Here is a 230686-nt window from a genome sequence, read left to right on the forward strand (position 1 = left end):
GGGGAGAGGCGGGCGGGCCGCTCGGCCGCGCGGGAGACCGCGATGCCGTCGAGGACTGCGAGGAGAAGCGCCGCGTCGTCGGCGCCGAACGACGCCGCGGGATGCGCGGCGCGCAGCAGCTCCAGGACGACGTCCTCCGTGCGCGACCAGCCGGCGGTGTGGATCGCGCGGATCTCCGGATCGGTGCCGGCGCGGGAGGCGAAGGCGGTCCACACGATCGCGTCGGGGACGTCCTCGTCCGCGACGCACGCGATCTCGTCGCAGAAGACGCGCAGCCGCACCTCGGCCGAGGGTTCGGCCTCCAGGCGGCTCCGCATCCGCTCGCGGAAGCGCTCCTCGACCCGGGCCATCGCGCCGGCCAGCAGCGCCTGCTTCGTCGGGAAGTGGTGCTGGACGGCCCCCACTGAGACGCCGGCCTCGGCCGCGACGGTACGGATGCTGAGGTGCTCCGCCCCGCGGGCCGAGAGGACGGCGACGACCGCCGAGAGGATGTCGCTCCTGCTCTCGCGCCGATCCGGCATGGCGTCCCTCTCGTTCGACTGCTCGAGCAGGCTACGCTCTCGGACATGACCAATACGACCGTATTGCCACCCCGTGCCGGAGCCGGCCGCCGCATCGCGACCCTGGACGTCGTCCGCGGTGTCGCGATCATCGGGACCCTCGGCACGAACATCTGGATCTTCTCCCACCCCTGGGGGATGCTCGGACTGCTCTCCGTCCCGGTGACGCCGGAGACCTCCTCCTCCGCCGGGACTGCGCAGCTCCTGCTGATGGCGCTGGCGCAGGGCAAGTTCCTCGCCCTCCTCTCCCTCGCCTTCGGGGTGGGCCTCGCGATCCAGCACGCCTCCGCGGTCCGGCGCGGGACGCGCTGGCCGGGCCGCTACCTCTGGCGCGCGACGCTCCTCCTCCTGGACGGCGCGGTCAACTACGTGCTGATCGCGGAGTTCGACGTCCTCATGGGATACGCCGTCACCGGAGCGGTCGTCGCCTGGCTGCTGCTCACCCGGCCGACGACGCAGCGCCGCGTGATCCTCGTCTGCGGCGCTCTGCACGTCGTCCTGATCTCGGCGCTCGTGGCGCTCGTGGCGGCGAGCCCGGACGGTGCCGGACAGGGGCCGACCGGCCGGAGCCCCTACGCGGACGCGTCGTTCCTCGGACTCGCCGCCATCCGGTTGCAGAACGCGGGCGTCTTCCGTGCGGAGCCGGTGCTCATCGGGCTCCTCAGCCTCGCGATGTTCCTCCTCGGCGCGCGCCTCCATCGGGCGGGGGTCCTCGCCGCCGAGGGCGCGTCACTCCGCCGTCGCATGATGGTCCTCGGCGCCCTCGCCCTCCCCGTCGACCTCGCGCTGGGCGTCGGGGGGAGCGCCGCCGGTCTGCTCGCCGAGCGCTACCTCGTCGCGCCCCTGGTCGGGCTCGGCCTGCTCGCGGCCCTCGCCGAGGCCTGCCTCCGCCGGGGCGCCGAGGGCTGGGCGGCACGCCGGGCGCGGGAGGTCGGCCGGGTCGCCCTGAGCGCCTACCTCCTGCAGAACCTGCTCGGCGGCGCCCTCTTCTACGGCTGGGGACTCGGGCTGGCGGTGACCGCCGCGCAGTGGCGCGTCCCGGCGACCGTCGGAGCGTTCCTGCTCATCGCGGCGGTCGTCGTGCTCGCGGCGCACCTGTGGCTGCGCCGGTTCGAGCTCGGTCCGGTGGAGTGGCTCTGGAAGCGGGGCGAGCGGATCGGTGTCCGCGCGCCCCGCTGACCGGAGGGGGACCTACGCGAGGAGCTCCGCGGCGCCGGTGCGCAGGGCGGCGAGGCGGGACGAGACGGCCGACCGGCGGGCGTCGGCGTCGGAGTCGTGCGACCAGGCGTCGAGGTAGAGCTTGACCTTCGGCTCCGTGCCGCTCGGGCGCGCGATGAGACGGGCACCGTCCAGGGAGAAGCGGAGCGCGTCGGTCGGGGGCAGCGCGCCGCCCTCGGCGAGCAGGTCCTCGCTCCGCTCGACGGCGAGCCCGCCGATCGCGGTCGGAGGCGTCGCGCGCAGTCCGGCCATGATCCGGCCGATCTCGGAGAGGTCGGTGACGCGGAGCGAGATCTGCTCCGATCCGAAGAGCCCGAACCGCTCGGCGAACGACTCCAGCTCGTCGTCGATCGTGCGCTCCTCGGCGGCGAGCGCGCTCGCGAGGGAGAGGAAGGCGAGCGCGGCCGAGACGCCGTCCTTGTCGCGGACCGTCCCGGGGTTCACCAGGTAGCCGAGCGCCTCCTCGTAGCCGAAGACGAGGTCGGGGACGCGCGAGATCCACTTAAAGCCCGTGAGCGTCTCGGCGAAGTCGAGGCCGTAGTCGGCCGCCACGGCACCGAGGGCGGGGGAGGAGACGATCGAGCAGGCGAGCGCTCCTCCGGTGCGGCCCTCGCGGCGGGCCTGCTCGGCGGCGCGCCAGCCGAGCAGCGCTCCGACCTCGTTGCCGGTGAGGCGCCGGAAGCCCTCCGGGGCGGAGGCGTCGGGCACGGCGGCGGCGAAGCGGTCGGCGTCCGGGTCGTTGGCCACGATCAGCTGCGCGCGACCGGAGCGCGCGGTCGAGAAAGCGAGGTCGAGGGCGCCCGCCTCCTCCGGGTTGGGGAACGCGACCGTGGGGAACGCCGCGTCGGGCTCGATCTGCTCGACCACGACGGCCGGCTCGTCGAATCCCGCCGCGGAGAGCACCCGGTGCGCCGTCTCCCAGCCGACCCCGTGCATCGCCGTGTAGACGATGCGCAGCGGAGCGGACTGGCGGCCGACGGCGGCCGTCGCCTCGATGTAGGCGGCGACCACGGACTCGTCCGCGAGCCGGTACTCGCCGCGCGGCAGCTCCGGAACGCGCCGGTCCCGCGCGACCGCGAGGATCCGCTCGGCGATCTCGGAGTCGACCGGCGGCACGATCTGCGAGCCCTCGTCGGCGCCGCCGAGGTACACCTTGTAGCCGTTGTCCTGCGGCGGGTTGTGGCTCGCCGTGACCATCACTCCGGCGTCGGCGCCGAGGTGGCGCACGGCGAAGGCCAGCACGGGGGTGGGCAGGAGCCGGGGCAGCAGCACCGCGTCCACGCCGGCGCCCGCCATCAGCGCGGCGGAGTCCTCCGCGAAGACGCGCGAGTTCTTCCGGCCGTCGTAGCCGATCACGACCACGGGCCGCTGGACGCCCTGCGCCAGCAGGAAGTCGGCCAGGCCGACGGCGGCCTGCGAGACCAGCACGCGGTTCATCCGGTTGGATCCCGCCGCGATGGCGCCGCGCAGGCCCGCGGTGCCGAACGCCAGGCGGGCGCCGAAGCGGTCCTCGAGCTCGGCGCGGGCGGAGGCGTCGCCCGAGTCGGAGGCGGTCAGCAGGCCGACCAGCTCCTCCCGCGTCTCCGGGTCGGGGTCCTGGGCGAGCCAGGCCTCGGCGAGCTCCCGGACGTCGGCGCTCACAGGGCGCCCGTGATCCCGGCGAGCAGGCGGGCGAGGTCGTCCTCGGCGTCGCGGCCGGCCTCGAGCACCTCCTCGTGGCTGAGGGGGGTCTTCTGGATGCCGGCGGCGAGGTTCGTGATGAGCGACATGCCCAGCACCTCCATGCCCGCCTCGCGCGCGGCGATGGCCTCGAGGGCGGTCGACATGCCGACGATGTGGCCGCCGATGATCTTCGCCATCTGCACCTCGGCCGGGCTCTCGTAGTGCGGCCCGCGGAACTGCACGTACACGCCCTCGTCCAGCTCAGGACGCGTCCCGCGGGCGAGGTCGCGCAGGCGCGAGGAGTAGAGGTCGGTGAGGTCGACGAAGGTCGCGCCCTCGAGCGGCGAGTCGGCGGTGAGGTTGATGTGGTCGCTGATCAGCACGGGGGTCCCGGGCGTCCAGTGCTCCTTGATGCCGCCCGCGCCGTTGGTGAGGATCATCACCGTCGCGCCCGTCGCGGCGGCGGTGCGGACGCTGTGCGCGACGCGGCGCACGCCGTAGCCCTCGTAGTAGTGGGTGCGGGCGCCGATGATCAGCGCGCGCCTGCCGGTGGGGAGCAGGACGGAGCGCAGGGTGCCGCCGTGCCCGTGCACGGCCGGCTTGGAGAAGCCGAGGATCTCGGTGGCCTCCACCGTCGCGGTCGTCTCGCCGATCGCGTCGGCGGCCTTGCCCCAGCCGCTGCCGAGGGTGAGGGCGATGTCGTGCTTCTCGACCCCTGTCGCCTCGGCGATCTGAGCGGCCGCGCGGGCCGCGATCTCGAAGGGATCGGCGTCGGGGGCGTCGAGCGGGTGCAGGGTCTGGTCGGACATCCTCCCACCCTACCGACGGGCTGCGCGGCGGCGGAGGGCGACTCCCGCGGCCGATCCGACACCCCGCGATTGGGCGAACACTCAGTGAGAGAGGACAATGGGAAGCATGGCTTACGAGTTCGAGCGCGCGCAGAGGATCGCTGTACTCGGAGGGGGGCCGGGCGGCTACGAAGCCGCCATCGCGGGAGCGCAGCTCGGCGCTGAGGTCACCCTGGTCGAGCGGGTCGGAGTGGGCGGCTCGGCCGTCATCACCGACGTCGTCCCGTCGAAGTCGCTCATCGCGACGGCGGAGGCCACCAACGCCATCGGCGAGGCCGCCGACCTGGGCGTGCAGTTCTTCACCCGCTCGGAGCAGAACAAGCCGGTGCGCCCGGACGTGGCGGTCAACCTGGCGACGGTGAACAAGCGCCTGCTCGGGCTCGCGCGCCAGCAGTCCGAGGACATGCGCGCGAACCTGGTGCACCACGGCGTGCGCATCGTCCAGGGGGACGGGCGCCTGGACGGCTCGAACGCCTTGATCGTCTCCACGGCGGCCGGCGGCGAGGGCATGGACTTCGACCGCATCGAGGCGGACACGATCGTGGTCTCGGTGGGCGCCAGCCCCCGTGTGCTCCCGACCGCGGCTCCCGACGGCGAGCGCATCCTCAGCTGGACCCAGCTCTACAACCTCAAGTCCGTCCCCGAGCACCTGATCGTGGTGGGCTCCGGCGTGACCGGCGCGGAGTTCGCCTCCGCCTACCGTGCGCTCGGCGCCCGCGTGACCCTCATCTCCTCCCGCGACCAGGTGCTGCCCGGCGAGGACGCCGACGCGGCCGCCGTGATCGAGAACGTCTTCAAGCGCAACGGCATGGTCGTGCTCTCGAAGTCGCGCGCCGACCGCGTCGAGCGGACCGAGAAGGGCGTGCAGGCCGTGCTCTCGGACGGACGTGTCGTCGAGGGCTCGCACTGCCTGATGGCCGTCGGCTCCGTGCCGAACACGGCGGGCATCGGCCTCGAGGACGCGGGGGTGCAGCTGACGGAGTCGGGGCACATCCGCGTCAACCGCGTCGCCCGCACCAGCGTCCCCTCGATCTACGCGGCCGGGGACTGCACCACGTTCCTCCCGCTCGCCTCCGTCGCCGCCATGCAGGGCCGCACCGGCGTGTTCCACGCGATGGGCGACGCCGTGAACCCGACCGAGGTGCGCAACGTCGCGGCGAACATCTTCACGCAGCCCGAGATCGCGACCGTCGGGTGGAGCCAGCGCGAGATCGAGGAGGGCATCGCGCAGGGCGAGATCTACAAGCTCCCGCTCGCCGCGAACCCGCGGGCGAAGATGATGGGCATCCGCGACGGCTTCGTCAAGCTGTTCGCGCGCACCGGCTCCGGCACCGTCATCGGAGGCGTCATCGTCGCTCCGAAGGCGAGCGAGCTGATCTTCCCGCTCGCCCTCGCCGTGGAGCACCGCCTGACCGTCGACCAGGTCGCGCGGGCCTTCACCGTCTACCCGAGCCTCACCGGCTCGATCTCGGACGCCGCGCGCGCCATGCACATCGTCACCTGACGCGCCACTCCGCCGGGCCGCGCGGGGTGCGGCCCTTCATCGGCAGAGCGCACGACCGGGAATCGCGTGCGAAGCGATTGACGGCAGCGCGACGCGACCCGCTCGGCGGTACCACTCACGTCGAGGAGCCGACCGCGCCGGGCCGCGCGGGGAGCGGCCCGGAACGGGCTCAGACGATCTGGAGGAGCACGTGTCCCGCGGGGACGGTCGCTCCGGCCGTCGCGTCGAGGCCCTTCACGACGCCGTCCTTGTGGGCGGTGAGCGGCTGCTCCATCTTCATCGCCTCGAGGACGACGACCAGGTCGCCGGTGACGACCGTGTCGCCCTCGGCGACGGCGACCTTGACGATGGTGGCCTGCATGGGCGAGGCGACGGAGTCGCCCGTGACGGTGCTGACGGAGGAGGAGCCGCGGCGCTTCGGGGAGGCGGCAGCGGCCCCGCGGGCGGGTCCCGAGCCGACCAGGTCGCCGGGGAGAGTGACCTCGACGCGGCGCCCGTCGACCTCGACGACCACGTTCCGGCGGGCCGCCGGCTCGTCGGTCGCTCCGGGCTCGCCGCTCCAGGCCGGGATCGTGTTCTCGAACTCGGTCTCGATCCAGCGGGTGTAGATCGTGAAGGGCGCGCCGCCCTCGGGGGCGAAGGCCGGGTCCTCGACGATCGCGCGGTGGAAGGGGAGGACTGTCGGCAGTCCGGTGACCTCGAACTCGGCGAGGGCGCGGCGCGAGCGCTCCAGCGCCTGCTCGCGGCTGTCGCCGGTGACGATCAGCTTCGCGAGGAGCGAGTCGAAGGAGCCGGAGATCACGTCGCCGGCGACGACGCCGGAGTCGACGCGGACGCCGGGTCCGCCGGGGGCCTTGAAGACGTGCACCGGGCCCGGAGCGGGGAGGAAGCCGCGGCCCGCGTCCTCGCCGTTGATGCGGAACTCGAAGGAGTGGCCGCGGGGCTCCGGGTCGTCGTAGTCGAGCACGCCGCCCTCGGCGAGGCGGAACTGCTCGCGCACGAGGTCGATGCCGGTGATCTCCTCCGACACGGGGTGCTCGACCTGGAGGCGGGTGTTCACCTCGAGGAAGGACACCGTGCCGTCCTTGCCGATCAGGAACTCGCAGGTCCCGGCGCCGAGGTAGCCGACCTCCTGCAGGATCGCCTTCGAGGCGCGGTAGAGCTCGGTGTTCTGCGCATCCGTCAGGAACGGCGCGGGCGCCTCCTCGACGAGCTTCTGGTGGCGGCGCTGGAGGGAGCAGTCGCGGGTGGAGACCACGACGACGTTGCCGTGCGCGTCGGCCAGGCACTGGGTCTCGACGTGGCGCGGCTGGTCGAGGTACTTCTCGACGAAGCACTCGCCGCGGCCGAAGGCGGCGACGGCCTCGCGCGTGGCGGAGGCGAACAGCTCCTCGACCTCGTCGCGCTCGCGGGCGACCTTGAGGCCGCGACCGCCGCCGCCGAAGGCCGCCTTGATCGCGACGGGGAGGCCGTACTGGTCCACGAACTCGAGCACCTCGGCGGCGCCGGAGACGGGGTTGAGGGTTCCCGGGGCCAGCGGCGCGCCGACCTTCTCGGCGACGTGGCGGGCCGAGACCTTGTCGCCGAGGCGCTCGATGGCCTCGGGGCCGGGGCCGATCCAGATCAGGCCGGCGTCGATGACGGCGCGGGCGAAGTCGGCGTTCTCGGCGAGGAAGCCGTAGCCGGGGTGCACGGCGTCGGCACCGGAGCGGCGGGCCACCGAGAGCAGCTTGTCGATGACGAGGTAGGTCTCGGCGCTGGTCGTCCCGCCGAGGGCGTAGGCCTCGTCGGCGAGGCGGCTGTGCACGGCGTCGCGGTCCTGGTCGGCGTAGACGGCCACGGAGGCGATCCCGCTGTCGCGGGCGGCGCGGATGACTCGGACGGCGATCTCGCCCCGGTTGGCGACGAGCACCTTCGTAATCTTCGGCATGGTCCCCAACCCTAGGGGGCGGCTCCGCCCGGCCCGGCGCGGCTCACCACAAAGAAGCGGAGGGCCTTCGTCGGTTCCTCACAAGGGCGGGACGGGCCTCAGCGGTTCCAGAGCGCGGTCCAGTCGACGCCGAGGCTCCGCACCAGAGTGCGGAGGGTCGGCACCGACATCCCGATCACCGTCGAGGGGTCGCCCTCGATCGCGGTGATGAAGCCGGCGCCGCGGCCGTCGATGGTGAAGGCGCCGGCCACCTCGAGGGGCTCGCCGGTGGCGACGTAGGCGTCGATCTCGGCGTCGTCGATGTCGTCGGCGAACGTGACGGCGGCGGAGGTGACCGCTCCGGCCTCGGCGACGATCCTCCCGCCGCGGTGGTCGACGAGCCAGTGGCCGGAGTGGAGGCGGCCGGTGCGACCGCGCTGGGCGCGCCAGCGCTCCCGCGCCCGCTCCGGCTCGTGCGGCTTGCCGTGGACGACCCCGTCGAGGACAAACGCGGAGTCGCCGCCGAGCACCAGACCGTCGATGTCCGGGCGCAGGACGGCGTGCGCCTTGGCGCGGGCGAGCAGCGAGACGGTGGCGTCCGCGTCCAGCGCCGCGCCCCGCTCCTGCTCGGCCCGGGCGACGGCCGCGGGCTCGTCCACCTCGGAGGGGACGACGACGGGCTCGATCCCGGAGGCCCGCAGCAGCGCGAGGCGCGCGGGGGAGGTGGAGGCGAGGTAGAGGCGCACGAGGGCTCCCTGCGGCCGGGCCCACGCTGTGGGATGCTCGACGGATGGCACAGACCCCGTCCCGAGCATCCGCCCGCCCCGACGGGGCCGACGACGCACTCGGGACCGAGATCGAGCTCGACATTAGCAACGTCGCCCACGGCGGCGTGTTCGTCGCCCGGCACGAGGGCCGCGTCGTCTTCGTCCCGGACGTCCTCCCCGGCGAGCGCGTGCGGGCGCGGATCAGCGAGGTCCGGCACGACAGCTTCTGGCGTGCCGAGGCGCTCGAGGTGCTCGAGGCGTCCGAGCACCGGGTGGAGCACGTCTGGCCCGAGGCCGCCCTCGACCGCCGCCCGGAGGAGCGCGTCGGCGGCGCCGAGCTCGGCCACGCCGACCTGGCCTACCAGCGCGAGCTGAAGCGCCTCGTGCTCGTCGACTCCTTCTCCCGCTTCGCCCGTCGCGAGATCGAGGTGGAGGTCGCGCCGATCGGCGGGGACGACGCGTCCGGCGGCCTCGGCTGGCGCACGCGGAACCGCCTCCACGTCGACGACGACGGACGGGTCGGCCCCTACGCGGCACGCAGCCACCACGTCGTCACCGTGGAGTCGCTGCCCCTCGCGACCGCCGATTCCTCCCTGGCCGCACCGCTCGGCGAGCGCCTCGCTCCCGGCTCGGTGGTCGACCTCGTCGACGCGGCCGGGTCCGAGGGAGCCGCGGTGCTCGTGCACGACCCCTCCGACAAGCGCGCCCGCCGCGACCGCACGGTGGTGAGCGAATTCGTCGCCGACCGCACCTTCCGGGTCGACCGCACCGGCTTCTGGCAGGTGCACCGCGGAGCCGCCGCCGCGCTCTTCGAGGCCGTGCAGGCCGCCGTCGACGCGGACGCGGCGGACCCGTCGGCCGCCAACCACGACCTCTACGGCGGGGTGGGCCTGCTCGCCGCGGCGCTGGCCGACCGCCTCGGCGCCGGAGTGCGCGTGACCAGCGTCGAGAGCGACTCCCGCGCCACCGAACACGCGCTCGAGAACCTGGCCGACCAGGTCGGCGCCCGCGCGGTGACCGCCCGCGTCGACCGCTACCTCCGCGACGTCGTCGCCCAGGCCGATGCGCGCGAGCGGGCGCGGTGGCGCGCGGCGACCGTGGTCCTCGACCCGCCGCGCTCGGGCGCCGGCCGAGCGGTCACCGACGCTCTGGCGGAGCTGCGGCCGGCGCAGCTCGTCTACGTCGCCTGCGACCCGGTCGCGCTCGCCCGCGACGTGGGCGCCCTGACCGGGGCCGGCTACGAGCTCGAGCGCCTCGAGGGCTTCGACCTCTTCCCGCACACCTCCCACGTGGAGGCCGTTGCGCGACTGGTCCGCCGAGAGGACTGACCGCGGGCCCGCGCCTGCGTACCATGGGCGGGATGGAGCCCCACGTCGACGCAGCCGAGGCCCCGCGCGTGCGCGTGGCGATCGTGGACGACCACGAGTCGGTGCGCCTGGGCGTGGCCGCCGCCGTCGAGAGCGCGGGGATGCAGGTGGTCGCCGCCGCCGAGACCGTCCAGGCCCTCGAGAGCACGATCGGCGGCGCCGAGATCGAGGTGCTCGTCCTCGACCTGTCCCTGAACGACGGCTCGAGCATCACCAGCAACGTCAAGTGGGGGCAGGTGCGCGGCTCCGCCGTCCTCGTCCACAGCATCGCCGACCGCGTCGTGGCCGTGCGGGAGGCGCTCGCCGCGGGAGCGGCCGGCGTCATCCCGAAGTCCTCGCCCATGTCGACGGTCGTCGCCGCGATCCGCACGGTCGCCCGCGGCGAGGTCCTCAACAATCTGGAGTGGGCCTCGGCCATCGACGCCGACGACGACTTCGCGCGGGCCGTGCTCGGTCGTCGCGAGCGCGACGTCCTGCACCTCTACGCCTCGGGGCTGCCGCTGAAGCTGGTGGCCGAGCGGCTGCAGATCTCGGTGTCGACGGCGAAGGAGTACCTCGACCGGATCCGCGACAAATACGTCGAGATCGGCCGTCCCGCCCCGACGAAGGTCGATCTGCTGCGGCGCGCGGTGGAGGACGGCATCCTGCCGGGCATCGACCCGGACGACGGCGATGGCGGGCGCTGAGGCGCCGATCGCCCGCCGCAACGCCGGGCGCGAGCGGATCGACCGGATCATCAGCACGGTCGTGTCGTTCTTCGGCTTCGGCTTCGGCGTGCAGACCGTCCCGCCGATCCTCGCCCAGCTGCCCCTGCTGCGCCCCGAGGTGGCCTGGCCGGTGCTGGTGCTGGTCTTCGGATCGCTCACCGCCGCCGTGGTCACCGCCGTGCTGCGGCGCGGCACGCGGATCACGGCGGTCCTGGTCGCGGTCGGTGTCCTCGTGGCCCTCCTGACCTGGCCGGCCGCCGTCGCCACCGGGGGCGCGAACCGCGAGACCCCGTGGATCTGGTACCTGCTGACCATCGGCACCGCCTTCTGCACGATCGCGGCTCCCCTCCGGATCGCGATCGCGTACGTGTCGGTGACGACCGTGCTGTTCGGGCTGCTGCGCGTCCTCCCCTCCGGCGGCGGGGCGGAGCCGACCCGCGCGATCCTCGACGCCGCCTACGTGGGCATCGTCGGCTTCGTGATGCTGGTGCTGATCACCGTGCTCCGGCAGTCGGCCGACCAGATCGATCGCGCGCAGACGACGGCCATGGAGCAGTACGAGGCGGCGATGCGCCAGCACGCCGGCGAGGTGGAGCGGGTCGAGGTCGACGCCCTGGTGCACGACAACGTGCTCGCGACGCTGCTCTCCGCCGCCTCCGCCGAGTCGCCGGCCGAGCGTGCGCTGGTCTCCTCGATGGCGCAGCGCACCCTCGCCGTGCTGCTGCCCGACCACGAGCCGGAGCCACCCGAGGGGCTGGTCCCGCTCGAGCTCCTGCAGCGCCAGCTCGCCCACGCGGCGTCCACCTTCGGGACCGAGATCGCAGTCGCGACGGCCGACGGAGTGGATCCGCGCGCGACGACGCTGCCGCGCCCGGTGGCCGAGGCGCTGCTCGGCGCGGTCTGGCAGGCGCTCGCCAACAGCGTTCAGCACGCGGGTCCGAGCGGCAGCGTCCACCGCGCCGTGCACGGGCTGCTGGGCGACGGCGCGGTGGAGGTCGTGGTGGAGGACGACGGCCGCGGCTTCCGGCTCGCCGACGTCCCGCGCGAGCGGCTGGGCATCCGGCTCTCCATCCTCGAGCGGGTGCACAACGCGCGGGGATCGGCGCGGGTCGACTCGACTCCGGGCGAGGGCACCCGTGTCGTCCTCTCCTGGCGGGCGGACGCGGGAGGAGGGCCGTGATCGCCTACCCGCGCCCCCTGCTCCACGCGCTCGGCGCCGGCTTCTCGCTGTACCACGTGGTGCTCGCCTTCTTCTCCTTCCGCATCTCCCCGGCCACGCCGGCCGACCTCGTCGCGGTCGCGCTGTACGTCGCGGCGACCGTCGTCGCCCTCTGGCCGGGAGCGACGACCCGGCTCGCCCTGCCCGTCGCGGTCGGGATGACCGCGGTCGCCGTCGCTCTGCCGCTGCTGGTCGCGCCCTCGCTCGATCCGGGTGCCTCCAACGGCTACTCCACCTGGTACATCGCCGCGGTCGGCACCCTCATGACGATCGTGTGCGCCCGCCGGCGCGCGGCCTGCGCCTGGGTCGGCGTCGGCTTCCTGATCGTGCACACCGTGTTCTGGGCCGGCCCGGCCGCGCTGGCCACTCTCGGCGTCGTCGGGGGGATCGCCTGGGTCGCGATCGCGCAGCTGCTCATCGTCGAGCTCGGGCGCGCGGGCTCCGAGGCGCGCGTGCTCGAGGCGGCCGAGCGCGCGGCCGCGTCGTGGCGGGCCGCGGAGGAGGCGCACCTCACGGAGCGCGAGGTCCGGCTGGAGCAGACCCGTGCCCTCGCCGCCGACATGCTGCTGCGCATCGCCGAGCCGGGACCGGGCCTCACCGACGAGGAGCGGCGCGAGTGCCGGCTGCTCGAGGCGGCCGTGCGCGACGAGATCCGCGGCCGGCGGCTGCTGGACGACGAGGTGCGGCGTCTCGTGCTCGACGCGCGGCGGCGGGGGGTGACCGTCTCGGTGCTCGACGACGGCGGCCTCGACCGCACCTCCGAGGGCGAGAGCCGACGGGTGCTGGGGGAGCTCGCCCAGGCTCTGAGCGGGATCCGCGAGGAGGTCGACCGCGTGGTGGTGCGCACCGCGTCGGCCGACTCGGCGTCAGCCGTCACGGTCGTGGGCCTGCGGACGGCCGGCGACGGCAGCGCGGGCGCCCTCGGCTCCGACGACGCGGGGGACGAGGTCGACGCCTGGGTCGAGATCCGGCGCGACGGCGTCGGCGGACGGGACGTCTGAGCGGCGGAGAGCGCGCGGGACGGCGCGGCCGTCCGCCTGCGCAGCGACCGGCGGCGACCCCCCCCGGAGGGCGTGCGGATGTCGGATCGGTGCCGCGGGCGGTACGCTCCGGCTCTCAGCACGGCTCAAGTCTCGGCGCGCCCGGTCTCTCGGAGCGGACCGATCGTCGGCGCGGCACGATGGTGAGCAGAGCTTTCACGAGCAGGGCCCGTCGAGCGCACAGCGCGTGATGAGAAGAGCCCGTTAACGGAGTGCGGCGGGCCGTCCACTCCTCCGAAGAGGGGGCCCGGCCCGCCGTCAAACCCCGAGTGAGGGTAACAACCCGAATATTACCCTCACTCGCCCCCAACACACCCGCCTGCTTACCCTGGTCGGCGAGTGATTGGCGGTGCCCCTTCCGAAGGAGGAGCACCGTACGTCCACTAGTGTGCTCGCTCCGCCAGGAGGCGCATAGTCAGCACTTTAGGGGACTAATCGGGGGACAAATTTCACGTTCCGCGTCGCGGATCGCTCGTTCCCCGACGGGCTGCGTCTGCGAGTCCGCTCAGCCGGAGAAGGAGCGCCACGCTCCGGGTGCCGGCCGCAGCGGCCCGCGGACCGCCGCGGCGCGGTCGTTCCAGCCCCCGCTGAGCTCCTGCGGGGTCTCCGGCTCGGCCTCGGTGCGAGAGGTCAGTGCGGTGACGACGGCCGTGACGGCGGCGATCTCGGCGGCGTCGAGGCCGGGGGTGGAGATGACGACGGCGGGTGCGGAGTCGGAGGCGGTCATCCCGCGACGCTATCGCATGCCGTTCACGGCGCCGGTCGGCGGGGCATGGCTATGCTGACGCCGGATGCCGCCGGAGCGTCGTCCGTCCGTTGCGAACAGGAGCGTCCCCGCATGCCGACGTGGTTCCCGAGGAGCGGTGCCGCGGCGCTGCGCCCCCTGCGTCTGCTGGTCCGGAGGTCGCCGGCGGCCGTCTCGGTCGTCCTGGTCCTCCTGGCCGCGAGCGCGATCACGGGGACGCTCGTCGCCCCCGCGGGAGCCGAGACGACGGCCTGGTGGGCGGCGGGCCCGATGACGACCCTCGACGGCCGTCCGTGGACGGCCGTGACCGCCCTCCTGATCGCGGCGGACCCGCTGCAGCTGCTCCTGGACGTCGTGCTGGTGCTCCCGATGCTCCTCGCCGCGGAGCGCCGCCTCGGCTCGGCCCGCACCCTCCTCGCCTTCCTCGTGACCGGCGCCGTCGGGATCGTCGTCGGGTCCTCCGTGCAGTCGATCGGCGCTCTCGTCGGGGAGTGGTGGGCGGGCGACACCGTCGGCGACCACACCTTCGACCCGCTGATCGGCGCGGTCGGCGCCCTCATCGGCTCGACCGCCTTCATGGGCGCTCTGTGGCGTCGCAGGCTCCGGGTGACCGTCTTCGCCGTCGTGCTGATGTTCGTTCTCTACGCGGGCGACTCCGCCGACGCGTACCGGCTCCTCGCGGGCGGCGCGGGGCTCGTGCTCGGCGCGGTGCTCGCGCGGGGAGCGGCGGGGCTGCGTCCGCAGCGTCCGGCGCCGAGCTCGCACCGCGAGTCCCGGGGGCTGCTGGCGGCGGTCGTCGTCGTCACCGCGATCGGTCCGCTCGTCGCCGTCCTCTCGGACTCGGGCTACGGTCCGTTCTCGTTCCTCGGCCGACTGCTGCAGAGCGCCTTCACGGGGACGACGGACCTCGAGGACCCGTGCAGCCGCGCCCTCCGGCACTGCGCGCACCACGTGAAGCTGAGCCTGGTCGCCCCCGGGCCGATCCTGCTGACGTTCGTCCCGCTCCTCCTCCTGCTCGTCGCCGCCTACGGCCTGCGCTCCGGGCGCCGCTTGGGCCTGCTGCTGGCGGTCGGGGTGAACATCGCGATCGCGATCCTGGAGGTCTTCTCCCTCCAGCGCGCCGCCCGTCACCCCGAGTTCCTGTACTACGCCGAGTACCTGCTCTGGGTGGCGACGACGGTGCTGGTGCCGCTGGCCGTCGTGGCGATGCTCGTGTTCGGGAGGAGGCACTTCCGCATCCGCGCGCCCCGTGCCGCCGCGAGGCTCTGGACGCGGGTCGTCGCCATCGCCTTCGTCGTGTCCCTCGGCGGCTACCTGGCGCTCTCGGCCGGCGTGCGCACGAGCTTCGAGCCGCTCCTGGGCCTCGGGAGACTCCTCCTGGACGGGCTGCTGCGCTTCGTCCCGGTGAGCTTCCTCGGCGGCGCCGGACTGCTCGCCGTGCCGCGGGAGCCCGTCGCGCGGATCGTCTTCGAGTGGGTCGGCCCGGTGTTCTGGCTCGTGGTCGTCGTCGCGGTGGTCGCCCTGCTCCGGGCCACCGACGTGCAGCGGAACCGCGGCGACGAGGCGCGGTACCGCGCGCTCCTGTCCCTGCACGGCGCCGGCAGCCTCGGCCATCAGGGGACCTGGGAGGGCAACGCGCACTGGATCTCGGCCGACGGGACCGGCGGAGTCGCCTACCGGGTGATCGGCGGCGTGGCGATCACCCTCTCCGACCCGGCCTGCGCTCCCGAGCGGCGGGAGGACGTCGTGGCCGAGTTCGTGCGTTTCTGCGACGAGCGCAGCTGGACGCCCGTCTTCTACAGCATCCACGACGAGCTGCTCCCCGTCTTCGACCGGCTCGGCTGGTCGCGCCTCTCGGTCGGCGAGGAGACGATCATCGAGCTCTCCTCCTTCGAGCTCACCGGCAAGCGGTGGCAGAAGGTGCGCTACCCGCTCACGCGCGGCATCAAGCTGGGCATCGAGGCGCAGTGGACCAGCTGGCCCGAGCTCTCCCTCGGCATGGCCAACCAGATCGTCGACCTGTCGGAGCGCTGGGTCGCCGAGAAGGCGCTGCCCGAGATGGGCTTCACCCTCGGTGGGATCGACGAGGTCCGCGATCCCGACGTCGCCCTCCTGCTCGCGGTCGGACCGGACGGCGTGCTGCAGGGGGTGACGAGCTGGCTGCCCGTGCATCGGGAGGGGCGCGTGGTCGGCTGGACCCTCGACTTCATGCGCCGCTCCGACGACTCGATGCCCGGCATCATGGAGTTCCTCATCGCCTCCGCGGCGCTGCGCGTCAAGGAGGAGGGCGCCGAGTTCCTCTCGCTCTCGGGCGCACCGCTCGCCACCGCACCGGTCGAGGAGGGGGAGGAGCCTCCGGAGCCGACGGTCCTCTCGCGCCTGCTCGAGTTCCTCTCGCGGACTCTCGAGCCGGCCTACGGCTTCACGTCGCTGTTCCGCTTCAAGGCCAAGTTCCACCCGCGCTACGCGGGCCTCTGGATGACCTACGCCGACGCGCTGCAGCTGCCCCGGATCGGAGCCGCGCTGGGTCGCGCCTATCTGCCCGACCTCTCCGCCGCGCAGGCGCTGGCGTTCGCGCGGGTGGTCGGGGCGAAGCCGGAGGAGAAGCCGTCCGAGGCGTCCGCGGCGAAGCCGGATGCTCCGGCCGCCAGGGCAGGCGCTCCTGCGGCGAAGGCGGGTGCTCCGACAGCCGAGCCGGACGGTCCTGGGGTGAAGGCGGGTGCTCCTGCGGTCAAGGCGGGTGCTCCGGCTGCGAGGGCGGATGCCCGGGAAGCGGAGCCCGATTCCGCGACAGGGAAGCCGGACGCTTCGGCCGCGGAGCCGGACGCTCCCGTCGTGCGGCCCGATGCTCCCGCGGAGTCCGCTGCCCGACGGACCGGGCCCGGCTCCTCCGACTGATCGTTCCGCCCCTCCGCCCCGCGAGGAGGTGGGCGCAGCGGAACGCCGCGGCACGGACGGTCTCCCGTCTCCTGCCGCGGCGTCCGAGCAGGCCGGGTCAGAGCGGGATGTTGCCGTGCTTCTTCGCGGGCAGGTTGGCGCGCTTGGTGCGCAGCGCCCGCAGCGCCTTGATGACGGAGACACGCGTCGCCGAGGGTTCGATCACGCCGTCGAGCTCGCCGCGCTCGGCCGCGAGGAACGGGCTCGCGACGTTGTAGGTGTACTCGTTCGCCAGGCGCGTCCGGACGGCTGCGACGTCCTCACCGGCCTCCTCCGCCTTGCGGATCTCGTTGCGGTAGAGGATGTTCACCGCGCCCTGGCCGCCCATCACGGCGATCTCGGCGGTCGGCCACGCGAGGTTGATGTCGGCTCCCAGCTGCTTGGACCCCATCACGATGTACGCGCCGCCGTAGGCCTTGCGCAGGATGACCGTGACCAGCGGCACGGTCGCCTCGGCGTAGGCGTAGAGCAGCTTCGCGCCGCGGCGGATGACGCCGGTCCACTCCTGGTCGGTGCCGGGCAGGTAGCCCGGGACGTCGACCAGGGTCAGGATCGGCAGCGAGAACGCGTCGCAGAAGCGGACGAAGCGGGACGCCTTCTCGCCCGCCTCGATGTTCAGCGTGCCCGCCATGGCGCTCGGCTGGTTCGCGATGATGCCGACGGAGCGGCCCTCGACGCGGCCGAAGCCGATCATGATGTTCGGCGCGAACAGCGGCTGCACCTCGAGGAAGTCGCCCTCGTCGACGATGTGCTCGATGACGGTGCGCATGTCGTACGGCTGGTTCGGGCTGTCCGGGATGACCGTGTCGAGGAAGCGGTCCGCGTCGGTCGTCTCGAGATCGACCTCGGTCTCGAAGACGGGTACCGGCGACAGGTTGTTGTCCGGGAGGAAGGAGAGGAGCGTCCGCGCGTAGTCGAGCGCGTCGTTCTCGTCGCTCGCGAGGTAGTGCGAGACGCCCGAGATCTTGTTGTGGGTCAGCGCGCCGCCGAGCTCCTCCATGCCGACGTCCTCGCCGGTGACGGTCTTGATCACGTCGGGCCCGGTGACGAACATCTGGCTGGTCTTGTCGACCATGATCACGAAGTCGGTCAGGGCGGGGGAGTAGACCGCGCCTCCCGCGGCAGGGCCGCAGATGATCGAGATCTGGGGGATCACGCCGCTCGCCGCGGTGTTGCGGCGGAAGATCTCGCCGTACTTGCCGAGGGCGACCACGCCCTCCTGGATCCGTGCTCCGCCGGAGTCGAGGATGCCGATGATCGGGACGCCGGTCTTCAGGGCGAGGTCCATCACCTTGATGATCTTCTCGCCGGCCACCTCGCCGAGCGAGCCGCCGAAGATCGTGAAGTCCTGCGAGTACACGGCGACCTGGCGGCCGTGGATGGTGCCGGTGCCGGTGACGACGGCGTCGCCGTAGGGTCGCTTCTTCTCCATGCCGAAGGCGTGGGTGCGGTGGCGGACGAACTCGTCCAGCTCGACGAACGAACCCGGGTCGAGGAGGGTGTCGATCCGCTCCCGTGCGGTCATCTTGCCCTTGGCGTGCTGCTTCTCGATCGCCGCCTCGCCACTGGCCGTGACGGCCTCGTGGTAGCGGTTCCTGAGGTCCGCGATCTTCCCCGCGGTCGTGTACAGATCGGGCGCGGGACGTTCGGTGTTCGCGGTCACCCGCTCACCCTACCGGCGGGGCGGACGCCTCCTCTTGTCGCACTCGCACAGGGAGGGCCGCTCCGAACGGGAGGATCCGGACAAGGGCGGGACGTCGCGAGCGGCGCTCGGAGCGGCCTCGCGGGAGCCGCCGCTACCGTGGCGGCATGCTCCTCCCGCTCTCCTCCGCCGTCTCCCCCCGCGTCCTCGCGCTCGAGTCGGCGGGGTCGACGAACGACGAGCTCCGCGAGCGGGCTGCCGCCGACCCCGCCGTGTGGCCGCACCTCTCCGTCGTCGCCACCGGCGACCAGCGCGCCGGGCGCGGCCGGCTGGGGCGCGTCTGGCAGGCGCCCGCGGGCCGCACGCTCGCGGCCTCGACTCTGGTCGACGCCTCCGCCCTCGGCGCCGAGGCCTCCGGCTGGCTGCCGCTCGTGGCCGGCGCCGCTCTCGCCCGGGCCCTCGCACCCCTCGTCGACGGGGACGTCGCCGTCAAGTGGCCCAACGACGTCCTGATCGACGGCCGGAAGGTCGCGGGGATCCTCGCCGAGCGCCTGCCGGACGGACGGGTCGTCGTCGGCACCGGTGTGAACCTGCTGCTGACGGAGGCGGAGCTGCCGGTCCCGACCGCCACCTCGCTCGCCCTCGCCGGAGCACGGACGACGAGCGCCGACGAGGTGCTCGCCGCGTTCCTGACCGGATTCCAGGGGCTGCTGGCTCCGCTGCTCGCCCAGGGCGACGCCGAGGCCTCCGGAGCGGCCGCCGCCGTCCGCGCCTCTTGCGGCACCCTCGGAACGCGCGTCCGGCTCGAGCTGCCCGACGGCACGCAGGAGGAGGGGACCGCCGCCGCACTCGCCCCGGACGGCTCGCTCCTGCTCGAGCAGGGCGGCGCGCTGCGCTCGTTCACGGCCGGCGACGTCACGCACCTGCGCTCCTGATGGCCAGGACCGACCCCGCCGACCGCGAGCTGGCGCGGCTGACCCCGCGCGCCCGCCGGGCGGTCGCACCGGTCGTCGGCCTCCTCCTGCTCACCTGGACGGGCTTCTACTTCGCCGCGCAGTTCGAGCTCGCCCTGCAGCGCTGGATCATCGGGCTCGGCACCGCACTTCTGGTGCTGCTCCTCTGCGCTCCCGGGATCGCGGGCTGGGCGAGCGTGCGCTACCGCGTCACCGCCTCCGGCCTCAGCGCGCGCCGGGGCGTGGCGTCGATCCGGCGGGCCGAGGTGGTCTTCGATCGGAGGATGGAGGTCGTGGTCGAGCGCTCCCTCGGCCAGCGCCTCGCCCGGTGCGGGGACGTCCGGATCCTGCAGGCGGGAGCCGAGGTGTTCGTGCTGCGGGACCTGCCGGATCCGGAGCTCACGGCCGACCTGCTGCGGGAGGCGATCGGCGCGGCTCCCGCTCTCGAGCCGGAGTGGCCGCCGCCCGCGTGAGCGCGTCGGGGCCTCGGTAGCATGGAGCCGCCCCGCGCCAGCGGGCGGAGACGGAGGAGCGCCATGCGCGTCGGCGTGATCGGGGGCGGCCAGCTCGCCCGGATGATGATCCCCGCGGCGGTGGAGCTCGGCATCGAGATCGCCGTGCTCGCCGAGAGCGAGGGCGCCCCGGCGGGGCTCGCCGCGACACGGGTCGGCGACCACCGCGACGAGGCGACCGTGCTCGCCTTCGCCGAGACCGTGGACGTGGTGACGTTCGACCACGAGCACGTTCCCCAGCCGATCCTCCGCGAGCTCGTCGCCCGCGGCGTCGCCGTGCACCCCGGCCCCGACGCCCTGCTGTTCGCCCAGGACAAGCTGATGATGCGGCGCCGCCTGACCGAGCTCGGCGTGCCCGTGCCCGAGTGGGCCGAGGTCTCCTCCGCCGAGGAGCTGGGGGAGTTCCTGGCCGAGCACGGCGGCAGCGCCGTGGTGAAGACCGCGCGCGGCGGCTACGACGGCAAGGGCGTGCGCGTGGTGCGCGGCGCCCACGAGGCGGACGACTGGTTCACCGCCCTCGCCGAGGACGGCCGGGGCGGCTCGCTCCTGGTCGAGGAGCTGGTGGGCTTCCGCCGCGAGCTCGCGCAGCTCGTCGCTCGGCGCCCCTCCGGCGAGAGCATCCTCTGGCCGGTGGTGGAGTCCGTGCAGCGCGACGGCGTCTGCGCCGAGGTGATCGCTCCGGCCCCCGCGTCCGCCGGCCGGCTCGCATCAGCCGCGGCCGAGATCGCGCAGACGATCGCCGACAGCCTCGGGGTCACCGGCGTCCTGGCCGTCGAGCTGTTCGAGACGACGGACGACCGGATCCTGGTCAACGAGCTGGCCATGCGCCCGCACAACAGCGGCCACTGGACGATGGACGGATCGACCACGTCGCAGTTCGAGCAGCACCTGCGCGCGGTCCTCGACCTGCCGCTCGGCGCGACGGGCTGCCGCGATCCGTGGACCGTGATGGTCAACGTGCTCGGCGGCCCGGTGGGGGAGTCGCTGACCGACCGCTATCCGCGGGTGCTCGCCGATCACCCGGGCGTGAAGGTGCACAACTACGGCAAGGAGCCGCGACCGGGCCGCAAGGTCGGGCACGTGAACGCCACCGGCGACGACCTCGACCTCGTGGTCTACGAGGCTCGCGCGGCGGCGGCCGTTCTCACGGACTGACCCGTACGATGGTCGCCGTGACGAGCCTGCCGACCTCCCCGACCCCTGCCGGACCCCTCTCGTGAGCGCGGACGCGCTCGTGAACGGGCACGCGCCGCTCGTCGGCGTCGTGATGGGCTCGGACTCGGACTGGTCCGTCATGCAGGCGGCGTCCGCCGTCCTCGCCGAGTTCGGCGTGGCGCACGAGGTCCGCGTCGTCTCCGCGCACCGCACCCCGGAGGCGATGATCGCGTACGGACGCGAGGCCCGCGGCCGCGGCCTGAAGGTCGTCATCGCGGGGGCGGGCGGAGCCGCCCACCTCCCCGGCATGCTCGCCGCCGTGACCTCGCTCCCCGTCGTCGGAGTGCCGGTCCCGCTCGCCCGACTCGACGGGCTCGACTCCCTCCTCTCGATCGTGCAGATGCCCGCGGGCGTCCCCGTCGCCACCGTCTCCATCGGCGGAGCGCGGAACGCCGGACTGCTCGCGGTGAAGATCCTCGCGACCGCGGACGACGCCCTCTCCGCAGCGCTCGACGCCTTCGCCGCCGACCTCGAGGTGCAGGTCGCCGCGAAGAACGACGCCCTGGTGGCGGGCCTGTGACGGCCGTCGCCCTGCCGCTGCGGCACCCGGACGTCGCCTCCCGCGCCTTCATGACGCGGCGGGCGTGGTGGCTGCTGATCGTCAACCTGCTGGTGCCCGGGTCCGCTCAGGTCCTCGCGGGCAACCGCCGGCTCGGGCGCCTGGGGCTCGGCTTCACCCTCGGGCTCTGGGTCGCCCTCCTGGTCGCGGTGCTCCTCTACTTCGTCTTCCCGACCGGCCTCTACACGCTCGCGACCTTCGACCTCTCGATGCTCGCGCTCCAGGCCGCGCTCGTCGTCTACGGGGTGGTCTGGGCCGTGCTGACGCTCGACACCCTCCGCCTGATCCGCGTCGTCCGGGTGCGCCCGCGGATGCGCGGAGTGCTCGCGTTCGCGACGATCGCGCTGATGGCGGTCTCGGTCGGCACCACCGCCTACGGCACCTACCTGCTCGGCGTGACCCGGGGGACGCTGTCGTCGATCTTCGGCGGTGGAGCGATCGAGCAGCCGATCGACGGCCGCTACAACGTGATGCTCCTCGGCGGCGACGCGGGGGAGGACCGCGACGGTCTGCGCCCCGACAGCATCTCGGTGGTCAGCATCGACGCGTCGAGCGGCAAGGCCTCGATCATCGGCGTCTCGCGCGAGTTCGTCGACTTCCCGTTCCCCGAGACCAGCCCGATGCACGAGCTCTATCCCGACGGCTACGACACCGACAACTGCGCCGTCGACGTCTGCAAGCTCAACTCGGTCTACACCGAGGTCGAGCTGAAGCACCCGGAGCTCTACCCCGACGCCGTCGACCACGGCAGCGAGCCCGGCATCGAGGCGATGCGCGACGCGGTCGAGGGCATCCTCGATCTGAGGATCCAGTACTACGCGCTGATCGACATGGAGGGCTTCGCCCAGCTGATCGACGCGCTCGGCGGCATCGACATCGACTACGTGGCCGACGAGCCGCTGCCCCTGGGCGGGCTGCCCGACTCCGACGGCGTGATGCAGGGCGTGAACCAGTGGATCGATCCCGGGCACTGGCACTTCAACGGCGAGCAGGCGCTCGCCTACGCCCGCTCGCGCTACACCACGAGCGACTACGACCGGATGGCGCGCCAGCGGCAGGTGCAGGAGGCGCTGCTCGCCCAGTTCGAGCCGGGCAACGTCCTCGCCAAGTTCCAGGACGTCGCGTCCGCCGGGTCCCAGGTCATCAAGACGGACGTCCCGCAGGGGATGCTCGGCTACTTCGTGCAGCTGGGGCTCAAGACGAAGTCGCAGCCGGTGGATCCGATCGAGCTGGTCCCGCCGGCCGTCGACCCGGAGGACCCGGACTACGACGTCGTGCACTCGCTGGTGAGCGCCGGACTGTCGGGCGACTCCGCGCCGTAGACGGCCGGGTGCCGCACGCCTCAGAGGTCGGCGTGCAGCGCCCAGACGCGCTCCGCGGAGTCGCGCCAGCTGAAGGCGCGGGAGCGGTCGCGGCCGGCCACCGACATCCGCTCGCGCAGACCGGTGTCGGCGAGCACGCTGCTCATGGCGAGGGCGAGGCGGTCCGGGTAGTCCTTCGCGTCGCCGCGCTCGACGGCGACGCCGGCGTCCGCGGCGACCTCCATCAGCGCGGGGTCGTCGGAGTGCACCACCGGCACTCCGAAGTGCATCGCCTCGAGCACGGGCAGGCCGAAGCCCTCGGCGATGCTCGGGTAGACGAAGAGGGTGGCCCGCGAGAGGACGACGGCGAGGTCGGCGTCGCTGAGGACTCCCAGGGCGCGCACGCGCGTCTCGTCGAGGCCCTGCTCGTCGGCGACGGAGGCCACGTCCAGGTCGCCCCAGCCGGTCGGGCCGACCAGGAGCAGCGGGATCGCCGGCGCGGACGCTCCTCCGAAGGCCGCGATCAGCGAGACCAGGCCCTTGCGCGGCTCCAGCGTGCCGACGCTCAGCACGTACTCCGGGGGGAGGCCCAGCGCCGTGGCGCGCTCGTCGGCGTCCTCCGGGACGACTAGGCCGGAGCCGACGGCTCCGCCGATCACGCGCAGTCGATCGCCGAAGTCCATCAGCTGGGAGAGCTGGTGGGCGACGGCGTGGGTGGGGACGACCACGGCGTCCGCGTGCTTGCGGGCGCGCTTGGCCATCGCCCGGTGCCACTTCGCGCCGTGCGGGGTGAGGGTCGCGGGATGCGTCCACGGCACCGTGTCGTGGATCGTGACGGCGATCTGCTCGCCCTCGCTCCCGTCGTGGCTGCGCAACGGGGCGAAGAGGCTCGGGGCGTGGATCATGCCGCCGCCGGCCGGGATGGCGATCCCGTACTGCCAGGCGCGCGAGAGCTCGCGGCGCCCGAGCGGCAGCCGGTGGATGCGCGCGAGGCCGGGCAGGCGCAGGCGCAGCTCCTCCTCCTTCTCGGGCGGGTGGGCGGAGACGACGGCCTCCACCTCGCAGTCGCGGGGAGCCGTCGCGATCAGCTCGCGGGTGAGCTCCTCGGTGTAGCGGCCGATGCCGCCGGGCACGCGGGCGAGCATCTGGTCGACGACGACGCGGAGAGTGGTGGTCACGGGGTCACCGCCTCGAGGGGTGCGGCGGCGAGCGCGTCCTGCCAGGAGCGCAACTGCGGCAGGCCCGCCCGGCTCCAGCCGTCGTGTCCGAGGACCGAGTAGGCCGGACGCGGAGCGGGGCGGACGAACGAGCCGCTGTCGGTCGGGCGCAGGCGCTCGGGATCCAGGCCCGCCTTGGCGAAGACGGCACGGGCGAAGCCGAGCCAGGTCGTCTCGCCGGAGCTGGTGCCGTGGTAGACGCCGGCCGGGGCCTCCGCGTCGACCAGCTCGATCAGGCGCGCGGCGAGGTCGGCGGTCCAGGTGGGCTGGCCGTGCTGGTCGTCGACCACGGTCAGCGTCTCGTGCGCGCCCGCCAGTCGCACCATCGTCTTAGCGAAGTTGCCGCCGTGCTCGCCGTAGAGCCAGGCCGTGCGGACGACGTACCCGCGCTCCGGGTTGGCCTCGAGCACCAGGCGCTCGCCCTCGGCCTTCGTGCGGCCGTAGGCCGAGATCGGGTTCCGGGGGTGGTCCTCGGAGTAGGGGGTCGTCGCGGAGCCGTCGAAGACGTAGTCGGTGGAGACCTGCACGAGTGCGGCTCCCGTCTCGGCGGTGGCGAGGGCGAGGTTGCGCGCTCCGACGGCGTTGACGCGGTGCGCCTCCTCCTCGTCGGTCTCGGCGTCGTCGACGCGGGTGTACGCGGCGCAGTTCACCACGGCGTCGTGTCCCGCGACGGCGGCGCGCACGGCGTCGAGGTCGGTCACGTCGAGGTCGGAGCGGCCGAGGGCGGTGCTGGGGCGGGAGCCGAGCGCCGCGCGCAGGTCGGTGCCGAGCATGCCGGAGGCGCCCGTGATGAGGAAGGTCACCTCCTCATCATGCCCGAGCGGTCCGTCGGCCGACGGTCGGCGCTCCGGCACGCCGCCGGGTGGCGCAGAGAGGCGTCGCGGGCCCGTGACACGCCGTCGTTACACTGGCGACCGTGCAGATCCGAGAGCTCGACATCCCCGACGTCTACGAAGTGACTCCGCGCCAGTTCCCCGACGATCGCGGGGTCTTCTACGAGTTCTACCGCTTCGACCGCCTGGCCGAGAAGGTCGGGCACCCGCTCTCGCTCCGGCAGGGCAACACCTCCGTCTCGCGGCGCGGCACCGTCCGCGGCATCCACTTCGCGCAGATCCCGCCGTCGCAGGCCAAGTACGTCTCGTGCTTCTCCGGCGCGGTCCTCGACTACGTGATCGACGTGCGCGTCGGGTCGCCGACCTTCGGGCGCTGGGAGTCGATCCTGCTCGACGACGTCGACCGCCGCTCCGTCTACATCGCCGAGGGGGTCGCGCACGCCTTCGTGGCGCTGACCGAGGGCGCCGTGGTCTCGTACCTCGTGAACGCCACCTTCGACCCGGTGCGGGAGAAGGGGATCGACCCGCTCGACGAGCAGATCGGCCTGCGCTTCCCGGAGGAGGCCGGCGAGCTGCTCCTCTCACCGAAGGACACCGACGCACCGACGCTGGCCGAGGCCGAGGCGCAGGGCCTGCTGCCGACCTGGGACGAGGCGCGGGCCTTCTACGCGGAGCTCGACTCCGCGTCCTGACCGCCGATCCGGCGGACGGGCCGCCCGGCGCCGGCCAGGCGGCACGCCCGACCGGACCGGATCAGCTCTTCGAGCGCAGGCGCATCAGCGCGACCCGGGCGCCCAGCCCGGCGCGCACCGCCGCACGGATCGGCGCCTGGTACCAGGCCCCGTACTTCTGCGCGAGGTAGAGGTAGGCGCTGCGGTGGTGGACCGCGAGCATCCGCGCCGAGGCCAGGCGGGTGGAGTGCCCGCCGAGGTGGGAGACGACCGCGTCGGCGAGGTAGACGTTGGTCCAGCCGCGCTGTCCGAGCGAGTCGCCCAGCTGGACGTCCTCGAAGTACATGAAGTAGCGGTCGTCGAACCCGCCGATCTCCTCGAAGGCCGTGCGGCGCACCATCACGCAGGCGCCGGAGAGCCAGCCCGCCTCCATCCGGCCGTGGCGGAGGGTCTCGACCGCGCGCGAGCGCCGGTAGGTCGCCGACCACGGGTTGCCGGGCCAGACGTGGGCGAAGACGGCGTGCCCGACGCCCGTGCCGAGCGAGGGCAGAGCGCGGGCGGAGGGGTAGATCGTGCCGTCGGAGTCGAGGATCCGCGGCCCGATCGAGCCGATCCGGTCGTCCGCCGTCGCGGCGGCGTAGAGGGCGTCGATCGAGCCGGGGAGGAAGACCGTGTCCGGGTTGGTCACCAGGATCCACTCCACTTCGGGCCCGAGGCGGTCGACCGCGTAGTTGACGGCCCGGCCGTAGCCGAGGTTCTGCCCGGTCTCGTGGAACTCGACCTGCGGCAGGCGCTCGACGACGCTGCGGACGGAGTCGTCCGTGGTCAGGTTGTCGACCACCACGATGCGCACGTCGTGCTCCGTCGCCTCCGGCACGGACTCGAGGCACGCGCGGAGGACCTCACCCGAGAAGTGGGTGACGACGACGACCGCGATGGGCAACGTCGAGCGGGCGATGGGAGCCTCCGGGTGGTGCGGCGTCGACGGGAGGAGTGCCCCGTCGGAAGAACTCGACGAGGCTAGCACGCGGCTCGAGCGGTGCCCGGGAGCCTGCGGCCCTCAGCGGACGATGTCGACGGGCTCGGTGCTGACGGCCACGGCGGCGGGGGAGACCGTCTCGATCGCGGGCAGCGCATCGTGCGCCGGACGGCGGAAGACGACGAACTTGTACATGCAGAAGTTCCACACCAGTCCCACGAGGACGGCGACGGCCTTGGCGATGTTGATCGCGAGGAAGGCGTTCTCGCCGGAGCTGGGGAGGAAGAGCAGCGAGTTGCCGAAGCGGGTGTCGAAGAAGACCTCGAAGCCGTAGATGATCGCCGACTGCAGGACCAGCGAGCTGAACCCGGTGACGAGGAAGAACTTCGCGAACGTGGCGACCGAGACCCTGCCCGGGTGGCGGAAGACGAAGAAGTGGTTCAGCGCGTACGAGATCGTGATGCCGACCAGGACGGAGAAGACGTTGGCGACGAGGGTCGGCAGACCGAGCAGGAGCACGAGCGTGTTGAGGATGAGGAAGTCGATCGCCGTGTTGGTGCAGCCCGCGATGAGGAAGCGGACTTTCTGCGATTCGAGGAGTCTCTTCATCTGCGGTGCTCTTTCCCGTCCCCCTCTGGCGTCGATGCCCGACCGTCGGGCTCCGACGGGCGTCCATCGGGGCAGGCGAACAAGGGGTGAACCGCCGTGCACTGTCGTCCATCGTAACCGCGGAGCCCTGCCGGGCGGTCGAACGGCCGGTGCCATGTTCCTGAGAGAGTGCGCGGGCGGGGCGGCGGGCCGCGGTGCGCGCTCGGAGGCTCGCGAGCACCGCCTCGTTATACTCGCAGGGCTCTCACCGGTCAGCCGGTGCACCGGAAGAACGGATCCTCCCCGCCTCATGCGCTCCCTCGCCGTCGTCGTCCCCACCTACAACGAAGTCGCGAACATCGCGACGGCGCTGCCGCGGGTCGCGCTCGCGGCGTCCCGCAACCCCGACTTCCACGTGACCGTCGCCGTCATCGACGACAGCTCCCCCGACGGCACCGCGGACCGCGCGCGCGAGCTCGCGGCCGAGCTCGGATCCGACACCTTCGAGGTCCTCGTGCTGTCGCGCGAGAAGAAGGAGGGGCTCGGCGCGGCGTACATCTGGGCCTTCCAGCACCTCCTCGCGGCCGAGCGCCGCTACGACTACCTGCTGCAGATGGACGCCGACCTCTCGCACGACCCGGACTACATCGACGCCTTCCTCCGCGAGGTGCGCGCGGGCGCCGACTTCGTGGTCGCCTCCCGCTACATCGCGGGCGGGGGCACTCCCGACTGGACGCTCGACCGCAAGCTGCTGAGCGGTGGCGGCAACCTCTACACGCGCCTCTTCCTCGGCTCGAAGATCACCGACTGGACCGGCGGCTTCAACCTCTTCAGCGCGGACCTCCTGCGCACCCTCCACCTCGAGACGATCCGCGCAGCCGGCTACGGCTTCCAGATCGTGCTCAAGTACCGGGCGCTGCGCCGGGCCCGCGGAGTGAAGGAGATCCCGATCGTCTTCCTCGACCGCACGGTCGGCAACTCCAAGATCCCGAGCGACACCCTCCTGAAGAACCTCCTGCTCGTCCTGGCCATCCGGTTCGGCGGGAAGCACCGGTGACGGCGGGTCCGACGGGATCCCCTCGGACCCGGAGGGCCCTCCTCGAGCTCGCCGCCCTCGCCGTCGTCGTCAGCGGGACCCTGCTCGTGCTCGGATTCATGGTCGGCACGCCGTGGCGGCCGCTGCTCTTCCGCGACGGCGACTCGCTGGCGCTGCCGCTGATCCTGCAGTCCTTCGCCGAGGGCCGCCCCGCGGCGTGGGTGATGACGAGCCAGCTCTTCCTCTTCCCCGAGCTCCCCGTCTTCGGCGTCGCGTGGCTGCTGACCGGTGGCGATCCCGCGGCGGCGCTCGCGGTCAACGCCGTGCTCAACGTCGTCCTCCTCTACGGCGTGCTCCGGATGCTCGCGCGACGGCTCGTCGCGGACCGGCACCGCCGGCTGCGGCCCGCGGCCGCGCTCGCCGGCATCGCCGTGCTGCTGGTGCTCTGCTTGACGGAGGGCCGCGCGCTCAACAACGAGGGGGCCCTGGCGACCACCTTCCTCCTCACGACCTACTACTACGGCGCGGTGCTCACAGGCCTCGCCGGGCTCGCCGTCGCTCTGGGCGCACTGCGCGAGCGCCGTCCGGCCGCGCGTCCGCTGCTCCTGGTCGGGGCGGCCGTCGCCGCGACGACCCTCTCCGATCCGCTCCTCCTGGTGCAGTTCGTCGGCCCCCTGCTGGTGGTCCTCGTCGTGCTGCTGGTGCTCGCTCTCGCTGCTCCCCGAGCGGTGATGATCGTCGCGGGCACGGTCCTCGGGGCCGCCGCGCTCGGAGCCGCGCTGCGGGTCCCGCTCGGCTTCCTGATCGGGACCGACGCCGGCGGGTACCTCCGGCTGCCGCTCGCCGGGACGGCCCTGGACGACCTGATCGTGCAGTTCCTGGTGCTGAAGGCGCCGCTGATCGGCAAGCTCGAGGTGGCGCTGCTGGGTCTGCTGCTGCTGGCGGCCCTCGCCGTCGTCGTGGCCGGTGCCGCCCGACTGGCGCGGGGAGCCGCCCTCGACGAGGCGGCCCGTGCGCGCTTCGCGGTGTGCGCGTTCCTGCCGGCGCAGACGGCGGTGCTCCTGGTGGTGCAGGTCTTCACCGGCAGCTCGGTCAGCCGCTACCTGATGCCGATCCCGGTGACCGCGACCGTGGTCGTGATCGCCCTGATCGGCGCCGCGGCGGCGCACCGGCGTGCTGCGGGCGCGCGGCTGGCGCCGGTCGTCCGCGTCGTCGCTCCGCTGGCCGCCGCAGGCCTCGTCGTCGCCGCCGTGCCGGCCACAACGGCGGTCGCCTCCGCGGCGGCCGAGGCGCGATCGGACCCGGACGCCGACTGCCTGGAGCGCTGGATCGACGGCCGCGAGCTCGCTGGCGTCGGCTCGTTCTGGTCCACGCGGCCGCTGGACCTCTACGGGCCGGCCTCGCTGCACGTCCAGCAGGTCAACTTCGACTTCACGGTGCAGCTGTGGATGAACAACCTGAGCGACTACCGCGACCGGCAGTACAGCTTCGTCCTGGCCGACCGCTCGCCCGACTGGGCGGGGCTCGCGCGCGGGACGCTCGGCGCTCCCTCCGATATCGTCGCCTGCGGGGGGTTCGACATCTACGACTACGCGGGCACCGACGGCGAGACCGAGCTGAACCGGATCGTCCAGACCAGCGTGGAGGAGCAGCGCCGTGAGCGCGGCTACTGACGTGCGCGGCCCGCGGACGGCGAGTCGGCGGCGCCGGACGCTCGTCGAGCTCGGATGGGCCCTCGTCGCCGCCCTCGTCTCGGTCGTCGCCGCCGTGCTCGCGCTCGGGATCGGGCCGCAGGACCTGACGGCCCGCTGGACCGTGGGCGGCGACGACCAGATCCTGCACTACACGCTCTTCACCAGCGCCACGCAGGCGTTCCCGTTCGACGGCAACGCGGCGCTCGGCTTCCCCGACGGGTTCAACGCCTTCTTCAGCGCGCAGTTCGACGTCGCCTCCGCCCTCGCCGTGTCGGTCCTGGCCCTCGTGGTGCGCGACGGGACGACGCTCCTGAACGTCTTCTACCTGGGCACGTTCGCGACGGTCGCCGTCACCGGCTACGTGTTCTTCCGCGCCCTCCGCACGCGGCCCTGGGTCGCGGCGTTCTCCGCGGTCCTGCTGTCGCTGCTGCCGTACCACTTCCTCCGGATCGGATTCGGCCACGCGTTCCTCGCCAACTACTGGGCGATCCCGCTCCTGGGCGTGATGGTGCTGATGGTCGCCGGACCGCGCACCGATCCTCTCCGAGCCTGGGCCGAGCGGGGCGCGACGCGGAGGAGCCGCGTACTGCGCTCCGTCGTCCCGGGAGTCGTGCTCGGGCTCCTGGTGGCGAGCACGGGCGGCTACTACTACGTCTTCGCGGTCCTGGTCCTCGGAGCGACCTGGGCGGTGAGCACGGCCGCCGGGCTCCTCTCCCGCGAGCGGCTGCGCGTGCTCGCGGTCTCGTCGGTGCCGATCCTCGCGCTCGGCGTGTTCGTCGGGCTCTCGCTGCTGCTGCTCTCGCTCGACTTCGGGGAGCGCTACAGCCCGTACTTCACGTCGCGGACCGTGGGGGAGTCGGAGGCCTACGCCGGCAAGCTCGTGCTGCTGGGCCTGCCCTGGTCGGGGACCGGGCTGCCGCAGGGGTACGGCCTGCTCAACACCTACGCGGGCCAGTCCGGCGTGGCGCCGACGACGGAGCCGCCCGGGTTCTCGATCCTCGCCAGCGTCGCGCTCCTGATCACGCTCGTGGCGCTCCCGATCTCCGCGCTCGGCGGCGGACGGGCGCTCCGTGCGACCGCGGTCGGCCGGTTCTTCTCGGACGCCCGCGTGCGCGTCCTCGCCGTGGCGACACTGGCCGCGCTCCTCTTCTACACGGTGACGGGCCTGGGCGTCGTGGTCTCGCTGGTGGCGGGGCCGACGATCCGTGCGTGGGCGCGGATGTCGATCGTCATCGCGGTCCTCGTCCTCGGCGTGCTCGCGCTTCTGCTCGATCGGGTCACGGCCCGTGGCGGTGTCCGGATCCTCGTGGCGGCGCTGCTCGCCGCCGTCGCCGTCATCGATCAGCTGGCCGGAGTATCGGCCGCGGTGCCGATCGCTCCGACCGACGACTCCGAGATGCGCTCGTTCGTGTCGGAGGCCGACGCGCAGCTGGACGACGGCTGCGGTGTGGTGGAGCTCCCCCTGAAGAGCTTCCCCGACAGCGGGCGGATCGGAGCGCTCTCCGACTACGACGAGGCGCTGCCCTACCTCGCGACCGAGGAGGGACGCCTCCGCTGGAGCTACGGGGCGGTGGAGGGCACCTACGGCTGGGACGTCTGGGGCGACGTCGACGACCCCGCGGAGTTCGCCGACGCCGTGGCGGGCAGCGGCGCCTGCGCCGTCTACGTGGACACCGCCGGCTACACCGACGACCCCGACGGCTGGCGGCCCTACGTCGAGGCGGCGACGGGGGACGTCGAGCCCGAGGTCGCCTCCGCCTCCGGGCGCTGGCTGCTGTTCACGACCCGGCGCTGATCAGCGGTCGTCGAAGGCCAGCTCGAGCAGGCGCCGGGCGGTGCGGTCCCACCCCGGGATCGGCTCCGGTGCGAGTCGCCGGGGACGGCGCAGCGCCTCTCCGATCGCGGCCGACCACCCGGTGCGGTCCGCCGGGTCGATGAAGACGGCGGCGGACTCCCGCCCGGCGAGCGCGTCGCGGAGGCCGGGGATGTCGGCCGCGAGCACCGGGGTGCCGCAGGCGACGGCCTCGAGGGCGGGCAGGCCGAAGCCCTCGTGCCAGGAGGGTATGGCGACGGCGTCGGCGCCCGTGAGCAGAGCCGGCAGATCCTCGTCGGCGACGTAGGAGGAGGCGAAGCGCACGTCGGCTCCTGCGGCGACCGCGCGGGCGACGGCGGAGTGGACGTCCTCGTTGTCCCAGCCGTCCCCGCCGACCAGGAGCAGGGTGTGGTTCTCCGGCCGCTCAGCCTGCCGGTACGCGTCCACCAGGGTGACGAGGTTCTTGCGGCGCTCGATCGATCCGACGAAGAGCAGGTAGGACCCGAGCCCGTGCTCCGCGCGGACCCGCGCCACCTCCTCCTCGCCGCGGGCATGGAAGAGGTCGGCGTCGATCGTGGTCGGCAGCACGCGGACGCGCGCCGGATCGACGCCCAGAGCGCTCTCGACCTCGGCCGCGGAGGACGGGGTGCCGGTCAGGACCAGGTCGCTGCGCCGGATCCACCGGGGCACGGACCGCGACAGCAGCTCTCGGCGCTCGCGCGGAACGAGCTCGGGCATCACAGCGAAGCAGACGTCGTGCACGAAGGTGATCGAGCGGGAGCGGGCGAGCGGCCAGCTCCGGAAGTTCGGGAAGAAGTAGGCGCCGCGGCCGAGCAGGAGGTCGATCCCCGGCGCGGGCACTCGGGTCAGTGCGCTCCACACCGGCCGGGGCAGCGGCACCGGTCGGACGCGCAGCGTACGGAAGCCGAAGCGCCCGAGCGAGCCCGCCTCGCTCGCCGGCACGACGAGGAGCACCTCGACCTCTGCGGCGGTCGCGTCGGTGTCCAGCGCGTGCAGCAGGCCGAGCAGGACGCGGCCGACCCCGGTCAGGCGCGGCGCCGCGAGGGCGGTCGCGTCGACCAGGAGGCGGCGGCGCCGCGCGGTCACGGCCTGCTGAGGCGGACGGTGGAGTCGATGTCGACGACGCCGTCGTGCACGGAGGCCCGCTCGACCGTGAAGGTCGCGGCGACCGGGATCCGCATGGTCTCGCCCTGCGAGAAGGTGGCCGAGGAGGCGTGCACGGCGTAGTTGCCGGCGCCGAGGTGCAGGTCGGGGAGGGTGAACGTGACCGTCATCTCTCCGTCGACCGCGCTCAGCGGCGTGCCGATGCGCTCGGTGTTCGTCCCGAAGACGCGCTGGCCGAGGGGGGTGTCGATGCCCATGCCGATGTTCCAGTCGTCGACCGGGCGGCTGGTGCGCACCGTGACGTCGAACTCGAGGGTCTCGCCGCTGCGGACGACCGTGCCGCCGTGCTCGATCGATCCGCCGCGCAGTCGGCAGCCCAGGATCTCGATGAGCTGGGGGGCGGGCTCGTCCGCGGCCTCGGCGGCCTCGGCCTCGCGCTCCTGGCGGGCGGCCCGACGGTCCTCGAAGCTCTCGCGGAGGACCTGGAGTCCCTCGGAGGTCTCGCCGTCGAAGACGACGGTGCCCTTCTCGAGGACGATGGTGCGGTCGCAGAGCTCGCCGACCTGCTCGAGCGAGTGGGTGACCAGCACGATGGTCTTCCCCGCGCGCTGGAAGGCGCGGATGCGGTCCATGCACTTGCGCTGGAACGGCTCGTCGCCGACGGCGAGCACCTCGTCGACCAGCAGCAGGTCGGGATCGGTGTGGATCGCGATAGCGAAGGCGAGCCGCACGTACATGCCCGACGAGTAGAACTTGACCTGGGTGTCGATGAACTCGGCGATCTCGGAGAAGTCGACGATCGAGTCGAACTTGCTGTCCAGCTCGCTGCGCGAGAGTCCGAGGATCGCGCCGTTGAGGTAGACGTTCTCGCGCCCGGTGAGGTCGGGGTGGAAGCCCGCTCCGAGCTCGAGGAGCGCGGCGAGGCGTCCGCGGCGCTCCACGGTGCCGGTCGTCGGCTGCACGATGCCGCCGATGAGCTTGAGGAGCGTGCTCTTGCCCGATCCGTTCGCGCCGATGAGGCCGACGGTCGAGCCCAGGGGGATCTCGAGGTCGACGTCGCGGAGTGCCCAGAACTCGTCGCGGTGCTTGCGCCCGCGGCCGAAGTTGACGATCCGCTCCTTGAACGACTTGTCCTTGCGGATGACGAAGCGCTTGGAGGCGTTGCGCACCCGGACGACGGTCGGGGTGCCGGAGGAGGCGGGCACGGACTCCTGCTTGCTGGTGAGGGTCACGATCAGATCTCCTGGGCGAAGTTGCCCTCGAGGCGGCGGAAGATCCGGTGGCCGATCCACACGAACACCAGCCCGACGACGAGGACGATGAGAAGGCGCAGCTCCATGTCCGGCGGCCACACCTGGGGGGCGATCTCCTTGCCGTCGATGATGCTGACGCGCGAGCCGTCTCCCCAGATCGCGCGCTGGAAGGCGAGGATCGCGTTCGAGATCGGGTTGATCAGGTAGAGCTGCTCGGCCCAGCCGTGGCCCGCTCCGGTGGAGGCGGCGACGACGAAGTTCCACGCGTAGACGATGGGGGAGAGCCAGAAGAAGATCTGCAGCCCGACCTCGACGAGGAACTGGACGTCGCGGAGGTAGACGTTGAGGGCCGAGAGGGCCAGGGCCAGCGCGAGGCCGTACACGAGCACGATCGCCAGCGCGGGCACGATATAGAGGAGCTGGACGCCGAAGATCAGCGAGCCCGTGAGGACGGCTCCCGCGATCAGGACGACGAACTGCACGCCGAAGTTGAACAGGGCCGAGCCGATGGCCGCCACCGGGAAGATCTCCCGCGGCAGGTACACCTTCTTGATCAGTCCGCCGTTGCCCAGGATCGACGTGGTGCCCGCGGTCACGATCTCGCTGAACAGGCCCCAGAGGGTGAGCCCCGAGAAGACGAAGATCGCGAAGTTCGGGACGCCGCGCGAGGCCCCGAGGATCTGGCCGATCGCCACGTAGTAGATGAGGAGCATGATCAGCGGCCGGACGAGGCTCCAGACGAAGCCCAGGCTGCTGTCCTTGTAGCGCGACTTCAGCTCGCGCCCGACGAGCAGGCGGAGCAGCTCGCGGTGCCGCAGGATCTCGGCGAGGGAGGCGACGAAGCCGCCCGAGCCGCCGCCGACGGCCGACGTGGTGCCGGCGATCTGGAACGGCTCGTCGGCGATCGCGCGCGCGCGATCCACAGCTTTGCTGGGCATGGAACTCCAAGCTCTCGGCCTCCGCCGGGCGACGGACCGCATCATTATACGTGCGGCCCACCCTGGAGCCCCCTGGCTGGCGTGCCGGTGCGCGGCGCATGGCGGGTAGTCTTGCTCCCGCTCGCCGACTGAACGACACGAACGAGGTGTTCGCCATGCCCACGCAGCCATCCGACGTCCCCCTGGACCCGGCGCCGCAGAGCGCTGGGGACCCCGCCCCCGTCCTCGGCGGCACGGGCGAGGACGCTCCTCCCGCTCCCGACCCGAGCCTCGAGTCGGCCGTCGGCGACGCCGCTCCCGCCGCCGTCCCGGCCGAGCCCGCCCGCACGTCCGGGGCTCCCATCGAGCCCCGTCTCGCCGAGCCCGAGTCCCCGGACGAGGAGCTCGCCCGCCTGCGCGCGCAGGTCGACTCCCTCCTCAACGACCCCTTCGACGAGTGGGTCGAGCGGATCCAGGTGGGCGGAGTGACCGCCTCCGGCTTCGAACGCACCCTCTCCTGGCGGGTGACGAAGCCGCTCCGCCTGGTGCGCACCTTCCAGATCCGCGTCGAGCAGCTCGGGCTGTCGGGCGCCGTCGGCCACAGCGCGCGCTTCGTGAAGCGCCGCCTGTCCGGTCGGGCGCGATGAGCGACCGGTCGCAGGTCTCGGCCGCCGGCGCGGCCGCCGCGCGCGCCCACCGCACGGAGGCGATGCTGCAGCGCCTGGAGCAGATCGGCGCGCTCCTCTTCGACGAGGAGCGCCGCGCCTCGCTGCGCACCCGCGGGCCCGGCCCGTACCTCGACGAGGTGGCCCGCGAGATCCGCTCGCGCCAGGACGACGAGCTGACCTGGGTCGCGCTGGTGTCGTTCACGGCCGCGTACCCGACGAGCGAGCTGTTCGACTGGTTCCGCCGCGCCCTCGAGCTCGCCCCCGAGGAGGCGGCGCTGCGCATCTTCCTCGAGGCGGGCTCCCGCACCGCGACCGGGTTCGCCGATCTGGACGCCCGTGTCGAGGTTGTCACCGGGGCCGTCCTGATCGACGTCGACTTCCCCGCCCGCCACGGTCACAACACCGGCGTCCAGCGGGTCGTGCGCCAGACCGTGTCCCGCTGGGACGCCGAGCACGAGATCGTCCCGGTCGCCTGGGTCCACGGATCGATGTCCTTCCGGCGCCTGAGCGCGATCGAGCACGAGCGCGTCGTCGACTGGTCCTCCGCCGGGCGGCGCGACTGGGAGCACGGCGATCCGGAGCGCATCGAGTTCGTCGTGCCCTACCGCAGCGTCGTCGTCATTCCCTCGGTGCCGGACTACAACCAGTGCGGGCCGCTCGCGGCCCTCGCCGAGTACTCCGGCAACGAGGTCGTCGTCCTCGGCCACGACGCCATCCCCGTCGTCAGCGCCGACACGGTGCCGCCGGAGGAGACGGTGCGCTTCGTCAACTTCCTCTCCGTGGTCAAGCACGCCGAGCGCGTCGCCACGGTGAGCGCCGCGGCCGCGCTGGAGTTCGAGGGCTTCGTGCGAGCGCTCCCCGCTCAGGGCCTCACCGGCCCGACCGTCGTCCCGGTCCCGCTGCCCGTGGAGCTCCCGGACGGCCTGCGCTCCGAGGGCCGGAGCGCGTCCGGCCTGCCGCTCGTGCTCTGCGTCGGCAGCCAGGAGCCCCGCAAGAACCATCTCGCGGTGCTGCACGCCGCCGAGGTCCTCTGGCGCGAGGGCCTGCGCTTCCGCGTCCGCTTCATCGGCGGGGCCAACCCGTGGGCGCACCAGGTCTTCGATCCCCGCGTGCGCGAGCTGGTCGCCGCCGGACGCCCGGTCGAGGTGCTCCGCGGAGCCGACGACGACGTCCTGATCGCGAGCTATCGGGAGGCGCTGTTCCTGGCGTTCCCGTCGCTGCACGAGGGGTACGGCCTGCCGGTCGCCGAGGCGCTGTCGATCGGGCTCCCCGTGCTGACCTCGCGCTACGGCAGCACGGCGCAGATCGCCGAGCACGGCGGATGCGTCCTGATCGACCCGGAGTCCGACGAGGAGATCACCGACGGCATGCGCCGCCTGCTGACGTCGCCGGAGCTCGTCGACGAGCTCCGCCTCGAGGCGGCCGAGCGGCCCGAGCGCACCTGGGACGATTACGCCCGGGAGCTGTGGGCCGCCCTGATCGGCCCCTCGGCCCTCATCGAGCACGAGGAGGCGCCCCGTGCGCTCTAAGCAGTACCTGGTCGACCGTCTCGCCACCCTGGTGCGCACCCTGGCCCCCACTGTGGAGCCGCTGGGCAGCGTCGACGCCCTCACCGGACAGCTGAGCGTTCTGCTGCCCGCCCCCACCGACCGCGAGGTCTGGCTGGTGCTCGCCGTCCTCCGCGGCACGCTCCCGCGCCGGGAGGACGTCGTCGACGGCCGTCGCCGGGCCCGGCTGGACGGCACCGCCGGTCTGCTCACCCACGCCGCGTCCACCATCGCCTCGAACCGGGTCTTCGCCCGCTTCCACCACCCCGAGGTCGAGGTGGTCGTCGGCGCGGTCGTCGTCGACGTGCACCACACCGCGCGCACGGGGCTGGCCACGGGCATTCAGCGCGTGGTGCGCCAGAGCCTCGTCCGCTGGACGCGCGACCACGAGATCCTGCTCGCCGGCTGGGACTCGACCCACGAGTCGCTCGTCATGCTCACCCCGGAGCAGAGCCGGAACGCCGTCTCGGGCGACGTGCCCGACGCCGCCGAGGACCGCTCCCGCGTGATCGTCCCGTGGCAGGGCACCTACCTCCTGCCCGAGCTCGCCGTGGAGGACGAGCGGACGTCGCGCGTCTCCGCTCTGGCCGAGTTCAGCGGCAACCGCACGGGCACCATCGGCTTCGACTGCGTGCCGGTCACCACCGCCGAGACGGCGAGCACCGGCATCAGCGCCGCCTTCTCGCGCACGCTCGTCGCCGTGTCGCACATGGACCGCATCGCGACCATCTCCGAGGCGGCCGCGACCGAGTACTCCGGCTGGCGCCACATGCTCGGCAGCGTCGGGATGCAGGGGCCGGACATCCGGCCGATCCTGCTGCCCTCGCAGCCGGAGAGCGTCTCGGACGAGGAGCTGGCCACCGCCGCGCGCTCGCTGGTGACCGGCGACCTCCCGCTCGTCGTCTGCGTCGGCAGCCACGAGCCACGGAAGAACCACCTGGCTGTGCTCCAGGCGGCCGAGCTGCTCTGGCGCCGGGGCGTGCGCTTCAGCCTGGTCTTCATCGGCGGCAACGCCTGGAGCAGCGCCGAGTTCGAGTACCGACTCGAGGTCCTCGAGGGCCAGGGCCGTCCGGTCCGCTCGCTCTCCAAGATCACCGACGCGCTGCTCTGGAGCGCCTACCGCCTGGCCCGGTGCACGGTGTTCCCCTCGATCAACGAGGGCTACGGTCTCCCGATCGTGGAGTCGATCTCGGTCGGCACCCCGGTCGTGACCTCCGGCTTCGGCAGCATGCACGAGGTCTCCGCCTCGGGTGGCGCGCTGTTCGTCGATCCGCACGACGACCACGACATCGCCGCGGCCCTCGAGCGGCTGCTGACCGACGACGAGCTGCACGCGCGGCTCTCGGCGAAGGCGCTCGCGATCGACGGCGGCACCTGGGACGAGTACGCCGCCCGCGTCTGGTCGTACCTCGTCGAGGGCGAGGGCGTCGACGAGCGGGGCCGGGCCGAGCAGTCGGACGCGACCGCCTAGGCGTCCTCGACCCACCGCGTGCAGAAGGCCCCCGCTCCAGGAGCGGGGGCCTTCTGCACGCGGTGGGCGCGGCTCAGTCGGAGCGGCGCGCCAGCTCGAGGTCGTTCTCGACCATGCGGGCGACGATCTCCTCGAAGCTGACGGTCGGCGCCCAGCCGAGCACTTCGCGGGCCCGGGAGGCGTCCCCGCGCATCTCGGGGGCGTCCACGGGGCGCGCGAACCGCGGGTCGATCGTGACCCGCTGCTCCCAGTCGTCGATGCCGGCCGCGGTGAAGGCGGCACGGACGAAGTCGCGGACCGAGTGCGCGACTCCGGTCGCCACGACGTAGTCGCCCGCCTCCTCGGCGCGCGAGGCGCGCACGAGGGCGTCCACGTAGTCGGGGGCCCAGCCCCAGTCGCGGCGCGCGTCGAGATTGCCGAGCGAGAGCACCGACTCGGCGCCCGTCGCGATCGCCGCGACTCCGGCGGTGATCTTGCGGGTGACGAAGCCCAGCGGCCGTCGAGGCGACTCGTGGTTGTAGAGGATGCCGGACGAGGCGTGCAGCCCGCGGCCACGGTAGACCGCGACGAGGTGGTGCGCGAACGCCTTCGCGGCTCCGTAGGGCGAAACCGGGCGGATCGGGGTCCGCTCGGTCTGCGGGTTCTCGGTCGCGGCCCCGAAGATCTCGGAGGACGAGGCCTGAACGAAGCGGACCTCCCGGCCCGCCGACTCCTGGAGCGCCAGCGAGGCCTCCAGGAGCGCGGCGACCGCGGTGCCGGTCACCTCCGCCGTGAGCACGGGCTCCTTCCACGAGAGCGCGACGGAGGAGAGGCCGGCGAGGTGGAAGACCGTGTCCGGCTGCGCCTCCGCGACGATACGGCCGAGGCCGGAGGCGTCGCGGAGATCGCCCTCGAAGGCGCGGACGGAGGCGGGAAGAGCGGCGTCGTCGGTCCCGCGCACGAGCGCGGAGACCTCCCAGCCGTCGGCGAGCAGGCGCTCGACGAGGTAGCCCCCGTCCTGACCGCTCGCTCCGGTGACGAGAGCGGCAGGCATGACTACTTGATCAGCGCGGACTGCTCGGCGAGGTCGTTCTCGACCATCATCGCCACGAGCTCGGGGAACGAGACCTTCGGCTCCCAGCCGAGAACATCGCGCGCCTTCGCCGGGTCGCCGATCAGCAGGTCCACCTCGGCGGGACGCATGAACGCGGGGTTCTGGGTCACGTACGGGGTCCAGTCCTCGATGCCGACGTGGTTGAAGGCGATGTCGAGGTACTCGCGGATCTCGTGGGTCTCGCCGGTCGCGACCACGTAGTCGTCGCCCTCGGGCTGCTGCAGCATGCGCCACATCGCGTCGACGTAGTCGCCGGCGAAGCCCCAGTCGCGCTTCGCGTCGAGGTTGCCGAGCTCCAGCGTCTCCTGGAGGCCGAGCTTGATGCGGGCGACCGCGAGGCTGATCTTGCGGGTGACGAACTCCGGGCCGCGGCGGGGCGACTCGTGGTTGAAGAGGATGCCGGAGGAGGCGTGCATGCCGTACGACTCGCGGTAGTTGATGGTCATGTAGTGGCCGAAGACCTTGGCCACTCCGTAGGGCGAGCGCGGCCAGAGCAGCGTCTCCTCGCTCTGCGGGACCTGCTGGACCTTGCCGAACATCTCGGAGGAGGAGGCCTGGTAGAACTTCACGCGCGACATGTCGGAGCCGGCGTAGAGGCGGGTCGCCTCGAGGATGTTGAGCACGCCCTTGCCGGTCACATCGGTGGTGAGCGACGCGTTCTCCCACGAGTAGGCGACGAACGAGATCGCACCGAGGTTGTAGACCTCGTCGGGCTGGGCGGCGGCGAGCACGCGCACGAGGCTCGACACGTCGGTCAGGTCGCCGGTGAGCAGGGTCACCTCGGGCACGGTGCGGCGGACCAGCTCGTACTTGGGGTTGTTCTGCCCGCGGACGAGCCCGAAGACCTCGTAGCCCTTCGAGAGGAGGAGCTCGGCGAGGTAGAGGCCGTCCTGGCCGGTGATTCCGGTGATCAAAGCGCGGGGCACGTGGTGGTCCAATTCGTCGGGGTCGATGACAGCGGGACACATACTACCCACGGGCACGGCCGGGCGCCGGGAGCGGTGCGGCCCGCCGGTATCCTGGCCGGGCTTCGGACCGATTGGACGCCATGCCGGAACTCCGCCCCGTCACGCTCGCCGTGCTCACCGTCTACCCGGGCGGGATGGGCGGCGGCGAGACCTACGCGCGCGCGCTCACGCGCCTCCTGGCGCCGCGGCCGGGGGAGGAGGGGCCCGACGTGCAGGTGCTCGTCCCCGAGAACGCGCGCGGCTTCAGCGAGGGCGTGCCCGAGGTCGTGGCCGAGGGGGTCGTCAGCGGGGCGGGCCACCGCCGCCGGGCCGTGGGGATGCTCCAGGCGCTCCTGCGCACGCCGCGCCTGCGCCGGCGCCTGGGCCGGGACGCGGTGCTCTACTTCCCGTTCACGGTCCCGCTCCCGTGGCCGTCGCGGCGGCAGGGGCACGTGCAGATGCTGTTCGATCTGCAGCACCGCGACCTCCCGCACCTCTTCCCCCGCGTTGAGCGCGTCTTCCGCCGGCTCGCCTACGAGGCGACCGCTCGCCGCGCCGACGCGGTCATCACCATCAGCGCCTTCACCAAGGGGCGGATCGTCGAGCTGCTGGGCATCCCGGAGGAGCAGATCCACGTGTCGCATCTCGGCGTGGACACCCGGCGCTTCGTCGCGAATCTGGGCACACGCGAGGACTTCGTCTTCTACCCGGCGCGCGCCTGGCCGCACAAGAACCACGCCCGCCTGTTCGAGGCGGTGCGCCTGCTTCGGGAGGAGGGGCACGCCCTCCGCCTCGTGCTGACAGGAGGGGATCTGGACCGCCTCGGCCCGCTGCCGGACTTCGTCGAGTGGCGCGGCCACGTCACTCCGGAGGAGCTCGCCGACCTCTACCGCCGAGCCGCGGTGCTGGCGTTCCCGAGCCTCTACGAGGGCTTCGGCCTCCCGCCGATCGAGGCGATGGCGTCGGGATGCCCGGTCGCCGCCTCCGACGCGGGCTCGCTCCCGGAGATCTGCGGGGACGCCGCGGTCTACGTCGATCCGCTCGAGCCGCGCTCGATCGCGGACGGGATCCTCGAGGCGATCGAGCGGACCGGCGAGCTCGGCCCGCTCGGCGTCGAGCGTGCCCGGTCCTTCAGCTGGGAGCGCTGCCGGGAGGAGCACCTCGCCGTGCTCCGCCAGGTGGCGCGGCGGCGCGGGCGCTGAGGAGTCCGGTCAGTCCCGCGGGTGCAGGAGCCGGCGCCAGCTCAGTCCCTGGGCCGCGCGCATCGCGCAGAGCACCACGAGCAGCCAGCCGGCGTCGAGCAGGATCGAGCTCTCGGCCAGCGCGGTGACCATCAGCACGGTCAGCACCAGCACCGGCCAGACGTGCACGACCGCCATGCGCTCGGAGGCGATCAGCCAGGAGCGCCAGAGCGCGAGGCCGATCAGCACGACGAAGAGGACCACCCCGACCGCGCCGACCTGCAGGGCCACGTCGAAGAGCGCGTTGAGGCTCGACGAGTGCGGGCGGCCCGAGAGGTAGTCGATGGCGGTGAAGGGGTAGAGGTCGGGCCGCCAGTAGCCCACCCAGCCCCAGCCGACGATCGGAGCGAGGTCCGTGAAGCGCCAGACCTGCTGCCAGAGCCGCAGCCGGAACTCGAACTCGCTGCCCGCGTTCAGCAGCTCGATCACCCGGTAGCGCAGGAGCCACACGGTGAGGGAGGCCGCGGCGGCGACGCCGAGCACCGCGAACTGCCGCCGACGGCGGTGGGTGCCGTCGCCGTGGCGCACCCAGCGCAGAGCGAGGGCGACGACGACGGCCACGGCGAGCACGCCCGCGCTCACGGCGGAGCGCGTGAAGAGGAGGGTGACCGCGGCGAGGGCGATCGAGGCGACGGCCGGCCCGCGGGCGACGGAGCGGGTCATCAGCTCCACCGAGAACGTCACGATCGCCAGCAGGCAGACCAGCCCGAGCTGGTTGCGCGTGCCGACGAGTCCCTGGATCGGCCCGCCGACCGCGAGCAGGCCCTCCACGCCGAGGAAGCGCAGCGGCTGGTCGATCAGCACCCCCGAGAGCACCTCCACGGCCAGCGAGGCGATCAGCACGACCCGCAGCACGTCGCCGACCGAGCGGATGATCTGGATGATGTCGCGCGTGAGGCCGATCGCGATCGCCAGGAACGCCAGGGCGAACTGGTAGACGACGCTCGAGACCGTGGCCCAGGTGTAGTCGCTCCACAGCACGCTGAGCGCGATCCAGCCGAGGAACACCAGGATGCTCGTGGGCAGCAGGCCCTCCCAGTCGAGCCGCCCGCGCCGCAGGACGAGCATGACCGCGGCGAGGGCGGTGAGCGTGGCGACGGCGGCGATGTAGCCGGGCCAGCCGAGGAGTCCGCGGACCGCCGGAGCGCAGAGGACGGTGACGAGAGTGGTCTGCGCGAGGGCCGCCGCGAACTGCGGGGACGCCGTCGCGTCGGCGACGGAGGCGGGGAGCGAGGGGCGGCGGGGCCTCATCGCCTCGGGGAGGCGTCGGCGAGGGGGAGCGGGGTCGCGGCGAGGACCTCGGGCGTCTCGCTCGCCGGCCGCTTGGTCTGCACTGCGAAGAGGACGAGGAGCAGCCAGCCTCCCTCGATGAGGATCCGGCTCTCGAACAGCGACTGCGCCAGGAGGGCGACCACGATCAGCAGCGGAGCGAGGCTGACGGCCGTGTAGGGGAGGGTCGAGGTCGCGTCGCGCCGCGGGCGGTCGACCGCGCGGAACCAGGAGCGCCACAGCGTCGAGACGGCGAGCGCCGCGAAGAGGACGAGGCCGACCGCTCCCAGCTGGAGGGCGACGTCGAGCCAGGCGTCGTGGGCCTGCAGGTAGAGCACGCCCTTGCGCTCGGCGAGAGTGTCGAACGGGGCGGCCCAGGGAGCCCAGTAGCTGACCCAGCCCCAGCCGAGGACCGGACGCTGCAGCGTGAGCGCGATCACCGAGTCCCAGATGCCGAGGCGGCCCGTGGCGTCCTCGCTCTTGCCGAGCAGGCCGAGGAGGGCGCCCCAGCCCGCGGCGCCTCCGGCGACGGCCGCCACCGCCAGCCCCGCGGCGGTCAGGTAGACGGGACGCCGGCGGGACTCGCCCCTCCGGCGAGCCCAGAGCGCGAACGCGGCCGCGAGGACGACGGCGACGAGGCAGAGCAGGACGGTCGCCGAGCGGGTGAGCAGGAGGGTCGCGACGAACAGGGCGACCCAGACCGCTCCCCACCGGCGCCGGATCGAGTGGGCCGCCAGCTCGATCGCGATCACGATCAGGCCGAGCAGGGCGAGGAAGCCGAGGAGGTTGCGGTTGCCGACGATCCCCTGGACGGGCTCGCCGGTGAAGAGGGCGGCCTGCGACCAGTAGAAGGCGTCGGGCGTCGGTCCGTCGGCGGGAGGCTCGACGCCGAACGGCAGGACGGGCTGCCGCACGACGACCGCGACCACGAGCTCGAAGAGGAGCGACAGGCCGACGGAGAGGCGCAGGGCCCGTCCGAGAGCCGTGAGCAGCTCCCGGCTGCTCAGCGTGACGGCGAGGACGACGCCGCCGAGCGTCGTCGCGAGCTGCGCCGTGACTCCGATCGCGCTCGCTCCCGGATAGGCGGACCACAGCAGCGAGAGCACCGCGAGCCCGAGGAAGAGGACCAGCGACTTCGGCGTGCGGGCCCAGCGCAGGCGGGGGCGGGCGCGGACGAGCACGGCGATCGAGGCGCCCAGGAGCACCGCGACGACGACGCCCCAGCCCCACCATCCGGCGAGGTTCCGCAGCGACTGGCCGGCCAGCAGCACGGCCAGCACCGCCACCGCGAGCGCTCGGGGAGCGGCGGGGGCGGCGCGTCGGATCATGGCGACCAGTCTAGGGAGCGGGGGCGGCGCGGCGGCGTGCCGGGCGCGCCGCCGCACCCTCCCCGGCCGGGGAGGCTCAGACGAACGCAGCGGCGCCGGTGATCGAGCGGCCGACGATCAGCGTGTTCATCTCGCGGGTGCCCTCGTAGGAGTAGAGGGCCTCCGCGTCGGCGAAGAAGCGGGCGACGCCGTAGTCGAGGACGATGCCGTTGCCGCCCATCACCTCGCGGCACCAGGCGACGGTCTCGCGCATCCGGGCCGTCGCGTAGGCCTTCGCGAGGGCGGAGTGCTCGTCGCGCTGCTCGCCTGCGTCGAGCATCTCGGACACGCGGGTCGCCAGGGCGATGCTGGCCGTGATGTTGCCGATGCTCTTGACCAGGAGGTCCTGCACCAGCTGGTGCCCGACGAGCGGCTTGCCGAACTGCACGCGCTCCTTCGCGTAGCGCAGCGCCGCGTCGTAGGCGCCGATCGCGACGCCGATGGCCTGCCAGGCGACTTCGGCACGGGTGAGCCGGAGCACCTTCGCGGTGTCGCGGAACGAGTTCGCGCCCTGCAGGCGCAGCGACTCCGGGACGCGGACGCCCTCGAGCACGATGTCGGCGTTCTGCACCGTGCGCAGGCTCTGCTTGCGCGCGATGGCGGTGGCGCGGTAGCCCGGCGTCGAGGTGGGGACGAGGAAGCCCTTCACCTGGCCGTCCTCCGCGTCCTTCGCCCAGATCACGGTCACGTCGCTGAAGGTCGCGTTGCCGATCCAGCGCTTCTCGCCGTCGAGGATCCAGTCGTCGCCGTCCCGGCGGGCGGTGGTGCGCAGGCCCTGGGCGGAGTCGGAGCCGGAGTGCGGCTCGGTGAGGCCGAAGGCGCCGACGACCTCGCCCGAGGCGAGCTTCGGCAGCCACTCGGCGCGCTGCTCCTCGGAGCCGGCGACGCCGACCGTGCCCATCACCAGGCCGTTCTGCACGCCGACGTAGGTCGCGATGCCCGCGTCCACCCGGCCCAGCTCGAGCGCCACCCAGCCGCGGAACACGGCGGAGTTCTCGATCGCGCGGGTCTCGGGCCAGGAGAGGCCGATGACGCCGGTGGCGTGGATCCCGGGGATCAGCTGCCGCGGGAACTCCGCGCGCTCCCAGTACTCGTCGGCGATCGGCCGCACCTGCTCCTCGAGGAACGCGCGGACGCCGACCAGCAGCTCCTTCTCGGCGGGCGTGAGCGCCGCCTCGAACCCGTAGAAGTCGGCCCCCAGGGTCTCGAAGGTCGTGCTGTCCATGCTCTGTGCTCCCTCGCTCGTCGGATGCGGCACGGCGACCGCTCCGACGGCGACAGTGCTGCTACTCCCAGCGTACGAAGCGCGCCTGCGAGTGCCGCGTCCTCTGGCGGAGAGCACCAACAGGCGGGCCCTCCTCCCGGGCCCGCGTTGTGGATCCTGCTAGCGTCGCAGCGGAGCGGCCCCGGCGCGTCCGGCTGAGCGGCTCGGACCCACCCCTCGGACGGAAGGCCAGCGCTCCCGTGTTCATCCCGATCGGCAACACCCCCCGCGACTACGCCTGGGGCTCGCTCACCGGCATCTCGGAGGCCCTCGGCACCGCGCCCTCCGGCGCCCCCGAGGCCGAGCTCTGGCTCGGCGCGCACCCGGGCTCGCCCGCGCGCATCCTCGACCCCGCCTCGGTCGGCGCCGGCACGCTCGCCGAGTGGATCGCCGAGCACCCCGAGGCGGCGCTCGCCGGAGTGGAGGGGTCGGTCGATCCGGTCTCGGGCGCTCCCCGTCTGCCGTTCCTGCTCAAGATCCTCGCCGCGGGCGGGCCGCTGTCGCTCCAGGCCCACCCCTCGTCCGAGCGGGCCCGGCGCCGGTTCGTCGAGGAGGAGGAGGCCGGCATCCCGCGGGACGCCGCCGATCGCAACTACAAGGACCCGTTCCACAAGCCCGAGCTGATCTACGCGCTCAGCGAGAGCTTCGACGCGCTCTGCGGCTTCCGCGAGCCGGCGGACGCCCGGGCGCTGCTCGCCGAGCTGGCCGGGCGCGCCCCGGCGGAGGAGGCGGCCGCGATCGCGCGGTTCGCCCGGACGCTCGAGGGCTCGGAGGTCCTCCGCGGCGCCGTGTCGTGGCTGCTCGCCGACGGCGACCGCGCCGAGGTCGCCGCGCTGGTGTCCGCGGTCGTCGCGGCGTCCACGGGCGACGACCGCCTCGAGACGACCACGGTCCGGGACCTGGCCGAGAGCTACCCGGGCGACCCCGGCATCGTGCTCTCGCTCCTGCTCAACCGCGTCCGCCTCGCCCGCGGCGAGGTGCTCTACCTGCCCGCCGGCAACATCCACGCCTACCTCGCGGGCACGGGCGTGGAGCTGATGGCCGCCTCCGACAACGTGCTGCGCGGGGGCCTCACGCCCAAGCACATCGACGTGCCCGAGCTGGTGAGCGTGCTCGAGTTCTCGCCGCTGCCCGTGCCCTACCTCCCGGCCGAGGAGGCCGGGCCGGGCGTGCGCGTCTACCGTCCGGACGTCCCCGACTTCGTGCTCGCCGTCGTGGAGCCCGAGTCGGAGGAGCCGGCCCGCGTCGCCCTGCACGGGCCCGCCATCGCGATCGCGACCGAGGGCTCGCTCTCGCTCGAGGGCGCCGAGGGCTCGGTCCGCGTCGAGCGCGGCGGCAGCGTGTTCGTGACCCCGTCGGAGGGCGCTCTCGCCGTCACCGGACGGGGCACGCTCTTCGTCGCGACGGTCTGACCCCTCCAACGACCCGGCCGCTCAGGCGGCGAACGTGCGGCGGTAGGCCGCCGGCGTGGTCCGCAGGACGCGCGTGAAGTGGTGGCGCATCACCGCGGCCGTGCCGAAGCCGACCCGCGCGGCGACCGCCTCGAGGGTCAGCTCCGTCTCCTCCAGCAGCACCTGCGCCCGGAGGAGGCGCTGGCGGGTGAGCCAGGCGAGCGGAGTCGTGCCGAGGTCGGCCCGGAAGCGGCGCGCGAAGGTGCGGGGGGCCATCAGGGTGCGACGGGCCAGCGCCTCGATCGAGAGGTCCTCGTCGAGGTGCTCCAGCATCCACTCGGTGACCTCGGCCAGCGAGTCCGCGCGCGCCTCGGGAACGGGGGTCCGCAGGTACTGCGCCTGCCCGCCGTGGCGCTGCGGGGGCACGACCATCCGCCGGGCGACGACGCTCGCCGCCGTCGCGCCCAGCTCCTCGCGCACCACGTGCAGCGCCGCGTCGATGCCGGCCGCGGTGCCCGCGCTCGTCACGATGCGCCCCTCCTGCACGTAGAGGACCTCGGGGTCCACCGTGACGGAGGGGAAGCGCCGGGCGAGCTCCGCGGCGTGCATCCAGTGGGTGGTCGCGCGCCGGCCGTCGAGCAGGCCCGCCTGCGCCAGGGTGAAGGCCCCGCTGCAGACGCTGAGGATCCACGCGCCGCGCTCGTGAGCCTCGCGGAGGAGGTCGAGGACCCGCTCGTCGGCGGGCCCGCGGCCGTGGGCGGGGACGGCGATCAGGTCCGCGTCCCGGGCCGCGTCGAGACCATCGGCGATCAGCAGGTCGAATCCGAGGCTCGTCCGGACGGGGCCCGGATCGGGAGTGGCGATCCGGAAGTCGAGGGCGGGACCTCCGTCGGCGCCGCGGTCGATCCCGAACACCTCGCAGACGACCCCGAGCTCGAACGGCGCGAGGCCGGGCAGGGCGAGGAGGGCGACGGAGCGGAGCACGGTGGCAGGATATCGCCACCCGTCGTCATCCGGCCTATCCACGCTGTCGATCCCCGCCGCTAGGGTGTCTTCCGGCGCGCGGAGTCGCGGGCCCGCACCGAGGAGGATCCACATGGCATGGCTGGTCACCGGGGGAGCCGGGTACATCGGGGCGCACGTGGTGCGCGCGTTCTCGGAGCAGGGCATCGACCCCGTCGTCCTCGACGACCTCTCCTCGGGGCACGCGTCGTTCGTGCCCGAGGGCGTCCCGTTCCACCAGGGCTCGATCCTCGACGAGGCCCTGCTCGACCGCGTGCTCGCCGAGCACGACATCGAGGGCGTCGTCCACGTCGCCGGGTTCAAGTACGCCGGAGTCTCGGTGCAGCGCCCCCTGCACACGTACGAGCAGAACGTCACCGGCACCATGCGCGTGCTGGCGGCGATGGAGCGCGCCGGGGTCTCCTCGATCGTCTTCTCCTCGAGCGCTGCCGTCTACGGCGCGGTCGACGTCGAGATCGTCACCGAGGACACCCCCAAGAGCCCGGAGTCGCCCTACGGCGAGTCGAAGCTGATCGGCGAGTGGCTGCTCGCGGACGCGGGGCGGGCGCACGGCGTCCGGCACGCCTCCCTGCGCTACTTCAACGTCGTCGGGTCCGGCTACCCGGACGTCTACGACACCAGCCCCCACAACCTCTTCCCCCTCGTCTTCGAGGCTCTGCTGGACGGCCGCACGCCCCGGATCAACGGCGACGACTACCCGACGCCGGACGGCACCTGCGTCCGCGACTACATCCACGTCGCCGACCTGGCGCTCGCGCACGTCGCCGCGGCGCGCCGCCTGGCCGCCGGCGAGCCGATCGACCCGGTCTACAACCTGGGCAGCGGATCCGGGGCCTCCGTCGGGGAGATCATGCGCGCGATCGCCGACAGCACCGGCATCGCCTTCACGCCGGAGGTCGCCCCGCGGCGGCCGGGTGATCCGCCCCGCATCGTCGCCTCCGGCGCGACAGCGGCCCGCGACCTGGGCTGGGAGATGCGGCACACGGTCGCCGAGATGGTGGAGAGCGCCTGGCGCGCACGGAGCGCCGCGACCGCCTGATCGGATCTCACGTTCGCGACACGCCGGTGTGTCATGAACCCTCCACGGCGGGTTGAGGGTTTATGGTCCGCGACTTGACCTGAGCGAATGACACCGCTGTAATTACCTAGGCAGCGGCTCCGGGAGGAGCGGCCGCCGATCATCGGTTCGCAGGCGGGGTAGGAGACGGCATGACGCTTCCGGAACAGCACTCCGGAGTCCCCGAGGACTGGTTCGTCGATCCGGTCCGTCTGGGCGTGCCCGGGGTCCGACCCGGGATCGACACCGCGACCGAGGCGCCGGGGGGCGCGCTCTCCTGGCAGGTCGACTCGCTGTGCGCGCAGACCGACCCCGAGGCCTTCTTCCCCGAGAAGGGCGGCTCGACCCGCGACGCCAAGAAGATCTGCACCTCGTGCGAGGTCCGGGCGCAGTGCCTCGAGTACGCGCTCGAGAACGACGAGCGCTTCGGCATCTGGGGCGGCCTCTCCGAGCGCGAGCGCCGGAAGCTGCGCCGCCGGGCCTAGCCCCTCCTCACCGCGACCCGACCGACGGGGCGGCGAGCCGCAGGCGGGCGGCGCGGCGGCATCGCTTAGGGTGGTCCGCGATGTATCCACGAGTCACCGCCGTCCTCGTCGCGCGCAACGGCGCGGCCTATCTGGAACGAACCCTCGCGGCCCTGCGGGCGCAGACCCGTCAGCCCGACGCGACGGTGTTCGTCGACGGAGGCTCGAAGGACACGACCGACGAGCTCCTCGCGTCCTGGGGTCCGACGCAGCTCGTGCAGGTCGCCGAGCACCTCCCCTTCGGCCAGGCCGTGGCCCGCGCTGTCCGCGTGATGCAGCCGCCGGCCGGAGAGGACGAGTGGCTGTGGCTGCTCGCGCAGGACTCCGCCCCCGAGCCCGGCGCCCTCGCGGCGCTGCTGGGAGCCGTCGAGGTCGCCCCCTCCGTCGCGGTCGCCGGCCCCAAGATCATGGACTGGACGCGCTCCGGCTACATCCGCAGCTACGGCGAGTCGATCACCAAGCACGGCACGACCGTCCACCTCGTCGAGGACGAGCTCGACCAGGGCCAGCACGACTCCACGCCCGACGTCCTGGCCGTCGCCGCCGGCGGCATGCTCGTGCGCCACTCCCTCTGGGAGGAGCTCGGCGGATTCGACCCCGGCCTGCCGGTCGTCGACGACGCGCTCGACTTCTCGATCCGCACCCGGCTCGCCGGGCACCGGGTCAGCCGCGTGCCGGACGCCCGCGTCACCACCGCCCGCATCGGGCTGCAGCGCCCCGACGGCCGCCGCATCGACAGCGGGGAGCGGCGCCGCGCGCGCCAGCACCGCACCGCGCAGCTGCACCGCCGGCTCGCCTACGCGCCCGTCGCGCTCCTCCTCCTGCACTGGCTCTCGCTCGTCCCCCTGGCGATCGGCCGCGCAGTCGTGCGCCTGCTGCGCAAGCAGCCCGGGCTGGTCGGAGGGGAGCTGCTGGCGGCCCTCGTCGTCGCCTTCGGGGGGACGAAGGTGCTGCGGGCCCGCACCGTTCTCCGCTCATCGAAGAACGTGGGCTGGAAGGCCGTCGCGCCGCTGCGCATCCCGCTGGACGTGGTGCGGCAGCTGCGCTCGGTGCGCCACGACGCCGTGCGCGTGCAGGCCGGGCGGGACCGCCATCCGCTGCACTTCTTCCAGGGCGGGGGAGTGTGGGTCGTCCTCATGGCCGCGCTCGCCGGCCTGGTGGTCTACACGCCGCTCCTCGCTGCTCCCGCGCTCAGCGGCGGCGGTCTGCTGACGCTCTCGCCGACCGTCGGCGAGCTGTGGCGCAACGCGGCCTACGGCTGGCGCGACCTCGGCTCGGGGTTCATCGGCGCGGCGGACCCGTTCGCCGCCGTCCTCGCCGTGCTCGGCTCGCTGACCTTCTGGTCGCCCAGCTACTCGATGGTGCTGCTCTATCTCGTCGCGCTCCCCGCTGCCGCCCTCGGCGCCTGGCTGATGATCGCGCGGCTCACCCCGCGCGCGACCGCCCGCGCCGCCGGAGCCCTCGTCTACATCCTCGCTCCCGCCTTCTTCGCCGCGCAGGCCGACGGGCGCCCCGCCCCGCTGCTGGTGCACGTGCTCCTTCCCTGGCTCTTCTTCGCCGGGTTCGGCGCGTACCGCTCCTGGTCCGCCTCCGCGAGCGCCTCGATCCTGGCCGCGGCCGTCGTGGCGTGCGCACCGGTGCTGGCCGTGCCGCTCCTGGTGATCTGGCTCGTCGTCGTCGCCACCTCGGGGCGGCGGATCGGCCGCTTCCTCGGCCTGCCGATCCCCGCGGCCGTCCTGCTCTTCCCGCTGGTGGTCGCCCGCGCACCGCGGGGCGACTGGCTCGGCGTCCTCGCAGATCCGGGCGTCCCGCTGCCCTCCGCGCAGTCGGACCTCGTCGCGCTGCTCGCCGGCTTCCCGGCCGGTCTGCCCGACGGATGGCTCGCGTTCCTCGGCGGTCTGGGGATCGGCGCCTCCGCCGCCCCGCTGGTCACGGCCGTGCTCGTCGTGCCGCTGATCGTCGCGGCGCTGGCCGCCCTCCTCCTCCCGAACAACCTCTCGGCCCTCGGCGGAGTCGGCGTGGCGGCGGCGGGTCTCGTGACCGCCTCGCTCGCCCAGGGCGTGCAGGTCGCGACCACCGGCTCCGAGGCGGTCTCCGTCTGGAGCGGTACCGGTCTCAGCCTCTACTGGCTCGGCCTGGTGATCGGCGCGTCGCTCTCGCTCGCCGCCGTGCGCTCCGTGCGCGTGGTGCCGGCGCTCGTCGTCACGGCCGCGGCAGCAGCACTGGTCGGTCCGCTCGCGGTGGCCTTCCCGTTCGGCGCCGGCACGTCCGTGTCGACCACGTCGGACCGCTCGCTCCCCGCCTACGTGGCGGCCGAGGCCCGGAACGACCCGCGGGTGGGCACGATCGTGCTCGTCCCGCAGGCGGACGGCGGCGTCCTCGCCCGGCTGGAGCGCGGAGCGGGCGCGACCCTCGACCAGCAGTCGACCCTCGCGAACACCGGCGCCGAGAGCACGGACGCGATCGACGAGCTGGCGGGCAACCTCGTCTCGCGGACGGGCTACGACGTCCCCTCCGTGCTCGAGAGCCTCGGCGTGCGCTTCGTCGTGCTGACCGAGCCGGCCGGCACCCAGGTCGGCGACGCGGCCGCCGCCGTGCGCGCGCGGGCGGCCGTCTCCCTCGACGGCAACGCGGCGTTCTCGGCCGTCGGCGACACCCGCTACGGGCTCCTCTGGACGGCCGTCGACACCGAGGGGACCCGCACCGAGGCCGCTCCGTCCGGCGTGGTCGGGCCCTTCGGGATCGCCTACACGATCGCCCTCCTCCTCGTCTTCGTCGTCGCTCTCCTGCTGGCGGTGCCCACCGGGCTCTCGCTCGAGCGGGGCCGCTCCAGCGGCGCGGTCGCCGGGATCGACGACGAGCCGGGCGAGGCCACCGGCCAGTTCGACGACGGGAACGACGATGTCTGACCCCGCCGACCAGGAGAAGCAGATGCCCGAGTCCTCCGCCCGCCGCTCCCGCGCGGAGCGCCGCGCCGATCGCGCCGCGGCCTCGACGCCCGATCGCGCACCCTCGGCCGCCCGTCGGCGCCGGACGGCCCTGCGCGGCGCGGTGGGCGCGGCCGGAGTCGTGATCGCCGCGGCCGCCGTGGTCGTGCCCCAGCTCCTCCCGTCCCCCCTGGTCTCGAGCGCCGCGGAGGGCGTCGTCGTGACGCCCGTCGCGGCCGACAGTTCGCTGGTCTGCGGCGGCGATCTGATCGACGCCGGAGAGCCGGAGCAGCTGCGCGCCCTCGACGGCGCGGCGACCGCGGTCCGGCCCGAGGGCTCCACCTCGGACCCCACTGTCCTCGACGAGGACGATGTCGCCGCACCGGGCACCGGCATCACCGGTCTGAGCGTGCCCGCGGGCTCCGACCCCGCTCCCGGTGGAGCCACCGACCAGGCCATCGGCACGGACACCCTCTCCGGACTGTCCGCCCGCGCCTGCGCCGAGCCCTCGGCCGACAGCTGGCTCGTGGCCGGCTCGACCGACGTCGGGCGCACCTCCGTGCTGATCCTGGCGAACCCGAGCGAGGTCGCCTCCACCGTCGACCTCACGCTCTTCTCCGAGACCGGCACCGTCCAGGCCACCGGCGCCACGGGCATCGTCGTTCCGGCCGGAGCGGTCCGCGCGCTCCCGCTCGCGGGGCTCGCCCCCGGGGTCGTCCAGCCCGTCGTGCACGTGACCGCCCGTGGCGGCGAGGTCGCCGCGAGCATGCAGAGCAGCGCCATCTCCGGGCTCACCCCGGAGGGCGTCGAGACCACCGGCCCCTCCGCCGGCCCGGACACGCTCGCCGTGATCGCCGGCTTCACCGTCACGTCGCCTCCGGCCGAGACCGCGAGCGACGACGGCAGCGGTGGCGCGGGCAGCCCCGTGCTGCGCATCCTCACCCCCGGCGACGCCGACAGCACGGTCTCGGTCGAGGTCACCAACGAGGACCCGAGCGGGTCGGGCGCCTCCACCCAGGTCGTCGTCCCCGCCGGCCTCGTCGGCGAGGTCCCGCTCACGGGCCTGGCGGACGGCTCCTACCGCATCGTCCTGCGGGCCGATCAGCCGATCGTCGCGGCGGGGCGGACGACCTCGACCGGCTCGGCCGGCACGGACTTCGCCTGGTTCGCCTCCGGCACCGCGACCACGACGCCCTTCGGCGTCGCCGGCACGGGCGAGGGCGACGCGCGACTGCACCTGGTCAACGGCAGCGACTCGACCGCCTCGGTCGAGATCGAGGCCCCGGGCGGCACCCGCACGCTCGAGCTCGGCCCGTTCGCGGCTCTCGCGACCCCGCTGGACGGCGACGGCGCGGTCGTCAGCAGCACCCAGCCGGTGCAGGCCTCGGTCTCGATCGCGCGCGACGGGCGGATCGCCTCGTACACGATCGTCCCGCCGGGACCGCTCTCCTCGCCGATCACGGTCTACTCGCACTGAGACGCGGGGCGGCGGCGCCTCGGCGGTGCCGGCGCCTCAGCGGTCCCGGCGCCTCAGAGCTGCCGGCGCCTCAGAGCTGCCGGCGCCTCAGAGCTGCTGGCGCCTCAGGGGTGCCGGTAGCGGTCCGGGGAGATGTCCCACGGGTCGCGGCCGAGCAGCTCCGCGACGGCGCGGAACACGTAGCTCTCGATCAGCATGCGCTGGTGCCACTCGTCGCGGCGGTGCAGCTTCGCCAGGCGCTCGATCGGCACGCGGTAGAGCGTGATGCGGCGCGCGGCGTGGTCGACGCGCCACCGCGCGATGCCCGTGCCCTGCAGCCGGTCGGGGTCGACGTCGGGAGTCGCCGCGACGTCGACGCGGATGCCGACGAGCTCCTCCGGCCAGGTGCCGCGGAGGTAGTCGAAGGCCGAGCCGATCGTCGCCTCGAAGAAGTCGGAGCGGGTCTGCAGCAGGGGGAGGTGCGGACCGGTGATCGGCCCTCGTGCGCCGCGGCCGTGCCGGTCGCGGGAGCCTCCGCGCGACCCGCTCGTCGGGCGAGCGGCGGAACGACGAGCACGGGGCATGGCTCCAGCCTATTGCTACTGTGGGCGGCGATGACCGGACGGCACTGCTCGCGGACGGGCTGCCGCGCGCAGGCCGTCGTCACGCTGACCTACGACTACCGCGACTCGCTGGTGGCGGTCGGGCCGCTGAGTCCTGCGCCGGATCCGCACGGCTACGACCTCTGCGCCGAGCACGACCGGCGGCTCCTCGTCCCGCGTGGCTGGGAGACCGTCCGCTACGGCGCGGGGCCCGCCTAAGCCGCTGCCGCGCGCGTCAGGGCCGCTCGGGGAAGCCGCGCGGCGTGCTCGAGAGCACGGGGGCCAGCCGCTCGAGGCGCTGGTCGGACAGGAGCAGGGCGCGCTCCTCCCGCGCCCGGCGGAGTGCGGCCACGGCGAGGAGGAAGTCCTCCGCGGGCGAGGCGGGCAGCGGGGAGACGTGGACCGCGGTCTCGTCGGCCAGCGCGGCGGCGAGCTGCGAGCGCGAGGGCTCCGTCATGCCGTGGCGCTGACGGAGGAACTGCGCCAGTCGGCGCGCCAGTGCGTCGGGGAGGCGCGCGGTGTCCGCCGTGACGGCCCAGCCCCGCAGCGGCTCCGGGATCTCGACGACCAGCGGCTCCGCGCGGGGAACGCGCTCGAGCTGGCTGTGCGTGCCCGCGAGGACGTCGCCGAGACGGCGCGATCGGCGCGAGAGGAGGCCGACGACCGCGGCGAGCCCGCCGAAGGTCATCAGGATCTCGAGGACGCCGGTGAGGCCGCGCACGAGGGCGTGCCGGAAGCCGATGGAACCGCCGTCGTCGCGGACGACGCGAGCGCCGACGGTGAGCTTCCCGAGCGAGCGGCCGCGACTGGCCGTCTCGACGGTGACCGGCACGATCACCACGGCGATGACGAGGGCCGCGATCGCCACGGCGGCCGAGGCGGCGGGGTCCAGGCCGCCGTCCCCGGAGAGGGAGGAGACCAGCAGGAACAGGCCCAGCGCGAGCAGGAGCTCCGCGATCAGGTCGATGATCGCGCCGACCGCGCGGAGCACGAACGAGGTGACGGGCACCTCGAGCGCGATCGCCTCGCCGGTGACCAGGTCGGCGTCGTCGAACTCGGTGCGCTGCTCCTCCACGGTGCTCCTCCCGGATGCTCGGCCTCGGCGGCGTGCCTGGCTATCCTGTCAGGAGATGGACATCGACGCTCTCTCGGCCGCCCGCGCTGCGCAGTGGACCCGCCTCGACGAGCTCTCGCGCAGGCGCCGCCTGACCGGAGCCGAGGCGGATGAGCTGATCGAGCGCTACCAGGCGGCATCCGCGGACCTCGCCACGATCTCCTCCACCGCCGGATCGACAGCCGTCGGCACTCGGCTCGCCGTCTCGCTCTCGCGGGCTCGGGGACGCCTGACCGGCACGCGAGACGAGCCGCTCGCCGCGGTCTCCCGCTTCGTCGTCCTCTCGCTCCCGGCCGCTCTGCACCGGCTGCGCTGGCTGACGCTCGCCGTCGCCCTCGCGACCGCGGTGGTGGCGACGCTCTACGCGCTCTGGATCCTCGGCGACCCGCGCCTGCTCGCCGCGCTGGGCGACGACGAGGAGCTGCGGCGCTTCGCCCGAGGCGACTTCATCGACTACTACTCCGAGAACCCCGCCGCCTCGTTCGCCGGGCAGGTCTGGACCAACAACGCCTGGATCGCGGCGCAGTGCGTGGCCTTCGGGATCGTCGGCGTCTACGTGCCGTACATCCTGCTGCAGAACGCGCAGAACCTCGGCACGTCGATCGCGGTGATGTTCCATGTGGGGGAGGGCGACACGTTCTTCCTGTACATCGCGCCGCACGGACAGCTCGAGCTGACGGCCGTGTTCGTCGCCGCGGCCGCGGGCCTGCGGATCTTCTGGGCCTGGATCGCTCCCGGCGCGCGCACCCGCGGCCAGGCGCTCGCCGAGGACGCGCGGAGCCTGTTCACGGTGGCGATCGGCCTGGTCTTCGTGCTGCTCGTCTCGGGCGTGATCGAGGGGTTCGTCACTCCGGCACCCTGGCCCTGGTGGCTCAAGATCGGGATCGGGGCGCTCGCCCTCGGCGCGTTCCTCTTCTACATGATCGTCGTCGGCGGGCGCGCGGTGCGGGCGGGGGAGACGGGCGACCTCGACCGGTTCGAGGCCGGGTCGCGGAGCATCGCGGCCGGCTGAGCCGAGCCGGACGAGCGCGGCCGTCGGAGCGGGGCCGTCGATCAGCGCTCCCGGGACCGAGGACGGCCCCTCTCGCAGGTCAGAGCCGTCCGGCCGCCTTGAGCGCGAGGTAGCGGTCCGCGAGCGCCGGCGGGAGCGCGGAGGGGCTGCCGAGCACGACGTCCCCGCCGAGACGGCGGACGGCGGCCGAGAGCCGGTCGACGTCCGCGAGCGAGCGCTCCGCGGCGGCGGCGGAGTAGACCGCGGCCCGGTCGCTCCGGTCCTCCGCCATCCGCTGCAGCTCGGGGTTGAGCGCGCAGGCGACCACGACCGTGTGCACGCGGGTGAGCTGCGGGAGCACCGCGAGGAGCCCCTCCGCCGAGCCGACCGAGTCGAGCGCGGTGAGGAGCACCACCAGCGAGCGCTGGGAGGCCAGGGTGCGCACCTGCGCGGGCACCGCCGCCCAGTCGGTCTCGATGAGCTGGGGCTGCACGGGGGCGAGGGCGTCCACGACGCGGGTCAGCACCTCCGTGCCGGTGGCGCCGTGCACGCGGGCTCGCCGGGTGCGGTCGAACGCGAGCACGTCGACCCGGTCGCCGGCCGAGGCCGCGAGGGCCGCCAGGAGGAGCGACGCCTCGATCGCCGTGTCCAGGCGCGGCTCGTCCTCGATCCGTGCGGCGGACGTGCGGCCCGTGTCGAGCACGACGATCACGCGCCGGTCGCGCTCCGGGCGCCAGGTGCGGACGACCGGCTCCCGGCGCCGCGCGGTCGCCCGCCAGTCGAGCGAGCGGACGTCGTCGCCGCGGACGTACTCGCGCAGGCTGTCGAACTCGGTCCCCTGGCCGCGGATCATCACGCTGGTCCGCCCCTCCAGCTCACGCAGCCGCGCCAGGCGCGAGGGCAGGTGGCGGCGGGAGCGGAAGGCGGGCAGCACCCGGACGACGGCCGGCGCGGCCCGCGTCGCCTGGCGGCCGGCCATCCCGAGCGGCCCGCGGGAGCGGATGGTGACGTGGAGTGCCCGGCGCTCGCCGCGGCGGATCGGCTCCAGGACCGTGGTCACCGCGCGGCGCTCGCCCGGCGGCAGACGCAGGGGCGACCGGGTCTCGAGGGCACCGGCCGAGGGCTCCCAGGCGTCGCGGAGGACCCCCGTGATCCTCCTGCGGCCGGTGCTCGTGACCAGGAGGGTCGCCTCGGCCCTCTCGCCGAGCCGCACCCGGTCCGGCACCCGCCGCTCGAGCACCACGGCCCGGGGCGAGCCCGCGACCGCGACGTCGATCCCGACGAGGACCGCCCAGGCCAGGAGCCAGAGGCCGAGCACGGCGAAGGCGACCTCGGAGCGGCCGCCCAGGAGGACGACCGGCACCAGGCCGACGAGGAGGACGAGGACGCTGCGTCCGGTGAGGTGCACGGCTCAGACCGGGACGCGGACCTGCTGCAGGATCCCGCCCAGGACGGCCTCGGTGCGGACGCCCTCGAGCTCCGCCTCCGGCTCCAGCTGGATGCGGTGGCGCAGCACGGGCAGGACCATCGCCTGCACGTGGTCGGGGGTGATCGAGCCGTAGCCGTTGAGCCAGGCCCAGGCGCGGGACGCCGCGAGCAGGGCGGTCGAGCCGCGGGGGCTGGTGCCGAGCTTGACGCTCGGGCTCTCGCGGGTGGCGCGGGCGAGGTCGACGATGTAGCCGAGGACGTCGGGACCGGCTCCGACCCGCCGGGCCGAGGCCTGGGCGGCGCGCAGACGGGCGGCGTCGAGCACGGGTCGCACGCCCGCGGCGTCGAGGTCGCGCGGGTCGAAGCCCGCGGCGTGGCGCGAGAGCACCTCCACCTCGACGTCGCGCGGCGGGATGTCGAGCACGAGCTTGAGCAGGAACCGGTCCAGCTGGGCCTCCGGGAGCACGTAGGTCCCCTCGTACTCGACCGGGTTCTGGGTGGCGGCGACGAGGAACGGGTCCGGCAGAGGCAGGGTGCGCCCGTCGACGCTGACCTGGCGCTCCTCCATCGCCTCGAGGAGCGCGGCCTGGGTCTTCGGCGGCGTGCGGTTGATCTCGTCCGCCAGCAGGAGGTTCGTGAAGACCGGGCCCTCGCGGAAGGCGAAGCCGGAGGTGGAGGCGTCGTAGACGAGGGAGCCGGTGATGTCGCCGGGCATCAGGTCCGGCGTGAACTGCACCCGGCGGGTGTCGAGGCCGAGCGAGACGGACAGGGCGCGCACGAGCAGCGTCTTCGCGACTCCGGGGACGCCCTCGAGCAGGACGTGGCCGCCCGCGAGGAGGGCGATCAGGAGCCCGGAGACGGCGCCGTCCTGGCCGACGACCGCGCGGCCGACCTCCGAGCGGACCCGGTCGAGCTCGGCGCGCAGGTCGTCGTCGGAGACCGGCGCTCCGTCGCGGGCGGAGGGGGTGGTGTCGCTCATCGGGAGGGGCCTTCCGGTCGTCGGGCGGTCGTCGGGGAGAGGGCTGCGCGGAGCGCGCTCTCGAAGCGGAGGAGCTCGTCGGAGGCGGCGACGAGGGCGGCGTCGTCGCCCGGCAGGTCGTCGACGAGCAGACGGCGCAGCGCGGCCTGATCGCGGCCGAGGCGCTCGGCGGCGACGGCGACGATCTCGTCGACTCCGGTCGCCGGAGCGAGTCCCAGGAGCGCGGCCGTCCGCCGGAGGGTGCCGATGCGCAGTGCGTCGAGGGCGCGGGGCCGCAGGGCTCCGCGCGCGTAGAGCCGCGCGCGGCCGCGGGCCGTCTCGCTCGCATGCACGACGACCGGCAGCGGCTCGACCGCGAGCGGGCCGAGCCGGCGGCCGCGCCAGACGGCGGAGGCGACGAACACGGCCACCAGCAGCAGGAGAGCCGGAGTCACCCAGCCGGGGACGAGGTCGGCGGGTGCAGGGGTGGTGCTCGCCGAGTCGGCGGCTCCGGCGCGGTACCAGACCAGCCGGTCCTCACCGCCGAGCAGTCCGAGTGCGAGAGCGGCGCGGCCGTCCTGGCCGATGGTGCCGTTGCGGAGGAGGTCGGCGTCGCCGATCGCGGTGACGTCGGCGCCCTGCGGGAACCCGGTGCTCACGAGCAGGAAGCCGTCGTCGCCTGAGGGGAAGCAGCCGACCGCGTCGCCGTCGTCGAGGATCCGGTACGTGCTCCCTCCCGCGGGGAGCGTCCCGGCGCGCTCGGCCGCCGGGAGCGGGCACTCGGCGCGGAAGGGGCCGTCGCCGGCCGGGGAGCCGGCGAAGCGGACGTCCGGCAGCAGGGCGTCGAGCGCGGCTCCTCCCGGGGTCACCAGGACGAGCGAGGCCGAGGCGCGGGCGAGCCGGCGGTACTGGGCCTCGTCGAGGGCCACGTCCGGGTCGTCGACGAGCAGTGTCGCGTCCGGGGAGGAGGCGGCGAGAGCGGAGTCCAGGTCGTCGGCGCGGACGACCTCGACGCCCTGATCGCGCAGCACCTGGGCGAGCGCGCGGGCGCCGTCCGGGGTCGCGCTGTCGACGTCAAGGTCCGGGGCGGCCACCCGGGTCCCGGTCGCGACGGTGAGCAGCAGAGTGCCGACCGCGACGATCACGAGCAGGAGCACCCACACCCGTCCGCGGCGCAGCAGCGCGCCGAGGGTCGGGCTGGAGACCGTGTCGGCGCTCACCGGGGCGCCGCCAGGGCGTCCAGGACCGGCGAGGCCGCGGCGAGCTCGCGGTCCAGAGCCGCGACCCGCTCGTACTCGGCCGGGCCGCAGGGCTGCCCGAGGTAGCGCACGCGGTCGAAGTCGTCGGCCGTGCGGCGCAGCGCGGCGGCGGAGGAGGGGAAGGCCGCAGAGGCGCGCGACGCCAGGCCGAGCGCGGTCGTGCCGGGCGAGACCCGCAGGACGGTCCGCTCGTCGAGGGAGCGCACCAGGGCGCGGAAGCGCTCGACGAGCGCCTCGTCCCAGTCCCCGCGGGCGGCCGCGGCCTCGGCGAGCGAGCGGAGGGTCGCGGCCGAGCGGGTGTCGTCGTCGGCGAGCACCGCTCCCGTGACGGTGCTGCGGCGACCGGCGCGGGGCCGTCCCGCGATGACGAGCGCGGCGACCACGAGCGCCACCAGCACCAGCACGCCGATCACGGCGGCGATCGGCACCGGCGGGCCGTCGCCCTGCAGCGTGAGGGAGGCGAACCAGTCGCGCACCGCCTGCACCACCCGGTCGAAGAGGGTCGGCTCGGCCGCCCGGTAGCGCGGGTCGGCGAGCTCCTCGAGGAGGAGTCGGCGCGCCTGCTCCGCGTCGGGCTCGAGAGGGGCCGCGGCGAGGATCACGGGCGCTCCGGCACGGGGAAGGGATCGGGGGAGGGGCGGCCCGCCGCGCGCTCCTCGACGTGGCGCATCAGCACCAGGTCGAAGCCCTCGCGGCGCATCCGTCGGTCGAGGTAGACCAGGCCCGTCACGGCCGACTGGAGCACGGTGCCGACGGCGCCGATCACGAAGCCCACGGCGACGGAGGCGATCGTCACCACGAGCGAGGTGACGAGCTGCGCGTCCGGGTCGGTCGGGGCGATCAGGGCGCCGGCGATCGGGATGAGCAGGCTGAACGGCGTGGCCACGATCTGGCCGGCGACCTGGATGATCACGGTCATCAGCGCGAGCGCGCCGAAGGTGCGCCAGAAGCCGCCCGCCACCAGCCGCCAGGAGCGCGCCACCGCACGGCGCAGCGGCAGCCGCTCGACGACGATCAGGCTCGGAACCAGGGCGAGCTTCGTCGACAGCCAGACCCCCAGCGCGAGGGCGACCAGGCCGGAGCCGACGAGCACCAGGATCCCGCCGACGATCGCGCTCGACGTCCCGTCCATCGCTCCGATGACGAACAGCGGCACGGCGAGCGCCACGGCGAGGAGCACCAGGAGGAGGTAGCCGACGCCCTGCAGGACCGTCCAGCCGATCAGCGCCCAGAAGCGGCCCCGCAGCCGGGCGAGCAGCTGTCGGAAGGTCGCCCGCTCGCCGAGGACGCCGCGGGTGACCTCGAGCACGACCACGCCCTGCACGAGAGCGCCGCTGGCGAGCGAGACGGCGAGGGGGATGAGGGCGGCCAGGACCACGACCGCGAGGGAGCCCGCGCCGACGGCGTCGCGGTCGGCGGACTCCGCCTGTGCGATGCGCCCGACGGCGAGCACCGCGATCAGGCCGTAGACCGCCAGGGCGAGCACCGACCCGAGGCCCTGCACCAGCAGGGCGACGCCCAGGGTCGTGCGGGGGCTGCGGCGGAGGACCTGGAACGGGGCGCCGAGCAGGGTGCCGAAGCCGAGCGGGCGCAGCGGCACGAGACCGGGCTTGGGCGGGGGAGTCCAGCCGGGCGCGGGGCGACCGGGCGACCAGGGGCCGGCGCCGGAGGCGTGCGACCAGGAGCCCCCGGCGGGAGCGGGTGGTACGGGACCTGCGCTCGGCGGCGCGGGCGACCAGGAGCCCCCGGCGGGAGCGGGTGGTACGGGGCCTGCGCTCGGCGGCGCGGGCGACCAGGCCGGGGCGACGGGAGCGGGCAGCGGCCTGCGCCGGTCGCCGTCCTGCGCCGGGACGGCCGCGTCGTCCGGACGCCCTGCGGGCGGGGGCCACTGAGCTGCGTCGGTCATCCCCTCCATGCTGTCACAGGCGTGCGGGCGGGGTCCTCCCCCGAGCGGACCCCCTTCGCCCGCAGAGCCCGCTCCCGGCCCACGGAGAGGTGCGTCGGTTAGCCTGGGTCGGGTCACCGTGCGCGCCGTGGGCGGGCGCGACCCGAGACGAGGAAGAGCAGACCGATGAGCGCGCGCATTCTGGTGGTCGACGACGACGCCGCCCTGGCCGAGATGATCGGCATCGTCCTGCGCGCCGACGGGTACGACGTCTCCTTCTGCGCGGACGGCTCCGGTGCTCTCGAGGCCTTCCGGCGGGCCCGGCCGGACCTGGTCCTGCTCGACCTGATGCTGCCCGGGATCGACGGGATCGAAGTGTGCCGCGCGATCCGCGCCGAATCCGGTGTCCCCGTCATCATGCTGACGGCCAAGTCCGACACCTCCGACGTCGTGCAGGGCCTCGAGTCCGGCGCCGACGACTACATGGTCAAGCCGTTCGACCCCAAGGAGCTCGTCGCGCGGATCAGGACGCGCCTGCGTCCCGCCACCGCCGCCGCGAACGCGGTGCTGCAGGTCGGGGACCTGAGCCTCGACGTCGCCGGCCACGAGGTCCGCCGCGGCGAGACGCGCATCGGCCTGACCCCGCTCGAGTTCGACCTCCTCCTCGCCCTCGCCTCCAAGCCCCAGCAGGTCTTCACCCGCGAGATGCTGCTCGAGCAGGTCTGGGGCTACCACTACAAGGCCGACACCCGCCTCGTGAACGTGCACGTCCAGCGCCTGCGCGCCAAGGTCGAGAAGGACCCGGACGACCCCCGCATCGTGATGACCGTGCGCGGCGTCGGCTACCGCGCCGGCGCCGTCCTCCCGGGCTGACCGTGCCCCGCCTCGCCGCTCCCGACGTGCGCCGGTGGCCCCGCCGTGTGCTCGGGGTGTGGCGCACGTCGCTGCAGTTCCGCGCGGTCGCGATCACGGTCCTGCTCAGCGGCATCGCCATCGGCTCGACCGGCGTCTACCTCTCGTACAGCATCAGCGACAACCTGTTCCAGTCGCGGCTGACGCAGGTCACGGGCGACACGTCGCGCGCGACCCGGGCCGCGCAGGGCTACCTCGACGCCGCCACCGTCTCCACCCGCCAGGACATGGAGGAGGTGATGAGCTCGGTGCGCACCGCCGTCCGGGACGCCTCCTCCTCCGCGCTGATCGCCGTCGTGCGCTCGCCCGACCAGGAGGCGTCCTCGCTGGCGCCTCAGGACATCTACAACCGCGAGCTGCAGAACGGCGTGATCAGCGACGCGCTGCGCGAGCGGGTGCAGGCGGGCTCCGACGGGCAGTACTGGCAGTCGGTGACGCTCGACGCCTCCGGTCAGCAGCAGCCCGGCATCCTCGTCGGCTCGACCCTCGAGCTGCCGAGCTCGGCCGGGCGCTACGAGCTGTACATCGGCTACTCCCTCGCGGACGCGGAGCGCACGCTCCAGTTCGTGCAGCAGGTGCTCAACGTGGCGGGGATCCTGCTCATCCTGCTGATCGGAGCGGTCAGCTGGGTCGTCGTGCGGATCGTCGTCGCCCCGGTCCGGGTCGCGGCCGAGACGAGCCAGCGCCTCGCCGCCGGCGACTTCGACGTGCGGATCCCCGAGCGGGGCCAGGACGTGATCGCGACCCTCGCCCGGTCCTTCAACGGCATGGCCGACAGCCTGCAGGACCGGATCAGCGAGCTCGCGACGCTCAGCCAGGTCCAGCAGCGCTTCGTCTCGGACGTCTCGCACGAGCTCCGGACGCCGCTGACGACGATGAAGCTGGCCGGGGACGTGCTGTACGACCAGCGCGAGGACTTCGCCCCGGTCGCCGAGCGCACGGTCGAGCTGCTGCACAGCCAGATCGACCGCTTCGAGAGCCTCCTCGCCGACCTGCTCGAGATCTCCCGCCACGACGCGGGATCGGCCGAGCTCGAGCTCGAGCCGGTCAACCTGGTGAAGCTGGCCGGCGACGAGATCGAGGCGATGCGCGGGATCGCGGAGGCGAACGGCTCCCGGCTCACTCTCTCCGCCCCGGGCGGCTACTTCGACGCCGACCTCGATCCGCGCCGCATCCGCAGGATCGTCCGCAACCTGCTGGGCAACGCGATCGAGCACGGCGACGGCCGCGAGGTCGTCGTCACCGTCGACAGCAACGCCAGCGCGGTCGCCCTCGCCGTGCGCGACTACGGGCACGGCATGAGCAGCGAGGAGGTGGTGCGCGTCTTCGACCGCTTCTGGCGCGCCGATCCGTCCCGCCGCCGCACGCTCGGCGGCACCGGCCTCGGCCTCTCCATCGCGCAGGAGGACACCGCCCTGCACCACGGCTGGCTGCAGGTCTGGTCCGTGCCCGATCGCGGCGCCTGCTTCCGCCTGACCGTGCCCCGGCACCGCGGCGAGCGGATCGAGGCCTCGCCGCTCCCGCTGCCCCCGGTCGACGCGGGCGAGCAGGCCTACAGCGGCCCGATCGTCCTCCCTCCGCTGCAGGCTCCTCCGGTCGGGGCCGCGGGGGTGCTCCCGTGAGGCGCGGCATCCTCCGCGCCGCCGCGGCCGCCGCGCTGCTCGCGCTCGGGCTGGCCGGATGCGCCGGCATCCCGCGGGACGGCGACGTCGGAGTCGGACGGCCCGACACCGCGCCGCAGGACCTCCAGTACGACTTCCTCCCGTCGGGACCCGCCGTCGGTGCGTCGCAGCGCGACATCCTGACCGGCTTCATCGACGCCGCGTCGAGCCCGCAGAACAACTACAAGATCGCCCGCGAGTTCCTCTCCACCGGAGCCGACTGGACGCCGGGCGAGCACGTCACGGTCGACGAGGGCCAGCGCTCCGCCTCGCCGCAGTCGGGATCCACGCTCTCGCTGACGATCACGCCCGTCGCCGAGGTCGACGCGACCGGCGTCTACACCGACGTCGCCACCACGGCCGGCCTGACCCTCGACTACGGCTTCGTCCAGGAGAACGGCGAGTGGCGCATCAGCGCGCCGCCGAGCGGCGTGGTGATCGACCGCACCACCTTCGAGCAGGTCTTCTCGACGCACGCGCTCTACTTCTTCGACCCCGGATACCAGTACCTCGTGCCGGACCTGCGCTGGTTCGCCTCGCGCGCCGACAGCTCCACCAGCACCACGATCGTCACGGAGCTGCTGCGCGGCCCCACACCGTGGCTGCGGGACTCCGCCGCCGTCGTGTCGGCCTTCCCGACCGGCACGACGCTGGCGGCCGAGACCGTGCCGGTCGAGTCGCAGCGCGCCGTGGTGGACCTGAACCCGGCCGCTCTCGAGGCCGATCCGGCGCAGTGGCGGCTGATGGCGCTGCAGCTGAACCGGAGCCTCGCGAACGTCTCGAACGTCACCGGAGTCGCGCTCTCCGTCGAGCAGAACCCGATCGACGTCCCCTCCGAGGTCACCGGGCTGCCGACCTCGCCCCGCGTCGACACCCGGCCGCTCGTGCTGACCGACGACGCTTTCGGATTCCTCGGCTCCTCCGGGCTGGCCGGCCTCGGGATCTCGGATCGGATCGAGGCGCTGCAGCCGCGGGCCGCGGTCCTCGGCGAGCAGCGCGGGGCCGACTCGGACGCATCGGCCGCCGTGCTCACCGCCGCGGGCGTGAGCCTCGTGGAGCCCGACGGTGCCGACGTCCTCCTCGACGCGCGGTCGGGCCTCGTCGCGCCGTCCATCGATCCGCTCGGGTACGTCTGGTCGGTGCCGTCGGCCTCGCCCGGGCAGCTGGTGGCGTACTCCGCGGACGGCTCGCGCTCGATGCAGGTCGCAACGGCCTGGAGCGAGGTCGAGTCGCTCGCCTCGATCGCCGTGTCGCGCGACGGCACCCGGATGCTGGCGCTCGCCCAGGACGGGCAGCAGGCGACGGTGCTGGTGGCCGGCATCACCCGCTCACGGGACGGTGACCCGGTGGCGGTCGGCGAGCCGGTCGTCCTCCGCTCGACCCTGGGGACCGCGGTCGCCGCGGCCTGGACGGACGAGCTCGACGTGGTGTCGGTCGTCCGCGGCTCGACGGGAGAGGACGCCGTCACGATGAACCTGCTCGGCGGAGGCGCCACGGCGCTCGGCACGACGACGGGCACGGTCCAGATCGCCGCGGGCAACACCTCGACCCAGATCCGCATCCTCGCCGAGGGCGGGGAGCTCCGGCAGCAGCGGGGCTCGGCCTGGCAGACGACCGCGACGGACATCCGGCTGCTCGCGGCGCAGACCGGCATGGGGTCCTGACCGGTCCTGTCGGCGGCGACGAGCCCTTCCGACGGCGGCGCGCTCCGGATGCTCCTCCCCAGGCGCGTCGGGCAGGCGGATCGTCCCGATCCGACGGATCCACCCCCCGTGCCGCGGCCCGGACGGCGAACGTGGAGGCATGCTCTCCGATCACCTGCTCGACGCCCTCGCCGTCCTCCTCCCGCTGGAGTGCCCAGCCTGCGGAGAGCCGACGAGCCGGGCGCCCTGTCCGGACTGCTCGGCCGACGCGGCCGCCTCGGCCTGCCTGCTGACCCGCGTCGTCGGGCCGCCGGACGATCCGCTCCTCGTCGTCACCGGTGCCCCCTACGAGGGCACGGTGCGCCGCCTCGTCGTCGCGCTGAAGGAGGAGGGCCGCACGGCCTGCCTCGCCCCGCTCGGCGCGCTGCTGCGTCCGGCCCTCGGCGCGGCGCTCGCCGGCAGCCCCGCGATCCTGGTCGTCCCGCCCGGCTCCTGGCTCGGCCGCGTGCGGCGGGGCGCCGATCCCGTCGCGCAGCTGGTCGCCGCGTCGGGAGGGCGGGCGGTGCGTCCTCTCCGGCGGTCGCGGATGGTCCGCGACCAGGTCGGGCTCGGCCGCATCGAGCGGCGCGGCAACCTCGACGGGGCGTTCCGCGCCCGCCGTCCGCTCTCGTCGTGGCCGCCGGTGGTCCTCGTCGACGACGTGGTCACCTCCGGCGCGACCCTGCTCGAGCTCCGGCGCGCCGTGCGTGCGGCCGGCGGGACGGTCCGGGCCGCGGCGGCCCTGGCCGGCACCGCGCAACGAAGAGGGAACGTAGCAGCAGAATCCGGACGAACTCCCGGTGACGATCCGGTGGCCGGGGTCTACGGTGGGGGCACGGCGTGAACGGTCCGCCCCGGAGAAAGGCGGCACGCCGTACTCGACTGGGAGGTTGTCATGGACATCGACATCACAGGACGCAACATCGACATCACCGATCGCTTCCGCGCGTACGCGACGGAGAAGTCGGACAAGGTGGCGCACCTCGCCGATCGTGCTCTCGCACTCGAGATCAAGGCGAGCAGGCACGCCGAGGGCAAGGGCTCGGCCGGCGGCGACCGCGTGGAGCTGACGCTGATCGGCAAGGGGCCCGTGGTCCGGGCCGAGGCGAGCGGAGCCGACAAGTACGCGGCGTTCGACGTCGCCATCGGCCGGCTGCTCGAACGGGTGAGACGCGCGAAGGACCGGAAGAAGGTCCATCGGGGCCAGCATCGGCCGACCTCGCTCCGCGACGCGGCCGCCGACGACTTCAGCGTCGTCGCCATCCAGCCGGCCGACGCGGCGGTGCTGGAGCAGCTGAGCACGGGCGTCATCCCCGTGCAGGAGGCGCCGGAGCCGGTGGAGGACGAGGTCGAGGAGCCGTACTGCCCCGTCGTCATCCGCAAGAAGGTCTTCGCCTCCGTCTCGATGACCGTCGACGACGCCGTCGACTACATGGAGCTGGTCGGACACGACTTCTACCTCTTCATCGACTCCGACACGAACCGCCCGAGCGTGGTCTACCGCCGCAAGGGCTGGGACTACGGCGTCATCGGCCTCGGCGACGAGGCCGACGAGCTCGCCGAGCAGGCCGCCGGCTGAGATCCGACCCCGGGCCCCGGAGCATCCGCTCCGGGGCCCTCCCCGTGCCCAGGCAGGGAGTCCGCCCAGGGCGGACGCGTCGCCCCGACCGCTCGCCGCCCGCCCCGGCTAGGCTGGTCGCGGTCCGCGCTCCGGCGCGCGACTCCTGTCTTCTACTTTTTTGGAGTACCCCGTGGCCTCTGTCCTCGAAAAGGTCCTTCGCGTCGGGGAGGGGCGGGTCATCCGCCGCCTCGAGAACTACGCGAAGGCCGTCAACGCCCTCGAAGAGGACTTCACGCACCTCAGCGACGAGGAGCTGAAGAACGAGACCGTCGAGCTGCGCGAGCGCTACTCGAACGGCGAGTCCCTCGACGACCTGCTGCCGGAGGCGTTCGCCGCCGTCCGCGAGGCCTCGCGCCGGACGCTCGGCCTCCGCCACTTCGACGTGCAGCTCATGGGCGGCGCCGCCCTGCACCTGGGCAACATCGCCGAGATGAAGACCGGAGAGGGCAAGACGCTCGTCGCGACCCTCCCGGCCTACCTCAACGCGATCGCCAGCCGCGGCGTGCACATCGTCACGGTCAACGACTTCCTCGCGTCGTACCAGTCCGAGCTGATGGGGCGCGTGTTCCGCGCCCTCGGCATGACGACCGGAGTGATCCTCTCGGGCCAGACCCCGGAGCAGCGCCGCGAGCAGTACTCGGCCGACATCACCTACGGCACGAACAACGAGTTCGGCTTCGACTACCTCCGCGACAACATGGCGTGGCAGGCGCAGGACATGGTCCAGCGCGGCCACTTCTACGCCATCGTCGACGAGGTCGACTCGATCCTCATCGACGAGGCCCGCACCCCGCTGATCATCTCCGGACCGGCGTCGGGCGAGGCGAACCGCTGGTTCGCGGAGTTCGCCAACCTCGCCAAGCGCCTCGACGAGGGCGAGGACTTCGAGGTCGACGAGAAGAAGCGCACCGTCGGCGTCCTCGAGCCCGGCATCGAGAAGGTCGAGGACTACCTCGGCATCGACAACCTCTACGAGTCGGCGAACACCCCGCTGATCTCGTTCCTCAACAACGCCATCAAGGCGCGCGCGCTGTTCAAGAAGGACAAGGACTACGTCGTGCTTAACGGCGAGGTCCTGATCGTCGACGAGCACACCGGCCGCATTCTGGCCGGACGCCGCTACAACGAGGGCATCCACCAGGCCATCGAGGCGAAGGAGGGCGTGCAGGTCAAGGCCGAGAACCAGACACTGGCCACCGTCACGCTCCAGAACTACTTCCGCCTCTACGCGAAGCTCTCCGGCATGACCGGAACGGCCGAGACCGAGGCCGCCGAGTTCATGTCGACCTACAAGCTCGGCGTCGTCCCGATCCCGACGAACCGCAAGATGCAGCGGATCGACAACGCCGACCTCGTCTACAAGAACGAGCAGGTCAAGTTCGCCCAGGTCGTCGAGGACATCGCGGAGCGCCACGCGGCCGGGCAGCCGGTCCTCGTCGGCACGACCAGCGTCGAGAAGAGCGAGTACCTCTCGCGCCTGCTCGCCAAGAAGGGCGTGCGCCACGAGGTCCTGAACGCCAAGAACCACGCGCGGGAGGCGGCCATCGTCGCCCAGGCCGGCCGCCTCGGCGCCGTCACCGTCGCGACCAACATGGCCGGTCGAGGCACCGACATCATGCTCGGCGGCAACGCCGAGTTCCTCGCGGTCTCCGAGATGACGGCCAAGGGCCTGAACCCCTCCGAGACTCCGGAGGAGTACGAGGCCGCGTGGGACGAGGTCTTCGCCGCCGTCAAGGAGAAGGTGGGCGAGGAGGCCGAGAAGGTCCAGGCCGCCGGCGGCCTCTACGTGCTCGGCACCGAGCGCCACGAGTCGCGCCGCATCGACAACCAGCTCCGCGGACGCTCGGGGCGCCAGGGCGACCCGGGGGAGAGCCGCTTCTACCTCTCGCTCACCGACGACCTCATGCGCCTGTTCAACTCCGGCGCCGCCGAGGCGCTCATGGGCCGCGGCAACGTCCCGGACGACATCGCCATCGAGTCGAAGGTCGTCTCGCGCGCCATCCGCAGCGCCCAGTCGCAGGTCGAGGCCCGCAACGCCGAGATCCGCAAGAACGTCCTCAAGTACGACGACGTCCTCAACCGCCAGCGCGAGGCGATCTACTCGGACCGCCGCCACATCCTCGAGGGCGACGACCTGCACGAGCGCACCCAGAAGTTCCTCGTCGACGTGATCGACGAGATCCTCGAGGTGCACACCGGCGACGGTAACGGCGACGACTGGGACTTCGACGCCCTCTGGACCGAGCTGAAGACGCTGTACCCGATCAGCCTCACCATCGACGAGGTGGTGCAGGAGGCGGGCAGCCGCGGTCGCATCAACAAGGAGTTCATGCGCCGCGAGATCCTCTCGGACGCGCAGCTCGCCTACCAGCGCCGCGAGGAGCAGCTGGGCTCTCCCGCCATGCGCGAGCTCGAGCGCCGTGTCGTGCTCTCGGTGATCGACCGCCGCTGGCGCGACCACCTCTACGAGATGGACTACCTCAAGGACGGCATCGGCCTGCGCGCGATGGCCCAGCGCGATCCGCTGGTCGAGTACCAGCGCGAGGGCTTCGCCCTGTTCCAGCAGATGATGGGGCAGATCCGCGAGGAGACCGTCGGCTTCCTCTTCAACCTCGAGGTCGAGGTGACCCAGAAGCAGGGCGAGGTCGCCGGAGTCGCGGCCAAGGGCCTCGCTCAGCCGGTCGCTCCGGCCGAGAAGCTCAGCTACTCGGCTCCGAGCGACACCGGCGGCGTCGAGGTCCGCGACCAGCGCGGACAGGTGCAGCAGGCGGCCACCGCGAAGGCCCGCGCCGAGGAGGCCCGCAAGGCGCTCCCCGAGGGCGAGGCGGAGGAGACTCCGACGACCGGCGCCTTCGGCCAGAAGCCGGGCGGCTCGGACGCCCCCGCCAACCGCGAGGAGCGACGCGCGCAGTCCAAGCGCCGCTGAGTCCTCCCCGGACGACGCCGACGGCCCCGGTCCCGCAGCAGCGGGTGTCCGGGGCCGTCGGCGTTCCTGCGGAGGCTCGGACCCCGCCTCGCCCGCCGTCAGGACTCGCCGCGCGCGAGGGCCGAGACGAAGCCGCCGGCGAAGGTGTCGCCGAGGCCGATCGTCGTCGGCCGGTCCGTCTCGAGGACGAGCCCGGGGACGCAGCAGGCCTCGAGCGTCGACTCCACCGCTGCGCATACCGCTTGTGAGCCGGGCTGGGGAGGGAGTCCGCCGACGCGGTCGTAGTCCGCGGCGGTGAAGCCGTCCCCGAGGAGGTCGCGGAGCTCGGTCGCGCGGATCATCTCGTCACCGCCGCCCCGCCGCCCCCGGAGCTCGAGGAGGCCCTGCGCGACAGGGGAGTGGAGATCGTGCTCCCGGCCGGTGCGGCCGCCCGGGAGCGCTGACCCGCTCCTCACAGCACGTTGATCGCGGTGGCACGCCAGCGCGCGTCCGTGCCCTCGAGCCGGATCGCGACGGCCCGGCTCCGTGCGCGGTGATGCACCAGGACCACTCCCTCGACGACGCCGTCCCGCGGCTCCGTGACGATCACCCGTCCGACCGTGAACGGGACGCGCTGCGCCGTCCGCTTCCGCAGGCTGCGGGCGCGGGCCGCGAGCACGACCCGCTTCTGCAGGTGGTGGTAGACCTCGTCGCTCAGCCACCGCGCGATCTGGTCGATCTCGCGCGAGCCCTCCAGGATCTCGATCACGAGGTGCGTGAGCCGGGCGAGCAGGGGCTCCGGGTCGGGCAGCTCCGCGCGGGTCGCAGGCTGCGGGGCGAAGAACTCCGCGATGGTGAGCCGCTCCACGGCCGCCTCGGGGTCGAGGGGGAGGGTGCGGTAGTCGAAGGCGTGGAGGGGAAGGCTCATGCGGCGATCTCCTGGGGCAGGACGAGCTGTTCACGGGTCCGGGTCACCTCTCTGCTCGACGGGCGGGGCGCGCTGGGTCGGCACGCGAGGACGACCTCATCGAAGCAGTCGAGGGATGCTCATGGAGTGCAGAGGCGCAGACTGTGGATAATCGTCGGCCGTCCCGAGCTGTGGACAGCGAGCCCGGCGTGCACCGCCCGGCCGCGCCCTAGGCTTGTCGGGTGTCGACCCTCAGTGACCTCGTCCTCTCCCACGGCCGATCCGACGAAGCGGACGTCGAATGGCTGCACCTGCTCGTCGGCGACCTGCAGCTGCTCGCCGACCTGGCCTTCGCCGACATCGTGCTCTGGGTGCCCACGGCCGACGACAGCTTCGTCGCCGTCGCCCACGCGCGCCCCAGCAGCGCGGCGACGCTCTTCTACCGCGACTTCGTCGGGCAGAGGATCAAGTCGGAGTGGCGCGCCCAGGTCGTCGAGGCGTTCGAGACCGCGCGGATCGTCGACACCTCCGCCCCGGACTGGTTCGAGGAGACGCCCACCCGCGTGCGCGCGGTGCCCGTCCTGCGCCGCCTGGGGGCCTCCGACGGCGGCACGACGGACCGCCCCATCGCGGTCGTCACGCGCCACACCAACCTCAGCGAGACGCGCACGCCGAGCCGGCAGGAGCTGACGTTCAACGACTGCGCGAACGACCTCTTCTCGATGATCGCCTCGGGCGACTTCCCGGACCTGGGCGCGCCGACCGGTCCTCGTCGCGGGGCGCCGCGCGCGTCCGACGGACTGATCCGCCTGGACGTCGACGGCGTCACCACGTTCGCGAGCCCCAACGCCCTCTCGGCGTTCAACCGCATCGGCTTCGCCGACGAGCTCGAGGGGGAGTCGCTCGCCGAGGTCACCACGAAGCTGATCGCGGGGAAGGTCGTCATCGACGAGTCGCTCCCGCTGGTCGTGACCGGCCGGGCGCCGTGGCGCACCGACATCGAGGCCCGCGGAGTGACGGTGTCGCTGCGCGCGATCCCGATCCGCGACCGCGGCGAGCGGGTCGGCGCCGTCGTCCTGTGCCGCGACGTGACGGAGCTGCGCCACCAGGAGCGGGAGCTCATCACCAAGGACGCGACGATCCGCGAGATCCACCACCGCGTGAAGAACAACCTGCAGACCGTGGCCTCGCTGCTGCGGATCCAGGCCAGGCGCACCCACTCCGACCTCGCCCGGGAGGCGCTCACGCAGGCGATGCGCCGCGTCGCCGCCATCGCGGTCGTGCACGACACGCTCTCGGAGGGGCTGAACCAGAACGTCGACTTCGACGCGGTCTTCGACCGGGTGCTGCTGCTGATCGCCGAGGTCGCCTCGACCCACAACACCACGGTGCACCCGAAGCTGACGGGGAGCTTCGGCAACCTGCCCAGCGAGTACGCGACTCCGCTCGCGCTCGCCCTGACCGAGCTGGTCACCAACGCCGTCGAGCACGGCCTGGCCGGACGGGAGGGCGACGTGGAGATCGTCGCCTCGCGCAGCGACGACGAGCTCACGGTGAAGGTGCGCGACACGGGCGTCGGGCTGCCGGAGGGCAAGGTCGGATCGGGCCTGGGCACGCAGATCGTGCGCACGCTCATCCAGGGCGAGCTCGGCGGCACCATCGACTGGCACACGCTGGTCGGGCGCGGCACCGAGGTCACCATCGAGGTGCCGCTGCGGTGGCTGGAGCGCGCCCGCTCCTGAGCCCGGAGACGACGCGACCCCCGCTGCCGAGAGGCGACGGGGGTCGGGATCGTTCGTGCCGCCGAGCGGCTCGTGCGCCTAGGAGGCGCGGCGTGCGCGGGCGGCGCGGCGCTTCAGGGCGCGACGCTCGTCCTCGCTGAGGCCGCCCCACACGCCCGAGTCCTGGCCGGTCTCGAGGGCGTACTGGAGGCAGACCTCGGTGACGGTGCAGCGTGCGCACACCGACTTCGCCTTCTCGATCTGGTCCACGGCCGGGCCGGTGTTGCCGACCGGGAAGAAAAGCTCGGGGTCTGCGGTGAGGCAAGCGGCCTTGTCGCGCCAGTCCATGCGGGTGCTCCTTGTGTGAAGGCGTGCGTGGAGGAACCACGCAGTGTTCGGGTGGGATGATCGATCCACGCCGACGATCCCGACCAGTACTCGACCTCCGCGCCCTCACCGGCGCACGCCACGAGACCCCGTGCTGGAGCGCGGGGTGGATCGGGGTGGTGGACGGGAGAACGCTCGGTTCTTGCCGGTGCACTCGACGCGATGCGTGAGCACTGCGTCGGCCACCCGGCTCCAGTGCTGGTCATCCGGCTCGCCCCCTTGCCTGACGGCGCGGCGGGATCGGATGTTCACATCGGCGGAAACCCACGACCCTGTGAGCGGTGAAACGAACTGGACTAGCCTGTCACGGGGATGAGCCCGAATCAAGAGTCCTGGATGGGATGTGCCTGTGACCGCTGACGCGAACGGGTCCCGCGGACCCCGCCCGACCGCCTCCCGGCCGCTCGGTCTGGTGGTGCTGATCGCGGTCCTGGCCCTCGAGACGCTCGCCGTCGCCGGGGTCGCGGCGTGGCTCGTGCTCGAGCTGCTGACGACCCGGGCCGACACGGTCGGCGGAGGGATCGCCATCGTCGTCCTCGCGCTGATCGCCGTGTGCTGGGCCGCCGCGACGACGCTCGGCGCCGTGCGACGGCGAGGCTGGATGCGCGCGTCGGCGCTGACGATCCAGCTGGTGATGATGGCCGTGGCGCTCGGCGCCTTCCAGGGCCAGTACGCCGTGCCCGACATCGGCTGGGCGCTGCTGGCGCCGGCCGCGGTGGCCGTCGTCGCGCTGTTCCTCCCGAGCGTGGTCGCCGCCACTCGTCGCGATCCGGCCGTGTAGCCGGACGGCTGGCGCGCCGCCGCTCGCGGGTGCGACGCTGGAGGGACCCCCTCCTCGACACGGAAGCGACGCGCATGGACTCCACCCGACTCGGCTCCAGCGGCCTGCAGATCTCCTCGATCGTCCTCGGCTGCATGAGCTTCGGCGCTCCCGACCGCGGTGCCCACGGCTGGAGCATGGGCGAGGAGGAGTCGCGGACCTTCCTCCGGCGGGCGCTGGAGCTCGGCGTCACCACGTTCGACACGGCGGACGTCTACTCCGACGGCACGAGCGAGGAGTTCGTCGGCCGGGCGCTCGCGGACTTCGCGGTCCGCGAGGAGGTCGTGATCGCCACGAAGGTCCACGGGCGGATGCGCCCCGGCCCCAACGGCGGCGGCCTCTCGCGGCGGCACATCCTCAGCGCGATCGACGACAGCCTCCGGCGTCTCGGCACGGACTACGTCGACCTCTACCAGATCCACCGCTGGGACCCCGAGACGCCGATCGAGGAGACGATGGAGACGCTCCACGACGTCGTCCGCTCGGGCAGGGCGCGCTACATCGGCGCGTCGAGCATGTGGGCGTGGCAGTTCGCGAAGGCGCAGTACACCGCGGATCTGGGCGGCTGGACGCGGTTCGTCTCGATGCAGGACCAGTACAACCTGATCCAGCGCGAGGACGAGCGCGAGCTGCACCCCTTCTGCGTCGACCAGGGAGTCGGCGTGATCCCGTGGTCGCCGCTCGCCCGGGGCCGGCTCACCCGCGACTGGGACGAGACCACGGCGCGCACCGAGACCGACGTCTTCGGCGGCACCCTCTACCGCCAGCAAGAGGAGGCCGACCGGCGGACCGTCGCGACCGTCGCACGCATCGCCGAGCAGCGCGGCGTGCCCCGTGCGCAGGTGGCGCTCGCCTGGGTCCGGCAGCAGGAGGCGGTCACCGCTCCGATCGTCGGAGCCACGAAGCTCCACCACCTCGACGACGCGGTCGCGTCGCTGGACGTGGAGCTGACCGCCGACGAGCTGGAGGCGCTGGGCGCCGACTACGCACCGCGCGCCAACGAGGGGTTCTGATCCGGCCGATGCGCCACCGCTGATCCGCCCGAGCGGTCTCCGCTACGCTTCCTCTCGAAGATGACGGAAGCTCGGAGCGGGAGGCGGCATGGCGAGGAGTGCCGGGGATCCGTTAGGGGCGCGCTACCGCCTGCTCGAGCGGATCGGCTCGGGTGCCGCGGGCGAGGTGTGGCGCGTCGCCGACGCGCAGGGGCCGGACCGCGCGGCGAAGCTCCTCCGCGGTGAGCACGTGCACGACGCGGGCCTGGTCGAGCGGTTCGTCCGTGAGAGGTCGGTGCTCACCCGTCTGCGGCACCCGCACGTCGTGGAGGTGCTCGACCTCGTCGTGGAGGGGGAGACGCTCGGGATCGTGATGGAGCTCGTCGGCGGCGGATCGCTGCGGGACGAGGGCACCCTCCCGGCGGTCGATGCGCTGCCCGTGGCGGCCTCGATCCTCGACGCTCTCGCCGCCGCGCATGCGATCGGCACGGTCCACCGGGACGTGAAGCCCGACAACGTCCTGCTCGCGGAGGGTGCGGACGATGCGAGCTCCGCCGTCCGCGTCTCCGACTTCGGCATCGCTCACGTGGTCGCCGAGGGGCCGCGCGCGACGACGGGTGTCATCGGGACGCCGGAGTACCTCTCGCCCGAGATGCTCGCCACCGGAGCGGCCGGCCCGCCGAGCGACGTCTACTCGACGGGGATCCTGCTCTACGAGCTGCTGTGCGGCCGGACCCCCTTCGCGGGCCCCGGCGCCGACGTCGCGGTCGCCTACCGGCACGTCGCGATGCTCCCGCCGCCGCTGGATCTGCCGCCGCGGCTCGCGTCGCTCCTGGACCGGATGCTCGCGAAGGATCCGGCGTCGCGGCCGACGGCTGCGGAGGCGGCGGGGATCCTGCGACGCCTCTCCCCGGCGCTGGCCGGGCTGCCGGCGCTGCCGCTCGCGGCGAGCGCGGCGGAGTTCGAGGAGGCCGAGCGCCCGGGCACGGTCCTCCGCGGGATGGCGGTGGAGATGTCGTCGGAGCCGGTGGAGGAGGGGCCCGCTCCCGAGCTCGGCCCGTCGTCGCAGGCGACCGTGCTCCGCCCGGTGCCGCGCCGCGAGCTGCGCCTGGCGGAACGGCCGTTCGAGGCTCCAGCTCGGCGGGGGCGCGGCGGACGTCTGCGGATGATCCTCGCCGCCCTCGGCGCCGGCGTCCTGCTCATCGGGGCGGTGCTCCTCGCCGTCCAGCCGCGCGGCGGCGGAGCACGGGCCTCGGCGCCGGATGCCGACCTGTCGGCCCGGCAGCAGGACCGGCCGCTGCCGACGGGCCTCGGAGTGACGCGATCGGCCACCTGGGACGCGGAGCGACGGGCCGTGGTCGTCGAGATCTCCTACTCCGCCCAGAGCGCGCCCCTCTCGGGGTCCTTCCTCGAGGTGCTGCCGGGCCCGGACGCCGCGGCGGCGTGCCCCGCGGCCAGCTGGTCCGGAGTGACGGCGGTGCGCAACCGGCCGAGCGTCACCGGAGTCGGGGTCGGCTGCGGTTGGAGCCTGACGGACCTGCACGTCCCGGCGCAGGGGATCGTCGACGTCACGGCGACCGTGCCGATCGCGGTGGCCGAGCAGAGCGCCCTGGACGGGTGGCTGGCGGCGGCAGCGTCTGCGACGGCACAGGCCGTGGCCGACCCTGCGGTCACCGGGACGGCGTATCCCGTGCAGCGGCTGCGGGATGTGCGGATCGAGACTCCCGCGCGGACGGTCGGCCGGACCCCGCTGCCGGTGACGCTGGTGCCGGTCTGGCCGAGCGGGGCCGACCCCGTGAACCCCCTGCTCGCGACGCCGTCGTCCGCGCCGGCGAGCAGCATGCTCGAGGCGATCGCGGGCGGAGTGGAGGGCGTTCGCTTCAGCGACGGCTGCAGCGGCGCGGTCGCCGTGTCGTCCGACGGGCTGACGGTGACCGCCCTCACGGTGACTCCGTCCTGCGAGCTGCGCGCCCGAGTGGGCGCGTTCTCGGACCTCTCGAGCAGTCCCTTCGCGATCACCACTCGCGAGTGAGTCGACCTCCCGCGCCAGTGTCGAGCCGTCGACGCCACGCGAGCCGTCTGTGCTGTCTTGCCTTCTACCATGACGAGACATCCTCATGAAACGTTGGTGGAGTGGGGAGCGGTCGGGACGGTCCCGTCCGCAGGGGTAGAAAGGTGTGATCCATGTCACGTGTTCTCTCGACCGACGAGGCGAAGTCCGCGATCCAGCAGATCCAGTCGATCGTCAACGGCGGCCTCGCCGATCAGATCAGCCGGCTCGACGCACAGGGGCGGACACTGTCCGATCCGAACGTCTGGGATGGTCCGCTGGCCTCGCAGTTCCGCTCGTCGACCTGGCCGGAGACGAAGTCGGCCCTCGAGAAGGCCAAGCAGGAGCTCGAGGAGCTGCGCAGCCAGCTGGCGACGATCTCGCAGAACATCTTCGCCGCCGGCGGAGGGAGCTGACCGGCCGTCTCGCCCCTGCGTGCTCCGGCGAGCGGGGGCGGGACGTGCTCGTCGTCTCCGCGCTCCTTCCTCCGCGCACCTCCATCGGTGCGTCTCGGAGTGATCGGAGCGCTCTCGAGGAGGACGCGCCGATCGACTTGGTGGCGGAGGCGCGATCACCCGCCCGAGGGCGCTGATCAGCCGCCGTCCGCCGGCGTCGGCGAGACCGACTGCACGAAGTGGATCTCGCCGTCGAGGCTGACGAAGCCCCGGCCCACCGTGGGCGGGACGGGGAAGCGCCGCGGGATCTGCGCGCCGAGGAGAGTGCCGTCGTTGTCGATGTCGGGCTGGAGCAGCAGCACGGAGCGGGAGGCCGCCGCCTTCTTCGTCCAGTTCCCGAAATGGCTGCGGAGCTCGCTCGACCGGCCGGCCAGCACGACGCAGAGTCCCGGGCGACCCGACGAGACCAGCCTCATCAGCGCCTGGTCGGTGTCGTCCCAGCGCTCGGCGTCGTCGAGGAGGAGCAGCACGGGGCCCTCCTCCGTCGACAGCGACGCGAGGAGGGTGCGGAGCTCCTCCGCGCCCACGGCGAGTCGGTCGAGGTCCGCGCCCCTCAGCGGGGAGCGTCGATCGCACACTCCCCAGACGGCGACCGAGCCGGCGGCCCGCGCCGCCTCGGCCAGGGCGAGCAGCACGGTCGACTTGCCCGATCGGGCGGGTCCGGCGATGACGACGTGCTCGCCCTCGAAGACCTGGAACGCCAGCGGGGCGAGGTCCGACTCGCCGAGGCCGATCGGGAGCAGCCACGGCTCGCGATCGAAGCGGGCCTCGATCCTGAGCGCGCTCACGGCGACCCTGTCGGGAAGCGTGCCGACCGTGCTCGTCCTGCCGCGCGCATCCGGCCAGGCGGCCGCGAGCTCGGCGATCGCGTCGTCGAGACCGGCCCTCGGAGTCGCGACCTGCGTCTGCAGGAGCGACGAGGTGAGAACGCAGCGCCCCGGCACCGCTGCCGGCGCCTGCACCGGCTTCACCCCGGCGGCGGCGTAGTCCTGCGGGTCGGCGAGGCGGAACAGCCACTTCTGCGTCGTGACCTCCTCCATCACCGAGGGGATCGCCCTCGCCCGGGTGCTCGTCACCGCGAAGTGCAGGCCGAGCTCCGGTCCGTCGGCGTAGGCGCGGGTGAACGCCTCCATCAGAGCCAGGCCCTCCCAGTCCTGGAACTCGTCCTTCAGAGTCGCGAGTCCGTCGATGAGCACCAGCGCACGCCGGTGGCCCCCGGGCGATGCTCGGCGCCGGCGCACCTCGTCGCCCAGGTGACGGAGGAACCGGGTCTGCTTCTCGTGGGATCCGCCACCTGCTCCGGCGTAGGAGACGGTGTGCGGGAGTCGCGCGAGCGGGGCGGAGTCGCGGGAACCGGCATCGAGGACGTAGAGGTCGAGCTCGTCCGGAGGGAAGTGGCGGGCGGCCGTCAGTGCGATCGACGCGAGCACCGTGCTGGTGCCGCTGCCGGGGATGCCGATGAGGAGCAGGTTCCCCTCGCCCAGATCCCAGCCGGTCGGCGTCTGGCGCTGCCGGTCGGGGTCGTCCGAGAGTGCGACGTGCAGGACGTCGCCGACGACGCGACCGAGGTCGGACTCCTCCGCGCCGAACCCGCTGAGGGCCACGGTGTCCTCGAGCGGCTCCGGCCAGATCGGGCGGGGAGGGCCGAAGCCTGAAGCGGCGTCCGCCTCGACCACCGCGTCGATCAGGAGGTCGAGATCGGTCGGGGCCGTCTCGTCGGCGGCGACAGGGGAGGGGCCCTCGACGGGGACGCCCGTGGGTCCGACCGGGCGGACCTCGATCGCCTCGACGGCCGCCGCCTCCGCTCGACCGGTGACCAGCGCCGTCTGGACGGGCGAGATGTCGTTCTGGCCACGCTTCACATACGCCCGGCCGGTCTGGGAGCGGGAGATCCCGGCCGCGCTCGCGACTCCGATCACGTCGGCGGAGTCGTCCCGGCTCTGCACCCGGAGGGCGACGCGGAGGTTGGTGTTGGCGAGGATGTCGTCGTTCACCACTCCGGCCGGACGCTGGGTGGCGAGGATCATGTGCACGCCGAGCGTCCGGCCGACCGCGGCGACGCTCACGAGGGACGTCAGGACGTCGGGATGCTCCTTCGCGAGAACGGCGAACTCGTCGACGACGAGCAGGAGCCGCGGCATCGGCTCCGGCGGCGAGGTGGCCCAGTACGCGTCGAGGTCGTCGACACCCTCGCCGGCGGCGGCGAAGAGCCGCTGACGACGCCGCATCTCGGCCTCGAGCGAGCGCAGCGCGCGGTCGGCGAGCTGGGCGTCGAGGTTGCTGATGGTGCCGATCGTGTGCGGGAGCCGCTCGCAGGACGCGAACGCTGCACCCCCCTTGAAGTCGATGAGCACGAAGGTGAGGCGCGTCGGATCGTTCCAGGCCGCGAGGCCGGCCACGAAGGAGCGCAGGAACTCGCTCTTGCCCGAGCCCGTGGTGCCGCCGACCAGGCCGTGCGGGCCGTCGGCGACGAGATCGAGCACGAGCGGACCGTGCTCGGACGAGCCGACGGGCGCGCGCACGCCCCGGGCGCTCGACCACCACCCCCGGACGTCCGCGGCGGTCGGACGATCGGCGCCCAGGAGCGGCGGCAGCCGCACGAGCGCGGGGAGAGCCGCCCCCGCGGTGACGAGCTCCGGGTCCTCGAAGCGCGCCAGGTCGCGCGCACAGCGCTCGGCCGTGGAGGAGGCGAGACCGGCGAGCACCACGTCCTCGACGGTGATCCGCTCGTCGGGCCGGGAGAGGACCGCTGAGGCGTCAGCTCCGACCCGGACGACGACCGTGCAGGAGGCGGGGAGCTGCTCCTCCGACGCCGCGAGCACGAGGCCGGAGATCCGGATCGCCGTCTCGCGCTCGCCGCGGCCGAGTCCGAGGAGCTCGCGCGCCGGAGCGGCGCGTCCCTCGGTCAGCACGTCGGAGTCGAGCACCAGGAGCACGCGCGGCGAGTCCTCCTCGCGGAGGGCGCGGAGGAGCTCGGAGCTGCGGTCGCGCCGGTCGGAGAGTCGGCGTCCGCCCCCGGGCAGACGCGTGTGGGGGAGCCAGGAGGCCCAGCTCCAGTCGGAGTCGCGTCGCCGGTCGCAGAACACCCCGATCGCCAGGTCGGCCGGACCGCAGTGGACCGCCGCCTGGCAGAGCAGGCTCCTCGCCAGAGCGAGGCCGCCCTCGCGGTCGCCGACGATCCCGACGACGCCCGAGTCCGCGAGATCGATGGACACCGGCGCGCTCGGGACGACGCTCACCGCGAGGATCGCGCGCACCTCCTCCTCGAGCCGCGGCACTCCGCGCTGATCGAGCGGGGGAGACCACGGGACGTCGCCGACGCCGATGTGCAGGCGGAGCACATCGGCGGAGGTCGCGCGCCGCTGCCACAGCGACGTGGCGGGCAGCGCCGCCCGGCGGATCGTCGTCGCCGGGTCGGGCGCGTCCTCCTCGAGGCGGGCCCGTTCGACACGCGCGGAACGGGCGATGTCGTCGCGGAGCGTCTGCAGCGCCTCGCCGTAGCGCTGCTCCTCGGACCGGGTCGCTCGGGCGTGCCGGTGCCGCTGCTCGAACCACAGGCCCACTCCGGCCACGGGGCTGAGCGCGGCGAAGAGGGCGTAGCGCGCATCGCCCATGATGAGGACCATCGCGAAGGCGAGGACGAGCGGCGCGGCGACGGTGATCACGCTGAAGGTCGTGGCGGAGGCGATCTCGAGGCGGGCCGGCGGGACGACCGCCTCGCCGGCCGCCGGACGTCCCGGTCGCGGCGGCCGGTTGAAGGGCACGGTCGCCGTCGCGGTGACGTTGTCCGTGCTCCCCGGCTCGGGCGCGAGGAGCTCGGGAGGCGCGGGGCGCAGTCGGAGAGCCGCCCCACCGGCGATCACGACCGCGGCGTCGGAGACGAGGACCCCGTCCCCCGTCGCGGAGACGCCGTCGACCAGAGTGCCGTTGGTGCTGTCGGCGTCGCGCACCCGCAGGCCGTCGCCCTCGCGGGTCACCGAGAAGTGCTCCCAGGAGGCGCTCGCCGTGTCGAGGACGACGTCGGCGTGCGGGGAGCGGCCCACGATCAGCGCACGGCCCCGCGGGATCTCGACCACGGCTCCCGCGCCGAGACCGCCCGACAGCACGGCCGTCCACCCGCGGGCCGCGGCAGGTCGGGGCAGGGGGGAGCGGGCGATCCGCGTTCCCTCGAGCAGCAGCAGATCGGCCAGCCGGGTCTCCACAGGATGCAGGGCGGTGTCGACGGCGAGGGCCGTCCCGGGCGGGAGGCGGTGCCCGGTGGCGGTGGCGATCAGCTCGCCGAGTGTCACGGAGTCGCGGTGGCGGCCGAGGTCGATGTCGGAGCGGGTGCCGTCGAGGTCGAGGAGGAGTCGCACCGGGGGCTCACGGTCGGGGCTGTCCGGCGAACCAGAGCAGCGGCGGGTCGGCGGGCCGCAGGCCGAGACGCTGCGGCGAGGAGTGGAGGGGGAGTGCCGGGGCGTCCAGAGCGTGCGCGGCGCCGAAGTCGAGCGGCGGACCGGCGAGCCCGTCCGTCGGTCCGATCGTGGATCCCCGGAGTGCGGCGGCGACCGCCGAGGGTTCCCTGCTGCCTGCGACGGCCGCGGCTCGCACGAGCGCCACGACGGCGTCGTGGCTGGGGGCGTCCGCGACCGCGGCGAGATCGCGGAACGAACGGTCGCCGAGGAGGGTCGCCCGCGCGGCATCGTCGGCGGTCATCCGCACGGCCCCCAGGAACGCGGAGGCCGCGCGTCCGCGCTCGTCGCCGCGGAGGGCGACCGCGTCGCCGGAATCCGTGCCGATCGTCGTCAGATCTCCCGAGAGGGTGCCTCCGGCCGCGGCCAGGGCGGGAGCGAAGGCGGGGCTCAGCGCGTCGGGCGTGAGCAGGATCGGGACGGACGCCCCCGCCGCCTGCAGAGCGGCGACCGCCGTCGCCTGCGCCGCGGCGGGGCCGGACACGACGACGCGCTCGACCGCCGGCTCGCCCTCGAGGTGCGGGCGGGCGGCGGTGATGATCACGTCCGCGGTGGCGCCGGGATCGGCGGTCACCGTCGCGGCGGGCGAGAGACCGGTCGGGGTGCCTCCACCGGTGTCGACGAGGAGTACCCGGGCGCCGCCGCCGGCCTCCTCCACGAGTGCCGCGTCGGTCGAGGCGGTGTCGGGTCCGAGGGACCAGACGCCGTCGCCGGGCAGGGCGGGGTCGCCTCCGTACGGGAGGACGGCCGCTGTCCCCGCTGCCCGAGCGGCGTCCACGGCCGCAGCGGTGTGCATGCCGTAGGTCGCGAGGACGAGGCCGGACACGCCCTGGCCCGTCAGCTCCTCGACGGCGGCGCGGGCACCCTCGGGCGTCCCGTGGTCGTCGACGGCGACGAGACCGATCTCGCAGTCGCCCATCGCTGACCGGTGCGCTGCGACGACGGCACCGTTCGCCGCGTCCTTCCACTCCGCGCCCTCGCCCGGAGCCGAGCTGAGCGAGACCATCACCCCGAGCGTCAGCTGCTCGGGCACCCGGGCGCACGAGAAGCCGACCGGGAGAGCGGCGACCTCCGTCATCGGGGCGGACTGCGGGGGCAGGAGGGAGACGAGGGCACCGCTGACGCCGAGGAGGGCGACGGCGCCGCCGATCAGCATCGGGCTCCGTCGGGCGGTGCGGGGGTGCTGCGCCGCGCGCCTGCCCAGGCGGGTCATCGCTCGTCCCCGATCCGGAAGGAGTAGACCGTCCGGGTCCGCGTGCCCTCGGGCAGGTCGAGGTGGAACGCGGGAAGCTCATCCCCGGCGCGGAGGGAGGCCCGCTCCTGGGCCTGCGCCAGCAGGATGCCCGAGACGTCCTCGGATCGCACCGCGGCGTAGCCCCGTGCGCTCTGCGAGGCGAGGGCGAGCTGCACGTCGGCGGTGCCGACCTTCGCGGCACTCGTGGTCATCGATCCGAGCAGGCCGGAGCCGCCGACCGTCCGGTCGCCGAGGTCCAGGAGCACCTTGTGCAGATCGGCGGCGAGGAGCGCGGCGGCCGCGTCGGTGTCGCGGGTCGAGGCGTCGATCGTCGTCGCGATGCCGGCCAGGGAGGCGCGCGTCCGCTCGGAGACGGCCCCGCCGATCCGGGCCTCCGCGGTGCGGAGAGCCCGGTGCCCGGCGTCCACCGTCGCTGCACCGTCGGAGCGGATGCCGGAGGAGGCCGTGCGTAGGCTCGAGACCGACCGGTCGAACATCGCGACGACCGCGTCGGCGTCGGCGCCGGAGCGCGTCGAGATCCGCCGCACCTGCTCGTCGAGGAGTGCGGTGACCGCGGAGGCGGCGGCCGTGTCCGTCTCGGCGAACGCCTTCTGGATCGCCGGTGCGAGAGCGTCCTGCTGGGCGCCGAGAGCGTCGATGCGGGTGCCGAGGGCGTCGCGCTGAGCGGTCAGCGCGTCGACGCCGGTGCGGAGGGAGGCGAGCAGGCCGGTGAGGCGTGCGTCGTCCGAGCCGGCCGTCGCGCCGGCCTCGGCCATGCCGCTGCGGATCGTGGCGAGCGCGGCGCGCAGGGCGGCGAGGTCGGCACTCGCGCCGGTGCTGCCGACGGTGGAGGCGACGGCGGTCCACGCGTGGACCTGGTCGCTCAGCCGGTCGGCCAGGGGGGCCGGATAGCCGTCGGGAGCGTCGAGGCGGCCCGCGCCGGAGCAGGGCGTCGCGGTCAGGTAGGCGCGGAGCTCCTCGACGGAGCCCCGGGTCACCTCCACGGGTGCGCGCGTCGGGCGCCCGGTCGGCGTGGGTGCGGCAGCAGGGGACTGTGTCGCCGGCGACAGCTCGCAGAGCCGATCGGCCAGCTCCTGGTTCTGCGCCGACAGCGACCCCGTGCTGGTCGGCGTGCCGAGCTCGTCCAGGGCGGTCGTGGCGGCGGCGCCGACCGAGGCGACCGTCGTCTCCAGGCCCGCGGTGTCCGCGTCGAGCTCGTCCAGCGTCGCCGACAGGGCGGCGAGCGCCCGGGTGACGGATCCCTCCGGGTCGGCCAGGGTGTCCACCGAGGCCGACGCGGCGTCCACCCTGCTCGCGAGGGCGGCGAACCCGGCCTGCACGCCGTCCATCAGCTCCGGCTGCAGGGAGTCGACGAGGTCCTGCCCGCGATCGAGCATCCCGAGCAGCACGGTGTCGACGGCGGCTGCGGAGGCGGCGAGGGAGCATGTCATCGAGGGTGCCGTGCAGGTCTCGGCGGAGGGCTGTGCCGGCCCCGCGGCAGCACGGAGAGCCGCGACGACCTCGTCGCGGCAGGACTCGGCCGCGGTCCCGTACGCGTCGAGCTCGGCCGTGAGCCGTAGCAGCTCCGAGTGGATCGAGCCGGTGCGGCCGCCGTCGACGGCGAGTCCGCATCCGCTGCCCGAGACCGTCGGCGGCGGCACCGCGGCCGATGTGTCGCCCAGCAGGGCGTCCACCGCGTCGATCGCCTCGGACAGCTGCGCCAGCAGGCCGGACTCGGTGCCCGAGACCGTCGACGACAGCTGCGCCCGGAGCGCGCCGAGCTGCCCGGAGAGGCTCTGCATCGAGGCCGCCGTCGAGGCGGCGCCGGCCCGCAGCTCCTCGGCCGTGCGGACACCGAGAGTCTCGGAGGTCGCGTCGAGCGAGGCCCGCACCTCGGCGACGGTGGTGCCGGCCTGCGTCAGCAGGTCGTCCACCGCGGTGACGACCTCGATCGTGCGGCGCTCGAGGGCGAGCGGAGAGGCGTCGGAGGAGTCGAACGCGGCGCCCAGCGCCCCCTCGGTGGTCGGGTCGGTGCTCAGGCCGGGCTGGACCGCCAGGTCGAAGGCGGGGACGGCGAAGTCGGCGACGTCGGCGACGAGGGTCAGCGTCGCCGTCGCGCCACCGCCCGGGGGAGCGAGGAGAGCGGCCCACTGCACGACGGCGTCTCCGTGCTCGTCACGGCTGAGCACGCCGTTGGTGACGGCACCCGACTCGCTCTCGGTGACGACGCGACTCGGCGAGACGCCCGGCAGGACCGCGGAGGCTGCGATCGTCAGCGGAGCGCCGACGAGTGCACTGCGGCGGGCTGCACGACCGGCCGCGTCGAACGCGACCTCCTCGGGCCGGACCGTCAGGTTCTCCACCGCGAGCGAGATCTCGATCCGACCCGAGCGCCCGGCGAGGTCGGCCGGATCGGTGCCCGAGGCGTCGGCGGTGCGCCACGAGGGCCGGACACGGACCGGCAGGTCGGCGGCGACCTCGGGGGGATCGTAGACGGTGGTGGTCGCCGAGGTGTCGGACGGGTCGTCGCCGACGGCGAGGGCCGTCCCCTCGATCGCACGGACACCCCCGTCGGACGAGACGGCGACGGACACCGCCTGCAGCACCCTGGCGGCGGTGAGCGCCGGCTCCGGTGGCGTGCAGCCCGCCAGTACAGCTGCCACGACCGCGATCGCCGCTGCGGCCGTCGTCCTGCGAGCATTCGAGCGCACCCTGACCACCCCTCGTCCCGACGGGGCACCGGGCGGTGCCGCTCACGTCGACATGAGAGATGCTCGCAGATGAGCGGAACCCCGAGAGCCGGTGGCGCACAATGACCTGCACCGCGCGCCCCGGGGTCAGACGAGCTTCAGCTTCTTGCGGAGCGCCTGCACGTGCCCGGTCGCCCGGACGCCGTACTGCGCGAACTCGAGCGCTCCCTCGGCTCCGACGACGAACGTCGAGCGCAGCACGCCGACGACGGTCTTGCCGTAGAGGCTCTTCTCGCCCCACACCGCGTACGCGCGGTGCACGGTCATGTCGGGGTCGCTCAGCAGCGGGTACGCGATGCCCTGGGCGTCGGCCCAGCGGCGCAGCGCCTCCGGGGCGTCCCGCGAGATCCCGAGGACCTCGTAGCCGGAGTCGCGGAGGGACGCCGCGTTGTCGCGGAAGTCGCAGGCCTCCGTGGTGCAGCCGGGGGTGTCGGCCTCGGGGTAGAAGAACAGGATGACGCGCCGTCCGCGGTAGTCCGCGAGCGAGACGGGCTCGCCGTCCTGGTTCGGCAGCGTGAACTCCGGAGCGGAGTCGCCGGCGGCGAGGCGCGCCTCGGCGGGGAGGGGGGAGAGGTCGGTCATCGTCTGCTTCCGTCGGTCGTGGCGAAGGTGGTCAGGAGGCGCTGGAGCGAGTCGAGGCGCTCCGGTCCGCTGGCGCCCAGCAGTCCGCCCTCGACCGCCTCGATGATGGCGCAGTCGGGGGAGTCGGGCAGGTGCGTGCAGCCGCGCGGGCAGTCCCGGGCGATCACGGCGAGGGTCGTGAACGCGCCGAGGATGTTGTCGGTGTTCACGTGGCCGAGTCCGAACGAGCGGACGCCGGGGGTGTCGATGACCCAGCCGTGCCGGTCGCCGCGCTCCACGCGGAGCGAGACGGTGGAGGACGAGGTGTGCCGACCGCGGCCCGTCACGGTGTTCACGCGCCCGATGGCCCGGTGCGCGTCCGGGACGAGCTTGTTCACGAGGGTGGACTTGCCGACTCCGGAGTGCCCGACGACCACGGTCTCGTGGCCGAGGAGGGCGTCGGCGATCTCGTCGACCGGCGGCTCGTCCTGGCTCGAGAGGAACACGCGGAGGTCGAGCCCCTCGAAGTTGCGGAGGAACGGGGCCGGGTCCGCGAGGTCGGTCTTGGTGATGCAGAGCATCGGAGTGATCCCGGCGTCGAAGGCGGCGACCAGGTAGCGGTCGACCAGCCGGGTCCGGGGCTCGGGGTCGGCGGCGGCCACCACGCAGAGCATCTGGTCGGCGTTGGCGACGATCACGCGCTCGATCGCGTCGGTGTCGTCGGCGCTGCGGCGGAGGAGGGTCGACCGCTCGCGGATGCGGACGATGCGGGCGAGCGTCCCCTCGTCGCCGCTGGAGTCCCCGACCACGTCGACGCGGTCGCCGGCCACGATCGCCTGGCGCCGCAGCTCGCGGGCCCGGGCCGCCGTGAACTCGTGCTCCTCGGGCGTCCCGTCGCCGATCATCACCGTGTAGCGACCCCGGTCGACGCCGAGCACCATCGCGATCTCTGCGTCCTCGTAGGCGGGTCGGTTCTTGGTCCGGGGCTTCGTGCCCTTCGGGTTCGGGCGCACCCGCGCGTCCGACTCGTCGTACCCGTCGAAGTCGTCGAGAGCACCGTCGGCGTCGAGGCCGCTGTCCGTCCACCACGACACGGGTCAGACCGATCCGGCGAGGGTCGTCCACAGTTCCGGGAACTGGGGGAGGGTCTTCGCTGTCGTCGCGACGTCCTCGATCACCACGCCGGGGACCACGAGGCCGATCAGGGCGCCGGCGTGGGCCATGCGATGGTCCGAGTAGGTGCGCCAGCGGCCGCCGTGGAGCTCGGCGGGCTCGATGCGCAGACCGTCCTCGAGCTCCGTGACCCGGCCGCCGAGGCCGGTGATCTCGGCGGCGAGGGCGGCGAGGCGGTCCGTCTCGTGGTGACGGATGTGGCCGATCCCGGTCAGGGTGCTGGGAGTGGAGGCCAGCGCGGCGAGGGCGGCGAGGGCGGGGGCGAGCTCGCCTCCCTCCGACAGGTCGAGGTCCACGCCCAGGATCTCGTCGCCGCCCGTGACCACGAGGTCCTCGCCGTCGCGCTCGACGCGGGCGCCGAACAGCGGCAGGATCCGCTCGAGGTGCGCCCCGACCTGCGTGGTGACGGCCGGCCAGTGGCGAAGCCGGACGCGGCCGCCCGTGACGAGGGCCGCAGCGAGGAACGGCGCGGCGTTCGAGAGGTCGGGCTCGATCAGCACGTCGGCGCCGGCGATGGGCTGCGGCGCGACGGTCCACTCGCCGTCGGCGGGCGTGCCGACCTCGACGCCCCGTGCCGCCAGTGCGGCGACGGTCATGTCAATGTGGGGCCGGGAGGGGACGGCGCTGCCCTCATGGCGCAGGTGCAGTCCCTCCTCGAAGCGGGCGCCGGCCAGCAGGAGCGCCGAGACGAACTGGCTCGACCGCGAGGCGTCGACGACGACGTCGCCGCCCCGGACGGCCCCGGAGCCGTGGACGGTGAAGGGGAGCGCGCCGCGGCCGTCGTCGGCGACGTCGACGCCGAGCGCGCGGAGGGAGGCGATCGTCGCCCCCATCGGCCGCTTCGCCGCGTACGCGTCGCCGTCGAAGGTGGTGGGGCCGAGCGCGAGGCCGGCCAGCGGCGGGACGAAGCGCATCACGGTGCCCGCGAGCCCGCAGTCGATCGTCGTCGAGCCGAGCAGCTCCTCCGCGGGCTCCACGACCAGGTCGGCGCCGAAGCCGCCGGTCGAGCCGGACTCCCGGATCGTGGTGCCGAGCGAGCGCAGCGCCTCGATCATCAGGGCGCTGTCGCGGGAGTGCAGCGGCGCCCGCAGCGTGGAGGGTCCGTCCGCCAGAGCGGCGAGCACCAGCTCCCGGTTGGTCAGCGACTTGGAGCCGGGCAGGCCGACCTCGGCGTCGAGAGCGCCGGCCGCGAGGGGTGCGGGCCAGGCGTCGTCGCCGGGGAGCGCACGGGCGTCGCCGTACGGATCGAACTCGGGGGCGGAATAACGCGAGAAGACCATCGGTTGTCAGGATAGTCGGCGCGCAGGGCGTCGTCAGGAGCGTGACGGAGGCGGAGCATGACGGCAGCACCCCCGGTCCTCCGGAGCAGCAGGCCCGTCGCCCGGAGGCGCCCTCGTGCCGCAACCCCGGTCGTCCGCCGCGCCGCCGCTCTAGAATCGCTCGTGATGACTCGCGACGACGAACCCCGCACCACCCCCGCCGACGAGGCTCCCGAGCCCGCCGACGCGGAGCAGACGATCGTGGAGACCGTCGAGGAGTCGCTGGACGACGCCCCGGTCGAGGCTCCCGTCGATCTCCGCTCCCTCTTCGAGCAGCAGGCGCTGCCCTTCATCGACCAGCTCTACGCGGCCGGTCTGCGGATGACGAAGAACCCCTCCGACGCGCAGGACCTCGTGCAGGAGACGTTCGCGAAGGCGTTCGGCGCGTTCCGCCAGTTCGAGCAGGGCACCAACCTGAAGGCCTGGCTCTACCGCATCCTCACGAACACGTTCATCAACTCGTACCGCAAGAAGCAGCGCGAGCCCTACCAGAGCGCGATCGACGAGCTCGAGGACTGGCAGCTGGGCGGCGCCGAGTCGACCACGGCCACCTCCAGCCGCTCGGCCGAGGCGGAGGCGATCGACCACCTCCCCGACACCGCGGTGAAGGAGGCGCTCCAGGCGATCCCGGAGGACTTCCGGCTCGCCGTCTACTTCGCCGATGTCGAAGGCTTCTCCTACCAGGAGATCGCGGACATCATGAAGACCCCCGTCGGGACCGTCATGAGCCGGCTGCACCGCGGCCGGCGCATGCTGCGCGAACGACTCACCGACTACGCACGCGAGCGCGGATTCCGCGCCGCATTCACTTCCGGGAGCACGAAATGACCGACAGCGGCTGCACGAAGGCGAAGGCCGAGCTCGAGGAGTACCTCCACAACGAGCTGTGCAAGGAGGACGCCGCCGACATCCGCGAGCACATGGCGGGATGCGTCGACTGCGCCGATGAGGCGAAGGTCGGCGTGGTGCTGACGGTCGCCGTGCAGCGGGCCTGCAAGGAGACGGCGCCGGAGGACCTCCGCGCCCAGGTGCTCGGCATGCTCCGCGACGAGCACGCCGCGCACTCCCAGGCGCCCGCCCGCCTCTAGGCGCCGCACGACCCGGGGAGCCCCGGCCGTTCGAGACCTCCCGCGCACCGCGGGCCCTCGAAGGGCCGGGGCTCCGTCGTGTCCGGCGGCCTCCGGGTGCCGCGGCACCCGCACGTCGCGCGCGCTCCTGCCGGTCTCTGCGGGCCTGCGGTCAGGCACGGTCCGCCTGCAACGCGACGGGCCCGCCGGAACACGAGGTTCCGACGGGCCCGACCGCGTCGTGCGGACCGCGGGTCAGCGGGTGAGCGCCCGCGACAGCAGGTCGGCCTGCTCGGAGGCGTGCCGCTTGGCCGAGCCGGCCGCGGGGGAGGCCGCGGACGGCCGCGAGACCACGCGCATGGACCGGCCCAGCTTCGGAGCGACCTCGAGGGCCATGAACGGCCAGGCGCCCTGGTTCTCGGGCTCGTCCTGCACCCAGACGAGCTCCGCGTCCGGGTACCGCTCGGCGATGCCGCGCAGCTCCTCGATCGGCGCCGGGTAGTACTGCTCGACCCGGACCAGCGCGATGCCGTCGTCGGGCTTCTTCTCGAGCTCCGCCTTGAGGTCGTAGTGGACCTTGCCGGCGTGGAGCAGGACGCGCTTCACGGCGGAGGCGTCCTGGATCCGCGCGTCGTCGATCACCGGCTGGAAGCGGCCCGAGGTGAAGTCCTCGACCGGGCTCGAGGCTCCGCGCAGGCGCAGCATCGCCTTCGGGGTGAAGACGATCAGCGGGCGGCGGGGCCGGGAGTAGGCCTGGCGGCGCAGCAGGTGGAAGTAGGACGCCGGCGTCGACGGGCGCGCGACGGTCATGTTCCGCTCCGCGCACATCTGCAGGTAGCGCTCGATCCGGGCCGACGAGTGGTCGGGGCCCTGGCCCTCGTAGCCGTGCGGAAGCAGGAGCACGAGCGACGAGCGCTGGCCCCACTTCTGCTCGGCCGAGGAGATGAACTCGTCGATCACGATCTGGGCGCCGTTCGCGAAGTCGCCGAACTGCGCCTCCCACAGCACGAGCGAGTCGGGCCGCTCCACCGAGTAGCCGTACTCGAACGCCATCGCCGCGTACTCCGAGAGCAGCGAGTCGTAGATCCAGAGCCGGGCCTGCTGGTCGGACAGGTTCATCAGCGGCAGCCACTCCTGGCCGTTCTCGCGGTCGTGGAGGACAGCGTGGCGCTGGACGAAGGTCCCGCGGCGCGTGTCCTGGCCGACGAGGCGCACCGGGGTGTCCTCGAGCAGCAGCGAGCCGAGCGCGAGCAGCTCGCCGAAGGCCCAGTCGATGGAGCCGGAGCGGCTCATCTCCTGGCGCTTCGCCAGCAGCTGCTGGAGCTTGGGGTGCACGGTGAAGCCCTCAGGGGGCGTCGTGAACGCGTCGCCGATGCGGGTGACGACCTCGGTCTTCACGCCGGTGACCTCGGGCTCGCCCGGGTAGTCCTCGCCCTGCTGCGCGTCGGGCAGCTCGAGGTCGGCCACGGAGTCGCCGTCGGCGGTGATCACGGGGATCGCGCCGGTCTGCGCGGCGTGGGTCTCGGCGAACGCGCGCTCCAGGCGGTCCTGGAAGTCCTGGTGGGCGCGGTCGTACTCCTCCTCGGTGATGTCGCCGCGGCCGACGAGCGCCTCGGTGTACAGCTTGCGGACCGAGCGCTTGGCCTCGATCAGGCTGTACATCAGCGGCTGGGTCATCGAGGGGTCGTCGCCCTCGTTGTGCCCGCGCCGGCGGTAGCAGATCAGGTCGATGACCACGTCGCGGTGGAACCGCTGGCGGTACTCGAACGCGAGCTGCCCGACGTGGACGACCGCCTCGGGGTCGTCGCCGTTCACGTGGAAGATCGGCGCCTGGATCGTCTTCGCGCCGTCGGTCGAGTAGATCGAGGTGCGGGCCTCGTGAGGGGGAGTCGTGAACCCGACCTGGTTGTTGATGTTGATGTGGATCGTGCCGCCGGTGCGGTACGCGCGCAGCTGCGACATCTGCAGGGTCTCGACCACCACGCCCTGGCCCGCCATCGCGGCGTCGCCGTGGACGAGGATCGGCAGCGTGGTGAAGGTGCCGATGGGCTTGCGGTCCTGCTTGGCGCGGACGATGCCCTCGAGCACGCCGTTCACGGCCTCGAGGTGCGAGGGGTTCGCCGCCAGGTAGACCGGGATCTCCTCGCCCGCCGCGCCGCGGAAGGTGCCCTCGGTGCCGAGGTGGTACTTCACGTCTCCGGAGCCCTGGACCGTGCGCGGGTCCTGGGTGCCCTCGAACTCGCGGAAGATCTGGCCGTAGGTCTTGCCGGCGATGTTGGTCAGCACGTTCAGGCGGCCGCGGTGGGCCATGCCGATCGCGACCTCGTCGAGGTGCTCGTCGGCCGCGCCCTGCAGGACGGCGTCGAGCAGCGCGATGAGCGACTCCCCGCCCTCGAGCGAGAAGCGCTTCTGGCCCACGTACTTGGTCTGCAGGAAGGTCTCGAAGGCCTCGGCCTCGTTGAGCTTGCCCAGGATGCGCAGCTGCTCGTCGTGGCCCGGCTTCTCGTAGCCGCGCTCGAGCTTCTGCTGCATCCAGGCGCGCTGCTCCGGGTCCTGGATGTGCATGTACTCGACGCCGACGGTGCGGCAGTACGAGTCGCGAAGGATCCCGAGGATGTCGCGCAGCTTGAGCTGGCGCTTGCCGCCGAAGCCGTCCGTGACGAACTCGCGATCGAGATCCCAGAAGGTGAGGCCGTGGCTCTCGATGGCGAGGTCGGGGTGCGAGCGCTGCACGTACTCCAGCGGGTCGACGTCGGCCATCAGATGCCCGCGGACGCGGAACGAGTTGATGAGCTCCTGCACGCGGGCGGTCTTGGAGACGCGCTCGGCGAGGTCGACGGCGATGTCCGTGGACCAGTGGATCGGGTCGTAGGGGATGCGCAGCGCGGCGAAGATGTCCTCGTAGAAGCCGCGGCCGCCGAGCAGGAGCTCGTGCACGATCTTGAGGAACTCGCCCGAGCCGGCGCCCTGGATGACGCGGTGGTCGTAGGTCGAGGTCAGGGTGATGGTCTTGCCGATGCCCAGCTCGACCAGCGTCTTCTCGGACGCGCCCTGGAACTCCGCCGGGTACTCGAGGGCGCCGGCTCCGATGATGCAGCCCTGGCCCTTCATCAGGCGGGGGACGGAGTGGACCGTGCCGATGCCGCCGGGGTTCGTCAGCGAGAGCGTGGTGCCCGCGAAGTCGCCGGCGACGAGCTTGTTGCCGCGCGCGCGCTTGACCAGGTCCTCGTAGGCCGAGAGGTAGGCCGTGAAGCTCAGCGTGTCGGCGCGCTTGATGCTCGGCACGAGCAGGGCGCGCGTGCCGTCGGGCTTCGGCATGTCGATCGCGATGCCGAGGTTGACGTGCGCCGGGGCGACGACCGCGGGCTTGCCGTCGACCTCGTCGTAGAACACGTTCTGGCTCGGGAAGTCCTTGAGCGCGCGGATGAGCGCCCAGCCGATCAGGTGCGTGAACGAGACCTTGCCGCCGCGGGTGCGGCGCAGGTGGTTGTTGATGACGATGCGGTTGTCGATCATCAGCTTCGCCGGGATCGTGCGGACGCTCGTCGCGGTGGGGATGCTGAGGCTGGCGTCCATGTTGGTCGCGAGGCTCTTCGCCATGCCGCGGAGCGGGGTGACGACGTCCTCGTCCGGCGTCGAGTCCTCGGCGGAGGGCTTGCTCACCGGAGCGTCGGCCGGGATCGGCTGCGCCTTCGGCTGCTTCGACGTGGTGCGGGAGGCGGGGGTCGACTCGGAGGAGGAGGCCGCGGCGGGATGGGTCACGGCGCCTCCGCCGCTCGACGAGACGCGCTCGGCGGCAGCGGCGGGCTTCGAGGCGGCGGGCGCGGGGGCCGCGGCGGGAGCCGGAGCCGGAGCGTCCTTGCCGGAGTTCGCGAGCTGGGCGCCGTAGCGCTCCAGGATGGGCCACCAGGACTCGTCCACCGAGGCGCGGTCGGCGCTGTACTGCTCGTACAGCTCCTCCACGAGCCATTCGTTGGCTCCGAAGTCCTCCGCGCCCTGCTCTGTTCCTGCTCCGGTCAACTGGCTCGACACAGCCGATCGCCCACTCTCTCCGTTGATTCGTCCTCGATCATCCGGACGGGCCCGTCGCATCCCTCGGCGCCTGCCACCGCGGCGGAGGAGGTCGTCCTCGCACCAGCGGGAACCGGTGCCGTCGCCTGGTCCCGTCCCGGTCGCCAAGCCTAGCCCCGTTCCCTGCACGGCCGACCCGGGGCCGCGCCGGAGTAGCGTTTCCCCCATGCGTTTCTCCGGCGGAACACCCTCAGGCGACCTCACCTACTCGGACGTCTTCCTCGTCCCCGGCCGCTCGTCGGTGACGAGCCGCCTCGACGTCTCGCTCGCCCCGGGCGACGGCACCGGGGCGACGATCCCCGTCGTCTCCTCCAACATGAACTCGGTCACCGGTCAGCGCCTCGCAGCGACGCTCGCGCGCCGGGGCGGGCTCGGCGTCCTCCCGCAGGACATGCCCCTGCAGGCGCTGGACGCCGCGATCCGCTGGGTGAAGCGCCAGCCGGTCGCTTTCTCCGGCGCCCTCACCGCCTCGCCGGCGACGACCGTGGAGGAGGCGCTGCGCATCCTGCCGGCCGTCGCCGGCCACGGCTTCGTGGTGCAGGAGGAGGGCGGCGCGATCCTCGGCTGCGTCCCGGCCGCGCGCCTGGCGACCGCGCTGCCGGACGCGCGCCTGGGCGACCTGGTGCACTCCGCCACCCCCTCGATCGACGCCGACGACGTGCCCACCGCGCGGGCCGCCTTCGACCTCATGGTGGCCGCCGACCTCGACTTCGCCCCGGTGCTGCACCACGGCGCCCTGGTCGGCACGCTGTCGCGCACCGGCGCCCTCCGCTCCACCGTCTACGACCCGGCGCTCGACGCGGACGGGCGTCTGCGCGTCGCGGCGGCGATCGGCATCAACGGCGACGTCGAGGCGAAGGCGCGCGCGCTCGTCTCCGCGGGCGTCGACGTCCTCGTCCTCGACACCGCGCACGGCCACCAGGAGGGGATGCTCCGGGCGCTCCGGACGGTCTCCGCGCTCGATCTCGGAGTGCCGATCGCGGCGGGCAACGTCGTCACGGCCGACGCGGTGCACGACCTCGTCGACGCGGGAGCGGACATCCTCAAGGTCGGCGTCGGCCCCGGCGCGATGTGCACCACCCGGATGATGACCGCGGTCGGCCGCCCGCAGTTCTCGGCCGTCCTCGAGACCGCCGAGCGCGCGCACGAGCTGGGCGCCCACGTCTGGGCGGACGGCGGGGTGCGCTACCCGCGCGACGTCGCCCTCGCGCTGGCCGCGGGCGCCGCCTCCGTGATGATCGGCTCCTGGTTCGCCGGCACGATCGAGGCGCCAGGGGAGCTGCGCAGCGACGCGGCCGGCCGGGTCTACAAGGAGAGCTGGGGCATGGCCTCGGCCAAGGCGGTGCAGGAGCGCTTCGACCGCCTCGACGCGTACGAGCTCGCCCGCAAGCGCCTCTTCGCCGAGGGCATCTCCTCCTCCACCATCTACCTCGATCCGCTGCGGCCCTCGGTCGAGGACCTGCTCGACATGATCACGTCGGGGGTCCGCTCGTCCTTCACCTACGCCGGAGCCCGGAGCGTGGCCGACTTCCACGAGCGGGCGCACGTGGGCCTGCAGTCGGCCGCGGGCTACGAGGAGGGCAAGGCGCTGCCGGTCAGCTGGTGAGCGGGCGCCGCGTGCTAGAACCGAGCCCATGACCATCGTCGACAACGCCGTGTACGTCGGCGGCCGCCGCATCCGGAACCCCGACTCGCTCGAGGACACCTTCGAGCTGATGCGCGACGAGCACGGCATGGCCTGGATCGGCCTCTACCGCCCGACGCGCGAGGAGGTCGAGGCGGTCGCCGAGGAGTTCGGGCTGCACCCGCTCGCCGTCGAGGACGCGCTGAGCGGGCACCAGCGGGCCAAGCTCGAGCGCTACGACGACGGGCTCTTCGTCGTGCTGCGGCCGGCGCGCTACGCGGACGCCGCCGAGACGGTCGTCTTCGGCGAGCTGCACGTCTTCGTCGGCCCCGACTTCGTGGTCACCATCCGGCACGCCGATTCCCCGGACCTCGCCCGCGTGCGCCGCCGCCTGGAGGAGGATCCGGCCCTCCTCGCCCGCGGGCCCGAAGCGGTGCTCTACGCGATCCTCGACCAGGTCGTCGACGAGTACGCGCCGGTGGTGTTCGGCGTCCAGGGCGACGTGGACGAGATCGAGGACCAGCTCTTCGGCGACGACTCGGACGACGGGCTCTCGGAGCGCATCTACCGGCTCTCGCGCGAGGTCATCCACTTCCAGCGCTCGGTGCAGCCGCTGACCGCCCTGCTGCACGAGCTGCTGCAGGAGTCGACGCCCGTGGAGGGGGAGCCCTCGCCCTCGCCGGAGCGGATCGAGCTGCGCCGGTCACTCCGCGACGTGCTCGACCACACCATCCGCGTGACGGAGGCGGTCGACTCCCTGCGCGCGATCCTCGACAAGGCGCTCACGGTGCACTCGACGCTCGTCTCGCGCCGGCAGACCGAGACCGGGCTCGCCCAGAACGACGTGGTCCGCAAGATCTCCTCGTGGGCGGCGATCCTCTTCGCCCCGACGCTCGTGGCCGGCATCTACGGGATGAACTTCGACGACATGCCGGAGCTGCACTGGCGCCTCGGCTACCCCTGGGCGCTGGGCCTGATGGTGCTGTTCGGCTTCGCGCTCTACGCGGTGTTCAAGCGGAAGAAGTGGCTCTGAGCCGCGGCATCGGAGCACGCCCGGCGGCGCTCCGCGGCGGGTAGACTCGGCGCCACAATGGACGACCCTCCCTCTGCGCATCCGGCCTGTTCCGCTCACTGCAGTGCTCCTCGGACTCCCGCTCGCCGCTCACGGTCCGCCGCTCCGCCGGCCCGCCCCGTCCGGCCCTCCTCGCACCTCCCTCTCGTGACCGGGGGCGACCACCGTGGGAACTGAGTGGCTCCTGCTCGGAGTCGGCCTGCTGCTGACCCTGGGGACCGGCGTCTTCGTCGCCAGCGAGTTCGCGCTGGTGAACCTCGACCGGGCCGATCTCGAAGCCCGTCGCGACCGCGGCGAGACGCGCCTGGGCATGACCATCGCGGCCCTGCGCGTCACCTCCACGCACCTCTCGAGCGCGCAGCTGGGCATCACCCTCACGACGCTGCTCACCGGCTACACGATGGAGCCCGCCCTCTCGACGCTGCTCCAGGAGCCGTTCAGCGGACTCGGCATCCCGGAGGAGGCGCTCGCGCCGGTCATGACGGTGGTCGCCATCGTCATCGCGACCCTGCTGTCGATGATCCTCGGCGAGCTGGTCCCCAAGAACTTCGCCCTCGCCCTGCCGCGGGCGACCGCGAAGCTCGTCGTGCCGCTGCAGACCGCGTTCACGACGGTGTTCCGCCCGGCCGTCGCCCTGCTGAACGGCAGCGCGAACGCCCTGCTGCGCCTGGTCGGCATCGAGCCGAAGGAGGAGCTCTCGGGCGCCCGCAGCGCCGAGGAGCTCTCGAGCCTCGTGCGCCACTCCGCCAGTGCCGGACTGCTCGAGGAGGACACGGCCGACCTGCTCGGGCGCACCCTCCGCTTCTCCGCCCTCACCGCGGGCGACGTGATGACGCCGCGCCTGCGCCTGTCGACGGTCGAGCGCGCGAGCACCGCGCAGGACGTGCTCGACCTCGCCCGAACCACCGGGTTCTCGCGCTTCCCGATCACGGACGACGACATCGACGACATCGTCGGAGTCGTGCACGTCAAGCAGGCCGTCGCCGTGCCCCGCGGCAAGAGGTCCGACGTCCCGGTCACGGCGCTGCGCTCCGAGCCGCTCCGCGTCCCCGAGACCATGAAGCTCGACGTGCTGCTCACCGAGCTGCGCGGACGCGGCTTCCAGCTCGCGGTCGTCGTCGACGAGTACGGCGGGACGGCGGGCGTCGCCACGCTCGAGGACCTGGTCGAGGAGCTGGTCGGCGAGGTCGCCGACGAGCACGACCGCTCCCGGGCCGACGTGGTCAAGCTCCCCGGCTCCACCACCTTCCCCGGCATGCTCCGCCCCGACGAGGTCCTCGACCGCGCCGGCGTGCACATCCCCGAGGAGGGGCCCTACGAGACGGTCGCCGGATTCGTGATGAGCGAGCTCGGCCGCCTCCCCGCCGTCGGCGACCGGGTCGACGTCGAGGGCGGGTCTCTGCGCGTCGAGCGCCTGGACGGCCGCCGCATCGACCGCCTCCGCTTCACGCCCGATCCCGACGCGGATCCCGACGGGATCCCCGACCCGCTCGCCGACGTCGCCCGCGGACACCGCGGACGGAAGGAGTCCGACGATGAGTGACTGGGCCGGAATCGCCTGGCTCGTGGTGCTCCTCGCCGCGAACGCCTTCTTCGTCGGAGCGGAGTTCGCGGTCATCTCCGCGCGCCGCTCCCAGATCGAGCCCCTCGCGGAGAGCGGACGCCGCAGCGCGATCACCGCGCTCGCCGCGATGGAGCACGCCACACTGATGCTCGCGACCACGCAGCTGGGCATCACCGTCTGCTCGCTGCTGATCCTCAACGTGAGCGAGCCGGCGATCCACCACCTGCTCGAGGTGCCGCTGCACGCCGTCGGCATTCCCGACGAGCTCTCCGGCACCGTCGCCTTCGTCATCACGCTGCTGATCGTGTCGTTCCTGCACGTGGTGCTCGGCGAGATGGTCCCCAAGAACATCTCGTTCTCGATGCCCGACCGCGCCGTGCTCCTCCTGGCGCCGCCGCTCGTCGCCATCGCCCGGGTCCTCCGCCCGATCATCGTCGCCCTCAACGCGGTCTCGAACGGAGTGCTCCGCCTCTTCAAGGTGGAGCCCAAGGACGAGGCGAACAGCACCTTCACGCTCGAGGAGGTGCAGACGATCGTCGACCAGTCCACCCGCGAGGGCACGCTCCGCGACTCGACCGGGACCCTCCTCGCCGCGTTCGAGTTCACCGAGAAGAAGGTCCACGACGTCGCCCTGCCCCTCGACGGGATCGTCAGCCTCCCCAGCGGAGCGACCCCCGCCGACGTCGAGCGCGCCGTCGCCAAGCACGGCTTCTCGCGCTACGTGATCCTCGGCGAGGACGGCACCCCCGAGGGCTACATCCACCTCAAGGACGTCCTCGACCTCGACGGCGACACGGAGGGCGCCAAGTTCCGCCTCCCCGTCCCCGCCAAGCGCATCCGCCAGCTCGCCTCGATCTTCGAGGCCACCGACCTCGAGGACGCCCTCGCGATCATGCGGCGCACCGGCGCCCACCTCGCCCGCGCGTTCGACGAGCAGGGCCGCGCCACCGGAGTGCTGTTCCTCGAGGACATCATCGAGGAGCTCGTCGGCGAAGTCGACGACGCCACCCGCCGCTAGGCGCGGGCCGCGGAGGGGCCGTCTGCGGCGTTGTCGTCGGGCGCGATACCGCCGGTATCGCTTCCTCCTCCGCCTTGCATCCGACCCCTCCTCGGCCCGCGCCCGCGGGTGCTGGAGGGGGCGTTGTCGTCGGGCGCGATACCGCCGGTATCGCTTCCTCCTCCGCCTTGCATCCGACCCCTCCTCGGCCCGCGCCCACGGGTGCTGGAGGGGGCGTTCGCGGCGTTGTCGTCGGGCGCGGTACCGCCGGTACCGCTTCCTCCTCCGCCCAGCGACTGCCCCCTCCAGCACACGCGCCCCCCTGGAGAAAGGGGAGAGGGGTGCGGCTGCGCCGGCACCAGTGCGCCGCGCCGGCATCAGTGCGGCTGCGCCGGCACCGGGCGGCTCCGTCGCAGGGCGACGTAGGGTGGCGGGATGGGTGAGCGGGTCGGGACGGCGGAGGCGGCGCGGAGCATCAGGGTGCCGCGGGAGGACGACGACAAGTACACGCGCGGGGTGCTGGGGATCGCGACCGGGTCGGAGCGGTACCCGGGAGCGGCGGTGCTCGGCGTCGAGGCGGCGGTGCGGACGGGAGTCGGCATGGTCCGGTACCTCGGACCGGAGCGGCCCGCGGGACTGGTGCTCGCCCGGCGGCCGGAGGTCGTGACCGCGGTGGGGCGCGTGCAGGCCTGGCTCGTCGGCTCCGGCACCAGCGCCGAGGACCGCAGCGACGAGGAGCGGCGCACCCTGATCGAGCAGCTGCACTCGGGAGTCCCGGTGGTGCTCGACGCGGGCGCGCTCGACCTGATCGACGAGGCCGCAGGCCCGGTCGTCATCACGCCGCACTACCGCGAGCTCGCCGGAGTGCTCGGCCGAGCGGGTCTGGACGCGGACGCCGCGACGATCGCCGAGGCCCCGGGGGAGTGGGCGCGCCGGGCGGCGGACGGCCTCGGAGTCTGCGTGCTCCTCAAGGGCGGCACCACCCACGTCGTCGCGGGCGGCGTCGAGCTCGAGGTCTCCGGATCCACGCCCTGGCTGGCGACCGCGGGCAGCGGCGACGTCCTCGGCGGCGTGCTCGGCGCACTCCTCGCCGGTCGGGCCGCGGACGCCGAGGCGGCCGGGGCGACTCTGACCGCGGAGGACCTCGCCCCCGTGGCCGCCGCGGCCGCCGTCCTGCACGCGGAGGCCGGACGGAGCGCCTCCGCCGGCGGCCCGATCGCCGCGCTCGACATCGCGGAGCACCTGCCCGGAGTGGTCGCCGCACTCCTGCGCTGACACGCCCGTTGGACGAGCGCTGAACCGAACCGGGACCGCCGCCGTTGTCCTGGAGGAAGCGACGCCCGCGGCCCGGCTCACCGGCTCCGCACCGCCGCCTCATCGGGTGCTCGAAGCGAGCACCTCTACCGTCGGATCCGCCGCGTCCGCCTTGACCAGGAGAACAGACATGACCGCGAAGACCACGACTCCCGCCCGCTACGCCCTGACCCTCCTCGCCGGCGCCGGCACCCTCGCCGCGCTCGCCGCCTGCTCCAGCACCACCACGACCGGGAGCGACGCCGCCGACGCGGCGACCACCACCGCTCCGAGCACCGCCACCAGCTCCGCCCCCGAGGCGACCGGCGCCGCGTCCTCCGCCGCGAGCGGCAGCAGCTACGCCGACGGCACCTACGAGGCCGAGGGCGCCTACACCTCGCCCGGAGGGAACGAGAAGGTGGGCGTCTCGCTGACCCTCGCCGACGGCGTCGTCACCGACGTGACCGTGACCCCGGAGTCGGAGAACCCCACCGGCCAGCAGTACCAGTCGCGCTTCGCGGGCGGCATCGCGGGCGAGGTCGTCGGCAAGCAGCTCGACGAGCTGAAGGTCTCCAAGGTGTCGGGGTCCTCCCTCACCTCCGGCGGCTTCAACGACGCCGTCGAGACCATCAAGGCCGATGCCACGGCCTGACGCCCCGACGGTCCTCGGCCACGCGTGGCGGTTCGACGCGATCGGCACCGGCTGGCAGATCGACACCGCCGAGCCGCTCGAGCCCTCCCACCGCTCGCGGGTCGAGGCGCGCATCGCGGAGTACGACCGCACCTGGTCGCGGTTCCGTGACGACTCCGCCGTCTCGCAGCTGCGGGTCGGAGGCGAGCACGTCTTCCCCGACGAGGCGGCCGACCTCTTCGCACTGTACGACGTGCTCGACGAGCTGACCGGCGGGGCGGTCACCCCCTTCGTCGGCGGCTCTCTCGAGCAGCTCGGCTACGACTCCGCGTACACCCTCGTCCCGCGCGGACCCGCCGTCCCCGCTCCCTCCTGGGCCGCCGCCCGACGCGGGGCGGCGGGACTGCGGGTCGAGCCCGGGACCGTCGTCGACGTCGGCGCCGCGGGCAAGGGCCAGCTCGTCGACCTCGTCCTCGAGGAGCTCGACGGAGTCGGGCCCGCCGTCGTCGACGCGAGCGGCGACCTCCGGGGCATCGGAGCCGGACCCGTCCGGGTCGGCCTCGAGCACCCGTGGGACCCGAGCAGCGCACTGGGAGTGGCGGTGCCCGGCGACCGCGCGCTCTGCGGCTCGGCGAGCAACCGCCGCGCCTGGGGCAGCGGCCTCCACCACGTCCTCGACGGGCGGACCGGAGCTCCGGTCGAGAGCATCGTCGCCGCCTGGGCGGTGGCCGACACGGCCCTCGTCGCCGACGGGCTCGCGACCGCGCTGTTCGTCTGTCCGCCCGAGGCCCTCGCCGAGCGCTTCGACTTCGAGTTCGTCCGCGTCCGCAGCGACGGCACCCTCCACTACTCGCCTTCCTTCCCCGGAGAGGTCTTCCGATGATCGGCACCTTCGACCGCGCCCTCGGCCGCGTCACCACCTACCGGCTGGTCTGGATGACGCTCGCCGCGCTCCTGCTCGTCGCCGTCGGCTACGCCGCAGCCGGCCTGATCTTCTCGACGCCGCTCGAGATCCTCGGCACGACGCTCGTCGCCGTCGCCTCGACGGCCCTGGTCAGCGCGGTCCTCGCGCGGCTGTTCCGCAGCCGCGCGCACCTGGAGTCCTCGCTCGTCACCGGTCTGCTGATCGCCTGCCTGCTCTTCCCGACGGCCGATCCTCGCGGGCTCGCCGTGATCGCGCTCGTCGGCGCGATCGCCGCCGCGTCCAAGTACGTCCTGGCCTGGCGGGGCCGCCACCTCTTCAACCCGGCCGCGGTCGCCGTGCTGATCATCGGCTTCACCGGGCTCAACGCCGGAGCCTGGTGGATCGCCAGTGGCGCGATCTGGCCGTTCGTCGTCGTGGGTTCCCTCCTGATCGTCGCGCGGGTCCGCCGCTGGGCCGTCTTCGCCGTCTTCGTCGTCGTCGCCGGCGGGGTGTCCGTGCAGCAGGCGGTGCAGAACGGCCAGGACCTCGGCGCCGCGGCGGCCCTGGTCCTCACGGCCTACCCCTTCGTCTTCGCCGGCGCCTTCATGCTGACGGAGCCGCTCACGCTCGCGCCGCGCCGCTCGCAGCAGCTGCTCATCGCGGTCGTCGCAGCGCTCGTGGCGAGCGTCCCCTTCCACATCGGCGTCGTCTCCGCCACTCCGGAGCTGGGTCTCGTGGTCGGCAACGCCCTCGCGTTCGCCTTCGCGTTCCGCCAGCGTCGGCGGCACACGCTCGAGCTCGCCTCGACCCGCGTGCTGGCGCCGGGCATCGCGGAGTACCGCTTCCGCTCCCGCTCGCCGCTGGCCTTCGAGCCGGGCCAGTGGCTCGAGCTCGACCTGCCGCACCGCGCCGACAGCCGGGGCAGCCGGCGCACCTTCTCGGTCTCCTCCGCTCCGTCCGACGGCGAGATCGCGATCGCCCTGCGGATGCCGGAGAAGGCGAGCAGCTTCAAGCGCGCCCTCGCCGCGCTGGGGCCCGGCGACTCGCTCCGGGCGACGAGCGTCGGCGGTGACTTCGTCCTGCCGGCCGATCCCACCGTGCCGCTGCTGCTGGTTGCGGGCGGCATCGGGATCACCCCGTTCGCCAGTCAGCTCCGCTCGCTCGCGGACGGTCCGCGGCGCGACGTCGTCGTCGTGGTCGCCGCGCCGAGCCTCGCCGAGGTCGCGTACCGCGACCTGCTGCAGGAGTCGGGGGCCCGGGTCGTGCTCTGCTCGAAGGAGGCGCCGACCGACCTGCCCGCACGGTGGTCGCACGTCACAGGCCGACTGACCGCCGAGCTGCTCGCGGACGCGGTGCCGGACGCCGGCCGCCGCGTGGGCTACGTCTCCGGGTCGCCGTCGTTCGTCGACTCGGTCCGCGGCGCCCTGCGCGGTGCCGGGGCGAAGCGGATCCGCACCGACGCGTTCGCCGGCTACTGAGTTCATCGGGTCGTGACGCCTGCGGGCTGCTGACGCCTGCGGGCTGCTGACACCCGCGGGCTGCTGACGCCCGCCGTCTGCTGACGCCCGGCGGCGACCGACGCCGCCGGGCAACCGATGCCCGGCGGGAGCGGCGCTCTCAGGCGGGCTCAGGTGCTGCCAGGGTCCCGTTCAGCGGCCCCTCTACAATGACGCGGTGCCGTCCTCCCCTCCTCGAGCGTCCTCCCACCCCCTCGCCCGGCTGCGCGAGAACCGCGACTCCGTCGCCGTGCTCTGGGGCGCCTTCGCGCTGGTGCACGTGGTGCTCTCCCTCCTGGCGCTGTTCGCTCCGGGTCTGCCGATGGGCGACGTCAGCATCGTCTACAAGGAGTGGATGAGGACCGCCGTCGAGGGCGGCGGCATCGCCGGGATCGACACGGGCTGGGTCTACCCGATCCTCGCCTGGGGCCCGATCGCCGCCTCCTGGCTCTTCGGCTCGGCGGGCTACGACCTGATGTGGCTCGTCCTCGTCGCGCTCGCCGACGCCGCCGCCTTCGCCCTGCTGCTGCGCGGCCGGTCGGCACCGCGCCTCGCGGCGGCGCGCTGGTGGCTGCTGTTCCTCGTCCTCCTCGGGCCGATCGCGATCGGCCGCATCGACGCCTTCACCGCGCCGCCGGCCATCGCCGGGATGCTCTGGGCGGCGACCCGTCCGGGCGTCGCGGCGCTGCTGCTGACCGTGGCCACCTGGATCAAGGTGTGGCCGGCCGCGATCCTCGCCGCTGCCGTGCTGGTCCTGCGCGGACGGCTGCGGATGATCCTCGTCCCCGCGGTCGCCTCCGTGATCATCGTGCTCGCGGTCGTCCTCGTCGGCGGCGGGGACCAGGTCTTCAGCTTCGTCACCGATCAGACCGATCGGGGCCTCCAGATCGAGGCCGTCGTGAGCACTCCCTGGATGTGGCTGTCGGTCCTCCCGGGATCGGGGAGCTACGTCTACTACGCCGCCGACATCAACACCTTCGAGATGCACGGGCCCGGCACCGAGTTCGCGGCGAGCCTGATGACCCCGCTGCTCGCTCTGGCCATGCTCGGCGTGGCCCTGCTGGGTGCCCGTGCTCTCGCCCGCCGGGCGGACCCCGCCAGGCTGTTCCCGCTGCTCGCGCTGACCTTCGTGGTCGTGTTCATCGACACCAACAAGGTGCTCTCGCCGCAGTACATCGTCTGGCTCGCGCCGCCGGTGATCGCCGGGCTGATCGCGTGCCGCGACGGCGCGTTCGACCGGCCCGCGAAGCTGACCCTCGTCACTGCGGCTCTGACCCAGGTGGTCTACCCGTACCTCTACCTCTTCCTCCTCTGGTCGCACTGGTGGATGGTGCTCGTGCTGACCGTGCGGAACATCCTCCTCGTGGTGCTGCTCGGCTGGCTGCTGCGCGAGCTGTGGAGGATGGGGACGGCGCGGGTCGTCGCACCCGGCGCCACGACTTCCGCGTCGTCGCTGACCGGCGAGACCCGCCTGGCGCCCCAGGGCTCGTAGGCTCGGAGGGCGCGGGGCCGGCACGCGGTGCGCGCAGTCAAGGAGGCTCCCATGCTCGTCGCATTCTCGGTCGCACCGTCCGGGGGCGAGGCGCCCGACGCGTCCGTCCACGACGCCGTCGCCGCCGCCGTCCGCATCGTCCGCGAGAGCGGCCTGCCGTCGCGGACGACCTCGATGTTCACCGAGATCGAGGGGGAGTGGGACGAGGTCTTCGACGTCGTCAAGCGCGCGACGGAGGCCGTCGGAGCGTTCGGGACGCGCGTGTCGCTCGTCCTGAAGGCGGACATCCGCCCCGGCTACTCGGGCGAGATCGACGGCAAGATCGCCCGGCTGAACGACGCGCTGGGGGAGTAGCGGGTCCCCGCCGCGACCTCTCGCGTGCGGGTGTGCTCGAATCGATTCGACATCCGTCCGATCCTGAGTAGCCTTGAGCGGTGACGCTCTCGCCCGCTCGGACCCGCCTCGCCCTGCTCGCCCTCGCGATGGGGGGCTTCGGCATCGGCTCGACCGAGTTCGTCGCGATGGGGCTCCTCCCGCAGCTCGCCGCCGACCTCCTCCCCGGAGTCTGGGCCGCGAGCCAGGAGCAGGCCGTCTCGCAGGCGGGGATGCTGATCTCGGCCTACGCGCTCGGTGTCGTGGTCGGCGCCCCCACCATCGCCGCCGCAGCGGCGCGCTGGCCGCGCAAGAGGCTCCTCCTGACCCTCCTCGTCGCCTTCACCGTCGGGACGATCGGCTCGGCGCTGCTCCCGAGCTTCCCGCTCGTCCTCGCCGCGCGCTTCGTCGCCGCGCTCCCGCACGGCGCCTACTTCGGCATCGCCTCCCTGGTCGCCGCCGACCTGATGGGTCCCGGCAAGCGCGGCAAGGGAGTCGCGTTCGTCCTCTCCGGGCTCACGATCGCGAACGTCGTCGGCGTGCCCGCGATCACCTGGGTCGGGCAGGTGGCCGGCTGGCGCAGCGCCTACCTCGTGGTCGCGGTGCTCTTCGCGCTGACCGTCGTGGCCGTCCAGCTGCTGGTGCCCGCGCAGCCCGGGAATCCGGCGGCGACCGTCCGCAACGAGCTGCGGGCGTTCGGGCGCCTGCAGGTCTGGATGACCCTCCTCGTCGGCGCCATCGGCTTCGGCGGACTCTTCGCGATGTACAGCTACATCTCGCCGCTCGCGACCGAGGTGACGGGCCTGCCGCTCGGCGCGGTCCCGTGGATCCTGGTCGTCATCGGCCTCGGGATGACCGTCGGCAACCTCGTCGGCGGCTGGGCCGCCGACCGCGACGTGCGGCGGGCGCTGGTGGTGTTCTTCGCCGGCGTCGGCGTCTCGCTGATCGGACTCGCGCTGTCGGCCTCGTCGGTCGTCGGCCTGGTGGTGTTCGCGTTCCTCTCGGCGGGCTTCTCGGCGGCCGCGTCGCCCGCGATCCAGACCCGGCTGATGGACGTGGCGCGCGACAGCCAGACGATCGCGGCCGCGCTCAACCACTCCGCCCTGAACATCGGCAACTCGGTGGGTGCCGCGCTCGGCGGCCTGACGATCGCCGCCGGACTGGGCTACCTGTCGCCCATCTGGGTCGGCGTGGGCCTGACCGCGGCCGGAATCGTGCTCGCCTTCGGCAGCATCGCGATCGACCGCGCCCGGGGCACGGTCTACCCGGTCCACCGCGAGCCCGCCCAGCCGGGCACCGGCGGCATCCCGGTCGACGCGCTGTAAGCAGAGCGCGGCCAGGGCCTCTGGAAGACTCTCGGCATGCGCGCCGTGAGCTACTCGTCCTTCTCCGCCCTCCCCGCGATCGTCGAGGTCCCGGAGCCCGTCTGCCCCGTCGACGGCGTCGTCGTCCGCGTCGCGGCGACCGGGGTGTGCCGGAGCGACTGGCACGCGTGGAAGGGGCACGACGACTCGGTCGTCCTGCCGCAGATCCCCGGGCACGAGTTCGCCGGGACGGTGATCGCGACGGGAGCCCAGGTGTCGCTCTTCGCGGTCGGTGACCGGGTCACGGCGCCGTTCGTGTTCGCCTGCGGCGACTGCGAGCAGTGCCGGGAGGGGGCGACGCAGGTGTGCCTCCGCCAGCAGCAGCCGGGATTCACCCTCGACGGGTCGTTCGCCGAGGCGGTGGCCGTGCCGGGTGCGGACCTGAACCTGGTGCGCCTGCCCGACTCCGTCGGCTTCGTCGAGGCGGCCGGTCTCGGCTGCCGCTTCGGGACCGCGTACCACGCCCTGCACGAGCGCGGCCGGGTCGCCCCGGGGGAGTGGGTCGCGGTGCTGGGCTGCGGCGGAGTCGGCCTCTCCGCGGTGATCGTCGCGCTCGCGGCCGGGGCCCGCGTGGTGGCGTCGGACGTCTCCGCCCCGGCGCGGGAGGCCGCGGCCGCGCTCGGGGCGGTGACCGTCCCCGGAGGCGAGGGTGCCGCCGAGGCGATCCGGGCGGCGACCGGAGGAGGGGCGCATCTGGCGGTCGACGCCGTCGGCAGCAGGGTCACCGCGGAGGCGTCGATCGCCGCCCTGCGTCCGCGCGGCCGGCACGTGCAGGTGGGTCTGCTCCTCGGGCCCGACGCCGCACCGGCGATCCCGCTCGGCCGGGTCATCGCCCAGGAGCTGGAGCTGCTGGGCAGCCACGGCATCGCCCGGAGCGGCTACACGGCCCTCCTCGACGACGTCGTCGCCGGCCGTCTGCGCCCCGCCGACTCCGTCGGCCGCACCATCGCCTTCGAGGACCTGCCCGCCGCTCTCGCCGCGATGGACGCCCCCGCCGCGACGCCCGGCATGACGGTCGCCGTCCTGGCCCCCTGACGCGGGCCCGCAGGAGCACTCGCAGTCCCGGTCCGGTGGGTCTCGATGCCCCGCGTCCCGCGGCCTCTCGACCAGCAGCGACCCGTTGTCCGTGCCTGGCGGTTCTCGATAGGCCGCGTCCCGCGGCTACTTGACCGGCACGACTCGGGCACGCCCGCCCTGCTCGATCGCAGGAGCAGGTGGCCGCCGCTCGACGAGGTGGAGCCCGCCGACAGTGATCCGCGTGTCAGCGGATCGATGCCGGGCGACGCGCCCCGCTCTGCGGAACGCACTACGTCGTGAAGTCGACCGCGCCGCGGCGGGCGGGGACCGCCGCGCCTTCGTGGAGCCCGCCGACAGTGATCCGCGTGTCAGCGGATCGATGCCGGGCGACGCACCTCGCTCCGCGGAGCGCGCCGCGTCCTCAAGTCGACCGCGCCGCGGCGGGCGGGGACCGCCGCGCCCTCGTGGAGCCCGCCGACAGCGATGCGCGTGCCAGCGGATCGATGCCGGGCGACGCACCTCGCTCCGCGGAACGCACCACGTCGTGAAGCCGACCGCGCCGTGGTGGGCAGGGACCGCCACGGAAGAGGACTCAGTCCGTCTCGATGAGGATCCCGTCGTGGATGGCGCGCTTGCGGAGCGCCACTTTCGTGCCGACGTCGATGCCGACGACGCGGTACTTCTCGCGGATCCGCTTGAGGTACGACTTCGCCGTCTCCTCCGAGATGCCCAGCTCGAACGCGACCGACTTGACCGGCTCGCCGCCGCCGTAGAGGGCCATCACGCGGCGCTCCTGCGCGCTGAGCTTCGGCGCTCCGTCGGAGTCGCCGGTGGAGAGCGCCATGTCGAGCTCGTGCGAGATGTAGGAGTGGCCGTCCTTGGCCGCGCGGATCGCCTCGACGATCATGTCCGCGTCCTCGGTCTTCACGAGGTAGCCGAGGGCTCCGGAGGCGAGTGCCTCGCGGACCACGGCGGGCTCGGAGTAGGTGCTCATCAGCACGGTCTTCACCCCGGTGGTCTTGAGGGTCGAGAGCTTCACCGAGATCGGGATGTTGTCCTTGAGGTCGAGGTCGAGGAGCACGACGTCGACGGGGAACTCGGGGTGCGTGAGCAGCTCGGGCCAGGAGGCGACCGCGGCCACCAGCTGGATGTCGGAGGCGGCTCCGCGGATCCACTCCGTGAGCGCTCCGAGGAGCATCTTGTGGTCGTCCACGACCGCGAGAGTGATCTTCGCGTCAGCGGTGGGTGTCATCGGTGTCCTTCGGTCGGCGGTCGTCGGCGGTCTCTCGGCGGCTGCTCACCGGTCGGCGGGATTCTCGACCAGGCAGTCGATCTCGATCCGGAGCTCCCCGTCGCGTGAGGTGTCGCGGAAGACGCCGACCTGAGCGATAGCCTCCCACGTCGCAGGATCGACGCCGCGCAAGGGCGCGCCTGAGGAGCGGAGCGTGATCGGCACGAGCAGTCCTCGGGCGGCCGTCCCGGCTCCGGGATCGCGGGGGCTGCCCGACTCGACGTGGAGGACCACGGCGAGCCCGGTCGCGCTGTCGGCGATCAGCCAGATCGCCGAGAGGAGCCCGTCGCGCTGCTGGTGTCCGAGGAGTCCGGCGGTGCCGTCCGGGTCGTCGAGCTCGACGAGCGGCGCGAGCAGCTCGGACTCGAGCACGGCGTGGTGCAGCCAGGTCTCGCGCCGCCCCTCGATGAGGTGGAGGCGGAGCTGGGTGGCGAGCGAGGTCGCGTGCGCGGCGCGCTGGGCGTCGAGGGGCAGGCGGACCGAGCCGTCGCCCACCTCGGCGAGGAGGCGCTCGGCGGCGAGGTCGAGCCGTGCGAGCTCCTCCGAGGCGAGCATCCCGACCGCGTAGCGCGGGCCGAGCGTGGTGCTCTGCACGAGGGCGCGGTCGATCTCGAGCTGAACCATCCGGCGGAATCCGCGCATCATCACGACCACGACGACGGCCGGCGCGATCGTCACCACGAGGGCGCTGATGCGCACCGAGAGCGCGCCCGCGCCGCCCGACTCCATCGAGAGGAACGCGATCACCTCGGCGATCGCGATGAGGGCGCTCACCGCGAGGATCTCGATCCCGCGCCGGTGGACGATCAGCGCGGCGTGCGCGACGGCGCCCGCGACCGCGGCGGTGGGGACGGTGCGGGCCGCGCCGGAGTCGGTCACGGCCACCAGGTCGAGCACGACGGCGGCTCCGAGGGCGACGAGGAAGCAGAGGTAGACCGGGAGCGGCAGGCGGCGTCCGCCGAGGTGGATCGCGAGGACGGTGGACCCGAAGGCCAGGACGACGAGGACCCAGGCGATCGCCGCGGGTGCGAGGTCGCTGTAGCGGGCGGAGGTCGAGAGGAAGATCAGCAGCTCGTAGGCGAGGATCGCGGCGGCGATGCCGTTGAGGCCGCTGCCGAGGTAGTTGGTGCCGAGCCCCTCCTGCTGGCGGCGGACCGAGCGGGCGGACCGGGAGGAGCGGCCGTGCGTCGCGGGCACGCGTCCCAGCAGCGGGGCCCGCGACTCCGGCGCGGGGCTCACTTGGGGACCTCCAGCACCACGGTCGTCCCCGATCCGGGGGCGCTGAACAGTCTGGTGCGGCCGCCGACGTCGCCGAGCCGGGCGATCACCGACTCCTTGAAGCCGAGCTTCGTGTCGGGGACGGTCGCGATGTCGAAGCCCGCGCCCGCGTCCGTGACCATCGCGCGGACGGTCGTCTCGTCCTCGGTGATCGTCACGTCGGCCGAGGCGACGCCGGAGTGGCGGCGCACGTTCTCGAGGCACTCCGCCAGGGCGAGCACGAAGGAGTCGAGGGCCGCGCCGGTGAGCGCCACCTGGCCGGAGCCGTGCCAGATCACGTCGAGCCCCATCCGGCCGAAGCGGTTGCGGACGGTCTCGAGGGTGTTGGCCGCGGGGGCGGAGGTGACGCTGGTCAGCTGGTAGGAGCCGGACGCGCTCGGGGTGGGGGTCCCGCCGAGCCGGAGCTGGCGCAGGAGCTGCGCGTCCTGCGCCGCCTGCTGCCGGAGCGCGTCGACCGACACTCCGCGGCCCGAGTGCGCGAGGAGCGTGAGGGTGGCCAGCACCGTGTCGTGCAGGAGCCGCGCACCCTGCCGGCGCTGCGCCTCCGTCTCGCTGGCGAGGCGCTCCACACGGTGCGCGTTGCCGATGCTGTCGATCCGCCGCACCACCCGAGGGACCGCTGTGCCGATCCAGAGGGCGAATCCGCAGAGCGTGCCCCAGGGCAGCAGGCTCTGGACGACCACGGTGGGGATCATGGTGCCGCTCGAGACGAGCACCGACGGGATCAGGCTCGGGAGGAGCACCGGCAGCAGCAGGAGCAGTCGGCGCGCGGACGTCGTCACGACCACGGCGATGCTCGCGGTCACGGCGTTCGCGGTGTTGACCAGGACGAACCCGGCGAAGTCGGCGCCCGGAGCGAGCCCTAGCGCGAGGCCCCAGCCCAGCAGCAGGCCGCCGACGGCGACGGCGATCACTCGGCTGCGGCGCCCCGTCCGGGCGAGCTCGACGTGGGCGGCCATCATGCCCAGGAGCAGCGCGACGGCGAACGGCACGGCGGCGGGCTGGAGCGTCCCGGGGATGAGGGCCATGCCGAGCGCCCCCGCCTCCGTGAGCAGGCCGATCCCGCAGGCGGAGTGGCGCAGCAGCCGATCGCGCTCGCGGGCGCTGCGGATCATCGGCACGCTCTGGCCCCCTCCGGTCGTGGCGCGGGGCTGGCCCCCGTCTCACGATAGCCACTGGCCGGGCCGGTCGGCGCGGTTCGGGGCGTCGAACCGCGCCGGAGTCGGGCGGGTCAGGCCGTCGCGGGATGCGCCAGCAGCCGGGCGAGGTGCGCGCCGACCGCGTCGTCCTCGATGAGGAACCCGTCGTGGCCGAACGTCGAGGTGATCACCGCGACCTCTCCGCCGTCGAGAGCGCCGGGAGCGTGCGCCGCGATGATCCGCTGGCCCTCGACCGGGAAGAGCCGGTCGCTGTCGATGCCGAGGACGAGGGTCGGGCTGGTGATCCGGGAGAGGGCGGCCGCCTCGCCGCCCCGGCCGCGGCCGACGTCGTGCGAGTTCATCGCCTCGACCAGCGTGATGTAGCTGTTCGCGTCGAAGCGGCGCGTGAACTTGTTGCCGTGGAAGTCGAGGTACGACTCCACGGCGAAGCGGCCGCCGCCGCCGAGCGGGCTGAGCCCCGACTGCCAGCTGCGCTCGAAGCGGTCGTTGAGCTCGGAGGGGCTGCGGTAGTTGAGCAGTGCCATCCGGCGGGCGAGCGCGAGGCCGTGGTACGGGCCCTGGCCGTCGCCCGCGTCGTAGTAGGAGCCGCCCGCGAAGGCCGCGTCGTTGCGGATCGCCTCGAGCTGCACGAAGTTGAGGGCGATCTGGTCGGCCGTGGCCCGCGGGGGAGCGGCCAGAACCGCGAGGCGCGCGACCCGCTCCGCGTGGTCGATCCCCCACTCCAGCGCCTGCATCCCGCCCATCGAGCCGCCGATGACGGTGTGCCAGCGCTCGACGCCGAGCAGGTCGCTGAACTGCACCTGCGCCCGCACCTGGTCGCGGATGCTCGTGTACGGGAACCGTGCGCCCCACTCGTGGCCGTCCGGGGCGAGGGACGCGGGCCCGGTGGAGCCCTGGCACCCGCCGAGCATGTTCGGGGCGACCACGAAGAAGCGGTCGGTGTCGATCACGAGGCCGGGGCCGACGAGTCCCGACCACCAGCCGTCCGTCGCGTGGCCGGGATCGCCGCGGCCGAGCAGGTGGGAGTCGCCGGTCAGCGCGTGCAGGACGAGGACGGCGTTGTCGCGGCGCTCGTTCAGCGCGCCCCAGGTCTCGTAGGCGATGCGGGCGTGGGGGAGGCGGCCGCCCGCCTCGAAGTCGAACGGGCCGAGGTCGACGAAGCGGCGCCCGCCCGGGTGGTCGCCGTCGCGCCAGGCTCCGGTGGCGGGCGGCTTGCCGATGACCGAGAGGAGCTGGCGCTCGGTGACGAACGCCGACGGGACCGTGTCCTCGAGTGTCTGCTGCCAGTCCATAGCGCTGTCCATCGTGTCAGAGCGCCGCGGGGCGGAGCCGTTTGTTACGCCCTGCTCCCGCGCTCCTCCGCCTGCGCGCGGAGCGCCCCGACGCGATCCCCGAGGACGGGGACCCCGTCAGGGCGCCGAGGGGCCTCAGGCGTTCGCGCGGGAGGCCTCGACGACGGCGCGCGCGGCGCGGAGGGCCTGGTCGAGGTCGGCGCGGAGGTCGTCGACGTTCTCGAGTCCCACCGACAGGCGCACCAGGCCCGGAGTGACGCCGGCGGTCAGCTGCTGCTCGGGCGAGAGCTGCGAGTGCGTGGTCGACGCGGGGTGGATGACGAGCGAGCGGACGTCGCCGATGTTGGCCAGGTGCGAGAACAGCTCCAGCGAGTCGACGAAGGCCCGGCCGGCGTCCACTCCGCCCTTGAGCTCGAACGAGAGCACCGCGCCCACGCCCTTTGGCGCGTAGCGGTTGGCCGCGGCGTACCAGGGCGAGGTGGGCAGGCCCGAGTAGTTCACCGAGGCGATGTCGGAGTGGTTCTCGAGGTACTCCGCGATCTCCTGCGCGTTCTGCACGTGGCGCTCGATCCGGAGCGAGAGGGTCTCGATGCCCTGGATGAGCTGCCAGGCGCTCGCCGGGGCGATCGAGGCGCCGAGGTCGCGCAGCAGCTGAACGCGGGCCTTGATGATGTAGGCGAGGGAGTCGCCGACCGCGTCCGTGTAGACGGCGCCGTGGTACGACTCGTCCGGCGTGGTGAGGCCGGGGAAGCGCTCGGCGTTCGCGGTCCACGAGAAGCGGCCGCCGTCGACGATCGCTCCGCCGATGACCGTGCCGTGGCCGCCGAGGAACTTCGTCGCCGAGTGCACGATGATGTCCGCGCCGTGCTCGAAGGGGCGGATCAGGTAGGGCGTCGCGATGGTGTTGTCCACGATCAGGGGCACGCCGGCGTCGTGCGCGACATCGGCCACGGTGCGGATGTCGAGGATGTTGATCTTGGGGTTGCCGACGGTCTCGGCGAAGAACAGCTTCGTGTTCGGGCGGACGGCGCGGCGCCACTCCTCGCGGTCGTCCTGGTTCTCGACGAAGGTCGTCTCGATGCCGAGCTTGGCGAGGGTGTACTTGAAGAGGTTGTAGGTGCCGCCGTAGATCGAGGACGACGAGACGATGTGGTCGCCGGCCTGGGCGATGTTCAGCACGGCCGCGGTCTCGGCGGCCTGGCCCGAGGCGAGCAGCAGGGCGCCGGAGCCGCCCTCGAGGGCGGTGAGCCGCTCCTCCACGACCGCCTGGGTCGGGTTCTGGATGCGGGTGTAGATGTTCCCGAACTCGGCCAGCGCGAACAGGTTCTGGGCGTGCTCCGCGTTGTCGAAGACGTAGGAGGTGGTCTGGTAGATCGGCGTCGCGCGGGCCTTGGTCACCGGGTCCGGCGCGGCGCCCGAGTGGATCTGCTTGGTCTCGAACTGCCACTTCTCGGAGTCGGTCATGGTGCTTCCCATCGGATCGTCGGGTCGGGGACGGGGCCGTTCTCCGTCGCGACGAGCGTACGCGGGGGCCCGCCGGGCGGCCAGGACCGCCGACACACGGGGTAACGGCCGTCAGCGCCGCTCGGGCTGCCGGTCGCGCTTGGCGCCCGTGGGGTCGGCGCGGTCCGGGCGCCGGGGCCTCTCGTCGGCCGCCGGGGCGAAGAGCCAGGCCGCGCGGGGCTCGACCAGCCGGTGGAAGACGGTGCGGGTCCAGCCGAGCGAGAGCACGACCGAGACCGCGATGCAGAACACGATCATCAGCACGAGGGCGAGCGTGCTCTCCGTCCGCGAGAGGATCCCGGACTCCCGCAGCGGATAGAGGACGAAGCTGTGGAGGAGGTAGACGTACATCGTCGACTGCCCCCAGGCGGTGAGCGGGGTGCGGCGGCGCGGAACCAGCGCGAAGAGCGCGAGCGAGAGCACGACCGCTCCGGCCATCAGGGCCAGCCGCACCAGCCCGGCCCACCACTGGGTCTCGCCGAGGGCGTCGTAGGGGCGGTCGTAGAAGAACCAGTAGCGCAGGTCCGCCGCTCGGAACGCCTCGATGTTGACGGTCATGACGACCGCCGTGACCGCGAAGAGGACGACGGCGAGGATCCGGGCGAGGAGCACCCGCGACGGCGGCTGATCGAGCCAGCGGTCGACGGCGGAGCGGCCGCCGGGGGCGAAGCCGCGCAGGCGCCAGCCGAACACGAAGAACGGCAGGATCCCGATCGCGCGTGCGAGCGAGAAGGTCGAGTCGATGTTGTCGTAGTAGCTGACCCCGACCGCGAGCACCACGCTGATCAGCAGCGGCCAGCGCAGCAGCGCCAGGTAGGGGAGGACGAGGCGGAAGATGCCCAGCGCGAGCAGGAACCACAGCGTCCAGCTCGGCTTCGTCGGGTTGAACTCCTGCTTCCCCTCGACCAGGAACTGCACCAGGGTCCAGATCGTCTCCATGATCAGGTAGGGCAGGAGGATGTCGGTCAGCACCCGCCGCATCGCGCGCCCGCTCGGTGCGCCGCTCTTGGAGAAGTAGCCCGAGATGATCGCGAAGGCCGGCATGTGGAAGGCGTAGATCGTCAGGTAGACGATGAGCGAGGTGTCGGAGTTGGCCGTCAGCCGCTGGACGCCGTGCCCGATCACGACGAGGGTCACGCAGACGAAGCGCGCGTTGTCCCAAAGGGGCACGCGGCGCTTCTGGGTGACGGCTGTCCCGGCGGTCGCGGGAACCGGGTCGGCGGGCGGCACGCGGCCAGACTAGCGTTGGGCTGCGACGACGGAGTCGAGGGTGTCCGAGGCTTGACGGAAGGGGACGGGCGTGGATCGACGCGTTGTCGTGACAGGAGCGAGTTCAGGGATCGGGGCGGCCACGGTCCGCCTGTTCCGCGACCACGGCTGGAAGGTCGTCGCCGTCGCGCGCCGGCGCGACCGGCTGGAGGCGCTCGCCGCCGAGACCGGCGCCGGGTACTTCGCCGCCGACCTCACCGACGCCGCCCAGGTCGACGCTCTGCGCGACCACCTCGCCTCCTCCGGGCCCGTGCACGCCCTCGTGAACAACGCGGGCGGTGCGCTCGGACTCGACTCGGTCGAGAAGTCCGACCCCGAGGACTGGCGCCGCATGTTCGAGATCAACGTGCTCTCGGTGAAGCTCGTGACCAGCGCGCTGCTCCCGCTGCTGCGCGCCGGGATCCGGGGGAGCGGCACCTCCGCGGACATCGTGACGGTCACCTCGATCGCCGGCCACGTCGCCTACGAGGGCGGGGGCGGGTACAACGCCGCCAAGCACGCCGCGCACGCGCTGGTCGCCGTGCTGCGGCTCGAGCTGGCCGGCGAGCCGATCCGCGTGATCGAGATCGCGCCGGGGATGGTGCACACGGACGAGTTCTCGCTGGTCCGCTTCCGCGGCGACCGGGAGCGCGCCGACGCGGTCTACGCCGAGGTCCCCCACCCGCTGGTCGCGGAGGACGTCGCCGCTGCGATCGTCTCCTCGGTGGAGCTCCCCGCCCACGTCAACCTCGACCTGGTGACCATCAAGCCGGTCGCGCAGGCGGCCCCGCACAAGGTCGCGAAGGGACCCCTGGCCCCGCGCGCCTGACCGATGTGACGCGGAGGCCCGCGACGGCCTAGCCTGTCCCTCATGGTTTCCGACGCCGACGACTCCGCCGCCCTCCTCGCCGCCACGGAGAAGGAGGTGCTCGGCTGGCTCGAGTTCGGCGACGCCGCTCGGCACCTGGCCGACGACGTGGTCGCGTCGGGCTACCGGCCGGAGCTGGTCGTCGCCATCGCGCGCGGAGGTCTGCTCCTCGCGGGCGCCGTGGCCTACGCGCTCGGCATCAAGAGCTGCGGCGCGCTGAACGTCGAGTTCTACACCGGCGTCGAGGCGCGCCTGGCGGAGCCCGTGGTGCTGCCGCCGCTGCTCGACGAGGCGTCCGTGCGCGGCAAGCGCATCCTCCTGGTCGACGACGTCTCCGACTCCGGCCACACCCTCGCCCTCTCGGTGAAGCTCATCCGCGCGATGGGTGCCGAGGTGCGCACCGTGACCCTCTACACGAAGCCGCGCACGGTGCTCGAGCCCGATTTCTTCTGGCGCCGCACCCCGCGCTGGATCGTCTTCCCCTGGTCGGCTCTGCCCCCGGTGGACGGAGCCCTCGCCGAGGACGACGAGTGAGCGTCCACCTCATCGGCGGCGGAGGCGGCGTCGAGCACGACCAGCAGCTGTACGGGGCGTTCCTCGCGGAGGCGCGCGCCCACGCGGTCGACGCCGGCCGGATCGAGGGCCCGCGCATCGCGATCGTCGTCGTCCACGACGGGCTCGGCCCGGAGGCCTACGCCGGCTACGCGGCACTGCTCGCGACGGTCGGCCCGCTCGACGCGTTCGCCGTGATGAAGCCGGAGGGCGGCCGGATCGCTCCCGCGGTCTTCGACGACGTCGACGGGATCTTCGTCGGCGGAGGACTGACCCCGGCCTACCGCGACGCGCTCGAGGCCTGCTTCCCGCGGCTGCGCGATCTCGTCTCCTCCGGAGTGCCGTACGCCGGCTACTCGGCGGGGGCCGCCGTCGCGGCCGATCGCGCCCTCGTCGGCGGCCACCGGATCGGCGGCGTCGCCGTCGTCCCGGAGGGCGCGGCGGAGGAGCTCGACGAGGTCACGGTGCTCGAGGGCATCGGCCTCATCGACGTGACGGTCGACGTGCACGCGGCGCAGTGGGGGACCCTCGGTCGCCTGGTCGCGGCCGTCGAGGCGGGCCTGGTCGACGGCGGCGTCGCGCTCGACGAGTCCACCGTGCTGATCGTCGGCACCGGCGCGCTCCGCGTCGGTGGCGCCGGCTCGGTGTGGCGCGTGAGCGGCAGCGACGCCGGAGTCGTCGTCGCGACGCTCGCGGCGGGCTGACCCGGTGGACCTCGCGGAGCTCGCGGCCTCGGGACTGATCGACCGGGGCTGGGCGGAGGCCCTCGCCCCCGTCGCCGGGGACATCGCCGCGATGGGCGACTTCCTCCGCGGCGAGGTCGCGGCCGGTCGGCCCTACCTCCCCGCGGGCCGCGACGTGCTCCGCGCCTTCGCCGCCCCGCTCGCGGACGTGCGCGTCCTCATCGTCGGACAGGACCCGTACCCGACGCCCGGGCACCCGATCGGGCTGTCCTTCGCGGTCGAGCGCCACGTGCGCCCGCTGCCGAGGAGCCTGCAGAACATCCACCGCGAGCTCCGGGACGATCTCGGCGTCGAGCCGCCCGAGCACGGCGACCTCAGCGGCTGGACCTCGAGCGGCGTGATGCTGCTCAACCGGGTCCTCACCGTCGCCCCCGGTGCTCCCGCCTCGCACCGCGGGAAGGGCTGGGAGGTGGTCACCGAGCACGCGATCCGCACGCTGGCCGCCCGGGACGCGCCTCTCGTCGCGATCCTCTGGGGCCGCGACGCCGCGTCGCTCCGCCCGATGCTGGGGGAGGCCGGAGTGATCGAGAGCGCGCACCCCAGCCCGCTGTCGGCCTCGCGCGGCTTCCTCGGCTCCCGGCCGTTCAGCCGCGCCAACGCCCTCCTGGAGGAGCGCGGCGCGGAGCCGGTCGACTGGAGTGCTCTCGCGTGACCGGGCGCTCGCCCGCGGGGCGGCTACGCTGGCCCGGATCGATGGGCGGAGCCGAAGGGGAGCCGGATGCTTGAGGAAGAGTACGAGAGCCGGCGCGTCCTGCCGCCGCACCTGCGGAAGGCGCCGCCTCCCGAGCCCGGCTTCTCGTTCGAGATCCGCGACGCCCGCGACGCCGACCTCCCGGACATCCGCGAGATCTACAACCACTACGTGCGCAACACGGTGGTGACCTTCGACGAGGACGACTCGACGCTGAAGGAGTGGCGGACGAAGTTCACCCGCAACCAGAAGCTCGGGCTGCCCTTCATCGTGGCCGTCTCGCCGTCGGGCCAGATCCTCGGCTACGCGATGGTGTCGCCGTGGTCCTCCAAGCGGGCGTACCGCTTCACCGTGGAGAACTCGATCTACCTGCGGGCGGCCTCCACCGGGAAGGGCCTCGGCCGGGCGCTGATGGCCGAGCTCCTCGAGCGCGCGAAGGCCGTGGGGATCCGTCAGATCATGGCCGTCATCGCCGACAAGGGCGCGGAGGCGTCGCTGGCGATGCACGCGCAGTTCGGATTCGTCGAGGTCGGCCGGATGGGCCGCGTCGGCTTCAAGTTCGAGCGCTGGCTCAGCACCGTCCTGCTGCAGAAGACCCTCAAGTAGGGCCGACCCGCCCCTGCGAATGCGCCTCATCGACAGGTGCCGGGGAGCGCGCCGTCCCTACACTGGACGGCATGGAATGGCTCGTCCCGCTCATCGTCGTCGTCGCGCTCGTCGTCATCCTCGGGGTCTACCTCTGGGCGACGTACAACTCGCTGGTCACCCTCAACGTCCGCGTGGACGAGGCGTGGAGCGACATCACCGTCCAGCTGAAGCGCCGCGCGGATCTGATCCCCAACGTGATCGACTCCGTGAAGGGCTACGCCTCGCACGAGCGCCAGGTCTTCGAGTCGGTGACGCAGGCTCGCGCCGAGACGCTGCAGGCCCAGGGCCCGGCGGAGGCGTCGGTCGCCGAGGACCACATGCAGAGCGCTCTGAAGTCGATCTTCGCGGTCGCGGAGGCGTACCCCCAGCTGCAGGCGAGCCAGAACTTCCTCCAGCTGCAGGGCGAGCTGGTCGACACCGAGGACAAGATCCAGTCGGCCCGGCGCTTCTACAACGGCGGCGTACGCGAGATGAACACCAAGGTGAAGGTCTTCCCGAACACGCTCTTCTCGCGCCGGCTCGGCTTCTCGGAGCGCGAGTTCTTCGAGGTCGGCGATCTCGCCGCGATCTCGGAGCCCCCGCGCGTCCAGTTCTAGGCAGCCGCCGTGTACAGCGCGATCGCCCGCAACAAGCGCAACACGGTCCTGATCCTCGTCCTGTTCCTGGCGATCATCGGCGGCCTGGGCGCCCTGGCTGCAGCGGTCTACCGCAGCACGGCGATCGTCGTGGTGGTGCTCGTGATCGCCGCCGCGTACGCGTTCTTCCAGTACTTCTTCGCCGCTCGCCAGGCGGTCGCGCTCAGCGGCGGCGTGGCGGTGGAGAAGGCGGACGAGCCGAGGCTCTACCGCATCGTCGAGAACCTCTCGATCGCGACGGGCACGCCGATGCCGAAGGTGTACCTGATCGACGACCCGGCGCCGAACGCGTTCGCGACCGGCCGTGATCCCGAGCACGCCGTCGTGGCTGCGACGACGGGCCTGCTCGCGATCATGGACGACGCCGAGCTGGAGGGCGTGATGGCCCACGAGCTGGGCCACGTCCGCAACTACGACATCCGCGTCTCGATGATCGTCTTCGGTCTCGTCGTCGCGGTGGGCTTCCTCTCGGACGCCTTCCTCCGCCTGGCCTTCTTCGGGCGGGGCGGCAACGGCAACGGCGGGGGCAACCCGGCGCTCCTGATCGTCGGGCTGGTGTCGATGGTCCTCGCGCCGATCGTCGCCTCGGTCGTGCAGCTCTCGATCTCCCGCCAGCGCGAGTACCTCGCCGATGCGACCAGCGCGCTGACGACCCGCCACCCCGGCGCCCTCGCCCGCGCCCTGCTCAAGCTCGAGTTCGCGGGCCGGCCGATGCAGCGGCAGAACAGCTCGATGGCGCACCTCTGGATCGCCGACCCGTCGAAGCCGGGGGTGGTCGCGCGCCTCTTCGCGACCCACCCGCCGATCGCGGACCGCGTCGCCCGCCTCTCCGAGATGGGCTCGCGCTTCTAGCAGGCCGATCCGGCCGACGCCCCGTCGACGATCGCCGCCCCGCACCGCATCCCGCTTCGGTCAGAGGTGCGCCCGTCACCGCGCCGGACGGGACGTCATCCGGTCGGAGCCGCGAGCGGACCGCCGTCGACGGTCGTCAGGTACTCGGCGAAGACCGGCGCCGGGTCGATGCCGCTCGCCGCCGCGTCGACCAGCGCCCGCCGGACCAGGGCGAGGACGACGGTGGCCAGGACGGCCGCCCGGTGCGGGGACGTGCGGCCGAGCCCCATCCGCTCCGCGAGGAACGGCGTCAGCGCCTCCTCGCCGTCGTGCAGCGACTGCGCCCAGACGGCGCGCATCGCCGAGGTCTCGGTGAGCAGGGGGATCAGCCGGAGGGTGCGGTCGAGCTGGGGACCGGAGGCCGCCGCGGCGAAGGCGTGGCCGAGCGCCGCGTTCAGCGGCTCGGCGGCCGGGCGCTCGAGGAGGGCGCGTCCCATCGCTGCGATCGCGGCGGCGAGCACCGGGCGCACGCAGTCCTCCTTCCCGCCGAGGTACCGGTGGAAGGTCCGGAGGGAGACGCCGGCCGCGTGGGCGAGCTCGCCCGTGCCGACCCCGACGACGCTCCCGCGCTCGAGCAGACGGGCGACGCAGCGCTCCGAGAGCGCCAGCGCCAGGACGCCGCCGGGCGCGCTCACGCGATCCTCCTCAGTGCTGCGGCGAGGGCGGCCGCGAGGTCGCCGCGACCGACGACCTCGACGGCGTCGAGGCCCTGCCAGGCCGCCGCCTCGACCAGCAGTGCGGCGAGCCGCTCCGGCGTGTCGGCCGGGGCCCCCGGCTCGAGCCAGGCGGCCTGCACGAGGAGGACCCGGCGCTTGCGCTCGCTCTTGAGGTCGACCCGTGCGGCGATCACGTCGTCGAGGAGCACGGGGAGGACGTAGTAGCCGTGGACCCGCTGCTCGGCCGGGGTGTAGATCTCGATCCGGTAGTGGAAGCCGAAGAACAGCTCGGCCCTCGGCCGGTGCCAGACCACGGGGTCGAACGGCGAGAGGAGCGCGTCCGCCCGGAGCGTGCGGGGGCGTCGGGCGTCGACGTGCCGCCAGAGCGGCACGGGTCGCCCGCCCCGCTCCCAGCCGCGCACCTCGACGCGCTCGAGCTCGCCCGCCTCGACCAGCTCGTCGATCGCGACGCGCGTGGGGGACTGGAGCAGCCGGTGGTAATCGGCCAGGTCGCCGAGGGTGCCGATCCCATGGGCCCGGGCCGCCCGGCGCACGAGCTCGCGGACGGCGTCGGGGAGGGGCACGTTGGCATCGAGCACCGCGCTCGGGAGGAGCCGCTCGGCGAGACCGTAGGAGCGCTCGAAGCGCGTGCGCCCCGCCGTCACCACCTCGCCCCAGCGGAACAGGACCTCGAGGCCGCGCTTGATGTCGGACCAGCCCCACCAGGGGCCCGTGCGGACGTTGGCCTCGTGCTCGATCTCGGAGGCGCGGAGGGGACCGTCGGCGAGCGCGGCGCGGAGCCAGTCGAGGGTGGCGCGGTTCTCGTGGGCCCAGCCCTCGTGCTCGGGCAGGCGGACCCGGCGGTAGTGCTCCATCCGCCAGCGGTAGAGCGGGAGGTCCTCGCGGCGGACGAGGGCGGCCTCGTGGGCCCAGTACTCGACGTAGGGGCCGTCGGGGGAGAAGGCCGCTGCGTCGAGGAGGGAGCGATCGTACGGGCCGAGCCGCGCGAGCAGCGGCAGGTAGTGGCTCCGCTCGAAGACGTTCACCGAGTCGAGCTGGAGCGGGCGGATCCGGTCCACGGCGGCGCGCACCCGGCGCGCGTCGACCCGGGACGGACGGGGGACGCTGAACCCCTGCGCCGCCAGGGCGATGCGGCGCGCCAGCGCGGCGGAGAGCTGCTCGGTCATGGTCCGCCCACGCTAGCGAACGCCCCCGACATCGCCGTCCCCGATTCGGCCCCCGGCGTTCGCCCGGCATTGACCGCCGCGCTCCCTCGCCGACTCGCGGCGCTCCTACCGTGCCCGAGGCCGTCCCACCGGGGCGGCCCACCCGACTCCTGGAGGACCCTTGACCATTCAGCGCCTGTCGCGCGCCGCCGCGGTCGCCGCCGCCGGCACCGCCCTCGTCTTCACGCTCTCGGCCTGCTCCGGCGGCGCCACCGCCTCGTCCGACGGCGGCGGCGCGGAGGCGGCGTCCGCCACGTCCGCCGCGGACCTCGGCGGGCTGGACGCCCTGGTCGAGGCCGCGAAGGCCGAGGGCGAGCTCAACGTCATCGCCCTGCCCGACACCTGGGCGAACTACGGCGAGCTGATCAGCGGCTTCGAGGACGAGTACGGCATCACCGTGAACTCCGCCGACCCCGACGTCTCCTCCGCGGAGGAGATCAGCACGGCGGAGAACCTCGCCGGGCAGGACACCGCTCCCGACGTGTTCGACCTCGGGCCGGCCGTCGCTCTGGCGAACACGGACGTGTTCGCGCCGTACAAGGTCGAGTCCTGGGACGACATCCCCGAGGGGAACAAGGAGGAGTCGGGCCTCTGGGTCAACGACTACACCGGCCTGATGTCGATCGGGTTCGACGCGGACGCGGTGCCTGCGCCCACGTCGCTCGAGGACCTCCTCGGCGCCGACTACCGCGGCTCGGTCGCGATCAACGGCGACCCGACCCAGGCGGGAGCCGCCGCGGCCGCGGTGCAGCTCGCGGCTCTCCAGTCCGGCGGCTCCGCCGCCGACGTCCAGGCGGGGATCGACTTCTTCGAGAAGCTGAACGACGCCGGCAACTTCCTGCCGCTGGACCCGACCGACGCCACCATCGCCTCGGGCGAGACCCCGGTCGTCTTCGACTGGAGCTACAACAACCTCGCCGCCGGGAAGGCGAACGAGGGCACCCGCGAGTGGACGACGACCGTCCTCCCGGGCTCCGCCGTCGGCAGCTACTACAACCAGGCGGTCAACGCCGACGCTCCGCACCCGGCGGCCGCGCGGCTCTGGCAGGAGTACCTCTACTCCGACGCCGCGCAGAACCTCTACCTCGCCGCCGGCGCCTACCCGGTGCGTCTGGCCGCGATGACCGAGGCCGGCACGGTCGACCAGGACGCGCTCGACGCCGTCGGCGCCGCTCCCTCCGACCTCGTCCAGTTCACGGAGGAGCAGACCGAGGCGGCCTCGTCGCTCCTCGCCGAGAAGTGGGCCCCGGCGATCCAGTGACCACCGCTCCCGCCGAGGCCGTCTCCGGGGCGTCCGCGCCCCGGGGACGGCGCGGCACCCCGGCCGTGCTGGGCGTCGCCCCCTTCGCGCTCTACGTCCTGCTGTTCCTGGCCGTCCCCACGGTCCTCGCCGTGGCGACCGGATTCACGGACGGAGACGGCCGCTTCACCACGGCTAACGTGCTCGCGCTCGGGGATCCCGTCGTGCTGTCCGCCTTCGGCGCGTCGCTCGGGCTCTCGGCCGTGACCGCCGTCGTCGGCGCGGTGCTGGGCGCGGTCGTGTGCCTGGCCCTGCTCGGCTCCGATCCGCGCGGGGCGCTCCGGACCGTCGTCGATGCAGCGGCGAGCGTCCTCGCGCAGTTCGGCGGGGTGATGCTCGCGTTCGCGTTCATCGCGACGATCGGCGTGCAGGGGCTGGTGACCACCCTCCTCGCGGGAGCGGGCGTCGACCTCTACGCCGACGGCGTGTGGCTCTACCAGCTGCCCGGGCTCGTCCTGCCCTACCTCTACTTCTACTTCCAGGTGCCCCTGATGGTGCTCACGTTCCTGCCCGCGCTCGAGGGCCTGCGTCCGGAGTGGGCCGAGGCGAACGCGGTGCTCGGCGGGGGCCGGCTCGGCTACTGGCTGCACGTGGCCCTCCCGGTGCTGGCGCCGTCGTTCCTCGGCTGCGTGCTGCTCCTGTTCGCGAACGCGTTCTCCTCCTTCGCCACCGCGGCGGCGCTGATCAGCCAGGGCGCGCAGATCGTCCCCCTCCAGATCCGCGCCGCGCTGGTCAGCGAGACGGTGCTGGGCCGCGAGAACCTCGCGGGCGCCCTCGCGCTCGGGATGCTCGCGGTGATGGTGGTCCTGATGTCCGGGTACGCGCTGCTGCAGCGCCGGGCCCGGCGGTGGCAGCGATGAGGCCCGCGCGGCTCCTGTCCGGGGCGGTGCTCGTGATCACCGGGCTGGTGTTCGCCGTCCCGATCGTCGCGATGGCGGAGTTCACGCTCCGCGGCGCCGGCGGCCACGACCTCGCGCACTGGACGGCGATCCTCGACCCGGAGAACGAGCGCGCCTACCGCTCGCTGTTCCAGGGGATCGGAAACTCGCTGGTCCTCGCCGTCGTCACCGCCCTCATCGTCCTGATCCTGCTGGTGCGGACGATGCTGCTCGTCGAGATCCGGCTCCCGCGCCTGCGCCGGGCTCTGGAGCTGGTCTGCCTGCTCCCGCTGACCGTGCCCGCCATCGTCCTCGTCGTCGGCCTCGCGCCGGTCTACTCCGTGGTCACCGAGCTCGCCGGCTCCGCGCCGTGGACGCTCGCTCTCGCCTACGGGGTGCTGGTCCTGCCCTACGCCTACCGCGCCGTGGCGGCGGACCTCGCCGGTCTCGACGCCGTGACGCTCTCGGAGGCGGCCCGCTCGCTCGGCGCGGGCCCGCTCGCGGTGCTCGGGAGGGTCCTCCTGCCGAACCTGCGCCGGGGCCTGGTCGCGGCCGCGCTGATCACCGTCGCAGTCGTCCTCGGCGAGTACACGATCGCCTCGCTCCTCAGCCGCACCACCCTCCAGACCGGCCTGGTGCAGGTGTCGAAGTCCGACGCCTACGTCGCCGTGATCTTCTCGCTGCTCTCCCTCCTCTTCGCCTTCGCCCTCCTGATCGGGATCGGCCGCCTCGCGCGGATCGGCCTGCCGACGGGCCGGGCGCGCTCCTCGAAAGGCTCCTCGTGACCGCTCCCACCCTCCCCGGCGCCCGCGTGCGCTTCGTCGACGTGGAGCGGCACTACGGCTCCGCGCGAGCGCTCGACGGCGTCTCGTTCGACGTGGCCCCGGGCGAGTTCATCGCGCTGCTCGGCCCCTCCGGCTGCGGCAAGACCACAGCCCTGCGAGCCCTCAGTGGTCTCGAGCGGATCGACGCGGGGCGGATCCTCGTCGACGAGGAGGACGTCGCCCACGTCCCCGTCGCGAAGCGCGACATGGGCATGGTCTTCCAGTCGTACTCGCTCTTCCCGCACCTGCGGGCGCGCGAGAACGTCGAGTTCGGGCTGCGCACCCGGGGAGTCGGGGCGCGCGAGCGCCGGGCGGCCGCGGGGGAGGCGCTGGAGGTCGTGGGCCTCGGCGCCCTCGGCGACCGCTACGCGCACGAGCTCTCCGGCGGCCAGCAGCAGCGGGTGGCGCTCGCGCGCGCCCTCGTCACGCGGCCGCGGGTGCTGCTGCTGGACGAGCCCCTGTCGGCCCTGGACGCGAAAGTCCGCGTCCAGCTGCGCGACGAGATCAAGCGCCTGCAGTCCGAGATCGGCATCACCACGTTCTTCGTCACGCACGACCAGGAGGAGGCGCTCGCCGTCGCCGACCGCGTCGCGGTGATGAACGCCGGGCGGATCGAGCAGCTGGGTGCACCGGAGGACCTCTACGCGCGCCCGGCGACCGCCTTCACGGCCCGCTTCGTCGGCCTCTCGACGGTGGTCGCGGGGACGGTCTCGTCGGGATCGGTCCTCGCGCTCGGCGTGCGCCTGCCGCTCGTCGACGCGGCGGTAGCGGACGGGCCTGTGTCGGTGTTCCTCCGCCCCGAGGACCTCGCCGTCGTGGCCGACGGCGCTCCCGACTCCCTGCCCGGAGTCGTCCTCGCCTCGAGCTTCCTGGGGCCGGTGCGGCGCTCGACAGTCCGGCTGGCGACGGGCGAGGAGGTCACCGTCCAGCACGCGTCGGGGCACCGCCTCGAGCCGGGGGAGCGGGTCGGCGTGCTGCCCGCGCGGCGCCCGGTCGCGGTCGCTCCGGCACCGGAGCAGGCGGCGATCGGCGCCGCCGCATGAGCACTCCCCGGGGATACCGCGCGGGGTATGCGCCGGGGCCTAGTCTGGACAGATGAGACTCGGCAGGTCCCGCCGCACCTCCGGCCCGCGCGCCGTCCAGCCCGCCGCGCCCGTCGCCCCGGCCGCCCCCTCCCGGCCCGCTCCCGTCGCCGATTCGGCCTTCGTGAGCGACGGGATGCGCATCGCCGGCGCCTGGGCCTGGCGCGTCCTCGTCGTGGTCGCGGCGCTCGCGGTGCTGGTGCTGCTCGTCATCGAGCTGCGGCTGATCGTCATCCCGCTCCTGCTCGCGATCGTGATCGCCGCCCTGCTCGTGCCGTTCTCGAGCTTCCTCCAGCGCCACCGCTGGCCCAAGTGGGCCGCCGTCGTCCTGGCGGAGCTGGGGATCGTCGTGGTGATCGGCGGGCTCCTCTTCCTCGTCGTCACCCAGGTCTACTCCGGCTTCGACGATCTCAGCCGGCAGACGGTGCAGTCCTACGACGACTTCAAGGCCTTCCTCCTCGAGTCGCCGCTCCACCTCACCGAGACCGACATCAACCAGTACGCGCAGCAGGCGCTCACGGCCCTGCAGCAGGACTCGGGGATGCTGGTCAGCGGCGCGCTCAGCGTCGGCTCGACCGTCGGCCACCTGCTGACGGGCGTGCTGCTCACCCTTTTCTCGACGCTGTTCATCCTCATCGACGGGCCGAACATCTGGAGCTGGGTCGTCCGCCTCTTCCCGCGCCGCGCCCGCGGAGCCGTCGACGGCGCCGGCCGCGCAGGGTGGGTGACGCTGACCAACTTCGTGAAGGTGCAGATCCTGGTCGCCTTCGTCGACGCGGTCGGCATCGGCCTCGGCTCCTTCCTCCTCGGCGTCCCGCTGGCCATCCCGATCGGCGTGCTCGTCTTCCTCGGCTCCTTCGTGCCGGTCATCGGCGCCGTGGTGACGGGGGCGCTGGCCGTCTTCATCGCGCTGGTCTACAACGGACCGCTGATCGCGCTCTTCCTGCTGATCGTCGTCCTCGCGGTGCAGCAGCTCGAGGGCCACATCCTCCAGCCGCTGATCATGGGGTCGGCGGTCAAGGTCCACCCGTTGGCCGTCGTGCTCGCTGTGGCCGGAGGCTCGATCATCGGCGGCATCGCCGGCGCCTTCTTCGCGGTGCCCGTCGTGGCCACACTCAACGTCATGGTCAAGTACGTCGCGAGCGGAGCCTGGCGCTCGCCGACCCGAACCCCCGAGAGAGTTGCCGCAGAGCATGCAGACTAGCCGCGTCGTCGGACCCGCCCTCCACGAGTTCGAGGCGGCCCGCGCCGTCCTCGCCCCCGTCATCGCCGCCACCCCCATGGAGACGAGCACCTTCCTCGCGCAGGTCCTCGGCTCGCCCGTGTTCCTCAAGTGCGAGAACCTCCAGCGCACCGGCTCCTACAAGATCCGCGGAGCCGTGTTCCGGATGTCGCGGCTCACCCCGGAGGAGCGGGCCCGCGGAGTCGTGGCGGCCTCGGCCGGCAACCACGCGCAGGGCGTCGCCTACGCGGCGCGGGAGCTGGGGATCAAGGCCACGATCTTCATGCCGATCGGCGTCGCGCTGCCCAAGCTCGCGGCCACCCGTGACTACGGCGCTGACGTGGTGCTGAGCGGGCACATCTTCAACGAGGCGCTCGCGGCGGCGGCGGAGTTCGCCGAGCGCACCGGCGCGGTCTTCGTTCCTCCCTACGACCACCCCGACGTGATCACCGGCCAGGGCACGGTCGGCCTCGAGATCCTCGAGCAGGCCCCCGCCGTCGAGACCATCGTGGTGCCCATCGGCGGGGGCGGCCTCATCGCCGGGGTCGCCTCGGCGGCCAAGCAGAAGGCGGCCGAGGAGGGGCGCACGCTCCGCGTCATCGGCGTGCAGGCGGCCAACGCGGCGCCGTACCCGCTCTCGCTCGCGAGCGGCGAGCCGACCGCGATCACGATCTCTCCGACGATCGCCGACGGCATCGCCGTGGCGAAGCCGGGGCAGCTGAACTTCGCGATCGTCCGCGAGATGGTGGACGAGGTCGTCACCGTCGAGGACGACGACATCGCCCGGGCTCTGCTGGTGCTGCTGGAGCGGGCGAAGCTCGTGGTGGAGCCCGCGGGCGCGGTGGGCATCGCGGCGATCCTGACGGGGAAGATCCGCGACGCCGGAGCGACCGCGGTCATCCTGTCGGGCGGCAACATCGATCCGCTGATGATGGAGCGGGTGATCAGCCGGGGCCTGGCCGCGTCGGAGCGCTACCTCAAGATGAGCATCGGGCTGCCGGATCGTCCGGGGCAGCTGTCGCGCATCGCGGAGCTCATCTCGGAGGCGAACGCGAACGTGGTCGAGGTGCTGCACACCCGGCACGGCCGGGGCCTGCAGATCAGCGAGGTCGAGATCGAGATCAGCGTCGAGACCCGCGGCCCCGAGCACGCCGACCGCGTCATCCAGGTCCTCACCGACGCCGGCTACGCCCCCCGCATCTCCCGCAACTGACCGCTCGAGGGCGCCGCGGTGTTCTCCGCAGAGCGGAGGACAAAGCCGGTACCGGCGATCTCGCGCCCTCGCCGTCGCCGCGAAGCCGGCGCGGCGCGCCCGTTCGGAGAGGGCTGATCGTGCGTCGCCGCGTTCTCCGCAAGGCGGAGGAGGAAGCGGTACCGGCGGCATCGCGCCCGACGCTGTCGCCGCGAAGCCGGCGCCCCCCGTCTGGAGAGGGCTGATCGTGCGTCGCGGCGTTCTCCGCAAGGCGGAGGAGGAAGCGGTACCGGCGGTATCGCGCCCGACGCTCTCGCCGCGAAGCCGGCGCCCCCCGTCTGGAGAGGGCTGATCGTGCGTCGCGGCGTTCTCCGCAAGGCGGAGGAGGAAGCGATACCGGCGGTATCGCGCCCGACGACAACGCCGCGGAGAGCGCCGCGACGTGCGATCAGTGGCCGGACCAGGTCTCGACGTTGGCGACGCGGACCTCGATCTCCCGCCCGTTGGGTGCCGTGAAGCGGGCGGTGTCGCCGACGTTCAGGCCCATGATCGCCGATCCGAGGGGGCTCTGGGGGCTGTAGACGTCGAGGTCGCTCTCGCCCGCCATCTCGCGGTTGCCGAGGAGGAAGCGGGACTCGTCGCCGGCGATCTCGGCGGTGATGATGGTGCCGGCCTCGACGACTCCGTGGCTCTCGGGGGGCGTGCCGATCTCGGCTTCGCGGAGGAGGGAGGTCAACTGGCGGATGCGGGCCTCGATCTTGCCCTGCTCGTCCTTCGCGGCGTGGTAGCCGCCGTTCTCCTTCAGGTCGCCCTCCTCGCGGGCGACCTCGATGCGCTTGGCGATCTCCTCGCGTCCGTTGGTGGACAGCTCGGTGAGCTCCGCCTCGAGGCGGTCGTACGACTCCTGGGTCATCCAGGTCACCTGTGACTGGTCGGCCATGGTGGGCTCCTGCTCTGCGGGCCGCGCTCGCGGCGCCCGGCAGCACCGTGCGGAGGTGTCCGCGTCCGGCGGTGGGGACGGCCGGCGTCAGGCGGCGGTGGGAATGGCGAGGCCCCGACGAGTCCGTCAGGGCTTCGGGCAAGCCTACGGGAGCCAGCAGGAGGAGATCAAACCTGTGTTCGCGAGCTCGGTGGTGCGGACGGTCTCCGTGTAGGAGCGGAAGCGCTCCGTCGTGGCGGGGTACTCCACGACCAGCCAGCCGACCACGGCGGACTGCTCGTTGAGGGCCTGGACCGCGCAGGCGACCTCGCGGCCGACGGGCGCGGTGAGGTCGAAGGAGACGGTGACGGTGCGGTCGTCGACGACCTGGTGCGCGGTGTCCTGGACGTCCACTCCGCCGCGTGCTCCGTCGAGGCCGGCCCAGACGACCCAGGCGGCGAAGACGGCGACGAAGGCGAGCGCGACACCGCCGAAGAGCCAGCGGTTCCCGCGGCGGGTGCGCGTCGTGCGGCCGTAGCGGGTGGCGAGGGGTCCGGCGGCGCGGACGGCGTCCGGATCGAGCGCGGGCGCGGCGGCTCCCTCGACGCTCTCGGACGTGCGGGCGGCCACGGAACTCCCTGGGTGATGCGTCTACTCTGGACGGGTGGCGCGCGTCCTCCGCGGACGGGAGCGCCGATCCCATTAAACCCCGAGGAATCGAGCGATCGTGTCCCAGGCCGTCGAGGTCTCCGTCGATTCGGAGGTGCGGGACACTCCGCGCCTCCTCGCCGTGCACGCCCATCCTGACGACGAGTCGAGCAAGGGCGCGGCGACGCTGGCCGCCTACGCCTCGCGGGGCGCCGAGGTCATGGTGGTCTCCTGCACCGGAGGCGAGGCCGGCTCCGTGCTGAACGAGGGCCTCGAGGCCCGCGCGCACGCCGAGCGCGACATCGGCGGCCTCCGCCGGTACGAGATGGCGGCCGCTCGCGAGGCGCTCGGCGTCGAGCACGCCTGGCTCGGCTTCGTCGACTCCGGCATGCCCGAGGACGGGAAGGTCGACGCCGCCTCGTTCGCGGGCCTGCCGCTCGCCACGGCCGCCGCTCCGCTCGTGCGCCTGGTCCGCCGGTTCCGGCCGCACGTGATCATCAGCTACGACGAGAACGGCGGCTACCCGCACCCCGACCACATCCGCGCCCACCAGGTCGCCGTCGAGGCGTACCGCGCGGCGGGCCTCGCCGAGGAGTACCGGGGCACGGGCGCTCCGTGGTCGATCTCGAAGCTGTACTACGACCGCGTCTTCAGTGGCCAGAAGCTGCGGGCGATCGCCGAGCACCTGCGCTCGATCGACCCGGAGGACCCGCGCCTGTCGGTCTTCGAGGAGATGAAGCGCTGGAACGAGGACACCCCGTACCTCGCGACGACGCGGGTCGTGATCTCCGGCTTCCACGATCGGCGCGATGCGGCCCTGCTGGCCCACGCCAGCCAGGTCGCTCCGGACAACGCCTTCTTCTTCCTCCCGCACGAGGCGATCGACGCCGCCTGGCCGACCGACGACTTCCAGCTCGTCGAGAGCCGGGTCGACGCGCCGACGCCCGAGACGGATCTCTTCGCCGGTCTCGACCTGGCCGAGCTCGCCCCGGGCCCGACCGCGGTCGTCCCGCCGATCGCTCCCGACCCCGAGCCCTCGGGGGACGCCCCGGTGTCCCCGGAGCCCGACGGCTCCGGCGTCGTCGTCGCCGACGAGGTGCGCGCGTGATCGCCGGGCTGCTCGAGGGCGCCCAGCGCGCCGTCGTCCTCGCCTCCACGACGGTGCCGACCCCGGGTCCCGAGTTCAACGAGGACACGGTCACGCCGGGCCTCTTCGGCTTCATCACGATGCTCGTGATCGCTCTGGCCGCCGTCCTCCTCGCGCTCGACATGGTCCGGCGCGTGCGGCGCACCACCTACACCGCCCAGGTGAAGGAGCGGCTCGACGCCGAGGAGGCGGAGCGCAGCGAGGGCTGAGCCCGGCCCGCACCGGTGGGCCCGGGCCCCGCTAGGCGTTGTAGGCGGGGTGGAGCGAGACGATCAGCGCCGCCGTCCAGTGGCAGAGGAACGCCACGGCCGTGAGCGCGTGGAAGATCTCGTGGAAGCCGAAGACGCCCGGGACCGGGTTGGGCTTCTTGATCCCGTAGATCACGGCTCCGGCGGAGTAGCAGAGCCCGCCGACGAGGACGAGCACCATCATCGTCGCGCTGGCCTCGAAGAGCGGACCGAGGTACATCACGGCCGCCCAGCCCAGCAGCAGGTAGAGCGGCACGTAGAGCCAGCGCGGCGCGCCGATCCAGAAGACGCGGAAGCCGATCCCGAGCAGCGCCCCCGCCCAGACCAGGACCAGCAGGAGCGTGCCCTGCGCGGGCGGCAGGGCGAGCGCGGCCAGCGGCGTGTAGGTGCCGGCGATCAGCAGGAAGATGTTGGCGTGGTCGATCCGCTTGAGGATCATCTTCGTCCGCGGCTTCCAGTCGAAGCGGTGGTACAGAGCGGAGTTGCCGAAGAGCAGGAGCGACGTGGCCGCGAACACCGCGGCCGCCCACTTCGCCGCGGTCCCCTCCGCGACCACGATCAGCACCACTCCGGCGACGATCGCGAGCGGGAAGAGGCCGGCGTGGATCCAGCCGCGCCAGGTGGGCCGGACCTCCGCCGAGGAGTCGTGCTCGATCGCGTCCTCGACGAGGGGGAGGGCGGGCAGGTCCGGGCCGTCCGCTCCGACGGCGTCTCCGCCGCGGTCGGTGCGGGCGCGGGGATCGGACGGGGGAGGCGTCGGCCGCTGGCTCATGCCGGACAGACTACGACGCCGTCCCGGGCCGACGCCGAGCGCCGCCGGGCTTCGAGGAGCGCCCCGGGTCGACTACCGTGTCACTGTGCCGAAGCCGAGACTGCCTGTGGGAAGGGACCTCCTCTACGGCGTCTACAAGAAGCGCCTCCGCTCGAGCCTTCCCCCCGACTCCCTGCCGAACCACGTCGCGATGATCATCGACGGCAACCGGCGCTGGGCGCGGCAGCGGGCCCTCGAGACCGCCGCGCACGGCCACCGGGCCGGAGCCGCCAAGGTGCACGAGTTCCTGCAGTGGTGCGACGAGCTCGGTGTGCGCCACGTCACCCTCTACCTGCTCTCGCAGGACAACCTCGTCGGCCGCGACAGCAGCGAGCTGACCGAGCTGATCGCGATCATCGCCGACCTCGCCGAGGAGGTCTCGCAGCAGCCCGACTGGCGCGTGCAGCACGTCGGCTCCGACGAGGGCCTCCCGCCCTCGCTCGTGGCCGCGCTCGACACGGCGGAGGCGCGCACCGCCTCCCACACGGGCCTGCACGTCAACCTCGCGGTCGGCTACGGCGGGCGGCACGAGATCGCCCAGGCCGTGCGGAGCATCCTGGAGGAGCACGGCAAGCGCGGCTCCTCCATCGAGGACGTCGCGGGCCTGCTGACCCCGGAGCTCATCGGCGAGCACCTGTACACCAGCGGGCAGCCCGACCCCGATCTGGTCATCCGCACCTCGGGGGAGCAGCGCCTCTCCGACTTCATGCTCTGGCAGAGCGCGCACAGCGAGTTCTACTTCATGGAGGCGCTCGGCCCCGACATCCGCGAGGTCGACTTCCTCCGCGCGCTCCGCGACTACGCCGGACGGCACCGCCGCTTCGGCAGCTGACCTCGCGGCTCCTGCCGCACCACCGACCGGAAGGGCCGGCATGAGCTCGAACGAGGCCACCTCCACCACGACCGAGGACTACCTCGCCGGCTTCGGCGAGGAGACCGGGTACCTCGACTTCGGCCGGGTGGGCCCGCTCTCGGCGACCGTCGCCGCCGAGCAGGAGGCGGCCGTCGAGCTGCTGGTGCGCGCGCGCAGCGGCACCCTCGACGAGCTGTTCCGGCAGGACGAGCGCGTCCGGGAGGCGGCGGCGGCGCTCGTGCGCGTCCCCGCCGACAGCGTCGTCTTCCAGCCCAACACCTCGACCGGCCTCCTGCACGCGCTGTTCGGCGCCTCGGGCGCGGTGCTGCTGTCGGCCGCGGAGTTCCCGAGCCTGCCGTTCGCGGCGGTGCGCTCGGCGCAGGCTCTCGGCTCGGTGGAGCCCCGCTGGCTGCGGACCGAGCAGGGACGGGTGACGCCGGAGGCGGTCCGCGAGCAGCTCACGGACGACGTGACGACCGTCGCGGTGAGCCTGGTCGACTCCCGCACCGGCTACCTCGCGGACGTCGCGGCGATCCGCGACGTGATCGGCGACCGGATGCTCGTCCTCGACGCGATCCAGGGCTTCGGCATCGTCGACGCGCCCTACGAGCTGGCGGACGTGGTCGTCACCGGCGGCCAGAAGTGGCTCCGCGCCGGCTGGGGGACGGGCTTCCTCGCGCTCAGCGAGCGGGCGCTGTCGCGGCTGACCCCGGTGCTCTCCGGCTGGACGGGATCGGAGCAGGCGGAGCCGTGGGACGAGGTGGCTCCGCCGCGCGGCGACGCCCGCGCCTTCAGCATCAGCAACCCGGACCCGATCGCCCAGGCCCGGCTCGCGTCGGCGCTGGAGGAGGTCGCCGCGGTCGGGCAGTCGACGATCGCCGCGCTCGTGGCGGAGCGGGTCAGCGCGATCGTCGACCTCGCGGACGAGTTCGGACTGGCGGTCGTGGGCTCCCGCGGCGAGCACGAGCGCGCCGGCATCGTGGTCGTCGAGCCGGGGCCGGAGGAGCTGGCCCCGCTGGCAGCCTCCCTCGCCGCGCACGGCGTCACCGCGCGCGTGCGTCCGAGCACCGTCCGCTTCAGCGCGCACGCCGGCACCACCGACGCGACCCTCGCGCTGCTCCGCGCCGCCCTGATCTCGTCGGCCACGAGCATCGACTACTAGGCCGGATTCCGCGCGTTCACACACTGGTTACACATTCGTAGCGGTGAGAAGCACACGGATGTCATTCGCCGGGTTAGGTTCGAGTCATCAGGTACAGCGCCTGGTCGAGACGGCCACAGAAGTACGGCTCGACATCGCGCAGACGCCGAAGGGACACTGCGCGGTGCACGACACGCACCGATGAGACCGGCTCGAGGACATGAGCCGGGGGCTCCGGCCCCCGGAGTGTGGAGAGTCGTCGTGACAGTTCCCCAGGGCATGGATCCGCAGACCGGGACGCAGGGCGGCGTCCACCGCCGTGTCCAGCACGGCTCCTCGGATCCGGCCGATCAGCTCCTCCGCACCTACGTCCTGGACACCTCGGTGCTGCTGTCGGATCCCTCCTCGATGTTCCGGTTCGCGGAGCACGCCGTCGTGCTGCCGATCGTCGTCATCAGCGAGCTCGAGGGCAAGCGCAACGATCCCGAGATCGGCTACTTCGCCCGGCAGGCCCTGCGCCGCCTCGACGAGCTGCGCGTGCAGCACGAGCGCCTCGACTTCCCCATCGCCGTCGGCCGCGGCGGCACGCTCCGCGTCGAGCTCAACCACTCGAACATGTCGGTGCTGCCGAGCGGGCTCCAGATGGGCGACAACGACGCGAGGATCCTCGCCGTCGCGCTCAACCTGCAGAGCGAGGGCGCCGCGGTCACCGTCGTGTCCAAGGACATGCCGATGCGCGTGAAGGCCGCCTCCATCGGCCTCGCCGCGGAGGAGTACCTGGCGGAGCAGGCCCCCGAGTCCGGTTGGACCGGCATGGACGACGTGACGCTCGGCGGCGACGCGATGAGCGAGCTCTACGACCGCGAGCGGCTCTTCACGGACGTCGTGGCCGACATCCCGGTCAACACCGGACTCGTCGTCCACTCCGACCGCGGCTCCGCTCTCGCGAGGGTCACCGGCAAGCGGCAGATCACGCTGGTCCGCGGCGACAAGGACGTGTTCGGCCTGCACGGGCGGTCGGCGGAGCAGCGGCTCGCGATCGACCTGCTGCTCGACCCGGAGGTCGGCATCGTCTCGCTCGGCGGCCGGGCCGGCACCGGCAAGTCGGCGCTGGCGCTCTGCGCGGGCCTGGAGGCGGTGCTGGAGAAGCGCCAGCACAAGAAGATCATGGTCTTCCGGCCGCTCTACGCGGTGGGCGGCCAGGACCTCGGCTTCCTGCCCGGCGACGCGGCCGAGAAGATGAACCCCTGGGCGCAGGCGGTCTTCGACACGCTCGGGGCGCTGGTGTCGCAGAACGTGCTCGACGAGGTCATCGAGCGCGGGATGCTCGAGGTGCTGCCGCTCACGCACATCCGCGGGCGCTCGCTGCACGACGCGTTCGTGATCGTCGACGAGGCGCAGTCGCTGGAGCGGAACGTCCTGCTCACGGTGCTCTCGCGCGTCGGGCAGAACTCCCGGGTGGTGCTGACCCACGACGTGGCGCAGCGCGACAACCTCCGGGTCGGCCGGCACGACGGGGTCGCCTCCGTGATCGAGACGCTGAAGGGCCACCCGCTGTTCGCGCACGTCACGCTGACCCGCTCCGAGCGCTCGGCGATCGCCGCTCTGGTCACCGAGATGCTGGAGTCGAACGAGCTCGCCTGACGGGCTCGCTGTGCGTCCGGTCCGTGGGATCCGAGGATCCCCGGGCCGGGCGCGTCCCTGCAGGGCACCGGGGCGTAGCGTGGACGGGTGAGCATCCTCGACGACGCGCTCCTCGAGCGCTTCCGCACCCGCGCGGCCGACTACGACGAGCGCAACGCGTTCTGCGCGGACGACCTGGAGGAGCTGCGCTCGATCGGCTACCTGGCGCTGCTCGTCCCCGAGGAGCTCGGCGGTGCCGGCCTCGGCCTGGAGCAGGCGGCCGCCGAGCAGACGCGCCTCGCGACGGCCGCGCCCGCGACCGCGCTCGCCGTCAACATGCACCTGGTCTGGACCGGGATCGCGCGGCTCCTGCTCGAGCGGGGCGACGACTCCCTCCGCTCGGTCCTCGTCGACGCCGCGGCGGGTCACGTCTTCGCCTTCGGCAACAGCGAGGCGGGCAACGACCTGGTGCTCTCGGACTCACTGACGCGGGCGGAGCCGCTCGGGGACGGCGGCTACCGCTTCACCGGCACGAAGGTCTTCACCTCCCTCGCGCCCGCCTGGACGCGGCTCGGCGTGTTCGGCCGCGACGACAGCGGGACGGAGCCGCGGCTCGTGCACGGCTTCGTGCACCGTGAGCGCCCGGACTCGCCGGTCGCCGGGCTCGAGGTCCGCGACGACTGGGACACGCTCGGCATGCGGGCGACCCAGAGCCGCACGACGGTGCTCGACGGCGTCGTCGTCCCGGCCGAGCGGATGATCCGCTCGCTGCCCGTCGGACCGACCGCCGACCCCTTCGTCTTCGCCGTCTTCGCGGCCTTCGAGCTGCTGATCTCCTCGGTCTACCTCGGTGTCGCGCAGCGCGCGCTCGAGCTCGCCGTCGCCTCCGTCCGCCGACGGACCTCCCTCCGGGCGGGAGGGCGGCCACTGGCGGAGGACCCCGAGGTGCGGCACCGGGTGGCTGAGACCGGGATGCTGCTCGACGGGCTCGAGGCGCCCCTGCGCTCGGCGGCGGCCGACGTGGACGCGCTCGTCGACCGGGGCGCGCGCTGGTTCCCGTCGCTGGTGGGGGTGAAGATCCGCACCACGGAGGGAGCGCTCCGCGCGGTCGAGAGCGCCGTCCGGATCGCGGGCGGGTCGGCGTACCAGCGCCGGTCGGAGCTCGGTCGCCTCTACCGCGACGTGCTCGCCGGGCAGTTCCACCCCTCCGACGACGCGTCGGCGCACGGCGCCTGGGCGTCGCTCCTGCTGGGACCGCTGCCGCCGCACGACTGAGGCCGGGATGGGACCCGCCGCCGCCCGAGCACGCCGGCGGGCCGCCCTGTGGAGAACTCCGACGCCCCGAGGGCGTCGCCCCCTAGTCTCGGCGGATGCTCCGCGGATCTCTGCTCGACCGGGCCGTCCTGCTCCTCGGCGCCCTGGTGCTCCTCCTGATCGGGGCCCCGCACCTCGGTCGGGCGCCCGGCCTCGTCCCGGTGGCGCTCGCGAGTGTGCCGCTGGTGCTGGCGGACGTGCGCGGGCACCGGCTCCCGAACGCGGTCACGCTCCCGCTGCTGGTGGTCGGAGCCGTCCTCGCGCCCACGGCGGGGACGCTTCTCGCCGTCCTCGCGACGGTGCTGTGCCTGGGCGTGCTGCATGCGGCGGGCGGGCTGGGCCTCGGCGACGTGAAGCTCCAGGCGGCCCTCGCACCGCCGCTCGCGGCTCTCGGACCCGAGCAGGTCGTCGCCGCGCCCGCTGTCGGCTTCGCGGTGGCAGGGCTGTGGGTGCTCGTGCTGTGCGTCCGCGGACGGGTCGCGTTCGGACCGTTCCTGCTCACGGGGTTCTGGCTGGTGCTCTGACGGCCCGCCTCCGCGCCGAGCGCAGGGACGGGCCGTCGGAGGGCCGGGCTCAGCCGGGGTGGGTCATCGACATGACGTCGAGGGCGCTGTCGAGCTGCTCCTCCGTCACCTCGCCGCGCTCGACGAAGCCGAGGTCCACGACCGACTCGCGGACGGTGATCCCCTTGGCGACCGAGTTCTTCGCGACCTTGGCGGCGGCCTCGTAGCCGATCACCTTGTTGAGCGGGGTGACGATCGAGGGGGAGGACTCGGCGAGGGCGCGGGCGTGCTCGACGTCGGCCTCGAGGCCGTCGACGGTCTTGTCGGCGAGCAGCACGGCGGAGTTCGCGAGCAGGCGGATCGACTCCAGCAGCGCCGTCCCCATGACGGGGATCGCGACGTTGAGCTCGAAGGCACCCGAGGCGCCCGCCCAGGCGATGGTGGCGTCGTTGCCGATCACGCGCGCGCAGACCATGAGGACGGCCTCCGGGATCACCGGGTTCACCTTGCCGGGCATGATCGAGGATCCGGGCTGGAGGTCGGGGATCCGCAGCTCTCCGAGGCCGGTGTTGGGGCCGGAGCCCATCCAGCGGAGGTCGTTGTTGATCTTGGTCAGGCTCACCGCGAGCACGCGCAGCGCTCCGGAGGCCTCGACCAGCGAGTCCCGCGCGCCCTGGGCCTCGAAGTGGTTGCGGGCCTCGGTGACGGGAAGGCCCGTCTCCTCCGCGAGGCGCGCGATGACCTTCTGCGGGAAGCCGGCGGGGGTGTTGATCCCGGTGCCGACCGCGGTGCCGCCGAGCGGGACCTCGGCGACGCGGGGGAGCGCCGACTGCACGCGTTCGATGCCGAGGCGGATCTGCGCGGCGTAGCCGCCGAACTCCTGGCCGAGCGTGACGGGGGTGGCGTCCATCAGGTGGGTTCGGCCGGCCTTGACGACCTCGGCCCACTGCTCCGCCTTGACCTCGAGCGACTCGGCGAGCTGCTCGAGCGAGGGGATCAGCGACTCGATGAGCGCGCCGGTGACGGCGACGTGGACCGAGGTGGGGAACACGTCGTTGGAGGACTGCGAGGCGTTGACGTGGTCGTTCGGGTGCACGGTGCGGCCGAGGGCCGTGGTCGCCAGCGAGCCCAGCACCTCGTTCATGTTCATGTTCGAGGACGTGCCCGAGCCGGTCTGGTAGACGTCGATCGGGAAGTGCGCGTCGTAGCCGCCCCCGACGACGAGGTCGGCCGCGTCGGCGATCGCCGTGGCGATGTCGGCGTCGAGCACGCCCAGCTCGGCGTTGGCCAGCGCCGCCGCCTTCTTGATGCGCGCGAGGGCCGCGATCTGGGCCGGCTCGAGGCCCGCACCCGAGATCGGGAAGTTCTCGACCGCCCGCTGGGTCTGCGCGGCGTAGAGGGCGTCGCGGGGGACCCGCACCTCGCCCATCGTGTCGTGCTCGATGCGGAAGTCGCCGGAGTCGTCGGTCGGGGAGTGATCCACCACGCTGTGTTCGTCCTTGTCTGATCGGTTGGTGCTGTGCTGTCCGGAGCCGCTCACGCGGGATCCGATCCCACCGCGCTCGGAGCGGCGGCGGAGGAGGCCGAGCCGGAGTCGCGCTCCAGCTCGGAGAGGTAGGGGCTGAGCTCGGGCGGATCGATGCCGAGCACGACATCGGACATCACGGTGCCGTCCGAGAGCCGGTAGTTGGCGCCCACGAGGGCGAGCCGCCCGGTCGCGACCGCGTCGGCGATCAGCGGGGAGCGCTGGAGCAGCTCGGCGACCGTGTCGCGCAGGTGCTCGCGGCCGACGGCCAGCGCGTCGGTCGCCGACGGGTCGACGAGCACGCGGCCGTCCGGCTGGGCGCCCACGAGGCGGCGCACCGCGGGGATGATCGGCTCGATCAGGTGCTCGATGTGCGGGGGGAGCCGCTCGGCGCCGGGCGCCTGCGACTGGATCGCCGCCCGGACCGCTCCGCACTCGTCGTGGCCGAGCACGAGCAGCACCTTCACGCCGAGGACGGCGACGCCGTACTCCAGCGAGCCGATGATGGAGTCCGCGATCACCTGGCCGGCGTTGCGGACGACGAAGAGGTCGCCGAGCCCCAGGTCGAAGATGATCTCGGCCGCGAGGCGGGAGTCGCTGCAGCCGAAGAGCGCAGCGAGCGGGGCCTGCGCGGCGGCGAGCTCGGCGCGGCGCTCGACGTCCTGGCGGGGGTGGCGGGGCTCGCCTGCGACGAAGCGCTGGTTGCCGCGGAGCATCTCCTTCCAGACCCACGCCGGCGGGCGGGACTCGCGGGGGACGGTGCTGCTGGTTCCGAGGCTCATCGGGACTCCTCCTGGCCGATCTGCGGGGTGATGGCGTCCACGACCAGGCGGATCTCGTCCGTCGGGGCCGTGCCGTAGACGAGGTAGGTGCTGGAGCCCTCCGTCGTCTCGAGTGCGTAGGGCGTGTTGCCGGTGTCGTCGCCGGAGTCGCGGTGGTCGTAGACGGTCCAGTCGCGGCCGTCGATCGTCTCGACGCCGGTCGCCGCCCGGCGGTCGAGCTGCGTCGCGACCCAGGCCGCGTCCGCGTCGAGCCCCTGACTCAGGCCGATGTAGCCCGCCTTCGGCGTGATCAGGCCGACGTACCAGTAGTCGGTGCCGTTCTCGCGGCGGAGCTCGGCCGCGTTGGCCTTCCAGCCCTCGGGCAGGGAGGGCACGGCGAGCGTCTGCTCCTCGCCCAGCTGGACCTGCGCGGCGACGCGGGGGACATCGACCGAGGAGAGCTCCACGGTGTCGCCGCGGGGGACGAGCAGGACGATGAGCGCTACCGCGCCGACGGTCGCGAGCAGCGAGAAGACGAGGTTGTTGACCGTCTTGCGCTGACGGTAGAGCCGGGAGTTCTCGGCCTTGCGTGCGGCCGTCTCGGCGGCCGTCTCCGGGCGCCCGAGCTCGGCGACGACCCGCGCGGGCTTCGCGCGGCTCATCCGGCGGCCGCCCCTCCGGAGCGGGCCGCGTCCAGCCGGGCGCGTGCTCCGATCAGCCACTCCTCGCAGCGGGCGGCGAGGGCCTCGCCGCGCTCCCACAGGGCGAGCGAGCGCTCGAGGGTGGAGCTGCCCTGCTCGAGCTCGGAGACGACGCGGACGAGCTCGTCGCGCGCCTGCTCGTAGGAGAATCCCGAGACGTCGGAGTCGTTCGCCGGGGCGTCGGGGGAGTCGGGCATGGGTCTGATCCTATCGATCGGGGCTGAGGGGGGACGGGTGGCGCGGCGGGCTCAGGACCGGCCGGCGGGATCGCCGGTGGGCCCCTCGGAGCGGGCGCCGACGGCCCCCTCCGCGAGCGTGAGGACGAGTGCGCCGCCGGCCGGCGCGTCACCGGGCGCCCGGACGACGTGCCCGGCCGCGTTCTGGACGATCGCGTAGCCGCGGTCGAGGGTGTGCTGGGGGGAGAGGGCGCGCAGGTGGCCGTGCAGGCGCTCGACCTCGAGGTGCGCGCGCTCGAGGCGGCGGTCCACCAGCTCGGCGCCGCGCGCCACCCAGCGGGTCAGCTCCTCGGAGTGCCGGTCGACCAGCACGTGCGGCTGGGCGAGCACCGGCCGCGAGCGCAGCTGCGAGAGCCGGTCGATCTCGTGCGAGACGAGCCCGCTCACGCGGCCGGTCATCCGCAGCCGGGCCTGCTGCACGCGCAGCAGCTCGTCGGAGACGTCGGGCACGACCCTCTTCGCGGCGTCGGTGGGAGTGGAGGCGCGCAGGTCGGCGACGTCGTCGAGCAGCGGGCGGTCGGCCTCGTGGCCGATCGCGCTGACGACCGGAGTGGAGCAGGCGGCGACGGCGCGCACGAGCGCCTCGTCGCTGAAGCCGAGCAGGTTCTGGAAGTCGCCGCCTCCGCGGGCGATCACGATCACGTCGATGCTGTCGTCGGCCTCGAGGGTCCGCAGGGCCGAGAGCACCTCCGGGACCGTCCGGTCGCCCTGCACGGCCGAGTGGACCACCCGGAAGCGCACGGCCGGCCAGCGCAGCTGCGCGTTCCGCAGCACGTCCTTCTCGGCGTCCGAGTCCTTGCCGGTGATGAGGCCCACGCCGTGCGGGAGGAACGGCAGCGGCTTCTTGCGGGAGGCGTCGAACAGCCCCTCCGACGCGAGCTGCCGGCGGAGCCGCTCGAGCTTCTCCAGCAGATCGCCCAGGCCGACGTGGCGCATCTCGAAGACCTGCATCGAGAGCGTGCCGCCCTTGACCCAGTAGTTGGGCTTCACCAGCGCGATGACCCGATCGCCCTGCTTGAGGTCGGCCGGGAGGCGGCTCCGCACCGACGACCAGACGGTGAAGCCGACCGTCGCGTCTCCGGACAGGTCCTTCAGCTTCCCGTAGACGTTGCCGCCGGACGCGCCCCACTGGGTGATCTCGCCCTCGACCCACGCGGTGCCGAGGCGCTCGATCCAGCCCTTGATCTTGCTGGCGAGCAGGCCGACCGGCCAGGGTGCGTCGGCGGTGGGTGGGGCGTCGGTCATCGCTGCCTCTGCTCGGAGGGACGGGGGGAACGGGAGTGCCCTCCCGCGACGACAACGGTACGGGACGGGTCCGACACCGGGACGGCCCGGGCACAGGATGCACCACGTAGAATCAGGGGGTGAGCCAAGTCCCGATCAGCCTGCCCATGCCGCGCATGCCCCGCGCCACAGGGCGTCTGCGCGACGTCCCCGTCGAGGGCCGCAAGCGCGTCCTCCTCGCCGCGCCCCGCGGCTACTGCGCCGGAGTCGACCGCGCGGTCGTCGCCGTCGAGAAGGCCATCGAGCACTACGGTGCGCCGGTCTACGTGCGCAAGCAGATCGTGCACAACGTGCACGTCGTCTCCACGCTCGAGAGCCAGGGCGCCATCTTCGTCGACGAGGTCGACGAGGTGCCCGAGGGATCGCACATCGTCTTCAGCGCGCACGGCGTCTCACCGGCCGTCGTCCAGGGCGCGGCCGACCGCGGTCTCCAGGCGATCGACGCGACCTGCCCCCTGGTGACGAAGGTGCACCGCGAGGCCGTCCGCTTCGCGCGCGACGACTTCGAGATCCTCCTCATCGGCCACGAGGGCCACGAGGAGGTCGAGGGCACCGCGGGCGAGGCCCCCGATCACGTCACCCTCGTCGGCAGCCCCGACGACGTGCCGAACATCGTCGTGAAGGACCCGGACAAGGTCGTCTGGCTCTCGCAGACGACGCTCTCGGTCGACGAGACGATGGAGACGGTGCGCCGTCTCCGCGAGCGCTTCCCCAACCTGCAGGACCCGCCGAGCGACGACATCTGCTACGCCACGCAGAACCGCCAGGTCGCGATCAAGAAGGTCGCCGCGGGCGCCGAGCTGGTCATCGTCGTCGGCTCCGCGAACTCCTCCAACTCCGTGCGCCTCGTCGAGGTCGCCCTCGAGTACGGCGCGAAGGCCGCCTACCGGGTCGACTACGCGAGCGAGATCAAGCAGGAATGGCTCGAGGGCATCCGCACCGTCGGCGTCACCAGCGGCGCCTCGGTGCCCGAGGTGCTCGTCCAGGAGGTCCTCGACGACCTCGCCGCCGCCGGGTACGGCGATGTCGAGGAGGTCAAGACCGCGGAGGAGGACCTGATGTTCTCGCTCCCCAAGGAGCTGCGCAAGGACGTCGCCGGCAAGCGCGACGCCCGCGGCGTCGGTGGACGCATCAGCGCGGGAGCGGGCGCCTAGAGCGTTCCGGCCCGGACACGGAAGAGGCCGCCCTCCCTCGGGAGCGGCGGCCTCTTCCGTGTGCGGTGGAACGGGGATCGACGCTAGACGTCGGTGCCGGCGCCGCCCTGCGAGCCCGACATGCGCGTGACGTACTCCGCGAACGTCGGGTCGCCCAGGATGGCGATCGCCGCGACGATCAGGGAGAGCAGCACGGTCGCCGCGATCCCGAGGATCGGGACGAGCACGGCGCGCTTGCCGGCGCGGAGCCGCCGGATCGAGATCCACACCGCGAAGGCGACGATCAGCGACTGCGCGAGCGCCACCACTACGCCGAGGATCCGTGCGAGCTCCGGCGACGCGTAGGTGCCGATGCCCTGGGAGCGGTAGAGCTCCTGGAGGGTCGTCGCGAAGCTCGAGGGATCGAGCAGCGTCGGCACGGCGAAGAACACGCCGAGCGCGAGCAGCACGATCGTGAGCAGGCGGTCGACGGGATGCGCGACGGGCTTCGCGGCCGGAGCGGTCGCGGGCCTCGGATCGGTCTCCGACCCCCTCGGGTCGGGGACGACCACGGCGTCCTCCGGCGGCTGCCACGACCAGCCGGGCGGCGCGTACTCGCCGTACTGCGGCTCCGGACGCCTGTCGCCCGGCTGATCGTGTGCGTTCGTCACGGAGCGGTGCCCTACTTCCCGGAGTTCCCGGCCGAGCCGAGCTGACGGGTCGCCTCGGCGACGCGCGCGGCCATCGCGGTCTCGGCGATCTTGCCCCACGAGCGCGGGTCGTAGACCTTCTTGTTGCCGACCTCGCCGTCGACCTTGAGGAAGCCGTCGTAGTTCTTCAGCACGGTGTCCGCGACGGAGCGGCTGAACGCGTACTGCGTGTCGGTGTCGATGTTCATCTTGACGACGCCGTTGCGGACCGCCTCGGCGATCTCCTCGTCGGTCGAGCCCGAGCCGCCGTGGAAGACGAGGTCGAGGGGGAGCGCGCCGGTGCCGTACTTCGCCTGCAGGCCGTCCTGGATCTCGCGGAGCAGCTCCGGGCGCAGGCGGACGTTGCCCGGCTTGTAGACGCCGTGGACGTTGCCGAAGGTCAGGGCGGCCATGTAACGGCCCTGCTCGCCGAAGCCGAGGGCCTCGACGGTCGCGATCGCGTCGTCGAGCGTGGTGTAGAGGTGCTCGTTGATGTCGTGCGAGACGCCGTCCTCCTCGCCGCCGACGACGCCGATCTCGACCTCGAGGATGGCGTTGATGTTCTTGACGCGCGGGAGGATCTCCTTCGCGATGGCGAGGTTCTCGTCGAGCGGGATCGCGGAGCCGTCCCACATGTGCGACTGGAAGAGCGGCTCGCGACCGGCCTTGACCTCCTCCTCGGAGGCGGCGATCAGCGGGTAGACGAAGCCCTCGAGCGCGTTCTGCGGGCAGTGGTCGGTGTGGAGCGCGACCGTGACCGGGTAGTTCTTGGCGACCTCGGTCGCGAACCTCGCGAAGGCGATCGCGCCGGCCGCGCGATTCTTCACGGTGTGGCCGGCGAAGTAGTCCGCGCCTCCGGTGGTGACCTGGATGATGCCGTCCGAGCCCGCCTCGGTGAGGCCCTGGAGGACCGCGTTGATCGTCTGCGACGACGAGACGTTGAACGCCGGGTAGGCGAAGCCGCCCGCCTTCGCCTTGTCGAGCATCTCTGCGTACTGGTCCGGGGTAGCGACGGGCATGGCATCTCCTTTGACGGATGAACGAAGGGGGGTCGGGCGAGGCCCGCGTCGCGGACGAGTCTAGCGAGGCGCCCCTCCGCGGTCCCTCCGCCCGTGGAGGGCCCTGGACTAGGCTTCGGGCAGGGATGGGGATCCGCTCCGCGGGTCCTGCGACGACGTGCACGAACTCGACGACGAAGGACTCCACTCTGTGATCGACAACGACTCGTTTTACCTCCACCCCGACCGCAACCTCGGCATGGAGCTCGTCCGCGCCACCGAGGCCGCCGCGATCCGCGCCGTGCCCTTCATCGGCAAGGGCGACAAGAACGCCGCCGACGGCGCAGCGGTCGACGCCATGCGCACCTTCCTCGGGACCGTGAACTTCGACGGAGTCGTCGTGATCGGCGAGGGCGAGAAGGACAACGCGCCCATGCTTTTCAACGGCGAGCACGTCGGCAACGGCTCGGGGCCCGCCGCCGACATCGCCGTCGACCCGATCGACGGCACCTCGCTGACCGCCGCCGGGCGCCAGAACGCGCTCTCGATGATCGCCGTCGCCGACCGCGGCGCGATGTTCGACCCCTCCGCCGTGTTCTACATGGAGAAGATCGTCACCGGGCCCGAGGGCGTCGGGATCATCGACATCCAGCGCCCGATCGGCGAGAACATCCGCGCCCTGGCCCGCGCCAAGCGCAAGCCCGTCGAGGAGATGCGCATCGCGGTGCTGGACCGCCCGCGCCACGCTCAGCTGATCGAGGACATCCGCGCGGCCGGAGCCGGCACGCGCCTCCTGCTCGACGGCGACGTCGCGGGCGGCATCAACGCCGCTCGCCACGACTCCCGACTCGACATGTGCGTCGGCACCGGAGGCACGCCCGAGGGCATCATCACGGCCTGCGCCATCCGCGCGCTCGGCGGAGTGATCCAGGGCATCCTCCGCCCGAAGGACGACGACGAGCGCCAGCGCGCCATCGACGCCGGCCACGACCTCGATCGCGTCCTCCACGCCAACGACCTCGTCCGCAGCGACAACACCTACTTCGTCGCGACCGGAGTGACGAACGGCGGGCTCGTGAAGGGCGTGCGCAAGGAGGGCCACGTCATCACGACGGAGTCCATCGTGCTGCGCTCCCGCTCGGGCACCATCCGCCGCGTGACCGCCCAGCACCTCGCGGAGAAGTGGGTCTAGGCCGTCACTGTCTCTCCGAGACGCCGCCCCGCCGCTGAGACGCCGCTCCGCTGACGGCGCCTCGGCGAGTGCGGCGGCGTTTCGGCGTGCGGGACGCGGAAGGACACCGGCCCCGGTCACCGAGGCGAGCGGGCGGGGCCGCGGCGGGTCTCGAGACGCCTCGCGGGCGCTCCTCCGCCGAGCCGCGGAGGTGGAGCGCCGTCGCGAGCTGCGGTCGTCCGGGTGTCGAGCCGGATGGACGGCGCCGCTCGCGCCCGGCCTGCACGCCCGGTGCTCGCTCAGCGAGGACCCGGGACCCTACGCGCTCCGCTCGGACTCGTCGTCCGCGGCGAGCAGCTCGACGGCGGTGAGGCGGCGCGGCGAGGAGGCGACTCCTCCGACCGGGGCGATGACGCGCGACTCGTCGAGGGAGTCGAACTGGCGCGCGGTGACCAGCACGCGGCTCTCGAGCGAGCCGGCGAAGGCGTTGTAGGAGTCGACCGTCTTCTCGAGCGAGCGGCGCAGGCCCTCGGCGTGGTCGGCGAGGGTGCCGAGACGGGCGTAGAGCGTCTTGCCGAGGTCGAGCAGGCGCTTGGCGTCGTCGGTGAGCACGTCCTGCTGCCAGGTGTAGGCGACGGTCTTCAGCACCGACCACAGGGTCACGGGCGAGGCGAGGGCGACGCGCTTGCGGAACGCGTACTCGAGCAGGCTCGGGTCGGCGTCGAGCGCGCTCGCGAGCAGCGGCTCGCTCGGCACGAACGCGATGACGAACTCGGGGCTCGCCGGGAGACCGGTCCAGTAGGAGCGGGCGGCCAGCGCGTCCACGTGGCCGCGGAGGGCGCGGACGTGCGCCCGCAGGAGCCCCGCGCGCCGCGCCTCCTCCTCGCCGCCGGCGCCCGCGGGGATCGCGCTCGCCTCCAGGTACGCGTCGAACGGCACCTTGGCGTCCACCGCGATCGCCTTGCCGCCGGGCAGGCGGACCACCATGTCGGCGCGGCCGCGGCCCGCCTCGCCCTCGAGCCCGAACTGCACGTCGAAGTCGACCCGCTGGGTGAGCCCGGCGGCCTCTACGACGTTCCGCAGCTGCGTCTCGCCCCAGGCGCCGCGGCTCGTGGTGGAGCGGAGCGCGGACGCGAGGGTCTCGGTCGTCGAGCGCAGCTGCTCGCCCGCCGCCCGCTGTCCCTCGAGCTGCTCGGTGATCGCCCCGAACTGGGCGGCGCGCTCGCGCTCGAGCCGGCCGACCGCCTCCTGCATGCCGCGCAGGCTCTCGGCGACGGGGGAGAGGGTCTGCAGGATGCGCGCGTCGTGCCGCTCGCGCTCGGCGACGACGCGCAGCTGCTCCTGGAGCTCGCGGATCTGGTCGCGGGCGGAGCCGAGGTGCTCGCGGTGCTGCTCGACGACGGCCTCGTGGCGCTCCTCCAGGCCCTCCGCGCGGGCGCGGGCTGTCGCGAGGTCGAGGGCGAGGGCGGCGTCGGGCGTGCGGGAGCGGGCGAGGAGGACGGCCACGACTCCCGCGAGGAGCGCGCCGACCACCAGGCCGAGGGCGAAGGAGAGATCCATGCCGCCGATGACACCACGCACTTCCGACATCGATCGATCGACGCGCCACGACCACCGAACGAGGGCCAGGACGCCCTGCGACCGCCTCGTAGACTTCGCGATCATGGGGAATCACCACCGCTCATCGCGCCTGCTCACGGTCGCGCTCGCTCTCGCCGTCGGGCTCGGCACCGCCCTCGTCCCGATCACCTCCGCCTCGGCCGCCGAGGACGCGCCGTCGACCGTCTCGGTCGAGACCGGCGCTCTCGACGCGTCCCTCGACCGCGCCGACCTCGGCGTCCCGGACCAGTCGACGCAGTACAGCGCCGAGGAGACGAAGAGCTTCCGCGCCGGCTTCATCGTCAGCGACGCCCAGTTCTTCGACGGCGACGCGCTGAGCACCGGTCAGGTGCAGTCGCTCCTGAACGAGAAGGGCAGCCGGTGCTCCACCGCCGGCACCGCCCCCTGCCTCAAGAACTTCTCGCAGGCGACGCCGTCCAAGGCGGCGGACGCGATGTGCAGCGCCTACCAGGGCTCCGGCAGCGAGTCGTCGGCCTCGATCTTGACGCGCGTCGGCCTGGCCTGCGGCATCAACCCGCTCGCCCTGGTCGTGCTCGTGCAGAAGGAGCGGAGCCTCGTCACCGACACGACGCCGAGCCCCGAGGACTACGCCAAGGCGACCGGCTACAACTGCCCGGACACCGCGGCGTGCGACCCCGGCTCGGCGGGCTTCTTCACGCAGGTCTACAGCGCGGCCCGCCAGTTCAAGCGCTACGCCAACCCGCCCGGCTCCGGCTCGAACTTCACCACCTACGCTCCGGGCACGACGCCGAACGTCGCCTACTACCCGAGCACCGCGTGCGGCTCCTCGCCGGTCACCATCCGCAACCAGGCCACGGCCGACCTCTACTACTACACGCCGTACCAGCCCAACGACTACGCGCTCACCGGCTCCGGCAACGCGGCCTGCGCGACCTACGGCAACATCAACTTCTGGTACCTCTTCAGCGACTGGAACCCGAACGGCACCCTGGCCAACGCCGGGATCGCCCCCGCGGGACGCGTCGACGCCCCGCGCATCTCGGGCAGCACGCTGAGCGTGTCCGGCTGGGCCGTCGACCCGACGACGCAGCAGGCCGCGCTGACCACGACGGTCACGGTGACCGGCCCCGACGGCACCCGCACGGTCCGCACGCAGACCGCGAACGGCGACCGCGGCGACATCCCGGGCGAGTACTCCGTCGCCGGCCGCGCCCACGGCTTCGGCGCCACCACGCCCGTCTCGGCACCCGGCACCTACCAGGTCTGCGTCTCCGCCGACTCCGTCGACTGGAACCGCTGGGTCGGCACGGGCGACTCCCGGGGCCCCGGCCGGAAGGATCTCGGCTGCTCGTCCGTGAGCACGTCGGCCGGGATCGACGTCTTGCGTCTGGCCGGCACCGACCGCCAGGGCACCGCCGTCGCGATCTCGAAGGCCGTCTTCGGCCCGAACGTCCCCGTCGTCTACATCGCGACCGGCGCGAACTTCCCCGACGCGCTGAGCGCCGCCCCGGTCGCGGCCAAGCAGAAGGGTCCGCTGCTCCTGGTCGACCGCGACTCGATGTCGCAGCCCGTTCGCGACGAGCTCAGCCGGCTCAAGCCGGCGAGGATCGTCGTGGTCGGCTCCCCACTGAGCGTCGGCGACGGCCTGCTGAACCAGCTGAGGTCCTACTCGCCGACGGTGGACCGCATCGGAGGGAAGGACCGCTACGACACGTCTAGGCTCATCATCCAGAGCGCGTTCCCGAGCGGCTCGTCGCGCGCCTGGCTCGCCACGGGCGAGAAGTTCCCCGACGCGCTCGGCGCGAGCGCCGCGGCCGGCTCCGTCGACGCACCCGTCGTCCTCGTGAACGGCACCGGCAGCACGGCCGACGCCGTGACGAAGGGCATCCTCTCGAAGCTCAAGGTGCAGAGCCTCACCATCGCGGGCAGCCCCCTGTCGGTGAGCGAGGGGATCAAGAACTCGCTTCCGGTGCCGACGATCACCCGCATCGGCGGAGTCGACCGCTACGACACATCGGAGCAGCTGAACCGGGCCGCCTTCTCGAGGGCCGAGACTGTGTTCCTGGCGACGGGCGAGAACTTCCCCGACGCCCTCGCCGGAGCCACGGCGGCGGGCTACTCGAACAGCCCGCTGTTCGCCGTGCCGACGACCTGCGTGCCCCGCGCCGTCCTGACCGACATCGCGAAGTCGGGAGCTCAGCGGGTCGTCCTCCTCGGCGGTCCCACCACCCTCTCGGAGGACGTCGCGCGGCTCACCCCCTGCGGCTGATCGCCCGCGACCCCGCCACTAGCGTGGAGGGATGACCCCGACCGCACCGTCCCCGACCGGCCTCCGACGCCGGCGGGGCGGTGCGGTCGTCGTCGTCGCGGCGCTGGTGGCACTCCTGCTGGGAGGCTCCGTCGACGGCACGCGCCTCGCAGCGGTGCCGTCCGAGCCGCAGACCGTCCGGCTGTGGACCTTCCTCCAGCCGGGCCCCGTCGCGGCCGACTTCGACCCGGGCGACCTGATCTCCGACGAGGTCTTCTTCGCCGGCGACGCGCTCGGACCGCTCACGGTGCAGGCGTTCCTCGACGCCCGCGTCCCCGACTGCGCTGGCGGGCCGGTGCCGTGCCTGCGCGACTACGCCGAGGACACCGCGGCGATCACGGCCGACGAGCAGTGCGACGCGCTGCCCGCCGGACGCGACGTCCCGGCCGCGGAGATCATCACCTCGGTCGCCGGCGCGTGCGGCGTGAATCCGGCCGTCCTCCTGGTGCTGCTGCAGAAGGAGCAGTCGCTCGTGACCGATCCGGAGCCGAGCGAGCGGCAGTTCCGCAGTGCCACGGGCTACGGCTGCCCGGACACCGCCGACTGCGACACGGACTCCTACGGCTTCGCGGCGCAGGTGTACGGAGCGGCGTGGCAGTTCCAGCGCTACCGGAATCCGGACTCGAGCTTCGACTGGTACCCGGTCGGCGCGGCCAGCGACGTCCGCTACTCCCCGGACGAGTCCTGCGGCACCGCCCCGGTGACGATCGCCAACGCGGCCACGGCGGGCCTCTACTACTACACGCCGTACCAGCCGAATGCGGCGGCGCTCGCGAACCTCTACGGCGAGGGCGACGACTGCTCGGCCTACGGGAACCGGAACTTCTGGCGCATCTTCAGCACCTGGTTCGGCGACCCCCGCGGCTGAGCCGATCGTCTCGAGCCGGCTCGGCATGACGGACGTCAGGCGGCGACGGGGGCCTTCGGGCGCAGGCGCTTCACGGAGACGCCGGCCAGCTCGCCGAGCTCGGCCATGCTCGCGGCGCCGTGCCGCCGGGCCGCGTGCACGACGATCGCGGCGCACGCCTCGGCGTCGGCCGACGCGTCGTGGTGGCGGAAGTCCTCGAAGCCCGCGGCCATGGCGACGACGGGGAGGCGGTAGGAGTCGAGCTCGTACGTCTTGCGGGCGAGCTGCAGCGAGCAGAGGTAGTCGTACTCGGGGTGCTCGAGGGAGGTCGCCGCGCAGGCCGCGCGGATGACGCCCATGTCGAAGCCGGCGTTGTGCGCGACGAACACGTCCTCGCCGGCGAAGGCCGCCAGGTCGGCGAACTGGTCGACCCAGGAGGCGGCGGCGTGCACGTCGTGCTTGCGGATGCCGTGGATGCGCGTGTTCCACTCGAGGAAGTCGTCGTACCCCAGCGGCGGGCGGATGAGCCAGCCGGCGCGGTCGACGACGCGGCCGTCGCGGACCTTCACGAGCCCGACGGAGCAGGCGGAGGCCCCGTGCGAGTTGGCGGTCTCGAAGTCGATGGCGGTGAAGTCGATGGGCACGCTCCAGCCTCTCACGCACCTCCGACGCCGCCGGGAGCGTCGCGCGCGCGTCGCCCCGAGCGGGCGGGAGCACCCGCCGGCCGCGGGCGGGCGCCTCCCGTTCCTCCGCGCCCCGCCCGCCCGGCCCTTCCGCCGCCACGCCGTAGGATAGATGCCCGTGGCTCTCACTATCGCAATCGTCGGTCTCCCCAACGTCGGCAAGTCGACGCTCTTCAACGCATTGACCAAGAACACGGTGCTCGCGGCGAACTACCCGTTCGCGACGATCGAGCCGAACGTGGGTGTGGTGAACCTGCCCGACTCCCGCCTCGAGGTGCTCGCCGGGATCTTCGGCTCCGAGCGCATCCTCCCGGCGCCCGTCTCCTTCGTCGACATCGCCGGCATCGTGCGCGGCGCGTCCGAGGGCGAGGGCCTGGGCAACAAGTTCCTCGCGAACATCCGCGAGGCCGACGCGATCGCGCAGGTCATCCGCGGCTTCGAGGACTCCGACGTCGTCCACGTCGACGGCAAGGTCGACGCCGCCAGCGACATGGAGACGATCAACACCGAGCTGGTCCTCGCCGATCTCCAGACCCTCGAGAAGGCCGAGGCCCGCTACGAGAAGGAGCTCAAGGGGAGGAAGATCGAGCCGATCGTGGTCGAGACCGCGAAGAAGGCGCGCGAGTTCCTCGACCAGGGCAAGCCGCTGTCGGCCTCCTCGATCGATCTGGAGCCGATCCGCGAGCTGGGCCTGCTGACCGCCAAGCCGTTCATCTACGTCTTCAACGTCGACGAGGCCGTGCTGACCGACGACGCCCGGAAGGCCGAGCTCGCGGCCCTCGTCGCGCCGGCGAAGGCGATCTTCCTCGACGCGAAGATCGAGTCCGAGCTGATCGACCTCGACGAGGCCGACGCCGCCGAGATGCTCGAGTCGACCGGCCAGACGGAGTCGGGCCTCAACCAGCTCGCGACCATCGGCTTCGACACCCTGGGCCTCCAGACGTACCTCACGGCCGGCCCGAAGGAGACGCGCGCCTGGACCATCGGGAAGGGCTGGACCGCGCCCCAGGCCGCCGGCGTCATCCACACCGACTTCCAAAAGGGCTTCATCAAGGCCGAGATCATCTCGTTCGACGACCTCGTCGAGACCGGCTCGATCGCCGAGGCCCGCGCGAAGGGCAAGGCCCGCATCGAGGGCAAGGACTACGTGATGCAGGACGGCGACGTCGTGGAGTTCCGCTTCAACGTGTAGGACGGCCGCGCTCGGCTCGAGGCGCCCGGTTCGCTCGGATCCCCGGATCCGCGAGCCGGGCGCTTCTGCAGGGAGGTGCGGGATCGCCGACCCCGGGAGTCCGACACGAGGCCGGTCACGTCCGCGGACGTCCGCCCCGCCCCGTCAGTTCAGCACGTCCCCGATCAGCCAGCTCGACAGCCCGACGAGGGTGCAGACGCCGACGACCACCCAGGCGACGGTCCGGCGGAGCGAGCGGGAGACCGCCTCCGAGCTGCGGGGAGTGGGACGCAGCGGCGCCGTGTACGCGGGCGGGACGGAGTAGGTCCGGGCCGGCGGGAGGAGTCGGGGGAGAGTGACCGGACGGCCGTCGACCCACTCGGCGGGCAGCTCCGCGGCCTTCGCGGCCTGCAGCGTGAGCTCGACCTTCAGCGGGGATCCGCGGAGGGAGGCGTAGGCGGCGGCGGTGAGGCCGAGGCTCGCGAGGTGGCGGAGGGTCGGGGCGAAATCCGCCGAGAGGGTCGGGGAGAGCTCGCCCACCCGCTCGCCGTCGAGACGGAGCTCGACGAGGTCGCCGGCCGGGTGCAGGGTCACCAGCAGCAGGCCGCGACCGCTCGCCGGAACGACCGACGAGAGGCGGGCGAAGTGCTCGTCCTCGCGCAGGACCGGCAGGCCCCGCGACCAGGGGAGGATCGAGTGGCGCTCGACGGGCGGCTCGTTGAGCGGCACGAGCAGCTCGGGGGCGACCAGGGCGACGCGGAGGACGGCCCGCAGGCCCTCCTCGCCGCGCTCGAGCCGGAGGCGCGCGGTCGTGACCGGGACGGCTCCGCTCGCCACGACCCGGTCGAGAGCAGCCCGGTGGGCGGAGGCGTTCGGCAGGTAGCCGAGGACGCGGCGGCCGGCCCGGACCGAGACGGCGTCGAGGCCGGTGGGGTGGTCGGGCTCGGGGACCAGGTCGACCTCGAGGGTCCGCTCGTCGATCTCGCCCGGCTCGAGCGTGCGGCCGATCAGATCGGCGATCTCCTCGATCCGCTCGGCCTCGGCGAGGGCGTCGACGCTCGGGGTGCCGCCGGCGTTCGGGAGGCGGTAGACGACGCGCTCCGTGACGGGGGTGACGGGTGCGTCCCGCACCACCGCGGCACTGTCCTGCGCGGAGCGACGCGCCCCGGTGAACCGCCTGCCGTCCCACCAGCGCATCTCGGCCGCATCGGCCTCGTCGCGGTACCAGCCCGCCGGCGCACCCTCGTCCATCGACTCCCCGTTCCTCCGGCGAACGAGTCTACGAGGAGGGCGGGAGCGTCAGAGACCCGGGTCCGTGGCGGCGGGATTCTCGGGGGCGAGCGCGGCCGCGGGCTCTCCCGAAGCGGGGCCGCTCCACGCACCGGACTCGTGCGCCCGAGGGCCGGCGATCCACTCCAGAGCCTCGCGGACGAGCATTCGGACGTGACGCGCGTGGCCGATGGTGACGGGGGGGGGTCCTCGAGGACCTCGAGCAGGCGGTGCAGCACGGCACGGCTCTGCAGTCGAGTCATGGGCCTCACGGTAGGGGGCCGGTCGCTCGGACGGTAGTGCCGATCCGCGACAGCGCACCCGTCTAGGCTCGCCACATGACTCGTCTCGACGGTGCCGTCGTCCTCGTCCTCGGAGCCTCGGGCGGCCTCGGCCGCCTCCTGGCCGATTCGCTGGAGGCGCGCGGTGCCGTCGCGGTGCGCTCGGGGCGCGACTCCGCGGCGCTCGGCGAGGCACCCCTGGTCGCCGACCTGCGCGGGGAGGACGAGCCCCGGCGCGTGGTCGCCGAGGTGCTCGAGCGGCACGGGCGCCTCGACGGCGTCGTCGTGGCCGCGGGCGTCGTGGCCTTCGGGCCCTCCGCCGAGCTCGATCCGGCCGTTCTGGAGGAGCTCGTCGAGGTCAACGCGCTGGCGCCGATCCGGGTGCTGACCGCCGCGCTGCCGTCGCTCGTCGCGTCGGCGGGCGAGGGGCGCGAGCCGTTCGCGCTGACCATCAGCGGCGTGGTGGCGGAGGCTCCGACCGCGGGACTCGCCGCGTACTCCGCCTCGAAGGCGGCACTGCACTCCTTCGTGAAGGCCTCGGCCCGCGAGTACAAGCGGGCGGGCGTCCTCCTGCTCGACGCGCGCCCCGGCCACACCGAGACCGAGCTGTCCCGGCACCCGCTCGCGGGAGACGCGCCCCGCTTCGGCGCGGGTCTGGCGCCGCAGGACGTGGTCGACCGGCTGCTCGACGCGGTCGAGGACGGCGAGACCGACCTGCCTCCTGCGGCGTTCACCGGCTGACGCCGTCCCGAGACGAGGCGGAGCCGGTCGATCCTCGCGGGAGCGCCCCGGATCGAGCACTGCAGCCTCGGCTGCGTACAGCCGTTGTGATCAGCCTGCGCATGCGGCGGCCGGGACCGCGATCGGCGCGGCAGCCCGTCCGACCGTCCTCCCCGCAGACGCGGGGATACCCGCCGTTCACCGGAGCGTCGCACGGGCGCACTAGCGTCCCTCCGTGCCCGACACCGCCGATGACGCCCTCCGTCCCACTCCCGAGCTGCTCCGCACGCTCACGCCCGCCGACGCGCGGGACCTCGTCGTGCTGGACGAGGACGACGACGATCCGGTGCTCCTGCGCCGCGACGGCACGCAGATCGACACCTGGCGCGAGGGCTACCCCTACGACGAGCGGATGTCGCGCGAGGAGTACGAGGCGGGCAAGCGCCTCCTCCAGATCGAGCTGCTGAAGCTGCAGAACTGGATCAAGAAGCACGGGCGCCGGCTCGTGGTCGTCTTCGAGGGGCGCGACGCCGCGGGCAAGGGCGGCACCATCAAGCGCTTCACCGAGCACCTCAACCCGCGCGGAGCCCGCGTGGTCGCACTCGAGAAGCCGACCGAGCGCGAGGCCGGTCAGTGGTACTTCCAGCGCTACGTCTCGCACCTGCCGGCCGCCGGCGAGATCGTCCTCTTCGACCGCTCCTGGTACAACCGGGCCGGCGTGGAGCGCGTGATGGGCTTCTGCACGCCGGCGCAGTACGACGAGTTCATCCGCCAGACGCCGCTGTTCGAGCGGATGCTCGTCGGCGACGGCATCGACCTGGTGAAGCTGTGGTTCTCGGTCTCGGCGGAGGAGCAGCGCACCCGGTTCACGATCCGCATGATCGACCCCGTGCGCCAGTGGAAGCTCTCGCCGATGGACCTCGCCTCGCTCGACAAGTGGGGCGACTACACCGCGGCCAAGGAGGCGATGATGGCGGCGACCGACACCGCCGACGCTCCCTGGACCATCGTGAAGAGCAACGACAAGAAGCGCGCCCGGCTCGAGGCCATGCGCTACGTCCTGAGCCTCTACGACTACGACGGACGCGACGAGGAGGTCGTGGGCCCGCTGGGTCCGGACCCGCTGATCGTCGGATCGGCCGCGGACGTGTACGAGCGCGGCGAGCACGCCGCGACGAGCTGATCGGGGGGACGGACATGGGGGAGTCGGGGATCGGCGCGGAGCTGCCGGGGGTGCACCTGCGCTGGCTGGCGCTCGACGAGCAGACGCTGGACGCCGAGCGGCTGCTGCCGCTGCTGAGCGACGAGGAGCGCGAGCGCTACGCCGGCACGGTCGCCGCGTCGGCGGCCGAGCGCTTCGTCTTCGGGCGGGTGCTCCTGCGGATGCTCGCGGCCGAGCTCACGGGGACGCGCGCGTCGGAGGTCCGGGTCGTCGCGTGCTGCCCGCGCTGCGGGGGCGCGCACGGCCGGCCGCGGCTGGAGGGACGCGGGAGCGCGCTCGAGCTGCTGTCGGTGAGCATCGCGCACTGCGCGGGCGCCGTCGTGGTCGCGGCGAGCAGCGCCGGTGCGGTCGGCGTCGATGTGGAGCCGACGCTGGGCACGCCCGAGCGCGGGGAGCGGATCACGCGCATCGCCGGGGCGCCCTTCGCCACGGGCGGGATGCGCCCCGCCGACCCCGTCCTGCACTGGACCCGGATCGAGGCCGCACTGAAGGCGGACGGTCGCGGGCTCGAGCTCGACCCGCGCCGGGTGCACGTGCACGAGTCGCACCACGCGGCGGAGGCGCGGATCGACGGCGTCCGCTTCCGGCTGGCCGAGCCGCAGCTGGACCCCGCGCTGCGGGTCAGCGTCGCCCTCGGGCCGATGGGGGACGCGGGCGCCGGGCCCATCATCGGCTGGCGGCGCGAGCACGGCGACGCGCTCGCGGACTCGCTGGTGTCAGCGCCGGGACGGTAGCGGCGGCAGCTCCTCGTCGAGGAGCCAGGCGTCGAGCAGGTCGTCCACGCCCTCGCCGAGGACCTCGGTGCAGAGCTCGCGGAACTCCTCGTCGGTGACGGCGGCGGAGGCGTAGCGGGACGTCCACTCCCGCAGCAGCCGGAGGAAGGGCCCGTCGCCGACGGTGAGCCGCAGCGCGTGCAGGGTGAGCGCGCCGCGCTTGTAGACGCGGTCGTCGAAGAGCGCGACCGGCCCCGGATCGGCGAGCACGAGATCCTGCGCCGCAGCCCGCAGCACCGCGTGGTGGCGGCGGGCGCAGGCGTCGGCGGTGGCGCGGCCCGACTCCTCCGACCACAGCCACTCCGCGTAGCAGGCGAACCCCTCGTTGAGCCAGATGTGGCGCCACCGGGCGATGCCCACGCTGTTGCCGAACCACTGGTGCGCGAGCTCGTGCGCGATGAGGCGCTCCGAGCCGCCGCGGCCGTCGGCGTGGTTGGCGCCGAACACCGCCATCGCCTGCGCCTCGAGCGGGATCTCCAGCTCGTCCGCCGTGACGACGACGCAGTAGCGGGCGAAGGGGTAGGGCCCGAACAGCCGCGTGAACAGGGCGAGCATGCGCTCGAGCGGAGCGAAGTCGTGCGCGACCCGAGCGGCCAGGGCGGCGGGGCTGGCGAGGGTCACCGCGACGCCGGCGAGCACGCGCTCCTCGATCGCGTAGCGGCCGATCTGCACCGAGGCGAGGTAAGCGGCGCTGGGCTCGCGCTGCTCGTAGAGCCAGGTGCGGCGGCCGGAGCGGGCGCTCGAGTCGACGAGCACCCCGTTCGCGAGCACGGCGTAGCCCTCCTCGGCGGTGACGCGCAGGCGGTACGGAGCCTTCTCGGCGACGTCGTCGTTGCAGGGGAACCAGGTGGAGGAGCCGGAGGGCTGCGAGGCGACGAGCACCCCGTCCTCCAGCTCCTCCCAGCCGAGCTCGCCCCAGTGGCTGGCGCGGGGGGCGGGGTGGCCGCTGTACTCGATCTCGACGTCGACGCTCTCGCCGGCGGCCAGCGGCTCGGCGGGGGACACCCGCAGCTTGTGCGGCGCCTGCTCGTGGCGGGCGCGGCGTCCGTCGATCCGGACGCGGGACACGCGGAGCCGGGAGAGGTCGAGGGAGAACCGCCGGAGCGGCTGCAGCGCGACGATCCGCAGCACGGCCCGGCCGGCCAGGCGGTTGGAGGCGACGCGGTAGTCGAGGTCGAGGTCGTAGGCCTCGACGCGGTAGCCGGTGTTCCCGATACCGGGGACGTAGGGGTCGCCGGCGGTCTCGAGCCCGGTCAGCGCGGGGCTCACGCGACGGGCGCGTGGTAGTCGGCGACGCGCACCTCGCGCCACGGGCCGATCGGGTTGCCGCTCCAGCGGCTGCCCGCGGGCACGAGCTCCCCCCGCATGACGAGCGAGGCCGGGCCGACCGTGCCGTGCTCGGCGATCCGCGCGGCGGGGAGGATCACGCTGTGCGGGCCCAGGGTGGCGCCGGCGTCGAGGCTCACGAGATCCATGCTCATGATTCGATCATGGAACAGGTGCGTCTGCACGACGCAGCCCCGGTTCACGGTCGCTCCGTCGCCGAGCGAGATCAGATCGGCCTCGGGGAGCCAGTAGCTCTCGCACCAGACGCCGCGTCCGATCCGGGCGCCGAGGCTCCGCAGCCACCAGACCAGCGCCGGAGTGCCCGCGGCGGCGTGGGCGAACCAGGGCGCGGCGACCATCTCGGTGAAGGCGTCGGCCAGCTCGCTCCGCCAGACGAACGAGGACCACAGCGGCTGCTCGCTCGGCTCGACCCGCTGGATCAGGATCCACTTCGCGGCGGTGGAGACGGCTGCGGCGACCGCCCCGGCGGCCAGCAGCACGACGCCTCCCACGAGCGCGGCGAGCACCGCCCCGAGCGTCTGGATCAGCGCGAGCAGTCCGGCTACCACGCCGAGGCCGATCGCGACCGAGACGACCACCGGGACGAAGCGGCCGAGTTCCCACGCGATGCGGGCCGCGCGGAGTCGGCGGGCCGGGCGGAAGGTGCGCGCCGACTCCGCCTCGACGACGGTGCGCCGCAGCCGCACGGGCGGTGAGCCCAGCCACGACGAGCCCGCCTTCGACTTGCGGGGCGCGGAGGAGAGGACGGCGACGAGTCCGCCGGCGGGCACGGTGTGGCCGGGCGCGGCCATGCCGGAGTTGCCGAGGAACGCGCGCTCGCCGATCTCGGCGCGGGCGAGCCGCATCCAGCCGCCGCCGAGCGCGTAGGAGGCGACGAGCGTGTCGTCGGCGAGGAACGCGCCGTCGCGGATGGTCGTCATCGCGGGCAGGAGCAGCACCGTCGAGGCCTCGACGTCGCGTCCGACCTTCGCGCCGAGGAGCCGCAGCCAGACCGGGGTGAACAGGCCCGAGTAGAGCGGGAAGAGCAGGACCCGCGCGGAGTCGAGCAGCCGCTCCGTCGACCAGACCTGCCAGCCGATCCGACCGCGCACAGGGTGGGTGCCCGGCTCGACGCCCCGGCCGAGCAGGCGCACCAGGACGACGACGAGGGCGGCGAGGACGACTCCGGAGACGGCGACGGCGGGCACGAGGGCGGCGAGAGCGGGCCCGAGCGCGGCGCCGAGGCCGGCCGAGCCGCGCACGGCGGCGGCCACGACGGCGAGCCCGGCCGCGAGGGCGAGGACCGGGACCGCCGCGAGGCCGACCGCGGACGCTCCGTACGCCCAGACCCAGCCCGGGCGGCGCGCCGGGCGCTCCGAGGGGAACCCGGCGTTCGCCCTGCCGAGCCGCTGGGCGGGGGATCCTCCCCAGCGCTGCCCGGCCGGCACCCGCCCGAAGACGGCCGATCCCGGCTCGATCTGCGCGTGCTTGCCGATCCGGGCGCCGGGGAGGAGCGTGCTGCGCGCGCCCACCGTGCTGCCGGCGCCGACCCGGACGGCACCGACGCGCAGGACGTCGCCGTCGATCCAGTAGCCGGAGAGGTCGACCTCGGGCTCGATCGCGGCGCCGCGCCCGAGCGTGAGCATCCCGGTCAGCGGAGGGAGGGAGTGCAGGTCGACGTCGTCGGCGATGCGGGCGCCGAGCGCGCGGGCGTAATAGGCGACCCAGGGCGCGCCCGCGAGGCTCACGGCCTTGAGCTGGAACGCGATCTGCTCCGCCAGCCAGAGCCGGAGGTGCACGCTCCCGCCGCGCGGGTGGTCTCCGGCTCGGATCCCGCGCAGCAGGGTGCGCGCGGCGAGGACGGTGAGCCCCATCCGCCCGAACGGCGTGAGGAAGAGCGCGAACGCGGGGATCAGCGCGGCGAGCGGAGCGGTGGGCAGCCAGCCGAACCCCGGCACCAGGTCGAGCACCGCGGTGGCGGTGAGGATCGCAGTGACCCAGCGGGCGCTGCCGAGCACGAGCAGCGGTGCGCCGAGGAGGGTCTGCAGCACGCGCATCCTGAGGGGGACCGGCGCGATGCGGTGAGCGGACACCTCCGCAGTGCCGGTCGAGCGGCTCTGGATCTCGGCGGCCATCGCCGCGAGACGCGGGTGGGCGTAGACGTCGGCGACCGTGAACTCGGGGTCGCGCTCGCGGATCCGCGCGACCAGCTGGGCGGCGGCGAGGGAGCCGCCGCCGAGGTCGAAGAAGTTCGCCCGCTCGTCGACCGGCACGCCGAGCACGTCGCGCCAGAGGGCGGCGAGCCACGCCTCCTCGGGGTCGAGGGAGGCGTCCTCGGTCGTGCCCACGGCGAGCGGCCAGGGGAGTGCGGCGCGGTCGACCTTGCCGGAGACGCGGGTCGGCAGCTCCTCGACCACGGCCAGCAGCGGCACGAGGGATGCGGGCAGCGCCTCACGCAGGCGGGCGAGCGCCGCGTCGCGGTCGAGCTCCCGGCCGCCGGCGAGGGCCAGGTAGCCGACGAGGACCTGGTTGCCGGCCGCCGTGGTGCGGACCGCGGCCGCCGCCCCCGAGACTCCGGGGAGCGCCTGCAGCGCCGCCTCGACCTCGCCGAGCTCGATCCGCCGACCGCCGAGCTTCACCTGGTCGTCCGCGCGCCCCTGGAAGATCAGGCCGGCGCTCTCGAAGCGCACCAGGTCGCCGGAGCGGTAGGCCCGCTCCCAGCCCAGGAGCGGTGCCGGCGCGTACTTCTCGGCGTCCTTGACCGGGTCGAGGTAGCGCGCGAGCCCGACCCCGCCGATGACCAGCTCGCCGACCTCGCCCTCGCCGATCCGCTGCCCGTCCGCGTCCACGACGGCGAGCCGCCAGCCGTCCAGCGGCAGCCCGATGCGCACCGGGGGAGGCCCGCCGAGGGGCGCGGCGCAGGCGACGACGGTGGCCTCGGTCGGCCCGTAGGTGTTCCAGACCTCGCGGCCCTCGACGGCCAGGCGCTCGCCGAGCTCCGGCGGGCACGCCTCGCCGCCGAAGATCAGCAGGCGGACGTTCTCGAGCGACTCCGCGGGCCAGAGCGCCGCGAGGGTCGGCACGGTCGAGACCACGGTGATGCCGTGCGTGGTCAGCCAGGGGCCGAGGTCCATGCCGCTGCGGACCAGCGAGCGGGGAGCGGGGACGAGGCAGGCGCCGTGCCGCCAGGCGAGCCACATCTCCTCGCAGGACGCGTCGAACGCGACCGAGAGACCGGCCAGCACCCGGTCCCCGGGGCCGAGCGGCTCCGCCTGGAGGAACAGGCGCGCCTCGGCGTCGACGAAGGCGGCGGCGGAGCGGTGGCTGACCGCCACTCCCTTGGGGGTTCCGGTGGAGCCGGAGGTGAAGATGATCCAGGCGTCGTCCTCGAGCGAGGGCGGCTGCAGCAGCGGGATCGACGCCGTGCTCGGGTGCGGCGCGCTCGCGGTGAACAGGCGGGCGGCCGGCTCGTCGGCGCCGGTGCGCTCGAAGCGGCCGGAGCCGGTGATCACGCCGCGGACGGCGGCCTCGCCGAAGACGAGGCGCGCCCGCTCCTCGGGGTCGTCCGCGTCCACCGGGACGTACGCGGCTCCCGCGGCGAGGACGGCCAGGATCGCGAGGTAGAGCTCGCGGGAGCCGCTGGGCATGCGGATCCCGACGCGGTCGCCGCGTCGGACCCCTGCGGTGGTGAGCTCGCCCGCGAGCTGCACCGTGCGGGCCAGCAGCTCCCGGTAGCTGAGCGCTCCGGCCGGGTCCTCCAGCGCGGAGGCGTCCGGGTGGCGCTCCGCGGTGTCGCGGAGGACGTCGACCAGCGTGCGGGGAGGAGGGGTGGCCGCTCCGGCGTCGAGCACGTCCTGGGGGCCGGCCGTCTCGGTCACGTCTCGTCTCCGTCCCGGCCGCGCGATCGGGAGCGCGGCGGCCGGGGCGACACCGTAGGGAGGCGGGGTGACGCGGAGGTGAACAGGCGGGGTCGGCCCGCCCGGCTCAGTGCGCCATCGGGAGCGGCGCGTCCGACTCCGCCGGGCGGCGGACGAAGAACGCGGCCACGATCGCGACCGTCGCGATCGACGCGCCCCACAGGAACGCGGAGTGGATGCCCCCGGCGTAGGAGGCGACCTCGTCGGCTCCGCCCTGCGCGAGCTCCGCCGACCGGATCGAGAGGACGGTGACGAACAGCGCCGTGCCCGCCGCGCCGCCCAGCTGCTGCACGGTGCCGATGATCGCGCTGCCGTGCGAGTAGAGCGAGGGGCGCACCGAGCCGAGGCCGGCGGTGAACAGCGGCGTGAAGACGAAGGCGAGGCCCAGGCTGAGGGTGACGTGCAGCGAGAGGACGAACCAGGGCGACGAGTCTGCCGCGAGCAGGGTGTACCCCCACAGCGCGCCGGCGACGACGATCGAGCCGGGCACGAGCAGCACGCGCGGGCCGAAGCGGTCGTAGCCGCGGCCGACGAACGGCGCGAGCAGGCCCATCAGCAGGCCGCCGGGGAGCAGGAGCAGCCCGGTCTCCAGCGGGGTGAGGCCCAGCACGTTCTGCGTGTAGAGGGGCAGCAGGATCAGGGTGCCGAAGAGCGCCGACATGCTGACCGCCATCATCGCGATGACGATGGTGAAGTTCGCGGAGGAGAAGGTCCGGAGGTCCAGCAGGGCCCGGTCGGTGCGCTGCAGCAGCAGCTGGCGCGCGATGAAGCCCGCGAGGCCGAGACCCGCGACGACGAACGGGATCCACGGCGCGACGACCGCGGCTCCGCCCTCGCCGAGGCTCGACAGGCCGTAGACGAGGCCGCCGAAGCCGAAGACCGAGAGGACGACCGAGAGCGAGTCGATCGGGATGGAGCGGGGCTCGGTGACGTTCTCGACCTTGCGCAGGCCCAGGAGCAGCGCGCCGATCGCGATCGGCAGCACGATCCAGAACATCCAGCGCCAGCCGAGGAAGTTGAGGATGACGCCCGAGATCGTCGGTCCGACGGCCGGAGCCACCGAGATGACGATCGAGATGTTGCCCATCATCCGGCCGCGGATCGCCGGGGGCACCAGCGTCATCACGGTCGTCATCAGCAGCGGCATCATGATGGCCGTGCCGCCGGCCTGCACCACGCGGGCCGCCAGGAGGACCGCGAAGGTCGGGGCGAGCGCGGCGGTGAGCGTGCCGAGGCTGAAGAGGATCATCGCGGCGGCGAAGAGCGTGCGGGTGTGCAGCCGCTGGATCAGGTAGCCCGTGATCGGGATGACGACGGCCATCGTGAGCATGAAGGCGGTCGAGAGCCACTGGCCCACGTGCGCCTCGACGTCGAAGTCGCGCATGAGGTCGGGCAGCGCCACGCTCATGATCGTCTCGTTGAGGATCACGACGAACGCCGACACCAGCAGGAGGCTGATGACCAGGCGGCTGCGCGGCTCGAGGGTCGTGGCGGCGGCGGGTGCGGCGGGCCGCGCGGCGGGAAGGGTGCTGCGCTCGGTCACAGGTGTTCTCCGGTCGTGAGGGGATCGGTGTGAGGGGCGCATCGACGGCTCGACTCGCGGGCGCGGATGCGGGGTACGGAGGGAGAACAGCGGCGGACGCCCCGGACATTCCCGATCGACGGGGATCCGCTGCGAGAGGTCTCAGGTGAGGACCGTGGAGAGCGCGGAGGACGCGGCCTCGGCCTCCTCGAGCGTGGCGCCCTCGCCGAAGCTGAACCGCACGGCGGTCCGGGCGACGTCGGGGTCGAGGCCGAGGGCCAGCAGCGCGGGCGAGGGCTCGTCGCGCCCGGCGGCGCACGCCGAGCCGCTCGAGACGACGACGCCGCGCTCCTCCAGCTCGAGGAGCGTCGACTCGCCGCTGCGCCCGGGGACGGCGTACGCGGCGATCGAGGGGAGCCGGTGCGCCGCGGAGCCCAGCGGCACGGCCCGGGGCGCCAGGGCCGCGACCCGCTCGGCGAACGCGTCCCGGACCGCTCCGACCCGCGCCGCGCGGTCCGGATCGAGCAGGCGCACCGCGGTGCCGAGCGCGACCGCGAAGGCCACGTTCTCGGTGCCCGAGCGCCGCTCCCGCTCCTGGCCGCCGCCGTGCAGCAGGGGCTCGAACGGGAGCCGGCTGCGCAGCAGCAGCGCCCCCACGCCCTTCGGCGCCCCGAGCTTGTGCCCCGAGACCGAGACCGCGTCGGCGCCCCAGCCCGCGACGTCCAGCCAGCCGGCGGCCTGGACGGCGTCCACGTGCAGCGGCACGCCGCGCGATCGGCAGAGCGCCGCGATCGCCGGAACGTCCTGCACCGTCCCGATCTCGTTGCTCGCCGCGAGCACCGAGACCAGCGCGGTGTCCGGCCGGACCAGCGCGGCGAGCGCGTCGAGGTCGAGCAGGCCGGTCGCGTCGACGGGGGCCGTCGACACCTCGAAGCCGTGCAGGCGCCGGAGGTGGTCGGCCGACTCGACGGTCGCCTCGTGCTCGAGCGCCGAGATCACCAGGTGCCGTCCGCGCGGCGATCCCAGCGCGAGGCCCTTGACCGCCGTGTTGATCGACTCCGTGCCGCCGGAGGTGAAGAGCGTCTCGGAGGCGCGGCCGCCGAGGAAGCGGGCCACGTGAGCGCGCGCCGCCTCCAGCGCGCGCGCCGCGGCGTCGCCGAGCGAGTGGCTGCTCGACGGATTGCCGTACTCGGCGGTGAGGAACGGCCACATGGCCTCCAGCACCTCGCGGCGCACGGGCGAGGTCGCGGCGTGGTCGAGGTAGATCACTCGACCGCGATGTCCAGGCCGAGGTCGAGCGAGCGGACGCTGTGGGTGAGCGCGCCGACGGAGATCACGTCGACTCCCGCCTCCGCGATCGCGCGCACGGTCGTGAGGTCGACGCCGCCGCTCGCCTCGACCACGGCCCGCCCGCCGATGAGGGCGACGCCCTGGCGGAGCAGCTCGGGGGTGAAGTTGTCGAGCATGATCGTGTCCGCGCCTCCCGCCAGCGCGGGCTCGATCTGGTCGAGCCGGTCGACCTCGACCTCGAGGTGCGCCGTGTGCGGGATCGAGGCGCGCGCCGCCCGCAGGGCCGCGGTCAGGTCGATCCCGCGCGCGGCGAGCACCGCGAGGTGGTTGTCCTTCGCCAGCACCGCGTCCGAGAGCGAGAAGCGGTGGTTGCGGCCGCCGCCGCTGCGGACGGCGTGCCTCTCGAGCGCGCGCAGGCCCGGCGTGGTCTTGCGGGTGTCGACGATGCGGGCGCGCGTCCCCTCCACAGCGGCGACGTACTGCGCCGTCAGGGTGGCGATGCCGCTCATCCGCTGCACGAGGTTGAGCGCGACCCGCTCGCCGCGGAGCACGCCGCCCGCGGGGCCCTCGATCCGGGCGAGGGTCTGCCCGGCCTCGAAGACCGCGCCGTCCTCCACGAGCACCGAGCAGCGGATCCGGGAGTCGACCTGCCGCATCGTGCCGACGAGGACGGCGCCGCCGCTGAAGACGCCGGGCTCGCGGGCCACGAGGGCTGCGCTCGCGGTGGCGTCCGCGGGGAGGAGGGTGTCGGAGGTCAGGTCGCCCCAGGGCGCGTCCTCCTCGAGGGCGAGGGTGACGACGCGGTCGATGCTCTGGCGGGTCAGCACGGAAGGGCCGCCTCTCTGGTGGGGGCGGCGGCGCTCGCCGTCGCGGGGTCGGGGGAGTCGGTGCGGTGGTGGGCGCCGACGGAGTGCGTGCGCGCGAGCGCGGCGTCGATGAGAGCGAGGGCGCAGGTCAGCAGGTTCGCGTCCTCGAGCGTCCTCAGTCCGAGCGGAGCGGGCGAGGCGGAGGCGACGAGCGCGTCGCGCGCCGCTGTGAGCCCCGCCGCGTCCCGGGAGAGGCCGGCTCCCGCCCACATCGCGTCCTGGAGAGCGGTGCGGTCGAGCGTCATCGGGACGACGGCGCGGGGAGGGGCGACCGGGCCGCCGCTCCAGGAGAGGGAGTCGAGGGCGAGCGCCGCGCGGCGCGCGAACACGACGCCCTCGAGCAGGCTGTTGGAGGCGAGGCGGTTCGCGCCGTGGACGCCGGTGCGGGCGACCTCGCCCACTGCGAGCAGCCCGGGGAGGCTGGTGCGCCCGTCCAGGTCGGTCGCGATCCCGCCCATCCAGTAGTGCGCGGCCGGAGTCACGGGCAGCAGGTCGTCGGCGAGCGAGAGCCCGTTCTCGCGGCAGGCCGCCGAGATCGTCGGGAACCTCTTCGCCAGCACCTCGGGGTCGATCGCCCGGGCGTCCAGGTGCACGGGCAGTCCGCCCTGCAGTCGCATCCGCTCCGCGATCGCGCGCGCCACGACGTCGCGCGGCGCCAGCTCGGCCTCGGGGTGCACCCCGGCCAGGAACCGCTCGCCCGCGGAGTCGCGCAGCACCGCGCCCTCGCCGCGCACCGCCTCCGAGACGAGGAAGCCGCCCGGCAGCGCGAGCGTGGTCGGGTGGAACTGGTAGAACTCCAGGTCCGCCGTCTCCGCTCCCACCCGCAGGGCGGCGGCGAGCCCGTCCCCGGTCGCGACGGACGGATTGGTGGTGTGCCGGTAGAGCTGCCCGGCGCCTCCGGTGGCCAGCACGACCGCGTCGGCCGCCAGGCGCTCGAGCACGCCGTCGTGCAGGACGTCGGCGCCCGTGACCGAGCCGCCCTCCCGCACCAGGTCGACCAGGGCGGCGTGCTCGCGCACCTCGACCGACGAGGCCCGCACCGCCGCCACGAGAGCGGCCTCGATCGCGGCGCCCGTCGCGTCGCCGCCGGCGTGCAGGATCCGCGGACGCGAGTGGGCGCCCTCGAGTCCCCGCGCCAGCTCGCCGCCCTCGCGGTCGAAGCCGACGCCCCACTCCTGCAGCACCGCGACCGCCTCCGGCCCCTCGGCGCAGAGCACCTCGACCGCCGAGCGCACGGCGAGGCCCGCACCGGCGGTGAGCGTGTCCTCCACGTGCAGCGCCACGGAGTCGCCCGGCGCCGTGACCGCGGCGATCCCGCCCTGCGCGGCGCGCGTCGACGACTCCGCCAGCGTGCCCTTGGTGACGAGCAGCACCTCGTGGCGGTGCTGCGCCGTCAGCGCGGCGACCAGCCCGGCGATGCCGCTGCCGACGACGACGACCCGCGCCATGTCAGACCGCCGCCGGCCCGGCGGGCGGAACGGCCGCGAGCATCCGCTCGAGGGCGATGCGCGCCTCGGCCTGCACCGACTCCGCGACCTCGATCCGGTTGAGCACCGTCCCCGCGACCAGTCCCTCGAGCACCCAGGCGAGGTAGCCGGGGTGGATGCGGTACATGGTCGAGCAGGGGCAGACCACGTCGTCGAGGCAGAAGATCGTGTGCTGCGGGTACTGGACGGCGAGGCGCTGCACCAGGTTGATCTCGGTGCCGATCGCGAAGGTCGATCCCGCGGGTGCCGCCTGGATCGCCTTCACGATGTAGTCGGTCGAGCCGTACTCGTCGGCCGCGTCGACGACCGCCATCGGGCACTCCGGGTGCACGATCACGCGCACGCCCGGGTGCTCGGCGCGCGCCTTCGCGATCTGGGCCGTCGTGAAGCGCTTGTGCACCGAGCAGAAGCCGTGCCAGAGGATCACCTGCGCGTCCAGGAGCGTCGCAGTGTCGGAGCCGCCCTGCGGCTTGCGCGGGTTCCACATCGGCATCCGCTCCAGCGGCACGCCCATCGCCTTGGCGGTGTTGCGGCCGAGGTGCTGGTCGGGGAAGAACAGCACCCGCTGCCCGCGCGCGAACGCGTCCTCGAGAACGGTCGCCGCGTTCGAGGAGGTGCAGACCACGCCTCCGTTGCGGCCGCAGAACGCCTTCAGCGCGGCCGAGGAGTTCATGTACGTGACCGGGACGAGCGGCACGCGGCCGTCGGCGTCCGGCTCGGTGCCGTAGAGCTCGGTGAGCTCGGCCCACGCGTCCTCGACGGAGTCGATGTCGGCCATGTCCGCCATCGAGCAGCCGGCCGCCAGGTTCGGGAGGATCACGGCCTGCTCCGGACCGGAGAGGATGTCGGCCGTCTCCGCCATGAAGTGCACGCCGCAGAAGACGATCGCCTCGGCGTCGGGCCGGCTCGTCGCCGCCTTCGCCAGCTGGAACGAGTCGCCCACGTAGTCGGCGTACTGCACCACCTCGTCCCGCTGGTAGAAGTGCCCGAGCACGACGACCCGCTCGCCGAGCGTCTCCTTCGCCGCGAGGATGCGGTGGTGCAGCTCGTCGGCGCTCGCCGTCGTGTACTCCTCCGGCAGACGTCCCTGGACCGGGGCGTCGGCCGGGATCGGGTCGGCCTGGGAGGCGCCGGGCCCGTAGGCGGGCAGGCCGAGGTCGAACGACCAGGGGGCCTCCGCGAGCTCGGGCGCGCAGGTGGCGCCGGGCGCGGAGCCGCCCTCGATGAGCCGGATGGTGCTGTCGACGGATGTCACGGTGTTCTCCTCGTGAGGCGGGTGGGGGAGTCGGGCGGCGCGCTCAGACGGGCAGCGGGCCGTTGTCGACGAGCGCCGCCGACTCGTCGTAGCGGTAGAGGCGCGGGGGACGGTGGCGGGTGCCCGTCAGGCGCTCCCCGGTGGGCACCACGGTGCCGGAGCTCTCGATCGTCCGGCGGAAGTTGGCCGGGTCGAGGGGCTTCTGCAGGACGGCCTCGTGGACCTCCCGCAGCTGGGACAGGGTGAAGGCGCCGCCGAGGAAGGCCTGCGCGATGCGGGAGTACTCCATCTTGTTGCGCAGGCGCCAGAGGGCGTAGTCGACGATCAGTCCGTGGTCGAAGGCGAGCTCGAGCGGCAGATCGGTGCAGAGCCAGGCGACGTTCTCTCCCACGATGGCCTCGTCGGCCTCGGCGGAGCGCACGAGCGCCCAGTAGACGATCGACACGACGCGGTCCTCGCCGGGGGAGCGGTCGGTGCCGCCGACGGCGTAGAGCTGCTCGAGGTAGCGCGGAGCCAGGCCCGTGGTCTCGCGGAGAGTGCGGCGGGCCGATTCGGCGAGATCCTCGTCCGGATGCAGCGGTCCGCCGGGCAGTGCCCAGCGTCCCTCGAACGGCTCGCGGATGCGCCGGACGACGGGGATCCAGACGGTGCTCGCTCCGGTCTCCGGGTGCGGCCGCAGGGCGAAGATCACCGTCGACACGGCGAGCTGCACGTCCGGCATCCGATGCCCCCTACTAAGAGTCGCACCGACTGTAAGTGCTGGGATCACCTTAGTGTCACCAACACCTGAACACCTAGCGGGACAAGCGACACGCCGCTACGGGCCCGCCCCGCCCGCTAGGCTGACCGCACAACCGAATACCGGGCCGCAATACGCGACGCGGGAGAGCCGACTCCGGTCGGCACCGAAGGAGCAAGCCTCCCCGCCAATCTCTCAGGTCTTGTACCGCGTCGAACTGGCCACTCTGGAAAGCGATCCGCTCGGATCCGCCCATGGTGAAAGCGCTCGACCCCTCGGGGCGGCGCGAATCTCTCAGGCTCCACGACAGAGGGGGAGTTCCCACGGCACTGCTGTGCTCTGCCGCGAACGCGGCGCGAGTCCAGCACTGCGACGAAATGGAGAACTCATGTCCGAGACCCCGACGACCAGCCCCGAAGCCCGCTACTCGCCCCTGCACGAGGTGCACGTCGCCGCCAGCGCGTCCTTCACCGACTTCGCCGGGTGGCAGATGCCGGTCCGCTACTCCGGCGATCTCGCCGAGCACCACGCCGTGCGCACCGCCGCCGGCCTCTTCGACCTCTCGCACATGGCCGAGATCCTCGTCGTCGGCCCCGAGGCGGTCGACGCCCTCGACTACGCGCTGGCGAGCGACATCTCGGCCGTCGCCGCCGGCCGCGCGAAGTACACCCTTCTCCTGGAGCGCACGGGCGGCGTGATCGACGACCTCGTCGTCTACCGCACGGGCGAGGACCGCTTCATGGTCGTCGCGAACGCGGCCAACCGGCACATCGTCGTCGAGACGCTCCGCGACCGCACCGCGATGTTCGAGTGCGAGCTGTTCGACGAGAGCGACGACGTCGCCCTCATCGCGCTGCAGGGCCCGCGCTCGCTCGAGATCCTGCAGAACGTCCAGGGCCTCGCCGTCGAGACCGAGCGGGGAGCGGAGTCGGTGCTCGACACGGACGACGCCGCCCGCCTGCTCGCGGAGCTGCGCTACTACCGCGCCGTGCCCGCGACCTTCGAGGCGCACCCGATCCTGATCGCGCGCACCGGGTACACAGGCGAGGACGGCTTCGAGATCTACGTCTCGCCCGACTCTGCTCCCACGCTCTGGCAGGCTCTCGCCGAGACCGGCGCCGGAGCGGGCCTCGTCCCCGCCGGCCTCGCCGCCCGCGACACCCTCCGCCTCGAGGCGGGCATGCCGCTCTACGGCCACGAACTCTCCCGCGACGTCTTCCCCGCACAGGCCGGCCTCGGCCGCGTCGTCGCCTTCGGGAAGCCGATCGACTTCGTCGGCCGCGCGGCCAGCGAGGAGGGTCCCTCCGGAGACGCTCCCGTGCTCGTCGGGCTCGTCGGCGAGGGCCGCCGCGCCGCCCGTGCCGACTACACCGTCCTCTCCGGCGACGACGAGGTCGGAGTGGTCACCAGCGGCGTCCTCTCGCCGACCCTGGGCGTCCCGATCGCGATGGCCTACGTCGCCCCCGCCTCCGCGCAGCCCGGGACGGCGCTCGCCGTCGACATCCGCGGCACGCGCCTCCCGATGACCGTCACCGAGCTCCCCTTCTACTCGAGAAAGAAGAACTGACATGGCCGTGCCCACCGAGCTGCAGTACACCTCCGACCACGAGTGGATCCGGGTCGACGGAGAGGTCGCGACCGTCGGCATCACCGCCTACGCCGCGGACAAGCTGGGCGACGTCGTCTTCGTCGAGCTCCCCGAGGCGGGAGCCCGCGTCGAGGGCGGCAGCGTCGTCGGCGAGATCGAGTCGACCAAGTCGGTGGGCGAGCTGTTCGCCCCCGTCGACGGCGAGGTCCTCGAGGCCAACACGGCCGTCGTCGACAGCCCCGAGCTCGTCAACTCCGACCCGTTCGGCGAGGGGTGGCTGATCCGGGTCCGCTTCGACGCCCTGCCCGACGGCCTCCTCGACTCCGCCGCCTACACCGAGCTGGTCGGCGAGTAGATGGCGGCCACCAGGACCCCCGGCGCCTTCGAGTCCCGCCACATCGGGACCGACGCCGACGCGCAGCGCACCATGCTCGCGGCTCTCGGGTACGACTCCGTGGAGGAGCTCGTCACCGCCGCCGTCCCCGAGTCGATCCACGTCCGCGACCTCCCGCAGGTGCTGCCCGCTCCGGCCACCGAGACGGAGGCGCTCGCCGAGCTGCGCGCCCTCGCCGCGAGGAACACGGTGCGTCGGCCGATGATCGGCCTCGGCTACTACGGCACGCACACCCCCGCCGTGATCAAGCGCAACGTGCTCGAGAACCCCAGCTGGTACACGGCCTACACGCCGTACCAGCCCGAGATCTCGCAGGGGCGCCTGGAGGCGCTGATCAACTTCCAGACGATGGTCTCCGACCTCACCGGCCTCGACACGGCCGGCGCATCGATGCTCGACGAGGGTACGGCCGTCGTCGAGGCGATGCTGCTCGCGCGCCGCGCCTCGAAGGCGCGCACCGACGTCTTCGTCGTCGACTCCGACGCTCTCCCGCAGACCCTCGCGCTGCTGCGCGGCCGGGCGGAGGCCGTCGGCATCCGCATCGTCGAGCTCCCGCTCTCGCGCACCGCCGCGGAGGAGGTGCCGGAGTGCTTCGGCGCCCTCGTGCAGTACCCCGGCGCGTCCGGGCACCTCTGGGACCCGTCGGCGGTGCTCGCCGCGGTGAAGGCCCACGGCGGCCTGGCCGTCGTCGCCGCCGACCTGCTCGCGCTGACCCTGGTGCGCTCGCCGGGCGAGCTCGGCGCGGACGTCGCGGTCGGCACCACGCAGCGCTTCGGCGTCCCGCTGGGCTTCGGAGGACCGCACGCCGGCTACCTCGCCGTCCGCAAGGGACTCGAGCGCCAGCTGCCCGGCCGCCTCGTCGGCGTCAGCCAGGACGCGGACGGCCACCCCGCCTACCGCCTGTCCCTCCAGGCCCGCGAGCAGCACATCCGCCGCGAGAAGGCGACCTCGAACATCTGCACCGCGCAGGTCCTCCTGGCGGTCATGGCGGCGATGTACGCGGTCTACCACGGGCCGGACGGGCTCGCCGCGATCGCCGAGCGCGTGCACGGCCGGGCCGCGCTCCTCGCGCGCCTCCTCCTCGACCGGGGCCACTCCCTCCGGCACGCCGACTTCTTCGACACCGTCTCGGTCGTCGTGCCCGGCGGCGCGGAGGCGGCGGTCGCCCGCGCCCGCCAGGCAGGCTTCGACGTGCGCCTGGTCGACGCCGACACGGTCTCGGTGTCGATCGACGAGACGGTCACCGACCTCGAGGTGATCGCCGTCGCGACCGCCGTCGGGCAGCTGGACTCGTCGTTCGGCTTCCTCAGCGGCTCCGCGCGGAGCATCCCCGCCGAGCTCGACCGCCGCAAGCCGTTCCTCGTGCACCCGGTCTTCAGCAGCCACCACAGCGAGACCTCGATGATGCGCTACCTCAAGCGCCTCGCCGACTCGGACTACGCGCTGGACCGTGGCATGATCCCGCTCGGCTCCTGCACCATGAAGCTCAACGCCGCCACCGAGATGGAGGCGGTCAGCTGGCCCCAGTTCGCGGACCTGCACCCGTTCGCCCCCGAGGCGGACGTGCAGGGCTCCCTGGCGCTGATCGACCAGCTGGAGGGGTGGCTCGCCCACCTCACCGGCTACGACTCCGTGTCGCTCCAGCCCAACGCCGGCTCGCAGGGCGAGCTCGCGGGCCTGCTGGCGATCCGCGGCTGGCACCGGTCGAACGGCGACGAGGACCGCACGGTCTGCCTGATCCCCTCGAGCGCCCACGGCACCAACGCCGCGAGCGCGGTCCTCGCCGGCATGCGCGTCGTCGTCGTGGCCTGCGACGAGCTCGGCAACGTCGACCTGGACGACCTCCGGGCGAAGATCGCCGAGCACGCGGGCTCCCTCGCCGCGCTGATGATCACCTACCCGTCGACCCACGGCGTCTACGAGCACGAGGTCGCCGAGATCTGCCGCCTCGTCCACGAGGCCGGCGGACAGGTGTACGTGGACGGCGCGAACCTCAACGCGCTTCTGGGCTTCGCCCGCTTCGGAGACTTCGGCGGCGACGTCTCGCACCTCAACCTGCACAAGACGTTCTGCATCCCGCACGGCGGAGGCGGTCCCGGCGTCGGTCCCGTCGCCGCGAAGGCGCACCTCGCGCCGTTCCTGCCCGGTCACCCGCTCGCGCAGCGGCTCGAGCGCGGCGTGGGCACGCAGGGCGAGCGGATCGTCCACGGCGGCGCACCGGTGTCGGCAGCGCCCTACGGCAGCCCCGGCATCCTGCCGATCTCGTGGGCGTACGCCCGGATGATGGGCGAGGAGGGCCTGCGGGCCGCGACCGGGGCGGCCGTCCTCTCGGCCAACTACGTCGCCGCGCGCCTCCGCGAGCACTACCCGGTGCTCTACACGGGGGACAACGGGCTCGTCGCCCACGAGTGCATCCTCGACATCCGTCCGCTGACGGCGGCGACCGGAGTGACCGTGGACGACGTCGCCAAGCGCCTCGTCGACTACGGCTTCCACGCCCCGACCATGAGCTTCCCCGTCGCCGGGACCCTGATGGTCGAGCCGACGGAGAGCGAGGACCTCGCCGAGATCGACCGCTTCATCGACGCGATGATCGGGATCCGGGCGGAGGCCGACCGCGTCGGCGCGGGGGAGTGGCCGGTGGACGACAACCCGCTGCGCGGCGCCCCGCACACCGCCGAGTGCCTGACGGCCGAGGAGTGGACGCACCCCTACAGCCGCGAGCAGGCCGTCTACCCGGTCCGCTCGCTGGTGCGCGGCAAGTACTGGCCGCCGGTCCGCCGGATCGATCAGGCCTACGGCGACCGCAACCTCGTCTGCGCCTGCCCGCCCATCGAGGCCTTCGCCTGATCCGCCCGCACGCGCTCGTCCGCAACCGAGGGTGAGAGAGCAGGAACGGAGCCTCGAGCCCGTCCTGTCATCTCCCACCCTCGGCTGCGGACACCGTCGGTCCCGCACAGGCGCGGAGTGGGGCGCAGTTCTCCCGATCCGGGGGGAACGGCGCACGGCGACTCCGATGCACGAGGGAGCCCGACCGTGTGGAACGCGTGGTGGAGGTGCCGGCAGGGCTCGACGGAGTCGCGACGAGCGAGCAGCTCCACCGTGCGGGCGTCACGCCGCGGCAGTGGAGAGCCGCGGCGCGGTCCTGCGGCTCCTCGGATGGGATCGGTCCGACGTCACGTCCGCGGAGCCGGCGGCGCGAACAGCTCGGGCCAGAGGGCGACGGCCAGCGGGTACCCGACGAACGAGACGATGTCGATGATCGAGTGGGCGATCACCAAGGGCAGGGTGCGGCCGAAGCGCTGGTAGAACAGTCCGAACACCAGGCCCATGACCACGTTCCCGATGAAGGGCCCGATGCCCTGGTACAGGTGGTAGCTGCCCCGGAGCAGCGCACTGGTCACCAGGATCCGCCACCGCCCCCAGCCCAGATCGCCCAGGCGGGCGAAGAGGTACCCGATCACGACGACCTCCTCCTGCACTCCCGCCCGGATCGCGGAGAGCACGAGCACCGGCACCGTCCACCAGTACGCGTCCAGCGGCGAGGCCACCACCGCCACGGTGATGCCCAGCGCGCGTCCGACGGCGTACAGCGCGATGCCCGGCGCGCCGATCGCCACCGCGAGGACGGTCCCGGTCCCCAGGTCCGCGAACGGCCGGCGCAGGTCGAGCCCCAGGCGCCCGAGCGGACGGCCCGAGCTCTGCCAGAGCAGGAACGCGCAGAGGGCCACCGGCACCAGGTCGAAGAAGAGCGCGAGCAGCTGGTAGACGAGGTCGAAGCCCGGGCGGTCGCTGAGGGCGCCGTTGATCGTCGCGGTCTGGTCGGCCAGTGCGGTCGAGCGGGTGAGCCGGTTGGCGATGGAGACCACCGAGTAGACCGCGGAGGCGCCCAGCGAGAGCCCGAGGACCAGCAGGATCTCGATGCGGATCCGGCGCCGTCCGGGCGCGGATCCTGACAGGTCGGTGGACACTCCGTGCGTCTCCTCTGAAGTCGATGTGTTGCGCGACGGCCGCCCGGTACGCACGTTTCGTGCAGAACAGCGCAAGGATTCCACCTCCCGGTTACCGCTGTGTAACGGTTGCCACACGCTTTTGTGCAGATAGCGGGCGAATACATAGTCTCGTTGAAGGCATCCGCGCGACGGCCACCAGTCTCGTGCGCCGCCGCCGTCGCCACGCGCACGGCACTCCACGCGTCAGGGAAACCACTTCTCGCGCGCCCCCACATCACTGGAGGAATAGTGAACATCAGACGTTACGGATTCGGGGCTCTGGCGCTCGTCGCCGCGAGCACGCTGGTCCTGGCCGGCTGCAGCAGCTCGAACGACTCGGGCGGAGGTGCATCGGGAGGCGACGCCGCCGCGATCATCTCCACCAACGGCTCCGAGCCGCAGAACCCGCTGATCCCGACGAACACCAACGAGGTGGGCGGCGGCAAGATCCTCGACGAGATCTTCGCGGGCCTGGTCTACTACGACGCCAAGGGCGCCCCCGAGAACGACGTCGCCGAGTCCATCGAGTCGGACGACGCGCAGAACTACACGATCACAATCAAGTCGGGCCTGACCTTCACGAACGGCGACCCGGTCACCTCCAGCTCGTTCATCGACGCCTGGAACTACGGCGCCAAGCTGTCGAACAACCAGCTCAGCGCGTCGTTCTTCTCGAACTTCGAGGGCTTCAGCGACACCGAGGACAGCGAGCTCACCGGCCTCAAGGCCGTGGACGACACCACCTTCACCGTCGCGCTCAAGTCCCCCCAGTCGGACTTCCCGATCAGCCTCGGCTACTCGGCGTACTACCCGCTGCCCGCCGCCGCGTTCGACGACATGGCCGCCTTCGGCGAGAACCCGATCGGCAACGGCCCGTACAAGCTCGACGGCGACGACGCGTGGCAGCACGACGTCCAGATCGAGCTCGTCAAGAACGACGAGTACACCGGCCCCCGCGAGGCCCAGAACGGCGGCCTGAAGATCGTCTTCTACGCCACCCAGGACGCCTCCTACGCCGACCTCCTCGGCGGCAACGTCGACGTGATCGACCAGATCCCGGACTCCGCCTTCGGCACCTTCGAGAGCGACCTCGGCGACCGCGCCGTGAACCAGCCCTCGGCCGTGTTCCAGTCCTTCACCATCCCGGGCCGTCTCCCGCACTTCGACGGCGAGGAGGGCCAGCTCCGCCGCCAGGCGATCTCGATGTCCTTCGACCGCAAGGAGATCACCGACGTGATCTTCGAGGGCACCCGCACCCCGGCCTCCGACTTCACCTCCCCGGTGATCGACGGCTACAGCGACGCCCTCTCCGGCGCCGACGTGCTCGAGTACAACCCCGACGAGGCCAAGGCGCTGTGGGCTCAGGCCGACGCGATCAGCCCCTGGGACGGCACCTTCAAGATCGCCTACAACGCCGACGGCGGCCACCAGGGCTGGGTCGACGCGGTGACCAACTCGATCAAGAACACGCTGGGCATCGACGCCGAGGGCGACGCGTACCCGACCTTCGCCGAGGCGCGCACCAAGATCGTCGACCGCTCGATCGAGACCGCGTTCCGCACCGGATGGCAGGCCGACTACCCGAGCCTCTACAACTTCCTCGGACCGCTCTACGTGACCGGCGCCTCGTCCAACGACGGCGACTACTCGAACCCCGAGTTCGACACCCTCCTCCAGCAGGGCCTGTCGGACGCCGACGCCGACGCTGCGAACAAGACGTTCCAGCAGGCCCAGGAGATCCTCCTGAAGGACCTCCCGTCGCTGCCCCTGTGGTACGCGAACGTGACCGGCGGCTACGGCGAGGGCGTGTCGAACGTCGAGTTCGGCTGGAACTCGGTGCCGCTCTACTACGAGATCACCAAGAACTAAGCTCGAACCACTGGGGCGCTTCGCCCGTGCCGTCGGCCACCAGGTCACGGCACGGGCGGAGCGCCCTGTTTCGGTCACAATCGAATGAGGTCCCCATCCATGCGACTCCGGAACCGGCTGGGCTGACATGCTCGCCTACATCGTCCGACGCATCCTGCAAGCCGTCCCCGTGCTCATCGGCACCACGTTCCTCATCTACTTCATGGTCTTCTCCATGCCGGGGAACCCGCTCCTGTCGCTCTTCGGCGACAAGACGCCGAGCCCCGCACTCCTCGCCCGCCTCGAAGAGCAGTACCACCTGAACGAGCCCTTCTTCGTCCAGTACCTGTACTACCTGGGAGGCGTCGTCCGCGGCGACTTCGGCATCTCGTTCTCCGGCCAGTCCGTCAACGAGATCCTCGCCCGCACCTTCCCGGTCACCCTGACGCTCGCCATGATGGCGATCGTCATCGAGATCGTCGTCGCGCTGACCATCGGTCTCATCAGCGGTCTGCGCAAGGGCAGCTTCTTCGACGCGAGCGCGCTGGTCGTCAGCCTCCTGCTCGTGTCGGTGCCGATCTTCGTGCTCTGCTTCATCGCGCAGTCCTTCTTCGCGATCCAGCTGGGATGGTTCCCTCCGACCGTCGGAGCCGACGCGTCGTTCCAGAGGCTGCTGCTGCCCGCGATCGTGCTCGCCCTCTTCGTGGTCGCGTCGGCCATCCGCCTCACGCGCGGCTCGGTCATCGAGACGGCCGGCTCGGACTTCGTCCGCACCGCGTACAGCAAGGGGCTCTCGCGACGCCGCGTCATCCCCGTGCACGTCCTGCGCAACTCGCTCATCCCGGTCACGACGCAGTTCGGAGCCGACTTCGGCCTCCTGATCGTCGGCGCGACCGTGACCGAGGGCATCTTCAACGTTCCCGGAGTCGGGAACACGCTCTATCAGGCGATCATCCGAGGTGAGCGGCCGACCGTCGTCTCCTTCGTCACGGTCATGGTGCTGTTCTACCTCGTGGTGAACATCCTCGTCGACCTGCTCTACGCCGTACTCGACCCGAGGATCCGCTATGCCAAATGAGTCCACCGGCGGCGCGCAGAAGGCCCGCCGCATCGACCACTTCGTGGCCCCGCTCGAGGAGACGCCGATCGCGTCGGTCGACGCCGTCAGCCTCGACGAGAAGCCCAGCAACCTCTGGACCGACGCGTGGCGCGACCTGCGCAAGCGGCCCATGTTCTGGATCTCGGGCGTCCTGATCCTCGTCATCATCGCCGTCGCGCTGTTCCCGGGCCTGTTCACCTCGGTGGACCCCCGCCAGTGCGCGCTCTCGTTCAGCAACCAGGGCCCCGGCGACGGCAGCCTGCTCGGCTACACCAAGCAGGGGTGCGACGTCTTCTCGCGGATCATCCACGGCACGTCCACGTCGCTGACCGTCGGCCTCATCGTGATCGTGATCACGACGGTCTCCGGCGTCATCGGCGGCGCTCTGGCCGGCTTCTTCGGCGGCTGGGTCGACACCGTGATCATGCGCCTCGGCGACATCTTCTTCTCGATCCCCTACATCCTCGCCGCGGTCGTCATCATGTCCGTCTTCTCGGCCTACCGGAACGTGTTCGTCATCGCCCTGGCGATCGGCGCGTTCGCCTGGCCGACGACGGCGCGCGTCCTGCGCTCCGAGGTCCTCCGCGTGAAGCAGGCCGACTTCGTCGGCGCCGCCACCGCGACCGGCCTCTCCCGCATGGCGATCCTGTTCCGGCACGTGCTGCCGAACTCGATCGCTCCCGTCATCGTCGTCACGACGATCTCGCTCGGCGCGGCCATCACCGCGGAGGCGACGCTGTCGTTCCTCGGCGTCGGCCTGCCCGGCTCGGTCATGTCGTGGGGCAACGACATCAGCCAGGCCCAGCGCGATCTGCGCACCAACCCGCAGACGCTGATCTACCCGTCGATCGCCCTGACGGTCACGGTGCTGAGCTTCATCCTCCTCGGCGAATCGCTCCGCGACGCGCTCGACCCGAAGGCGAGGGCCCTCCGATGACCGCCACGACACCGAACGCACCGCACGGGCCGCTGCTCGAGGTCACCGACCTCGAGGTCGGCTTCCAGACCGGCAGCGGACTGGTCCCCGCCCTCCGCGGCGTGAGCCTCACGATCGAGCACGGCCAGACCGTCGCGATCGTGGGGGAGTCGGGCTCCGGCAAGTCGACGACCGCCGCCGCGATCATCGGCCTGCTCCCCGGCACCGGCCAGGTCACCGCCGGCTCCGTGCTGTTCGACGGCAAGGACCTCGCGAAGGCGACGAGGACCGAGCTCGAGGACATCCGCGGCCGCCGGATCGGCTACGTCCCGCAGGACCCGATGTCGAACCTGAACCCCGTGTGGTCGGTCGGCTTCCAGGTCGAGGAGACCATCAAGGCCAACGGCCTCGCGACCGGTCGCAAGGAGGTGCGCGCCAAGGCGATCGAGGTCCTGCAGAACGCGGGCCTCGCCGACGCGGAGAAGCGCCTCAAGCAGTTCCCGCACCAGTTCTCGGGCGGCATGCGCCAGCGCGTGCTGATCGGCATCGGCCTGGCCGCGGCTCCCCAGCTGCTGATCGCCGACGAGCCCACCTCGGCGCTCGATGTCACGGTCCAGCGCCGGATCCTCGACCACCTCGAGACGCTGACGAAGACCGACGGCACCGCGCTGCTCTTCATCACGCACGACCTGGGCCTCGCCGCCGAGCGCGCCGAGAAGCTCATCGTCATGTACAAGGGCCGCATCGTCGAGTCCGGCGCCTCGGTGGAGGTGCTGCAGAACCCGCAGCACCCCTACACGCAGCGCCTGATCGCGGCGGCGCCCAGCCTCGCGTCGCGCCGCATCCAGTCGACGGCCGGCCGGGCCGTGGAGTCGGTCCCCGGCGAGTCGGAGGCCGTCCGCGAGGTCGACCTGGTCGGCGCGGGCGCCGCGCACCACGCCGGCGCGGTCGCCTCGGGCGCCCCGATGATCGAGGTCGACGGCCTCACCAAGGTCTTCAAGATCCGCCGCGGCGGCCTGAAGGCCGAGGACTTCACCGCCGTCGACAACGTGTCGTTCTCGATCCCGAAGGGCACCACCACGGCGCTCGTGGGCGAGTCCGGATCGGGCAAGTCGACGATCGCCCGCCTGGTGCTGGGCCTCGAGACGGCGACGTCCGGAGCGATCTCGATCGCCGGCCGACGGACCGAGAAGCTCAAGGGCCGCGACATGCTGGCGCTCCGGCGCTCCATGCAGCCGGTGTTCCAGGACCCGTACGGCTCGCTCGACCCGCTGCACAACATCGGCAACACCATCTCGGAGCCGCTGCGGGTGCACAAGGTCGGCGACCGGACGTCGCAGCGCGAGCGCGTCCTCGAGCTGCTCGACCAGGTGTCCCTCCCGCGCGTGATCGCGAGCCGGTACCCGAACGAGCTCTCCGGCGGCCAGCGCCAGCGCGTGGCGATCGCCCGCGCGCTCGCGCTGAAGCCGGAGATCGTGGTGCTCGACGAGGCCGTGTCGGCTCTGGACGTCCTCGTCCAGGCGCAGATCCTCCGCCTCCTCGCCGACCTGCAGGCCGAGCTCGGGCTGACCTACCTGTTCATCACGCACGACCTGGCGGTGGTCCGCGTGATCGCCGACGACGTCTGCGTGATGCAGAAGGGCAGGATCGTCGAGCACGCCCCGACGGACACCGTGTTCGACTCGCCGCAGCAGGAGTACACCCGCGAGCTGCTCGACGCCATCCCCGGCGCCGGCATCGAATTCGCGGTCTGACCGACCGTCACCAGGGCCCCGGCCCCGCCTGGAGCGCTCCTCGGAGCCCTCCGGAGCGGGGAACCGGGGCCCTTCGCCGTGCGGACGCCTCGCTGCGGTACGATGGATGGTCCCCCTTTTGCACGAGAACACGAGACGAGTCCGTATCCATGGCAAGTGCCACCCGCTCCGACCTGCGCAACGTCGCGATCGTCGCCCACGTCGACCATGGCAAGACCACGCTGGTCGACGCCATGCTCAAGCAGACGAACTCCTTCGACGCGCACGCCCACGTGGACGAGCGCGCGATGGACTCCAACGAGCTCGAGCGCGAGAAGGGCATCACGATCCTCGCGAAGAACACCGCTGTCTCGTACAGCGGCAAGCACGCGAGCGACGGTCCCATCACCATCAACGTCATCGACACCCCGGGCCACGCCGACTTCGGCGGCGAGGTCGAGCGCGGCCTGTCGATGGTCGACGGCGTCTGCCTCCTCGTCGACGCGTCCGAGGGCCCGCTGCCCCAGACCCGCTTCGTGCTGCGCAAGGCGCTCGAGGCGAAGCTCCCCGTCATCCTCCTGGTCAACAAGACCGACCGCCCCGACGCGCGCATCGACGAGGTCGTCGCCGAGAGCCAGGACCTGCTCCTCGGCCTCGCCTCCGACATGGCCGACGACGTGCCGGACCTCGACCTCGACGCGATCCTCGACGTCCCCGTGGTCTACGCCTCCGGCAAGGCCGGCCGCGCCTCGGCGAACAAGCCCGAGGACGGCACGCTGCCGGACGCCGAGGACCTGGAGCCGCTGTTCGAGGCGATCCTCAAGCACATCCCCGCGCCGACCTACGACGACGACGCGCCCCTCCAGGCCCACGTCACCAACCTCGACGCGTCGCCGTTCCTCGGCCGCCTCGCCCTCCTCCGCGTCTTCAACGGCACGATCAAGAAGGGGCAGACGGTCGCCTGGGTCCACCACGACGGCACCCACACCAACGCGCGCATCACCGAGCTGCTGATCACCAAGGCGCTCGACCGCTACCCGGCCGAGTCCGCGGGCCCCGGCGACATCGTCGCGATCGCGGGCTTCCCCGAGATCACCATCGGCGAGACCATCGCCGACCCCGAGGACATCCGCCCGCTGCCGGCCATCACGGTCGACGACCCGGCGATCTCGATGACGATCGGCACCAACACCTCGCCGCTCGTCGGCAAGGTCAAGGGCCACAAGCTCACGGCGCGCATGGTCAAGGACCGCCTCGACCGCGAGCTCATCGGAAACGTGTCGCTCAAGATCGTCGACATCGGACGTCCCGACTCGTGGGAGGTCCAGGGCCGCGGCGAGCTCGCGCTGGCCATCCTCGTCGAGCAGATGCGCCGCGAGGGCTACGAGCTGACCGTCGGCAAGCCCCAGGTGGTCACCCGCCAGGTCGACGGCAAGACGCACGAGCCCTTCGAGCACCTGACGATCGACGCTCCGGAGGAGTACCTCGGCGCGATCACGCAGCTCCTCGCCGCCCGCAAGGGCCGCATGGACGGCATGTCGAACCACGGCACCGGCTGGGTCCGCATGGAGTTCATCGTCCCGTCGCGCGGCCTGATCGGCTTCCGCACCGAGTTCCTCACCACCACCCGCGGCACCGGCATCGCGAACGCGATCCTGCACGGCTACGAGCCGTGGGCCGGCGCGATCGTCACCCGCAACAACGGGTCGATCGTCGCGGACCGCAACGGCGTCGTGACCCCGTTCGCCATCATCGCGCTCCAGGAGCGGATGACCTTCTTCGTGAACCCCACCGAGGAGGTCTACGAGGGCATGGTGATCGGCGAGAACTCGCGCAACGACGACATGGACGTCAACATCACCAAGGAGAAGAAGCTGACCAACATGCGTCAGTCCACCTCCGACACCTTCGAGTCGATGACGCCGTCGCGTCAGCTGACGCTCGAGGAGTGCCTCGAGTTCGCCCGCGAGGACGAGTGCGTCGAGGTCACCCCCGAGGTCGTCCGCATCCGCAAGGTGGAGCTCGATGCGAACGCCCGCGCGCGCATGACGAGCCGCCTCAAGAAGCAGGGCTGAGCCCCGGGCGCCTCGGCGCCCGCCCACGACGAGACCGGCCGGAGCGATGCTCCGGCCGGTCTCGTCGTCTCCGCCCGGTGCTGCAGCGTGCAGCGCCGATCCCGTCCCTCGCGGTCCGGATCAGCCCGCCGGACTCGGAGAGGGAGAGGGGGTCGAGGACTCCGCCTCGAGCGTCGAGGTGACGAAGGAGACGAACGCCGCCGCGTCGTCCGGCTTCCCCGTGTACTGCTCGCCGTTCACCAGCACGGTGGGCGTCGACTCGAGCTTCGGCAGCGAGGAGTTAGCGAGGGGGAGCGAGGTGGCCCGCTCGGTCGCGGCCTTCACCCAGGGCCGGAACTCGCCCGCGGTCATGCAGGCGAGGACGTCGTCGTCGGTGACGCCCGCTCCGGTCACCAGCGCCCGCAGAGCGTCGTCGTCGAGGCCCGTCGTCCCCTCCGCCGGCTGCTGCGCGAAGAGCGCCGCGTTCACGGCGAGGAAGCGGTCCGGATCCTCGTCGGCGACGCACGCGGCGGCGTTCGCGGCCCGGCTGGAGTACTCGGAGCCGGCCGAGGAGGAGTCGAGGATCGCCACCGGGTGGATCTCGAGCGTGATCGCCTCCTTCGTCAGCCACGACTGCAGCTGCTCGGCGTTCGCCTTCTCGAACTGCCCGCAGTACGGGCAGAGGTAGTCGACGTAGAGGTCGACGGCGACGACTCCGCCCGCCCGTGTGGCGCTCTCGTCGGTCGGGACGGGGGATGCTCCCGGAGCGATCGCCGCGCTCGTCGTCGCCGTCACGGCCGAGCCGTCGCCCGCGAGGACGATGCCGTCGCTGAGCATGTTCGCCGGGCCGGCGCTCGCGACCTCCTGCTGCGACCAGACGTTCCAGCAGACCAGGGCCACGACCGCGAGGAGCCCGACGACCGCTCCGCCCTGCCCGAGCAGCCGGTTCCGGCGCCGCCGGCGCCTCTCGGCTTCGCGGCGCTCCCGCGCCTGCGCTCGGGCGAGCTCCTGGCGCTCGCGCTTGGTCAGGCCGCTTCTCGCACTGTTCCCGGACATCGCCGACGACGCTACGGGCGCAGGCTTCGGCGCGCCGTGGAGTGCGCCCGCCGGATCCTGGGACGGAGTGCGGGTCCTCTCAGGGATCAGGCGAAGAGGCCGGAGCCGAGGAAATCGGTCTCGTCGCGGGCACCGGGCGGCACCGCGAACACGGCCGAGCCGACGTGCTTCACGTACTCGTTCAGCGCGTCGGTCGCGAGGTTCCGCTGCACGGTGACGAACTGCTCCGGGGAGCGCTGGAACGAGAGGAAGAACAGCCCCGCGTTCAGGCGTCCGAGCTCGTCGTTGCCGTCGACGAAGTTGTAGCCGCGGCGCAGGAGCCGCACCCCGTTGTTCACGCTCGGGTGCGCGAGGCGCACGTGCGACTCCTGATCGATCAGCGGGGCACCCGTGGCGCCGGCCGCTGCGAAGTCGGGCTCCGTGGACTCCGTGCCGCCCGAGAGCGGGGCTCCGGACCCCTTGCTGCGGCCGATGACCCGCTCCTGCTCGCCCAGCTGGCTGCGGTCCCACGTCTCGATGATCATCCGGATCTTCCGCGCGACCAGGTAGCTGCCGCCGACCATCCACGCGGGGCCGTCGGAGGAGGGGACCCAGACGTGCTCTTCTACGGCGTCGGCCTCCTCGGACTTCACGTTCGCCGTGCCGTCCTTGAAGCCGAAGAGGTTGCGCGGAGTCGCCTGGGCGGTGGACGTCGAGGAGGTGCGGCCGAAGCCGAGCTGAGACCAGCGGAGCGAGGCCCGGCCGAACGCGATCCGGCTCAGGTTGCGGATGGCGTGCACGGCGACCTGCGGATCGTCGGCGCAGGCCTGGATGCACAAGTCGCCGCCGCCGGCCGAGGGGATGAGCGCGTCGCCGCGGAAGCGGGGCAGGGCCTGCAGCTCAGGAGGCCGGCGGTCGGCGAGGCCGAAGCGGTCGGCGCCGGACTCGTCCGTGAAGAGGGTGGGTCCGAAGCCGACCGTGACGGTGAGGGACGCGGCGTCGAGCCCGAGCGCCTCTCCGGTGTCCTCCGGGGGAGCCGTGTCCGGCCCGTCCACCGCGCCGTTCTCGCCGACCTCGAGGCCCTGGGTCATCCGGGAGGCGGCGAGCGTCCAGTCCTTCAGGAGCTCGACGAGGTCCTCGCGCGTGGTGCCCGCGGCGAGGTCGAACGCGGCGAAGTGCAGCCGGTCCTGCGCGGCGGTGGTGATGCCCGCCTGGTTCGCGCCGAAGAACGGCACGGTGCGCGGGGCGGAGGAGGCCGTCGCGCTCGCGGACGATGTGACGGCCACCGTGCCGCCCACTCCGGCGGCCAGCCCGGCCGTCCCCGCCGAGACGAGGCCGAGCAGCCCGCGCCGCGAGAGGCGGCGGGGCTCGTCGGAGGGCTGTTGGGAAGCCGTCGGCCGGGCTCCCTCGTGATGCTCGGCGCCCACTAGGCGGCCGGCTCCTCGACGCCCAGCACCGTGTGGGTCAGCTGCGAGAGCGGCTCGGAGAGAGCGTTGACCGCGTCCGAGAGCTCCTTCTTCTGCTCCGCGGTGACGGTGGAGTACGCGGCGAAGCCGGAGTCGATCGAGCCGTACTGCGCGAGCAGAGCGTCGAGCTCGGAGAACCGCTGCGTGATCCGTCCGGTGAGGTCGGCGCCCTCGTCGCCGCTGGCGGTCGCGATCGGCTCGACGTTGCCGAACGCCACCTCCGCGCCCTGGACGTTCGCGGCGAAGTCGGTGAGGTCGGTGCTCGACCACCAGTCCTCCTCGCCCGTGATCTTGCCGGCCGCGACCTCGTCGAGCAGGCCGATGGCGCCGTTCGAGATGTCGCCCACCGAGACGGTGAAGCCGGGCGCGTTCACGAGGTCGGCCAGGCTCTGCACGTCGTCGACGAGGCCCTGGCCGAACTGCGCGCGCTGCTCGGGGGTGGAGGGCGCCCAGTCGAGGAGCGCGCTCGTGCCGTCGGAGTTGAGCGCACCCTCCGCGGGGGCCCACAGGTCCTTCTCGATGCGGTGGAAGCCGGTCCAGTCCAGGCCCTCGGCGACGGCGTCGACCTCGCGGTAGTCGATGCGCGGGTCGAGGTCGCCGAACGCCTCCGCGGTCGGCTCGATCCGCTCGTAGAAGACGCGGGTCGACGCGAAGAGGCCGCGCGCCTTCTCGTCGTCGCCGGCCTCGTAGGCCTGCGTGAACTCGGCGACCGCGGGGAGCAGCTCGCCCGCCTGCGACTTCACGTACGCCACGTAGTTGGTGACCGCCGCCTCCGTCGCCGCCTTCTCGTCCGCCGACTGAGCGGTGGCCTCACCGGTCACGGTGAACTCGCTCAGCCCGACCGGGGCGCCGACCTGCTGGAACTTGCAGGCGGTGTAGTAGGTGCCCGGCTCGAGCTGAGCGACGTAGGAGACGCTCTGGCCCGGGGTCACGTTCTCCTTCTCGCCCACGATCCGCAGCTTGTCCTCGGCCAGGATCTCGAACTCGTTGACGTCCGAGCCGCCGTTGGTCAGTGAGAACGTCACCGCTCCCGCCTCGGCGGTCGCCGTCGACACCTCGCAGGCGTCGTCCCTCATCGCGACGTCGAGCGCGACGGAGGAGGAGGACGCGGGGGTGTTCGGCACGCAGCCCGTGAGGATCAGCGCCAGGGCGCCGGCACCGGCGAGGCCGAGGGTGACGCGGGGGAGGGTGGGACGAGCGCGCGAGGACATGCTTCTCCTGGATCGGGGCGAGTGCGCCGGCGGTGCCGGAGCGGGTCAGACGGAGGTGGGAGCGGGAGCGGCGACCGGGGCCGCGCTGCCCCGTCGCGGGCCGCGCAGGCGGACCTGGCGGACGAACAGGGCGCCGACGACGACGAGGTAGAGCAGCCAGGCGGCGAACTGCAGAGCGGTCGGCTCGGGCGTGTAGTTGAAGAGGCCGCCGACCACGGCGGTCACGGGCGGCGGGAGGATCGGGCCGAGCGAGAACAGCGGGGTGCCCCAGCCGGGCAGGAGCGACGCCTCCTGCAGGTCGCCGACGCCGTAGGAGAGGACGCCGGCCGCGACGAGGATGAGGAAGCCGCCCGTCCAGGTGAAGAAGCGCCCGAGGTCGATCCGGACGAAGCCCCGAAAGATCAGGTACGCGATGACGACCGAGCTGAGGATGCCCAGCATCGCGCCGACCGTGCCGACCCACGCGCTGGATCCCGACCCCGCAGTGCTCGAGGACACGCTCGCCCAGACGAAGAGCGCCGTCTCGATGCCCTCGCGGCCGACGCTGATGAAGCCGAGGACCACGATGCCGAGGGCCGACCCCGCAACGGCGCCGTCGAGCCGGGACTCGAGGTCGCCCTTCATGCTGCGGGCGTTCGCGCCCATCCAGAAGATCATCCAGGTGACCAGGCCGACCGCGAGGATCGAGAGGCCGCCGCCGATGAGCTCCTGAGCCTGGAACGACAGGGTCGAGGGGCCCCAGGTGAGGATCGCACCGGTGACGAGCGAGATCGCGATCGCGGCGGCGATGCCGGTCCAGAGCCGCGGCAGCACGTCGCGCCGGCCGAGCTTGGTCAGGTAGGCCACGAGGATGCCGACCACGAGGCCGGCTTCGAGGCCTTCGCGGAGGCCGATGAGGTAGTTTGCGAGCACGCGTGTTCTCTTGGTCGATGGTGGACGAGGAGGGGGCGACTCCCGCCCCGAGTCGATCCGGTCGGCGGGGCTCCGTTGTTCGGTAAGCCTTGCCTAACCCGGGTCGACTGTAGTCCGCTGCCCGGTTGCTGTCCAGAAGCGCCCGCAGCGGAGGCCGCGCAGGACGAGAGGCGGAGAGTGGACGCGGGCCGGGACGCAGCAGCGGAGCGGGTGGTGGCGGTGCACGCCCACCCCGACGACGAGACGATCACCATGGGCGGGACCCTGGCGCAGCTGGTGGCGCAGGGCGCCTCCGTCACCGTCGTCACCGCCACGCGGGGCGAGTGCGGCGAGGTCATCCCCGAGGACCTCGCTCCGCTCGAGGGCTCGGCCGAGCTGGCCGCGCACCGGACGACCGAGCTCGTCGTCGCCCTGACGGCCCTCGGCGTCGCCGACCACCGCTTCCTCGGCGAGGCGGGTGCCCGCGCACCCGGCCTCGCTCCACGCGTCTACCGGGACTCCGGCATGCAGTGGGAGCCCGGCCGCGTCCCGGTGCCGCTCGAGCCGGTGCATCCCGCGTCCTTCACCGCCGCGCCCGAGGACGAGGAGGTGGCCGATCTCGTCGCCGTCCTCCGGCAGGTCGACGCGGGCGTCGTGCTGTCCTACGACGCGGGCGGCGGCTACGGCCACCCGGACCACGTCCGCACCGCCCGGGTCGCCGAGCGCGCCGCCGAGCTGCTGGGCCTGCGCTTCCTCGCCGTCCTCCCCGACGCGGCCCCGCCCCTCCCCGGGGACGTCGTGATCGAGCTGTCCGCCGAGGACCACGCCCGCAAGCGCGCGGCCCTCGAGGCGCACGCGACGCAGCTGGTGGTCGAGGGTGACGAGGCCCGCCTCTCGAGCGGTCCGCCGTTCCCCATCGGCCGCATCGAGCGCTTCCGCCCGGTCGCGCAGGCGGGCCGTCCGGCGCCGCTGCCGGAGGAGCGTCCGACGCTGGGATCGCGCGTGCTGTCGGGCGTCGCCGGAGTCCTGGTCGGCGCGGTGGTCGGAGCGATCACGACGGTCGCTCACCAGAGCACCGTGTCGGTCGGCGGAGTCGTCCTCCCGGTCGGCCTGGCCGCCTCCCTCGCCGGCGTGCTGCTGCTCCTGCTCGGGCTGCGCCTCGTGCTCATCGACCGGTTCGTCGCGTTCTGCACTGCAATGGGCCTGCTCGGGATGATCGGGCTGCTCGCCCTGCGCAGCACCGGCGGATCCGTCCTCGTCCCGGCGAACGGCCTCGGCGTGGCCTGGACCTTCCTCCCCGCCCTCATCGCCCTCGTCGTGATCGCCTGGCCGCGGCTGCGGGCGGCCGCTCCCGCCGCCGCCCCGCGGCCCGCGGACGCCGACGCCCCGTCGGCCCCCGTACGATAGAGACACTGTTCGAAGGGACCTGGAGCACCGTGACCTACGTGATCGCACTTCCGTGCGTCGATGTCAAAGACCGCGCCTGCATCGACGAGTGCCCGGTCGACTGCATCTACGAAGGCGAGCGCTCGCTCTACATCCACCCGGACGAGTGCGTCGACTGCGGTGCCTGCGAGCCGGTCTGCCCCGTCGAGGCGATCTACTACGAGGACGACCTCCCCGAGGAGTGGTCCGACTACTACAAGGCCAACGTCGAGTTCTTCGACGAGATCGGCTCCCCGGGCGGAGCCGCCAAGGTCGGCGTGATCGCGAAGGACCACCCGGTCATCGCGGCGCTGCCTCCGCAGAGCCACTGAGGCCGCTCCCGTGGCCCTCAGCGCGCTGCCCGACTACCCCTGGGACCTGATGGCGCCCTTCGCCTGCACGGCGGCGGAGCACCCCGGCGGGATCGTCGACCTGTCGATCGGCTCGCCGGTGGACCCGACGCCCGCCCCGATCCGCGACGCGCTCGCCCGCGCGACGGACTCGCACGCGTACCCCACGACCGTGGGCACCCCCGCTCTGCGCGAGGCGATCGCCGCCTGGTACGCGCGGCGGCGCGGAGTCGAGGGCCTCGGGATCGACGAGGTCCTGCCGACGATCGGCTCCAAGGAGCTCGTCGCCTGGCTGCCCTTCCTCCTCGGACTCGGGGAGGGGGACGTGGTCGTGCATCCGCGCGCCGCCTACCCGACGTACGCGATGGGCGCGGCGATCGCCGGCGCTGAGGCGCTCGCCTCCGACGACCCCGCCGAGTGGCCCGCGACGACACGCCTGGTCTGGCTCAACTCTCCCGGCAACCCCGATGGCGCCGTGCTCGACGTGCCCGCCCTGCAGCGCGCCGTCGCCCGTGCCCGTGAGCTGGGCGCTGTGATCGCGGGGGACGAGTGCTACGCCGAGCTCGGCTGGGACGGCCGCTGGGCCGACGAGCCGATCCCGAGCGTCCTCGACCCGCGCGTGGTGGGGGAGGACCGCACCGGGGTCCTCGGCGTCTACTCGCTGAGCAAGCAGTCGAACCTCGCCGGCTACCGCGCCGCCTTCGTCGCCGGGGACGCGGCCCTGATCGCGCGCCTGGTGACCGTCCGCAAGCACGCGGGCATGATCGTGCCCGGTCCGCTGCAGGAGGCGATGATCGTCGCCCTCGCCGACGACGAGCACGTCGCCGCGCAGAAGGAGCGCTACCGCTCCCGCCGCGACTGCCTCCGGCCCGCCCTCGAGTCCGCGGGCTTCCGGATCGACCGCAGCGAGGCCGGCCTCTACCTGTGGGCGACCGAGGGCCGCCCGGCCTGGGAGTCCATCGACCGCCTCGCCCGCCTCGGCGTCCTCGCGGGCCCCGGCGTCTTCTACGGGGAGGGCTTCCCCGAGCACGTGCGCCTCTCGCTGACGGCCTCCGACGAGCGGATCGACGCGGCCGTGGAGCGCCTGTCCGGCGGCCTCTGAGGCGTTCGACCCGGCCGATCCTGGCGGGTTCCGACAAGGCCCCGGCCCCAGCGCTGGGCGATGTCACAGTGCCCCCGCTTTGCCCATAGGCTGTATGTGGTTCGGTCGACGGCGCCTCGCGAGGCCCCGGCTGCACCACGATCCAGACCCGGCGCCGCCCGCTCCGCGCGAGCGCTTCCGGGGTGCGACCGCGACGACCTGGGAGGCGTTGTGACCGAATCCGGCACGCAGAGCGACGGAACCGCGACGGTGGGCTCCACGGAGCCCGCGACCGGGAGCGCCACGACATCGCCTCCCGCGCCGGCGGAGCAGGAGCTCCCCGAGAAGGTCACGCTCACCTTCGGCGACCGCACCGCGGACTTCCCGGTCCTGCGCAGCGTCGACGGCTCCTCGAGCATCGACTTCTCGACCCTGTCGAAGCAGACCGGCTTCATGTCGCTCGACTACGGCTTCGTGAACACGGCGGCGACCAAGTCGCAGATCACCTACATCGACGGCGACCAGGGGATCCTCCGCTACCGCGGCTACCCGATCGAGGAGGTGGCCACCAACGCGACCTACCTCGAGGTGGCCTGGCTCCTCATCTACGGCGAGCTGCCGACGGCCGACGAGCTCGCGGGCTTCGACGAGCGCATCCGCCGCCACACGCTCCTCCACGAGGACCTCAAGCGCTTCTTCGACGCGCTCCCTCACAGCGCGCACCCCATGTCGGTGCTCTCGGCCGGAGTGTCGGCCCTGTCGACGTACTACGAGGACAGCTCCAACCCGAAGGATCCGGAGGCTGTGGAGCTCACCTCGATCCGCCTCCTGGCGAAGCTGCCCGTGATGGCGGCGTACGCCCACAAGAAGGCGATCGGCCAGGCGTTCCTCTACCCGGACAACTCGCTGAGCTTCGTCGACAACTTCCTCCGCCTCAACTTCGGCACGATGGCCGAGCAGTACCAGGTCGACCCGGTGCTCTCGAAGGCGCTCGACCGCCTCCTGATCCTCCACGAGGACCACGAGCAGAACGCGTCGACGTCGACCGTCCGCCTCGTCGGCTCCACCGAGGCGAACCTCTACGCCTCCGTCTCGGCCGGCATCAACGCCCTGTTCGGCCCTCTGCACGGCGGAGCGAACGAGGCGGTGCTCACCATGCTCGGCCGGATCCGCGAGTCGGGCGAGAGCGTGTCGACGTTCGTCGAGCGGGTGAAGAACAAGGAGGAGGGCGTGCGCCTGATGGGCTTCGGCCACCGGGTGTACAAGAACTACGACCCGCGCGCGAAGCTGGTCAAGGAGAGCGCCTCCGAGGTCCTGCAGGCCCTCGGCGTGAAGGACCCGCTGCTCGACATCGCGATGGAGCTCGAGGCCCTCGCTCTCGAGGACGACTACTTCAAGGAGCGGCGCCTCTACCCGAACGTCGACTTCTACACGGGCGTCATCTACAAGGCGATGGGCTTCCCGACCCGGATGTTCACCGTGCTCTTCGCGATCGGCCGCCTGCCCGGCTGGATCGCCCACTGGCGCGAGATGAACACCGACAAGCAGACCAAGATCGGCCGCCCGCAGCAGCTCTACATGGGCGCGCCCGAGCGCCACTGGCCGACCGACCGCTGACCGGTCCCCGAGAGCCCGTCCCCGCCGGGGGCGGGCTCTCGCCGTGCGGCGCACCCGCCTCTCGTCGGCCGTCCGAGGCTCGAACCGCTTCTTCGAGGCGGGACGCAGAGCGGCGTGGTCGCCGCGGACTCGATCAGCTCGGATCGTTCCGGGGCGCCGCATGCGGGACCAGCGGCGCCGGACGCCCGCCCTCAGGCGTGCAGGGCGGCGTTCAGCTCGATGCCGGCGCCGGTGCGGGGGAGGACCTCGACGGCCCCGGTGAGGGAGTTGCGGCGGAAGAGTAGGTTCGGCACGCCCGAGAGCTGCACGGCCTTCACGGTCTGCGGGGCGCCGTCGGCGCGCGGCGCTCCGCCGACCACGACGACCTTGGTGCCAGCGGTCACGTAGAGGCCGGCCTCGACGACGGTGTCGTCGCCGAGGGAGATGCCGATGCCCGAGTTCGCACCCAGCAGCGCCCGCGCGCCGATCGAGACGCGCTGCACTCCTCCGCCCGAGAGGGTGCCCATGATGGAGGCGCCGCCGCCGATGTCCGAGCCGTCGCCGACCACGACGCCCTGCGAGATGCGCCCCTCGACCATCGAGCTGCCGAGAGTCCCGGCGTTGAAGTTGACGAAGCCCTCGTGCATCACCGTCGTGCCGGGTGCCAGGTGCGCGCCGAGGCGGACGCGAGAGGTGTCCGCGATGCGCACCTTCGCCGGAGTGACGTAGTCGGTCAGCCGCGGGAACTTGTCGATGCCGGTGGCCTGGATGCCGTGGCGCCGGAGCGAGGGCCGCAGGCGGGTGAACGACTCCGGCGAGACCGGACCGGCGTTCGTCCACACCACGTTCGGCAGGTGCGCGAAGACGCCGTCGAGGTTCACCTCGTTCGGGCGGACCAGGAGGTGCGAGAGCAGGTGCAGCCGCAGGTAGGCGTCGGACGTGGAGGCGGGCGGCGCCTGCACGTCGATCTGCAGGGTGACCACGTCGATGCGGACCTCGCGGCGCGGATCCTCGCCGGCCTGCTCCTCGAACTCCGCCGGCACGATCCAGGGGTCGCGGCCGGCCGGGATGGTGCCGAGGCGCGGCTCCGGGAACCAGGTGTCGAGGACGGTGCCGTCGGCGGCCACGGTGGCGAGCCCGTATCCCCAGGCGGAGGCGGGCGCGGAGGAGTCTGCGGAGTGCTCGAGGGTCATGCCGATCAGGGTAGCGCGGAGCGTCCGGCCGCTACCCTGGGGCGCATGGCCGATCCGACCACCGCCCCTCCGCTCGATCTGCGCACCGATCCGGTCGCCCTGACGCGGATCCTCTGCGACATCCCGTCCGTCTCGGGCGACGAGCTCGAGATCGCGGACGCTGTGCAGTGGGCGCTCGAGCAGTACGACCACCTCGAGGTCATCCGCGACGGCCACACCGTCGTGGCGCGGACGAACCTCGGCCTCGCCCAGCGCGTCGTGATCGCCGGGCACCTCGACACGGTGCCGGTCAACGGCAACCTGCCCGTCGTCGCCGAGACGATCGACGGCGTCGAGCACCTGGTCGGCCGCGGGACCGTCGACATGAAGGCCGGAGTGGCGGTGCAGCTCGTCCTCGCCGCCGAGCTCTCCGATCCGGCCGTCGACATCACCTGGATGTGGTACGACAACGAGGAGGTCGCAGCGGACCTCAACGGCCTCGGCCGTCTCTCCCGGCACCGCCCCGACCTCTTCTCCGCCGACTTCGCCGTGCTCGGCGAGCCGACGAGCGGAGCAGTGGAGGGCGGCTGCAACGGGACGCTCCGGGTCGACGTGGTCACCCGCGGCGTCCGCGCCCACTCCGCCCGCAGCTGGGTCGGCGAGAACGCGATCCACGCGGCCGCGCCGATCCTCGACCGCCTCGCCGCCTACGTGCCGCGCGAGGTCGAGGTCGAGGGCCTCGTGTACCGCGAGGGCGTCAACGCCGTGCGCGTCACCGGCGGGGTCGCGGGCAACGTGATCCCGGACCTCTGCACGGTGCAGGTCAACTACCGCTTCGCCCCCGACCGGTCCGGGGAGGAGGCGCTCGCCCACCTCGAGGAGCTCTTCGAGGGGTTCGAGGTGACGGTGGACGATCTGGCCGAGGGCGCCCGCCCGGGGCTGGACGCACCTCTGGCCCAGGCCTTCCTCGCGGCCGTCGGAGCCGAGGCGAAGCCCAAGTACGGCTGGACCGACGTCGCGCGGTTCTCCGCCATGGGCATCCCGGCTGTCAACTACGGACCGGGCGACCCGCTCCGGGCCCACGCCGACGACGAGCGCGTGGCGGTGCACGAGATCACCGAGTGCGCCGAGGGCCTCCGCCGCTGGCTGACCGCGTCCTCGTGAGCGCGAGCGCCACGGCCGTCCCCGTCCGACTCCGCCTCCGCCTGCGCCTGGTCCCGTGGTGGGCGCGGGTCCTCCTGGTGTACATCGCGACCCGCGTGGTCACGACCGTGATCCTGCTGCAGTTCGCCGCGCACCAGCTCGCGAACCCGTGGACCGGCCCCTCCCCGTCCTACTCGGCCTTCGCGTCGATGTGGGACGGCCGCTGGTACGAGATCATCGCGGCCACCGGGTACCCCGGCTTCCTGCCGATCACGCAGGACGGCCACGTGGGGGAGAACGCCTGGGCCTTCATGCCGCTCTACCCGGGGGTCGTGAAGGCGCTGATGGCGGTCACCGGCCTCACCTGGGCTCCGGCCGCCGTGACCGTCTCCGTCCTGTGCGGAGCCGGAGCCTGCCTCGTCCTGTACCGCCTCTTCCGGCACTCCCTCGGCGAGTCGCAGTCGCTGACGGCGGTGCTGCTGTTCTGCGTGGCGCCGACCTCGCCGCTGATGCAGCTCGCCTACGCGGAGTCGATGGCGATGCTCCTGACCGCGGTCACGCTCCTCCTCCTGGTGCGGCGGCGCTGGCTCGCGGTCGTGCCCGTGGTGCTGCTGCTGGGCCTGACCCGGCCGAGCGGGCTCGCCTTCGCCGCCGCGCTCGGCCTGTACGTCGTCTACCGGTTCGTCCGGCGCCGCACGGAGCCGTTCCCGCGGTCGGAGTGGCTGCCGGCCGTGGGCCTGACGGCGTGGGGGCTCGTGGTCGGCTTCCTCTGGCCTGCCGTGGCGTGGGTCGTCACCGGGTCGATGACCGCGTACACCGACACCGAGCTGGCGTGGCGTGCGGTCTACATCGGCTACCAGGAGCTGCTCCCGCTGACTCCGTGGTTCCAGGGCGGCGCCTGGTGGGGCTCGTGGTGGTTCGGTGCTCCGGCCGTCGGCGTCGTGCTGGTGGTGCTCCTGCTGGCGGCGTTCGTCGGGATCCTCGCCGCACCGTGGACACGGCGGCTCGATCTCTTCAGCCGGGCCTGGGTCGCCGGGTACGGCGTCTACCTGCTGGCGTTCTTCTTCCCGCAGTCGAGCACCTTCCGGCTGCTGGGCCCGATGTTCCCGCTCGTCGGAGCGCTGGCGGTGCCGCGCTCGCCGGTCTTCCGCGTCGCGCTGGTCCTGCTCGGGATCGGCGGCCAGATCGTCTGGATCTCGATCTGCTGGGCCGTTGCCGGATCGGACTGGACCCCGCCGTGATCGTGCCGCGCGCCCGCCCGGCGCGGTGCTCCTCCGGGGACTCCCGACTCCCGCACGGGTATGCTCGTCGGAATGTCTCCCCTCACGCCAGCCGGTGAGCCGCGACACGCGTCGCCCCTCCTCCGGCCGACCCGCCGGCGAGCCGCGGCGACACCCGCCCGCTCCCCGCTGACGACCGCCTCCGCCTCCTCGACGGACCGCGGGCCGCTCGCGTGAGCGCCACCGCGACCGCGCCGGAGACGGAGGACGCCTCTCCGTCCCGCTCCCGCTGGGGTCTGCTCCGGAGGATCCCGTGGTGGATCCAGGTGCTCCTGGTCTTCGCCGTGTCGCGGGTCGTCACGACCGTGATCATGCTCCGGGTCGGCGCCGTGCGTCAGGGCGTCGAGTGGACGGGACTCCGCGACACCTACGTCCGGTTCGCGACGACGTGGGACGGCGGCTGGTACGAGCGGATCGGGATGACGGGGTACCCGTCGGTCCTGCCGCTCTCGCCGTCCGGAGCCGTGGAGCAGAACCCCTGGGCGTTCATGCCCGTCTACCCGTTCACCGTCCGCGGCCTGATGAACATCACCGGGCTCGACTGGGCGAACGCGGCGGTGCTCGTCGCCCTGGTCTGCAGTGCAGCGGCGTGCCTGGTGATCTACCGGCTGTTCCGCGTCTCGCTCAGCGAGGGCCAGGCGCTGATGGGGATCGTCTTCTTCTGCGTCGCTCCGACCTCCCCGATCCTGCAGATCGGCTACGCGGAGTCCGGCGGCATCCTCCTGACGGCCGTGCTCCTCCTCCTGCTGGTGCGCCGCAAGTGGGTCTGGACGTTCCCCGTCGTGCTGGTCGTGGGGCTCCTGCGCCCGAGCGGTCTCGCGATCGCGGCGATGACGGGCCTCTACTTCCTCTACCGCGTCTGGCGCCACGTGCGCGGCACCGAGCCGTTCGCCCGCCGGGAGTTCGCCTTCACGGTCTCCCTCACGGTCTGGTCCCTCGCGGTGGGCTTCGCCTGGCTGCTCATCGCCTGGGCGGTCACCGGCTCCTTCACCGCCTACACCGACACCGAGCTCGCCTGGCGCAGCGTCTTCATCGGCGAGGGCGAGCTCGTCCCCTTCACCTCCTGGTTCGCCGGCGGGGGCTGGTGGGGAGGTTTCTGGTTCGGCTCGCCGATCACGGGCATGGGCATCACCGTCGTGGTGGTGCTCGGATTCCTGGCGATCCTGTTCTCGCGGGCCACGCGCAGCCTCGACGTCTTCTCGCGGCTCTGGGTCGGCGGCTACGCGATCTACCTCTTCGCGTTCTTCTACCCGCAGTCGAGCACGTTCCGCATCCTGATGCCGATGTTCCCGCTGGCCGGGGCGCTCGCGGTGCCGCGGTCGACTCTCCTGAGGGTGTTCGTGGTGGCCGCATCGATCGTCGGGCAGATCGTCTGGGTGCTGCTGTGCTGGGTGTTCACCCCGGGCGACTGGTCCCCGCCGTGATCGGCTGACGCCCGACTTCCGGGCGCGGTTCGGAACACCCCCGCGGATGCACGATAATAGGGGGATACGTCACGAAAGGGGAACTCTATGGCGGCCATGAAGCCGAGGACCGGAGACGGACCGATGGAGGCTGTTAAGGAGGGCCGACTCATCGTCGTGCGCGTTCCGCTCGAAGGAGGCGGACGCCTCGTCGTCTCGGTCAACGATGCAGAGGCGAAAGAGCTGCACGACGCGCTCGCGTCGGTGGTGTCTCCCGCCTGATCCGCACCGTCGTGAACGCCCGTCGCACACCGTGCGGCGGGCGTTCCGTCTTTCCTCGGTCGGCCGCGCTCGTCAGGCGCGGCGCTTGTTGGCCTGCAGCAGGCCGTCGCCGATCGGCGAGAGCACGCTGACCACGGCGGGGGAGGCGCAGACCTCGGCCACCAGCGTGCGGAACGCCGTCGCGATCTCGTCGCGCTGCGCGGGGTTGGCCACGCGTCCGCGCCAGAGCGCGTGGGGGACGAGGACCGTCCCGCCCGGACGGACGAGCCGCAGCGCGTGCTCGACGTTCTCGATGACCTGCAGCGGATCGCCGTCGACGAAGACGATGTCGTAGGAGTTCTCGTTCATCCGGGGCAGCACCTCGAGGGCGCGGCCCGGGATGAGCCGCAGCCGGTTGGGCGAGATGCCCGCCTCGTGGAACTGGGCGCGCGCGTGCTGCTGGTGCACGGCCTCGGAGTCGATCGAGGTGAGCATCGCCTCGGGGGCGCCGTCGAGCAGCCACAGGCCGCTCACTCCGGTGCCGGTGCCGATCTCGATGATGGAGGTCGCGCGCGCCGCGGCGGCGACCAGCGCGGCCTGCGCTCCGATCGAGGGGGAGACGGCGTCGATGCCCAGCTCGACCGAGAGCCGGCGGGCCGAGGCGATGGCCTCCGACTCGACGACCGCGTCCTCGGCGTACTTCCAGTTGGCATCCTTGTCGGACACGGGGGCGCTCCTCTGATCGGTGCACCGAGCGGATCGCGCCCGGGCATCGTCAGGGTACGGTGGCGCGCGGGCTCCGCGAGGGAGGCGCGGCGGGTTAGTGTTGTCCTCGTGTTCGGTCTGACGTTCGACAAGCTCCTCATCATCGGGGTCATCGCTGTCTTCGTGCTGGGTCCCGACCGCCTCCCGCACTACGCCGCCCAGCTCGGGCAGCTCGTGCGCAAGGTGCGCGGATTCGCCACGCAGGCCCGGGAGCGCGTCAAGGACGAGATGGGCGACGAGTTCAACGACGTCGACTGGAAGAAGCTCGACCCGCGCCAGTACGATCCCCGCCGCATCATCCGCGACGCCCTGCTCGAGGACGATCCGGCCCCCACCGTGAAGCCGCCCACCGCTGTCGCCGCTCCGGTCGTGCCGGGCGGCACCGGCTCCGCGCAGGACAGCTACTACACGACGATGCAGCGCTCCGTCTCGTCCGGCACGCTCTCGAGCGTCGCGCCGCCGCCGATCGACTCCGAGGCCACCTGAGCCCTGCTCCGCGAGGAGCGTCGGGCGGGCGTCTCGACCGACGCCGCCCGCACGAAGCCGCGCGGAGGCGTCAGCCGACGGCGAGCGGAAGACGACGGCCGGTCAGTCCCCGCGGCCGCGCGGCGAGCGTCGCCGCCAGGGCGTCGATCGCCCGGGCGGCAGGATCCTCCGGATCGCCGACGACGACGGGCACGCCCTCGTCGCCCCCCGCCCGCAGCGCGACGGAGATCGGCAGCGACGCGAGTAGCGGCACCTCGTCGCCCGTCGCAGTGAGCCGACGCGCGACCTCGGCCCCGCCTCCGCTGCCGAAGAGCTCCAGCACCGAGCCGTCGGGCTGCGGAAGCCCCGACATGTTCTCGACCACTCCGACGATGCGCTGGCCCGATTGGCGGGCGAGCGCGCCGCTGCGCTCGGCCACGTCGGCGGCCGCAGGCTGCGGGGTGGTGACGATGAGGACCTCCGCATGCGGGAGCAGCTGCCCGATGGAGATCGCCACATCCCCCGTGCCGGGAGGCAGGTCGAGCAGGAGCACGTCGAGGTCGCCGAAGTACACGTCGGTGAGGAACTGGGAGATCGTGCGGTGCAGCATGGGTCCGCGCCAGGAGACGGCCGCCCCCCGGGTGTCGCCCTCGAGGAACATCCCGATCGAGATGACCTTCACGCCGTGCGCCACCGGCGGCAGCATCAGCTCGCCGACGCGGGTGGGCCCCGCGACGCGCCCGTCGTGCATCAGGCCGAGCAGGCCGGGGATGGAGAAGCCGTGCACGTCGGCGTCTACGAGGCCGACCGCGAGCCCCCGCTGAGCGAGGGCGACCGCGAGGTTGGCGGTGACGGTCGACTTGCCGACACCGCCCTTGCCGCTGGTGACCGCGTACACGCGGGTGAGCGAGTCCGGGCCGAAGGGCATGCTCCGGCGGCCGCCCTGGAGGCGCTCGGTGAGGGCGGTGCGCTGCGCCGGCGTCATCACTCCGACCACGACGTCGACCGCCGTGACTCCGGGAGCCGAGGCCGCGGCCTCGCGTACGTCGCGCTCGATCGCGGAGGCGGCCGGGCAGCCGACGATGGTCAGCCGGATCGCGACGCGGACCGCTCCGTCGACGGCCGCCTCGACCGACTCGAGCATGTCGAGCTCGGTAATGGGCTTCCGGATCTCCGGATCGACGACCCGGGCCAGCGCCGTCCTGACGGCGGTCTCGATGGCGGCGACGTCAGGCATCGCGCCGCTCGGGCTCCTGCGCCCGATCCTTCTCGAGCTCCTCGAGGAGGCCGCGCAGCTCCGAGCGGATGAAGTCCTTGCTCGCCATGTCGCGTATCGCCAGGCGCAGGGCCACGACCTCGCGCGCGAGGTACTCGGTGTCCGCGAGGTTGCGCTCGGCCCGCTGCCGGTCCTGCTCGATCTGGACGCGGTCGCGGTCGTCCTGGCGGTTCTGCGCGAGCAGCAGCAGCGGCGCGGCGTAGGAGGCCTGCAGCGAGAGGATCAGCGTCAGCACCGTGAAGCCGAGGGCCTGCGAGTCGAAGCGCGCGTCCGCGGGCCCGTAGGTGTTGAACATCAGCCAGAAGACGCAGAAGATCGTCATGCCGACCAGGAACCACGGCGTGCCCATGCCGCGGGCGAACGACTCGGTCAGGCGGCCGAAGCGGTCGCTGCTCGGGCGGTTCCGCCGCGAGAGGACGCGGGTGCGCAAGCCCTTGGGAGCGTCCAGGCGCCGGTCCTGCTTGGTGTCCCTAGCCACGCGCGCCCCTCCGTCCCCGTCGTGTCCTGCCTGTCGCCGCGGGTGCCGGCGGCACGAGCGGGACGCCCTGCGTCGCCGTCGTCACCGGCTTCCTCGGTTCGTCGTCGTCGCCGTGGCTGCGCCAGTCGTCGGGGAGGAGGTAGTCGAGGACGTCGTCGATGGTCACGACGCCGACGAGGCGGTGGGACGCGTCGACGACGGGCACCGAGACGAGGTTGTAGCTGGCCAGGATCCGGGCGACCTCGGCCGCCGAGGTCTCGGGCGTGATCGGGTCCATGCTCTGGTCGAGCAGGGTGCCGAGGCGCTCGTGCGGCGGGTAGCGGAGCATCCGCTGGAAGTGCACCATGCCGAGGAAGCGGCCGGTCGGCGGCTCGTAGGGCGGCAGCGTGACGCAGACGGCGGCGCCGAGGGCCGGGGCGAGCTCGTGGCGGCGGATGAGGGCGAGACCCTCGGCGACGGTCGCCTCGGAGGAGACGATGATCGGCTCCGTGGTCATCAGACCGCCGGCGGACTCCGGGGCGTAGGTGAGGAGCATGCGGACGTCGTCCGCCTCCTCCGGCTCCATCAGCTCCAGGAGCGCCTCGCCGCGCTCCTCCGAGAGCTGGGCGATCAGGTCGGCCGCGTCGTCCGGCTGCATCTGGTCGAGGACGTCGGCGGCGCGGTCGTCGTCGAGCCGGCCGAGGATCTCGACCTGCTCGCTCTCGGGCATCTCCTCGAGCACGTCTGCGAGGCGGTCGTCCGAGAGCTCGCCGGCGACCTCGAGCATCCGCTGCTGCGGCAGGTCGAGGAGCGTGCTGGCGAGGTCGGCGGGCTTGAGCTCGGAGAGGCTGGCGACGTACTGCTCGGCGGACTGCGCCTCGGTCGAGACGCTCTCGCGGACCTCGCGCCAGCCGGCGAAGGCGGTCGCGCCCTTGGCGAAGGGGGAGGGGCTGGTCTTGGGCCGGCGGACGAAGAGCTGCGCGAGCTCCCACTCGCCGGGAGCGGCCTCCTCGATCGCGACGTCCTCGACGACCGCGTCACCGGAGCCGTCCACGAAGCTCACCCGGCGGCCGAGGAGCTCGGCGATGACGCGGACCTCTCCGCCCCGCTGCTCGAAGCGGCGCACGTTGATGAGCCCGGTGGTGATGATCTGGCCGCTGCCGATGCTGGTGACCCGGCCGATCGACACGAAGACCCGACGGCGCCCGGGGATCTCGACCACCAGGCCGACCACCCGCGGGGCGTCGTTCTGCCGGTAGACCAGGAGCACGTCGCGGACCTTGCCGACGCGATCGCCGGCCGGGTCGAAGACACTGCATCCGGCCAAGCGCGCGACGAAGACTCTGGCGGAACTCACGGCTACAAACCTAGTCCCGTGCAGCCGGGCGGACGCCGAGCGTTCCCGGCTCGCCCTCGGCCGGTTCTCCGAATCCGTTCAGAGACCTTCAAGTGGCCTGTGCGATTCTGTCCGGGTGACTCAGCAGACGCCGTTCAGCGGCCGAGGGCCGGCCTTCCCCACGATCCCGCGCGGGGAGATCCTCGCCACGTTCGACACGTACCAGGAGGCGCAGGCCGCCGTCGACGTGCTCGCCCGCGCCGACTTCCCGGTGCGCCAGCTCGCCATCATCGGCAACGAGCTCAAGAGCGTCGAGCGGGTGACCGGCAAGCTCACCTGGGGCCGCGTCGCCCTCGCCGGAGCGGCCTCCGGCGCCTGGCTCGGTGTCTTCCTGGGCCTCCTGCTCATCATCTTCTCGCCGACGACGGAGTTCTCCTTCCTCATCGCGGCGGTCCTCCTCGGCGCCGGCTTCGGGATGCTCTTCGGGCTCGCCTCCTACGCCGTGAACCGCCGCCGTCGCGACTTCACCTCGACCATGCAGGTGATCGCGACAAGCTACTCCGTGCTCGTGGACCCCGAGGTGGTCAACCGCGCGCGCAACCTGCTCGACGGCGGCACCTCCCCGGCGGAGGCGCCGCAGACGGCCTGGGCTCCGCCGCCCGCCGCGGTCGGCGACCCGCAGCCGCAGCCCGTCCGCCCCGAGGACGACCCGCGCTGACGATCCTCCACGAAGGCCCCCGGTCCGCCGGGGGCCTTCGTCATTCCGGGGGCGGGGCGGCTCAGGCGGAGCCGACGGGCGGGAGGACGATGTCGACCGCGAGACCCCGGGGGGAGCGGTTGACCAGGGCGACCGTCCCGCCGGCCGAGAGCACGGTGGTGTGCACCAGGGCCAGCCCCAGACCGCTGCCGCCGGAGGCGAGGGTCCGGGAGTCGTCCGGGCGGGAGAAGCGGTCGAAGGCGACCGGGATGAAGGCGTCGGGCATCCCCGGTCCGTCGTCCGAGACGCTGAGCATCAGGCGCCCGTCCGACTGCGAGAGGGAGGCGACGATCATGCCGCCGCCGTTCATCGCCTGGATCGCGTTCCTCACGAGGTTGTCGATCACCCGGCCGAAGTCCTGGGACGCGACCGCGTAGAGCCGCACCGGCTCGCGCTCGTCGATCTCGTAGTCGATCTCCACCCCCGACTCCGAGGCGAGCAGGCGGGTGCGGTCGACGGCGCCCACCAGCTCGTCGACGAGCTCGGCGAAGGGAGCGGTCGGGCGGACGGTGCGGCTCTCGATGCGCGAGATGTCGAGGAGGGCGGATGCGAGGCGCACGAGCCGGTCGACGCTCTTCTGCGCGTCGAGGATGACCCGGTCGACCGCGACCGGGTCGTCGACGCGGTGGTGGGCGATCTCGAGCTGGGCGGAGAGCGCGGCGAGGGGAGTGCGGAGCTCGTGGCTCGCATCCGACACCATCTGCTTCTCCCGGGCCAGCGACGCGGTCTGCTTGGTCAGGAACGCGTTCAGCGTCACCGCGAGCTCGTCGATCTCATCGCGCGTGCCGACGACCGGGAGCTGGTCGCCCTGCCCGGGCTCGGCGGCGATCTGATCCGCGCGCGCCCGCATCCGGCGCACCGGGGCGAGGGCCGCGCCCGTCAGGATCCACGAGGCGAGCCCGAACGTGACGACGAGGAAGATCGCGGCGTAGACGAGCACGTGGGCGAAGTCGTCGAGGACGAGCTGCGACGCGGCCTGATCGCGGGCGGAGGCGACCTGCCAGACGCCGCGATCGCTCTCGATGGCCGTGAAGCGGACCAGGTAGCTGCCGTTCGCCGTCGTCACGTCGGCGTACCGGGGCGAGGTGTCGGCCGGCTCCTCCGCCAGAGCGCTGAGCACCTCGCCGCTCAGGCGCGAGGGCATGGTCGAGGTGCTGACGCTCCCGTCGGGCGCGAGAGCGAGGAACAGCTGGCCCGTCGACGAGCCCTGCGTGCGCGGGACGTTGCCCGCCGAGATGTCGCGGCGCACCTCGTCCTCGATCGACATCAGGATCGTCCGCTCGCTGCGGTCGACGATGCCGGTGACCACCTGGTAGAAGAGCAGCGCCGCGAGCGCGAAGAGGGCGGTCGCCACAGCGACCGTTCCCACGGTGATCCTCGCGCGGATCGAGAGCGCGCCGACCCGGCGGCGTGCCGTGCTCATCCGCGACACGGGCTATTCGACCGGGCGGAGGAAGTAGCCCTTGCCGCGGACGGTAACGATGCTGACGCCCGTGTCCTCGGTCGGGAGCTTCTTGCGCAGGTAGCTGACGTACTGGTCGACGATGTTGTTGTCGACGATCTCGCCGCCGCCCCAGATCTCGGAGAGGATCCGCTGGCGGGTCACGACGGAGCCGACGGGAGTGATGAGGAGCTTGAGGAGCTCGAGTTCCTTCGGGCTGACGTGGATGCGCGAGCCGTCGGCGGTGCGCCGGATGCTCGATCCGTCCACGGTGATGCGTCCGACGTCGATCGAGGTGGACATCAGCGACGGGCTGCGGCGCAGGAGGGCCCGGAGGCGCGCGTTGAGCTCGGTGAACGCGAACGGCTTGGTCAGGTAGTCGTCCGCTCCGGCGTCGAGGCCGAAGACGCGGTCCTCGATCGCGTCCCGCGCGGTCAGCAGCATGATCGGCGTGGGCCGGCCGAGCTCGCGGATCCGGCGGCAGATCTCGAAGCCCGACATCGCCGGGAGCATGACGTCCACGATGGCGGCCGAGAACTCGGCGTTGCTGAACGCGACGAGCGCGTCGATGCCGTTCGTGGTCAGCACGGCCTCGTAGCCGGCGTCTTCGAGGCCGCCGACGAGGGCCTCACCCATGGCTGGATCGTCTTCGACGACAAGGATCTTCACGCGCTCACCCTACGGCCCGGCTCCCAGGAGGACGCACTGGGCGGGCCGTGTGTCGATCGGATGCGGGATCGACCCATCCGATCGGCGCTGGGCGACGAATGAGGAGCAACAGACCGCTCGGGGGCGTGGCGGGAGAGGCGCGATCAGTGGCGCATTTCTACTCTTCTCTCCCCGTCGGCCCGATGATCCTGTTCGCGAAGTTCACCTCTACCGTCACCCGAAGGCGGCACAAAATGCTCAATATTCTTTCCATCTGGGCGCGTCTCGCGCTGTCGGTCCTCCTGTGGATCGTCCTTCTTCCCGTCATGCTCGTCCTGCTGCCGTTCCGCACGGGCAGGAGCGCCTCGCTCCCCGCCCTGCGACCGGTGCCGGTTCCCGCACCGACGGTGGCGATCGACACCCGGAGCACCAGCGGCGCGTACTAGGCCCACTTCCCGGTCGTTCCGGGCTCGACGCCCCGCTCCCATGAGCTCCGGCGTCGTCCGCCCACCGATCCCCGACGCCCGAACAGCCGTGCCTCTCTCCGCCAGGAGGGGGCGCTTCTGTTCGTCGTTCCCCGGGTCGATCCCGACTGACCGACAGATGTCGATTTCGGCTCCTCTCGATCGCGAGCCGCGTCAAGCCCTTCGCAGAATCTCAGGGACTGGCAATGCAGTGCTCGCACATGGTTCACCGATCGGAAGGAACACGGATGCTTCGCGCCACGCTCGACATCGCTGGGATCCAGCTCGATTCGACCACGGGAGCCCCCGTGCGCCCCGACACCCCGGTCTCGGTGGTCGCGTCGGCGCCTCAGAGCCTGATCTCGCGGATGCTCGGACGCCGCCGCTGCGAAGCCTGCGGAGCGGCCTCGGCCCGTCGCCGCGACGGCTTCTGCTCGGCCGCCTGCGCCGGCACCTTCCACCTCTACGAGTGAGCCCGACCGGCCGAGTGCCGGTGGTGAACGTCCCGAAGGCCCGTGATCGACGATCGCGGGCCTTCGTGCTGTCCGGGGAGGGTCGGAGCGCCGGGTGAGGAGCGCCACGGTCGGACTCGGTCGCCCACCGGGTGACGCCGCTCGGTCCGTGGTGGAGGGGTGCGCCTCGAGGGGCGTCGAGCACCGGAGCTGAGCGCCCGTGTGCGAGGGAGGGGAGCGGAGCGGAGGACCGCGGATGTGCCCCCAGTAGGATTCGAACCTACGCCCCTGCCTCCGGAGGGCAGTGCTCTATCCCCTGAGCTATGGGGGCCAGGAGTGCCTGACCACATTAGCACCCGGGCGGGGCGGGCCCCGACGCCGGGAGCCGTCCTCGCGCATGCCACGATGGAGCCATGCTGCGCACTGTCTCCGCCTCGCTGGATCTGCGTCTGAACGGCCCGACGGACCTGATCTTCCTGGTGGCGGCGACGCCCACGGGCGACTCGTTCGAGGACTCCTTCACCGTCCGGCTCGACGGGCAGGACGTGCCGGTGCGGGAGTTCCCGGCGCGGCACGGCGCCCGCGTGCACCGCGTCGCGGGGAACGAGGGCGACCTGCGGGTCGAGTACCGGGCGCGGGTCGCCGGGCACGGCGCTCCGGACGAGCCGAGCGAGCTCGAGCTCGTCGAGTACCTGCGGCCGAGCCGGTACGCCGAGGCGGACGTGCTCGGCGGGATAGCCCGGCGCGAATTCGGGCGGGCCCGGGGCTTCGAGGCGCTGACGGCCGTCGAGGAATGGGTGCACGGCCACCTGTCGTACGTCTACGGGTCGACGGTCGGCACCGGGGGAGCGGCGCAGGTCATCGAGAGCGGCCAGGGCGTGTGCCGGGACTTCGCGCACACGGTCGCCGGGCTGCTCCGCGCCCTCGACATCCCCGCCCGGGTGACGGCGGTCTACGCGCCGGGCCTCGAGCCGCGGGATTTCCACGCGGTCACGGAGGTCTGGGTGGGCGGCGCCTGGCACGTCGTGGACGCGACCCGGCTGGCTCCGCGCGGGTCGATGCTGCGCATCTCGTCCGGCCGGGACACGGCCGACACCGCGTTCCTCAGCAGCTACCTGACGGACCTGCGCCTGACCGGGATGAGCGTGGAGGCCGACTGCGACGCGGCGCTCGTCGACGACCACGTCTCGCCGGTGCGCCTGGGCTGACGCCGGGGCTCAGCCGGCGAGGACGCCGATCGCCGACCGCACGAGCGGCTCGGGGTCGCCCGGCTCGACGAAGGAGGCGCTGGACGCCTCGATCCAGTACTCGCCGACGAAGGCGTCCGCGACGCCCCGTCCCTCGGCCACCTGGTAGTAGCCCTCGATCTCCGGCGGCTTGCCGTAGGTGGGGACGGCCTTGCTGGTGGTGAAGAACTCGTTCTTGAGCGCCTCGATCACCGCGGGGTCGAGGTGGGCCACGGCCAGCTGCAGCTCGGCGCCCGAATCGTCGGACCATCCGCAGACCAGGCCGTCGTACTGGGCGATCTCCTCGGAGACGGCGGTGGTCCCGATGCCGTCGTCCGGGGAGAATCCGCCCCACAGGCCCGCGAGCGCCGAGGCCGGGACCAGCTGCTCGCAGGCGAGGGGGATCGGCGTGCCGCTGACGGCGCCGCTCGCGCTCGGCTCCGGGTCGGCCGCGGGGGAGCAGCCGGAGAGGGCCGCCGTGGCGAGGGCGACGAGGAGGAGGGCGGCGGGACGGCGCATGCGTCGCACCCTAGCAACGCCGCCCTGCCGAGCGGCCCCGCGGTGCAGGAGGGACGGGGGGGCGCGGGCGCGGCGGCCGGTAGAATCGCTCCCCGTGACTCCCGAACAGCTCGCCGCCTCCCTGCACGCCCTCGTCCTCGACGCCGTGCAGCGACGGGGGAGCGATGCGGGCGTCGAGCTCTCGGACGTCGTGCTGGAGCGCCCGAAGAACCGCGACCACGGCGACTGGGCCTCGAACATCGCGATGAAGCTCGCGAAGCGGGTCGGCGCGAACCCGCGCGAGCTCGCCGCCGAGCTGGCCGAGGGGCTGGGCGCGGTCGAGGGCGTCGCCACGGTCGAGGTCGCCGGTCCCGGCTTCCTCAACGTCCGGCTCGAGGCCGCGGCCGCGGGCGCCCTGGCCGGCGCGATCGTCGAGGCGGGCGAGGCCTACGGCACCGGGTCCGCCTACGCCGGCGTCCGGATGAACCTCGAGTTCGTCTCCGCCAACCCCACCGGCCCCATCCACATCGGCGGGACGCGCTGGGCGGCGGTCGGCGACAGCCTGGCCCGGATGCTCCTCTCGCAGGGCGCCGAGGTGACCCGCGAGTACTACTTCAACGACCACGGCGCGCAGATCGACCGCTTCACGCGGAGCCTCCTCGCCGCCCACCGCGGCGAGCCGACCCCGGAGGACGGCTACGGCGGCGCCTACATCGGCGACATCGCCGAGCGCGTCGCGGCCGCCTACCCGGGCGACCTCGCCGTCCTGCCCGAGGAGGAGCTCGCCGAGACCTTCCGCTCGATCGGCGTCGAGCTGATGTTCGGCGAGATCAAGCAGAGCCTGCACGAGTTCGGCGTCGACTTCGACGTGTACTTCCACGAGAACTCCCTGCACGAGTCGCGCGCCGTCGACCGCGCGATCGAGCGCCTCCGCGAGCTCGGGCACATCTTCGAGGCGGACGGCGCCACCTGGCTGCGGACCACCTCGTTCGGCGACGACCGCGACCGCGTCATCATCAAGAGCGACGGGGAGGCGGCCTACATCGCGGGCGACCTCGCCTACTACCTCGACAAGCGCGAGCGCGGCTTCGATCGGGCGATCATCATGCTCGGCGCCGACCACCACGGCTACATCGGCCGGATGATGGCGATGTGCGCGGCGTTCGGCGACACCCCGGGCGTGAACCTCGAGATCCTGATCGGCCAGCTGGTCAACCTGCTCCGCGACGGCGAGGCGGTCCGGATGTCCAAGCGGGCGGGGACCGTCGTCACGATGGAGGACCTCACGGAGGCCGTCGGCGTGGACGCCGCGCGCTATTCGCTGGTGCGCTCCTCGGCCGACTCGACCCTCGACATCGACCTCGACCTGCTGACCAAGCGGAGCAACGACAACCCCGTCTACTACGTGCAGTACGCCCACGCGCGCACCCGCCAGGTCGCGGCGAAGGCCGCGGCGTCGGGCGTCCCCGTCGAGCCGTTCGCGCCCGAGACGCTGGTGCATCCGACCGAGTCGGCGCTGCTCGGCGGCCTGCAGGAGTTCCCGCGCATCGTGGCGCACGCCGCGGAGCTGCGCGAGCCGCACCGCGTCGCGCGGTACCTCGAGGAGGTCGCCGGCCTCTACCACCGCTGGTACGACAACTGCCGGGTCGTGCCGCAGGGCGAGGACCCGGTCGAGGCCGTGCACTCGACCCGGCTGCGCCTGAACGAGGCGACCGGGCAGGTGCTCCGCAACGGGCTCTCCCTGCTGGGCGTCACGGCCCCGGACCGGATGTGAGCGCGTCGGGGGCTGCGCCGCGGCGCCGGCGCGGGGGACGCGCGGCCGTGGTGGTCGTCGTGGTGCTGGTGCTGCTCGTGGTCGCGGCGGTGGTGGGCGACTCGCTCGCCCGCCGCGCCGTCGCGGACCGCGCCGCCGCGAGCCTCCGCGAGGCGCTCGCACTGCCCGCGGACCGGGCGGTGGACGTCGACGTCGCCGGCTGGGCCGTGCTCCCGCAGCTCGTCTCGGGGCGGCTGGACCGGCTCGACCTGCGCAGCTCGGACGTGACGTTCGGCGAGCTCGACGGCGACGTCGCTGCGACCCTGATCGGGGTGCCGGTGAGCGGCGTCGGAGCGGTCGAGTCCGGCAGCACCACGGTCGCGATCGACGCGGCCTCGGTGTCGCGGCTCGTCACCGAGCGCAGCACCGTTCCTGTCGACGAGGTGACGCTTGACGCTCCGCTCGTGCGCGTGACCGCCTCCGTCGAGGTGCTGGGTCTCCGGCTCGGCGCGGGCGTGGGGATGGAGCTCGCCGCCGTGGACGGCGCCATCCGGCTGACCCCGGCCGAGGTCTCCGCCGCCGGTGCGACCTTCTCGGCGACCGACTTCCGCGACCGCTTCGGCGCCGTCTCCGGCGACCTGCTCGCTCCGTCCTCCGTGTGCATCGCGGACTCGGTGCCGCGCGGACTGACGCTGACCGGAGTCGAGGTCGCCGACGAGTCGCTGAACGCGAGCTTCGCGCTCTCTCCGACGTTCCTCAGCGACCCCGCGGAGCAGGAACCGGGCACGTGCGCCTGAGCCCGCGCGGCGCCGCCGCCCCGGACCGGTAGGATCGGAGCCCTGTGCCGGCGTCTTCCGCGGGCCGAACACTGACATCGCTGGCTTCAGGGGTCAATCCGGACCCGCTCGCCCCGCAGTGACGCTCCCACTCTCTCCTGTGAGGTCTCACCCGTGGACACCGTCGACGCCCGCGCCCGCGCCCCCCGGCATCCGCTCGCGCCTGAGTGGCTGCACACGCCCGCCGACCCGAACGCCCTGGCCGACGGCGTGTGGCCGGACAGCGCCGAGCGCGGCGAGGACGGCGGGATCCGGATCGCCGGAGTGCCCGTCGCCGAGCTGGTGCGCGAGCACGGCACTCCTCTCTACGTGGTGGACGAGGCCGACGCCCGCCGCCGGGCCGTCGAGATGCGCGAGGTCTTCGCCCGCGAGCTCGGCCGCATCGGCACCGGCGTCACGGTCTACTACGCGGGCAAGGCGTTCCTCTCGACCGAGGTCGCCCGCTGGATGCGCGACGAGGGCCTGAACCTCGACCTCTCCAGCGGCGGCGAGATGGCAGTGGCCCTCGCCGCCGGGATCGAGCCCGAGCGCTTCGGCCTCCACGGCAACAACAAGTCGCTCCGCGAGATCGACAGGGCCGTCGAGGTGGGCGCGGGCACGATCGTGCTCGACAGCCTCGTCGAGATCGAGCGCGTCGCAGCCGCGGCCGAGCGGCACGGCCGCGTGCAGGCGGTGCGCCTCCGGGTCAACAGCGGAGTGCACGCGCACACCCACGAGTTCCTCGCCACGGCGCACGAGGACCAGAAGTTCGGCCTCGCACTCGCCGACTGCCCGGCCGCGGTCGCCCGCATCCGCTCCTTCTCCTCCCTGCGGTTCCTCGGGCTGCACTGCCACATCGGATCCCAGATCTTCGGCTCCGCCGGGTTCGCGGAGTCGGCGTCGCGCCTGCTCGACGTCCACGCGGCACTGCTCGCGGACGGCCCCGTGCCGGAGCTCAACCTCGGCGGCGGCTTCGGCATCGCGTACACCAGTGCCGACGACCCGACCCCGATCGCCGAGATCGCGGCCGCCGTCGCCGACGCGGTCGCCGAGCAGTGCTCCGCCCGCGGCGTCCCGGTGCCGCACATCGCGATCGAGCCCGGCCGCTCGCTGATCGGGCCCGCCGGCGTCACCCTCTACGAGGTGGGCACCGTGAAGGACGTGACGGTCGGCTCCGAGGGCTCGACCGCGGTCCGCCGCTACGTCAGCGTCGACGGCGGCATGAGCGACAACGCCCGTCCGGCGCTCTACGGCGCCGACTACACGGCGCGGATCGCCGACCGCTCCTCCTCGGCCGAGCCCGCCCTCGTGCGGGTGGCCGGGAAGCACTGCGAGTCGGGCGACATCGTCGTCCACGACGACTTCCTGCCCGCGGACGTGCGGCCGGGCGACCTGCTCGCCGTCGCCGCGACCGGCGCCTACTGCTGGTCGCTCGCCAGCAACTACAACTACCTCGGGCGCCCCCCGGTGGTCGCCGTCCGCGACGGGCGCTCGCGCGTCCTCGTGCGCGGCGAGACCGAGGAGGACCTCCTCCGCCGCGACGCCGGCATCGAACGAAAGGCCACCTCCCGATGATCGAGTACCGCAGCCTCCGCGTCGCCCTGCTGGGCGCCGGGTCCGTCGGTGCCCAGGTGGCGCGCCTCCTGCTCGACCACGGCGACGAGCTCGCCCAGCGCGTGGGGGCGCCGCTGGAGCTCGTAGGCGTGGCCGTCAGGGACGTGGACGCGCCCCGCACCGCCGACATCCCGAAGCACCTGCTCACCACCGACGCCGAGTCGCTGATCCTGGGCGCCGACATCGTGGTCGAGCTGATCGGCGGGCTCGAGCCCGCCCGCAGCCACATCCTCACGGCGATCTCGTCGGGCGCGGACGTGATCACAGCCAACAAGGCGCTGCTCGCCGCCCACGGCAACGAGCTCTTCGAGGCCGCCGACCAGGTGGGCGCCCAGCTCAACTACGAGGCGGCCGTCGCCGGCGCGATCCCGATCATCCGTCCGCTGCGCGACAGCCTCGCGGGCGACCGGGTCCACCGCATCCTCGGCATCGTGAACGGCACGACCAACTACATCCTCGACCGGATGGACACCGAGCACGCGAGCCTCGAGGACGCGCTCGCCCGCGCGACCGAGCTCGGCTATGCCGAGTCCGACCCGACCGCCGACATCGAGGGCTACGACGCGGCGCAGAAGGCGGCGATCCTCGCCCGCCTCGCGTTCCACACCGACGTCCCGGTCACCCTGGTGCACCGCGAGGGCATCACCGGCATCACGAAGGCGCAGGTCGACCAGGCCCGCGACTCCGGCTACGTGATCAAGCTGCTCGCGATCTGCGAGCGGCTGACCGACGCCAAGACCGGCGTGGAGGGCGTGTCCGCGCGGGTCTACCCCGCGCTCGTGCACCGCTCCCACCCGCTCGCGGCCGTGCACGGGGCCAACAACGCGGTCTTCGTCGAGGCGGAGGCGGCCGGCGACCTGATGTTCTACGGCGCCGGCGCCGGCGGGATCGAGACGGCCTCCGCCGTCCTCGGCGACGTCGTGTCGGCCGCCCGCCGCCACGTCGTCGGCGGCCCCGGCCTGGTGACCAGCGCGAGCTCCGGGCTCGCGGTCCTCCCGATCGGCCACGTCACCACCCGGTACCAGGTCACCCTCGAGGTGCTCGACCGCCCCGGCGTGCTCGCGCAGATCGCGGGCGTCTTCGCCGACCACGGCGTCTCGGTCGAGACCCTGGTGCAGACCCCGCCCGGCGCCGACCCGCTGGAGGAGCAGGGCGGTGCGGAGCGGCGCGAGCCGACCGCTACCCTGGTCATCGGCACGCACGCCGCGGCGGAATCCGATCTGGCGGCCACCGTCACCGCCCTCCATTCGCATGGTTTCGTCGGCGCCGTGACGTCCGTTCTACGAGTTGAAGGAGCCTGAGATGGCCAAGCAGTGGCGCGGAGTCCTGCACGAGTACGCGGACCGCCTCGATGTCACCGAGGCGACCCCGGTCATCACTCTCGGCGAGGGCGGCACGCCGCTCATCCCCGCGGCGGCGCTCTCGGCGCGCACGGGCGCGAAGGTGTGGGTCAAGTACGAGGGCATGAACCCGACCGGCTCCTTCAAGGACCGCGGCATGACCATGGCGATCTCGAAGGCCGTCGAGCACGGCGCGAAGGCCGTCATCTGTGCCTCGACCGGCAACACCTCCGCGTCGGCCGCCGCCTACGCGACGCACGCCGGAATCACCGCGGCCGTCCTGGTGCCGGAGGGCAAGATCGCCCTGGGCAAGCTCAGCCAGGCGATCGCGCACAACGCGCAGCTGCTGCAGGTGCAGGGCAACTTCGACGACTGCCTCGACATCGCCCGCGACCTCGCGAAGAACTACCCGGTCCACCTGGTCAACTCGGTGAACCCGGACCGCATCGCCGGCCAGAAGACCGCGGCCTTCGAGGTCGTCGAGGTGCTGGGCGACGCGCCGGACTTCCACATCGTCCCGGTCGGCAACGCGGGCAACTACACCGCCTACTTCCGCGGCTACTCGGAGGAGCTGGAGCGCGGCGAGTCGACCCGCCTCCCGCGCATGTTCGGCTTCCAGGCCGAGGGCTCCGCTCCGATCGTGCACGGCGCCCCGGTCCGCCACCCCGAGACGATCGCCAGCGCGATCCGGATCGGCAACCCGGCCTCGTGGGAGCTCGCCCTGAACGCGCGCACCGTCAGCGACGGCTACTTCGGCGCGATCAGCGACGAGAAGATCCTCGAGGCGTACCGCATCCTCGCGGGCGAGGTCGGCGTCTTCGTCGAGCCGGCGTCGGCGATCAGCGTCGCGGGGCTCCTCGAGCGCGCCGAGGCCGGAGCGATCCCGAGGGACGCGACCGTCGTCCTGACGGTCACCGGCCACGGGCTCAAGGACCCGCAGTGGGCGCTCCGCACGGCCGACGGCGCGGACATCACGCCGACCGTCGTCCCGGTCGACACCGCCGCGATCGCGGACGTGCTGGGGCTGGCCGGCGCATGACCTCGGCGGTTCCCGTCGGCCGCACCGTCCACGTCAAGGTCCCCGCCACCTCGGCGAACCTGGGCCCCGGCTTCGACACGCTCGGCCTGGCGCTCTCGTTCTACGACGAGCTCGATGTGACGGCCGTCGCGGCCACGGGTGCGCGGGTCACCGTGCACGGAGTCGGCGAGGGCGAGGTGGCGACCGACGAGACGAACCTCGTCGTGCAGGCCATCGCGTACACGTTCGCCGACCAGCGGCAGGAGATGCCCGGCATCGAGGTGATCGCGCGCAACATCATCCCTCACGGCCGCGGGATGGGCTCGTCCGGCGCCGCGATCGTCTCCGGCATCATGGCCGCGAAGGGCCTGCTCGAGGGCGTCGTCGAGCTCGACTCGGACGACCTCCTCCGCATCGCCACCGAGATGGAGGGGCACCCCGACAACGTGGCGCCCGCACTGTTCGGCGGCCTCACCATCGCCTGGGTCGAGCCGCACGCCTCCGGCGCCGACGACTCGCCGCTGCGACCGCGCTCCAAGAAGCTCATGGTCCACCGCGGCGTGTCCCCGGTCGTCTTCGTGCCCGAGCACACCATGTCGACGCGGCTGGCCCGCTCGCTGCAGCCGCAGAGCGTGCCGCACGAGGACGCGGTGTTCAACGTCTCGCGCTCCTCGCTCCTGATCGCCGCTCTCATCCAGAGCCCGGAGCTGCTGTTCGCGGCGACCGAGGACAAGCTGCACCAGAACTACCGCGCGGCCGCCATGCCCGAGACCTCAGCGCTGATCGCGCTGCTGCGCTCGCACGGCTACGCGGCCGTCGTCTCGGGTGCCGGACCGAGCGTCCTGGTGCTCTGCAGCGACCCCGCGCAGCGCCTCGCCGCCGCGGATCTGGTGGAGCGGGAGGCCCCCACGCCGTGGCGCGCGCACATGCTGGCCGTCGACTTCAAGGGTGCTACAGTGGGGACCGCATCCCGAGGAACCGCGTAACGAGCGGAATCTGTCCGACGGATCGTCCCGACAACCACGGCCATCACATCGTGTGAAGGGCGCCCCTGCTCCTCTTGCAGACCGGCGCCTGGTCTCCGGGCCCTCTCCTCGCTCTCTGCGGCAGTCGGTCCCGGCGGCCGAGAGCATCGCGTGGATCAGAACACGCGATGGCACCGCACGGTCGATGAGCTCTCCCGGTGAGCACTCGTTCCCGGGGGGAAGGAACCCTCTCCAGTGACAGACGTCAACACCCACGGCTCGGCCGTGGACCTCACCGCCGACCTCTCCGGTCTGCGCGTCGCCGAGCTCCAGGCTCTCGCGACGCGGCTCGGCCTCGGCGGCGCCTCCAAGCTCCGCAAGGGCGAGCTGGTCCAGGCCATCTCGGACCTGCGCGCCGCCTCCGCCGAGGACACGCCCGACGCGGTCGCTCCGGACGACGCAGCGGTCGCCCCGGACGTCGACGCCACCGGCGTCGAGGCCGAGCCGGCCGATGTGGCCGAGCAGTCCGCTCCGCAGCCCGAGGCGCCGGCGGAGCTGCCGACGCCCGTCGAGAGCACCGAGGCCGACACGGCCGACGTCCTCGAGCAGGCCGCGCCCACCGTCGACGAGCCCTCCGCGACGGCCGCCGAGTCGGCTCCCGTCGAGCTCGAGCTCCCCGCGGCGGCCGAGCCGGTCGCCGAGCCCGCCGAGCGCGCGCCCCGCCGACGCAGCTCGCGCCGCGCCTCCAGCGGCACCGTCGCCGCCGGCGAGCACCTCAACATCCCCGGCGGGACCGGCGTCGAATCGCTGATCCCCGACCTCCCCGTCATCGAGCAGGACCGCGACGCCGACCAGGCCGCGAAGCCCGTCATCGACATCGAGCTGCCCAACGGGCCGGAGTCGGACGACTCCTCCCGCGAGGGCGGCCAGCGCGAGCGCCGCGGACGCCGCCGCAGCCGCGGGGGCGCCTCCGAGCAGAGCGAGCAGGCCGAGCAGGCGCCCGCCGAGAACGACGCCGACTCCTCCGACTCCGGCGACCAGCAGGAGCAGCAGGGCGGCGACCAGCAGCAGAACGGCGACCAGCAGGGCACCGGCCGCGGCCGCAACCGCCGCAACCGGAACCGCAACCGCGGGGACGACCGCCAGAACGACGCTCAGCAGAGCCCCGCCGCGCAGTCCCAGCCGCAGAACGGCCAGGGCGCGCGCGGCGCCGCGCAGTCCGAGGGCCAGCAGGCTCCTCAGCAGAACGGCTCCGGACAGCCCCAGAACGGCCAGCAGGCCGAGGGCGAGGACGGCCGCCGCAGCCGCTACCGCGACCGCAAGCGCCGCGGCGGAGCGATCGGCGACGACTTCGAGCCCGAGATCGGCGAGGACGACGTCCTCATCCCGGTCGCCGGCATCCTCGACGTCCTCGACAACTACGCCTTCGTGCGCACCACCGGGTACCTGCCCGGCGTCAGCGACGTCTACGTCTCCCTCGGCCAGGTCAAGAAGTACAACCTGCGCAAGGGCGACGCGGTCGTCGGCGCCATCCGCCAGCCCCGCGAGGGCGAGGGCGGCGGCCGCCAGAAGTACAACGCGATCGTCCGCGTCGACTCGATCAACGGCCAGACCGTCGAGGAGGCCGCTGCGCGCGTCGAGTTCCAGAAGCTCACGCCGCTCTACCCGACCGAGCGCCTGCGCCTCGAGACCGAGCCCGGCAAGCTGACCCAGCGGATCATCGACCTGGTCGCCCCGATCGGCAAGGGACAGCGCGGCCTGATCGTCGCGCCGCCCAAGGCAGGCAAGACCATCGTCCTGCAGCAGATCGCCAACGCGATCGTGCAGAACAACCCGGAGGTCCACCTGATGGTCGTCCTGGTCGACGAGCGTCCGGAGGAGGTCACCGACATGCAGCGCACCGTGCGCGGCGAGGTCGTCGCCTCCACCTTCGACCGCCCGGCCGAGGACCACACGACCGTCGCCGAGCTCGCGATCGAGCGCGCGAAGCGCCTGGTCGAGCTGGGCCACGACGTGGTCGTGCTGCTCGACTCCATCACCCGTCTCGGCCGCGCCTACAACGTGACCGCTCCTCCCTCGGGCCGCGTGCTCTCGGGCGGCGTGGATGCCTCGGCGCTGTACCCGCCGAAGAAGTTCTTCGGAGCGGCGCGCAACATCGAGAACGGCGGCTCGCTCACCATCCTCGCGACGGCGCTCATCGAGACCGGCTCGAAGATGGACGAGGTGATCTTCGAGGAGTTCAAGGGCACCGGCAACATGGAGCTCCGCCTCTCCCGTCACCTCGCCGACAAGCGGATCTTCCCCGCCGTCGACGTGAACGCCTCCGGCACGCGCCGCGAGGAGATGCTGCTCAGCGCCGACGAGGTCAAGATCACCTGGAAGCTGCGCCGCGCCCTCGCCGGGCTCGACCAGCAGCAGGCGCTCGAGATCATCCTGTCGCGCCTGAAGGAGACCTCGTCCAACGTCGAGTTCCTCATGCAGGTCTCGAAGTCGGCCGTCGGCCCGGCCACCGCCGGCCACGGCAACGGCCACCACTAGCGCCCCGACGTCCGCGGTCGCCCCTGTCACCGGGGGCGGCCGCGGACGTTTTCGCGTCCCCGGGCGATGAGCCCGACCCCGACCACCTCCGGAAGCCAGGACCCCATGTTCGAATCCGTCAGCGTCCTCCTCGCCGAGCACGAGGACCTGCAGACGCAGCTCTCCGACCCGGCACTCCACGCCGATGCCGCCCGCGCCAAGAAGGTCAACCGGCGCTACGCGGAGCTGAGCCAGATCAAGGCGGCCCACTCCGCCTGGATCCAGGCCGGCGAGGACCTCGAGGCCGCGCGCGAGCTCGCCCGCGAGGACGAGGCCTTCGCGGAGGAGGTCCCCGAGCTGGAGGAGTCGCTGCGGGTGGCGCAGGAGAAGCTGCGGCGCCTGCTCATCCCGCGCGACCCCGACGACGGCCGCGACGTCATCATGGAGATCAAGGGCGGCGAGGGCGGAGCCGAGAGCGCGCTGTTCGCGGCCGACCTCCTCCGGATGTACCTGCACTACGCCGAGGCGAAGGGCTGGAAGACGGAGATCCTCGACCGCGACGAGTCCGACCTCGGCGGCTACAAGAACGTGCAGGTCGCGATCAAGAGCAACGCCACCGATCCCTCGCAGGGCGTGTGGGCGCACCTCAAGTACGAGGGCGGCGTGCACCGGGTGCAGCGCGTCCCCGTGACCGAGTCGCAGGGGCGGATCCACACCTCGACCACGGGCGTGCTCGTGTTCCCCGAGGTGGACGCGCCCGAGGAGGTCGCGATCAACCAGAACGACCTGAAGATCGACGTCTACCGCTCCTCCGGTCCCGGCGGGCAGTCCGTCAACACGACCGACTCCGCCGTGCGGATCACCCACCTCCCGACCGGCATCGTCGTGTCGATGCAGAACGAGAAGAGCCAGCTGCAGAACCGTGAAGCGGGCATGCGCGTGCTGCGCGCCCGCATCCTGGCCCGCCAGCAGGAGGAGATCGCCGCGGCGGCCTCGGACGCGCGCAAGACGCAGATCCGCACGATGGACCGCTCCGAGCGCATCCGGACCTACAACTTCCCCGAGAACCGCATCGCCGACCACCGCACCGGCTACAAGGCGTACAACCTCGACGGCGTGATGAACGGCGCGCTCGACCCGGTGGTGGAGAGCGCCATCCAGGCCGACGAGGAGGCCCGCCTGGCCGACATCGGCTCCGAGGAGGCGTGACCCTCGTGACCACCGGCGTCGACGCGCGCACCCTCCTCGCGGATGCGGTCGCCCGCCTCGCCGCCGCCCGCGTCCCCACGCCGGACGTCGATGCGGAGCTGCTTCTCGGGCACCTGCTCGGGCTCGGCCGCGGCCGGCTGCAGGCGCGCCTCATCACGGGGTTGAGCGTCGACGAGGAGCACGCCGCGGCGTTCGCGAGCGCTATCGAGCGCCGGTCGGCTCGCGAGCCCCTGCAGCACATCACCGGGATCGCACCGTTCCGCTCGCTCGAGCTCGCGGTCGGACCCGGCGTGTTCGTCCCGCGACCCGAGACCGAGGGCGTCGCGCAGATCGCGATCGACGCGCTCCGAGCGGTCGTCGATCCGGAGCCGATCGCCGTCGACCTCGGCACGGGCAGCGGAGCCCTGGCGCTCGCGCTCGCGCACGAGGTGCCGCACGCGCGCGTGATCGGCGTGGAGAACGCTCCCGAGGCGTTCATCTGGGCCCGCGGCAACCGCGAGCGGCTCGGGCTCGAGAACGCCCGCATCGTCTTCGACGACCTCGCCCGGGCACTTCCCGAGTTGGACGGCACCGTCTCCGTCGTCGTCTCCAACCCGCCCTACATCCCGGCCGCCGCCGTCCCGCGCGACCCGGAGGTGCGCCTGTTCGACCCGCCCTCGGCGCTCTACGGCGGCGAGGACGGCCTGGACGTCGTCCGCTCGCTCTCGGCGACCGCCCTCCGCCTGCTCCGCTCCGGGGGAGTGCTGGTGATGGAGCACGGCGAGCTGCAGGGCGCCGATATCCGCGCCCTGCTCACTGCCGACGGCTGGCGCGGAGCGACCACGCAGCGCGACCTCACCGGCCGCGACCGCGCGACGGTGGCGGTGCGCTGAGGCGTCGCGGAGCTCTGCTAGCCTCAGCGGCGATCCGGTGGCCGCACCGGGCAGGCAGGCTCGGGAGGCTCGCATCGCCGCCGCACGCGATCGGCCGCGCCATCGGCTCCGCCGCCCGCTGCTGATCGTCCTGGCGGTCGTGGTGGTCGCAGCCCTCGTCGTGGTCGCCGTGCGGCTCCTCGAGCGGAGCGACGGAACTGCTCCCGTGGCCTGCGCGCCGTCGTCCGCCTTCGCGTCGCCCGCGCCTGCCATCGGCTCGGTCGACGACTACCTGGGCGGCCGGTCCTACCTCCGCGGCGTGAACGTGTTCGATCTGCAGTCGCGCGTCGACGTCGGAGTCGACTGCACCGCCGGGAATCCGGCCGAGAGCTACGAGTTCCTGGCGGACCGCGGGCTCACCCTGGTCCGGCTCGCGGTGCCCTGGTCGCTCCTGCAGCCGCAGGCCGACGGGGAGAGCACCGACGACGCTCTGGCGAAGGGGCTCGATCCGGCGGCGGTCGCGCTGCTCCGGACCGAGATCGCCGCCATCGGCGCCGCCGGCATGCGGGTCGTGCTCGACCTGCACAACAACGGCACTTATCCGGCGAGCCAGGGCGATCTGCCCGAGGGGACCGTCTGGTTCGGATCCGGGCTCTCGGTATCCCAGGCGCAGAGGGTCTGGACCCTGCTCGCGGCGGAGTTCCAGAACGACGGACGCATCGCCGCCTACGACCTCTTCAACGAGGTGAAGCGGTCGCTGGTCCCCGTCGAGACCTACAAGGCCTACACGCAGGCCGTGGTGTCGGCCGTCCGGGGAACCGGCGATCGGCACACGATCTGGGTCGAGGGGATGCGGGAGGCGACGACGGGCACGGTCGCCGCGATCGCACCCGACGGGCCGTGGATCCAGGACCCGCTGGACCGGACCGTGTACTCGCAGCACTTCTACCCCGGCGGCACGGGCACGACCCTGCGCTCGGACAAGCAGGGCGGCACCGACGAGCATGTCTTCGTGGCGGCGGTGACGACCTTCGGGCAGTGGTGCCGGCGGTACGGGGTGCACTGCTCGGTCGGGGAGGTCGGCTGGCCCAGCGATCAGAGCCTCTCTCTCACCGCGGGCGGCGCGGGCTCCTGGACGGACGTCGGCGAAGCCTTCTACACAGCACCGACTGGCTGTTCCCGCTGATCGAGAACGACGAGCCTCTGGTGGTGGTCGCCGTGGGCGGCACGCCGGAGTCCTCGGCCAAAGCGGCGGAGGCGGTCGCCGCCCGCACGTCCCGGATGACCTGGCTCGCGTACGACGGATTCGACCAGCAGTGGCACGGCATCGGCGAGGAGCGGCCGCTCGCCGAGTCGCTCGCCCGTGCCGATCTCGTCCTGGTCGGGATGGGCATGCCCCGCCAGGAGCGCTGGATCCTGGAGAACCGGGACCTCGCCCCGCGGGCGGCGTTCGCGAACGTGGGGGGGCTGCCTCGACTACATCGCCGGCACGCAGGCGCTCGCCCCGCGGTGGATGGGCGCCCTGGGCGTGGAGTGGCTGTTCCGCCTGGCGCGCGACCCGCGCCGGCTCGCGGCCCGCTACCTCCTCGAGCCACTGCAGCTGCTCCGCATCGTCCTGTCCGGTCGGTCCAGCGCGAAGCGGACGCCCGGCCCGTGCGACTCTCCGCGGCCCTCCGGCCGGGTGTCGACCGGAGTCGGTCCGCACTGATCCCCGCCGGCGGGCCGCCTCAGGCCTGAGCGGAGTACTTCTCCTCGGTGGCGGCCTTCGCGGGGCGCCACCAGTCCTCGTTGGCGCGGTACCAGTCGATGGTGGCGGCGAGTCCGGCGTCGAAGTCGGTATAGCGGGGGCGCCAGTCGAGTTCGGTGCGCAGGCGGGTGGAGTCGATGGCGTAGCGGAGGTCGTGTCCGGCGCGGTCGGTGACGTGGTCGAAGGCGTCCTCGGGTTGTCCGAAGGCGGTGAGGATGCGGGTGACGACGTCGAGGTTGCTCTTCTCGCCGTCGGCGCCGATGAGGTAGGTCTCGCCGATCTCGCCGCGGTCGATGATGGCCCAGACGCCGGTGTTGTGGTCGTCGACGTGGATCCAGTCTCGGACGTTGGCGCCGGTGCCGTAGAGCTTGGGGCGGATGCCGTCGATGGCGTTGGTGATCTGGCGGGGGATGAACTTCTCGACGTGCTGGTAGGGGCCGTAGTTGTTGGAGCAGTTGGAGATCGTGGCGCGCACGCCGAAGGAGCGCACCCAGGCGCGCACGAGGAGGTCGCTGGCGGCCTTGGTCGAGGAGTACGGGCTGGAGGGGTTGTACGGGGTGTGCTCGGTGAAGCGCGCGGGGTCCTCGAGCTCGAGGTCGCCGTACACCTCGTCCGTCGAGATGTGGTGGTACCGCACGTCGTGCGCGCGCACCGCCTGCAGGAGCGCGAAGGTGCCGATGACGTTCGTCGCGAGGAAGGGCGTCGGGTCGTGCAGGGAGTTGTCGTTGTGCGACTCCGCGGCGAAATGGACCACCAGATCCGCGTCGGCGACCAGCCGGTCCACCAGCTCGGCGTCGGCGACGTCGCCCTCGACCAGCCGCACTCGGTCGGCGACGGGGGCGAGGGAGTCGCGGCTGCCCGCGTAGGTGAGCTTGTCGAGCACGGTGATCCGCGCGTCGGGACGCTCGCGCAGGGTCAGGTGGACGAAGTTGCTGCCGATGAAGCCGGCACCGCCGGTGACGAGGATCCGCACGGGTTCTCCTGGAGGTCGGGAAGGTCGGGGGAGGCCGGGCTCAGCGGCCCGCGTTCACGCCTTCGAGGCTGAGCAGGCGGTGGAGGTAGGCGCCGTATCCGCTCTTGACCAGCGGTGCGGCGAGCTCGGCGAGGCGGGCGTCGTCGATCCAGGAGTTGCGCCAGGCGATCTCCTCGATGCAGCCGATCTTGAACCCCTGCCTCTGCTCGATCACGCGCACGAACTCCGTCGCCTCGATCATGGAATCGAAGGTCCCGGTGTCGAGCCAGGCCGTTCCCCGGTCGAGCACCTGGACGTTCAGCCGCCCCGCCTCGAGGTAGCGCTCGTTGATCGTCGAGATCTCGAGCTCGCCGCGGGCCGAGGGCGTGATCGTCTTCGCGATCGCCACGACGTCGTTGTCGTAGAAGTAGAGGCCGGGCACGGCGTAGTTGCTGCGCGGCTGCTCGGGCTTCTCCTCGATGGAGACGGCTCGGAAGTGCTCGTCGAACTCGACGACGCCGTAGGCGCGCGGGTCGGCGACCTGGTAGGCGAAGATGACGGCGCCCTCGATCGTGGTGTTCGCCGCGAGGGCGGTGCCCAGGGCGGTGCCGTGGAAGATGTTGTCGCCCAGGACCAGGGCGACGGACTCGTCGCCGATGAACTCCTCGCCGATCAGGAACGCCTGCGCGAGCCCGTCGGGGGAGGGCTGCACGGCGTACTCGATCCGCATGCCCAGGCTCGACCCGTCGCCCAGCAGTGCGCGGAACTGGTCGTTGTACTCGGGGGTCGTGATCACGAGGACCTCGTCGATCCCGGCCATCATCAGCGTCGACAGCGGGTAGTAGATCATCGGCTTGTCGTAGATCGGCATCAGCTGCTTCGAGATGCCCTTGGTGATCGGCCACAACCGCGACCCCGAACCACCCGCGAGGACGATGCCCCTCATCGGAGCAGCCCCGGGTGAGGAGCTGCGGCGGGGGTCCGCTGCACCGCCGAGGGGAGCGTGAAGATCTGCGGGGAGAGGGTCACGGAGCCGACTCTATCGGCGGCGCCGCGGTGCCTCCGCATGCCGGTGCGGCGGGCGCGGAACCCGTGGCGGGGACTGACGGTCGAGCGACCGCTACCGACGCGATCCGACTCCGTGAGCGGCGCGCACGCCGCCCCCGCCTCCGTATCGCGCCTCCCACTCGGAGGCCGCCGGGCACGGGGATAACTTCTCCGACGTCCGCGGCTCCGCCTGCCGCGACGGAGAGAGGTACCGCCCTGTGCACGAGGTCATCGACCAGCGGGATTCCGCGCTCCTCCCGTCTCCCGGTCCCTGCCGCCGATCCCCCCTGACGGGGGGAGTCCGCCCGTGCTGACCATCGGGATCGTCGCCCTCGACGCCTGGCACGCGGCTCCGCTCGAGCGCGCCTGGCGCCGTCAGGGGCACCGCGTGGTCGTGGTGACCGGTGACCCGGAGGGGTTCAGCGGGGCGGAGCTCCGCCCCAGCGTGCTCGCCCGCTTCCTCGAGCCCGCCCGCCGGAGGGGCGCCGGGTCCGTCGGGCTCGCCGTCGTCACGCGCCGGGCCCGCCGACTGCTCGCTCCGGAGCGGCCCGACCTCGTGGTGGCTCTCCCGGGGACGGCCGTGGAGCTCGCCGGGCTCGCTCCGATGACCGTCCTCCTGGCCGACGACCTCCCGGCACTCCCGCGCCTCCGGTTCGAAGAGGAGCGCCGCGGTGCTGTCGTCGTCACCCCGACGGAGCGGCTCGCGTCAGCCCTCGCGGGAACGGTCGTGCCCCTGGGCCTGCCGGACGCGTCGTTCCCGACGCCGTCCGCCCCCGACGGGCCCCTCCGCTTCGCCGCCGTGGGAGCCTCCTGTCTCGACCGGGGCGCCGAGCGGCTCGATCTCCTCGCCCGCCTGGACGGCACCGAGTACGTCACCGTGATCGACGACGGCGGCGGCATCGCCGACGACCTCGCGTCGGGGCTGCGCTCCGTCGGCGAGCAGGACCGCGACGGCGTCGTCGAGGTGCTCCGCCACTCCCACGTGTACGCCCACCTGACGCCGTCGACGACCGGCGCGGCCGCCGGACTCGACGCGCTGGCGAGCGGGCTGCCGGTCCTCGCGATCGAGTCGAGCGTCCTGGCCGATCTCTGCGCGGCGGGGGCGGGCGTGGTCCTCTCCGACGACGCGACGCGCGAGGACTACGAGGACGCCCTCCATCGGCTCCGGCGCGAGTGGACGGCTCTCTCCCGGGGGGCCGCCGAGCTCGCGCGGGAGCGCCCGTGGTCCGTCGCGGCCGAGGAGATCCTCGCCCTCGCGGAGGGACGCGTCCGTGTCGCCTGAACCGGTTCCTGCTGTCGGCGCCTCCGCCGACGCGATGCTGCCGAACGCCGTCGCCCTGCGCCTGGCCGCCGTGCTGGTGCAGTACACCCTGCGGACGCACGGCGTCCGCAGCCTCGTGGTGAAGGGCGAGGGTCTGCACCGCCAGGGGATCCGCGCGCCGATGACGTCGGCCGACGTCGACCTCTGGGTCGACCCCGAGCGCTTCGACGAGGCTCTCGGGCTGCTCGCCTCGATGGGCTGGCGCCGCCGCGCCGAGGCTCTCAGCTGGACGCTCTTCGTCGACCACTCGATCACGCTCGTCCACCCCTCGTGGCCGTGCGACGTCGACGTCCACCGCTCCTTCCCGGGTGCCTTCGAGGAGGAGCGGATCGTCTTCGACCGCCTCTGGGCGGCCGCCGAGGATCTGCCGCTGAGCGACGAGACCCTGCGGATCCCCGGGCGCGCGCACCACCTCGTGCTGCACGCCCTGCACCAGCTGCGCAGCGCGCGCTCCGCCTCGGCGACCACGGCGCTGGCGGTTCTGAAGGCGCACGCCGCCGGCTTTCCGAGCGAGGAGCGTGAGGCGATCCGCGACGCGGCCGTCGAGCTCGGCGCGCAGACGCCGATGACGGAGCTCCTCACCTCCTGGGGAGTCCCCGCCGCGCCCGAGGAGCGCTACCGGCAGGCCCAGATTCTCTGGGACGTGCGCCGCAGCTCCGACCGGCACACCTTCAACTGGCTGCATGCCGTGGCGTCCGCTCCCTGGCGCCTGAAGGGAGGCCTGCTGCTGAGAGCCGCCTTCCCCACCCGCGCGGATCTCGAGGCGAGCCATCCCGAGGCGACGACGGTCCGACGTCGGCTCCGGCTCCGGGGGGAGCGGACCCTGCGGGCGCTCCGAGGCCTCCCCTCCGCCCTCACCGGTTTCGCCCGGGTGGCGCTGAGCGGCCGCAGCGAGGAGCAGGGCTCGGCGTCCTCGTTCGAGGCGATCGCGGCGACCACGGCGCCGGTGAGCGACCTCCCGGCCTCGTCCGATCCCGCGGCGAGCGCCGTGCATCCGGTGGAGGCCTCCGCCGAGGCGCAGGGTGGCAGCGCGCCGCCGACCCAGCGCTTCGCCGTCGAGCGCACGGACCGTCAGGTCTACGTGCTCGACCTGTCCCGCCCGTCGGTGCCCCCGATCGTGCTCTCGCTGAGCGCCGCCTCGGTCTTCGAGGCCGTGATCCGGCAGCGCCGGCCCCGGGACGAGGTCGTCGACCTCCTCGCCGATCACTACGACGTCGACCCCGGGACGATGGGCCGCGACGTCGACGCCGTCCTGGCCGAACTCGACGTCCGCTTCCCGGGCGCGGTTCCCGACGGGGCGCTCTCATGAGGGCCGCCCGTTCCCGATCCCTGCGGATCCTGCACGTCCTCGACTCCTTCGAGGACGGCGGAGCGCAGCGTGTGGCCCTCTCCCTGGGCGCGTGGAGCCGCGAGCACGGCTGCGAGACCGCCTACTGGGGGCGTCCCGGGCCGCTCAGCGACCGCGCCGCGCAGGAGTCGCCCGTCTTCGTGGTGCCGAGACCCGGACAGGGCTTCGCGGCCGATCTCCGCGGCCTCGCTCTCGCCGTCCGCCGGTTCCGCCCGCACGTCCTGCACGCCCACCAGCGCCGCGAGGCTCTGCTGGCCCTCCTCGTCGGCGCCGCGCTCGGTGTCCCCGTGGTCGAGCACGCGCACACCGAGCTGCCCGGGATCGACAGGCGAGCGCTCTCCTTCCGCTCCCGGCGGGTGTTCGCCGTCTCCGCCTCCGTGGGGCGGATGGTCGTCGAGGGCTACGGCCGCCCGCAGGATCGCGTCGTGGTCACCGGCAACGCCCCGGCGAACGTCACCGCGGAGCCCGCGAGCGCGCCGGAACTCGCCGAGCCGGTCGTCCGCGTCCTCGGCATCGGGCGGCTCGCGGAGCAGAAGGACCCGATCCGCTTCCTCGCGGCCGTCGAGGCCCTCGCCCGGGTCCGGCCCGTCACCGGCACCTGGCTCGGCGACGGTCCGATGCTGCCGGTGCTGCGCGAGCGCGCCCGGGGAGCCGGAGTGGTCGACTTCGCCGGTCCGTCGGCGGACGTGACCGGAGCGCTGGACGCGGCGCATCTCCTCCTGTCGACCTCGCGGTGGGAGGGGACTCCGCTCGTGATGCTGGAGGCGATGGCCCGCCGTCGCCCGGTCGTGGCGACCGACGTCGGCGGTGTGGGTGAGCTGCTCGCCGACGGTCGGGGCCTCCTGCTCCCCGCCGACGCCGACGGGGAGCGGATCGCCGAGCTCCTCGCCGCCGCTCTGGAGCGACCCGAGGGGCTCCTGATGCGTGCCGACCGCGCGAAGGCGTGGGTGGACGAGGCCGCCTCGCCCGACGCCGTCTTCGGACCCGTCGTCGCCGCCTACCGCGAGCTCGGGGGCCGACGGTGAGCGGGGGCGTGCACTCGGTGACCGTCGTGGCTCCCTGCTACAACGCGATCGCCCGGCTCGACGGCTTCCTCGCGCGGCTCGCACTCACTCTCGGACCGGGGACGCGGGTCGTCCTCGTCGACGACGCGTCCTCGGACGGCTCGGCGGAGGTGCTCGAGAAGTGGGCCGAGGGACGCGAGGACGCCCGGGTCCTGCTCCTCGAGCAGAACGGCGGCGTCGCTGCCGCCCGGAACCGCGCCCTCGACGGCATCGACTCCGAGTTCGTCTGGTTCGTGGACGTCGACGACGAGTGGGACACGGAGATCCTCCGGACCCTCACCGCCGAGGCCGAGCGGACGGCGGCCGACGTCGTCGTCTGCCGGGCGCTCTACCGCACCCGGCAGTCGACCTCCGGACGTGTGATCGACGGCCTCGACCGGCGCGAACTGGTCTCGTCCGAACTCGCTCTCGAGCGGATGGCGTCCGGACGCCTGCACGGCTTCCTCTGGAACAAGCTCTTCCGCCGCGCCGTCCTGCAGGAGGAGCTCTTCCCGCGCTTGAGCTCCCAGTCGGACTTCGTCGGCGTGCTGCGGGCGGTCCAGGCGTCGGAACGGGTGCTCTTCGTGCCGGAGGTCCTCTACTCCTACGTCCACACGGCGTCCTCGATCACCCGTCGGCGCGACCCGGACCTCCGGAACCTCCTGGTCTGCGCCGAGGAGATGCGCGCGGCGCTCGCCCGTACGTTCGAGGAGGTGCCGCGCCCGCTGTCGGACTGGTTCACGACCTGGTTCTACGCCGTCCCCGTCGCGCTCACCCCGATCCGCCAGAACTCCGACGCGGCGCTCGTCGAGACCGGCGTCCGGCTCGGGTCCGAGGCGCTGCGCGACGTCCGCGTGCTCCGCTCCGCGCGGTCGCCGCGGCTGCTCGTCCTGGGGCTGGTGCTCAAGCACGTCCCCGCCGCCTTCACGGCGCTCAGCCGGATCCTCTACGCCGTGCACGACACCCGCCGCCGGCTCTCCGATCGGAGGAGCACCCGGTGGACGACGTGACGGTCCCCGTGCAGGCGGCCGCGACCGGCCCCTTCCGCACACCAGCTCCGTTCCCTCCCTCCCGCACCGACCCCCGAGGAGCACCGGCATGACCTCCTACATCACCGGCCGCATCGAGCGGATGCCGGCCAGTATCACCACGCTCGACGAGGCGGCGGAGGCCGTGCTCGAGCTGTCCCGGAGCGGCCGCGACGAGCTGGTCGTCACGCCGAACACCGACCACTTCGTGCGCTGGAAGCACTCCGGCGAGTTCCGGCGGTACTACGGCCGGGCGTCCCTCGTGGTGCTCGACGGGGCGCCTCTGGTCTGGCTGGCCCGCTCGTACGGTCACCGCACGGCGAGCCGCGTGACAGGCATCGACCTCTTCACCGAGGTCTGCCGTCGCGCGGCGCTCGAGGGCGCGCCGATCGCTCTCATCGGCGGACGCCCCGGAGTCGGCGATCGCGCAGCCGCCGAGCTGCAGCAGCGCTTCGCCGGGCTCCAGATTCCGGTCGTCGTCTCGCCGGAGCCGGCCGAGCTCGCGGACGACGCCTACCTCGCCCGCCTCTCCTCGACCCTGCGCACGGCCGACGTCCGCATCGTCGCGCTCTGCCTCGGCTCCCCCAAGCAGGAGGAGGTTCGCGAGCGCCTGCTCGCCGTCGGCGGCATGGGAGCGGTGTGCCTCGGCGTCGGCGCCGCCGTGGACTTCCTCGCCGGCGAGATCCCGCGGGCGCCGCTCGTGGTGCAGCGCCTCGGCCTCGAGTGGGCGCACCGGCTCAGCCGGGAGCCCGGCAGGCTCTGGCGGCGCTATCTGGGCGACGCCGTGCGGGTGCTGCCGAGCGTGGTCGCGGCCCTCCGCTACCGGGTGCGCCGTGCCGTCCGCTGAGCACGCGGGCGGCGTCGCCGGCGAGAGGCCGCTGGTCCTGGTCTGGAAGCGCGCGTGGCTGCAGGACTCCGAGACGTTCGTCCGCAATCAGATGCACGGACTCGAGCGCTGGCGCGCCCTCGGAGTGGGCCTCGAGCGCACCGGCTCGGGCGTCCTCCACGACCGCACGGACATCGTCCTGCACGATCCGATCACCCCTCGCGGGCGGCGGTCCCTCCTCCTGCGGTGGCTCGGAGTGTCACGACGGCTCGACGCGATCGTCGATGAGCACCGGCCCGCCCTCATCCATGCGCACTTCCTCATCGACGCCGTCTCCATCGCCCGGTACGCACGGAGGAGGCGCCTCCCGCTCGTCGTGACGGGGCACGGCTACGACGTGACCAGCTGGCCGCTCGCGACCGGAGCTCCGCGCCTGCTCCGACCCCTCGCCCGAGCTCACCGCGCCCTCGAGGCCCGCACCGTCTTCCGTACCGCGCACGCGGTGATCGGCGTGTCCCGCTTCATCACCGACGGGCTCCTGCGCCTGGGGGCGGACCCGCGGCGCACCGGAGTGGGCTACATCGGCGTC

General features: G+C 73.0%; 199 protein-coding genes, 1 tRNA gene, 1 pseudogene and 1 riboswitch (1 of these 202 cut by a window edge). Of the genes and pseudogenes, 119 read left to right on the forward strand and 82 right to left on the reverse strand.

All coding sequences use genetic code 11. The features are described 5' to 3' along the window. The coding region (locus tag C5C35_RS01665) for a TetR/AcrR family transcriptional regulator (protein WP_104262417.1) at window positions 1-521 on the reverse strand (521 nt) is incomplete at its 3' end. Between the two features lie 45 nt (window positions 522-566). On the opposite strand from C5C35_RS01665, the gene C5C35_RS01670 reads away from it, so the two are divergent. After that, window positions 567-1739 carry a DUF418 domain-containing protein gene (locus C5C35_RS01670; protein ID WP_104262418.1) on the forward strand — a complete coding sequence of 391 codons (1173 nt, stop codon included), beginning with the start codon at window positions 567-569 and terminating at the stop codon, window positions 1737-1739. A gap of 12 nt (window positions 1740-1751) precedes the next feature. Here the strand turns inward: C5C35_RS01670 and C5C35_RS01675 are convergent, their stop codons facing one another. Both C5C35_RS01675 and C5C35_RS01680 read right to left on the reverse strand, forming a co-directional pair. Beyond that, window positions 1752-3419: a phospho-sugar mutase gene (locus C5C35_RS01675; protein ID WP_104262419.1), complete on the reverse strand. Its 1668-nt coding sequence runs from the start codon at window positions 3417-3419 to the stop codon at window positions 1752-1754. Continuing rightward, window positions 3416-4249, reverse strand: a complete 834-nt coding sequence (locus C5C35_RS01680; protein WP_104238027.1) for a purine-nucleoside phosphorylase — start codon at window positions 4247-4249, stop codon at window positions 3416-3418. The genes C5C35_RS01675 and C5C35_RS01680 overlap by 4 nt, the downstream gene beginning before the upstream one ends. 106 nt (window positions 4250-4355) lie before the next feature. Between C5C35_RS01680 and C5C35_RS01685 the strand changes: the two genes are divergently transcribed. Continuing rightward, a complete protein-coding gene (locus C5C35_RS01685) occupies window positions 4356-5792 on the forward strand; it encodes an NAD(P)H-quinone dehydrogenase (protein WP_104223171.1) in 1437 nt (478 codons plus the stop codon). 169 nt (window positions 5793-5961) lie between these two features. Here the strand turns inward: C5C35_RS01685 and C5C35_RS01690 are convergent, their stop codons facing one another. Both C5C35_RS01690 and C5C35_RS01695 read right to left on the reverse strand, forming a co-directional pair. Then, entirely contained in the window at window positions 5962-7722 is a 1761-nt protein-coding gene (locus C5C35_RS01690; RefSeq protein WP_104262420.1) for a biotin carboxylase N-terminal domain-containing protein, read from the reverse strand. A gap of 98 nt (window positions 7723-7820) precedes the next feature. Further along, window positions 7821-8447, reverse strand: a complete 627-nt coding sequence (locus C5C35_RS01695; RefSeq protein WP_181027094.1) for a nucleoside triphosphate pyrophosphatase — start codon at window positions 8445-8447, stop codon at window positions 7821-7823. 44 nt (window positions 8448-8491) lie between these two features. On the opposite strand from C5C35_RS01695, the gene C5C35_RS01700 reads away from it, so the two are divergent. From C5C35_RS01700 to C5C35_RS01715, 4 genes are read left to right on the forward strand one after another with little or no spacing between them, the layout of a single operon-like run. After that, window positions 8492-9796: a class I SAM-dependent RNA methyltransferase gene (locus C5C35_RS01700; RefSeq protein ID WP_146083669.1), complete on the forward strand. Its 1305-nt coding sequence runs from the start codon at window positions 8492-8494 to the stop codon at window positions 9794-9796. A gap of 23 nt (window positions 9797-9819) precedes the next feature. Further along, window positions 9820-10521 carry a response regulator transcription factor gene (locus C5C35_RS01705; RefSeq protein WP_104223169.1) on the forward strand — a complete coding sequence of 234 codons (702 nt, stop codon included), beginning with the start codon at window positions 9820-9822 and terminating at the stop codon, window positions 10519-10521. Then, entirely contained in the window at window positions 10508-11722 is a 1215-nt protein-coding gene (locus tag C5C35_RS01710) for a sensor histidine kinase (protein ID WP_104262421.1), read from the forward strand. The genes C5C35_RS01705 and C5C35_RS01710 overlap by 14 nt, the downstream gene beginning before the upstream one ends. Beyond that, entirely contained in the window at window positions 11719-12762 is a 1044-nt protein-coding gene (locus C5C35_RS01715; RefSeq protein WP_104262422.1) for a hypothetical protein, read from the forward strand. Before C5C35_RS01710 ends, C5C35_RS01715 begins: the two co-directional genes overlap by 4 nt. A gap of 544 nt (window positions 12763-13306) precedes the next feature. Here C5C35_RS01715 and C5C35_RS01720 read toward each other — a convergent pair. Beyond that, window positions 13307-13528: an acyl-CoA carboxylase subunit epsilon gene (locus tag C5C35_RS01720; RefSeq protein WP_104223166.1), complete on the reverse strand. Its 222-nt coding sequence runs from the start codon at window positions 13526-13528 to the stop codon at window positions 13307-13309. Between the two features lie 111 nt (window positions 13529-13639). Here C5C35_RS01720 and C5C35_RS01725 point away from each other — a divergent pair, with 111 nt between their 5' ends. Continuing rightward, window positions 13640-16444: a DUF2156 domain-containing protein gene (locus C5C35_RS01725; protein WP_181134939.1), complete on the forward strand. Its 2805-nt coding sequence runs from the start codon at window positions 13640-13642 to the stop codon at window positions 16442-16444. Window positions 16445-16541: 97 nt separating this feature from the next. Here the strand turns inward: C5C35_RS01725 and C5C35_RS01730 are convergent, their stop codons facing one another. Further along, on the reverse strand, window positions 16542-18146 hold the full coding sequence (locus C5C35_RS01730; RefSeq protein ID WP_104262424.1) for an acyl-CoA carboxylase subunit beta: 1605 nt from the start codon (window positions 18144-18146) through the stop codon (window positions 16542-16544). A 146-nt stretch (window positions 18147-18292) separates the two neighbouring features. Here C5C35_RS01730 and C5C35_RS01735 point away from each other — a divergent pair, with 146 nt between their 5' ends. The 5 genes from C5C35_RS01735 (at window position 18293) to C5C35_RS01755 (ending at window position 22686) form a co-directional block, all read left to right on the forward strand. Next, a complete protein-coding gene (locus tag C5C35_RS01735) occupies window positions 18293-19060 on the forward strand; it encodes a biotin--[acetyl-CoA-carboxylase] ligase (protein WP_104262425.1) in 768 nt (255 codons plus the stop codon). Continuing rightward, on the forward strand, window positions 19060-19551 hold the full coding sequence (locus C5C35_RS01740) for a PH domain-containing protein (protein WP_104246680.1): 492 nt from the start codon (window positions 19060-19062) through the stop codon (window positions 19549-19551). The genes C5C35_RS01735 and C5C35_RS01740 overlap by 1 nt, the downstream gene beginning before the upstream one ends. 63 nt (window positions 19552-19614) lie before the next feature. Continuing rightward, a complete protein-coding gene (locus C5C35_RS01745) occupies window positions 19615-20745 on the forward strand; it encodes a 5-(carboxyamino)imidazole ribonucleotide synthase (protein WP_104246679.1) in 1131 nt (376 codons plus the stop codon). A gap of 112 nt (window positions 20746-20857) precedes the next feature. Next, window positions 20858-21325 (forward strand): 5-(carboxyamino)imidazole ribonucleotide mutase, encoded by a 468-nt coding sequence (gene purE, locus C5C35_RS01750; RefSeq protein WP_104249647.1) that lies wholly within the window; start codon window positions 20858-20860, stop codon window positions 21323-21325. Continuing rightward, window positions 21322-22686: an LCP family protein gene (locus tag C5C35_RS01755; protein ID WP_258062765.1), complete on the forward strand. Its 1365-nt coding sequence runs from the start codon at window positions 21322-21324 to the stop codon at window positions 22684-22686. The genes purE and C5C35_RS01755 overlap by 4 nt, the downstream gene beginning before the upstream one ends. Window positions 22687-22706: 20 nt before the next feature. Here C5C35_RS01755 and C5C35_RS01760 read toward each other — a convergent pair whose 3' ends face one another. Both C5C35_RS01760 and rfbD read right to left on the reverse strand, forming a co-directional pair. Then, window positions 22707-23843 carry a glycosyltransferase family 1 protein gene (locus C5C35_RS01760; RefSeq protein ID WP_258066360.1) on the reverse strand — a complete coding sequence of 379 codons (1137 nt, stop codon included), beginning with the start codon at window positions 23841-23843 and terminating at the stop codon, window positions 22707-22709. After that, window positions 23840-24685 carry a dTDP-4-dehydrorhamnose reductase gene (rfbD, locus tag C5C35_RS01765; protein WP_104262426.1) on the reverse strand — a complete coding sequence of 282 codons (846 nt, stop codon included), beginning with the start codon at window positions 24683-24685 and terminating at the stop codon, window positions 23840-23842. Before rfbD ends, C5C35_RS01760 begins: the two co-directional genes overlap by 4 nt. A 113-nt stretch (window positions 24686-24798) precedes the next feature. Between rfbD and C5C35_RS01770 the strand changes: the two genes are divergently transcribed. Next, entirely contained in the window at window positions 24799-25407 is a 609-nt protein-coding gene (locus C5C35_RS01770) for a dTDP-4-dehydrorhamnose 3,5-epimerase family protein (protein WP_104225468.1), read from the forward strand. Between the two features lie 61 nt (window positions 25408-25468). Here C5C35_RS01770 and C5C35_RS01775 read toward each other — a convergent pair whose 3' ends face one another. Continuing rightward, complete coding sequence (locus tag C5C35_RS01775; RefSeq protein WP_244229466.1) at window positions 25469-26329, reverse strand: glycosyltransferase family 2 protein; 861 nt, start codon at window positions 26327-26329, stop codon at window positions 25469-25471. A gap of 117 nt (window positions 26330-26446) precedes the next feature. Continuing rightward, entirely contained in the window at window positions 26447-26974 is a 528-nt protein-coding gene (locus C5C35_RS01780; protein ID WP_104223158.1) for a GtrA family protein, read from the reverse strand. 289 nt (window positions 26975-27263) lie between these two features. On the opposite strand from C5C35_RS01780, the gene C5C35_RS01785 reads away from it, so the two are divergent. Genes C5C35_RS01785 through C5C35_RS01795 form a run of 3 tightly spaced genes read left to right on the forward strand, consistent with a single transcriptional unit; the run spans window position 27264 to window position 31478 of the window. Beyond that, window positions 27264-28010 (forward strand): polyprenol monophosphomannose synthase, encoded by a 747-nt coding sequence (locus C5C35_RS01785; RefSeq protein ID WP_104223157.1) that lies wholly within the window; start codon window positions 27264-27266, stop codon window positions 28008-28010. Continuing rightward, entirely contained in the window at window positions 28007-29662 is a 1656-nt protein-coding gene (locus C5C35_RS01790) for a hypothetical protein (RefSeq protein WP_104260499.1), read from the forward strand. The genes C5C35_RS01785 and C5C35_RS01790 overlap by 4 nt, the downstream gene beginning before the upstream one ends. Next, window positions 29646-31478, forward strand: a complete 1833-nt coding sequence (locus C5C35_RS01795) for a hypothetical protein (RefSeq protein WP_146084548.1) — start codon at window positions 29646-29648, stop codon at window positions 31476-31478. Before C5C35_RS01790 ends, C5C35_RS01795 begins: the two co-directional genes overlap by 17 nt. Here C5C35_RS01795 and C5C35_RS01800 read toward each other — a convergent pair whose 3' ends face one another. The 3 genes from C5C35_RS01800 to C5C35_RS01810 are packed head-to-tail and all read right to left on the reverse strand — an operon-like array spanning window position 31479 to window position 34812. Further along, window positions 31479-32603: a glycosyltransferase family 1 protein gene (locus C5C35_RS01800; protein WP_104262428.1), complete on the reverse strand. Its 1125-nt coding sequence runs from the start codon at window positions 32601-32603 to the stop codon at window positions 31479-31481. Then, complete coding sequence (locus C5C35_RS01805; protein ID WP_244229465.1) at window positions 32600-33853, reverse strand: ABC transporter ATP-binding protein; 1254 nt, start codon at window positions 33851-33853, stop codon at window positions 32600-32602. Before C5C35_RS01805 ends, C5C35_RS01800 begins: the two co-directional genes overlap by 4 nt. A gap of 2 nt (window positions 33854-33855) precedes the next feature. Then, complete coding sequence (locus C5C35_RS01810; RefSeq protein ID WP_104262429.1) at window positions 33856-34812, reverse strand: ABC transporter permease; 957 nt, start codon at window positions 34810-34812, stop codon at window positions 33856-33858. A gap of 155 nt (window positions 34813-34967) precedes the next feature. On the opposite strand from C5C35_RS01810, the gene C5C35_RS01815 reads away from it, so the two are divergent. The 3 genes from C5C35_RS01815 to C5C35_RS01825 are packed head-to-tail and all read left to right on the forward strand — an operon-like array spanning window position 34968 to window position 38477. Continuing rightward, entirely contained in the window at window positions 34968-35438 is a 471-nt protein-coding gene (locus C5C35_RS01815; protein ID WP_104223152.1) for a hypothetical protein, read from the forward strand. Beyond that, window positions 35435-36988, forward strand: a complete 1554-nt coding sequence (locus C5C35_RS01820; protein ID WP_104232816.1) for a glycosyltransferase — start codon at window positions 35435-35437, stop codon at window positions 36986-36988. Before C5C35_RS01815 ends, C5C35_RS01820 begins: the two co-directional genes overlap by 4 nt. Continuing rightward, window positions 36978-38477 (forward strand): glycosyltransferase family 1 protein, encoded by a 1500-nt coding sequence (locus C5C35_RS01825; RefSeq protein ID WP_104262430.1) that lies wholly within the window; start codon window positions 36978-36980, stop codon window positions 38475-38477. Before C5C35_RS01820 ends, C5C35_RS01825 begins: the two co-directional genes overlap by 11 nt. Before the next feature lie 73 nt (window positions 38478-38550). Here the strand turns inward: C5C35_RS01825 and C5C35_RS01830 are convergent, their stop codons facing one another. After that, window positions 38551-39510 carry a GDP-mannose 4,6-dehydratase gene (locus C5C35_RS01830; protein WP_104260494.1) on the reverse strand — a complete coding sequence of 320 codons (960 nt, stop codon included), beginning with the start codon at window positions 39508-39510 and terminating at the stop codon, window positions 38551-38553. Window positions 39511-39512: 2 nt separating this feature from the next. Further along, the gene (locus tag C5C35_RS01835; protein ID WP_104275317.1) at window positions 39513-40496 is read right to left on the reverse strand and encodes a GDP-mannose 4,6-dehydratase; all 984 of its coding nucleotides are present in this window, start codon (window positions 40494-40496) and stop codon (window positions 39513-39515) included. A 122-nt stretch (window positions 40497-40618) separates the two neighbouring features. Between C5C35_RS01835 and C5C35_RS01840 the strand changes: the two genes are divergently transcribed. Then, entirely contained in the window at window positions 40619-41719 is a 1101-nt protein-coding gene (locus C5C35_RS01840; protein WP_104262431.1) for a glycosyltransferase family 1 protein, read from the forward strand. A gap of 9 nt (window positions 41720-41728) precedes the next feature. Here the strand turns inward: C5C35_RS01840 and C5C35_RS01845 are convergent, their stop codons facing one another. The 3 genes from C5C35_RS01845 to C5C35_RS01855 form a co-directional block, all read right to left on the reverse strand. Then, on the reverse strand, window positions 41729-43009 hold the full coding sequence (locus C5C35_RS01845) for an O-antigen ligase (protein ID WP_104262432.1): 1281 nt from the start codon (window positions 43007-43009) through the stop codon (window positions 41729-41731). Beyond that, the gene (locus C5C35_RS01850; RefSeq protein ID WP_104262433.1) at window positions 43006-44355 is read right to left on the reverse strand and encodes an O-antigen ligase; all 1350 of its coding nucleotides are present in this window, start codon (window positions 44353-44355) and stop codon (window positions 43006-43008) included. The genes C5C35_RS01845 and C5C35_RS01850 overlap by 4 nt, the downstream gene beginning before the upstream one ends. A gap of 76 nt (window positions 44356-44431) precedes the next feature. Beyond that, window positions 44432-45619, reverse strand: a complete 1188-nt coding sequence (locus C5C35_RS01855) for an acyl-CoA dehydrogenase family protein (RefSeq protein WP_104262434.1) — start codon at window positions 45617-45619, stop codon at window positions 44432-44434. A 239-nt stretch (window positions 45620-45858) separates the two neighbouring features. Between C5C35_RS01855 and manA the strand changes: the two genes are divergently transcribed. Further along, window positions 45859-47070, forward strand: coding sequence for a mannose-6-phosphate isomerase, class I (gene manA, locus C5C35_RS01860; protein ID WP_104262435.1), 1212 nt, complete (start codon window positions 45859-45861; stop codon window positions 47068-47070). A 21-nt stretch (window positions 47071-47091) separates the two neighbouring features. On the opposite strand, the gene C5C35_RS01865 is transcribed toward manA, so the two are convergent. Continuing rightward, on the reverse strand, window positions 47092-48033 hold the full coding sequence (locus tag C5C35_RS01865) for a GlxA family transcriptional regulator (RefSeq protein ID WP_104262436.1): 942 nt from the start codon (window positions 48031-48033) through the stop codon (window positions 47092-47094). 112 nt (window positions 48034-48145) lie between these two features. Here C5C35_RS01865 and galE point away from each other — a divergent pair, with 112 nt between their 5' ends. The 4 genes from galE to C5C35_RS01885 all read left to right on the forward strand — a co-directional run bounded on the left by galE (window position 48146) and on the right by C5C35_RS01885 (window position 54057). Beyond that, the gene (gene galE / locus C5C35_RS01870; RefSeq protein ID WP_104232806.1) at window positions 48146-49111 is read left to right on the forward strand and encodes a UDP-glucose 4-epimerase GalE; all 966 of its coding nucleotides are present in this window, start codon (window positions 48146-48148) and stop codon (window positions 49109-49111) included. Window positions 49112-49281: 170 nt separating this feature from the next. After that, on the forward strand, window positions 49282-49614 hold the full coding sequence (locus C5C35_RS01875; protein ID WP_104224145.1) for a WhiB family transcriptional regulator: 333 nt from the start codon (window positions 49282-49284) through the stop codon (window positions 49612-49614). Between the two features lie 80 nt (window positions 49615-49694). Further along, the gene (locus tag C5C35_RS01880; RefSeq protein ID WP_104262437.1) at window positions 49695-52562 is read left to right on the forward strand and encodes a glycosyltransferase family 2 protein; all 2868 of its coding nucleotides are present in this window, start codon (window positions 49695-49697) and stop codon (window positions 52560-52562) included. Further along, window positions 52555-54057, forward strand: a complete 1503-nt coding sequence (locus tag C5C35_RS01885; protein WP_146084549.1) for a DUF5719 family protein — start codon at window positions 52555-52557, stop codon at window positions 54055-54057. Before C5C35_RS01880 ends, C5C35_RS01885 begins: the two co-directional genes overlap by 8 nt. A 104-nt stretch (window positions 54058-54161) precedes the next feature. On the opposite strand, the gene C5C35_RS01890 is transcribed toward C5C35_RS01885, so the two are convergent. Further along, on the reverse strand, window positions 54162-54620 hold the full coding sequence (locus C5C35_RS01890; protein ID WP_104262439.1) for a metallopeptidase family protein: 459 nt from the start codon (window positions 54618-54620) through the stop codon (window positions 54162-54164). Between the two features lie 30 nt (window positions 54621-54650). Between C5C35_RS01890 and C5C35_RS01895 the strand changes: the two genes are divergently transcribed. Next, a complete protein-coding gene (locus C5C35_RS01895) occupies window positions 54651-54857 on the forward strand; it encodes a DUF3499 family protein (protein ID WP_104224141.1) in 207 nt (68 codons plus the stop codon). 16 nt (window positions 54858-54873) lie between these two features. Here the strand turns inward: C5C35_RS01895 and C5C35_RS01900 are convergent, their stop codons facing one another. Next, entirely contained in the window at window positions 54874-55713 is an 840-nt protein-coding gene (locus C5C35_RS01900) for an RDD family protein (protein ID WP_104262440.1), read from the reverse strand. Window positions 55714-55768: 55 nt separating this feature from the next. Here C5C35_RS01900 and C5C35_RS01905 point away from each other — a divergent pair, with 55 nt between their 5' ends. Further along, window positions 55769-56764 carry a stage II sporulation protein M gene (locus C5C35_RS01905; RefSeq protein WP_104232803.1) on the forward strand — a complete coding sequence of 332 codons (996 nt, stop codon included), beginning with the start codon at window positions 55769-55771 and terminating at the stop codon, window positions 56762-56764. Window positions 56765-56843: 79 nt separating this feature from the next. Here the strand turns inward: C5C35_RS01905 and C5C35_RS01910 are convergent, their stop codons facing one another. From C5C35_RS01910 to C5C35_RS01930, 5 genes are read right to left on the reverse strand one after another with little or no spacing between them, the layout of a single operon-like run. Continuing rightward, window positions 56844-58151 carry a DUF58 domain-containing protein gene (locus C5C35_RS01910; RefSeq protein ID WP_104262441.1) on the reverse strand — a complete coding sequence of 436 codons (1308 nt, stop codon included), beginning with the start codon at window positions 58149-58151 and terminating at the stop codon, window positions 56844-56846. A gap of 3 nt (window positions 58152-58154) precedes the next feature. Further along, a complete protein-coding gene (locus C5C35_RS01915; protein ID WP_104224137.1) occupies window positions 58155-59150 on the reverse strand; it encodes a MoxR family ATPase in 996 nt (331 codons plus the stop codon). Beyond that, entirely contained in the window at window positions 59147-60349 is a 1203-nt protein-coding gene (locus C5C35_RS01920) for a DUF4350 domain-containing protein (RefSeq protein ID WP_104262442.1), read from the reverse strand. Before C5C35_RS01920 ends, C5C35_RS01915 begins: the two co-directional genes overlap by 4 nt. Further along, window positions 60346-60990 carry a DUF4129 domain-containing protein gene (locus C5C35_RS01925; RefSeq protein WP_104255252.1) on the reverse strand — a complete coding sequence of 215 codons (645 nt, stop codon included), beginning with the start codon at window positions 60988-60990 and terminating at the stop codon, window positions 60346-60348. The genes C5C35_RS01920 and C5C35_RS01925 overlap by 4 nt, the downstream gene beginning before the upstream one ends. Next, the gene (locus C5C35_RS01930; protein WP_146084551.1) at window positions 60987-62294 is read right to left on the reverse strand and encodes a hypothetical protein; all 1308 of its coding nucleotides are present in this window, start codon (window positions 62292-62294) and stop codon (window positions 60987-60989) included. Before C5C35_RS01930 ends, C5C35_RS01925 begins: the two co-directional genes overlap by 4 nt. 165 nt (window positions 62295-62459) lie before the next feature. Between C5C35_RS01930 and mtrA the strand changes: the two genes are divergently transcribed. The 6 genes from mtrA to secA all read left to right on the forward strand — a co-directional run bounded on the left by mtrA (window position 62460) and on the right by secA (window position 71075). After that, window positions 62460-63146: an MtrAB system response regulator MtrA gene (gene mtrA, locus C5C35_RS01935; RefSeq protein ID WP_104224133.1), complete on the forward strand. Its 687-nt coding sequence runs from the start codon at window positions 62460-62462 to the stop codon at window positions 63144-63146. Window positions 63147-63148: 2 nt separating this feature from the next. Then, window positions 63149-64807, forward strand: a complete 1659-nt coding sequence (gene mtrB, locus C5C35_RS01940) for an MtrAB system histidine kinase MtrB (protein ID WP_244229464.1) — start codon at window positions 63149-63151, stop codon at window positions 64805-64807. Continuing rightward, window positions 64804-66510: an LpqB family beta-propeller domain-containing protein gene (locus C5C35_RS01945; RefSeq protein WP_104262443.1), complete on the forward strand. Its 1707-nt coding sequence runs from the start codon at window positions 64804-64806 to the stop codon at window positions 66508-66510. The genes mtrB and C5C35_RS01945 overlap by 4 nt, the downstream gene beginning before the upstream one ends. Window positions 66511-66649: 139 nt before the next feature. Continuing rightward, on the forward strand, window positions 66650-67372 hold the full coding sequence (locus tag C5C35_RS01950) for a ComF family protein (protein WP_104262444.1): 723 nt from the start codon (window positions 66650-66652) through the stop codon (window positions 67370-67372). A 51-nt stretch (window positions 67373-67423) separates the two neighbouring features. Then, entirely contained in the window at window positions 67424-68107 is a 684-nt protein-coding gene (gene hpf / locus C5C35_RS01955; protein WP_104224131.1) for a ribosome hibernation-promoting factor, HPF/YfiA family, read from the forward strand. A gap of 172 nt (window positions 68108-68279) precedes the next feature. Beyond that, a complete protein-coding gene (gene secA, locus C5C35_RS01960) occupies window positions 68280-71075 on the forward strand; it encodes a preprotein translocase subunit SecA (RefSeq protein WP_104225488.1) in 2796 nt (931 codons plus the stop codon). Window positions 71076-71173: 98 nt separating this feature from the next. On the opposite strand, the gene C5C35_RS01965 is transcribed toward secA, so the two are convergent. Further along, window positions 71174-71416, reverse strand: a complete 243-nt coding sequence (locus C5C35_RS01965) for a carbohydrate kinase family protein (protein WP_146079407.1) — start codon at window positions 71414-71416, stop codon at window positions 71174-71176. 110 nt (window positions 71417-71526) lie between these two features. Continuing rightward, entirely contained in the window at window positions 71527-71982 is a 456-nt protein-coding gene (locus tag C5C35_RS01970) for an Rv3235 family protein (RefSeq protein ID WP_219812134.1), read from the reverse strand. 221 nt (window positions 71983-72203) lie between these two features. Here C5C35_RS01970 and C5C35_RS01975 point away from each other — a divergent pair, with 221 nt between their 5' ends. Next, complete coding sequence (locus tag C5C35_RS01975) at window positions 72204-73703, forward strand: sensor histidine kinase (protein ID WP_104224128.1); 1500 nt, start codon at window positions 72204-72206, stop codon at window positions 73701-73703. Between the two features lie 78 nt (window positions 73704-73781). Here the strand turns inward: C5C35_RS01975 and C5C35_RS01980 are convergent, their stop codons facing one another. Further along, a complete protein-coding gene (locus C5C35_RS01980; protein WP_055788231.1) occupies window positions 73782-74030 on the reverse strand; it encodes a WhiB family transcriptional regulator in 249 nt (82 codons plus the stop codon). A gap of 388 nt (window positions 74031-74418) precedes the next feature. Between C5C35_RS01980 and C5C35_RS01985 the strand changes: the two genes are divergently transcribed. From C5C35_RS01985 to C5C35_RS02000, 4 genes are all read left to right on the forward strand, one after another. Beyond that, on the forward strand, window positions 74419-74850 hold the full coding sequence (locus tag C5C35_RS01985) for a hypothetical protein (RefSeq protein WP_104246659.1): 432 nt from the start codon (window positions 74419-74421) through the stop codon (window positions 74848-74850). Between the two features lie 74 nt (window positions 74851-74924). Continuing rightward, the gene (locus C5C35_RS01990) at window positions 74925-75902 is read left to right on the forward strand and encodes an aldo/keto reductase (protein WP_104257096.1); all 978 of its coding nucleotides are present in this window, start codon (window positions 74925-74927) and stop codon (window positions 75900-75902) included. A gap of 88 nt (window positions 75903-75990) precedes the next feature. After that, on the forward strand, window positions 75991-77913 hold the full coding sequence (locus C5C35_RS17360; RefSeq protein WP_104262446.1) for a serine/threonine-protein kinase: 1923 nt from the start codon (window positions 75991-75993) through the stop codon (window positions 77911-77913). A 152-nt stretch (window positions 77914-78065) separates the two neighbouring features. Further along, a complete protein-coding gene (locus C5C35_RS02000; RefSeq protein WP_104224124.1) occupies window positions 78066-78347 on the forward strand; it encodes a pyrophosphorylase in 282 nt (93 codons plus the stop codon). 176 nt (window positions 78348-78523) lie between these two features. On the opposite strand, the gene C5C35_RS02005 is transcribed toward C5C35_RS02000, so the two are convergent. From C5C35_RS02005 to aroA, 6 genes are all read right to left on the reverse strand, one after another. Then, complete coding sequence (locus tag C5C35_RS02005) at window positions 78524-82741, reverse strand: FtsK/SpoIIIE domain-containing protein (protein ID WP_104262447.1); 4218 nt, start codon at window positions 82739-82741, stop codon at window positions 78524-78526. A gap of 7 nt (window positions 82742-82748) precedes the next feature. Then, entirely contained in the window at window positions 82749-84050 is a 1302-nt protein-coding gene (locus tag C5C35_RS02010; RefSeq protein ID WP_146084552.1) for a hypothetical protein, read from the reverse strand. Further along, complete coding sequence (locus C5C35_RS02015) at window positions 84047-86734, reverse strand: hypothetical protein (RefSeq protein WP_146084553.1); 2688 nt, start codon at window positions 86732-86734, stop codon at window positions 84047-84049. Before C5C35_RS02015 ends, C5C35_RS02010 begins: the two co-directional genes overlap by 4 nt. A gap of 174 nt (window positions 86735-86908) precedes the next feature. Next, window positions 86909-87403 carry a thioredoxin-dependent thiol peroxidase gene (gene bcp, locus C5C35_RS02020; RefSeq protein WP_104232788.1) on the reverse strand — a complete coding sequence of 165 codons (495 nt, stop codon included), beginning with the start codon at window positions 87401-87403 and terminating at the stop codon, window positions 86909-86911. Further along, window positions 87400-88476 carry a ribosome small subunit-dependent GTPase A gene (rsgA, locus tag C5C35_RS02025; protein ID WP_104224119.1) on the reverse strand — a complete coding sequence of 359 codons (1077 nt, stop codon included), beginning with the start codon at window positions 88474-88476 and terminating at the stop codon, window positions 87400-87402. The genes bcp and rsgA overlap by 4 nt, the downstream gene beginning before the upstream one ends. A 3-nt stretch (window positions 88477-88479) precedes the next feature. Then, a complete protein-coding gene (gene aroA / locus C5C35_RS02030; RefSeq protein WP_104225496.1) occupies window positions 88480-89835 on the reverse strand; it encodes a 3-phosphoshikimate 1-carboxyvinyltransferase in 1356 nt (451 codons plus the stop codon). Between the two features lie 165 nt (window positions 89836-90000). Here aroA and C5C35_RS02035 point away from each other — a divergent pair, with 165 nt between their 5' ends. Beyond that, complete coding sequence (locus C5C35_RS02035; protein ID WP_104224117.1) at window positions 90001-90702, forward strand: sigma-70 family RNA polymerase sigma factor; 702 nt, start codon at window positions 90001-90003, stop codon at window positions 90700-90702. Beyond that, on the forward strand, window positions 90699-90962 hold the full coding sequence (locus C5C35_RS02040) for a zf-HC2 domain-containing protein (RefSeq protein ID WP_104224116.1): 264 nt from the start codon (window positions 90699-90701) through the stop codon (window positions 90960-90962). Before C5C35_RS02035 ends, C5C35_RS02040 begins: the two co-directional genes overlap by 4 nt. Before the next feature lie 234 nt (window positions 90963-91196). Here the strand turns inward: C5C35_RS02040 and C5C35_RS02045 are convergent, their stop codons facing one another. Then, a complete protein-coding gene (locus C5C35_RS02045) occupies window positions 91197-94973 on the reverse strand; it encodes a multifunctional oxoglutarate decarboxylase/oxoglutarate dehydrogenase thiamine pyrophosphate-binding subunit/dihydrolipoyllysine-residue succinyltransferase subunit (protein ID WP_181134106.1) in 3777 nt (1258 codons plus the stop codon). Between the two features lie 205 nt (window positions 94974-95178). On the opposite strand from C5C35_RS02045, the gene C5C35_RS02050 reads away from it, so the two are divergent. The 12 genes from C5C35_RS02050 to C5C35_RS02105 all read left to right on the forward strand — a co-directional run bounded on the left by C5C35_RS02050 (window position 95179) and on the right by C5C35_RS02105 (window position 108856). Further along, a complete protein-coding gene (locus C5C35_RS02050) occupies window positions 95179-96618 on the forward strand; it encodes a GuaB1 family IMP dehydrogenase-related protein (RefSeq protein ID WP_104246650.1) in 1440 nt (479 codons plus the stop codon). Between the two features lie 28 nt (window positions 96619-96646). Beyond that, window positions 96647-97669 (forward strand): magnesium/cobalt transporter CorA, encoded by a 1023-nt coding sequence (gene corA / locus C5C35_RS02055; RefSeq protein WP_104262451.1) that lies wholly within the window; start codon window positions 96647-96649, stop codon window positions 97667-97669. A 205-nt stretch (window positions 97670-97874) separates the two neighbouring features. Then, the gene (locus C5C35_RS02060) at window positions 97875-99251 is read left to right on the forward strand and encodes a hemolysin family protein (protein WP_104225499.1); all 1377 of its coding nucleotides are present in this window, start codon (window positions 97875-97877) and stop codon (window positions 99249-99251) included. Then, window positions 99244-100290, forward strand: a complete 1047-nt coding sequence (locus C5C35_RS02065; RefSeq protein WP_104224111.1) for a hemolysin family protein — start codon at window positions 99244-99246, stop codon at window positions 100288-100290. The genes C5C35_RS02060 and C5C35_RS02065 overlap by 8 nt, the downstream gene beginning before the upstream one ends. 414 nt (window positions 100291-100704) lie before the next feature. Further along, on the forward strand, window positions 100705-101544 hold the full coding sequence (locus tag C5C35_RS02070) for an ADP/ATP-dependent (S)-NAD(P)H-hydrate dehydratase (protein ID WP_104262452.1): 840 nt from the start codon (window positions 100705-100707) through the stop codon (window positions 101542-101544). Window positions 101545-101713: 169 nt separating this feature from the next. Then, window positions 101714-102214, forward strand: coding sequence for an FMN-binding protein (locus C5C35_RS02075; RefSeq protein ID WP_104224453.1), 501 nt, complete (start codon window positions 101714-101716; stop codon window positions 102212-102214). Beyond that, window positions 102201-103076, forward strand: a complete 876-nt coding sequence (locus tag C5C35_RS02080) for an FAD:protein FMN transferase (RefSeq protein ID WP_104246649.1) — start codon at window positions 102201-102203, stop codon at window positions 103074-103076. Before C5C35_RS02075 ends, C5C35_RS02080 begins: the two co-directional genes overlap by 14 nt. Continuing rightward, entirely contained in the window at window positions 103073-104575 is a 1503-nt protein-coding gene (locus C5C35_RS02085; protein WP_104262453.1) for an oxidoreductase, read from the forward strand. Before C5C35_RS02080 ends, C5C35_RS02085 begins: the two co-directional genes overlap by 4 nt. A gap of 196 nt (window positions 104576-104771) precedes the next feature. Continuing rightward, on the forward strand, window positions 104772-106085 hold the full coding sequence (locus tag C5C35_RS02090; protein WP_104262454.1) for a glycosyltransferase 87 family protein: 1314 nt from the start codon (window positions 104772-104774) through the stop codon (window positions 106083-106085). 51 nt (window positions 106086-106136) lie between these two features. Further along, window positions 106137-106439 carry a thiamine-binding protein gene (locus C5C35_RS02095; protein WP_104224449.1) on the forward strand — a complete coding sequence of 101 codons (303 nt, stop codon included), beginning with the start codon at window positions 106137-106139 and terminating at the stop codon, window positions 106437-106439. A gap of 128 nt (window positions 106440-106567) precedes the next feature. Then, complete coding sequence (locus tag C5C35_RS02100; protein ID WP_104246745.1) at window positions 106568-107782, forward strand: MFS transporter; 1215 nt, start codon at window positions 106568-106570, stop codon at window positions 107780-107782. Between the two features lie 36 nt (window positions 107783-107818). Next, window positions 107819-108856 (forward strand): alcohol dehydrogenase catalytic domain-containing protein, encoded by a 1038-nt coding sequence (locus tag C5C35_RS02105; protein ID WP_104262455.1) that lies wholly within the window; start codon window positions 107819-107821, stop codon window positions 108854-108856. A 574-nt stretch (window positions 108857-109430) separates the two neighbouring features. Here C5C35_RS02105 and C5C35_RS02110 read toward each other — a convergent pair. The 6 genes from C5C35_RS02110 to C5C35_RS02135 form a co-directional block, all read right to left on the reverse strand. After that, entirely contained in the window at window positions 109431-110090 is a 660-nt protein-coding gene (locus C5C35_RS02110) for a response regulator (protein ID WP_104224447.1), read from the reverse strand. A gap of 45 nt (window positions 110091-110135) precedes the next feature. Beyond that, complete coding sequence (locus C5C35_RS02115; RefSeq protein WP_146084554.1) at window positions 110136-111326, reverse strand: hypothetical protein; 1191 nt, start codon at window positions 111324-111326, stop codon at window positions 110136-110138. Between the two features lie 38 nt (window positions 111327-111364). Continuing rightward, window positions 111365-112522: a sensor histidine kinase gene (locus C5C35_RS02120; RefSeq protein ID WP_104224445.1), complete on the reverse strand. Its 1158-nt coding sequence runs from the start codon at window positions 112520-112522 to the stop codon at window positions 111365-111367. A 116-nt stretch (window positions 112523-112638) separates the two neighbouring features. Further along, window positions 112639-113859, reverse strand: a complete 1221-nt coding sequence (locus C5C35_RS02125) for a homoserine O-acetyltransferase (protein ID WP_104262457.1) — start codon at window positions 113857-113859, stop codon at window positions 112639-112641. Window positions 113860-113994: 135 nt separating this feature from the next. Then, on the reverse strand, window positions 113995-115323 hold the full coding sequence (locus tag C5C35_RS02130; RefSeq protein ID WP_104237865.1) for a bifunctional o-acetylhomoserine/o-acetylserine sulfhydrylase: 1329 nt from the start codon (window positions 115321-115323) through the stop codon (window positions 113995-113997). Between the two features lie 111 nt (window positions 115324-115434). Beyond that, window positions 115435-116532, reverse strand: coding sequence for an acyltransferase family protein (locus C5C35_RS02135; RefSeq protein ID WP_104262458.1), 1098 nt, complete (start codon window positions 116530-116532; stop codon window positions 115435-115437). Between the two features lie 130 nt (window positions 116533-116662). On the opposite strand from C5C35_RS02135, the gene C5C35_RS02140 reads away from it, so the two are divergent. From C5C35_RS02140 to C5C35_RS02170, 7 genes are all read left to right on the forward strand, one after another. Then, a complete protein-coding gene (locus tag C5C35_RS02140; protein WP_258068975.1) occupies window positions 116663-117439 on the forward strand; it encodes an SDR family NAD(P)-dependent oxidoreductase in 777 nt (258 codons plus the stop codon). Window positions 117440-117481: 42 nt separating this feature from the next. Next, complete coding sequence (locus C5C35_RS02145) at window positions 117482-118012, forward strand: phosphoribosyltransferase (RefSeq protein ID WP_104224441.1); 531 nt, start codon at window positions 117482-117484, stop codon at window positions 118010-118012. Further along, entirely contained in the window at window positions 118009-118734 is a 726-nt protein-coding gene (locus C5C35_RS02150) for a peptidase S51 (RefSeq protein ID WP_104262460.1), read from the forward strand. The genes C5C35_RS02145 and C5C35_RS02150 overlap by 4 nt, the downstream gene beginning before the upstream one ends. A gap of 4 nt (window positions 118735-118738) precedes the next feature. After that, on the forward strand, window positions 118739-119425 hold the full coding sequence (locus tag C5C35_RS02155) for a uracil-DNA glycosylase (RefSeq protein ID WP_104262461.1): 687 nt from the start codon (window positions 118739-118741) through the stop codon (window positions 119423-119425). Window positions 119426-119491: 66 nt separating this feature from the next. Continuing rightward, window positions 119492-120070 (forward strand): GNAT family N-acetyltransferase, encoded by a 579-nt coding sequence (locus C5C35_RS02160; protein WP_104262462.1) that lies wholly within the window; start codon window positions 119492-119494, stop codon window positions 120068-120070. A 71-nt stretch (window positions 120071-120141) separates the two neighbouring features. Continuing rightward, window positions 120142-120708 carry a LemA family protein gene (locus tag C5C35_RS02165; protein WP_104225511.1) on the forward strand — a complete coding sequence of 189 codons (567 nt, stop codon included), beginning with the start codon at window positions 120142-120144 and terminating at the stop codon, window positions 120706-120708. A 9-nt stretch (window positions 120709-120717) separates the two neighbouring features. After that, window positions 120718-121599: a M48 family metallopeptidase gene (locus tag C5C35_RS02170; RefSeq protein ID WP_104262463.1), complete on the forward strand. Its 882-nt coding sequence runs from the start codon at window positions 120718-120720 to the stop codon at window positions 121597-121599. 95 nt (window positions 121600-121694) lie between these two features. On the opposite strand, the gene C5C35_RS02175 is transcribed toward C5C35_RS02170, so the two are convergent. Together C5C35_RS02175 and C5C35_RS02180 are read right to left on the reverse strand one after the other, a co-directional pair. Further along, on the reverse strand, window positions 121695-122273 hold the full coding sequence (locus tag C5C35_RS02175; protein ID WP_104224435.1) for a TetR/AcrR family transcriptional regulator: 579 nt from the start codon (window positions 122271-122273) through the stop codon (window positions 121695-121697). Next, window positions 122270-123481, reverse strand: coding sequence for a winged helix-turn-helix domain-containing protein (locus tag C5C35_RS02180; protein WP_104262464.1), 1212 nt, complete (start codon window positions 123479-123481; stop codon window positions 122270-122272). Before C5C35_RS02180 ends, C5C35_RS02175 begins: the two co-directional genes overlap by 4 nt. A gap of 160 nt (window positions 123482-123641) precedes the next feature. Here C5C35_RS02180 and C5C35_RS02185 point away from each other — a divergent pair, with 160 nt between their 5' ends. The 6 genes from C5C35_RS02185 to ilvA are packed head-to-tail and all read left to right on the forward strand — an operon-like array spanning window position 123642 to window position 130039. After that, window positions 123642-124781, forward strand: coding sequence for an ABC transporter substrate-binding protein (locus C5C35_RS02185; RefSeq protein WP_104246638.1), 1140 nt, complete (start codon window positions 123642-123644; stop codon window positions 124779-124781). Continuing rightward, a complete protein-coding gene (locus C5C35_RS02190; protein WP_104246637.1) occupies window positions 124778-125680 on the forward strand; it encodes an ABC transporter permease subunit in 903 nt (300 codons plus the stop codon). The genes C5C35_RS02185 and C5C35_RS02190 overlap by 4 nt, the downstream gene beginning before the upstream one ends. Then, complete coding sequence (locus tag C5C35_RS02195) at window positions 125677-126483, forward strand: ABC transporter permease (protein WP_104262465.1); 807 nt, start codon at window positions 125677-125679, stop codon at window positions 126481-126483. The genes C5C35_RS02190 and C5C35_RS02195 overlap by 4 nt, the downstream gene beginning before the upstream one ends. After that, window positions 126480-127565 carry an ABC transporter ATP-binding protein gene (locus tag C5C35_RS02200; RefSeq protein ID WP_104262466.1) on the forward strand — a complete coding sequence of 362 codons (1086 nt, stop codon included), beginning with the start codon at window positions 126480-126482 and terminating at the stop codon, window positions 127563-127565. Before C5C35_RS02195 ends, C5C35_RS02200 begins: the two co-directional genes overlap by 4 nt. Before the next feature lie 52 nt (window positions 127566-127617). Continuing rightward, a complete protein-coding gene (locus tag C5C35_RS02205) occupies window positions 127618-128808 on the forward strand; it encodes an AI-2E family transporter (protein ID WP_104225517.1) in 1191 nt (396 codons plus the stop codon). After that, window positions 128798-130039, forward strand: coding sequence for a threonine ammonia-lyase (gene ilvA / locus C5C35_RS02210; protein WP_104224429.1), 1242 nt, complete (start codon window positions 128798-128800; stop codon window positions 130037-130039). The genes C5C35_RS02205 and ilvA overlap by 11 nt, the downstream gene beginning before the upstream one ends. A gap of 427 nt (window positions 130040-130466) precedes the next feature. On the opposite strand, the gene greA is transcribed toward ilvA, so the two are convergent. Both greA and C5C35_RS02220 read right to left on the reverse strand, forming a co-directional pair. Further along, window positions 130467-130958 (reverse strand): transcription elongation factor GreA, encoded by a 492-nt coding sequence (gene greA, locus C5C35_RS02215; protein WP_104225519.1) that lies wholly within the window; start codon window positions 130956-130958, stop codon window positions 130467-130469. 144 nt (window positions 130959-131102) lie between these two features. Next, window positions 131103-131567 carry a DUF4307 domain-containing protein gene (locus C5C35_RS02220; RefSeq protein WP_104232767.1) on the reverse strand — a complete coding sequence of 155 codons (465 nt, stop codon included), beginning with the start codon at window positions 131565-131567 and terminating at the stop codon, window positions 131103-131105. Window positions 131568-131664: 97 nt separating this feature from the next. Between C5C35_RS02220 and mca the strand changes: the two genes are divergently transcribed. Further along, window positions 131665-132693, forward strand: a complete 1029-nt coding sequence (gene mca, locus C5C35_RS02225) for a mycothiol conjugate amidase Mca (protein ID WP_244229458.1) — start codon at window positions 131665-131667, stop codon at window positions 132691-132693. After that, window positions 132690-132941, forward strand: a complete 252-nt coding sequence (locus tag C5C35_RS02230) for a hypothetical protein (protein ID WP_244230611.1) — start codon at window positions 132690-132692, stop codon at window positions 132939-132941. Before mca ends, C5C35_RS02230 begins: the two co-directional genes overlap by 4 nt. A 31-nt stretch (window positions 132942-132972) precedes the next feature. Here C5C35_RS02230 and C5C35_RS02235 read toward each other — a convergent pair whose 3' ends face one another. Then, complete coding sequence (locus C5C35_RS02235; protein ID WP_104262467.1) at window positions 132973-133752, reverse strand: hemolysin III family protein; 780 nt, start codon at window positions 133750-133752, stop codon at window positions 132973-132975. 85 nt (window positions 133753-133837) lie between these two features. On the opposite strand from C5C35_RS02235, the gene C5C35_RS02240 reads away from it, so the two are divergent. The 5 genes from C5C35_RS02240 to C5C35_RS02260 all read left to right on the forward strand — a co-directional run bounded on the left by C5C35_RS02240 (window position 133838) and on the right by C5C35_RS02260 (window position 139246). Continuing rightward, window positions 133838-134623: an isoprenyl transferase gene (locus C5C35_RS02240; protein WP_244230612.1), complete on the forward strand. Its 786-nt coding sequence runs from the start codon at window positions 133838-133840 to the stop codon at window positions 134621-134623. 40 nt (window positions 134624-134663) lie between these two features. After that, window positions 134664-135806 (forward strand): aminotransferase class V-fold PLP-dependent enzyme, encoded by a 1143-nt coding sequence (locus C5C35_RS02245; RefSeq protein WP_104262468.1) that lies wholly within the window; start codon window positions 134664-134666, stop codon window positions 135804-135806. Window positions 135807-136064: 258 nt separating this feature from the next. Further along, window positions 136065-137429 (forward strand): PhoH family protein, encoded by a 1365-nt coding sequence (locus C5C35_RS02250; RefSeq protein WP_104224423.1) that lies wholly within the window; start codon window positions 136065-136067, stop codon window positions 137427-137429. Window positions 137430-137516: 87 nt separating this feature from the next. Continuing rightward, window positions 137517-138683: an acyl-CoA dehydrogenase family protein gene (locus C5C35_RS02255; RefSeq protein WP_104262469.1), complete on the forward strand. Its 1167-nt coding sequence runs from the start codon at window positions 137517-137519 to the stop codon at window positions 138681-138683. Window positions 138684-138778: 95 nt separating this feature from the next. Next, window positions 138779-139246: a prepilin peptidase gene (locus tag C5C35_RS02260; protein WP_104262470.1), complete on the forward strand. Its 468-nt coding sequence runs from the start codon at window positions 138779-138781 to the stop codon at window positions 139244-139246. Between the two features lie 49 nt (window positions 139247-139295). Here C5C35_RS02260 and C5C35_RS02265 read toward each other — a convergent pair whose 3' ends face one another. From C5C35_RS02265 to xseA, 5 genes are read right to left on the reverse strand one after another with little or no spacing between them, the layout of a single operon-like run. Continuing rightward, window positions 139296-140711, reverse strand: coding sequence for an aspartate ammonia-lyase (locus tag C5C35_RS02265; RefSeq protein WP_104224420.1), 1416 nt, complete (start codon window positions 140709-140711; stop codon window positions 139296-139298). A 50-nt stretch (window positions 140712-140761) separates the two neighbouring features. Further along, window positions 140762-141532, reverse strand: coding sequence for a carbonic anhydrase (locus C5C35_RS02270; RefSeq protein ID WP_219814135.1), 771 nt, complete (start codon window positions 141530-141532; stop codon window positions 140762-140764). After that, complete coding sequence (locus tag C5C35_RS02275; protein WP_104225525.1) at window positions 141529-142173, reverse strand: DUF4245 domain-containing protein; 645 nt, start codon at window positions 142171-142173, stop codon at window positions 141529-141531. Before C5C35_RS02275 ends, C5C35_RS02270 begins: the two co-directional genes overlap by 4 nt. Next, entirely contained in the window at window positions 142170-142409 is a 240-nt protein-coding gene (locus C5C35_RS02280; RefSeq protein WP_104262471.1) for an exodeoxyribonuclease VII small subunit, read from the reverse strand. Before C5C35_RS02280 ends, C5C35_RS02275 begins: the two co-directional genes overlap by 4 nt. A 51-nt stretch (window positions 142410-142460) precedes the next feature. Next, window positions 142461-143693: an exodeoxyribonuclease VII large subunit gene (gene xseA / locus C5C35_RS02285; protein WP_104224417.1), complete on the reverse strand. Its 1233-nt coding sequence runs from the start codon at window positions 143691-143693 to the stop codon at window positions 142461-142463. 146 nt (window positions 143694-143839) lie between these two features. On the opposite strand from xseA, the gene C5C35_RS02290 reads away from it, so the two are divergent. After that, window positions 143840-144886, forward strand: a complete 1047-nt coding sequence (locus tag C5C35_RS02290; protein ID WP_104225527.1) for a 4-hydroxy-3-methylbut-2-enyl diphosphate reductase — start codon at window positions 143840-143842, stop codon at window positions 144884-144886. 83 nt (window positions 144887-144969) lie between these two features. Here C5C35_RS02290 and C5C35_RS02295 read toward each other — a convergent pair whose 3' ends face one another. Both C5C35_RS02295 and fbaA read right to left on the reverse strand, forming a co-directional pair. Beyond that, entirely contained in the window at window positions 144970-145536 is a 567-nt protein-coding gene (locus tag C5C35_RS02295; RefSeq protein ID WP_104224415.1) for a DUF6264 family protein, read from the reverse strand. An 11-nt stretch (window positions 145537-145547) separates the two neighbouring features. Next, entirely contained in the window at window positions 145548-146573 is a 1026-nt protein-coding gene (fbaA, locus tag C5C35_RS02300; RefSeq protein ID WP_104224414.1) for a class II fructose-bisphosphate aldolase, read from the reverse strand. Between the two features lie 238 nt (window positions 146574-146811). Here fbaA and glpX point away from each other — a divergent pair, with 238 nt between their 5' ends. Then, window positions 146812-147744, forward strand: coding sequence for a class II fructose-bisphosphatase (gene glpX / locus C5C35_RS02305; RefSeq protein ID WP_097165697.1), 933 nt, complete (start codon window positions 146812-146814; stop codon window positions 147742-147744). Between the two features lie 297 nt (window positions 147745-148041). Here glpX and C5C35_RS02310 read toward each other — a convergent pair whose 3' ends face one another. Next, the gene (locus C5C35_RS02310; protein ID WP_208543606.1) at window positions 148042-149283 is read right to left on the reverse strand and encodes a DNA recombination protein RmuC; all 1242 of its coding nucleotides are present in this window, start codon (window positions 149281-149283) and stop codon (window positions 148042-148044) included. 103 nt (window positions 149284-149386) lie between these two features. Between C5C35_RS02310 and C5C35_RS02315 the strand changes: the two genes are divergently transcribed. Further along, on the forward strand, window positions 149387-151573 hold the full coding sequence (locus C5C35_RS02315; RefSeq protein ID WP_104262473.1) for a cell wall-binding repeat-containing protein: 2187 nt from the start codon (window positions 149387-149389) through the stop codon (window positions 151571-151573). 31 nt (window positions 151574-151604) lie between these two features. Then, complete coding sequence (locus C5C35_RS02320; protein WP_104262474.1) at window positions 151605-152480, forward strand: hemagglutinin; 876 nt, start codon at window positions 151605-151607, stop codon at window positions 152478-152480. A gap of 35 nt (window positions 152481-152515) precedes the next feature. Here the strand turns inward: C5C35_RS02320 and C5C35_RS02325 are convergent, their stop codons facing one another. Then, window positions 152516-153103, reverse strand: a complete 588-nt coding sequence (locus tag C5C35_RS02325; RefSeq protein WP_104224410.1) for an exonuclease domain-containing protein — start codon at window positions 153101-153103, stop codon at window positions 152516-152518. A gap of 157 nt (window positions 153104-153260) precedes the next feature. On the opposite strand from C5C35_RS02325, the gene ychF reads away from it, so the two are divergent. Next, entirely contained in the window at window positions 153261-154334 is a 1074-nt protein-coding gene (ychF, locus tag C5C35_RS02330) for a redox-regulated ATPase YchF (protein WP_104222958.1), read from the forward strand. 144 nt (window positions 154335-154478) lie between these two features. Here ychF and C5C35_RS02335 read toward each other — a convergent pair whose 3' ends face one another. Beyond that, complete coding sequence (locus C5C35_RS02335) at window positions 154479-155564, reverse strand: DUF2510 domain-containing protein (RefSeq protein ID WP_104262475.1); 1086 nt, start codon at window positions 155562-155564, stop codon at window positions 154479-154481. A 356-nt stretch (window positions 155565-155920) separates the two neighbouring features. On the opposite strand from C5C35_RS02335, the gene C5C35_RS02340 reads away from it, so the two are divergent. The 3 genes from C5C35_RS02340 to C5C35_RS02350 all read left to right on the forward strand — a co-directional run bounded on the left by C5C35_RS02340 (window position 155921) and on the right by C5C35_RS02350 (window position 158539). Further along, window positions 155921-156604, forward strand: a complete 684-nt coding sequence (locus tag C5C35_RS02340; RefSeq protein WP_104246619.1) for an SDR family oxidoreductase — start codon at window positions 155921-155923, stop codon at window positions 156602-156604. A gap of 301 nt (window positions 156605-156905) precedes the next feature. Further along, the gene (ppk2, locus tag C5C35_RS02345; protein ID WP_244229668.1) at window positions 156906-157766 is read left to right on the forward strand and encodes a polyphosphate kinase 2; all 861 of its coding nucleotides are present in this window, start codon (window positions 156906-156908) and stop codon (window positions 157764-157766) included. 14 nt (window positions 157767-157780) lie between these two features. Then, window positions 157781-158539 (forward strand): 4'-phosphopantetheinyl transferase superfamily protein, encoded by a 759-nt coding sequence (locus C5C35_RS02350; RefSeq protein ID WP_104262476.1) that lies wholly within the window; start codon window positions 157781-157783, stop codon window positions 158537-158539. Here the strand turns inward: C5C35_RS02350 and C5C35_RS02355 are convergent. The 8 genes from C5C35_RS02355 to C5C35_RS02390 all read right to left on the reverse strand — a co-directional run bounded on the left by C5C35_RS02355 (window position 158522) and on the right by C5C35_RS02390 (window position 170962). Then, window positions 158522-159847 (reverse strand): M1 family metallopeptidase, encoded by a 1326-nt coding sequence (locus tag C5C35_RS02355; protein ID WP_258068979.1) that lies wholly within the window; start codon window positions 159845-159847, stop codon window positions 158522-158524. The genes C5C35_RS02350 and C5C35_RS02355 overlap by 18 nt on opposite strands. After that, on the reverse strand, window positions 159844-163782 hold the full coding sequence (locus C5C35_RS02360) for a Pls/PosA family non-ribosomal peptide synthetase (protein ID WP_181127710.1): 3939 nt from the start codon (window positions 163780-163782) through the stop codon (window positions 159844-159846). Before C5C35_RS02360 ends, C5C35_RS02355 begins: the two co-directional genes overlap by 4 nt. Window positions 163783-163888: 106 nt before the next feature. Next, window positions 163889-165406 carry a DHA2 family efflux MFS transporter permease subunit gene (locus tag C5C35_RS02365; protein ID WP_104255091.1) on the reverse strand — a complete coding sequence of 506 codons (1518 nt, stop codon included), beginning with the start codon at window positions 165404-165406 and terminating at the stop codon, window positions 163889-163891. A 99-nt stretch (window positions 165407-165505) separates the two neighbouring features. Beyond that, window positions 165506-166612, reverse strand: a complete 1107-nt coding sequence (locus C5C35_RS02370; RefSeq protein ID WP_104246615.1) for a cysteine desulfurase family protein — start codon at window positions 166610-166612, stop codon at window positions 165506-165508. Further along, window positions 166609-167460 carry a carboxylating nicotinate-nucleotide diphosphorylase gene (gene nadC / locus C5C35_RS02375; RefSeq protein WP_104237538.1) on the reverse strand — a complete coding sequence of 284 codons (852 nt, stop codon included), beginning with the start codon at window positions 167458-167460 and terminating at the stop codon, window positions 166609-166611. The genes C5C35_RS02370 and nadC overlap by 4 nt, the downstream gene beginning before the upstream one ends. Beyond that, the gene (gene nadB, locus C5C35_RS02380) at window positions 167454-168947 is read right to left on the reverse strand and encodes an L-aspartate oxidase (protein ID WP_104246614.1); all 1494 of its coding nucleotides are present in this window, start codon (window positions 168945-168947) and stop codon (window positions 167454-167456) included. Before nadB ends, nadC begins: the two co-directional genes overlap by 7 nt. A gap of 1 nt (window position 168948) precedes the next feature. After that, window positions 168949-170241: a quinolinate synthase NadA gene (nadA, locus tag C5C35_RS02385; RefSeq protein WP_104222968.1), complete on the reverse strand. Its 1293-nt coding sequence runs from the start codon at window positions 170239-170241 to the stop codon at window positions 168949-168951. Between the two features lie 43 nt (window positions 170242-170284). Continuing rightward, window positions 170285-170962, reverse strand: coding sequence for an NUDIX domain-containing protein (locus C5C35_RS02390; RefSeq protein WP_104246613.1), 678 nt, complete (start codon window positions 170960-170962; stop codon window positions 170285-170287). 150 nt (window positions 170963-171112) lie between these two features. Beyond that, a riboswitch (glycine riboswitch) is annotated at window positions 171113-171200 on the forward strand. 168 nt (window positions 171201-171368) lie between these two features. On the opposite strand from C5C35_RS02390, the gene gcvT reads away from it, so the two are divergent. From gcvT to gcvP, 3 genes are read left to right on the forward strand one after another with little or no spacing between them, the layout of a single operon-like run. Then, window positions 171369-172547, forward strand: coding sequence for a glycine cleavage system aminomethyltransferase GcvT (gene gcvT, locus C5C35_RS02395; RefSeq protein WP_104246612.1), 1179 nt, complete (start codon window positions 171369-171371; stop codon window positions 172545-172547). Between the two features lies 1 nt (window position 172548). After that, the gene (gene gcvH, locus C5C35_RS02400) at window positions 172549-172923 is read left to right on the forward strand and encodes a glycine cleavage system protein GcvH (RefSeq protein WP_104237541.1); all 375 of its coding nucleotides are present in this window, start codon (window positions 172549-172551) and stop codon (window positions 172921-172923) included. Continuing rightward, window positions 172924-175812, forward strand: a complete 2889-nt coding sequence (gcvP, locus tag C5C35_RS02405; RefSeq protein WP_104246611.1) for an aminomethyl-transferring glycine dehydrogenase — start codon at window positions 172924-172926, stop codon at window positions 175810-175812. A 326-nt stretch (window positions 175813-176138) separates the two neighbouring features. Here gcvP and C5C35_RS02410 read toward each other — a convergent pair whose 3' ends face one another. Beyond that, window positions 176139-176933: a CPBP family intramembrane glutamic endopeptidase gene (locus C5C35_RS02410; protein ID WP_258059269.1), complete on the reverse strand. Its 795-nt coding sequence runs from the start codon at window positions 176931-176933 to the stop codon at window positions 176139-176141. 270 nt (window positions 176934-177203) lie between these two features. On the opposite strand from C5C35_RS02410, the gene C5C35_RS02415 reads away from it, so the two are divergent. The 5 genes from C5C35_RS02415 (at window position 177204) to typA (ending at window position 184625) form a co-directional block, all read left to right on the forward strand. Continuing rightward, on the forward strand, window positions 177204-178823 hold the full coding sequence (locus C5C35_RS02415; protein ID WP_104222974.1) for an ABC transporter substrate-binding protein: 1620 nt from the start codon (window positions 177204-177206) through the stop codon (window positions 178821-178823). Between the two features lie 127 nt (window positions 178824-178950). Next, the gene (locus tag C5C35_RS02420) at window positions 178951-179880 is read left to right on the forward strand and encodes an ABC transporter permease (protein WP_104222975.1); all 930 of its coding nucleotides are present in this window, start codon (window positions 178951-178953) and stop codon (window positions 179878-179880) included. After that, window positions 179870-180838: an ABC transporter permease gene (locus C5C35_RS02425; protein WP_104222976.1), complete on the forward strand. Its 969-nt coding sequence runs from the start codon at window positions 179870-179872 to the stop codon at window positions 180836-180838. Before C5C35_RS02420 ends, C5C35_RS02425 begins: the two co-directional genes overlap by 11 nt. Further along, a complete protein-coding gene (locus C5C35_RS02430) occupies window positions 180835-182571 on the forward strand; it encodes an ABC transporter ATP-binding protein (RefSeq protein WP_104225543.1) in 1737 nt (578 codons plus the stop codon). Before C5C35_RS02425 ends, C5C35_RS02430 begins: the two co-directional genes overlap by 4 nt. Window positions 182572-182720: 149 nt before the next feature. Beyond that, window positions 182721-184625, forward strand: coding sequence for a translational GTPase TypA (gene typA, locus C5C35_RS02435; RefSeq protein WP_104222978.1), 1905 nt, complete (start codon window positions 182721-182723; stop codon window positions 184623-184625). Window positions 184626-184745: 120 nt separating this feature from the next. Here typA and C5C35_RS02440 read toward each other — a convergent pair whose 3' ends face one another. From C5C35_RS02440 to efeU, 4 genes are all read right to left on the reverse strand, one after another. Next, window positions 184746-185660, reverse strand: coding sequence for a thioredoxin domain-containing protein (locus C5C35_RS02440; protein ID WP_104246610.1), 915 nt, complete (start codon window positions 185658-185660; stop codon window positions 184746-184748). A gap of 86 nt (window positions 185661-185746) precedes the next feature. Further along, window positions 185747-187066, reverse strand: coding sequence for an iron uptake transporter deferrochelatase/peroxidase subunit (efeB, locus tag C5C35_RS02445; RefSeq protein ID WP_104262478.1), 1320 nt, complete (start codon window positions 187064-187066; stop codon window positions 185747-185749). Continuing rightward, on the reverse strand, window positions 187066-188316 hold the full coding sequence (gene efeO, locus C5C35_RS02450; RefSeq protein ID WP_104262479.1) for an iron uptake system protein EfeO: 1251 nt from the start codon (window positions 188314-188316) through the stop codon (window positions 187066-187068). Before efeO ends, efeB begins: the two co-directional genes overlap by 1 nt. A gap of 45 nt (window positions 188317-188361) precedes the next feature. After that, window positions 188362-189228 carry an iron uptake transporter permease EfeU gene (gene efeU, locus C5C35_RS02455; RefSeq protein ID WP_104225548.1) on the reverse strand — a complete coding sequence of 289 codons (867 nt, stop codon included), beginning with the start codon at window positions 189226-189228 and terminating at the stop codon, window positions 188362-188364. Between the two features lie 177 nt (window positions 189229-189405). On the opposite strand from efeU, the gene C5C35_RS02460 reads away from it, so the two are divergent. The 4 genes from C5C35_RS02460 (at window position 189406) to C5C35_RS02475 (ending at window position 193680) form a co-directional block, all read left to right on the forward strand. Next, on the forward strand, window positions 189406-190614 hold the full coding sequence (locus tag C5C35_RS02460) for a PIG-L family deacetylase (protein WP_146082919.1): 1209 nt from the start codon (window positions 189406-189408) through the stop codon (window positions 190612-190614). Window positions 190615-190643: 29 nt separating this feature from the next. Beyond that, window positions 190644-190964: a ferredoxin gene (fdxA, locus tag C5C35_RS02465; RefSeq protein WP_104222984.1), complete on the forward strand. Its 321-nt coding sequence runs from the start codon at window positions 190644-190646 to the stop codon at window positions 190962-190964. A gap of 10 nt (window positions 190965-190974) precedes the next feature. After that, window positions 190975-192084: a succinyldiaminopimelate transaminase gene (gene dapC / locus C5C35_RS02470; protein WP_104262480.1), complete on the forward strand. Its 1110-nt coding sequence runs from the start codon at window positions 190975-190977 to the stop codon at window positions 192082-192084. 210 nt (window positions 192085-192294) lie between these two features. After that, window positions 192295-193680, forward strand: coding sequence for a citrate synthase (locus tag C5C35_RS02475; RefSeq protein WP_258068982.1), 1386 nt, complete (start codon window positions 192295-192297; stop codon window positions 193678-193680). 191 nt (window positions 193681-193871) lie between these two features. Here C5C35_RS02475 and dapD read toward each other — a convergent pair whose 3' ends face one another. Next, window positions 193872-194852, reverse strand: coding sequence for a 2,3,4,5-tetrahydropyridine-2,6-dicarboxylate N-succinyltransferase (gene dapD / locus C5C35_RS02480; protein WP_104232738.1), 981 nt, complete (start codon window positions 194850-194852; stop codon window positions 193872-193874). 45 nt (window positions 194853-194897) lie between these two features. Between dapD and dapE the strand changes: the two genes are divergently transcribed. The 4 genes from dapE (at window position 194898) to C5C35_RS02500 (ending at window position 198939) form a co-directional block, all read left to right on the forward strand. Further along, on the forward strand, window positions 194898-195995 hold the full coding sequence (dapE, locus tag C5C35_RS02485) for a succinyl-diaminopimelate desuccinylase (protein WP_104246604.1): 1098 nt from the start codon (window positions 194898-194900) through the stop codon (window positions 195993-195995). Further along, window positions 195992-197215 (forward strand): hypothetical protein, encoded by a 1224-nt coding sequence (locus C5C35_RS02490; protein ID WP_258068984.1) that lies wholly within the window; start codon window positions 195992-195994, stop codon window positions 197213-197215. The genes dapE and C5C35_RS02490 overlap by 4 nt, the downstream gene beginning before the upstream one ends. Before the next feature lie 212 nt (window positions 197216-197427). Beyond that, window positions 197428-198678, forward strand: coding sequence for a hypothetical protein (locus tag C5C35_RS02495; protein WP_104246603.1), 1251 nt, complete (start codon window positions 197428-197430; stop codon window positions 198676-198678). A gap of 87 nt (window positions 198679-198765) precedes the next feature. Next, a complete protein-coding gene (locus tag C5C35_RS02500; RefSeq protein WP_068208299.1) occupies window positions 198766-198939 on the forward strand; it encodes a DUF3117 domain-containing protein in 174 nt (57 codons plus the stop codon). A gap of 72 nt (window positions 198940-199011) precedes the next feature. Here the strand turns inward: C5C35_RS02500 and C5C35_RS02505 are convergent, their stop codons facing one another. Beyond that, complete coding sequence (locus C5C35_RS02505) at window positions 199012-199644, reverse strand: O-methyltransferase (RefSeq protein WP_104222989.1); 633 nt, start codon at window positions 199642-199644, stop codon at window positions 199012-199014. A gap of 108 nt (window positions 199645-199752) precedes the next feature. Here C5C35_RS02505 and C5C35_RS02510 point away from each other — a divergent pair, with 108 nt between their 5' ends. Then, a complete protein-coding gene (locus C5C35_RS02510; RefSeq protein ID WP_146076468.1) occupies window positions 199753-200169 on the forward strand; it encodes a twin-arginine translocase TatA/TatE family subunit in 417 nt (138 codons plus the stop codon). A 70-nt stretch (window positions 200170-200239) separates the two neighbouring features. On the opposite strand, the gene C5C35_RS02515 is transcribed toward C5C35_RS02510, so the two are convergent. From C5C35_RS02515 to C5C35_RS02525, 3 genes are read right to left on the reverse strand one after another with little or no spacing between them, the layout of a single operon-like run. Next, window positions 200240-201385 carry an Mrp/NBP35 family ATP-binding protein gene (locus tag C5C35_RS02515; RefSeq protein WP_104232735.1) on the reverse strand — a complete coding sequence of 382 codons (1146 nt, stop codon included), beginning with the start codon at window positions 201383-201385 and terminating at the stop codon, window positions 200240-200242. Further along, window positions 201378-201902, reverse strand: a complete 525-nt coding sequence (locus C5C35_RS02520) for a DUF1003 domain-containing protein (protein WP_104222991.1) — start codon at window positions 201900-201902, stop codon at window positions 201378-201380. Before C5C35_RS02520 ends, C5C35_RS02515 begins: the two co-directional genes overlap by 8 nt. Then, on the reverse strand, window positions 201895-203238 hold the full coding sequence (locus tag C5C35_RS02525) for a magnesium transporter MgtE N-terminal domain-containing protein (RefSeq protein ID WP_104225554.1): 1344 nt from the start codon (window positions 203236-203238) through the stop codon (window positions 201895-201897). Before C5C35_RS02525 ends, C5C35_RS02520 begins: the two co-directional genes overlap by 8 nt. A gap of 115 nt (window positions 203239-203353) precedes the next feature. On the opposite strand from C5C35_RS02525, the gene C5C35_RS02530 reads away from it, so the two are divergent. Next, a complete protein-coding gene (locus tag C5C35_RS02530; RefSeq protein ID WP_258063423.1) occupies window positions 203354-203935 on the forward strand; it encodes a general stress protein in 582 nt (193 codons plus the stop codon). 61 nt (window positions 203936-203996) lie between these two features. Here C5C35_RS02530 and C5C35_RS02535 read toward each other — a convergent pair whose 3' ends face one another. Next, window positions 203997-205397 (reverse strand): cell wall metabolism sensor histidine kinase WalK, encoded by a 1401-nt coding sequence (locus tag C5C35_RS02535; protein ID WP_146078762.1) that lies wholly within the window; start codon window positions 205395-205397, stop codon window positions 203997-203999. 12 nt (window positions 205398-205409) lie between these two features. Beyond that, entirely contained in the window at window positions 205410-206084 is a 675-nt protein-coding gene (locus tag C5C35_RS02540; protein ID WP_258059273.1) for a response regulator transcription factor, read from the reverse strand. A 146-nt stretch (window positions 206085-206230) separates the two neighbouring features. Here C5C35_RS02540 and C5C35_RS02545 point away from each other — a divergent pair, with 146 nt between their 5' ends. Together C5C35_RS02545 and C5C35_RS02550 are read left to right on the forward strand one after the other, a co-directional pair. After that, a complete protein-coding gene (locus C5C35_RS02545; RefSeq protein WP_104222995.1) occupies window positions 206231-206509 on the forward strand; it encodes a hypothetical protein in 279 nt (92 codons plus the stop codon). Window positions 206510-206775: 266 nt separating this feature from the next. After that, complete coding sequence (locus C5C35_RS02550; protein WP_104262481.1) at window positions 206776-207000, forward strand: hypothetical protein; 225 nt, start codon at window positions 206776-206778, stop codon at window positions 206998-207000. Between the two features lie 238 nt (window positions 207001-207238). Here the strand turns inward: C5C35_RS02550 and C5C35_RS02555 are convergent. Then, window positions 207239-207310 (reverse strand) — tRNA-Arg (locus tag C5C35_RS02555). An 82-nt stretch (window positions 207311-207392) separates the two neighbouring features. On the opposite strand from C5C35_RS02555, the gene C5C35_RS02560 reads away from it, so the two are divergent. Then, complete coding sequence (locus C5C35_RS02560; protein ID WP_104262482.1) at window positions 207393-208187, forward strand: transglutaminase family protein; 795 nt, start codon at window positions 207393-207395, stop codon at window positions 208185-208187. Between the two features lie 9 nt (window positions 208188-208196). Here C5C35_RS02560 and C5C35_RS02565 read toward each other — a convergent pair whose 3' ends face one another. After that, window positions 208197-208724 carry a hypothetical protein gene (locus tag C5C35_RS02565; RefSeq protein WP_104262483.1) on the reverse strand — a complete coding sequence of 176 codons (528 nt, stop codon included), beginning with the start codon at window positions 208722-208724 and terminating at the stop codon, window positions 208197-208199. A 94-nt stretch (window positions 208725-208818) separates the two neighbouring features. Between C5C35_RS02565 and argS the strand changes: the two genes are divergently transcribed. The 12 genes and pseudogenes from argS to C5C35_RS17405 all read left to right on the forward strand — a co-directional run bounded on the left by argS (window position 208819) and on the right by C5C35_RS17405 (window position 222493). Beyond that, entirely contained in the window at window positions 208819-210477 is a 1659-nt protein-coding gene (gene argS, locus C5C35_RS02570) for an arginine--tRNA ligase (RefSeq protein WP_104222999.1), read from the forward strand. 47 nt (window positions 210478-210524) lie between these two features. Further along, window positions 210525-211253 carry an LmeA family phospholipid-binding protein gene (locus tag C5C35_RS02575; RefSeq protein WP_104262485.1) on the forward strand — a complete coding sequence of 243 codons (729 nt, stop codon included), beginning with the start codon at window positions 210525-210527 and terminating at the stop codon, window positions 211251-211253. Window positions 211254-211406: 153 nt separating this feature from the next. Then, window positions 211407-212846, forward strand: coding sequence for a diaminopimelate decarboxylase (lysA, locus tag C5C35_RS02580; protein ID WP_104225560.1), 1440 nt, complete (start codon window positions 211407-211409; stop codon window positions 212844-212846). After that, entirely contained in the window at window positions 212843-214186 is a 1344-nt protein-coding gene (locus C5C35_RS02585; protein WP_104223002.1) for a homoserine dehydrogenase, read from the forward strand. The genes lysA and C5C35_RS02585 overlap by 4 nt, the downstream gene beginning before the upstream one ends. Window position 214187: 1 nt before the next feature. Then, window positions 214188-215264 carry a threonine synthase gene (gene thrC, locus C5C35_RS02590; protein ID WP_104260117.1) on the forward strand — a complete coding sequence of 359 codons (1077 nt, stop codon included), beginning with the start codon at window positions 214188-214190 and terminating at the stop codon, window positions 215262-215264. Further along, a complete protein-coding gene (thrB, locus tag C5C35_RS02595) occupies window positions 215261-216229 on the forward strand; it encodes a homoserine kinase (RefSeq protein ID WP_104223004.1) in 969 nt (322 codons plus the stop codon). Before thrC ends, thrB begins: the two co-directional genes overlap by 4 nt. A gap of 234 nt (window positions 216230-216463) precedes the next feature. Beyond that, the gene (rho, locus tag C5C35_RS02600; RefSeq protein WP_104262486.1) at window positions 216464-218746 is read left to right on the forward strand and encodes a transcription termination factor Rho; all 2283 of its coding nucleotides are present in this window, start codon (window positions 216464-216466) and stop codon (window positions 218744-218746) included. A 105-nt stretch (window positions 218747-218851) separates the two neighbouring features. Beyond that, window positions 218852-219934 (forward strand): peptide chain release factor 1, encoded by a 1083-nt coding sequence (gene prfA / locus C5C35_RS02605; RefSeq protein WP_104232724.1) that lies wholly within the window; start codon window positions 218852-218854, stop codon window positions 219932-219934. Next, window positions 219931-220806 (forward strand): peptide chain release factor N(5)-glutamine methyltransferase, encoded by an 876-nt coding sequence (prmC, locus tag C5C35_RS02610; RefSeq protein ID WP_104260199.1) that lies wholly within the window; start codon window positions 219931-219933, stop codon window positions 220804-220806. Before prfA ends, prmC begins: the two co-directional genes overlap by 4 nt. Window positions 220807-220843: 37 nt before the next feature. Continuing rightward, window positions 220844-221971: a glycoside hydrolase family 5 protein gene (locus tag C5C35_RS02615; RefSeq protein ID WP_181134940.1), complete on the forward strand. Its 1128-nt coding sequence runs from the start codon at window positions 220844-220846 to the stop codon at window positions 221969-221971. A 32-nt stretch (window positions 221972-222003) separates the two neighbouring features. Further along, window positions 222004-222183, forward strand: a pseudogene (locus C5C35_RS17400) (hypothetical protein); the annotation flags it as partial. Beyond that, the gene (locus C5C35_RS17405) at window positions 222149-222493 is read left to right on the forward strand and encodes a WecB/TagA/CpsF family glycosyltransferase (RefSeq protein ID WP_258072339.1); all 345 of its coding nucleotides are present in this window, start codon (window positions 222149-222151) and stop codon (window positions 222491-222493) included. The pseudogene C5C35_RS17400 and the gene C5C35_RS17405, both read left to right, overlap by 35 nt. A gap of 19 nt (window positions 222494-222512) precedes the next feature. Here C5C35_RS17405 and rfbB read toward each other — a convergent pair whose 3' ends face one another. After that, window positions 222513-223505 (reverse strand): dTDP-glucose 4,6-dehydratase, encoded by a 993-nt coding sequence (gene rfbB / locus C5C35_RS02625; protein WP_104223009.1) that lies wholly within the window; start codon window positions 223503-223505, stop codon window positions 222513-222515. A gap of 40 nt (window positions 223506-223545) precedes the next feature. After that, window positions 223546-224430 carry a glucose-1-phosphate thymidylyltransferase RfbA gene (rfbA, locus tag C5C35_RS02630; RefSeq protein ID WP_104223010.1) on the reverse strand — a complete coding sequence of 295 codons (885 nt, stop codon included), beginning with the start codon at window positions 224428-224430 and terminating at the stop codon, window positions 223546-223548. Window positions 224431-224838: 408 nt separating this feature from the next. On the opposite strand from rfbA, the gene C5C35_RS02635 reads away from it, so the two are divergent. From C5C35_RS02635 to C5C35_RS02660, 6 genes are all read left to right on the forward strand, one after another. Beyond that, window positions 224839-225813 carry a hypothetical protein gene (locus tag C5C35_RS02635; RefSeq protein ID WP_104262488.1) on the forward strand — a complete coding sequence of 325 codons (975 nt, stop codon included), beginning with the start codon at window positions 224839-224841 and terminating at the stop codon, window positions 225811-225813. Further along, window positions 225803-227161, forward strand: a complete 1359-nt coding sequence (locus C5C35_RS02640) for a PqqD family peptide modification chaperone (RefSeq protein ID WP_146084555.1) — start codon at window positions 225803-225805, stop codon at window positions 227159-227161. The genes C5C35_RS02635 and C5C35_RS02640 overlap by 11 nt, the downstream gene beginning before the upstream one ends. Beyond that, on the forward strand, window positions 227158-228225 hold the full coding sequence (locus C5C35_RS02645; RefSeq protein WP_104262490.1) for a glycosyltransferase family 4 protein: 1068 nt from the start codon (window positions 227158-227160) through the stop codon (window positions 228223-228225). Before C5C35_RS02640 ends, C5C35_RS02645 begins: the two co-directional genes overlap by 4 nt. An 8-nt stretch (window positions 228226-228233) precedes the next feature. After that, window positions 228234-229253: a glycosyltransferase family 2 protein gene (locus C5C35_RS02650; protein WP_181127828.1), complete on the forward strand. Its 1020-nt coding sequence runs from the start codon at window positions 228234-228236 to the stop codon at window positions 229251-229253. 88 nt (window positions 229254-229341) lie between these two features. Beyond that, window positions 229342-230118 carry a WecB/TagA/CpsF family glycosyltransferase gene (locus C5C35_RS02655; RefSeq protein WP_104262492.1) on the forward strand — a complete coding sequence of 259 codons (777 nt, stop codon included), beginning with the start codon at window positions 229342-229344 and terminating at the stop codon, window positions 230116-230118. Further along, window positions 230105-230686, forward strand: the beginning of a protein-coding gene (locus C5C35_RS02660) for a glycosyltransferase (RefSeq protein ID WP_104262493.1). It continues 627 nt past the right edge of the window; only the first 582 of its 1209 coding nucleotides appear in the window; the start codon lies at window positions 230105-230107; its stop codon lies beyond the right edge, outside the window. Before C5C35_RS02655 ends, C5C35_RS02660 begins: the two co-directional genes overlap by 14 nt.

Origin of the sequence: Rathayibacter sp. AY1F8 (genome assembly GCF_002932165.1) — a bacterium.
GTDB lineage: Bacteria > Actinomycetota > Actinomycetes > Actinomycetales > Microbacteriaceae > Rathayibacter.

Coding starts and splice junctions, on each gene's coding strand:
- C5C35_RS01670 (WP_104262418.1), top strand. CDS start 567: ATGACCAATACGACCGTATTGCCACCCCGTGCCGGAGCCGGCCGCCGC.
- C5C35_RS01680 (WP_104238027.1), bottom strand. CDS start 4,249: ATGTCCGACCAGACCCTGCACCCGCTCGACGCCCCCGACGCCGATCCC.
- C5C35_RS01685 (WP_104223171.1), top strand. CDS start 4,356: ATGGCTTACGAGTTCGAGCGCGCGCAGAGGATCGCTGTACTCGGAGGG.
- C5C35_RS01690 (WP_104262420.1), bottom strand. CDS start 7,722: ATGCCGAAGATTACGAAGGTGCTCGTCGCCAACCGGGGCGAGATCGCC.
- C5C35_RS01700 (WP_146083669.1), top strand. CDS start 8,492: ATGGCACAGACCCCGTCCCGAGCATCCGCCCGCCCCGACGGGGCCGAC.
- C5C35_RS01705 (WP_104223169.1), top strand. CDS start 9,820: ATGGGCGGGATGGAGCCCCACGTCGACGCAGCCGAGGCCCCGCGCGTG.
- C5C35_RS01710 (WP_104262421.1), top strand. CDS start 10,508: ATGGCGGGCGCTGAGGCGCCGATCGCCCGCCGCAACGCCGGGCGCGAG.
- C5C35_RS01720 (WP_104223166.1), bottom strand. CDS start 13,528: ATGACCGCCTCCGACTCCGCACCCGCCGTCGTCATCTCCACCCCCGGC.
- C5C35_RS01725 (WP_181134939.1), top strand. CDS start 13,640: ATGCCGACGTGGTTCCCGAGGAGCGGTGCCGCGGCGCTGCGCCCCCTG.
- C5C35_RS01735 (WP_104262425.1), top strand. CDS start 18,293: ATGCTCCTCCCGCTCTCCTCCGCCGTCTCCCCCCGCGTCCTCGCGCTC.
- C5C35_RS01740 (WP_104246680.1), top strand. CDS start 19,060: ATGGCCAGGACCGACCCCGCCGACCGCGAGCTGGCGCGGCTGACCCCG.
- C5C35_RS01745 (WP_104246679.1), top strand. CDS start 19,615: ATGCGCGTCGGCGTGATCGGGGGCGGCCAGCTCGCCCGGATGATGATC.
- purE (WP_104249647.1), top strand. CDS start 20,858: ATGGGCTCGGACTCGGACTGGTCCGTCATGCAGGCGGCGTCCGCCGTC.
- C5C35_RS01780 (WP_104223158.1), bottom strand. CDS start 26,974: ATGAAGAGACTCCTCGAATCGCAGAAAGTCCGCTTCCTCATCGCGGGC.
- C5C35_RS01785 (WP_104223157.1), top strand. CDS start 27,264: ATGCGCTCCCTCGCCGTCGTCGTCCCCACCTACAACGAAGTCGCGAAC.
- C5C35_RS01810 (WP_104262429.1), bottom strand. CDS start 34,812: ATGCCCAGCAAAGCTGTGGATCGCGCGCGCGCGATCGCCGACGAGCCG.
- C5C35_RS01815 (WP_104223152.1), top strand. CDS start 34,968: ATGCCCACGCAGCCATCCGACGTCCCCCTGGACCCGGCGCCGCAGAGC.
- C5C35_RS01820 (WP_104232816.1), top strand. CDS start 35,435: ATGAGCGACCGGTCGCAGGTCTCGGCCGCCGGCGCGGCCGCCGCGCGC.
- C5C35_RS01830 (WP_104260494.1), bottom strand. CDS start 39,510: ATGCCTGCCGCTCTCGTCACCGGAGCGAGCGGTCAGGACGGGGGCTAC.
- C5C35_RS01840 (WP_104262431.1), top strand. CDS start 40,619: ATGCCGGAACTCCGCCCCGTCACGCTCGCCGTGCTCACCGTCTACCCG.
- C5C35_RS01845 (WP_104262432.1), bottom strand. CDS start 43,009: ATGAGGCCCCGCCGCCCCTCGCTCCCCGCCTCCGTCGCCGACGCGACG.
- C5C35_RS01850 (WP_104262433.1), bottom strand. CDS start 44,355: ATGATCCGACGCGCCGCCCCCGCCGCTCCCCGAGCGCTCGCGGTGGCG.
- C5C35_RS01855 (WP_104262434.1), bottom strand. CDS start 45,619: ATGGACAGCACGACCTTCGAGACCCTGGGGGCCGACTTCTACGGGTTC.
- galE (WP_104232806.1), top strand. CDS start 48,146: ATGGCATGGCTGGTCACCGGGGGAGCCGGGTACATCGGGGCGCACGTG.
- C5C35_RS01875 (WP_104224145.1), top strand. CDS start 49,282: ATGACGCTTCCGGAACAGCACTCCGGAGTCCCCGAGGACTGGTTCGTC.
- C5C35_RS01880 (WP_104262437.1), top strand. CDS start 49,695: ATGTATCCACGAGTCACCGCCGTCCTCGTCGCGCGCAACGGCGCGGCC.
- C5C35_RS01885 (WP_146084549.1), top strand. CDS start 52,555: ATGTCTGACCCCGCCGACCAGGAGAAGCAGATGCCCGAGTCCTCCGCC.
- C5C35_RS01890 (WP_104262439.1), bottom strand. CDS start 54,620: ATGCCCCGTGCTCGTCGTTCCGCCGCTCGCCCGACGAGCGGGTCGCGC.
- C5C35_RS01895 (WP_104224141.1), top strand. CDS start 54,651: ATGACCGGACGGCACTGCTCGCGGACGGGCTGCCGCGCGCAGGCCGTC.
- C5C35_RS01905 (WP_104232803.1), top strand. CDS start 55,769: ATGGACATCGACGCTCTCTCGGCCGCCCGCGCTGCGCAGTGGACCCGC.
- C5C35_RS01915 (WP_104224137.1), bottom strand. CDS start 59,150: ATGAGCGACACCACCCCCTCCGCCCGCGACGGAGCGCCGGTCTCCGAC.
- C5C35_RS01930 (WP_146084551.1), bottom strand. CDS start 62,294: ATGACCGACGCAGCTCAGTGGCCCCCGCCCGCAGGGCGTCCGGACGAC.
- mtrA (WP_104224133.1), top strand. CDS start 62,460: ATGAGCGCGCGCATTCTGGTGGTCGACGACGACGCCGCCCTGGCCGAG.
- C5C35_RS01950 (WP_104262444.1), top strand. CDS start 66,650: ATGCTCTCCGATCACCTGCTCGACGCCCTCGCCGTCCTCCTCCCGCTG.
- hpf (WP_104224131.1), top strand. CDS start 67,424: ATGGACATCGACATCACAGGACGCAACATCGACATCACCGATCGCTTC.
- C5C35_RS01965 (WP_146079407.1), bottom strand. CDS start 71,416: ATGATCCGCGCGACCGAGCTCCGCGACCTCCTCGGGGACGGCTTCACC.
- C5C35_RS01970 (WP_219812134.1), bottom strand. CDS start 71,982: ATGAGCCTTCCCCTCCACGCCTTCGACTACCGCACCCTCCCCCTCGAC.
- C5C35_RS01980 (WP_055788231.1), bottom strand. CDS start 74,030: ATGGACTGGCGCGACAAGGCCGCTTGCCTCACCGCAGACCCCGAGCTT.
- C5C35_RS01990 (WP_104257096.1), top strand. CDS start 74,925: ATGGACTCCACCCGACTCGGCTCCAGCGGCCTGCAGATCTCCTCGATC.
- C5C35_RS17360 (WP_104262446.1), top strand. CDS start 75,991: ATGGCGAGGAGTGCCGGGGATCCGTTAGGGGCGCGCTACCGCCTGCTC.
- C5C35_RS02000 (WP_104224124.1), top strand. CDS start 78,066: ATGTCACGTGTTCTCTCGACCGACGAGGCGAAGTCCGCGATCCAGCAG.
- C5C35_RS02010 (WP_146084552.1), bottom strand. CDS start 84,050: ATGACCCGCCTGGGCAGGCGCGCGGCGCAGCACCCCCGCACCGCCCGA.
- bcp (WP_104232788.1), bottom strand. CDS start 87,403: ATGACCGACCTCTCCCCCCTCCCCGCCGAGGCGCGCCTCGCCGCCGGC.
- aroA (WP_104225496.1), bottom strand. CDS start 89,835: ATGGTCTTCTCGCGTTATTCCGCCCCCGAGTTCGATCCGTACGGCGAC.
- C5C35_RS02035 (WP_104224117.1), top strand. CDS start 90,001: ATGACTCGCGACGACGAACCCCGCACCACCCCCGCCGACGAGGCTCCC.
- C5C35_RS02040 (WP_104224116.1), top strand. CDS start 90,699: ATGACCGACAGCGGCTGCACGAAGGCGAAGGCCGAGCTCGAGGAGTAC.
- C5C35_RS02050 (WP_104246650.1), top strand. CDS start 95,179: ATGCGTTTCTCCGGCGGAACACCCTCAGGCGACCTCACCTACTCGGAC.
- corA (WP_104262451.1), top strand. CDS start 96,647: ATGACCATCGTCGACAACGCCGTGTACGTCGGCGGCCGCCGCATCCGG.
- C5C35_RS02065 (WP_104224111.1), top strand. CDS start 99,244: ATGAGTGACTGGGCCGGAATCGCCTGGCTCGTGGTGCTCCTCGCCGCG.
- C5C35_RS02070 (WP_104262452.1), top strand. CDS start 100,705: ATGGGTGAGCGGGTCGGGACGGCGGAGGCGGCGCGGAGCATCAGGGTG.
- C5C35_RS02075 (WP_104224453.1), top strand. CDS start 101,714: ATGACCGCGAAGACCACGACTCCCGCCCGCTACGCCCTGACCCTCCTC.
- C5C35_RS02080 (WP_104246649.1), top strand. CDS start 102,201: ATGCCACGGCCTGACGCCCCGACGGTCCTCGGCCACGCGTGGCGGTTC.
- C5C35_RS02085 (WP_104262453.1), top strand. CDS start 103,073: ATGATCGGCACCTTCGACCGCGCCCTCGGCCGCGTCACCACCTACCGG.
- C5C35_RS02095 (WP_104224449.1), top strand. CDS start 106,137: ATGCTCGTCGCATTCTCGGTCGCACCGTCCGGGGGCGAGGCGCCCGAC.
- C5C35_RS02100 (WP_104246745.1), top strand. CDS start 106,568: ATGGGGGGCTTCGGCATCGGCTCGACCGAGTTCGTCGCGATGGGGCTC.
- C5C35_RS02105 (WP_104262455.1), top strand. CDS start 107,819: ATGCGCGCCGTGAGCTACTCGTCCTTCTCCGCCCTCCCCGCGATCGTC.
- C5C35_RS02110 (WP_104224447.1), bottom strand. CDS start 110,090: ATGACACCCACCGCTGACGCGAAGATCACTCTCGCGGTCGTGGACGAC.
- C5C35_RS02120 (WP_104224445.1), bottom strand. CDS start 112,522: ATGATCCGCAGCGCCCGCGAGCGCGATCGGCTGCTGCGCCACTCCGCC.
- C5C35_RS02125 (WP_104262457.1), bottom strand. CDS start 113,859: ATGGACTGGCAGCAGACACTCGAGGACACGGTCCCGTCGGCGTTCGTC.
- C5C35_RS02130 (WP_104237865.1), bottom strand. CDS start 115,323: ATGACCGACTCCGAGAAGTGGCAGTTCGAGACCAAGCAGATCCACTCG.
- C5C35_RS02145 (WP_104224441.1), top strand. CDS start 117,482: ATGGTTTCCGACGCCGACGACTCCGCCGCCCTCCTCGCCGCCACGGAG.
- C5C35_RS02160 (WP_104262462.1), top strand. CDS start 119,492: ATGCTTGAGGAAGAGTACGAGAGCCGGCGCGTCCTGCCGCCGCACCTG.
- C5C35_RS02165 (WP_104225511.1), top strand. CDS start 120,142: ATGGAATGGCTCGTCCCGCTCATCGTCGTCGTCGCGCTCGTCGTCATC.
- C5C35_RS02180 (WP_104262464.1), bottom strand. CDS start 123,481: ATGACCGAGCAGCTCTCCGCCGCGCTGGCGCGCCGCATCGCCCTGGCG.
- C5C35_RS02195 (WP_104262465.1), top strand. CDS start 125,677: ATGAGGCCCGCGCGGCTCCTGTCCGGGGCGGTGCTCGTGATCACCGGG.
- C5C35_RS02205 (WP_104225517.1), top strand. CDS start 127,618: ATGAGACTCGGCAGGTCCCGCCGCACCTCCGGCCCGCGCGCCGTCCAG.
- ilvA (WP_104224429.1), top strand. CDS start 128,798: ATGCAGACTAGCCGCGTCGTCGGACCCGCCCTCCACGAGTTCGAGGCG.
- greA (WP_104225519.1), bottom strand. CDS start 130,958: ATGGCCGACCAGTCACAGGTGACCTGGATGACCCAGGAGTCGTACGAC.
- C5C35_RS02235 (WP_104262467.1), bottom strand. CDS start 133,752: ATGAGCCAGCGGCCGACGCCTCCCCCGTCCGATCCCCGCGCCCGCACC.
- C5C35_RS02245 (WP_104262468.1), top strand. CDS start 134,664: ATGAGCTCGAACGAGGCCACCTCCACCACGACCGAGGACTACCTCGCC.
- C5C35_RS02250 (WP_104224423.1), top strand. CDS start 136,065: ATGGATCCGCAGACCGGGACGCAGGGCGGCGTCCACCGCCGTGTCCAG.
- C5C35_RS02260 (WP_104262470.1), top strand. CDS start 138,779: ATGCTCCGCGGATCTCTGCTCGACCGGGCCGTCCTGCTCCTCGGCGCC.
- C5C35_RS02270 (WP_219814135.1), bottom strand. CDS start 141,532: ATGAGCCTCGGAACCAGCAGCACCGTCCCCCGCGAGTCCCGCCCGCCG.
- C5C35_RS02275 (WP_104225525.1), bottom strand. CDS start 142,173: ATGAGCCGCGCGAAGCCCGCGCGGGTCGTCGCCGAGCTCGGGCGCCCG.
- C5C35_RS02280 (WP_104262471.1), bottom strand. CDS start 142,409: ATGCCCGACTCCCCCGACGCCCCGGCGAACGACTCCGACGTCTCGGGA.
- xseA (WP_104224417.1), bottom strand. CDS start 143,693: ATGACCGACGCCCCACCCACCGCCGACGCACCCTGGCCGGTCGGCCTG.
- C5C35_RS02290 (WP_104225527.1), top strand. CDS start 143,840: ATGCCGCGCATGCCCCGCGCCACAGGGCGTCTGCGCGACGTCCCCGTC.
- fbaA (WP_104224414.1), bottom strand. CDS start 146,573: ATGCCCGTCGCTACCCCGGACCAGTACGCAGAGATGCTCGACAAGGCG.
- glpX (WP_097165697.1), top strand. CDS start 146,812: ATGGAGCTCGTCCGCGCCACCGAGGCCGCCGCGATCCGCGCCGTGCCC.
- C5C35_RS02310 (WP_208543606.1), bottom strand. CDS start 149,283: ATGGATCTCTCCTTCGCCCTCGGCCTGGTGGTCGGCGCGCTCCTCGCG.
- C5C35_RS02315 (WP_104262473.1), top strand. CDS start 149,387: ATGGGGAATCACCACCGCTCATCGCGCCTGCTCACGGTCGCGCTCGCT.
- C5C35_RS02320 (WP_104262474.1), top strand. CDS start 151,605: ATGACCCCGACCGCACCGTCCCCGACCGGCCTCCGACGCCGGCGGGGC.
- C5C35_RS02335 (WP_104262475.1), bottom strand. CDS start 155,564: ATGGACGAGGGTGCGCCGGCGGGCTGGTACCGCGACGAGGCCGATGCG.
- C5C35_RS02340 (WP_104246619.1), top strand. CDS start 155,921: ATGACTCGTCTCGACGGTGCCGTCGTCCTCGTCCTCGGAGCCTCGGGC.
- C5C35_RS02350 (WP_104262476.1), top strand. CDS start 157,781: ATGGGGGAGTCGGGGATCGGCGCGGAGCTGCCGGGGGTGCACCTGCGC.
- C5C35_RS02365 (WP_104255091.1), bottom strand. CDS start 165,406: ATGCGCCCCTCACACCGATCCCCTCACGACCGGAGAACACCTGTGACC.
- nadB (WP_104246614.1), bottom strand. CDS start 168,947: ATGGCGCGGGTCGTCGTCGTCGGCAGCGGCATCGCCGGGCTGGTCGCC.
- C5C35_RS02390 (WP_104246613.1), bottom strand. CDS start 170,962: ATGCCGGACGTGCAGCTCGCCGTGTCGACGGTGATCTTCGCCCTGCGG.
- gcvT (WP_104246612.1), top strand. CDS start 171,369: ATGTCCGAGACCCCGACGACCAGCCCCGAAGCCCGCTACTCGCCCCTG.
- gcvH (WP_104237541.1), top strand. CDS start 172,549: ATGGCCGTGCCCACCGAGCTGCAGTACACCTCCGACCACGAGTGGATC.
- gcvP (WP_104246611.1), top strand. CDS start 172,924: ATGGCGGCCACCAGGACCCCCGGCGCCTTCGAGTCCCGCCACATCGGG.
- C5C35_RS02420 (WP_104222975.1), top strand. CDS start 178,951: ATGCTCGCCTACATCGTCCGACGCATCCTGCAAGCCGTCCCCGTGCTC.
- C5C35_RS02425 (WP_104222976.1), top strand. CDS start 179,870: ATGCCAAATGAGTCCACCGGCGGCGCGCAGAAGGCCCGCCGCATCGAC.
- C5C35_RS02430 (WP_104225543.1), top strand. CDS start 180,835: ATGACCGCCACGACACCGAACGCACCGCACGGGCCGCTGCTCGAGGTC.
- typA (WP_104222978.1), top strand. CDS start 182,721: ATGGCAAGTGCCACCCGCTCCGACCTGCGCAACGTCGCGATCGTCGCC.
- C5C35_RS02440 (WP_104246610.1), bottom strand. CDS start 185,660: ATGTCCGGGAACAGTGCGAGAAGCGGCCTGACCAAGCGCGAGCGCCAG.
- efeO (WP_104262479.1), bottom strand. CDS start 188,316: ATGTCCTCGCGCGCTCGTCCCACCCTCCCCCGCGTCACCCTCGGCCTC.
- dapD (WP_104232738.1), bottom strand. CDS start 194,852: ATGACCCTCGAGCACTCCGCAGACTCCTCCGCGCCCGCCTCCGCCTGG.
- dapE (WP_104246604.1), top strand. CDS start 194,898: ATGGCCGATCCGACCACCGCCCCTCCGCTCGATCTGCGCACCGATCCG.
- C5C35_RS02500 (WP_068208299.1), top strand. CDS start 198,766: ATGGCGGCCATGAAGCCGAGGACCGGAGACGGACCGATGGAGGCTGTT.
- C5C35_RS02515 (WP_104232735.1), bottom strand. CDS start 201,385: ATGCCTGACGTCGCCGCCATCGAGACCGCCGTCAGGACGGCGCTGGCC.
- C5C35_RS02535 (WP_146078762.1), bottom strand. CDS start 205,397: ATGAGCACGGCACGCCGCCGGGTCGGCGCGCTCTCGATCCGCGCGAGG.
- C5C35_RS02550 (WP_104262481.1), top strand. CDS start 206,776: ATGCTTCGCGCCACGCTCGACATCGCTGGGATCCAGCTCGATTCGACC.
- C5C35_RS02560 (WP_104262482.1), top strand. CDS start 207,393: ATGCTGCGCACTGTCTCCGCCTCGCTGGATCTGCGTCTGAACGGCCCG.
- C5C35_RS02565 (WP_104262483.1), bottom strand. CDS start 208,724: ATGCGCCGTCCCGCCGCCCTCCTCCTCGTCGCCCTCGCCACGGCGGCC.
- C5C35_RS02585 (WP_104223002.1), top strand. CDS start 212,843: ATGATCGAGTACCGCAGCCTCCGCGTCGCCCTGCTGGGCGCCGGGTCC.
- thrC (WP_104260117.1), top strand. CDS start 214,188: ATGGCCAAGCAGTGGCGCGGAGTCCTGCACGAGTACGCGGACCGCCTC.
- thrB (WP_104223004.1), top strand. CDS start 215,261: ATGACCTCGGCGGTTCCCGTCGGCCGCACCGTCCACGTCAAGGTCCCC.
- prfA (WP_104232724.1), top strand. CDS start 218,852: ATGTTCGAATCCGTCAGCGTCCTCCTCGCCGAGCACGAGGACCTGCAG.
- rfbA (WP_104223010.1), bottom strand. CDS start 224,430: ATGAGGGGCATCGTCCTCGCGGGTGGTTCGGGGTCGCGGTTGTGGCCG.
- C5C35_RS02645 (WP_104262490.1), top strand. CDS start 227,158: ATGAGGGCCGCCCGTTCCCGATCCCTGCGGATCCTGCACGTCCTCGAC.
- C5C35_RS02655 (WP_104262492.1), top strand. CDS start 229,342: ATGACCTCCTACATCACCGGCCGCATCGAGCGGATGCCGGCCAGTATC.